The sequence below is a fragment of the Lysinibacillus sp. JNUCC 51 genome (assembly GCF_015999525.1).
Lineage (GTDB): Bacteria > Bacillota > Bacilli > Bacillales_A > Planococcaceae > Lysinibacillus > Lysinibacillus xylanilyticus.
In genome coordinates this window covers 2,373,700-2,604,385 of the sequence record NZ_CP065545.1, presented here as the reverse complement: position 1 = coordinate 2,604,385, position 230,686 = coordinate 2,373,700, and the positions used below count along the sequence as shown (strand labels likewise).

Annotated in this window: 217 protein-coding genes, 4 tRNA genes, 8 rRNA genes, 1 other RNA gene, 2 pseudogenes and 3 other annotated features (2 of these 235 running past the window's edge); of the genes and pseudogenes, 73 read left to right on the top strand and 159 right to left on the bottom strand. The window is 38.2% G+C overall.

Going from position 1 to position 230,686, the window contains the following annotated elements; genetic code table 11:
* From JNUCC51_RS12565 to rplM, 5 genes are all read right to left on the bottom strand, one after another.
* On the bottom strand, positions 1 to 189 hold the 5' end (the start) of the coding sequence (locus tag JNUCC51_RS12565; protein ID WP_337988340.1) for a P-loop NTPase. The gene continues 867 nt to the left of window position 1, outside the view; only the first 189 of its 1,056 coding nucleotides appear in the window; it begins with the start codon at positions 187 to 189; its stop codon lies off the left edge, out of view.
* A 71-nt stretch (positions 190 to 260) separates the two neighbouring features.
* Positions 261 to 974 (bottom strand): N-acetylmuramoyl-L-alanine amidase, encoded by a 714-nt coding sequence (locus JNUCC51_RS12560; protein ID WP_134022338.1) that lies wholly within the window; start codon positions 972 to 974, stop codon positions 261 to 263.
* 179 nt (positions 975 to 1,153) lie between these two features.
* Positions 1,154 to 2,104: a DUF4822 domain-containing protein gene (locus JNUCC51_RS12555; protein ID WP_337988339.1), complete on the bottom strand. Its 951-nt coding sequence runs from the start codon at positions 2,102 to 2,104 to the stop codon at positions 1,154 to 1,156.
* 182 nt (positions 2,105 to 2,286) lie between these two features.
* Positions 2,287 to 2,679: a 30S ribosomal protein S9 gene (gene rpsI / locus JNUCC51_RS12550; RefSeq protein WP_004233744.1), complete on the bottom strand. Its 393-nt coding sequence runs from the start codon at positions 2,677 to 2,679 to the stop codon at positions 2,287 to 2,289.
* Between the two features lie 25 nt (positions 2,680 to 2,704).
* Positions 2,705 to 3,142: a 50S ribosomal protein L13 gene (gene rplM / locus JNUCC51_RS12545; RefSeq protein ID WP_049662886.1), complete on the bottom strand. Its 438-nt coding sequence runs from the start codon at positions 3,140 to 3,142 to the stop codon at positions 2,705 to 2,707.
* 370 nt (positions 3,143 to 3,512) lie between these two features.
* Between rplM and JNUCC51_RS12540 the strand changes: the two genes are divergently transcribed.
* Positions 3,513 to 3,695, top strand: coding sequence for a hypothetical protein (locus JNUCC51_RS12540; protein ID WP_337988338.1), 183 nt, complete (start codon positions 3,513 to 3,515; stop codon positions 3,693 to 3,695).
* 90 nt (positions 3,696 to 3,785) lie between these two features.
* On the opposite strand, the gene truA is transcribed toward JNUCC51_RS12540, so the two are convergent.
* From truA to JNUCC51_RS12190, 70 genes and pseudogenes are all read right to left on the bottom strand, one after another.
* Positions 3,786 to 4,526, bottom strand: a complete 741-nt coding sequence (truA, locus tag JNUCC51_RS12535) for a tRNA pseudouridine(38-40) synthase TruA (RefSeq protein WP_100543473.1) — start codon at positions 4,524 to 4,526, stop codon at positions 3,786 to 3,788.
* 14 nt (positions 4,527 to 4,540) lie between these two features.
* On the bottom strand, positions 4,541 to 5,338 hold the full coding sequence (locus JNUCC51_RS12530) for an energy-coupling factor transporter transmembrane component T family protein (protein ID WP_337988337.1): 798 nt from the start codon (positions 5,336 to 5,338) through the stop codon (positions 4,541 to 4,543).
* Positions 5,335 to 6,207, bottom strand: a complete 873-nt coding sequence (locus JNUCC51_RS12525) for an energy-coupling factor ABC transporter ATP-binding protein (protein ID WP_337988336.1) — start codon at positions 6,205 to 6,207, stop codon at positions 5,335 to 5,337. The genes JNUCC51_RS12530 and JNUCC51_RS12525 overlap by 4 nt, the downstream gene beginning before the upstream one ends.
* On the bottom strand, positions 6,183 to 7,028 hold the full coding sequence (locus JNUCC51_RS12520; protein ID WP_337988335.1) for an energy-coupling factor ABC transporter ATP-binding protein: 846 nt from the start codon (positions 7,026 to 7,028) through the stop codon (positions 6,183 to 6,185). The genes JNUCC51_RS12525 and JNUCC51_RS12520 overlap by 25 nt, the downstream gene beginning before the upstream one ends.
* A 476-nt stretch (positions 7,029 to 7,504) precedes the next feature.
* The gene (gene rplQ / locus JNUCC51_RS12515) at positions 7,505 to 7,885 is read right to left on the bottom strand and encodes a 50S ribosomal protein L17 (protein WP_012296051.1); all 381 of its coding nucleotides are present in this window, start codon (positions 7,883 to 7,885) and stop codon (positions 7,505 to 7,507) included.
* Positions 7,886 to 7,941: 56 nt separating this feature from the next.
* Positions 7,942 to 8,886, bottom strand: a complete 945-nt coding sequence (locus JNUCC51_RS12510; protein WP_004233733.1) for a DNA-directed RNA polymerase subunit alpha — start codon at positions 8,884 to 8,886, stop codon at positions 7,942 to 7,944.
* Between the two features lie 139 nt (positions 8,887 to 9,025).
* Positions 9,026 to 9,415, bottom strand: a complete 390-nt coding sequence (rpsK, locus tag JNUCC51_RS12505) for a 30S ribosomal protein S11 (protein ID WP_036151912.1) — start codon at positions 9,413 to 9,415, stop codon at positions 9,026 to 9,028.
* Positions 9,416 to 9,440: 25 nt separating this feature from the next.
* Positions 9,441 to 9,806 (bottom strand): 30S ribosomal protein S13, encoded by a 366-nt coding sequence (rpsM, locus tag JNUCC51_RS12500; protein ID WP_053482802.1) that lies wholly within the window; start codon positions 9,804 to 9,806, stop codon positions 9,441 to 9,443.
* 24 nt (positions 9,807 to 9,830) lie between these two features.
* Positions 9,831 to 9,944 carry a 50S ribosomal protein L36 gene (rpmJ, locus tag JNUCC51_RS12495; protein WP_000868344.1) on the bottom strand — a complete coding sequence of 38 codons (114 nt, stop codon included), beginning with the start codon at positions 9,942 to 9,944 and terminating at the stop codon, positions 9,831 to 9,833.
* A 38-nt stretch (positions 9,945 to 9,982) separates the two neighbouring features.
* Positions 9,983 to 10,201: a translation initiation factor IF-1 gene (gene infA, locus JNUCC51_RS12490; RefSeq protein ID WP_004233690.1), complete on the bottom strand. Its 219-nt coding sequence runs from the start codon at positions 10,199 to 10,201 to the stop codon at positions 9,983 to 9,985.
* Between the two features lie 86 nt (positions 10,202 to 10,287).
* Positions 10,288 to 10,365: pseudogene (locus JNUCC51_RS12485) on the bottom strand (type I methionyl aminopeptidase); the annotation flags it as partial.
* Positions 10,366 to 10,613: 248 nt separating this feature from the next.
* Positions 10,614 to 11,267 carry an adenylate kinase gene (locus tag JNUCC51_RS12480; protein ID WP_337988334.1) on the bottom strand — a complete coding sequence of 218 codons (654 nt, stop codon included), beginning with the start codon at positions 11,265 to 11,267 and terminating at the stop codon, positions 10,614 to 10,616.
* Between the two features lie 70 nt (positions 11,268 to 11,337).
* On the bottom strand, positions 11,338 to 12,633 hold the full coding sequence (secY, locus tag JNUCC51_RS12475) for a preprotein translocase subunit SecY (protein WP_337988333.1): 1,296 nt from the start codon (positions 12,631 to 12,633) through the stop codon (positions 11,338 to 11,340).
* Positions 12,633 to 13,073 (bottom strand): 50S ribosomal protein L15, encoded by a 441-nt coding sequence (gene rplO, locus JNUCC51_RS12470; RefSeq protein WP_249075423.1) that lies wholly within the window; start codon positions 13,071 to 13,073, stop codon positions 12,633 to 12,635. The genes secY and rplO overlap by 1 nt, the downstream gene beginning before the upstream one ends.
* Before the next feature lie 34 nt (positions 13,074 to 13,107).
* A complete protein-coding gene (gene rpmD / locus JNUCC51_RS12465; protein WP_337988332.1) occupies positions 13,108 to 13,290 on the bottom strand; it encodes a 50S ribosomal protein L30 in 183 nt (60 codons plus the stop codon).
* A gap of 13 nt (positions 13,291 to 13,303) precedes the next feature.
* Entirely contained in the window at positions 13,304 to 13,807 is a 504-nt protein-coding gene (gene rpsE, locus JNUCC51_RS12460) for a 30S ribosomal protein S5 (RefSeq protein ID WP_053482806.1), read from the bottom strand.
* 21 nt (positions 13,808 to 13,828) lie between these two features.
* Complete coding sequence (gene rplR / locus JNUCC51_RS12455; RefSeq protein ID WP_337988331.1) at positions 13,829 to 14,188, bottom strand: 50S ribosomal protein L18; 360 nt, start codon at positions 14,186 to 14,188, stop codon at positions 13,829 to 13,831.
* 32 nt (positions 14,189 to 14,220) lie between these two features.
* Positions 14,221 to 14,760 carry a 50S ribosomal protein L6 gene (gene rplF / locus JNUCC51_RS12450; protein ID WP_197142509.1) on the bottom strand — a complete coding sequence of 180 codons (540 nt, stop codon included), beginning with the start codon at positions 14,758 to 14,760 and terminating at the stop codon, positions 14,221 to 14,223.
* Between the two features lie 30 nt (positions 14,761 to 14,790).
* The gene (gene rpsH, locus JNUCC51_RS12445; protein ID WP_008181717.1) at positions 14,791 to 15,189 is read right to left on the bottom strand and encodes a 30S ribosomal protein S8; all 399 of its coding nucleotides are present in this window, start codon (positions 15,187 to 15,189) and stop codon (positions 14,791 to 14,793) included.
* Between the two features lie 29 nt (positions 15,190 to 15,218).
* Positions 15,219 to 15,404: a type Z 30S ribosomal protein S14 gene (locus JNUCC51_RS12440; protein ID WP_004233656.1), complete on the bottom strand. Its 186-nt coding sequence runs from the start codon at positions 15,402 to 15,404 to the stop codon at positions 15,219 to 15,221.
* Positions 15,405 to 15,426: 22 nt separating this feature from the next.
* Positions 15,427 to 15,966, bottom strand: coding sequence for a 50S ribosomal protein L5 (gene rplE / locus JNUCC51_RS12435; protein ID WP_008181719.1), 540 nt, complete (start codon positions 15,964 to 15,966; stop codon positions 15,427 to 15,429).
* Positions 15,967 to 15,993: 27 nt separating this feature from the next.
* Positions 15,994 to 16,302: a 50S ribosomal protein L24 gene (gene rplX / locus JNUCC51_RS12430; protein WP_053482809.1), complete on the bottom strand. Its 309-nt coding sequence runs from the start codon at positions 16,300 to 16,302 to the stop codon at positions 15,994 to 15,996.
* A 35-nt stretch (positions 16,303 to 16,337) separates the two neighbouring features.
* The gene (rplN, locus tag JNUCC51_RS12425) at positions 16,338 to 16,706 is read right to left on the bottom strand and encodes a 50S ribosomal protein L14 (RefSeq protein WP_004233650.1); all 369 of its coding nucleotides are present in this window, start codon (positions 16,704 to 16,706) and stop codon (positions 16,338 to 16,340) included.
* 43 nt (positions 16,707 to 16,749) lie between these two features.
* A complete protein-coding gene (gene rpsQ, locus JNUCC51_RS12420; protein WP_053482810.1) occupies positions 16,750 to 17,013 on the bottom strand; it encodes a 30S ribosomal protein S17 in 264 nt (87 codons plus the stop codon).
* A gap of 18 nt (positions 17,014 to 17,031) precedes the next feature.
* Positions 17,032 to 17,232 carry a 50S ribosomal protein L29 gene (rpmC, locus tag JNUCC51_RS12415; RefSeq protein WP_049662852.1) on the bottom strand — a complete coding sequence of 67 codons (201 nt, stop codon included), beginning with the start codon at positions 17,230 to 17,232 and terminating at the stop codon, positions 17,032 to 17,034.
* Entirely contained in the window at positions 17,222 to 17,656 is a 435-nt protein-coding gene (gene rplP, locus JNUCC51_RS12410; protein ID WP_054767906.1) for a 50S ribosomal protein L16, read from the bottom strand. Before rplP ends, rpmC begins: the two co-directional genes overlap by 11 nt.
* A gap of 1 nt (position 17,657) precedes the next feature.
* Entirely contained in the window at positions 17,658 to 18,311 is a 654-nt protein-coding gene (gene rpsC, locus JNUCC51_RS12405) for a 30S ribosomal protein S3 (protein ID WP_049662850.1), read from the bottom strand.
* 3 nt (positions 18,312 to 18,314) lie between these two features.
* Positions 18,315 to 18,659 (bottom strand): 50S ribosomal protein L22, encoded by a 345-nt coding sequence (rplV, locus tag JNUCC51_RS12400; RefSeq protein ID WP_004233639.1) that lies wholly within the window; start codon positions 18,657 to 18,659, stop codon positions 18,315 to 18,317.
* A gap of 22 nt (positions 18,660 to 18,681) precedes the next feature.
* Positions 18,682 to 18,960 (bottom strand): 30S ribosomal protein S19, encoded by a 279-nt coding sequence (gene rpsS, locus JNUCC51_RS12395; protein ID WP_036151954.1) that lies wholly within the window; start codon positions 18,958 to 18,960, stop codon positions 18,682 to 18,684.
* Positions 18,961 to 19,020: 60 nt separating this feature from the next.
* Complete coding sequence (gene rplB / locus JNUCC51_RS12390) at positions 19,021 to 19,851, bottom strand: 50S ribosomal protein L2 (protein ID WP_100542669.1); 831 nt, start codon at positions 19,849 to 19,851, stop codon at positions 19,021 to 19,023.
* A gap of 47 nt (positions 19,852 to 19,898) precedes the next feature.
* The gene (gene rplW, locus JNUCC51_RS12385; RefSeq protein WP_053482811.1) at positions 19,899 to 20,183 is read right to left on the bottom strand and encodes a 50S ribosomal protein L23; all 285 of its coding nucleotides are present in this window, start codon (positions 20,181 to 20,183) and stop codon (positions 19,899 to 19,901) included.
* Entirely contained in the window at positions 20,183 to 20,806 is a 624-nt protein-coding gene (gene rplD, locus JNUCC51_RS12380) for a 50S ribosomal protein L4 (RefSeq protein ID WP_012296062.1), read from the bottom strand. The genes rplW and rplD overlap by 1 nt, the downstream gene beginning before the upstream one ends.
* 26 nt (positions 20,807 to 20,832) lie before the next feature.
* Entirely contained in the window at positions 20,833 to 21,462 is a 630-nt protein-coding gene (gene rplC / locus JNUCC51_RS12375) for a 50S ribosomal protein L3 (protein ID WP_286925569.1), read from the bottom strand.
* A 45-nt stretch (positions 21,463 to 21,507) separates the two neighbouring features.
* Positions 21,508 to 21,816, bottom strand: coding sequence for a 30S ribosomal protein S10 (gene rpsJ / locus JNUCC51_RS12370; protein ID WP_004233624.1), 309 nt, complete (start codon positions 21,814 to 21,816; stop codon positions 21,508 to 21,510).
* Positions 21,817 to 22,185: 369 nt separating this feature from the next.
* Complete coding sequence (locus JNUCC51_RS12365; protein ID WP_337988330.1) at positions 22,186 to 23,502, bottom strand: Na+/H+ antiporter family protein; 1,317 nt, start codon at positions 23,500 to 23,502, stop codon at positions 22,186 to 22,188.
* A gap of 166 nt (positions 23,503 to 23,668) precedes the next feature.
* Positions 23,669 to 25,657: an FtsX-like permease family protein gene (locus JNUCC51_RS12360; RefSeq protein ID WP_337988329.1), complete on the bottom strand. Its 1,989-nt coding sequence runs from the start codon at positions 25,655 to 25,657 to the stop codon at positions 23,669 to 23,671.
* Positions 25,647 to 26,408 carry an ABC transporter ATP-binding protein gene (locus JNUCC51_RS12355; RefSeq protein WP_337988328.1) on the bottom strand — a complete coding sequence of 254 codons (762 nt, stop codon included), beginning with the start codon at positions 26,406 to 26,408 and terminating at the stop codon, positions 25,647 to 25,649. Before JNUCC51_RS12355 ends, JNUCC51_RS12360 begins: the two co-directional genes overlap by 11 nt.
* A gap of 96 nt (positions 26,409 to 26,504) precedes the next feature.
* Positions 26,505 to 27,527 carry a sensor histidine kinase gene (locus JNUCC51_RS12350; RefSeq protein ID WP_337988327.1) on the bottom strand — a complete coding sequence of 341 codons (1,023 nt, stop codon included), beginning with the start codon at positions 27,525 to 27,527 and terminating at the stop codon, positions 26,505 to 26,507.
* Positions 27,528 to 28,217, bottom strand: a complete 690-nt coding sequence (locus JNUCC51_RS12345) for a response regulator (RefSeq protein ID WP_337988326.1) — start codon at positions 28,215 to 28,217, stop codon at positions 27,528 to 27,530.
* 678 nt (positions 28,218 to 28,895) lie between these two features.
* Positions 28,896 to 30,083, bottom strand: coding sequence for an elongation factor Tu (gene tuf / locus JNUCC51_RS12340; protein WP_337988325.1), 1,188 nt, complete (start codon positions 30,081 to 30,083; stop codon positions 28,896 to 28,898).
* A gap of 139 nt (positions 30,084 to 30,222) precedes the next feature.
* Complete coding sequence (gene fusA / locus JNUCC51_RS12335; protein ID WP_337988324.1) at positions 30,223 to 32,301, bottom strand: elongation factor G; 2,079 nt, start codon at positions 32,299 to 32,301, stop codon at positions 30,223 to 30,225.
* 45 nt (positions 32,302 to 32,346) lie between these two features.
* Entirely contained in the window at positions 32,347 to 32,817 is a 471-nt protein-coding gene (gene rpsG / locus JNUCC51_RS12330; protein WP_132362681.1) for a 30S ribosomal protein S7, read from the bottom strand.
* Between the two features lie 148 nt (positions 32,818 to 32,965).
* A complete protein-coding gene (gene rpsL, locus JNUCC51_RS12325; protein WP_010860613.1) occupies positions 32,966 to 33,385 on the bottom strand; it encodes a 30S ribosomal protein S12 in 420 nt (139 codons plus the stop codon).
* Between the two features lie 98 nt (positions 33,386 to 33,483).
* A complete protein-coding gene (locus tag JNUCC51_RS12320; RefSeq protein WP_132362679.1) occupies positions 33,484 to 33,732 on the bottom strand; it encodes a ribosomal L7Ae/L30e/S12e/Gadd45 family protein in 249 nt (82 codons plus the stop codon).
* Between the two features lie 140 nt (positions 33,733 to 33,872).
* Positions 33,873 to 37,559, bottom strand: coding sequence for a DNA-directed RNA polymerase subunit beta' (gene rpoC / locus JNUCC51_RS12315; RefSeq protein ID WP_337988323.1), 3,687 nt, complete (start codon positions 37,557 to 37,559; stop codon positions 33,873 to 33,875).
* Positions 37,560 to 37,766: 207 nt separating this feature from the next.
* Positions 37,767 to 41,342, bottom strand: coding sequence for a DNA-directed RNA polymerase subunit beta (gene rpoB / locus JNUCC51_RS12310; protein ID WP_337988322.1), 3,576 nt, complete (start codon positions 41,340 to 41,342; stop codon positions 37,767 to 37,769).
* Positions 41,343 to 41,584: 242 nt separating this feature from the next.
* The gene (locus JNUCC51_RS12305; RefSeq protein ID WP_337988321.1) at positions 41,585 to 42,187 is read right to left on the bottom strand and encodes a class I SAM-dependent methyltransferase; all 603 of its coding nucleotides are present in this window, start codon (positions 42,185 to 42,187) and stop codon (positions 41,585 to 41,587) included.
* Positions 42,188 to 42,264: 77 nt separating this feature from the next.
* Positions 42,265 to 42,624 (bottom strand): 50S ribosomal protein L7/L12, encoded by a 360-nt coding sequence (gene rplL / locus JNUCC51_RS12300; RefSeq protein WP_132362671.1) that lies wholly within the window; start codon positions 42,622 to 42,624, stop codon positions 42,265 to 42,267.
* Between the two features lie 75 nt (positions 42,625 to 42,699).
* A complete protein-coding gene (gene rplJ, locus JNUCC51_RS12295) occupies positions 42,700 to 43,200 on the bottom strand; it encodes a 50S ribosomal protein L10 (protein ID WP_337992167.1) in 501 nt (166 codons plus the stop codon).
* Positions 43,201 to 43,232: 32 nt separating this feature from the next.
* Positions 43,233 to 43,378, bottom strand: a sequence feature (ribosomal protein L10 leader region).
* 61 nt (positions 43,379 to 43,439) lie between these two features.
* The gene (gene rplA / locus JNUCC51_RS12290; RefSeq protein ID WP_337992166.1) at positions 43,440 to 44,138 is read right to left on the bottom strand and encodes a 50S ribosomal protein L1; all 699 of its coding nucleotides are present in this window, start codon (positions 44,136 to 44,138) and stop codon (positions 43,440 to 43,442) included.
* Between the two features lie 119 nt (positions 44,139 to 44,257).
* Positions 44,258 to 44,683, bottom strand: coding sequence for a 50S ribosomal protein L11 (gene rplK, locus JNUCC51_RS12285; RefSeq protein WP_004233593.1), 426 nt, complete (start codon positions 44,681 to 44,683; stop codon positions 44,258 to 44,260).
* Between the two features lie 226 nt (positions 44,684 to 44,909).
* Entirely contained in the window at positions 44,910 to 45,443 is a 534-nt protein-coding gene (nusG, locus tag JNUCC51_RS12280; RefSeq protein ID WP_049662801.1) for a transcription termination/antitermination protein NusG, read from the bottom strand.
* Between the two features lie 311 nt (positions 45,444 to 45,754).
* Positions 45,755 to 45,940, bottom strand: coding sequence for a preprotein translocase subunit SecE (gene secE / locus JNUCC51_RS12275; RefSeq protein ID WP_053482826.1), 186 nt, complete (start codon positions 45,938 to 45,940; stop codon positions 45,755 to 45,757).
* A 48-nt stretch (positions 45,941 to 45,988) separates the two neighbouring features.
* Positions 45,989 to 46,135 carry a 50S ribosomal protein L33 gene (gene rpmG, locus JNUCC51_RS12270; RefSeq protein ID WP_082172627.1) on the bottom strand — a complete coding sequence of 49 codons (147 nt, stop codon included), beginning with the start codon at positions 46,133 to 46,135 and terminating at the stop codon, positions 45,989 to 45,991.
* A 76-nt stretch (positions 46,136 to 46,211) separates the two neighbouring features.
* Positions 46,212 to 46,859, bottom strand: a complete 648-nt coding sequence (gene sigH, locus JNUCC51_RS12265; RefSeq protein ID WP_049662792.1) for an RNA polymerase sporulation sigma factor SigH — start codon at positions 46,857 to 46,859, stop codon at positions 46,212 to 46,214.
* A gap of 68 nt (positions 46,860 to 46,927) precedes the next feature.
* Entirely contained in the window at positions 46,928 to 47,440 is a 513-nt protein-coding gene (locus JNUCC51_RS12260) for an NYN domain-containing protein (RefSeq protein WP_248719271.1), read from the bottom strand.
* A 2-nt stretch (positions 47,441 to 47,442) separates the two neighbouring features.
* A complete protein-coding gene (gene rlmB, locus JNUCC51_RS12255; protein WP_337992165.1) occupies positions 47,443 to 48,195 on the bottom strand; it encodes a 23S rRNA (guanosine(2251)-2'-O)-methyltransferase RlmB in 753 nt (250 codons plus the stop codon).
* A complete protein-coding gene (locus tag JNUCC51_RS12250) occupies positions 48,195 to 48,614 on the bottom strand; it encodes a Mini-ribonuclease 3 (protein ID WP_276563116.1) in 420 nt (139 codons plus the stop codon). Before JNUCC51_RS12250 ends, rlmB begins: the two co-directional genes overlap by 1 nt.
* Positions 48,615 to 48,619: 5 nt before the next feature.
* A complete protein-coding gene (gene cysS / locus JNUCC51_RS12245; protein WP_337992164.1) occupies positions 48,620 to 50,020 on the bottom strand; it encodes a cysteine--tRNA ligase in 1,401 nt (466 codons plus the stop codon).
* Positions 50,017 to 50,667 carry a serine O-acetyltransferase EpsC gene (gene epsC / locus JNUCC51_RS12240; RefSeq protein WP_337992163.1) on the bottom strand — a complete coding sequence of 217 codons (651 nt, stop codon included), beginning with the start codon at positions 50,665 to 50,667 and terminating at the stop codon, positions 50,017 to 50,019. The genes cysS and epsC overlap by 4 nt, the downstream gene beginning before the upstream one ends.
* A gap of 197 nt (positions 50,668 to 50,864) precedes the next feature.
* Positions 50,865 to 51,083 (bottom strand) — a binding site (T-box leader).
* A 50-nt stretch (positions 51,084 to 51,133) separates the two neighbouring features.
* Positions 51,134 to 52,594: a glutamate--tRNA ligase gene (gene gltX, locus JNUCC51_RS12235; protein WP_337992162.1), complete on the bottom strand. Its 1,461-nt coding sequence runs from the start codon at positions 52,592 to 52,594 to the stop codon at positions 51,134 to 51,136.
* 91 nt (positions 52,595 to 52,685) lie between these two features.
* Positions 52,686 to 53,162, bottom strand: coding sequence for a 2-C-methyl-D-erythritol 2,4-cyclodiphosphate synthase (gene ispF, locus JNUCC51_RS12230; RefSeq protein WP_337992161.1), 477 nt, complete (start codon positions 53,160 to 53,162; stop codon positions 52,686 to 52,688).
* Positions 53,163 to 53,450: 288 nt separating this feature from the next.
* Positions 53,451 to 54,143: a 2-C-methyl-D-erythritol 4-phosphate cytidylyltransferase gene (gene ispD, locus JNUCC51_RS12225; RefSeq protein ID WP_100542794.1), complete on the bottom strand. Its 693-nt coding sequence runs from the start codon at positions 54,141 to 54,143 to the stop codon at positions 53,451 to 53,453.
* Positions 54,144 to 54,155: 12 nt separating this feature from the next.
* A complete protein-coding gene (locus JNUCC51_RS12220) occupies positions 54,156 to 55,241 on the bottom strand; it encodes a PIN/TRAM domain-containing protein (protein ID WP_337992160.1) in 1,086 nt (361 codons plus the stop codon).
* A 464-nt stretch (positions 55,242 to 55,705) separates the two neighbouring features.
* Positions 55,706 to 57,082: a DNA repair protein RadA gene (gene radA, locus JNUCC51_RS12215; RefSeq protein ID WP_337992159.1), complete on the bottom strand. Its 1,377-nt coding sequence runs from the start codon at positions 57,080 to 57,082 to the stop codon at positions 55,706 to 55,708.
* Between the two features lie 167 nt (positions 57,083 to 57,249).
* Positions 57,250 to 59,694 (bottom strand): ATP-dependent Clp protease ATP-binding subunit, encoded by a 2,445-nt coding sequence (locus JNUCC51_RS12210; protein WP_337992158.1) that lies wholly within the window; start codon positions 59,692 to 59,694, stop codon positions 57,250 to 57,252.
* Positions 59,684 to 60,793, bottom strand: coding sequence for a protein-arginine kinase McsB (gene mcsB / locus JNUCC51_RS12205; RefSeq protein WP_337992157.1), 1,110 nt, complete (start codon positions 60,791 to 60,793; stop codon positions 59,684 to 59,686). Before mcsB ends, JNUCC51_RS12210 begins: the two co-directional genes overlap by 11 nt.
* Complete coding sequence (locus JNUCC51_RS12200) at positions 60,790 to 61,335, bottom strand: UvrB/UvrC motif-containing protein (protein ID WP_337992156.1); 546 nt, start codon at positions 61,333 to 61,335, stop codon at positions 60,790 to 60,792. The genes mcsB and JNUCC51_RS12200 overlap by 4 nt, the downstream gene beginning before the upstream one ends.
* A gap of 14 nt (positions 61,336 to 61,349) precedes the next feature.
* The gene (locus JNUCC51_RS12195) at positions 61,350 to 61,820 is read right to left on the bottom strand and encodes a CtsR family transcriptional regulator (RefSeq protein ID WP_337992155.1); all 471 of its coding nucleotides are present in this window, start codon (positions 61,818 to 61,820) and stop codon (positions 61,350 to 61,352) included.
* 203 nt (positions 61,821 to 62,023) lie between these two features.
* A complete protein-coding gene (locus tag JNUCC51_RS12190) occupies positions 62,024 to 62,329 on the bottom strand; it encodes a DUF4870 domain-containing protein (RefSeq protein ID WP_049662771.1) in 306 nt (101 codons plus the stop codon).
* 120 nt (positions 62,330 to 62,449) lie between these two features.
* Here JNUCC51_RS12190 and JNUCC51_RS12185 point away from each other — a divergent pair, with 120 nt between their 5' ends.
* Together JNUCC51_RS12185 and corA are read left to right on the top strand one after the other, a co-directional pair.
* Positions 62,450 to 63,136 (top strand): class I SAM-dependent methyltransferase, encoded by a 687-nt coding sequence (locus tag JNUCC51_RS12185; protein WP_337992154.1) that lies wholly within the window; start codon positions 62,450 to 62,452, stop codon positions 63,134 to 63,136.
* Between the two features lie 49 nt (positions 63,137 to 63,185).
* Complete coding sequence (gene corA, locus JNUCC51_RS12180; RefSeq protein WP_337992153.1) at positions 63,186 to 64,145, top strand: magnesium/cobalt transporter CorA; 960 nt, start codon at positions 63,186 to 63,188, stop codon at positions 64,143 to 64,145.
* A 123-nt stretch (positions 64,146 to 64,268) separates the two neighbouring features.
* Here corA and JNUCC51_RS12175 read toward each other — a convergent pair whose 3' ends face one another.
* Complete coding sequence (locus JNUCC51_RS12175; RefSeq protein WP_100542755.1) at positions 64,269 to 64,478, bottom strand: hypothetical protein; 210 nt, start codon at positions 64,476 to 64,478, stop codon at positions 64,269 to 64,271.
* 299 nt (positions 64,479 to 64,777) lie between these two features.
* Here JNUCC51_RS12175 and JNUCC51_RS12170 point away from each other — a divergent pair, with 299 nt between their 5' ends.
* Positions 64,778 to 66,088 (top strand): globin-coupled sensor protein, encoded by a 1,311-nt coding sequence (locus tag JNUCC51_RS12170; protein WP_337992152.1) that lies wholly within the window; start codon positions 64,778 to 64,780, stop codon positions 66,086 to 66,088.
* A gap of 48 nt (positions 66,089 to 66,136) precedes the next feature.
* On the opposite strand, the gene JNUCC51_RS12165 is transcribed toward JNUCC51_RS12170, so the two are convergent.
* The 5 genes from JNUCC51_RS12165 to adh form a co-directional block, all read right to left on the bottom strand.
* The gene (locus tag JNUCC51_RS12165; protein ID WP_049662763.1) at positions 66,137 to 66,616 is read right to left on the bottom strand and encodes an acyl-CoA thioesterase; all 480 of its coding nucleotides are present in this window, start codon (positions 66,614 to 66,616) and stop codon (positions 66,137 to 66,139) included.
* 67 nt (positions 66,617 to 66,683) lie between these two features.
* Entirely contained in the window at positions 66,684 to 68,111 is a 1,428-nt protein-coding gene (locus JNUCC51_RS12160) for an aldehyde dehydrogenase family protein (RefSeq protein WP_337992151.1), read from the bottom strand.
* A gap of 42 nt (positions 68,112 to 68,153) precedes the next feature.
* A complete protein-coding gene (locus JNUCC51_RS12155; RefSeq protein WP_337992150.1) occupies positions 68,154 to 69,116 on the bottom strand; it encodes a DUF4003 family protein in 963 nt (320 codons plus the stop codon).
* A gap of 230 nt (positions 69,117 to 69,346) precedes the next feature.
* A complete protein-coding gene (locus JNUCC51_RS12150; RefSeq protein WP_337992149.1) occupies positions 69,347 to 69,706 on the bottom strand; it encodes a DUF779 domain-containing protein in 360 nt (119 codons plus the stop codon).
* A gap of 22 nt (positions 69,707 to 69,728) precedes the next feature.
* Positions 69,729 to 71,249 carry an aldehyde dehydrogenase gene (gene adh / locus JNUCC51_RS12145; RefSeq protein WP_337992148.1) on the bottom strand — a complete coding sequence of 507 codons (1,521 nt, stop codon included), beginning with the start codon at positions 71,247 to 71,249 and terminating at the stop codon, positions 69,729 to 69,731.
* Between the two features lie 300 nt (positions 71,250 to 71,549).
* Between adh and rluF the strand changes: the two genes are divergently transcribed.
* Positions 71,550 to 72,251 (top strand): 23S rRNA pseudouridine(2604) synthase RluF, encoded by a 702-nt coding sequence (gene rluF, locus JNUCC51_RS12140; protein WP_337992147.1) that lies wholly within the window; start codon positions 71,550 to 71,552, stop codon positions 72,249 to 72,251.
* Positions 72,252 to 72,913: 662 nt separating this feature from the next.
* On the opposite strand, the gene JNUCC51_RS12135 is transcribed toward rluF, so the two are convergent.
* From JNUCC51_RS12135 to JNUCC51_RS12085, 11 genes are all read right to left on the bottom strand, one after another.
* Positions 72,914 to 73,408, bottom strand: coding sequence for a cupin domain-containing protein (locus JNUCC51_RS12135; RefSeq protein WP_337992146.1), 495 nt, complete (start codon positions 73,406 to 73,408; stop codon positions 72,914 to 72,916).
* Between the two features lie 242 nt (positions 73,409 to 73,650).
* The gene (locus JNUCC51_RS12130) at positions 73,651 to 73,797 is read right to left on the bottom strand and encodes a hypothetical protein (protein ID WP_337992145.1); all 147 of its coding nucleotides are present in this window, start codon (positions 73,795 to 73,797) and stop codon (positions 73,651 to 73,653) included.
* A gap of 59 nt (positions 73,798 to 73,856) precedes the next feature.
* Entirely contained in the window at positions 73,857 to 74,093 is a 237-nt protein-coding gene (locus JNUCC51_RS12125) for a hypothetical protein (RefSeq protein WP_337992144.1), read from the bottom strand.
* Between the two features lie 95 nt (positions 74,094 to 74,188).
* Positions 74,189 to 74,383 (bottom strand): hypothetical protein, encoded by a 195-nt coding sequence (locus JNUCC51_RS12120; RefSeq protein WP_337992143.1) that lies wholly within the window; start codon positions 74,381 to 74,383, stop codon positions 74,189 to 74,191.
* A 41-nt stretch (positions 74,384 to 74,424) separates the two neighbouring features.
* The gene (locus tag JNUCC51_RS12115; RefSeq protein WP_049662752.1) at positions 74,425 to 75,132 is read right to left on the bottom strand and encodes an ABC transporter ATP-binding protein; all 708 of its coding nucleotides are present in this window, start codon (positions 75,130 to 75,132) and stop codon (positions 74,425 to 74,427) included.
* The gene (locus tag JNUCC51_RS12110; RefSeq protein ID WP_337992142.1) at positions 75,132 to 75,911 is read right to left on the bottom strand and encodes an ABC transporter ATP-binding protein; all 780 of its coding nucleotides are present in this window, start codon (positions 75,909 to 75,911) and stop codon (positions 75,132 to 75,134) included. The genes JNUCC51_RS12115 and JNUCC51_RS12110 overlap by 1 nt, the downstream gene beginning before the upstream one ends.
* On the bottom strand, positions 75,911 to 76,846 hold the full coding sequence (locus JNUCC51_RS12105) for a branched-chain amino acid ABC transporter permease (RefSeq protein ID WP_337992141.1): 936 nt from the start codon (positions 76,844 to 76,846) through the stop codon (positions 75,911 to 75,913). The genes JNUCC51_RS12110 and JNUCC51_RS12105 overlap by 1 nt, the downstream gene beginning before the upstream one ends.
* 13 nt (positions 76,847 to 76,859) lie before the next feature.
* Positions 76,860 to 77,735, bottom strand: coding sequence for a branched-chain amino acid ABC transporter permease (locus tag JNUCC51_RS12100; protein ID WP_100542633.1), 876 nt, complete (start codon positions 77,733 to 77,735; stop codon positions 76,860 to 76,862).
* Positions 77,736 to 77,902: 167 nt separating this feature from the next.
* On the bottom strand, positions 77,903 to 79,120 hold the full coding sequence (locus JNUCC51_RS12095; RefSeq protein ID WP_100542632.1) for an ABC transporter substrate-binding protein: 1,218 nt from the start codon (positions 79,118 to 79,120) through the stop codon (positions 77,903 to 77,905).
* A gap of 480 nt (positions 79,121 to 79,600) precedes the next feature.
* Positions 79,601 to 80,203: a class I SAM-dependent methyltransferase gene (locus JNUCC51_RS12090; RefSeq protein WP_268636472.1), complete on the bottom strand. Its 603-nt coding sequence runs from the start codon at positions 80,201 to 80,203 to the stop codon at positions 79,601 to 79,603.
* 86 nt (positions 80,204 to 80,289) lie between these two features.
* Positions 80,290 to 80,460, bottom strand: coding sequence for a hypothetical protein (locus JNUCC51_RS12085; RefSeq protein ID WP_337992140.1), 171 nt, complete (start codon positions 80,458 to 80,460; stop codon positions 80,290 to 80,292).
* Between the two features lie 202 nt (positions 80,461 to 80,662).
* Here JNUCC51_RS12085 and JNUCC51_RS12080 point away from each other — a divergent pair, with 202 nt between their 5' ends.
* Positions 80,663 to 80,998, top strand: coding sequence for a heme oxygenase (locus JNUCC51_RS12080; RefSeq protein WP_049662741.1), 336 nt, complete (start codon positions 80,663 to 80,665; stop codon positions 80,996 to 80,998).
* Positions 80,999 to 81,146: 148 nt separating this feature from the next.
* Here the strand turns inward: JNUCC51_RS12080 and JNUCC51_RS12075 are convergent, their stop codons facing one another.
* Positions 81,147 to 82,163 carry a YeiH family protein gene (locus tag JNUCC51_RS12075; protein ID WP_337992224.1) on the bottom strand — a complete coding sequence of 339 codons (1,017 nt, stop codon included), beginning with the start codon at positions 82,161 to 82,163 and terminating at the stop codon, positions 81,147 to 81,149.
* A 112-nt stretch (positions 82,164 to 82,275) separates the two neighbouring features.
* Here JNUCC51_RS12075 and JNUCC51_RS12070 point away from each other — a divergent pair, with 112 nt between their 5' ends.
* The gene (locus JNUCC51_RS12070; RefSeq protein WP_337992139.1) at positions 82,276 to 83,157 is read left to right on the top strand and encodes a LysR family transcriptional regulator; all 882 of its coding nucleotides are present in this window, start codon (positions 82,276 to 82,278) and stop codon (positions 83,155 to 83,157) included.
* A gap of 12 nt (positions 83,158 to 83,169) precedes the next feature.
* Here the strand turns inward: JNUCC51_RS12070 and JNUCC51_RS12065 are convergent, their stop codons facing one another.
* Positions 83,170 to 84,096 carry a LysR family transcriptional regulator gene (locus tag JNUCC51_RS12065; protein WP_337992138.1) on the bottom strand — a complete coding sequence of 309 codons (927 nt, stop codon included), beginning with the start codon at positions 84,094 to 84,096 and terminating at the stop codon, positions 83,170 to 83,172.
* A 227-nt stretch (positions 84,097 to 84,323) separates the two neighbouring features.
* On the opposite strand from JNUCC51_RS12065, the gene JNUCC51_RS12060 reads away from it, so the two are divergent.
* Positions 84,324 to 85,514, top strand: a complete 1,191-nt coding sequence (locus JNUCC51_RS12060; RefSeq protein WP_337992137.1) for a coenzyme F420-0:L-glutamate ligase — start codon at positions 84,324 to 84,326, stop codon at positions 85,512 to 85,514.
* Positions 85,515 to 85,627: 113 nt separating this feature from the next.
* Here the strand turns inward: JNUCC51_RS12060 and JNUCC51_RS12055 are convergent.
* The 3 genes from JNUCC51_RS12055 to JNUCC51_RS12045 all read right to left on the bottom strand — a co-directional run bounded on the left by JNUCC51_RS12055 (position 85,628) and on the right by JNUCC51_RS12045 (position 87,394).
* Positions 85,628 to 85,698: transfer RNA gene (locus JNUCC51_RS12055), tRNA-Phe, on the bottom strand.
* 80 nt (positions 85,699 to 85,778) lie between these two features.
* Positions 85,779 to 86,414 carry an RNA ligase family protein gene (locus JNUCC51_RS12050; RefSeq protein WP_337992136.1) on the bottom strand — a complete coding sequence of 212 codons (636 nt, stop codon included), beginning with the start codon at positions 86,412 to 86,414 and terminating at the stop codon, positions 85,779 to 85,781.
* A 23-nt stretch (positions 86,415 to 86,437) separates the two neighbouring features.
* Positions 86,438 to 87,394: an AAA family ATPase gene (locus JNUCC51_RS12045; RefSeq protein ID WP_337992135.1), complete on the bottom strand. Its 957-nt coding sequence runs from the start codon at positions 87,392 to 87,394 to the stop codon at positions 86,438 to 86,440.
* Between the two features lie 607 nt (positions 87,395 to 88,001).
* Here JNUCC51_RS12045 and helD point away from each other — a divergent pair.
* Complete coding sequence (helD, locus tag JNUCC51_RS12040; protein ID WP_337992134.1) at positions 88,002 to 90,308, top strand: RNA polymerase recycling motor HelD; 2,307 nt, start codon at positions 88,002 to 88,004, stop codon at positions 90,306 to 90,308.
* 68 nt (positions 90,309 to 90,376) lie between these two features.
* Here the strand turns inward: helD and JNUCC51_RS12035 are convergent, their stop codons facing one another.
* The 7 genes from JNUCC51_RS12035 to JNUCC51_RS12005 form a co-directional block, all read right to left on the bottom strand.
* Positions 90,377 to 91,132 carry an amino acid ABC transporter ATP-binding protein gene (locus JNUCC51_RS12035; protein WP_049662729.1) on the bottom strand — a complete coding sequence of 252 codons (756 nt, stop codon included), beginning with the start codon at positions 91,130 to 91,132 and terminating at the stop codon, positions 90,377 to 90,379.
* A 13-nt stretch (positions 91,133 to 91,145) separates the two neighbouring features.
* Complete coding sequence (locus JNUCC51_RS12030; RefSeq protein WP_134022231.1) at positions 91,146 to 91,847, bottom strand: amino acid ABC transporter permease; 702 nt, start codon at positions 91,845 to 91,847, stop codon at positions 91,146 to 91,148.
* 12 nt (positions 91,848 to 91,859) lie between these two features.
* The gene (locus JNUCC51_RS12025) at positions 91,860 to 92,567 is read right to left on the bottom strand and encodes an amino acid ABC transporter permease (RefSeq protein WP_049662726.1); all 708 of its coding nucleotides are present in this window, start codon (positions 92,565 to 92,567) and stop codon (positions 91,860 to 91,862) included.
* Between the two features lie 138 nt (positions 92,568 to 92,705).
* On the bottom strand, positions 92,706 to 92,918 hold the full coding sequence (locus tag JNUCC51_RS12020; RefSeq protein ID WP_337992133.1) for a hypothetical protein: 213 nt from the start codon (positions 92,916 to 92,918) through the stop codon (positions 92,706 to 92,708).
* Positions 92,890 to 93,033 (bottom strand): hypothetical protein, encoded by a 144-nt coding sequence (locus JNUCC51_RS12015; RefSeq protein ID WP_337992132.1) that lies wholly within the window; start codon positions 93,031 to 93,033, stop codon positions 92,890 to 92,892. The genes JNUCC51_RS12020 and JNUCC51_RS12015 overlap by 29 nt, the downstream gene beginning before the upstream one ends.
* Positions 93,034 to 93,186: 153 nt before the next feature.
* Positions 93,187 to 94,056 (bottom strand): transporter substrate-binding domain-containing protein, encoded by an 870-nt coding sequence (locus JNUCC51_RS12010; protein WP_100543206.1) that lies wholly within the window; start codon positions 94,054 to 94,056, stop codon positions 93,187 to 93,189.
* 34 nt (positions 94,057 to 94,090) lie between these two features.
* Positions 94,091 to 95,257, bottom strand: a complete 1,167-nt coding sequence (locus tag JNUCC51_RS12005; RefSeq protein WP_337992131.1) for an acyl-CoA dehydrogenase family protein — start codon at positions 95,255 to 95,257, stop codon at positions 94,091 to 94,093.
* A 271-nt stretch (positions 95,258 to 95,528) separates the two neighbouring features.
* On the opposite strand from JNUCC51_RS12005, the gene JNUCC51_RS12000 reads away from it, so the two are divergent.
* Positions 95,529 to 96,275, top strand: a complete 747-nt coding sequence (locus tag JNUCC51_RS12000) for a YybI family spore inner coat protein (protein WP_337992130.1) — start codon at positions 95,529 to 95,531, stop codon at positions 96,273 to 96,275.
* Positions 96,276 to 96,377: 102 nt separating this feature from the next.
* Here JNUCC51_RS12000 and JNUCC51_RS11995 read toward each other — a convergent pair whose 3' ends face one another.
* A complete protein-coding gene (locus tag JNUCC51_RS11995) occupies positions 96,378 to 96,752 on the bottom strand; it encodes a VOC family protein (RefSeq protein ID WP_337992129.1) in 375 nt (124 codons plus the stop codon).
* A gap of 514 nt (positions 96,753 to 97,266) precedes the next feature.
* On the opposite strand from JNUCC51_RS11995, the gene JNUCC51_RS11990 reads away from it, so the two are divergent.
* Positions 97,267 to 99,216 (top strand): methyl-accepting chemotaxis protein, encoded by a 1,950-nt coding sequence (locus tag JNUCC51_RS11990; RefSeq protein ID WP_337992128.1) that lies wholly within the window; start codon positions 97,267 to 97,269, stop codon positions 99,214 to 99,216.
* A 92-nt stretch (positions 99,217 to 99,308) separates the two neighbouring features.
* Here JNUCC51_RS11990 and JNUCC51_RS11985 read toward each other — a convergent pair whose 3' ends face one another.
* Positions 99,309 to 99,728: a VOC family protein gene (locus JNUCC51_RS11985; protein WP_337992127.1), complete on the bottom strand. Its 420-nt coding sequence runs from the start codon at positions 99,726 to 99,728 to the stop codon at positions 99,309 to 99,311.
* Between the two features lie 347 nt (positions 99,729 to 100,075).
* Here JNUCC51_RS11985 and guaC point away from each other — a divergent pair, with 347 nt between their 5' ends.
* Positions 100,076 to 101,059 (top strand): GMP reductase, encoded by a 984-nt coding sequence (gene guaC, locus JNUCC51_RS11980; RefSeq protein WP_337992126.1) that lies wholly within the window; start codon positions 100,076 to 100,078, stop codon positions 101,057 to 101,059.
* 232 nt (positions 101,060 to 101,291) lie between these two features.
* Here the strand turns inward: guaC and JNUCC51_RS11975 are convergent, their stop codons facing one another.
* The gene (locus JNUCC51_RS11975) at positions 101,292 to 101,513 is read right to left on the bottom strand and encodes a phosphate-starvation-inducible protein PsiE (RefSeq protein WP_068985751.1); all 222 of its coding nucleotides are present in this window, start codon (positions 101,511 to 101,513) and stop codon (positions 101,292 to 101,294) included.
* A gap of 233 nt (positions 101,514 to 101,746) precedes the next feature.
* On the opposite strand from JNUCC51_RS11975, the gene psiE reads away from it, so the two are divergent.
* Positions 101,747 to 102,202: a phosphate-starvation-inducible protein PsiE gene (psiE, locus tag JNUCC51_RS11970; RefSeq protein ID WP_337992125.1), complete on the top strand. Its 456-nt coding sequence runs from the start codon at positions 101,747 to 101,749 to the stop codon at positions 102,200 to 102,202.
* A gap of 19 nt (positions 102,203 to 102,221) precedes the next feature.
* On the opposite strand, the gene JNUCC51_RS11965 is transcribed toward psiE, so the two are convergent.
* The gene (locus JNUCC51_RS11965; protein ID WP_337992124.1) at positions 102,222 to 103,478 is read right to left on the bottom strand and encodes a GNAT family N-acetyltransferase; all 1,257 of its coding nucleotides are present in this window, start codon (positions 103,476 to 103,478) and stop codon (positions 102,222 to 102,224) included.
* 338 nt (positions 103,479 to 103,816) lie between these two features.
* Between JNUCC51_RS11965 and JNUCC51_RS11960 the strand changes: the two genes are divergently transcribed.
* On the top strand, positions 103,817 to 104,824 hold the full coding sequence (locus JNUCC51_RS11960; RefSeq protein WP_337992123.1) for a hypothetical protein: 1,008 nt from the start codon (positions 103,817 to 103,819) through the stop codon (positions 104,822 to 104,824).
* A gap of 159 nt (positions 104,825 to 104,983) precedes the next feature.
* Positions 104,984 to 106,117 (top strand): SpoIIE family protein phosphatase, encoded by a 1,134-nt coding sequence (locus tag JNUCC51_RS11955; protein WP_337992122.1) that lies wholly within the window; start codon positions 104,984 to 104,986, stop codon positions 106,115 to 106,117.
* 116 nt (positions 106,118 to 106,233) lie between these two features.
* On the opposite strand, the gene JNUCC51_RS11950 is transcribed toward JNUCC51_RS11955, so the two are convergent.
* Positions 106,234 to 108,483, bottom strand: coding sequence for an ATP-binding protein (locus JNUCC51_RS11950; RefSeq protein ID WP_337992121.1), 2,250 nt, complete (start codon positions 108,481 to 108,483; stop codon positions 106,234 to 106,236).
* Between the two features lie 482 nt (positions 108,484 to 108,965).
* Here JNUCC51_RS11950 and JNUCC51_RS11945 point away from each other — a divergent pair, with 482 nt between their 5' ends.
* The 8 genes from JNUCC51_RS11945 (at position 108,966) to JNUCC51_RS11910 (ending at position 114,801) form a co-directional block, all read left to right on the top strand.
* The gene (locus JNUCC51_RS11945) at positions 108,966 to 110,156 is read left to right on the top strand and encodes a M14 family metallopeptidase (protein ID WP_337992120.1); all 1,191 of its coding nucleotides are present in this window, start codon (positions 108,966 to 108,968) and stop codon (positions 110,154 to 110,156) included.
* Positions 110,157 to 110,676: 520 nt separating this feature from the next.
* Positions 110,677 to 111,006, top strand: coding sequence for a PadR family transcriptional regulator (locus JNUCC51_RS11940; protein ID WP_337992119.1), 330 nt, complete (start codon positions 110,677 to 110,679; stop codon positions 111,004 to 111,006).
* Positions 111,003 to 111,410 carry a permease prefix domain 1-containing protein gene (locus JNUCC51_RS11935; RefSeq protein WP_337992118.1) on the top strand — a complete coding sequence of 136 codons (408 nt, stop codon included), beginning with the start codon at positions 111,003 to 111,005 and terminating at the stop codon, positions 111,408 to 111,410. The genes JNUCC51_RS11940 and JNUCC51_RS11935 overlap by 4 nt, the downstream gene beginning before the upstream one ends.
* A 2-nt stretch (positions 111,411 to 111,412) precedes the next feature.
* The gene (locus JNUCC51_RS11930) at positions 111,413 to 112,072 is read left to right on the top strand and encodes a hypothetical protein (RefSeq protein WP_337992117.1); all 660 of its coding nucleotides are present in this window, start codon (positions 111,413 to 111,415) and stop codon (positions 112,070 to 112,072) included.
* Positions 112,073 to 112,110: 38 nt separating this feature from the next.
* Positions 112,111 to 113,142, top strand: coding sequence for an alpha/beta fold hydrolase (locus tag JNUCC51_RS11925; protein WP_337992116.1), 1,032 nt, complete (start codon positions 112,111 to 112,113; stop codon positions 113,140 to 113,142).
* A gap of 148 nt (positions 113,143 to 113,290) precedes the next feature.
* On the top strand, positions 113,291 to 113,704 hold the full coding sequence (locus tag JNUCC51_RS11920; protein ID WP_337992115.1) for a MarR family winged helix-turn-helix transcriptional regulator: 414 nt from the start codon (positions 113,291 to 113,293) through the stop codon (positions 113,702 to 113,704).
* A gap of 162 nt (positions 113,705 to 113,866) precedes the next feature.
* On the top strand, positions 113,867 to 114,523 hold the full coding sequence (locus JNUCC51_RS11915) for a hypothetical protein (RefSeq protein ID WP_337992114.1): 657 nt from the start codon (positions 113,867 to 113,869) through the stop codon (positions 114,521 to 114,523).
* Positions 114,520 to 114,801: a hypothetical protein gene (locus JNUCC51_RS11910; protein ID WP_337992113.1), complete on the top strand. Its 282-nt coding sequence runs from the start codon at positions 114,520 to 114,522 to the stop codon at positions 114,799 to 114,801. Before JNUCC51_RS11915 ends, JNUCC51_RS11910 begins: the two co-directional genes overlap by 4 nt.
* A 257-nt stretch (positions 114,802 to 115,058) precedes the next feature.
* Here the strand turns inward: JNUCC51_RS11910 and JNUCC51_RS11905 are convergent, their stop codons facing one another.
* From JNUCC51_RS11905 to JNUCC51_RS11890, 4 genes are all read right to left on the bottom strand, one after another.
* Complete coding sequence (locus tag JNUCC51_RS11905) at positions 115,059 to 116,540, bottom strand: malate:quinone oxidoreductase (RefSeq protein WP_337992112.1); 1,482 nt, start codon at positions 116,538 to 116,540, stop codon at positions 115,059 to 115,061.
* 454 nt (positions 116,541 to 116,994) lie between these two features.
* Positions 116,995 to 117,762: a nucleotidyltransferase domain-containing protein gene (locus JNUCC51_RS11900; RefSeq protein ID WP_337992111.1), complete on the bottom strand. Its 768-nt coding sequence runs from the start codon at positions 117,760 to 117,762 to the stop codon at positions 116,995 to 116,997.
* Positions 117,763 to 117,961: 199 nt separating this feature from the next.
* Positions 117,962 to 118,168 (bottom strand): hypothetical protein, encoded by a 207-nt coding sequence (locus JNUCC51_RS11895; protein WP_337992110.1) that lies wholly within the window; start codon positions 118,166 to 118,168, stop codon positions 117,962 to 117,964.
* Positions 118,169 to 118,469: 301 nt separating this feature from the next.
* Entirely contained in the window at positions 118,470 to 118,622 is a 153-nt protein-coding gene (locus JNUCC51_RS11890; protein ID WP_169776063.1) for a hypothetical protein, read from the bottom strand.
* Between the two features lie 223 nt (positions 118,623 to 118,845).
* Between JNUCC51_RS11890 and JNUCC51_RS11885 the strand changes: the two genes are divergently transcribed.
* Positions 118,846 to 119,337, top strand: coding sequence for a hypothetical protein (locus JNUCC51_RS11885; RefSeq protein ID WP_337992109.1), 492 nt, complete (start codon positions 118,846 to 118,848; stop codon positions 119,335 to 119,337).
* Positions 119,338 to 119,590: 253 nt separating this feature from the next.
* Here JNUCC51_RS11885 and JNUCC51_RS11880 read toward each other — a convergent pair whose 3' ends face one another.
* Together JNUCC51_RS11880 and JNUCC51_RS11875 are read right to left on the bottom strand one after the other, a co-directional pair.
* Positions 119,591 to 119,863: a hypothetical protein gene (locus tag JNUCC51_RS11880; protein ID WP_134022177.1), complete on the bottom strand. Its 273-nt coding sequence runs from the start codon at positions 119,861 to 119,863 to the stop codon at positions 119,591 to 119,593.
* Between the two features lie 228 nt (positions 119,864 to 120,091).
* Positions 120,092 to 120,889, bottom strand: a complete 798-nt coding sequence (locus JNUCC51_RS11875; RefSeq protein ID WP_337992108.1) for an MBL fold metallo-hydrolase — start codon at positions 120,887 to 120,889, stop codon at positions 120,092 to 120,094.
* 248 nt (positions 120,890 to 121,137) lie between these two features.
* On the opposite strand from JNUCC51_RS11875, the gene JNUCC51_RS11870 reads away from it, so the two are divergent.
* From JNUCC51_RS11870 to JNUCC51_RS11860, 3 genes are all read left to right on the top strand, one after another.
* Positions 121,138 to 121,479, top strand: coding sequence for a BRCT domain-containing protein (locus JNUCC51_RS11870; protein WP_337992107.1), 342 nt, complete (start codon positions 121,138 to 121,140; stop codon positions 121,477 to 121,479).
* 866 nt (positions 121,480 to 122,345) lie between these two features.
* Positions 122,346 to 125,120: a bifunctional diguanylate cyclase/phosphodiesterase gene (locus tag JNUCC51_RS11865; RefSeq protein WP_337992106.1), complete on the top strand. Its 2,775-nt coding sequence runs from the start codon at positions 122,346 to 122,348 to the stop codon at positions 125,118 to 125,120.
* A 32-nt stretch (positions 125,121 to 125,152) separates the two neighbouring features.
* Positions 125,153 to 126,796 (top strand): thiamine pyrophosphate-binding protein, encoded by a 1,644-nt coding sequence (locus JNUCC51_RS11860; protein ID WP_337992105.1) that lies wholly within the window; start codon positions 125,153 to 125,155, stop codon positions 126,794 to 126,796.
* Between the two features lie 157 nt (positions 126,797 to 126,953).
* Here JNUCC51_RS11860 and JNUCC51_RS11855 read toward each other — a convergent pair whose 3' ends face one another.
* The 3 genes from JNUCC51_RS11855 to JNUCC51_RS11845 form a co-directional block, all read right to left on the bottom strand.
* Positions 126,954 to 127,553, bottom strand: coding sequence for a hypothetical protein (locus JNUCC51_RS11855; protein WP_337992104.1), 600 nt, complete (start codon positions 127,551 to 127,553; stop codon positions 126,954 to 126,956).
* Between the two features lie 57 nt (positions 127,554 to 127,610).
* Complete coding sequence (locus tag JNUCC51_RS11850; protein WP_337992103.1) at positions 127,611 to 127,937, bottom strand: nitrite reductase; 327 nt, start codon at positions 127,935 to 127,937, stop codon at positions 127,611 to 127,613.
* A 220-nt stretch (positions 127,938 to 128,157) separates the two neighbouring features.
* Positions 128,158 to 128,889 (bottom strand): response regulator transcription factor, encoded by a 732-nt coding sequence (locus tag JNUCC51_RS11845; RefSeq protein ID WP_337992102.1) that lies wholly within the window; start codon positions 128,887 to 128,889, stop codon positions 128,158 to 128,160.
* 134 nt (positions 128,890 to 129,023) lie between these two features.
* On the opposite strand from JNUCC51_RS11845, the gene JNUCC51_RS11840 reads away from it, so the two are divergent.
* From JNUCC51_RS11840 to JNUCC51_RS11830, 3 genes are all read left to right on the top strand, one after another.
* Complete coding sequence (locus tag JNUCC51_RS11840; protein WP_337992101.1) at positions 129,024 to 130,490, top strand: amidase; 1,467 nt, start codon at positions 129,024 to 129,026, stop codon at positions 130,488 to 130,490.
* 695 nt (positions 130,491 to 131,185) lie between these two features.
* Positions 131,186 to 134,974 (top strand): S8 family serine peptidase, encoded by a 3,789-nt coding sequence (locus JNUCC51_RS11835; RefSeq protein WP_337992100.1) that lies wholly within the window; start codon positions 131,186 to 131,188, stop codon positions 134,972 to 134,974.
* 340 nt (positions 134,975 to 135,314) lie between these two features.
* Positions 135,315 to 136,505 carry an MFS transporter gene (locus JNUCC51_RS11830; RefSeq protein WP_337992099.1) on the top strand — a complete coding sequence of 397 codons (1,191 nt, stop codon included), beginning with the start codon at positions 135,315 to 135,317 and terminating at the stop codon, positions 136,503 to 136,505.
* A gap of 572 nt (positions 136,506 to 137,077) precedes the next feature.
* Here the strand turns inward: JNUCC51_RS11830 and JNUCC51_RS11825 are convergent.
* The 11 genes and pseudogenes from JNUCC51_RS11825 to JNUCC51_RS11775 all read right to left on the bottom strand — a co-directional run.
* Positions 137,078 to 137,659 (bottom strand): hypothetical protein, encoded by a 582-nt coding sequence (locus tag JNUCC51_RS11825; protein ID WP_337992098.1) that lies wholly within the window; start codon positions 137,657 to 137,659, stop codon positions 137,078 to 137,080.
* Between the two features lie 226 nt (positions 137,660 to 137,885).
* Positions 137,886 to 139,691 carry a methyl-accepting chemotaxis protein gene (locus JNUCC51_RS11820; protein ID WP_337992097.1) on the bottom strand — a complete coding sequence of 602 codons (1,806 nt, stop codon included), beginning with the start codon at positions 139,689 to 139,691 and terminating at the stop codon, positions 137,886 to 137,888.
* Positions 139,692 to 140,200: 509 nt separating this feature from the next.
* On the bottom strand, positions 140,201 to 140,680 hold the full coding sequence (gene rlmH, locus JNUCC51_RS11815; protein ID WP_100542652.1) for a 23S rRNA (pseudouridine(1915)-N(3))-methyltransferase RlmH: 480 nt from the start codon (positions 140,678 to 140,680) through the stop codon (positions 140,201 to 140,203).
* Positions 140,681 to 140,770: 90 nt separating this feature from the next.
* Positions 140,771 to 140,935 (bottom strand): CxxH/CxxC protein, encoded by a 165-nt coding sequence (locus JNUCC51_RS11810; protein WP_337992096.1) that lies wholly within the window; start codon positions 140,933 to 140,935, stop codon positions 140,771 to 140,773.
* Between the two features lie 449 nt (positions 140,936 to 141,384).
* Positions 141,385 to 142,686: a S1C family serine protease gene (locus tag JNUCC51_RS11805; protein ID WP_337992095.1), complete on the bottom strand. Its 1,302-nt coding sequence runs from the start codon at positions 142,684 to 142,686 to the stop codon at positions 141,385 to 141,387.
* Between the two features lie 171 nt (positions 142,687 to 142,857).
* Positions 142,858 to 143,646: an MBL fold metallo-hydrolase gene (locus tag JNUCC51_RS11800; protein ID WP_337992094.1), complete on the bottom strand. Its 789-nt coding sequence runs from the start codon at positions 143,644 to 143,646 to the stop codon at positions 142,858 to 142,860.
* Entirely contained in the window at positions 143,646 to 144,473 is an 828-nt protein-coding gene (locus tag JNUCC51_RS11795; RefSeq protein WP_337992093.1) for a two-component system regulatory protein YycI, read from the bottom strand. Before JNUCC51_RS11795 ends, JNUCC51_RS11800 begins: the two co-directional genes overlap by 1 nt.
* Positions 144,460 to 145,779 (bottom strand): YycH family regulatory protein, encoded by a 1,320-nt coding sequence (locus JNUCC51_RS11790; RefSeq protein ID WP_337992092.1) that lies wholly within the window; start codon positions 145,777 to 145,779, stop codon positions 144,460 to 144,462. The genes JNUCC51_RS11795 and JNUCC51_RS11790 overlap by 14 nt, the downstream gene beginning before the upstream one ends.
* The gene (gene walK / locus JNUCC51_RS11785; protein WP_134022143.1) at positions 145,776 to 147,641 is read right to left on the bottom strand and encodes a cell wall metabolism sensor histidine kinase WalK; all 1,866 of its coding nucleotides are present in this window, start codon (positions 147,639 to 147,641) and stop codon (positions 145,776 to 145,778) included. Before walK ends, JNUCC51_RS11790 begins: the two co-directional genes overlap by 4 nt.
* Positions 147,642 to 147,647: 6 nt before the next feature.
* Positions 147,648 to 148,361, bottom strand: coding sequence for a response regulator YycF (gene yycF, locus JNUCC51_RS11780; RefSeq protein ID WP_049662630.1), 714 nt, complete (start codon positions 148,359 to 148,361; stop codon positions 147,648 to 147,650).
* A gap of 490 nt (positions 148,362 to 148,851) precedes the next feature.
* Positions 148,852 to 149,020: pseudogene (locus JNUCC51_RS11775) on the bottom strand (M23 family metallopeptidase); the annotation flags it as partial.
* Between the two features lie 426 nt (positions 149,021 to 149,446).
* Here JNUCC51_RS11775 and JNUCC51_RS11770 point away from each other — a divergent pair.
* Positions 149,447 to 150,259, top strand: a complete 813-nt coding sequence (locus JNUCC51_RS11770; RefSeq protein WP_337992091.1) for a YitT family protein — start codon at positions 149,447 to 149,449, stop codon at positions 150,257 to 150,259.
* A 48-nt stretch (positions 150,260 to 150,307) separates the two neighbouring features.
* On the opposite strand, the gene JNUCC51_RS11765 is transcribed toward JNUCC51_RS11770, so the two are convergent.
* The 8 genes from JNUCC51_RS11765 to rpsF all read right to left on the bottom strand — a co-directional run bounded on the left by JNUCC51_RS11765 (position 150,308) and on the right by rpsF (position 158,384).
* Positions 150,308 to 151,600 (bottom strand): adenylosuccinate synthase, encoded by a 1,293-nt coding sequence (locus tag JNUCC51_RS11765; RefSeq protein WP_337992090.1) that lies wholly within the window; start codon positions 151,598 to 151,600, stop codon positions 150,308 to 150,310.
* Between the two features lie 257 nt (positions 151,601 to 151,857).
* Entirely contained in the window at positions 151,858 to 153,219 is a 1,362-nt protein-coding gene (gene dnaB / locus JNUCC51_RS11760; protein WP_337992089.1) for a replicative DNA helicase, read from the bottom strand.
* A gap of 13 nt (positions 153,220 to 153,232) precedes the next feature.
* Entirely contained in the window at positions 153,233 to 153,679 is a 447-nt protein-coding gene (rplI, locus tag JNUCC51_RS11755; protein ID WP_337992088.1) for a 50S ribosomal protein L9, read from the bottom strand.
* The gene (locus tag JNUCC51_RS11750) at positions 153,676 to 155,649 is read right to left on the bottom strand and encodes a DHH family phosphoesterase (RefSeq protein ID WP_337992087.1); all 1,974 of its coding nucleotides are present in this window, start codon (positions 155,647 to 155,649) and stop codon (positions 153,676 to 153,678) included. The genes rplI and JNUCC51_RS11750 overlap by 4 nt, the downstream gene beginning before the upstream one ends.
* 12 nt (positions 155,650 to 155,661) lie before the next feature.
* A complete protein-coding gene (locus tag JNUCC51_RS11745; protein ID WP_337992086.1) occupies positions 155,662 to 156,603 on the bottom strand; it encodes a YybS family protein in 942 nt (313 codons plus the stop codon).
* A 604-nt stretch (positions 156,604 to 157,207) separates the two neighbouring features.
* Positions 157,208 to 157,444, bottom strand: coding sequence for a 30S ribosomal protein S18 (rpsR, locus tag JNUCC51_RS11740; protein WP_012296211.1), 237 nt, complete (start codon positions 157,442 to 157,444; stop codon positions 157,208 to 157,210).
* 38 nt (positions 157,445 to 157,482) lie between these two features.
* Positions 157,483 to 158,052, bottom strand: a complete 570-nt coding sequence (gene ssb / locus JNUCC51_RS11735) for a single-stranded DNA-binding protein (protein WP_337992085.1) — start codon at positions 158,050 to 158,052, stop codon at positions 157,483 to 157,485.
* 44 nt (positions 158,053 to 158,096) lie between these two features.
* On the bottom strand, positions 158,097 to 158,384 hold the full coding sequence (gene rpsF, locus JNUCC51_RS11730) for a 30S ribosomal protein S6 (protein ID WP_053482932.1): 288 nt from the start codon (positions 158,382 to 158,384) through the stop codon (positions 158,097 to 158,099).
* A 173-nt stretch (positions 158,385 to 158,557) separates the two neighbouring features.
* On the opposite strand from rpsF, the gene JNUCC51_RS11725 reads away from it, so the two are divergent.
* Entirely contained in the window at positions 158,558 to 159,121 is a 564-nt protein-coding gene (locus JNUCC51_RS11725) for a DUF3267 domain-containing protein (protein ID WP_337992084.1), read from the top strand.
* 68 nt (positions 159,122 to 159,189) lie between these two features.
* Here the strand turns inward: JNUCC51_RS11725 and JNUCC51_RS11720 are convergent, their stop codons facing one another.
* From JNUCC51_RS11720 to JNUCC51_RS11705, 4 genes are all read right to left on the bottom strand, one after another.
* Positions 159,190 to 160,230, bottom strand: coding sequence for an acyl-CoA dehydrogenase family protein (locus JNUCC51_RS11720; protein ID WP_337992083.1), 1,041 nt, complete (start codon positions 160,228 to 160,230; stop codon positions 159,190 to 159,192).
* 82 nt (positions 160,231 to 160,312) lie between these two features.
* Positions 160,313 to 161,413 carry a redox-regulated ATPase YchF gene (gene ychF, locus JNUCC51_RS11715; protein WP_049662606.1) on the bottom strand — a complete coding sequence of 367 codons (1,101 nt, stop codon included), beginning with the start codon at positions 161,411 to 161,413 and terminating at the stop codon, positions 160,313 to 160,315.
* Positions 161,414 to 161,659: 246 nt separating this feature from the next.
* A complete protein-coding gene (locus tag JNUCC51_RS11710; protein ID WP_337992082.1) occupies positions 161,660 to 161,860 on the bottom strand; it encodes a DUF951 domain-containing protein in 201 nt (66 codons plus the stop codon).
* A gap of 1 nt (position 161,861) precedes the next feature.
* Positions 161,862 to 162,746 (bottom strand): mechanosensitive ion channel family protein, encoded by an 885-nt coding sequence (locus JNUCC51_RS11705; protein WP_337992081.1) that lies wholly within the window; start codon positions 162,744 to 162,746, stop codon positions 161,862 to 161,864.
* 93 nt (positions 162,747 to 162,839) lie between these two features.
* Here JNUCC51_RS11705 and yyaC point away from each other — a divergent pair, with 93 nt between their 5' ends.
* Positions 162,840 to 163,472 carry a spore protease YyaC gene (gene yyaC, locus JNUCC51_RS11700; protein WP_268639602.1) on the top strand — a complete coding sequence of 211 codons (633 nt, stop codon included), beginning with the start codon at positions 162,840 to 162,842 and terminating at the stop codon, positions 163,470 to 163,472.
* Here yyaC and JNUCC51_RS11695 read toward each other — a convergent pair.
* The 11 genes from JNUCC51_RS11695 to rpmH all read right to left on the bottom strand — a co-directional run bounded on the left by JNUCC51_RS11695 (position 163,389) and on the right by rpmH (position 174,379).
* The gene (locus tag JNUCC51_RS11695; RefSeq protein WP_337992080.1) at positions 163,389 to 164,105 is read right to left on the bottom strand and encodes a DUF554 domain-containing protein; all 717 of its coding nucleotides are present in this window, start codon (positions 164,103 to 164,105) and stop codon (positions 163,389 to 163,391) included. The genes yyaC and JNUCC51_RS11695 overlap by 84 nt on opposite strands.
* A 78-nt stretch (positions 164,106 to 164,183) precedes the next feature.
* Positions 164,184 to 165,035 carry a ParB/RepB/Spo0J family partition protein gene (locus JNUCC51_RS11690; protein ID WP_337992079.1) on the bottom strand — a complete coding sequence of 284 codons (852 nt, stop codon included), beginning with the start codon at positions 165,033 to 165,035 and terminating at the stop codon, positions 164,184 to 164,186.
* Positions 165,028 to 165,789, bottom strand: a complete 762-nt coding sequence (locus JNUCC51_RS11685; protein ID WP_049662596.1) for a ParA family protein — start codon at positions 165,787 to 165,789, stop codon at positions 165,028 to 165,030. Before JNUCC51_RS11685 ends, JNUCC51_RS11690 begins: the two co-directional genes overlap by 8 nt.
* Before the next feature lie 414 nt (positions 165,790 to 166,203).
* Positions 166,204 to 167,103: a nucleoid occlusion protein gene (noc, locus tag JNUCC51_RS11680; RefSeq protein WP_337992078.1), complete on the bottom strand. Its 900-nt coding sequence runs from the start codon at positions 167,101 to 167,103 to the stop codon at positions 166,204 to 166,206.
* A gap of 180 nt (positions 167,104 to 167,283) precedes the next feature.
* Positions 167,284 to 168,000: a 16S rRNA (guanine(527)-N(7))-methyltransferase RsmG gene (rsmG, locus tag JNUCC51_RS11675; protein WP_337992077.1), complete on the bottom strand. Its 717-nt coding sequence runs from the start codon at positions 167,998 to 168,000 to the stop codon at positions 167,284 to 167,286.
* 261 nt (positions 168,001 to 168,261) lie between these two features.
* Entirely contained in the window at positions 168,262 to 170,157 is a 1,896-nt protein-coding gene (gene mnmG / locus JNUCC51_RS11670) for a tRNA uridine-5-carboxymethylaminomethyl(34) synthesis enzyme MnmG (RefSeq protein ID WP_337992076.1), read from the bottom strand.
* A 28-nt stretch (positions 170,158 to 170,185) separates the two neighbouring features.
* A complete protein-coding gene (mnmE, locus tag JNUCC51_RS11665; protein ID WP_337992075.1) occupies positions 170,186 to 171,571 on the bottom strand; it encodes a tRNA uridine-5-carboxymethylaminomethyl(34) synthesis GTPase MnmE in 1,386 nt (461 codons plus the stop codon).
* 362 nt (positions 171,572 to 171,933) lie between these two features.
* Positions 171,934 to 172,743 (bottom strand): RNA-binding cell elongation regulator Jag/EloR, encoded by an 810-nt coding sequence (gene jag / locus JNUCC51_RS11660; protein ID WP_337992074.1) that lies wholly within the window; start codon positions 172,741 to 172,743, stop codon positions 171,934 to 171,936.
* Positions 172,740 to 173,510, bottom strand: coding sequence for a membrane protein insertase YidC (gene yidC, locus JNUCC51_RS11655; RefSeq protein WP_337992073.1), 771 nt, complete (start codon positions 173,508 to 173,510; stop codon positions 172,740 to 172,742). Before yidC ends, jag begins: the two co-directional genes overlap by 4 nt.
* A 288-nt stretch (positions 173,511 to 173,798) precedes the next feature.
* A complete protein-coding gene (gene rnpA, locus JNUCC51_RS11650; RefSeq protein WP_337992072.1) occupies positions 173,799 to 174,143 on the bottom strand; it encodes a ribonuclease P protein component in 345 nt (114 codons plus the stop codon).
* A gap of 101 nt (positions 174,144 to 174,244) precedes the next feature.
* Positions 174,245 to 174,379, bottom strand: coding sequence for a 50S ribosomal protein L34 (gene rpmH / locus JNUCC51_RS11645; protein ID WP_004233310.1), 135 nt, complete (start codon positions 174,377 to 174,379; stop codon positions 174,245 to 174,247).
* 559 nt (positions 174,380 to 174,938) lie between these two features.
* Here rpmH and dnaA point away from each other — a divergent pair.
* The 12 genes from dnaA to rrf (JNUCC51_RS11585) all read left to right on the top strand — a co-directional run bounded on the left by dnaA (position 174,939) and on the right by rrf (JNUCC51_RS11585) (position 190,524).
* Positions 174,939 to 176,288: a chromosomal replication initiator protein DnaA gene (gene dnaA / locus JNUCC51_RS11640; protein WP_068985823.1), complete on the top strand. Its 1,350-nt coding sequence runs from the start codon at positions 174,939 to 174,941 to the stop codon at positions 176,286 to 176,288.
* Positions 176,289 to 176,457: 169 nt separating this feature from the next.
* Positions 176,458 to 177,594 (top strand): DNA polymerase III subunit beta, encoded by a 1,137-nt coding sequence (dnaN, locus tag JNUCC51_RS11635; protein ID WP_142510016.1) that lies wholly within the window; start codon positions 176,458 to 176,460, stop codon positions 177,592 to 177,594.
* 200 nt (positions 177,595 to 177,794) lie between these two features.
* Positions 177,795 to 178,019 (top strand): S4 domain-containing protein YaaA, encoded by a 225-nt coding sequence (yaaA, locus tag JNUCC51_RS11630; RefSeq protein WP_068985825.1) that lies wholly within the window; start codon positions 177,795 to 177,797, stop codon positions 178,017 to 178,019.
* A gap of 3 nt (positions 178,020 to 178,022) precedes the next feature.
* Positions 178,023 to 179,138 carry a DNA replication/repair protein RecF gene (recF, locus tag JNUCC51_RS11625; protein WP_337992071.1) on the top strand — a complete coding sequence of 372 codons (1,116 nt, stop codon included), beginning with the start codon at positions 178,023 to 178,025 and terminating at the stop codon, positions 179,136 to 179,138.
* A 91-nt stretch (positions 179,139 to 179,229) separates the two neighbouring features.
* Complete coding sequence (gene gyrB / locus JNUCC51_RS11620) at positions 179,230 to 181,164, top strand: DNA topoisomerase (ATP-hydrolyzing) subunit B (protein WP_337992070.1); 1,935 nt, start codon at positions 179,230 to 179,232, stop codon at positions 181,162 to 181,164.
* Between the two features lie 26 nt (positions 181,165 to 181,190).
* Positions 181,191 to 183,668, top strand: coding sequence for a DNA gyrase subunit A (gene gyrA / locus JNUCC51_RS11615; protein ID WP_337992069.1), 2,478 nt, complete (start codon positions 181,191 to 181,193; stop codon positions 183,666 to 183,668).
* A 145-nt stretch (positions 183,669 to 183,813) separates the two neighbouring features.
* The gene (locus JNUCC51_RS11610; protein WP_337992068.1) at positions 183,814 to 184,896 is read left to right on the top strand and encodes an HD-GYP domain-containing protein; all 1,083 of its coding nucleotides are present in this window, start codon (positions 183,814 to 183,816) and stop codon (positions 184,894 to 184,896) included.
* A gap of 617 nt (positions 184,897 to 185,513) precedes the next feature.
* A 16S ribosomal RNA gene (locus JNUCC51_RS11605) occupies positions 185,514 to 187,066 on the top strand.
* A 93-nt stretch (positions 187,067 to 187,159) separates the two neighbouring features.
* Positions 187,160 to 187,236 (top strand) — tRNA-Ile (locus JNUCC51_RS11600).
* A gap of 12 nt (positions 187,237 to 187,248) precedes the next feature.
* Positions 187,249 to 187,324 (top strand) — tRNA-Ala (locus JNUCC51_RS11595).
* A gap of 90 nt (positions 187,325 to 187,414) precedes the next feature.
* Positions 187,415 to 190,342, top strand: a 23S ribosomal RNA gene (locus tag JNUCC51_RS11590).
* A 66-nt stretch (positions 190,343 to 190,408) separates the two neighbouring features.
* Positions 190,409 to 190,524 (top strand): 5S ribosomal RNA (gene rrf, locus JNUCC51_RS11585).
* Together the 16S, 23S and 5S rRNA genes with 2 tRNA genes alongside form the textbook arrangement of a ribosomal RNA operon.
* A 656-nt stretch (positions 190,525 to 191,180) precedes the next feature.
* Here rrf (JNUCC51_RS11585) and JNUCC51_RS11580 read toward each other — a convergent pair.
* Positions 191,181 to 191,369 (bottom strand): hypothetical protein, encoded by a 189-nt coding sequence (locus JNUCC51_RS11580; protein ID WP_337992067.1) that lies wholly within the window; start codon positions 191,367 to 191,369, stop codon positions 191,181 to 191,183.
* An 859-nt stretch (positions 191,370 to 192,228) separates the two neighbouring features.
* Here JNUCC51_RS11580 and JNUCC51_RS11575 point away from each other — a divergent pair.
* The 7 genes from JNUCC51_RS11575 (at position 192,229) to asnB (ending at position 203,522) form a co-directional block, all read left to right on the top strand.
* Positions 192,229 to 193,122, top strand: a complete 894-nt coding sequence (locus JNUCC51_RS11575) for a patatin-like phospholipase family protein (protein WP_337992066.1) — start codon at positions 192,229 to 192,231, stop codon at positions 193,120 to 193,122.
* Between the two features lie 312 nt (positions 193,123 to 193,434).
* Positions 193,435 to 194,987, top strand: a 16S ribosomal RNA gene (locus JNUCC51_RS11570).
* Between the two features lie 181 nt (positions 194,988 to 195,168).
* Positions 195,169 to 198,096, top strand: a 23S ribosomal RNA gene (locus tag JNUCC51_RS11565).
* Positions 198,097 to 198,162: 66 nt separating this feature from the next.
* Positions 198,163 to 198,278 (top strand): 5S ribosomal RNA (rrf, locus tag JNUCC51_RS11560).
* Positions 198,279 to 198,578: 300 nt separating this feature from the next.
* Positions 198,579 to 200,042: an IMP dehydrogenase gene (gene guaB / locus JNUCC51_RS11555; RefSeq protein ID WP_337992065.1), complete on the top strand. Its 1,464-nt coding sequence runs from the start codon at positions 198,579 to 198,581 to the stop codon at positions 200,040 to 200,042.
* Positions 200,043 to 200,184: 142 nt separating this feature from the next.
* Complete coding sequence (locus JNUCC51_RS11550; RefSeq protein ID WP_337992064.1) at positions 200,185 to 201,516, top strand: D-alanyl-D-alanine carboxypeptidase family protein; 1,332 nt, start codon at positions 200,185 to 200,187, stop codon at positions 201,514 to 201,516.
* A 167-nt stretch (positions 201,517 to 201,683) separates the two neighbouring features.
* On the top strand, positions 201,684 to 203,522 hold the full coding sequence (gene asnB / locus JNUCC51_RS11545; protein ID WP_337992063.1) for an asparagine synthase (glutamine-hydrolyzing): 1,839 nt from the start codon (positions 201,684 to 201,686) through the stop codon (positions 203,520 to 203,522).
* A gap of 135 nt (positions 203,523 to 203,657) precedes the next feature.
* Here the strand turns inward: asnB and pdxR are convergent, their stop codons facing one another.
* The gene (gene pdxR / locus JNUCC51_RS11540) at positions 203,658 to 205,082 is read right to left on the bottom strand and encodes a MocR-like pyridoxine biosynthesis transcription factor PdxR (RefSeq protein ID WP_337992062.1); all 1,425 of its coding nucleotides are present in this window, start codon (positions 205,080 to 205,082) and stop codon (positions 203,658 to 203,660) included.
* Between the two features lie 105 nt (positions 205,083 to 205,187).
* Here pdxR and pdxS point away from each other — a divergent pair, with 105 nt between their 5' ends.
* The 3 genes from pdxS (at position 205,188) to serS (ending at position 208,261) form a co-directional block, all read left to right on the top strand.
* Positions 205,188 to 206,072, top strand: coding sequence for a pyridoxal 5'-phosphate synthase lyase subunit PdxS (gene pdxS / locus JNUCC51_RS11535; RefSeq protein WP_337992061.1), 885 nt, complete (start codon positions 205,188 to 205,190; stop codon positions 206,070 to 206,072).
* 1 nt (position 206,073) lies between these two features.
* Positions 206,074 to 206,637: a pyridoxal 5'-phosphate synthase glutaminase subunit PdxT gene (gene pdxT, locus JNUCC51_RS11530; protein ID WP_337992060.1), complete on the top strand. Its 564-nt coding sequence runs from the start codon at positions 206,074 to 206,076 to the stop codon at positions 206,635 to 206,637.
* Between the two features lie 49 nt (positions 206,638 to 206,686).
* Positions 206,687 to 206,910: a binding site (T-box leader), on the top strand.
* Positions 206,911 to 206,980: 70 nt separating this feature from the next.
* The gene (gene serS / locus JNUCC51_RS11525; protein WP_337992059.1) at positions 206,981 to 208,261 is read left to right on the top strand and encodes a serine--tRNA ligase; all 1,281 of its coding nucleotides are present in this window, start codon (positions 206,981 to 206,983) and stop codon (positions 208,259 to 208,261) included.
* Between the two features lie 95 nt (positions 208,262 to 208,356).
* Here the strand turns inward: serS and tadA are convergent, their stop codons facing one another.
* The gene (gene tadA / locus JNUCC51_RS11520; protein ID WP_337992058.1) at positions 208,357 to 208,875 is read right to left on the bottom strand and encodes a tRNA adenosine(34) deaminase TadA; all 519 of its coding nucleotides are present in this window, start codon (positions 208,873 to 208,875) and stop codon (positions 208,357 to 208,359) included.
* 186 nt (positions 208,876 to 209,061) lie between these two features.
* Between tadA and JNUCC51_RS11515 the strand changes: the two genes are divergently transcribed.
* The 10 genes from JNUCC51_RS11515 (at position 209,062) to JNUCC51_RS11470 (ending at position 218,204) form a co-directional block, all read left to right on the top strand.
* Positions 209,062 to 209,397: an ArsR/SmtB family transcription factor gene (locus tag JNUCC51_RS11515; protein WP_337992057.1), complete on the top strand. Its 336-nt coding sequence runs from the start codon at positions 209,062 to 209,064 to the stop codon at positions 209,395 to 209,397.
* Between the two features lie 20 nt (positions 209,398 to 209,417).
* Complete coding sequence (locus JNUCC51_RS11510) at positions 209,418 to 210,371, top strand: cation diffusion facilitator family transporter (RefSeq protein WP_337992056.1); 954 nt, start codon at positions 209,418 to 209,420, stop codon at positions 210,369 to 210,371.
* A gap of 77 nt (positions 210,372 to 210,448) precedes the next feature.
* Positions 210,449 to 210,781 (top strand): metal-sensing transcriptional repressor, encoded by a 333-nt coding sequence (locus tag JNUCC51_RS11505; RefSeq protein WP_100541818.1) that lies wholly within the window; start codon positions 210,449 to 210,451, stop codon positions 210,779 to 210,781.
* A gap of 60 nt (positions 210,782 to 210,841) precedes the next feature.
* Positions 210,842 to 211,048 (top strand): copper chaperone CopZ, encoded by a 207-nt coding sequence (gene copZ / locus JNUCC51_RS11500; RefSeq protein ID WP_049662517.1) that lies wholly within the window; start codon positions 210,842 to 210,844, stop codon positions 211,046 to 211,048.
* 72 nt (positions 211,049 to 211,120) lie between these two features.
* On the top strand, positions 211,121 to 213,532 hold the full coding sequence (locus tag JNUCC51_RS11495) for a heavy metal translocating P-type ATPase (RefSeq protein ID WP_337992055.1): 2,412 nt from the start codon (positions 211,121 to 211,123) through the stop codon (positions 213,530 to 213,532).
* 472 nt (positions 213,533 to 214,004) lie between these two features.
* Positions 214,005 to 214,643 carry a deoxynucleoside kinase gene (locus tag JNUCC51_RS11490; RefSeq protein WP_337992054.1) on the top strand — a complete coding sequence of 213 codons (639 nt, stop codon included), beginning with the start codon at positions 214,005 to 214,007 and terminating at the stop codon, positions 214,641 to 214,643.
* Positions 214,640 to 215,308 carry a deoxynucleoside kinase gene (locus JNUCC51_RS11485; RefSeq protein ID WP_049662527.1) on the top strand — a complete coding sequence of 223 codons (669 nt, stop codon included), beginning with the start codon at positions 214,640 to 214,642 and terminating at the stop codon, positions 215,306 to 215,308. The genes JNUCC51_RS11490 and JNUCC51_RS11485 overlap by 4 nt, the downstream gene beginning before the upstream one ends.
* 417 nt (positions 215,309 to 215,725) lie before the next feature.
* A complete protein-coding gene (locus tag JNUCC51_RS11480) occupies positions 215,726 to 216,280 on the top strand; it encodes an LOG family protein (RefSeq protein WP_337992223.1) in 555 nt (184 codons plus the stop codon).
* Between the two features lie 252 nt (positions 216,281 to 216,532).
* Positions 216,533 to 217,441, top strand: a complete 909-nt coding sequence (locus JNUCC51_RS11475; protein ID WP_337992053.1) for a methyl-accepting chemotaxis protein — start codon at positions 216,533 to 216,535, stop codon at positions 217,439 to 217,441.
* Positions 217,442 to 217,577: 136 nt separating this feature from the next.
* The gene (locus JNUCC51_RS11470) at positions 217,578 to 218,204 is read left to right on the top strand and encodes an RraA family protein (RefSeq protein ID WP_337992052.1); all 627 of its coding nucleotides are present in this window, start codon (positions 217,578 to 217,580) and stop codon (positions 218,202 to 218,204) included.
* A gap of 251 nt (positions 218,205 to 218,455) precedes the next feature.
* Here JNUCC51_RS11470 and JNUCC51_RS11465 read toward each other — a convergent pair whose 3' ends face one another.
* From JNUCC51_RS11465 to JNUCC51_RS11450, 4 genes are all read right to left on the bottom strand, one after another.
* Positions 218,456 to 219,730, bottom strand: coding sequence for a cation:dicarboxylate symporter family transporter (locus JNUCC51_RS11465; RefSeq protein ID WP_100543444.1), 1,275 nt, complete (start codon positions 219,728 to 219,730; stop codon positions 218,456 to 218,458).
* 91 nt (positions 219,731 to 219,821) lie between these two features.
* Positions 219,822 to 220,700 carry a response regulator gene (locus JNUCC51_RS11460; protein ID WP_337992051.1) on the bottom strand — a complete coding sequence of 293 codons (879 nt, stop codon included), beginning with the start codon at positions 220,698 to 220,700 and terminating at the stop codon, positions 219,822 to 219,824.
* Positions 220,701 to 221,963: an ATP-binding protein gene (locus JNUCC51_RS11455; RefSeq protein WP_337992050.1), complete on the bottom strand. Its 1,263-nt coding sequence runs from the start codon at positions 221,961 to 221,963 to the stop codon at positions 220,701 to 220,703.
* A gap of 550 nt (positions 221,964 to 222,513) precedes the next feature.
* Positions 222,514 to 222,606, bottom strand: a tRNA-Ser gene (locus tag JNUCC51_RS11450).
* Positions 222,607 to 223,208: 602 nt separating this feature from the next.
* Here JNUCC51_RS11450 and ffs point away from each other — a divergent pair.
* The 8 genes from ffs to JNUCC51_RS11410 all read left to right on the top strand — a co-directional run.
* Positions 223,209 to 223,476, top strand: an RNA gene (gene ffs / locus JNUCC51_RS11445) — signal recognition particle sRNA large type.
* Between the two features lie 283 nt (positions 223,477 to 223,759).
* A complete protein-coding gene (dnaX, locus tag JNUCC51_RS11440) occupies positions 223,760 to 225,547 on the top strand; it encodes a DNA polymerase III subunit gamma/tau (RefSeq protein WP_337992049.1) in 1,788 nt (595 codons plus the stop codon).
* Between the two features lie 21 nt (positions 225,548 to 225,568).
* Entirely contained in the window at positions 225,569 to 225,883 is a 315-nt protein-coding gene (locus JNUCC51_RS11435) for a YbaB/EbfC family nucleoid-associated protein (protein WP_134026842.1), read from the top strand.
* Between the two features lie 11 nt (positions 225,884 to 225,894).
* Complete coding sequence (gene recR / locus JNUCC51_RS11430; RefSeq protein WP_337992048.1) at positions 225,895 to 226,491, top strand: recombination mediator RecR; 597 nt, start codon at positions 225,895 to 225,897, stop codon at positions 226,489 to 226,491.
* 13 nt (positions 226,492 to 226,504) lie between these two features.
* A complete protein-coding gene (locus tag JNUCC51_RS11425; protein ID WP_049662544.1) occupies positions 226,505 to 226,720 on the top strand; it encodes a YaaL family protein in 216 nt (71 codons plus the stop codon).
* Positions 226,721 to 227,064: 344 nt separating this feature from the next.
* Positions 227,065 to 227,337: a pro-sigmaK processing inhibitor BofA family protein gene (locus tag JNUCC51_RS11420; RefSeq protein WP_049662546.1), complete on the top strand. Its 273-nt coding sequence runs from the start codon at positions 227,065 to 227,067 to the stop codon at positions 227,335 to 227,337.
* 289 nt (positions 227,338 to 227,626) lie between these two features.
* Positions 227,627 to 229,179: ribosomal RNA gene (locus tag JNUCC51_RS11415) — 16S ribosomal RNA — on the top strand.
* Between the two features lie 181 nt (positions 229,180 to 229,360).
* Positions 229,361 to 230,686 (top strand): 23S ribosomal RNA (locus tag JNUCC51_RS11410) (it continues 1,602 nt past the right edge of the window).

Genomic DNA, 230,686 nt, shown 5'->3' with positions numbered 1-230,686 from the left:
AACAATTTTCATTTGTAGCTGTAATTGTTCAGGTGTATTTGTTTTAGCAATCGCAATTTTTACACTGACATGATTCTTCTCTTCTTTTATCGTTACGTTTGTAATACCGTCTGTTTCTGCAAATGATTTATGTAAAAATGGATCTTGTAGTTGTCCTAGTATTTCTCGTACTTGTTGTTCAGTTATCACGACGAACACTCCCCTTATATTATCTCAATGTTAGTATATCATAATGATTTGATTTTCGTTGTTTTGTTGCTCTATTCAATTTTTGCTAATAGATACTCTTCTATACCTTCAACAATAGCATCTCCCATTTTTTCTTGGTATTTCTTATCAGTCAATAGCGCACGTTCCTCATCATTACTTATAAATCCTGTTTCTACTAGCGCAGCAGGTACCTCAGCTTTTTTCAGTAAATATATTTGTTGTATAGACATTGCTACTCGGTCCGTATTTTTCAAATTAGTGCGAATGGAATCTTGAATGCTCTTTGCTAAGAATTCACTTTCAGCATGTCCTTCTTTATGATAAAAGACCTGTGCACCACGCCACTTTGTTTCAGGAATGGCATTTGCATGAATTGTAATAAAAAGATCCGGTTTTTCTTTTTCTACTATATCTTTTCTTAAAAAAATGTCCTGCTTCTTTCGTTCTCTCAATGTTCCATACTTTTCTGATGACGCGTGCTCGTCGATAACATCACCATCTTTTGTTCGTGTCATTACGACTGTTGCGCCTTTCTTCTTTAATTGCTTCTCCACATGCTGAGCAATTGCAAGTGTAATATCCTTTTCAATTACTTCGCCCTTTGAAGCACCTCCATCCTGACCACCGTGTCCCGCATCAATGACAATTTTTATGCCACCAAGTGGGTTCGGTAAGAAGAAGTTACGGTTCGAAGCATTCGTTTCATATGCCACGACCACTATACTCATTAGCATAATTACTCCTAGTGCAAGCCAGCGCTTCACCCATATCCACCACCCTTTTACATATAGTGTACGAAGTTAGTGATTGAACTATGCCAGAAAGTAAAAAAAACTCTCAAGTATTAAAATTGAGAGTTTAACTTGTAGTGGAAGATACTTTTTTAGTAATGCTCAAACGGCATTAATCCATTAATAGTACAAGGACTAATGGCGTTAATTCTTTATTTTTGGGTAAATTCAGGTTTAAACTTACCTGTATAAGGTTCATGCTCAACAAATACTTGTATATCCTTACCGTCTTTATCTTTACCGGTTCTTTTATATGTGAATTTCTTATTATTTAGCTCAGTAATTTCAAGCACAGCCCCATATTTATTATCGCCTATTGAAACATGAGCTCTTAATTTATTTCCATCAATCACATTAAAGTAGCCATAGTCACCGCGACTTTTACCTGTATCAGGATTGAAAAATTCATACTTATTCGTATTAGCATCATATTTTGCAATGCTAATAAAATTCGTATTATATTGTGTTACGTCATTCTTGTTTACGTCTAATACAACTGTTCCTTGCCATAGCGATCCAGCTAAAATTGTATCTCCATCCACGTCCTTAACAATAGGGCCTGTAGATTCATTTAATGTTTTATCTGGTGCAGTAAATGTTAGGTGTTTTTCCGTATAAGGGACATGCTCAACGAATACCTCTACATCGCTACCATTTGCATCTTTCCCCATGCGTTTATAAGTAAAGACTTTATTTGTTACCTTAGTAATATCCACAATCTCTTGGTAATTTTTCGTTTCCGAGATCAGTATTCTATGCTTTCCATCATTAGTAAAAAAGAAAATCCCTTTATCGTCAAGGCTTCCAGCTGTATTAGGATCGAAGAATTCATAGCGTGCGGAATTATCGTCATATTTCGCAAGGCCAAGTAAATTTGAATTTTCTGCTGTTAAATCTTTATTATTTTTGTCATAAACTTTTGTTGCTTGCCAGTCTGTACTACTAAGAATTTTGGCATTCGCATGACCATCTGTTATTTCTACCTGTCTTTGATCTGCAGTATTTCCTGTTTTTACTTCCTCAGTTTTTTTTACATCAGTTTTATTACCACATGCACCAAGAAGTGCAACTGCTGCAAGTGATAATATTAATAGCCTTTTCATATATTGACCTCCATTTTCAGAATTACCAACTTGAAAATAGTATCAGCCATTTTTATATAAAATACACATCGGAATTGCTATTAATATAAAAGTGCAGAAGCAAAGAGTAGCATTTTCCAAACAAAAAAACCCTTTCTCGAAAATTCGAGAAAGGGCTTGGAAACGCTGATATAACAACGATATTAACGTTTTGAGAACTGAGGTGCACGACGAGCGCCGCGTAGACCTGGTTTTTTACGTTCTTTCATGCGTGAATCACGAGTAAGTAATCCAGCAGATTTTAATGCAGCACGGAAATCTGGGTCTACTTGAAGTAGAGCACGAGCGATACCGTGACGTACAGCACCAGCTTGACCAGTGTATCCACCACCGTTAACGTTTACGTGGATATCATAGCTTCCTGTAGTTTCAGTAGCTACTAATGGTTGTTTAATTACTTCACGTAAAGCAGCGAATGGTACGTATTCTTCGATTTCACGTTTGTTGATAACAATTTTACCTGTACCTGGTACTAAACGTACGCGAGCTACAGAGCTTTTACGGCGACCAGTGCCGATGTATTGAACTTGTGCCAAAGTAATATCCTCCTCTTAATTTATATTATCCGCGAAGCTCGTAAGCTTCTGGTTTTTGTGCAGCATGTGGATGCTCTGTTCCAGTGTAAACGTTAAGTTTAGTGAACATTTTGCGACCTAAAGAGTTTTTAGGAAGCATCCCTTTAATTGCTAATTCGATCATTCTTGTTGGGTACTTATCTAACATTTCACCAGCAGTACGAGTTTTTAAACCACCCGCAAATTGAGTATGGTGACGGTATAGTTTACCCTCTAATTTGTTACCAGTTAAATGGATTTTGTCAGCGTTGATGATGATTACGTGATCACCTGTGTCAACGTTTGGTGTGAATGTTGGTTTATGTTTACCACGTAAGATAGCAGCTACTTCAGAAGCTAAACGTCCAAGAGTTTGGCCTTCTGCATCAACTACTAGCCATTTACGGTCTACTTCGTGACCTTTAGCCATGAATGTTGTACGCATGTATATATCCTCCTAATCGATTCGATTACCGTTATTTTTCATTAAACTACACTATAAGTTTTCGGGGCTTATTTGTGGTGGTAATGAAAATACCATCTGTTATCATATAATGAATGACTTTTAAAGTCAAGCAATTTCAATAAACACCTGGAGAAGTTGTTCAGATTCATTGATTGTTAAAATTAGGGCTTTTGTAAGCCTCTATTTTGTAAAAATACAATGATATTTCGCGTCAAGATTTCTATAACATTTGCTAGTTGTTCTTCTTAATGATTCGTCACCACAACGTGGGGTTGATTTCCGTTCCGGCTGGGCGCTTTGTAGCTGACGCTTCGCTTTCGCTCAGAGCAGAGCTTCCTGGGGGCGGCCGATGAGCGGCTTGGGGCAACAGATGTTTTTTGCGCAAAAGCGAAGTGCTAACGTAGCGGCAGCAAAAGGGGTTTATTCTGTGCGAAAGCGTAGAACAACAAAGCGACAGCAACAGCAGGATGTTGGTCACGAAGGCGTTATCACAGGACGTGATGGTTTTAGCCTTCGTTCCTCTATTTGCTGATTCCCAAGGAGTCGCCCAGCCTCCACTCCAATCAACTTATATGCATGGCCTAAGTTCTAAAATGGCATCTTAACTTTTGGTGGCAATTCTTTAATAGAAGACTTTCTCAAGATACAGGCCTTGTGGAGGTGCAGTTTTGCCCGCCTTATCGCGATTCATAGATTTAACGACTAACTCCACGTTCTCAATGTCGCGACGTCCTATACCAACTTCCCACAGAGTACCTGCAATAATACGTACCATATTATATAAGAAGCCATTTCCTTCAATCACCATATGAAGCTCTTCACCACACCATTCAAATTGCAGTGTAGTTACTGTGCGCACCTTATCTTTGACACTTGTATTGGCTGCACAAAAACAAGAAAAGTCATGTGTACCGATAATAGCCTTTGCTGCCTCCTGCATTGCCTCAACATTTGGTTTAACACCATTTGTCTCAACAGTGTATTGTCTGCGGAATGGACTCTGTACAGACTCACATGACCATATATATCGGTACCGCTTTCCTGTTACACTGTAGCGCGCATGAAAATCATCAGCTACTTCTTCAATTGACATTACCCGAATATCTCTTGGCAATTGAACATTTAATGCCTTCATGTATTTATCTACTGGAATCGCTAGTGGTGAATCAAAATGCAATGTTTGTCCTGTTGCGTGTACCCTTGCATCTGTACGTCCACTAGCTGTTACTTTTATCTTTTCCCCTTTATGCATAATGGCTAGAACACGCTCAATCTCAGCCTGTACTGTGCGCTCTCCAGGCTGTACTTGATACCCAGAAAATTGCGTTCCATCATAACTTATAATTGCTTTTAATCGTCGCATAAAGCTTACTCCTTTTAACTTCTATAGAAGAATAGTAAAACGGCCATTGCTACTAATAACACAAGTGAAAATGTATCACTCATATCCCATTTTAACTTGCGATATCTCGTACGCCCTTCGCCTCCACGGTAGCCTCTTACTTCCATAGCTGTTGCTAAATCCTCAGCTCGTTTAAAAGCACTTACAAAGAGAGGCACCAGTAATGGCACAACCGCTTTAATGCGATCCTTTATTGGTCCAGAAGATAAATCCGAACCACGTGCCATTTGTGCTTTCATAATCTTATCTGTTTCATCCATTAACGTTGGAATAAAGCGTAATGAAATAGACATCATCAAAGCTAACTCATGTACTGGCACTTTCACCGCTTTTAATGGATTTAGCAGTACTTCAATGCCATCCGTAATTGAAATCGGTGATGTTGTAAGCGTTAAGATAGATGTCATAAACACTAGAACTAAAAAACGTATCGAAATAAATATCCCTTGTCGGATACCTTCTTCGTAAATGGTGATAAACTTCCATTCAAATACTATGGCGCCTTCTTTCGTCATAAATATATGAATTAAGAAGGTAAATGCCATTAAAAAAATTACCGGCTTTAGACCATTAATTAAAAAATACAGACGAATATTTGATATTAGCACAACGAGTAAAGTAAAAGCTAATAGCAAAGCATATGTCACTGTGTTGTTTGCTAAAAAAACAATAATAATGAATGCAAACACAAATATAAGCTTTGATCGTGGATCGAGCTTATGGACTGGAGAATTTCCAGGAAGGAAGCGACCAAATATCATTTTCTCCATCATGACTGTCCACGCTCCTCTCTTAGTACCCGAGCAATTTCAGTTGCTAGCTCTTCTTCCGTCAAGCATATTTTTGAGAAGGATTTGTTTATCATTGTTTCGACTTTTTGTTGAAAGCGGACGATACGAGGTGGTTCTAAGCGGAAATTTTTTAATGTCTCTACATCATTGAAAATTTCTTGTGGTGTGCCACTTAGTACATTTTTCCCTTCATGCATAATGACAATATTGTCTGCATAACGAGCTGCGTCCTCCATACTGTGCGTTACAAGAATCGTCGTTAGGCCACGTTCCTTGTGCAGCTTATAAAACATATCCATAATCTCTTTCTGACCGCGTGGATCAAGCCCTGCAGTTGGTTCATCTAAAACAATAACTTCAGGTTCCATCGCTAAAACACCAGCAATTGCTACCCTGCGCATTTGTCCACCCGATAAATCAAAAGGTGATTTCTCAAGTACGTTCTCTGGTAAGCCTACTAAGCCTATAAGTTCTTTTGCTCGTGCTTCTGCCTCTTGCTCCGAAACACCAAAGTTCATAGGCCCAAACATAATATCCTTTAATACAGTTTCTTCAAATAGCTGATGCTCGGGGAATTGAAACACAATACCAACCTTTTGTCGTACAGCCTTTAAATCCTTCGCCTTTTTTCCAGCTACAACAATGCGATCTCCAATATGTACTTCCCCAGAGGTTGGTCTTAGAAGTGCATTAAAATGCTGAAGAATTGTTGATTTACCGGAACCCGTATGTCCGATAATTGCTTGATACGTATGTGAAGGAATTTCAAAATCTACATCGAATAATGCACGTTTTTCAAAAGGTGTACCCTGTGAATAGGCATAGCTTACTTGTTGAAGTTTGATGTCCATAAATCATTCACCAACTCTTCTTCTGTCATATGTTGTCCCATTAACGGAACACCTTCCTTTTGCAACAACTTTGATAACTTCATGGCAAATGGTAAGTCTAGTCCAAACTCAACTAGCTTGTCCCCAAATGCAAAAATTTCAGAAGGTGTACCCTCAGCAAATTTCTTTCCATCATTCATAAAGAGAACACGATCTGCAAGCATGGCTTCCTCTAAATCATGCGTAATAGATATTACTGTTAACCCTGTTTCAGCACGTAAAGTTTGAACTGTTTGTAATACCTCAGCACGCCCCTGAGGATCTAGCATAGAAGTAGCTTCATCTAGTATAAGAAGCTTGGGTTTCATCGCAAGTGCACCTGCAATGGCAACACGCTGCTTTTGACCACCTGATAAATGGTGTGGCTCATGATCTAAAAAATTGTTCATTTTAACTTGTTCGAGTGCTGCATGTACACGTTCTACCATCTCTTCAAACGGTACACCATTATTTTCAAGAGCAAAAGCAACATCATCCTGCACTGTCGCTCCAACAAATTGATTATCAGGATTTTGGAAAACCATACCTATCTGTGAACGGCTTTCCCATAAGTTATCTTCACTTAATGGTTCACGTAATATACGTACATCGCCCTGTTGTGGGTATAGCAAACCATTCATAAGCTTTGCAATGGTGGATTTACCAGAACCATTATGGCCCACTATGGCAATCCATTCCCCTTCTTGAACCGCAAAGCTTACATTTTCAACAGCATTGCGACTTTCTTTCTCTTCTGGTGTATATGAAAATGTCACATTATTTAATGATAAAATTTCTGGCATTTCTAGAACTCCTCTCTACATGCTCAGCTCTACTAACTAACTTACACTTTTTTATGTATGATTTCTACTACAATCATTATGTCGATAAAAGAAAAATGCTAAAATCATTTTTCATTTAAAAATAATTTATAGGATACCTCAAATATTGGAGTGAATCACCGCAAACATTCTGGTGACTACCATTCTAAAAATCCGCCTATAAAAAAAAAGCACCACAAAATTGGCGCTATCATACTTCCCTAAAAAATAAAAAAGCGCGCACCTCATTCGATAGAAATGCGCTAGTCGTTACATTTTCAAGAAACACGGGTGCTCAAGCCCTTGTTCCGTTTGAATGAGGTGCGGAGAGCTAAACGAGACGCCACACAACAGTGTCCGCTCATCATAACGCTCAGCTTAATTATTTGTCGTATAAATCGTTTATAAAGAAAGAGGGTGGTGATTCCACCCTCTTCACCACTTGTCTTCTCTTATGATTAAACTAATTCAATCACTACAACAGGTGCACCGTCTCCACGACGAGGACCTACTTTAAGAATACGAGTGTAACCACCTTGACGCTCTGCATAACGTGGTGCAACATCATCAAATAACTTTTGAAGTGCAAATGAAGTTGTTTCGTTACCTTCAGCATCAGTAGTTGTTACTAGTTCACGACGGATGAATGCAGCAGCTTGACGGCGTGCATGTAAATCACCGCGTTTACCTAAAGTAATCATTTTTTCAACAGCTTTACGTACTTCTTTAGCGCGAGCCTCAGTAGTTTCGATACGCTCGTTGATGATTAAGTCAGTAGCTAAGTCACGTAACATCGCTTTACGTTGAGAACTTGTACGACCAAGTTTTCTGTAACCCATGGATGTTTCCCTCCTTTATAAAAAATATCTGATCTTGTAAGTTTTGTTTAAATCGCTTAGTCTTCTTTGCGTAACCCTAAACCAAGCTCTTCTAACTTCGCTTTTACTTCTTCAAGTGACTTACGTCCAAGGTTACGAACTTTCATCATATCGTCTTCTGACTTATTCGCAAGTTCTAGTACTGTGTTAATACCAGCGCGTTTTAAGCAGTTGTAAGAACGAACAGAAAGATCAAGTTCTTCGATAGTCATCTCTAAAACTTTTTCTTTTTGATCTTCTTCTTTTTCGACCATGATTTCAGCAGTTTGTGCCTCGTCTGTCATGCCAACGAAGATGTTTAGATGCTCGGTTAAAATTTTTGCTCCGAGCGAAATCGCCTCTTTCGGACCGATGCTACCATCTGTCCACACATCAAGAGAAAGTTTATCGTAGTCAGAAGACTGACCTACACGAGTATTTTCCACTTGGAAATTGACGCGTGATACTGGAGTGTAAATAGAGTCGATCGGGATCACGCCGATAGGAAGATCCTCACGTTTGTTTTGATCAGCAGGAGTGTAACCACGGCCGCGTTGTGCGTACATACGCATACGTAAATGACCGTTTTTAGCGATTGTTGCAATATATAGATCCGGGTTTAAAATTTCTACATCACTGTCATGTGTAATGTCAGCAGCTGTAACTGTACCATCGCCTTTTACATCAATCTCAATAACTTTTTCTTCGTCAGAGTAGATTTTAAGAGCTAGTTTTTTCACATTCAAAATAATTGAAGCTACATCTTCTACAACGCCTTCTACAGTTGAGAATTCGTGAAGAACACCGTCAATTTGAATTGAAGTGACAGCAGCTCCTGGTAATGAAGACAGAAGGATACGACGTAAAGAATTACCCAAAGTGTTTCCATATCCGCGTTCAAGCGGTTCTACAACAAACTTTCCATATTTGGAATCTTCGCTGATCTCCACCGTTTCAATCTTTGGTTTTTCAATTTCGATCATTTTATTTACCCTCCTTCAAAACATCGATTGTATAGGTTCTTTCCATCATAGATTCGATCGTCATTGACGTATCGTTTATTATCTGCACAAGACAGTCTGTACAAAAAATGATGTTCTCATACAATATGAGACGCACCCATTACACGCGACGACGTTTTGGCGGACGGCAACCATTATGAGGAACTGGAGTAACGTCTTTAATAGCAGTTACTTCTAAACCAGCAGCTTGAAGAGCACGAATTGCAGCTTCACGACCTGCACCAGGACCTTTAACAGTTACTTCCAACGTTTTTAGACCATGTTCAAGGGATGCTTTAGCAGCAGTTTCTGCAGCCATTTGAGCAGCGAATGGTGTAGATTTACGTGAACCACGGAAACCAAGAGCACCAGCACTTGACCAAGATACAGCGTTACCTTGCATATCTGTAATCGTTACGATTGTATTGTTGAATGTAGAACGAATGTGTGCAATACCAGATTCGATATTCTTTTTCACACGACGTTTACGAGTTTGTTGTTTACGAGCCATGTTAAGAAGGAACCTCCTTTACTGATTATTTTTTCTTGTTCGCTACTGTTTTACGAGGACCTTTACGCGTACGCGCATTGTTCTTCGTATTTTGACCACGAACAGGTAAACCACGACGGTGACGGATACCACGGAATGAACCGATTTCCATCAGACGTTTAATATTTAATGAAGTTTCGCGACGTAAGTCACCTTCAAGTTTGTATGTGTCTAATTGTTCACGGATTTTGTTTAACTCATCTTCAGTTAAGTCGCGTACGCGTGTATCTTCTGAAATACCTGCGTCAGCTAATACTTTCTGAGCTGTAGTTTTACCAATACCGTAAATGTAAGTTAATGAAATTACCACGCGTTTGTCGCGAGGAATGTCAACACCAGCAATACGTGCCATGTACGTTGTGCACCTCCTTTAGAATTAACCTTGTTTTTGTTTGTGTTTAGGATTTTCACAAATTACCATTACTTTACCGCGTCGGCGAATTACTTTACATTTTTCGCAGATCGGTTTTACAGATGGTCTTACTTTCATCTCAACCTAACCTCCTTAGTAGTCCGGAGCGCAAAAGATTATTTAAAACGGTATGTGATACGACCGCGAGTTAAATCATAAGGAGATAACTCGATAGTAACCTTATCTCCAGGTAGAATACGGATAAAGTGCATACGAATCTTACCAGAAACGTGTGCTAGAATCACATGTCCATTTTCTAATTCTACCTTAAACATCGCGTTTGGCAAAGTCTCAACAACTGTCCCTTCGACTTCAATTACATCATCTTTCGCCATCTACTCTGTCTCCTCTCTATATGCAAATTAAAGTTCTCATCGTTACATCAAACGGATATCTGCTGCAACTATAGAAGCAACCTCGTTTCAACATATGTTTGGATTGTATGAGAGATGTTTGAAAGACGCTCGTCTGGTTTCGCTTCACACAATCCACGGAACATACAGAACCATAAAGGGTACTGAACCTCCCATGTTTACACGAATACCGGAATGTCTTTGATGAGATATTCATACCCGTTACACAGATGCTTCCACGAAACCCATTATACTCTTTCAAAAGTAATGTTGCACTTTTTAAAAGAAATATATACCGGGCACAATATGCTTTTGCAACTCTCAAAAAATTATGTTTCGGTGTTGCTCCCGCATGCCTCCCGCGGAAGCAGTATTCTGCGCCCGGAGCCGGGTATCAGCTGCGGCTGCTCTGTAATAGAGCATCAAGATCAGCAAACACTTTATTAATATCTTGCTGTCCATCTATATTCTTTAACACACCTTTTACTTCATAGTAGTCAAGTAAAGGTTGTGCTTGTTTCATATTTACTTCCAGACGGTTTGCAACCGTTTCAGGATTATCATCCGCACGTGTATAAAGCTCGCCACCATCTTTATCACATTTTCCTTCCTCTGCTGGAGGATTGAAAATTAGATGATAAGATGTACCACAAGTTTTACAAATACGACGACCTGATAGACGAGCAACTAACTCATCTTTTTCAACTTGGATGTTAATTGTATGTTCAATAGCTTTACCAAGATCAGCAAGGATGCTGTCTAAAGCTTCAGCTTGAGGAACAGTACGTGGGAACCCATCTAATAAGAAGCCCTTTTCACAATCATGTTTAGCAAGTCGTTCACGAACAATACCAATCGTAACTTCATCAGGTACTAGAGCACCTTGATCAATAAACGATTTAGCTTGCAAGCCTAGTTCTGTACCATCTTTCATAGCAGCACGGAACATATCGCCTGTAGAAATATGAGGAATCGCGTACTTCTCAACAATTTTATCTGCCTGTGTACCTTTACCAGCACCTGGCAGACCCATTAAAACGATATTCATACGGAAATATTCCTCCCACAAAAGGTTTGCTGATTTCAGGAAACGATAGAACGTTCCCTAAAAACCAACATTACTTCATAAAGCCTTTGTAGTGACGTTTAACAAGTTGAGATTCTAGCTGTTTCATCGTTTCCAGCGCTACACCGACTACGATAATAATACTAGTACCGCCGATCTGCACTGTGGCAGGTAGATTCATAAAGTTTATGATAATCATCGGCATTACTGCAATAACAGTTAAGAAAATCGAACCGACAAATGTCAGACGATATAACACGCTTGTTAAATACGTTTGAGTACTTTCACCCGGACGAATACCCGGAATGTAAGCACCTTGCTTTTTCAAGTTATCTGCCACATTTTCTGGATTCACTTGTACGAATGCATAGAAATATGTGAACGCGATGATCAATACAACGTAAATAATCATCCCAACAGGATTAGTATAATTAAACGTGTGTTCAATGAATGTTGCTACAGGACCATCACCAAAGAATGGAGCTATCACACGTGGTGTTGTCAGAAACGCTGATGCAAAGATTACCGGAATAACCCCTGCAGCATTTACTTTTAACGGTAAATGTGTTTGTTGACCACCTGTTTGTTGGTTGCGACCAGTAACTCGTTTAGCATATTGAATTGGAATTTTACGTAGTGCTTGTTGCACGTAAATAACTCCAACAACAACTGCAAGCATGACTAAAACAAGCAATCCAAGAATTACTAGATTGATAAATAGTTTATCACCAGCACCCTCGATTTGCTGTGCATAGATTTGGTTAATGGCATTCGGTAATGCCGCAGTAATACCTGCGAAAATTACAATAGAAATACCATTCCCAACACCATGTGCAGTAATTTGGTCAGCAAGCCATACTAGGAATGCTGTACCCGCTGTTAATACAATGGAAATTGTAACATAAGTTAAAATTCCTTCTTCTTTAATCAATGATCCGCCATACATTCTATTAAAGCCAAATGACATTGCGAATGATTGGATAAAGGCAAGAATAATTGTAAAGTAACGAGTAAATTGAGCAAGTTTTCGTCTTCCGACTTCACCTTGCTTTGCCCACTCAGCAAATTTCGGTACTACGTCCATTTGCAATAACTGAACAATGATTGAAGCAGTGATGTAAGGCATAATTCCCATCGCGAAGATAGAGAAATTTTTCAAAGCACCACCGCCAAAAGTATTTAGGAAACCAACGAGATTAAACTCATCAGTTGCCTTTAATACATTAGCGTCAACGTTAGGTACTGGTACAAACGTACCAATACGGAAAACGATTAACATTAAAAGAGTGAAAATGATTTTATTTCGTATATCTCGAACACGCATAAAGTTAGAGATCGTCTGAAACATTAAATCACCTCAGTAGTTCCGCCGGCATTCTCGATTGCTTCTTTAGCTGAAGCTGAGAATTTATGTGCTTTTACTGTAAGCTTTTTATTAAGAGTTCCGTTTCCAAGAACTTTAATTCCAGCTTTTTCATTGCTCACTAGACCAGTTTCAAGTAATAATGCAGCTGTTACCTCTGCACCATCTTCGAAACGGTTTAATGTGTCAAGGTTAACGATAGCGTATTCTTTACGGTTGATGTTCGTAAAGCCACGTTTTGGTAAACGACGGAATAATGGGTTTTGTCCGCCTTCAAAGCCTGGGCGAACACCGCCACCAGAACGAGCGTTTTGACCTTTATGACCTTTACCTGCTGTCTTACCGTTACCAGAACCGATACCACGACCAACGCGGTTGCGTTGTTTACGAGAACCTTCTGCTGGTTTTAACTCATGCAGTTTCATAGTGGGTGGCACCTCCTTGTTCAATAATTGAAAATTAATTTTCTTTTACAGTAACTAAGTGAGCTACTTTATCAAGCATACCGCGAGTTGCTGCATTATCAGCTTTCTCAACAGTTTGGTGTAATTTACGTAAACCTAGAGCTTCGATTGTTTTACGTTGCGCAGGTTTAGTACCAATCACAGATTTTGTAAGGGTGATTTCTAATTTGTTAGCCATTATCTTTCCCCCCTTATCCTAATATTTCTTCCACTGATTTACCACGTAATTTAGCTACGTCCTCTACGCGTTTTAATTCAGTTAAACCTTGAATAGTTGCACGCACCATATTGATTGGTGTGTTAGTTCCAAGTGATTTTGAAAGAATATCAGTAATACCAGCAAGTTCTAGTACGGCACGTACTGGACCACCAGCGATAACTCCTGTACCAGGAGCAGCAGGTTTAATTAGGATTTCTCCTGCACCAAAGCGACCTTGCACTAAGTGTGGAGTTGTTCCACCTACGCGTGGCACTTCGATTAAGTTTTTCTTCGCATCTTCAACAGCTTTACGGATAGCATCTGGCACCTCTTGAGCTTTACCAGTACCGAAACCAACGTGACCGTTTTTATCGCCAACTACAACTAATGCTGTGAAGCGGAAGCGACGTCCACCTTTAACAACTTTAGCAACACGGTTAATAGTAACTACGCGTTCTTCAAGTTCTCCAAGTTTGTTTGCGTCAATTCGACTCATGAAATGTGTCCCTCCTTTTTATTAAAATTGTAAACCGTTCTCACGTGCAGCTTCAGCTAAAGCTTTTACACGTCCATGATATAAGTAACCACCACGGTCAAATACTACAGCAGTAATATTTTTTTCCATAGCGCGTTTTGCGATTGATTCACCGACTTTAGTTGCAGCATCAACATTGCTACCAGCACCATCAAAACCATTTTCTTGAGAAGATGCGCTAACAATTGTTACGCCTGCTACGTCATCGATAAGTTGCGCGTAGATGTTCTTGTTAGAACGGAATACGTTTAAGCGTGGACGCTCAGCAGTACCCGTAATTTTAGAACGTACACGTGCATGACGTTTTTTACGAACCTGATTTTTATCTTGTTTCGTAATCACAAGGGTCACTCCTTTCTAATGCTTAGGAAGCATTATTTACCTGTTTTACCTTCTTTACGACGTACATATTCGCCTTCATAACGGATACCTTTACCTTTGTATGGCTCTGGTGGACGTACGTCGCGGATGTTAGATGCAAGAGCGCCAACGCGTTCTTTGCTGATACCTTTAACGATGATTTTAGTGTTAGAAGGAACTTCTACCTCTAGACCATCTTCAGGTGTGAACTCAACTGGATGTGAGTAACCTACGTTAAGAACAAGTTTTTTACCTTGTAATTGCGCACGGTAACCGACACCGATAAGTTCTAATGATTTTTCGAAACCTGCAGAAACACCAGTAATCATGTTCGCTAATAGCGCACGTGTTGTACCGTGGTTTGTGCGGTGTTCTTTTGAGTCAGAAGGACGAGATACTGTGATTACGTTACCTTCTTGCTCAATTTTCATATCTTGGTGGAAAGAACGAACAAGTTCGCCTTTAGGACCTTTAACAGTAACAGTGTTGTCAGCTGCAACAGTAACAGTTACGTTAGCTGGTACCTCGATAATTTTTTTACCTACACGAGACATTTAGTTGCACCTCCATTCATTTATTGCTAATTACCAAACGTATGCTAGAACTTCGCCGCCAACTTGTTTAGCGCGAGCTTCTTTATCTGTTAATAAACCTTGTGAAGTTGACACTAAAGCGATACCAAGACCGTTCAGTACTTTAGGCACTTCATTTGTTTTTGCATATACTCGTAGACCAGGTTTAGAAATACGTTTTAAACCAGTGATAACGCGCTCGTTATCTTTACCGTATTTTAAGAAGATACGGATGATACCTTGTTTGTTGTCTTCCACGTATTCTACGTCACGTACGAAACCTTCACGCTTTAAAATTTCAGCGATTTCTTTTTTCACGTTGGAAGCTGGTACTTCTAACTTCTCGTGACGAACCATGTTCGCATTACGAATGCGAGTAAGCATATCTGCAATCGGATCAGTCATTGTCATTACATTTACCTCCTTCCCAAATTAGGGGATTACCAGCTGGCTTTTTTCACGCCAGGAATTTGTCCCTTATATGCAAGTTCTCGGAAACAAATACGGCAAAGTTTGAATTTGCGATATACAGAGTGTGGACGACCACAGCGTTCACAACGTGTATATTCTTGCACTTTAAACTTTTGCTTACGTTGTTGTTTAACGATCATAGATTTTTTAGCCACGTTTTCGCCCTCCTTGTTTAAATTACTTTTGGAACGGCATACCGAATTGTGTCAATAACTCGCGAGCTTCTTCATCAGAATTCGCTGTCGTTACGATCACGATGTCCATACCGCGTACTTTTGAAACTTTATCGTAATCGATTTCTGGGAAAATTAATTGCTCTTTAACACCTAAAGTGTAGTTACCGCGACCATCGAATGCTTTTTTAGAAACACCACGGAAGTCACGTACACGAGGTAGTGAAATTGAGATTAATTTATCCAAGAATTCATACATACGCTCACCGCGTAATGTAACTTTAGCACCGATTGGCATACCTTCACGTAGACGGAAACCTGCGATCGATTTTTTCGCTTTAGTTACAACTGGTTTTTGACCAGTGATAATTGTTAATTCTTCTACAGCTGCATCTAATGCTTTAGAGTTTTGAACTGCATCACCAACACCCATGTTGATAACGATTTTGTCAACTTTCGGCAATTGCATAACTGATTTATATCCAAACTTGCTCATAAGAGCAGGAGAAACTTCATTTAAATATTTTTCTTTTAGGCGGCTCATTTGTGTACCTCCCTTCTTCTATAGAAATTAGTCGATTACTGCACCTGATTTTTTTGCAACACGAACTTTTTTACCGTTTTCGATTTTATAACCTACACGAGTCGGCTCGCCAGATTTAGGATCGATTAGCATTACGTTCGAAACGTGAATTGCAGCCTCTTGGCTTACAATACCACCTTGTGGATTCAATTGGTTAGGTTTTACGTGTTTTTTCACGATGTTCACACCTTCAACAAGAACGCGATCTTGTTTTGGGTAAGCAGCAAGAATAACGCCTTCTTTGCCTTTATCCTTACCAGTGATAACCTTAACCTTGTCACCTTTTTTTACATGCATGCTGTCGCACCTCCTTGATTGGCACTGTCATGAAATTAAAGAACTTCTGGAGCTAGAGAAACGATTTTCATGAAGTTGCTGTCACGTAATTCACGTGCAACAGGTCCGAAAATACGAGTTCCGCGTGGTGATTTATCATCACGAATAATTACACAAGCATTTTCATCAAATTTGATGTAAGTACCGTCTTTACGACGTACGCCTGATTTAGTACGAACGATAACAGCTTTAACAACGTCACCCTTCTTAACAACGCCACCTGGTGTTGCTTTCTTAACTGTACAAACAACGATATCACCGATGTTAGCAGTTTTACGGCCAGAGCCACCAAGGACTTTAATTGTAAGAACTTCACGTGCACCTGAGTTGTCAGCAACTTTCATACGACTTTCTTGTTGGATCACTTAGGTTACCTCCCTTCGGAAATTGGTTGTTCCGAAATAGTTATTAAATAATAACCGCTTTTTCTACAACTTCAACTAGACGGAAACGTTTAGTAGCTGATAGCGGGCGAGTTTCCATGATACGTACGATATCACCGATTTTCGCTGTGTTTAACTCATCATGAGCCTTAAACTTTTTAGAGTATTTTACACGTTTACCATAAAGCTTGTGCTTTTTGTGAGTTTCAACTAAAACAGAAATTGTTTTGTCCATTTTATCTGAAACAACGCGGCCCGTGTAAACTTTGCGTTGATTACGCTCAGTCATACTTGAAAACCTCCTTTATCAGTTATTTGCACTGATTTCTCTTTCACGAATAACAGTTTTCATACGCGCGATTGCTTTACGCACTTCACGAATACGAGCTGTGTTTTCTAATTGACCAGTCGCCAATTGGAAGCGAAGGTTGAAAAGCTCTTCTTTCAGTGATTTCACTTTTAACTCTAATTCAGAAGTGGCAAGGTCACGGATTTCATTAGCTTTCATTAGATTCACCACCAGTTTCTTGACGTTTTACGATCTTACATTTAACAGGAAGCTTATGTGATGCTAAACGAAGCGCTTCACGTGCAACCTCTTCAGATACACCAGCGATTTCGAACATTACTTTTCCTGGTTTTACTACTGCTACCCAACCTTCAGGAGAACCTTTACCAGAACCCATGCGGACTTCTAGAGGTTTTTTAGTGTAAGGTTTGTGTGGGAAGATTTTAATCCAAACTTTACCGCCACGTTTCATGTAACGAGTCATCGCGATACGTGCAGATTCGATTTGACGGTTAGTGATCCAGCTAGCTGTTTGAGCTTGTAAGCCCCATTCGCCGAAAGATACTTCTTTACCGCCTTTCGCTTCGCCACGCATGTTTCCGCGGTGTTCACGACGGTATTTTACGCGTTTAGGCAATAACATATTATTTGCCTCCTTCCACAGATTTCTTCGTAGGAAGAACTTCACCACGGTAGATCCATACTTTAACGCCTAATTTACCGTAAGTAGTGTCAGCTTCTGCGTGTGCATAGTCGATGTCAGCACGTAGAGTATGAAGTGGAACAGTTCCTTCACTATAGTGTTCAGCACGCGCGATATCAGCGCCACCTAAACGACCAGATACTTGTGTTTTAATTCCTTTTGCACCAGCACGGATTGTGCGTTGGATCGCTTGCTTTTGCGCACGACGGAATGATACACGGTTTTCTAATTGACGAGCGATATTTTCAGCTACTAGACGAGCGTCAAGATCAGCACGTTTGATTTCGATAATGTTGATGTGTACACGTTTACCAGTTAAATCGCTAAGGTATTTACGAAGGTTTTCAACTTCAGAACCACCTTTACCGATTACCATACCTGGTTTCGCAGTGTGAATTGTAATGTTTACACGGTTTGCAGCACGTTCGATTTCTACTTTAGAAACAGAAGCGTCTTTAAGAGCCGTTTCAATATATTTACGCACTTTGATGTCTTCGTGAAGTAGAGTTGCATAGTCTTTTTCAGCGTACCATTTTGACTCCCAGTCACGAATAATACCAACGCGCAGTCCTATTGGATGTACTTTTTGACCCACGGATTAACCCTCCTTCTTCTCAGATACCACTAGAGTAATGTGGCTTGTGCGTTTGTTAATTGCGCTTGCACGTCCTTGCGCACGTGGACGGAAACGTTTTAATGTTGGACCTTCATCAACGAAAACTTCAGAAACTACTAAAGAGTTGATGTCAAGATCGTAGTTGTGTTCAGCGTTAGCAACTGCAGATTTTAATACTTTTTCAACGACTGGAGACGCCGCTTTTGGAGTATGACGTAAAATTGCAACTGCCTCACCAACTTGCTTGCCTCGAATTAAGTCTACAACTAGACGTACTTTACGAGGAGCAATGCGAACAGTACGAGCGATAGCTTTAGCTTGTGTCATTAGGATTTACCTCCTCTCAAAATTAGCGTCTTGTTTTCTTGTCGTCTGCACCGTGACCTTTGTAAGCACGTGTCGGTGCGAACTCACCAAGTTTATGGCCAACCATATCTTCTGTTACGTATACAGGAACGTGTTTACGTCCATCATAAACAGCAATCGTTAAACCGATGAAGTTCGGGAAGATTGTAGAACGGCGTGACCAAGTTTTAATAACTTGTTTTTTCTCAGAAGCCTCTTGCGCTTCCACTTTTTTCATTAAGTGGTCATCGACAAAAGGTCCTTTTTTCAAGCTGCGACCCATGTAGGAACCTCCCTCCGTGATTCCACCACGGCTCTCACATAGAACCGTAGTTTAACCACTTTATTTTTTACGACTACGGATGATGAATTTATCCGTTTTGTTTTTCTTCTTGCGAGTTTTGTAACCAAGTGCTGGTTTACCCCAAGGAGTCATTGGTGATTTACGTCCGATTGGAGAACGTCCTTCACCACCGCCGTGTGGGTGATCGTTAGGGTTCATTACAGAACCACGAACTGTTGGGCGTTTACCTAACCAACGGCTACGACCTGCTTTACCGATGTGTACTAATTCGTGTTGTTCGTTACCAACTTGACCAACTGTAGCGCGGCAAGTAGCTAACACTAAACGTACTTCACCAGATTGTAGACGAACGATTACGTATTTGTCTTCACGACCAAGTACTTGTGCAGAAGTACCAGCAGAACGTACTAATTGTCCACCTTTACCAGGTTTTAACTCGATGTTATGGATTGTAGTACCCATAGGAATGTTTGCTAATGGTAATGTGTTACCTACTTTAATATCAGCATCTGGACCAGAAACGATTGTTTGACCAACCTCTAGACCTTTAGGTGCTAAGATGTAAGCTTTTGCTCCATCAGCGTAGTTGATTAATGCGATATTCGCAGAACGGTTTGGATCATATTCAATAGTAGCAACTTTAGCCGGAATGCCATCTTTTACACGTTTGAAATCGATAACACGGTATTGCTTCTTATGTCCACCGCCATGATGACGAACAGTGATTTTACCTTGGTTGTTACGACCAGCTTTGCGTTTAGTTGGTTCAAGCAATGATTTCTCAGGCTTGTTAGTAGTAATTTCCGCAAAGTCTAAAGACGTCATATTACGACGACCATTAGAGGTAGGTTTATACTTTTTAATCGCCATTGTGTTTCCCTCCTTCTTGATTGTTCAAATCATAAATCCATAAAGGATTACATTTCGAATAATTCGATTTCTTTGCTATCAGCAGTTAATTTAACGATCGCTTTACGACGTTTGTTTGTGTAACCACCGTAACGGCCAACGCGTTTGAATTTTCCTTTGTAGTTAAGAACGTTTACTTTCTCAACTGTTACACCAAAGATTTCTTCTACAGCGTCTTTTACTTGAGTTTTGTTAGCGCGAGTGTCTACTTCGAAAGTATACTTTTTCTCTGCCATAAGTTCTGAAGAACGCTCAGTAATGACCGGACGTTTTAAAATATCACGTGCTTCCATTATCCAAGCACCTCCTCAACTTTTTCTACTGCAGATTTTGTGAATACAACTTTTTCATGACCTAATAGATCAAGAACGTTGATTCCATTTGCAGTTAAAACTGTTACACCAGGGATGTTACGAGCAGATAATGCTACGTTTTCATCTAGGTCAGCAGTTACGAATAAAGATTTTTTCTCTAAAGAAAGATCTTTAAGGATTTTTGTAAATTCTTTTGTTTTTGGTGCTGCTAGTGTAAGAGCATCAAGAACTAAGAAGTTTTGTTCTACTACTTTAGCTGATAAAGCTGATTTAAGAGCTAAGCGGCGAACTTTTTTCGGTAATTTATAAGAGTAGCTACGTGGAGTTGGACCGAATACGATACCACCACCGCGCCATTGTGGAGAACGGATAGAACCTTGACGAGCACGACCAGTTCCTTTTTGACGCCATGGTTTACGACCACCACCAGCAACTTCAGAACGGTTTTTAACCTTGTGATTACCTTGACGAAGAGAAGCGCGTTGTGCTACTACAGCGTCGAATAATACTGCTTCATTTGGCTCGATTCCAAAAATCGCATCGTTTAATTCGATTTCACCAACTGAAGCACCTGTTTGACTAAGTACAGATACTTTTGTCATTCCTGTTTCCTCCTTTCCTTAGGTGATTACTTAGCTTTAATTGCAGTTTTAACTGTAACTAGAGCTTTTTTAGAACCAGGAACATTACCTTTAACAAGTAGTAAGTTACGTTCCGCATCAACTTTCACGATTTCTAAGTTTTGGATTGTAACTACAGTGCCACCCATTTGACCAGGTAATTTCTTTTGTTTGAATACGCGGTTCGGAGCAACTGGACCCATTGAACCAGGACGACGGTGGTAACGAGAACCGTGGGCCATAGGACCACGAGATTGACCATGGCGTTTAATTACACCTTGGAAACCTTTACCTTTAGTAACACCTGTTACATCAATTACATCGCCTTCTGCGAAAATTTCTACTTTGACTTCTTGACCAACTTCGTATTCTCCAACGTTTACGTTGCGGAATTCACGGATGAAGCGCTTAGGAGCAGTGTTCGCTTTTGCTACGTGACCTTGTTCTGGTTTGTTAGAAAGCTTAACACGCTTGTCTTCGAAACCAACTTGGATTGCTTCGTAGCCGTCTGTTTCAACAGTTTTCTTTTGAAGTACTACGTTTGGAGTAGCTTCGATAACTGTTACCGGGATTAAATCGCCGTTTTCAGCGAAAACTTGTGTCATACCAATTTTTCTACCTAAGATTCCTTTAGCCATTTGTCACACCTCCTGTAAGTTTTAAAAAAGTTATATTTTTTACCATTAAAGTTTGATTTCAATATCAACGCCAGATGGTAAATCAAGTTTCATTAACGCATCAACAGTTTGTGGTGTTGGGTTAACGATATCGATCAGACGTTTATGCGTACGCATTTCGAATTGTTCACGAGAATCTTTGTACTTGTGAACCGCACGAAGAATTGTGTACACAGACTTCTCAGTTGGAAGTGGAATCGGACCTGATACACTTGCACCTGAACGTTTTGCAGTTTCCACAATTTTCTCAGCAGACTGATCTAAAATACGGTGATCATACGCTTTTAAACGAATACGAATCTTTTGTTTTGCCATTATTTTCCCTCCTTCTCGCCTATTTTCTAGACATTCTCCACGAAAATTCTCCTACACACCGCCATGGCAAAGCGGCCGGGTGTGTCGGCAACCTCTCGTTTCATCGCAGTCAAAGACCAACATTCAACATTATACACAATAAAAAAAGAATAAGCAAGTCTTTTCGCTAAATTCTTTTAAATGTTGCAGATATTCTTACTACTAATATTTCTCGCTTATCTAAGCCGTTTACTAGTATATAAAATTTCAATGCACTTTGCAACACATAAGGCTGTTATATCAACGTTTTCGGACATTTCTAACAATTAAGCAATTCCAATATGTAAAAAAAGCAGTCTCTAATATTTAGAAACTGCTCTTACTATTACTTTATAAGAAGAACACACATGCAATCCAACCAAATATAATAAGTGGGATATTAATAAAAATAAACGTTGGCACACATGTATCCCAAATATGATTATGCTGTCCATCTACATTTAAACCCGCAGTTGGTCCCAGAGTAGAATCTGAAGCAGGTGAGCCTGCATCACCTAAAGCACCCGCTGTACCTATTAAACAAATAATCGCCAAAGGACTCATTCCTAAACCTTGTGCAAGAGGAACAAATAAGGTCGCAATGATAGGTACTGTCGCAAAGGATGAACCGATCCCCATCGTCACAATTAAACCAATGACCAACATAATAAATATAGCTAGACTCGTATTCCCTTGAAGAATGTTTATCGAACCGTTAATTAATCCATCTATATCACCTGTGGCATTAATTACAGATGCAAAGCCATTTGCTGCGATCATAACGAAGCCAATAAAGGCCATCATCTTCATTCCCTCAGAAAGAATCTCATCAGCCTCTTTCCAATTAAGTGCACCAGTAAAATACATAATCATAATACCTGCAAAAGCACCTACAATCATCGAATCAGTATAAATTTGTGCACATAGAGAGAAAATTAAAGCCACAGTCGTTGAAACAATAACAAACTTACTAACATTAACATTTAAAGATTCTGTCTCTACATCATTATTTTGATATTGTCGAGGCTTTCGGTAAACGAAAAAGGCTACACATAATCCAATTAACATCCCTAGAACGGGTATAGCCATCGCTACTGGTACATCACGTGAGGATGCCTCCATACCGGCCTTAGTTACTTGAGTAGAAACGATATCTTGGAATATAGCTCCGAAGCCGGCAGGGACGAAACTATATGTCCCTATTAAACCAACAGCAATTAACGTTGCGATAATTCGTCGGTCAACCTCCAGCATATTTAAAACCTTTAAGATTGGAGGTATCAGTAATGGGATAAAAGCTATATGAATTGGAATTAAATTTTGTGAGAAAATAGACATCATAAAGATCAGTAAGAAGATTAGAACCTTTACTAAACCTTTTCGATTATTTGTACCGTTTTTATTTAATATTTTTAAAATCCCTGCAATCATTAATTCAGGGATTCCCGTTTTTGAAATAGCAATGGCGAAACCACCAAGCAATCCATAACTTAAAGCAATCGTTGCGCCTGCTCCTAATCCTTCTGTAAATGATTTTACAGTTGCTTCAATACCCATGCCGCTTGTTAGGCCTCCTGCAAAGGCGCCCAATACAAGAGAAAGAACAACATTGATACGGAGCAAGCTTAATATTAACATGACAGCTACTGCCACAATTACTGCGTTCATTTAGACACTTCACTTTCGTACACTAGATTACTAACACATTAAACTTTAATCTTCTAATAACTGAAAGTCAAGATGTTTTTATCCCCCTATAATAATTTTCCAAATTTAAAAGACACCAAAAAACAGTATGATCTTAAAAATCATACTGCTTTTAGTTTTCTTCTTATTATAATGATTCACGAATGACTTTTTTATAATAACCAACGGAAAGTACAGCGAAGATAGCATATAACGCTATATAACAACTCATAGCAATCCATAATGGGGTTGTTAACTCTGTTCCAAAGAAGAACCATCCCGATTTAACTGCAAAGTAACTATGGAGTAACCCTATTATTAATGGAACACCGAAGTTAAAGGCTTGTTTCATATATATACCTTTCATAATATCTTTTTCAGCGAAGCCAATCTTTCTTAATATCGTATAAGAAGCTCGCTCCTCTTCAGCCTCAGACATTTGTTTAAAGTATAAAATACTACCTGTTGTCATTAAAAATGCTAAAGCTAAAAATGCCGTTGTAAAAATTGTTATGCCTAATGTTTCAATATTTTCTTGACGCTCACCTTCATAAGATGTCTGCGTAAATTTCAATGTTGCGCCTCCGCTATCTCTAACAGATATAACACCCGAACCTATTGTTTGTTTATACAATTTCTCAGCTAAGTCTATATCGCTTTTCGACTTTAACGTAATGGTAGTTTGTTTATGAAATTGGGAAAGATCAGATTTTGTAGCAAGCTTTTCAAATCTTTCATCAGATACTACAAAAATAGGTCCTCCTGCCCCACCAGTCACAATTCCGCTAATAATACTTTCCTTTTGAATATCTACAACATGGAATGTTTCCTCAAGCTCTCCAGCAGATACTACGATATCACGGTCTTTCTCTAATTTGAACATCGCTTCCATATACCCACCATAGTTGGTTAAGATGGCTTCATTTCCAGATACTGATGCCTCAGGAACTCTTTGTTGATAATCAGAAAGTGGAATTGTATAAATAGTTCCTTCCATATTATAAAAAGGATTACCTTCTTGTTGATCTTCTTCTGGTATTAATTGTCCAACTGCCGCTGTTACACCCTGTAATCGGTAGTCTATTTTATTATAAGCAATATTATTTTCTTCTAGCTTTTTTAAAAAATCCTGATTATTATCTTCAAGCAATATATAGTCGCCAGGTACACTACTATATGCATGTGCTTCTGATGAATAATACGAAATATATGCTAATGTGGCAATCCCGAGTGATACACCCGTTAAAACGGTAATGAGCGTTAATGATTTTGCATTACTTTTCATACGATGCATAATCGGTGTTAATGCAAGTACATCATGTACAGATAAATGCCCATTTTTCTTTAGGCGAACTGAATTCATGATAAATGCTACGGAAAAACGAAATACAAGAAAGGTTCCACCAATAGTAGAAGCTAAAATAATAATCATATTTAGAAATAAATTTCCTGAATTGTCAATATCGAATAACTTTGTTGATGCATAGTAGCCATATACAATTAACACAAGACCTAAAAAACCGATGACCATTTGTAGTGGACTAAATCGTTTTACACGCTCATCTGCTTGTTTAGCAGCTGTAAATAGTGACAGTAGTGATACACGATGAATCATCCAAGCCATTTGCACAAGTACAATTACTAGTAGAATGGCAAATACTACGATAGACTGCTGTAGTGCCTCTGTACTAAATGTCATCGTCACAAGTGCCTCTTTTTCGAGTACACGCAGTAAAATCATTGCAAATAAGCGTGAACTAAAGAACCCTGCAAGCATACCTAAAACGACCGCGCCTACAAATAATAGGATACTTTCTACCGCCAATAAGCGTACGATAAGCCCCTTCGTCATCCCTATCAGCTGATACAAGCCTATTTCCTTACTGCGACGCTTCATAAATAAATGGTTTGCATAAAGTACGAAAAACAAAATAATAAAGTACAACATATATGTTGCTGCTTCAAAGCCTGCTGTGGCTGTACCGCTCTCCTGTACAGTAGCTAGCACGTTAGGGTTATTTTGCAATGTTACAAAGGAAAAATATAAAGTAACGCTAAAAATAAGTGCGAAGAAATATAAATAATAGTGCTTCATATTTTTCTTCATGCTGCGTAACACGAGTTTACTAAGACTCATAACCGTCACCACCTAGCACACTTTGCGTATGCATGATCTCTTGGAAAAATGCCTGTCTCGTTTTATCCCCTTTATATAACTCACTATAAATGAGTCCATCTTTTAAAAACAAAACACGTGTACAAAAGCTTGCTGCTACCGCATCATGCGTAACCATCATAATCGTTGCTTTTTTTGTCTCATTAATACTTTGTAGGTTTTTTAAAAGTGCAGTAGCTGATTTTGAATCAAGTGCGCCTGTAGGTTCATCAGCAAATACAAGCGATGGATTTGTAATTAGTGCACGAGCTGCAGATGTACGTTGCTTTTGACCACCTGATATTTCATTTGGGTATTTGTTTAAAATCTCGGTAATACCTAATAAGTGTGTAAGCTCCTTTAAACGACTCTCCGCAACAGCCTTCGGTAGTTTACTAATGGCTAATGGGAGTAGAATGTTTTCTTTCACCGTCAATGTATCTAATAAATTATAATCCTGGAATATGAACCCTAATTGCTCACGGCGGAAATTAGCCAGCGCCTTTTCCTTCATACCACGTTGGTTTTGACCGTTTATTTCAATAACGCCTTCTGTTGCAAAGTCAATCGAACACAAAACGTTTAAAAGTGTTGTTTTTCCTGAGCCTGATGGTCCCATAATGCCGACAAATTCACCTTTATTCACTTCTAAATCAATGCCCTTTAAAACCTCTTGAGCTGTTGATTTTTTTCCATAAACTTTTTTTACTTTACGACCAATTAAAACTGTCACTTGTAAACGCCCCTTTCTATAGTTCAAGTGTACCCTGTCTGCTCCGTCAATTCGTGCGTTTTACATGACAATACAAAAAGGTAGGTGACAATTTCGTCATCTACCTGTTAGTTTGACATATTCATTTTGTAACGGGAAACGTAAGGTAAATATTGAGCCTTCATCTACAGTTGATTGTACACTAATACGAACACCTATCTTCTGAGCCACGTTATGTGCTAAATACAAACCCATGCCTGTTGACTGTGCAGATTCTCTCCCAGCTGTTCCAGTATACGACTTTTGAAAAATTCGAGGTAAATCCTCCTTACAAATACCAATGCCTGCATCTTTTATATGTAGTAAAGTTGCGCCCTTCGGATCTACCTCCGTAAATATTAATACTTCGGAATTTGTAGGACTATATTTAATGGCATTGGATAAAATTTGTCGCACAATAAAAGCTAGCCATTTACCATCCGTCATCACGGTCTCCGTTAACTCATCAACATCAAAACCGATGCCTTTTTCAATACACCATGCTTGCATAGCTCTTATTTCCTTATAGACAACCGTTCTGAGCTCTATCTCTGCCATATAATTATCTTTTTCAATCGAAGAAAAACGCGTTTGATGTAGCTGCTGATCAACCAATAAATGTAGCCTTAACCACTCAGCTTCTAATTTACGACGTAAAGTCAAATCTTCTATACGGTCTAACATTAAATTAATCGAAGTTAATGGTGCTTTTACTTCATGAACCCAGGCCAAGAGCTCATCTGTATATTCCTGTAGCTGTACTTTTGCTTGATTTAACTCCGTATCCTTATCGTAAAAGACATCTTCAATCTTTGTAAAATAAGCAGCTTGAAAAGGTGATAGCGCTAAGTTTCTACTGTGTGCGTCATCAAGATGGCTGTCCACATTTCCCAGGAAATCCTTCAATTGCCCTACTTCAACTACATATCGCCATATAAAAAAAACTATAAAACTAACAAGTAAGCAAACATTCACATACCAAATTGAAACGCCAATTAATCCAGCATCTAAAGTAAATAAAACGTTAAGAACAACAATAATAAATACAAAAAAGCCTATCCATGCAAGGCGTTCTTTTAAAAATAAAAGTAGCACTTTCACTCACGTCCCCTGCGTTACTGCCATATAACCAAGTCCCTTTTTAGTTAAAATCGCTTCTTGTAAACCTATATCCTCAAGCTTAGTACGTAATCGATTAACATTTACCGACAATGTATTATCATTAACAAAGCGCTCATCATCCCATAACTTTCTCATTAAATCATCTCTAGAAACTATTTGATCAGCCTTCTCCACTAAAATGCGTAAAATAAAGAGTTCGTTTTTAGTTAGCGAAGCAAGGTTACCCTCAAACATAATTTCACTGCGAGCATAGTCAATGACTGCACCATTAAACCGTGTAACATCCATTGATTCTTCTATATAATCATATGTACGACGTAAAATGGCTTGTACCTTTGCTAGTAATACCTCCATATGGAAAGGCTTTTGTACAAAGTCATCTGCACCCATTTGCATGGCCATCACCATATCCATTGGGTGATCCCGTGAAGATAGGAAGAGAATTGGCACCTTTGAGATATGACGAATTTCGCGGCACCAATGAAAACCATCATAAGCTGGAAGCTGAATGTCAATTAACACAAGCTGTGGCTTCTGTTCAATAAAATCATCCATTACCTTTTGAAAGTTTTTAGGGCCAACAACTTGAAGTGACCATTGTGCAAAACGTGTCTGAATCATTTCGAAGATTGATGGATCGTCTTCAATCAGCAATATTTTCATCTCCATTTGCAAATTCTCCTTCCCTGACGTGTTTTTATGTACTAAATATGCTAAGCATCGCGATGAGCCCCAAGGAGTCGCCCAGCCTCCACTCCAATCAACATATATAAGGCTTATGTTTTTAACAAATGCTAGCCTAACTTTTTAAAGATGACTATTGAACGGTTGATTTATAGCTACAGATACAGAAGAAATATCCCATCTCTATAAGTGAAGAGATGAATGCGGTTTTAAGTTACTTTTCCGCTCGTATCCAATAATCCCCCTAAATAAAGGAGCTCAGTCTAAAAACGTCGTCCTGTGGCAATTTATCTGTGTAAAAGCGAAACAACATCAACAACAACACACGACTGAATGGCCTACATCATGCCGCTGCGTTAGCACTGCTCTTTCGCGCAAAAAACATCTGCCGCTGGCGCTACGCTTTCGTGCAACAAACATCTGCAGGCCTAAGCACAAAGCAGATTCCAGTCAATTATGCCGAGGTATAATTGATTTTCTGTACTGTCTTCACCGCTAGCAGTTCGTAAAAAAGGTCACTATTTCTGCTTTTAGCATTTTACCAATTATGTATACATAAAATAATCTAATTCAAAGTAAAATTATTTTTACTTATTTTAACATAAAAAAACCAATCTGTAAGCGTCCCTACAGATTGGTTCGAAAAATTAGCTTACGCTAAAATTATTTTTGGATAGAAGCAACTACGCCAGCGCCTACAGTACGGCCACCCTCACGGATAGAGAATTTAGTACCTTCTTCAAGAGCGATTGGAGCGATAAGTTCTACTGTCATTTCGATGTTATCGCCAGGCATTACCATTTCAACGCCTTCTGGTAAGTTACAGATACCTGTTACGTCAGTTGTACGGAAGTAGAACTGAGGACGGTAGTTAGAGAAGAATGGAGTATGACGGCCACCCTCTTCTTTTGATAATACATAAACTTCAGCTTTGAAGTTAGTGTGTGGAGTGATTGAGCCTGGTTTAGCTAATACTTGACCACGTTGGATTTCTTCACGAGCTACACCACGAAGTAAAGCACCGATGTTGTCACCAGCTTCAGCGTAGTCTAATAATTTACGGAACATTTCTACACCAGTTACAGTTGTAGATTTAGCTTCTTCAGTGATACCGATGATCTCAACAACGTCACCAACTTTAACTTGACCACGTTCAACACGGCCAGTTGCAACTGTACCACGACCAGTGATAGAGAATACGTCCTCTACTGGCATCATGAATGGTTTGTCAGTTTGACGTTCTGGAGTTGGGATGTAAGAATCTACAGCGTCCATTAATTCAACGATTTTCTCTTCCCATTCAGCTTCGCCTTCAAGAGCTTTAAGAGCTGAACCTTTGATTACTGGTAGGTCATCACCTGGGAAGTCATATTCAGATAGTAGGTCACGGATTTCCATTTCTACTAATTCTAATAATTCTTCGTCATCAACCATATCACATTTGTTCATGAATACTACTAAGTATGGAACACCTACTTGACGAGATAAAAGGATGTGTTCACGAGTTTGTGGCATTGGGCCGTCAGCAGCAGATACTACTAAGATACCGCCGTCCATTTGTGCAGCACCAGTGATCATGTTTTTAACATAGTCAGCGTGTCCTGGGCAGTCAACGTGTGCATAGTGACGAGTTTCTGTTTCATATTCTACGTGAGAAGTATTGATTGTGATACCACGTTCTTTTTCTTCTGGAGCGTTATCGATATCAGCGTATGATTTAGCTTCTCCACCCATTTTTTTAGAAAGAACTGTTGCGATTGCAGCAGTTAAAGTTGTTTTACCATGGTCAACGTGTCCGATTGTACCAATGTTAGCATGCGTTTTTGAACGGTCGAATTTTTCTTTAGCCATTAGAGATTGCCTCCTCAAAATTATATGTTTATATTTTTTGAAAATTTATAGAATGATTGCTGATGGCGAACGGGCCCATCCACCATCCCACAATCATAGCTTACAAATTAGTTATACTTTATGCAAGATGAAAATTCAATTATTCACCTTTATTTTTTTTGACGATTTCAGCAGCGATTGATTTTGGTACTTCTTCATAATGATCGAATGTCATTGAGAATACACCACGACCTTGTGTTGCTGAACGTAGAGTTGTTGCATAACCAAACATTTCCGATAAAGGAACCATTGCACGAACAACTTGAGAGTTACCGCGAGCTTCCATACCCTCAACGCGTCCGCGACGAGAAGTAATGTTACCCATGATATCACCAAGGTATTCTTCTGGAATTACAACTTCTACTTTCATCATTGGTTCTAAGATAACTGCATCACATTGTTTAGCAGCTTCTTTAAGAGCCATAGATGCGGCAATTTTGAACGCCATCTCATTCGAGTCAACGTCATGGTAAGAACCGAATACTAATTTCGCTTTAATGTCGATTAGTGGGTAACCAGCTACTACACCGCGCTCAAGAGAGTCACGAAGACCAGCTTCTACAGCAGGAATGTATTCACGAGGTACTACACCACCAACGATAGCGTTTTCGAATTCAAAGCCTTTACCTTCTTCGTTTGGAGAGAACTCAATCGTTACGTCACCATATTGTCCACGACCACCAGATTGGCGAGTGAATTTACCTTGAACTTTTGCAGAGCTACGGAATGTTTCACGGTAAGATACCATTGGAGCACCTACGTTAGCTTCTACTTTAAATTCACGGCGCATACGGTCAACTAAGATATCAAGGTGAAGCTCACCCATACCTGAGATGATTGTTTGCCCAGTTTCTGTGTCAGTATGAGCACGGAAAGTTGGATCCTCTTCTTGAAGTTTTTGTAAAGCTTGACCCATTTTATCTTGGTCAGCTTTTGACTTTGGTTCTACAGAAAGAGAAATTACTGGCTCAGGGAACTCCATTGATTCAAGAATAACTAGGTTTTTCTCGTCACATAGAGTATCACCAGTAGTAGTATCTTTAAGACCTACTGCTGCTGCGATGTCCCCAGCAAATACTTTAGAAATCTCTTCACGAGAGTTTGCGTGCATTTGTAGGATACGACCTACACGCTCACGTTTACCTTTAGAAGAGTTTTGTACGTATGAACCTGAATCTAATGTTCCAGAGTACACACGGAAGAAAGTTAATTTACCTACGAATGGGTCAGTCATAACTTTGAATGCAAGAGCTGAGAATGGCTCTTCATCTGAAGAATGACGTTCTAATTCTTCGTCACCATCAACATTAGTACCTTTGATTGCTGGTACGTCTACTGGAGATGGTAAGTAATCGATAACTGCATCTAACATTGGGCGTACGCCTTTGTGTTTGAATGCTGTACCACAGATTACTGGGTAAAATTCTACTGCGATTGTAGCACGACGGATAGCCGCTTTAAGTTCAGCAACAGAAATTTCTTCGCCTTCTAAATATTTCTCCATGATTTCTTCATCAACACTTGCAACAGCATCGATTAATTTTTCACGGTATTCTTCAGCTTGTGCGCGGTGTTCTTCAGGGATTTCGCCTTGAGTCACTGCTGTACCTTTTTCGTCGCCGTAGAAAGTAGCTTTCATTTCAACTAAGTCAATGATTGCTGAGAACTGATCTTCTGCTCCGATAGGTAATTGGATAGGGTGAGCGTTTGCTTGTAAACGTTCGTGTAGAGTTCCTACAGAATATAGGAAGTCTGCACCTGTTTTATCCATTTTGTTAATGAACACGATACGTGGAACGCCGTAAGTTGTAGCTTGACGCCATACTGTTTCAGTTTGAGGTTCAACACCAGATTGAGCATCAAGTACTGTTACAGCACCATCAAGTACGCGTAGTGAACGTTCAACTTCTACAGTGAAGTCTACGTGTCCAGGAGTATCGATGATGTTTACACGGTGGCCGTTCCATTGAGCTGTTGTTGCAGCAGAAGTGATTGTGATACCACGTTCTTGCTCTTGCTCCATCCAGTCCATTTGAGAAGCGCCTTCATGAGTTTCACCAATTTTGTGAATCTTACCTGTGTAATAAAGGATACGCTCAGTTGTTGTTGTTTTACCAGCATCAATGTGAGCCATGATCCCAATATTACGTGTATTCTCTAGGGAGAATTCGCGTTTCATAGGTATTTCTCCTTCCATATTGGGCGTATGCGGTTTAGATATTGATTACCAACGGTAGTGAGCGAATGCTTTGTTCGCTTCTGCCATTTTGTGCATATCTTCACGTTTTTTAACTGATGCACCTGTGTTGTTAGAAGCATCAAGGATTTCGTTAGCTAAACGCTCTTCCATAGTTTTTTCACCACGAAGACGAGCGTAGTTAACTAGGTAACGAAGACCTAAAGTTGTACGACGTTCTGGACGTACTTCTACTGGCACTTGGTAGTTAGAACCACCAACACGGCGAGCGCGTACTTCAAGAACTGGCATTACGTTATTTAGAGCAGCTTCGAATACTTCAATTGGATTTTGACCAGAACGTTCTTTAACTAAATCGAACGCACCGTATAAAATCTTTTGAGAAGTACCTCTTTTACCATCAACCATCATTTTATTAATTAAACGAGTTACTAGTTTTGAACTATAAATTGGATCTGGTAACACGTCACGTTTGGAAACAGGACCTTTACGAGGCATGTGTTTTCCTCCTTTCGAATAAATATCGATTTATTTTATAAGAATTGGCACGTCATATTTGTCACAAAAATTTCCAATCTGCTAGCAAGATTAGAAATTTGCGACAACTACTTATGCTCATTAATTAATCAACGTTAATTAATTTAAATTATTTTTTTTCTTTAGGGCGTTTTGTTCCGTATTTAGAACGTGATTGTAAACGACCGTTTACACCAGCTGTATCAAGAGCTCCACGTACGATATGGTAACGAACACCCGCTAAGTCTTTTACGCGTCCGCCACGGATAAGAACAACACTGTGCTCTTGTAAGTTGTGGCCTTCACCTGGGATATAAGCTGTAACCTCGATTTGGTTAGTTAAACGTACACGAGCGTATTTACGTAACGCTGAGTTTGGTTTACGAGGTGTCATTGTACCTACACGAGTACAAACACCGCGTTTTTGTGGAGATTTAACATCAGTTAAAGATTTTTTAAATGAGTTATATCCTTTGTTTAACGCTGGTGATTTTGATTTCGTGATTTTAGATTGACGAGGCTTACGTACTAATTGGTTAATTGTAGGCATCGGTATTTCCTCCCTTCATTTATTCCTTGTTAATACCACACATCCAGGTGGTTCATTTTTTGGGTAAAAACAAAGTCTTTGTGTTTAATACACAAAAACTACTCTACAGTAATCGCAACTACCGCAGCTCCAACGTGGATTCCACAGGCCTTGCCCAGTTCCTTTTTGGACTCAACAAGAATAACTGGTATACCGATTTCTCTCGCGAAAGATATGGCCGAATCGGTTACCCAATTGTCTGCATCAAGTGCCACAAAAAGTTCTTTCACTGAACCAGCTTGCATTGCTTTTACTGCTTGCTTTGTACCTATGATTGTTTGACTTGCCCTTACTTTATCATAAGACATTTTCATATCCTCCGAAGTACAGAACAGTTAACTATCAACCTTCAATATATTATCATTACCAATTCCGACTGTCAACTAATATCTTTAAAAAGCCCGAAGAGATGATAAAGAATACATCTCTTCGGATCTTATTTTAAAAATTATTCAGCTGAAACTAGATCTTCTGTGTCAAGCTCATCTTTTTCAATACGGATTTGACGATAACGTTGCATACCAGTACCTGCTGGAACAAGCTTACCGATAATTACGTTTTCTTTTAATCCTAGAAGCTCATCACGTTTACCTTTAATAGCAGCATCCGTTAACACACGAGTTGTTTCCTGGAATGATGCAGCAGATAAGAATGATTCTGTTTCAAGAGAAGCTTTTGTAATACCTAGAATTACAGGGCGACAAGTCGCAGGGTTTTTGCCATTCATAACAGCGTCTACGTTTGCCTCTGTGAATTGGTGAATATCTAGTAATGAACCTGGTAATAATTCAGTGTCACCAGCTTCGATTACACGAACTTTACGAAGCATTTGGCGAACCATTACCTCGATATGTTTGTCTCCAATTTCTACCCCTTGCATACGGTATACTTTTTGTACTTCTTTTAGTAAATATTCTTGAACTGTTGAAACGTCTTTTACTTTTAATAATTGTTTTGGATCGATAGAACCCTCTGTTAAAACTTGACCACGTTCTACTGTGTCACCTTCGACAACTTTTAGACGTGCATTATAAGGTGCTTGATATTTACGAGTTTCTACGTCACCTTGAATTGTAATTTCTTTTAGACCTTCACGGATTTCAGTGACATCCGAAACAGTACCAGTGATTTCTGTAATAACAGATTGACCTTTTGGATTACGTGCTTCGAAGATCTCTTGGATACGTGGAAGACCTTGTGTAATATCGTCACCGGCAACCCCACCAGTATGGAATGTACGCATTGTTAACTGTGTACCTGGTTCACCGATTGATTGAGCTGCAATGATACCAACTGCTTCCCCAACTTCAACCTTTTCACCTGTTGCCAAGTTCATGCCGTAACATTTTTTACATACACCATGTTTTGTATTACATGTGAATGCTGAACGGATTGTTACTTCCTCGATACCTGCCTCGATAACCGCACGTGCGATATCTTGATCGATTAAGCCATCTTTTTCTAAGATAACTTCGCCTGTTTCTGGATGCATGATTGTTTTCTTCGTATGACGACCGATAATACGTTCATCTAACGCTTCAATTAACTCTGTGCCTTCCATTAACGCACCGATTGTTAAACCGCGGTCAGTTCCACAGTCATCCTCACGAACGATAACATCTTGTGCAACGTCAACAAGACGACGTGTTAAGTAACCTGAATCGGCAGTTTTTAGGGCTGTATCGGCAAGACCTTTACGAGCACCGTGAGTTGAGATGAAGTACTCTAATACCGTTAAACCTTCACGGAATGAAGATTTAATTGGAAGTTCGATGATACGACCAGCCGGGTTGGCCATCAGACCACGCATACCAGCTAACTGAGTAAAGTTAGATGCGTTACCACGGGCACCTGAGTCAGACATCATAAAGATTGGGTTTGTTTTCTCAAGCGACTTCATCAGCTTCGATTGAATTTCATCTTTCGCAGCACTCCAGCTTGAGATAACGCGATCATAACGCTCATCTTCCGTGATGAAACCACGACGGAATTGCGCTTGAACTTTATCTACTTTTTCTTGAGCTACTGCTAAAATTTCACCTTTGTCTGGTAATACGACGATGTCAGATACACCTACAGTGATACCAGCACGTGTTGAATATTTGAATCCTAGGTTTTTCATGCGGTCAAGCATTTTAGATGTTTCAGTGATGTGGAAACGTTTAAATACTTCAGCAATGATATTACCTAAGAATTTTTTACGGAATGGGTTTACAACTGGTACTGATGCAAAGTGTTTGCGCAGTACAGCTGTGCGTTGTGCATCAACCTTACCTTTTTCATCAAGTCCATTATAATCAGCATCTGCTTCAAGCTCTTTTAACGTTTCTTCGTCAATTGTTAAGTTAACAAAGTATTTGCTTGGTGTTTCTTGCTCTAAGTTGAAATCAGTTGGCTCATTAATGTATGGGAATGATTTAGGCAAGATTTCATTAAAGATTACTTTACCAACAGTTGTTAATAGGAACATATTATTTTGTTCCTCAGTAAATGTTGGATTATTTAATGAACTTGCTTTAATCGCAATACGAGTATGCAAATGAACATGACCTGTATCATATGCAATTAATACTTCGTTTGGTCCATAGAAAATTGTTCCTTCGCCGCGAGCTGTTTCACGCTCAAGTGTTAAGTAGTAGTTACCTAATACCATATCTTGAGATGGTGTTACAACTGGTTTACCATCTTTCGGGTTCAGGATATTTTGTGCAGCAAGCATTAGAAGACGAGCTTCTGCTTGTGCTTCAGCTGATAATGGTACGTGAACCGCCATTTGGTCACCATCGAAGTCAGCGTTATAAGCTGTACATACTAATGGGTGAAGACGAATAGCACGACCTTCAACTAGTGTTGGTTCAAACGCTTGAATACCAAGACGGTGAAGCGTAGGTGCACGGTTTAGTAATACTGGATGCTCACGAATTACATCTTCTAAAACGTCCCATACGTCGTTGTTTAAACGCTCGATTTTACGTTTAGCTGATTTAATATTATGAGCAAGACCACGTTCTACTAACTCTTTCATTACGAAAGGCTTAAATAGCTCAATTGCCATTTCTTTTGGTAGACCGCATTGATACATTTTTAAGTTTGGACCTACTACGATAACCGAACGACCAGAGTAGTCAACACGTTTACCAAGTAAGTTTTGACGGAAACGACCTTGTTTACCTTTCAGCATATGTGAAAGTGATTTTAATGGACGGTTACCAGGACCTGTTACAGGACGACCACGACGACCGTTATCGATTAATGCATCAACAGCTTCTTGTAACATACGTTTTTCGTTTTGTACGATGATACTTGGAGCACCAAGGTCTAGTAAACGTTTTAAACGGTTATTACGGTTGATTACACGACGATATAAATCATTTAAGTCAGAAGTTGCAAAACGACCACCATCTAATTGCACCATCGGACGAAGCTCTGGTGGAATAACCGGTAGTACATCTAAAATCATCCATTCAGGAGAGTTACCTGAGTTACGGAATGATTCAACAACTTCAAGACGTTTAATTGCACGTGTACGACGTTGACCTTGTGCTGATTTCAACTCTTCTTTTAAAGAATGTGTTTCATCTTCAAGATCAATTTTACCTAGCAATTTCTTAATTGCTTCCGCACCCATAGATGCTTCGAATGTGTTGCCGAATTTTTCACGATATGCACGGTACTCTTTTTCTGAAAGCAGTTGCTTACTTTCTAAGTTTGTAGCACCTGGCTCGATTACAACGTAAGAAGCAAAGTAAATTACTTCTTCTAGTGCACGTGGGGACATATCTAAAATAAGACCCATACGGCTAGGAATACCTTTGAAGTACCAGATATGAGATACTGGTGCTGCTAATTCGATGTGGCCCATACGTTCACGACGAACTTTAGCGCGTGTTACTTCAACTCCACAACGATCACAAACTACGCCTTTATAGCGTACACGTTTATATTTACCACAATGACACTCCCAGTCCTTAGTTGGACCAAAAATACGCTCACAGAATAAACCATCTTTTTCTGGTTTTAAAGTACGATAGTTGATTGTTTCAGGTTTTTTGACTTCACCATATGACCAAGAACGAATCTTGTCAGGAGAAGCTAAACCGATTTTCATATATTCAAATTCATTAACGTCTATCAAGGAGCCTACCTCCCTCTAGTATAGGTCTTTATAAAGACTCTTTTACGCAGCTCGATAATCGTTTGCAAGAATCATGTCTCTTTGGCAAAAGATTAAAAATAGAATGATTTATTGAAAGAAAAAGCCGGACAGGGCGTTAAATCCTGCCCGACTAATTTGAAAAATAACTTTGACCGTGTTCACAAAGGTGTGAACTAACGTTTTCCATTATTCAAAAGACTCTACTGGCTCTTCTTCTTTTTCTTGCTGTGGTGCAATGTTAAGTGCGTCAGCTGGTTGAAGATCTTCTTCTTCGTCTAAGTCGCGAAGCTCTACCTCTTCATCATTAACTGTTAACATTTTCACATCCATACCAAGAGATTGAAGTTCTTTAATCAATACTTTGAATGATTCAGGAACGCCTGGCTCTGGTACACTTTCACCTTTAACGATTGCTTCGTATGTTTTCACACGTCCAACAACGTCATCGGATTTAACTGTTAAGATTTCTTGAAGTGTATAAGCAGCACCGTATGCTTCAAGTGCCCATACTTCCATCTCACCAAAGCGTTGTCCACCGAACTGTGCTTTACCACCAAGTGGCTGTTGAGTAACAAGTGAATAAGGACCAGTTGAACGTGCGTGAAGTTTATCATCAACCATGTGAGCAAGTTTGATCATGTACATGACACCAACTGATACACGGTTATCGAATGGTTCACCTGAACGTCCATCATACAGGATTGTTTTACCATCACGGTTCATGCCTGCTTCTTCCATCGTTTCCCAAACATCTTCCTCGTTGGCACCATCAAATACTGGAGTTGCCATATGAACGCCTAAGTAACGAGAAGCCATACCTAAGTGTAGCTCTAAAACTTGTCCGATGTTCATACGAGAAGGTACACCAAGTGGGTTTAACATGATATCAACAGGAGTTCCGTCTGGCATAAATGGCATATCCTCTTCCGGTAAGATGCGAGAGATAACCCCTTTGTTACCGTGACGTCCGGCCATTTTGTCCCCTACGCGAATTTTACGTTTTTGAACAATGTAAGCACGAACTAATTGGTTAACACCTGGTGGTAATTCATCGCCATCTTCACGGTTAAATACTTTAACGTCAAGAATGATACCGCCAGCACCGTGTGGTACACGTAATGAAGTATCACGAACTTCACGAGCTTTTTCACCGAAGATAGCATGTAATAGGCGTTCTTCAGCAGTTAATTCTGTAACCCCTTTAGGTGTTACTTTACCTACAAGAATGTCACCATCACGTACTTCTGCACCGATGCGGATAATACCACGTTCGTCTAAGTTGCGAAGCGCATCTTCCCCAACGTTTGGAATATCACGAGTGATTTCTTCAGGCCCTAATTTTGTATCACGAGACTCTGATTCATATTCTTCAATATGAACAGATGTATAAACATCGTCTTTTACAAGGCGTTCACTCATGATAACAGCATCCTCATAGTTAAAGCCGTTCCAAGTCATGAACGCAACAAGTACGTTACGACCAAGAGCAAGTTCACCATTTTCCATAGATGGACCGTCTGCTAAAATGTCACGAGGTTTCACACGTTCGCCAACTTTTACAAGTGGACGTTGGTTATATGAAGTACCTTGGTTAGAACGAATGAATTTTTGTAATTTATATTTCGTTAAATCGCCTTTTACCTCTTTACCATCAACGACTTCAATGCGGCGAACATGGATAGAGCGAGCTTCAACGTGCTCAACAATACCATCATATTTCGCTACAACAGCCGCACCTGAGTCACGCGCGTCAACGTGTTCCATACCAGTACCAACGAATGGTGCTTCTGGGTTAAGAAGAGGAACTGCTTGACGTTGCATGTTGGCACCCATAAGTGCACGGTTCGAGTCATCGTTTTCTAAGAACGGGATACATGCAGTCGCAGCTGACACTACTTGTTTTGGAGATACGTCCATGTAGTCCATTTGCGATTTGTTAAATACTGTATTATCCCCACGGAAACGACCTACTACTTCGTCTTTAGCAAATGAACCATCAGGATTTAATGGTGAGTTCGCTTGTGCTACATAGTAGTTATCTTCTTCATCTGCTGTTAAGTAATCAATTTGATCCGTTACTTGACCTGTTTCATGGTCGATACGACGATAAGGTGTTTCAATGAATCCAAATTTATTTACTTTGGCAAATGAAGATAAAGAGTTGATTAAACCAATGTTTGGACCCTCTGGTGTCTCGATTGGACACATACGACCATAGTGAGAATAGTGAACGTCACGTACTTCGAAACCAGCACGCTCACGTGTTAAACCACCAGGTCCTAATGCAGATAGACGACGCTTATGCGTTAACTCTGCCAATGGGTTTGTTTGGTCCATGAATTGTGATAATTGAGAGCTACCAAAGAACTCTTTAATTGACGCAATTACCGGACGAATATTAATTAATTGTTGTGGTACGATAGCAGCTGTATCGTTAATAGACATACGCTCACGTACTACACGCTCCATACGGGATAAACCGATACGGAATTGGTTTTGTAAAAGCTCACCAACAGAGCGTAGACGACGGTTACCTAAGTGGTCGATATCATCTGTTGCCCCTACTTGGTAAAGTAAGTTGAAGAAATAACCTACAGAAGATAATACGTCAGCAGGCGTAATATTCTTCACTTCTTCATCGATGTACGCATTACCAATAATATTGATTTCTTTTTGCGCCTCATCTTTTGGTGCATAAATTTTAATAGACTGGATTGTTACATCGTCCTCAAGTACCCCACCTACTTGTGATAAAGTGCGGTAACCGATTCCTTTTGATGAATCTTCTAGATACGGCAAGATTTTATCTAAAGTACGACGGTCAAGAACTGTACCCTTCTCTACTAAAATTTCGCCTGTTTCTGGGTCTACAAGCGTTTCAGCAATCGTTTGGTTAAATAAGCGATTTTTAATATGAAGCTTTTTATTCATTTTGTAGCGACCAACATTCGCTAAATCATAGCGTTTTGCATCGAAGAAACGAGAGTATAATAAGCTCTTCGCACTTTCAACCGTTGGTGGCTCACCTGGACGTAAACGTTCATAGATTTCTAAAAGTGCTTTTTCAGTACTTTCAGAGTTATCCTTTTCTAACGTATTACGTAAATATTCATTATCACCGATAATATCGATAATTTCTTGGTCTGAACCGAAGCCTAATGCACGAAGTAACACTGTTACTGGTAGCTTACGAGTACGGTCAATACGCACATATACTACATCTTTCGCATCAGTTTCATATTCTAACCATGCACCACGGTTTGGAATAACTGTCGCTCCGAAACCTTTCTTACCGTTTTTATCAGTTTTATCATGGAAATACACACTTGGTGAACGGACTAATTGTGAAACGATAACACGTTCAGCACCATTGATAATGAACGTACCTGTCTCTGTCATTAATGGGAAGTCACCCATGAAGACATCCTGTTCCTTCACTTCGTCTGTTTCTTTGTTGTAAAGACGTACTTTCACACGTAATGGAGCTGCGTAAGTAACATCTCGCTCTTTACACTCATCAACATCATATTTAGGATCTCCTAATGAATAATCGATGAATTCTAATGAAAGATTGCCTGTAAAGTCCTCGATCGGCGAAATGTCACGGAACATTTCACGTAAACCTTCTTCAAGGAACCACTCGTAAGACGCCGTTTGAATCTCAATCAGATTTGGAAGCTCAAGCACCTCGTTAATACGCGCAAAGCTTCTACGCTGGCGGTGTTGTCCATACTGAACTAGTTGACCTGTCAACTCATTCACCCCTCAATAAAGCGATATTAGGTCTTTGCAAAATCATACAAATAGTGTATGATTTCGAAAGACAAAAAGAAAACGAGTCTTCAAAAAGATCTCATTTTCGGTTAACTAAACTTATCTTGGCAAGTATACCCACATTATAACAATTATATTCAAAAAGGGCATACGACCTCAAAATAATATTTTTGCATTGTATCATGTTATCATAGCCGATTTGTCAAGTCAATAATTTATACATATTTCACTTATTTTTTCGCACGTACTATCCAGTACCCTTTTTTCTTCTCCACAACATCGACTTCAGAAAATTTTTCTTCTAAGTAACTTACCGTTGATGGCGCACCTTGCTTCTTCTGTATTACTACCCACAGCTCACCAGATGACACTAACTTATCGTAAGCTCCATCGTAAAAGCGGAAAATTGTTTCCTTTCCTGCGCGAATTGGAGGATTGGTTAAAATAGCTGCGGCGTTCACATCATCGCCAACCATCGATAGTCCGTCACTCACAAATATCCGTACATTTTGAACACCGTTTACTTGTGCATTTTTTTGCGAGAGTGCAACAGCACGTTCATTGATATCCATCATATAAACGGTACGGTCTGGGTTTGTTTTAGCAATCGATAATCCGATTGGACCGTACCCACACCCCACATCAAAAATAGCACCATCAATATCAGGCATTTGAAAAGCATCTATTAAAACACGGGATCCAAAATCTACTTCGCTTTTACTAAATACACCTGCATCCGTTTCAAAGGAAAACGTATGCCCTAACAACTTGAATGTCCAGTGACGAGGTTTACTCTCAGTTTGAGGCTTACTCGTATAATAGTGATCTGACATTTTCCACGCCTCCTCAGAATGAAGAAAAAAGCTCGCCGCAATGACGAGCTTTCCTTTTGTTTAAAAGTAACGCGAGATTACTTAACTTCTACAGATGCGCCAACTTCTTCAAGTTTAGCTTTGATTTGTTCAGCTTCATCTTTAGAAACGCCTTCTTTAAGAGCTTTAGGAGCGTTATCTACTACTTCTTTAGCTTCTTTAAGACCTAAACCAGTGATTTCACGAACCACTTTGATTACTTTGATTTTTTCAGCACCAGCAGATGCTAATACTACGTCAAACTCAGTTTTTTCTTCAGCAGCGCCAGCAGCAGCACCTACTACTGCTACAGGAGCAGCAGCTGTTACACCGAATTCTTCTTCGATAGCTTTTACTAAATCGTTTAATTCAAGAACTGTCATAGCTTTGATAGCTTCTAAGATTTGCTCTTTATTCATTATAATTTCCTCCTAATTGGATAATGTTTTATTGTTTGTTGCGGTCAAGCCGCGGAAGTTATAGTGCGTATGAAATTACGCGCCTTGTTCTTCTTTTTGTTCTGCAACAGCTTTTGTTGCAAGTGCGAAGTTGCGTACTGGAGCTTGAAGTACTGATAAAAGCATAGAAAGAAGACCTTCGCGTGATGGAAGTTCTGCAAGTGCTTTAACATCTTCAACAGAAGAGATAGTACCTTCAATAATACCCGCTTTAATTTCTAAAGCTTCATTTTTCTTAGCGAACTCGTTGATGATTTTAGCAGGAGCTACAACATCTTCTTTTGAGAACGCGATTGCGTTAGGACCAACTAATACGTCATTGATTCCTTCAAGGCCAACAGCTTCAGTAGCACGACGTGTTAAAGTGTTTTTGTAAACTTTGAACTCAACACCAGCTTCACGAAGTTGTTTACGAAGCTCAGTTACTTGTGCAACGTTAAGACCACGGTAATCCACAACTACTACAGAAGCAGCGTTTTGGAATTTTTCAGTAATCTCTTGAACTTGTACTTGTTTGTTTTCGATTGCTTTGCTCATGATGACACCTCCTATTAGAATGGGTCATTTATACCGACAAAAGAAAAGCCTCTGGGTCAAATAGACACAGAGGCTGAAAGTCATCATCTTTAAATAAGAATCCGAATTCCGATGTCCTCGGTAGGATCATTAAGTGACAAGTCACTCCTACTGTCTACGGTACAAATGGATGATTCACAACAGCAACCATCTTATCATAGATAGACAGCGCCGTCAATAGAATTACATAAAAACTTTAATTATTTTACTACTACGCTTGAAGCGTCAACTTTTAGAGCTGGACCCATTGTAGTTGTAACGTTTACAGATTTCATGTAAGTACCTTTAGCTGCAGCAGGTTTTGCTTTTTGCACAACATCAAATACAGCTAAGAAGTTTTCTACTAATTTTTCTGTAGAGAATGAAACTTTACCGATAGGTGCGTGGATGATACCAGCTTTATCAGCACGGTATTCTACTTTACCAGCTTTAATTTCAGCGATAGCTTTTGTTACATCGAAAGTAACTGTACCAGTTTTAGGGTTTGGCATTAAACCTTTAGGTCCTAATACGCGACCAAGTTTACCAACTTCACCCATCATGTCAGGAGTTGCAACGATTACATCGAAATCAAACCAACCTTGTTGGATTTTTTGGATGTATTCTGCATCACCTACATAGTCAGCACCAGCAGCTTCAGCTTCTTTAAGTTTTTCACCTTTAGCGAATACTAATACGCGTTGAGTTTTACCAGTACCGTTTGGTAGCACTACTGCACCACGGATTTGTTGGTCGTTTTTACGAGTATCGATTCCTAGACGGAAAGCAACTTCTACAGTAGCGTCGAAGTTCACTGTGCTAGTTTTTTGAGCAAGTTCGATTGCTTCTTGAGCGCCGTATAAAGCGTTACGGTCGATTAGTTTTGCTGCATCTTGCAGTTTTTTACCTTTTTTAGCCATTATATAATTCCTCCTTGATTGTGGTTATAGCGGATTTTACCTCCCACGAATAAAGGTTGCGCGTTCACAAAGAAACTCCGCAACCTTCCAAAAAACAAATACATCATCAAGTAATGGGATTAGTCTTCGATAACAATACCCATGCTTCGTGCAGTACCTTCAACCATTAACATTGCAGCTTCTACTGAAGCAGCGTTAAGGTCTGGCATTTTAGTTTCAGCGATTTCGCGAACTTTATCACGTTTAACCGTTGCCACTTTTTTACGATTTGGTTCACCAGATCCAGATTGGATACCAGCTGCTACTTTAAGTAGTACTGCTGCAGGTGGAGTTTTTGTAATGAAAGTGAATGAACGGTCCTCGAATACTGAAATTTCAACTGGAATGATAAGACCAGCTTGATCTGCAGTACGCGCGTTGAATTCTTTACAGAATCCCATGATGTTCACACCTGCTTGACCTAATGCAGGACCAACCGGTGGAGCTGGGTTTGCTTTACCAGCAGGGATTTGAAGTTTAACAACTTTAATAACTTTTTTAGCCACGAGACACACCTCCTTAAGTCCGTGATGTGGTAATTGGGTTGCCCCTCCCACTCAATATCTGTCTGTCAGCTAATTGCCGATAACATTAAAATTATCAATACAGACGTCAAACCAAAGTATGACAATCTGACCTAGAAATGATACCACTTTTAATTTTTTTAAGCAAGTAGTAATTAACAAAATCTGCGACATACGTCTTAGACATATGTCATTTTAGTTACTAGAACTACATTTTTTGTATTTGCTCAAAATCTAGTTCCATAATTGTTTCGCGACCAAACATATCGACAGAAACTTTCACTTTTCCTTTTTCAGTGTCAATTTCTTCAACACGTCCTTGGAAGTGAGCGAAAGGCCCTTCTAATACTTCTACCGCTTCTCCAACAGAAATATCAATCTCAACAATTTTGTCAGTCATTCCCATTTGTTGAAGTAGACGATCCGCTTCTTCAGGTAGTAAAGGTGTTGGCTTTGCACCACCACCAGATGAACCGATAAAGCCAGTTACACCTGGCGTATTACGTACAACATACCATGAATCATCTGTCATAATTAGCTCTACTAAAACATAACCAGGGAAAACTTTACGCATCATTGTACGCTTTTTCCCATCCTTCATTTCTGTTTCTTCGTGTTCAGGCACAATAACACGGAAAATCTTATCTTGCATACCCATTGTTTCTACACGTTTTTCCAGGTTTGCTTTTACACGATTTTCATACCCTGAATACGTATGAACAACATACCAATTTTTCTCCATAACTCTAGGACTCCTCGTCCGTCCCTCCCTTACAAATCAAAGTGAAAATGATTCACGATATGCTAAGTGCATTCTTACTCTTTTCACAAACTGCTCATTAGAAAAACATAGCTTTCGCTAATAGCTAGCGAAAGCCTGATGATATATACCAAATCTAGCATAGTCATCTATTGCTACTCTCATACTATCCCTAGTAGCATACTAACCATATTGAGAATATTTTACTGCTGTTCACTTCATAAAACAAACGAAAAAACCCGTTTATTGTAATGACGGGCTATTTCAGAAGTATTAACATGCAATTTACTAAATTATAAATCTAAGTACCAGCGGAATAATGATGAAATACCTAAGTCTACTAACACAAAAAATAAAGCCATAATTACAACAGTTGAAATTACAACGACTGTATATTTCGTCAGTTCTTTACTTTTTGGCCAGCTTGTTTTGCGCATTTCCGACATTACATTGCTGAAAAAGCCTTTAATCTTGCCCATTCTAGCCTAACCTCCGAATCAATCATATCTGTCTATTTACAAATTATTTTATAGCGTTTGTTTATGCACTGTATGTTCATTGCAATGCGAGCAAAATTTCTTTAATTCGAGGCGTACAGTTGCATCTTCCTTAGCTGGAAACGTATAATTTCTCGATCCGCATTTTTCGCAATTTAGAACGACCTTTTTTGCCATATAATCACCTTTTCGGCACTTTGTCTTTTCAAGACTAACACCTATATTTGTCAATGTCAACAAAGGCATACAACCGCTAAGACATTTCTTCAAGAACTAAATGTCGCTCTAATTTGCGCTTTACTCGTTGCAAAGCATTGTCAATAGACTTCACATGACGATTTAATTTCTCAGAAATTTCATGATAAGACTGGCCGTCTAAGTAAAGAGCTAACACTTGTAGTTCTAATTCACTTAAAATCTCACCCATCTTTTCTTCTAAGTAGCCAAACTCTTCTCTATGAATCATTAATTCTTCCGGATCATCCATAATAGCACCGGTTAACACATCCATTAATGTTCGGTCTGACTCTTCATCAAAAATAGGCTTGTCCAAAGAAACATAAGAATTTAGCGGTATATGCTTTTGTCTTGTAGCTGTTTTAATAGCCGTAATAATTTGTCTTGTAATACATAATTCAGCAAATGCTCGGAAAGAAGCAAGCTTATCTCCCTTAAAATCACGAATGGCTTTATATAAACCAATCATGCCCTCTTGCACAATGTCTTCCTTATCTGCACCAATTAAAAAATAAGATCTAGCCTTCGCTCTCACTAACAAACGGTATTTTGTAATTAAATAATCCAACGCATCTGTATTACCTTGATGCACCATTTCAATAAGTTCTTCATCATTGAATCGTTCAAAATCTTGTGTCACTTGTACAATACTATTTTTAAACATGGTATCACCTCAGCTACAACAGATAATTAGGAACAGTATAACGGAATTGGAAAATATGAGTCAATCAATCATTTCAAACCACGCCGCCATTTTTCGAATGCCAAAGCAACATCGGGCTTTAGTGCTATGCGAGAAGGCGGCTTGCTATCCTGTTTTCGTTTCACATCATGAGAAATTTTATGCTGGATAATACCCATATCAATTTCTAGCTCTCTAGCCGATTTTCGAAGAGCACCATTACCAAAAATAACATTTTGCTCTGCCATATCAGAGGTTGCTACGTGAATCTGTACATTTCTAGCTTTTAGTTCGTGTGTCATTTTTTCAATACGTTCATCTGCTGTTTCGTTTTTCCGTGTATAAATGACTTCGACATCATTTTCTAAATAAGTTTGCTCCACACCCGGTACAAGGTGTGCGTCAAAAACTATAATTACGCGCCACCCTATAGCTGCCTTATATTCAGCCATAAGCTCAATTAATCTTCTACGGGCATCTTCAAAATTTGTATCACGTAATGGTCGTAGCTCTTTCCAAGCTCCTATCATATTATAGCCGTCAACAAGCAAAATGTTTTTCATTGTCAATCATTCGCTTCTTGACGTTTACGATACACTTCGTACATTAAAAGTGCAGCAGCTACTGATGCATTTAATGATGTGACATGCCCAATCATCGGTAGATGATATAAAAAGTCACATTTCTCTTTTAATAAGCGGCCCATTCCTTTGCCTTCACTACCAATAATAATCGCAAGTGGCAATGTTGCATCCATTTTACGATAGTCTGCAGAACCTTTTGCATCCGTCCCCGCAATCCATACCCCTCGGTCTTTCAGCTCATCTACCGTTTGCGCTAGGTTATTAACACGCACGACAGGTACATGCTCAATTGCACCAGTTGATGCTTTAGCCACTACAGCTGTCAAACTCACAGAACGGCGCTTTGGAATAATAATACCATGCGCACCTATCGCATCAGCAGTTCGCATAATAGAACCCAGATTATGCGGATCCTCTAGCTCATCTAAAATTAAGAAGAATGGATCTTCTTGTTTTTTTGCCGCTGCAGCGAATAAATCATCTAACTCTGCATATCTATATGCTGCAACAGAGGCAACTATTCCTTGGTGATTGGCATCTGATAATTGATCCACCTTTTTTTTCGGGACAAATTGAACGATAACTCCACGTTCTCGTGCTAAATCTAGAAGTTCATTAACCCCTGATTTTTTCACACCTTCTGCAATCCATACTTTATTCATATCGCGGCCTGAACGAAGTGCTTCTAACACTGGGTTTTTACCGGCAATAATTTCACCATTTTGCTCTGTCATTAATTCGACACTCCTTTCGATTCCTCGATGATTTGAATAGCGTATGCAATGATTGCATAAACGCGTTCTAATTCATTTAATAAATATAAACTACCAAGCACAGCCTCAAAGCCTGAGCTATTGCGGTATGTTTGAACATCTGTATTTTTTGGCACAGAGCCGGATTTGGCATTGCGTCCACGACGGAACACAGCCAACTCCTCCTCTGTTAAAAAGCCTTCATCCATCATTCGATGTACAATCATAGATTGTGCTTTCGCTGATACGTAACGTGTCGCTTCTTTATGAAGTGTGTTAGGTTTGACACGGCCGGCACGTAGTAAATGCTCTCGTATCTTTTGTTCTAAAACTGCGTCTCCCATATAGGCTAACGCCAATGCATTCAATTGCTTAACATCTTCGTTGCGGAGTTTATCCAAGTTACTTACCCTCGTTTCCATCTAGTTCCTTGTCGCGTATCTTCTAAAATGATACCTTGCGCTTGCAAATGGTCACGAATTTCATCCGAACGAGCAAAATCACGATTTTTTCGTGCTTCTACACGTTCCTGTAAAAGTGCTTCAATTTCTTCGTCTAATAGCTCTTCTTCTTTTGCAAATTTAATACCTAAGACGTCACCTAACACCTCAAAAGTTTCAGTAAAACTTAATAATACTTTTTCATCAGTATTTGTTTCATTTAGATAAATATTTGCGATACGTGCTAATTCAAATAATACTGAAATGGCATTGGCTGTATTAAAGTCATCATCCATCGCTTCTTCAAAGTGAGCTTTTTGTTCAGCAATTTTCCCAAGCCATTCTTCTGAGTGATCACCTAAGCTCGCAGTTGCTGTTAAACGGTGTTTCACATTGTTGTAGGCAGTACGAATTCGTTCTAACCCATTTGCGGCTGCGTCTACTAAATCCTTCGCAAAGTTAATCGGATGACGATAATGCACAGAAAGCATAAAGAAGCGTAAAACTTGTGGGTCAATTTGTTTACGAATATCATTAACGAGTATAAAATTACCAAGGGATTTGGACATTTTTTCATTATCAATATTAATATACCCGTTGTGCATCCAATAACGCGCAAATGTTTTATCATTATGAGCTTCAGATTGCGCTATTTCATTTTCATGATGCGGGAATGTTAAATCTTGCCCACCAGCATGAATATCAATAGTATCTCCTAAATGCTCACGAGCCATTACAGAGCATTCAATATGCCAACCTGGACGTCCTTGGCCCCAAGGACTTTCCCAGTAAATTTCGCCTGGCTTCACAGCTTTCCATAGAGCGAAATCTAACGCATCATCTTTTTTCTCTCCCGCTTCTATACGAGCACCAATTTTTAAATCATCCACCGATTGGTGAGATAATTTACCGTAACCATTAAATTTACGAGTTCGATAATAAACATCACCAGCTGACTCATAAGCATAGCCTTTATCGATTAAAACTTGAATAAATTGAATGATATCATCCATATGCTCTGTTACGCGTGGATGCACATCTGCTTTCTTGCAACCTAGCGCTGTAACATCTTCAAAGTATGCGGCAATAAATCGCTCCGTTAATTCATGAACTTCTTCACCCAGTTCATTTGCAGCCTTAATAATTTTGTCGTCCACATCAGTGAAATTTGAAACAAATTTCACATCATAGCCTTTGTATTGGAAATAACGACGCACTGTGTCGTAGACAATTACAGGACGTGAATTCCCAATATGAATGTAGTTATAAACTGTCGGACCGCAAACGTATATTTTTACTTTGCCTTCTTCCAACGGTATGAATGTTTCCTTTTGTCGTGTTAATGAGTTGAAAATTTGAATACTCATTGTGTTTCTCTCTCCTTTTGTAAGCGTTCGATTTCATGATTCAATGCTGCAATCTGCTTCTCGAAAGCTTGACAACGTTCTTCTACAGGGTCAGGTATATTTTGGTGATCTAGTTTTTTCTCTAGACGGATTCCATCCTTAATCACTATTTTACCAGGAATACCGACAACTGTAGCATTTGGCGGTACTTCTTTTAAGACAACTGAGCCTGCACCGATTTTACTATTTTCTCCAATTGTAATAGAACCTAAAACTTTTGCACCTGTCGCAACTAATACATTATCCTCTAATGTCGGGTGGCGTTTCCCCTTTTCTTTTCCTGTACCACCTAAAGTTACACCTTGATACAACGTTACATTATCACCAATCTCACATGTTTCACCAATTACAACGCCCATCCCATGGTCAATAAAGAAACGTCGACCGATTTTCGCTCCAGGATGAATCTCAATTCCAGTAAAGAAACGACTAATTTGTGAAATGGTACGGGCTATAAAATAAAAACGCTTTTTAAAGAACCAATGGGCAACTCGATGTGACCAAGTAGCGTGCAAACCTGAATATGTTAGTATAACTTCTAACACACTACGCGCCGCTGGATCATTCTCAAAAATTGTTTCTACATCTTCCTTCATTCTTTTAAACACAAAAAGCTCCCCCTTTTCATTTTGATCTGCTTTGACCCTTTGAAAATTCCACTAATCAACCGCATCCCTGGCCATTGAAATGCTATAGCTGACGTTGATTTCACCACAGAGCTAGTGAAGTAGAATTCGGCGCATCCATCGCTTTAAGTCTCATGTCCGAAAAATAAAAAAGCGCCCCTATCATCCCAAAAAGGAATGACAGAGACGCTAAATTTGCGCGGTTCCACTCTGATTGAAGGCAAATGCCTTCCACTCTGGACGTTCTGTAACGGGAACGAATCGATAAAGCCTACTATAAGTTCAGCTTTATGCTCAAAGGTGCATTTCAGTTTTGCCTAGGCTCAGACCACTTTCAGCCGGTGATGGTCCTCTCTTTGGAGCATGCGCCACTTACTTCTCCTTATCAACGCTTTCTCAATGTAAATACATTTTACAACGAACCAATAAATTGTCAATCATTTTCTACTTATTGCGCAAATTTTTCTACACGATCAATAGTTTTCTGTTTGCCAATTAAGCAAATCGCGTTAGGAAGTTCTGGACCATGCGTTTCACCTGTCGTTACGACGCGGATTGGCATAAATAGATTTTTACCTTTGTGACCTGTTTCTTTTTGAACAGCTTTAATAGCCGCTTTGACAGCATCAGGCGTAAATTCCTCTAAACCTTCAAGCTGTGCTTTAAATGCAGCCATTACCTCAGGTACCTGCTCACCTGCTAAAACTGCTTTTGCTTCTTCATCATATTCAATATGATCATTAAAGAATAGGCGAGATAGTTCTACAATTTCAGCACCAAAGCTCATTTGATCATGATAAAGTGCGATTAAATCTGCAGCCCATGCACGTTCTTCTTCTGTTAACTCTTCTGGTAATAAACCAGCTTTTTGCAAGTGTGGTAAAGATAATGCCACTACTTCTTCTAAAGATAGCTTTTTAATATATTGGTTATTCATCCAAGTTAGCTTTTGTTTATCGAACATAGATGGTGATTTTGAAAGACGTTTTTCATCAAAGATTTTAATAAATTCTTCTTTTGAGAAAATCTCTTCTTCCCCTTCAGGAGACCAGCCAAGTAATGCGAAGAAGTTGAACATCGCTTCAGGTAGGTAGCCTAAATCTTTATATTGTGTTACGAATTGAATAATTGATTCATCACGTTTTGATAATTTTTTACGGTTTTCATTAATGATTAATGTCATATGACCAAAGCGTGGATATTCCCAGCCGAATGCATCAAAAATCATCATTTGTTTTGGTGTATTTGATAAATGCTCTTCGCCACGGAATACATGTGAAATTTCCATAAAGTGATCATCAAGCACTACCGCATAGTTATACGTTGGGATACCGTTTGCTTTAACAAGAACCCAGTCACCAATATCTTTTGACTCAAATGCTACTTGTCCACGCACTAAATCTTCAAATTCATATGTTACATTTTCAGGTACACGCATACGAATTGTATATGCTTCACCAGCAGCTTCTTTAGCTGCAACTTCCTCTGCTGATAAATGACGGCAAGTACCATCATAAGTTGGAGCTGCAACACCTCGTGCTTTTTGTTCTTCACGAGACGCTTCTAATTTCTCAGAAGAACAGAAGCATTTGTAAGCTAAGCCTTGCTCTAATAGCTTTTCAGCGTGCTCTTTATAAATATCAAGACGCTCCATTTGGCGATAAGGTGCATATGGTCCACCAATATCGATCGACTCATCATACTCAATACCTAACCATTTTAAATTATCTAGCTGAGATGCTTCTCCGCCCTCTACATTACGCTCAATATCTGTATCCTCAATACGTACGATGAATTTACCGTTATGATGTTTTGCATATAAATAGTTAAATAACGCTGTACGCGCTCCACCGATATGTAAGAAACCAGTAGGGGATGGCGCGTAACGAACACGAACTTCTTTCGCCATAATTAAAAGCCTCCTAAATTTTCGATCAAAAAATTGACTTTGTTCATTTTACCACTCTGTTAAAGGAAATAAAAGCGCTGAGAGCCCGCTTTTATTTCTTAATCAATAGGATTGTCGCCATCGCAGCAATCCCTTCCTCGCGACCCGTAAAACCTAAACGCTCAGTTGTTGTTGCTTTAACATTCACTTGAGAAGGCTCTGCACGAAGTAATTCAGCAATACGATTTTGCATTTGTTGAATATATGGCGCCATTTTCGGACGTTGTGCCATAATTGTACAATCCACATTACCTAGAACATAGCCCTTATCCTCAACAATTTTCCAAATATGCTCTAATAATTTCGCTGAATCAGCATCCTTGAACGCTGGATCTGTATCTGGGAAATGACGACCGATATCTCCCTCACCAATAGCCCCTAACGCTGCATCTGTTACAGTGTGTAATAAAACATCTGCGTCTGAATGCCCTACTAACCCTTTTTCATGAGGAATTGTTATACCACCAATAATTAATGGACGTCCTTCTTCAAAAGCATGCACGTCAAATCCTTGTCCCACTCGAAACATATGATTTTGAGACTTTCTAATAAGATAAATAAAATAATAAAATCCACCAACCGAAGCTTATTTACTTCAAAAAATAAGCAGATTTAAAAAACTTCTACTCAGCTTATAAGGCAGTCTCATTCACCTTCCTTCACTTTTATATTTACTCTATATTATACCCTCACATTTTAACATATTTCCTAGGAAATTGAGTCTGTAGTGAACAGTACTGTGAATTAACATCAAAAGATGGAGAAATGTAAAATCTCATCAGCAAATTATAATGCTGATGAGATTTTTAGTTTGTTATTATAATTTTTTCAAAGCACGTTTACGCAATATCGCTTCACCGAAAATTAAATCCTCTTGCGTCGTCATTTTTACATTCTCGTAGCTGCTTTCTACAATATGCACCTCATGACCGAGACGTTCAACAAGCATTGCTTCGTCGGTACCAAGGAATCCTACCTTCTCAGCGACATCCTCCGCCTCCACAATCAAATCAAATTGAAATGCTTGCGGTGTTTGAATCATCCATAAACTTTCTCGATCAATAGTCTCTTCAATAACACCATCACGTACTTTTTTCATCGTATCCTTCGCACGAACTCCTGCAATCGCAGCGCCAAAGTCATGCGCACTTTGCACAAGATTCGCAATAATATCATGCGTAATAAATGGACGCGCAGCATCATGCACAAGCACAATATCAACCTGCTTCATTTCTTTCATGCACGAATGGACGGAATGCTGTCGTTCTGCACCACCATCAGGTAAACCTTTAACTTTAGTAATTCCATACCTCTCTAGCATTTCCTGAATAAATACACGCTCTTCCGGCTTCACTGCAAGCCAAATACCTGTACAGTGGCTATCCTGTTCAAATACCTCCAGTGTGTGTATGAGGATCGGTTTTTCTAAAAGATTTAAAAACAACTTATTTTGTCCTGCACCCATTCGCTTTCCGCTTCCCGCAGCAGGCAACACTACTTCATATTGCACATTTCCCATTTCCTAGTCATCCTTTGGTTTAGCAAATATCATACGACCTGCTGATGTTTGAAGAACACTTGTTACGGTTACTGTAATAGCCTGTCCTATATAGCTACGTCCACCTTCAACAACGATCATTGTGCCATCATCTAAATAAGCAACCCCTTGATTATGCTCTTTGCCATCTTTAATGACCATCACTTGCATATCCTCACCTGGAATAACGACAGGCTTTACTGCATTTGCTAAATCATTGATATTCAGCACTTTAACGTTGTGGAGCTCACAAACTTTGTTTAGGTTAAAGTCGTTCGTAACAATTTGTGTATCGTTCCCCATTTTCTTTGCAAGGCGCACTAGTTTTAAGTCAACCTCTTGAATATCTTCAAAGTCCTCTTCCGTAATCTGTACCTTCGTCATACGTTCATCTTGTAATTTCTTCAAAATATCTAAGCCTCGACGACCTCTTGTACGCTTTAATGTATCCGAAGAGTCAGCAATATGCTGGAGCTCAGTAAGGACAAATTGAGGTACTACTAGTGTACCTTCTATAAAGCCTGTTTCAGAAATATCTGCAATACGACCATCAATAATAACACTAGTATCTAACAGTTTATAGCTACCTCGTACTTCTTGAGGCTCTACACCTTCCGCTAATTTTTTCTTCGTATTATTACCACGTAACGTAAATAGTTGGATTAATTCATCTCGCTTTTTAAAGCCTACACGGAACCCTAAATAGCCAAGCACAAATGACAGTATAATTGGTAAAACCTTTGTAATAATCGGAAAACCGATACTATCAATTGCAAAGCCTAAGAAATAAGCAACGATGAGCCCGATAATAAGTCCCAGTGTACCAAATAACAAATCCCCAACAGGTACTTTAAATAACACCTCTTCCATCCAGCTAATGAGCCTTACAAAATAATCCGAAAAGGCAAACGATAATGTAAACAGTAAAAGTGCTCCTAAAGCTACTGATACGTAGGGATTATCAAGCCAAGGATTAGATGATAAATGAAGCAATTCGTATAATGGCGGTAAGAAAACAAGGCCTAATGCTCCTCCAATCAGTAAAAAAGCAATTTGAACAAATTTTTTCATAAACTGTCACCTCCCATTTTTAATATATAATTATACATAGTTTACTGTAGAAAATCTTTTATGAACCCATCAAGTATCATTAAAATCTCTGCTTTTGATCGATCATTTCGATTCTAACGAAGGAGGAAAATCAATTACTGAAATTCTTTACACTAAAAATTCTAAATTTCTCCTTTGACATCCGCCAGGCATTACATAAGCCTTTTCACAGACGTTATTTTAGACGCCGTTTCCCCTTTTAGAGTTTCCTACCTTCTATCTATGAATTAAAAAAGCTTACAAATCAATTATGATTCCGTGACATCCTCCGGAGGCTTTAGGCCGACACGATGTCGGTCACTCAGGCGTTTTCACAGGATGTGAAGGTCTTAGCCTGAGTTCCTTTATTTCAGCGGGTGTACAAACACCCGCTAAAATAAATTAAAAGTGCATGTCAGAACATTGTCCAACATGCACAAGCTTTTTTATAGCTCTCTAAAGCAAGCATTCAATGCATCCTTTATTGTTTCCACACCAACTATCTCAATACCTTGTGGAAAATCCCATCCACCGATATTCGAAGCCGGTATGAAGGCTCGTTTAAATCCGAGCTTTGCTGCCTCAATCACACGTTGTTCAATACGAGATACACGACGCACTTCGCCTGTCAAACCTACTTCCCCAATAAAGCAATCAGTTGCTCTGACAGCTTGATCCTTAAAACTCGAAACGATACTTGTCAACACGGCTAAATCAATTGCAGGCTCATCAAGCTTTACACCGCCAGCAACTTTAATATATGCATCCTGAGCCTGTAGCATGAGGCCCATTCTCTTTTCAAGGACTGCCATAAGTAGTTGCACACGGTTTTGATCAACACCTGTTGCCATTCGTTTCGGGTAATTAAAGCTTGTTGGTGTTACAAGTGACTGAATTTCAACTAGAATTGGCCGTGTACCTTCCATTGAGGCTACGATTGTTGACCCTGCCGCCCCCTGTGAACGTTCCTGTAAGAACAACTCAGACGGGTTTAACACTTCCTTTAAGCCCCCCTGGAGCATTTCAAAGATAGCAATTTCATTCGTAGAGCCAAAACGGTTTTTTTGGCTGCGTAAAATACGGTGATTATGATGTCGTTCTCCTTCAAAATACAATACCGTATCAACCATATGCTCCAAAATACGTGGCCCTGCAATTTGTCCTTCTTTTGTTACATGTCCGACTAAAAAAATTGCAATTCCCTTTGTTTTTGCAATTCGCATAAGTTCTGCTGTACATTCACGCACTTGTGATACACTACCAGGTGCACTCGTTACCTCCGGATGAAAAACAGTTTGAATAGAATCGACAATAACAAACTTTGGCTTTACATCGTCAATGGTCTGATTTAAAAACTCTAAATTCGTCTCAGAATATATATAAAGCTCTTGCGATACCACCCCTAAACGTTCTGCACGTAGCTTTGTTTGACGGATGGATTCCTCACCAGAAATATAGAGCACACGATGCCCTTTATTTGAAAGTAACGCAGATACTTGTAATAACAACGTCGACTTCCCAATCCCAGGATCTCCCCCAATCAACACGAGAGAACCTGGCACGATGCCCCCACCTAACACTCGGTTAAGCTCACCCATTTCTGTTGCAACTCGTGATTCTTCAGCAGCTTCAATCTGCATAATAGGGAGAGCCTTTTGGGTAACTGTAGCAGAGTGTTGGAATGCCCCACGTGGCCCTTTCGCTACGACTTCCACCTCTTCAACCATCTTATTCCATTCTCCACATCCTGGACATCTTCCCATCCATTTTGCAGATTCATAGCCACAGCTTGAGCATACAAATTTTGTTTTTTTCTTTGCCAAATTGCATCCACCTCGAATATTTGTTCTTATATTTATTATTGTACATAAAAAAAGACAGCTTGGCACTTAAAGCCTTGCTGTCCTTTTCAAATAAACATTTAACGGGCAGAAATTCATCTGAAGATTAATAATTCGTGGGGGATGAAGAGGCCCCCCACTGAAGAAGATTATTTAGAAGAAGAAACTTCCTCTTTTTTCTTCACAACAAATTCATCATTTACGTAATCAATGATAACTTGATTGCCCTTCTCTACATTGCCTTTCAGCAGTTCTTCCGATAAACGGTCTTCTACTTGTTTTTGCAATGAACGACGCAGTGGACGAGCACCATATTGAGGGTCGTAGCCTTCCTCTGCAATTTTCTCGAGAGCCGGGTCCGTTAACTCTAACGAGATGTCTTGCTCTTTCAGACGTTTCGTTAAAGAATTCGCCATCATCGCTACGATTTCTTTTAAATGTTCTTTTTCTAGTGAGTGGAAGACGATCATTTCGTCGATACGGTTTAAGAACTCTGGGCGGAATGCTTTTTTCAATTCCTCGAGCATTGTACCCTTCATATCTTTATACTTCGTATCAGTACCACCTACATTAAAGCCAAGGTTTTTCTGATATTTTAAAGCATCTGCACCAACGTTTGATGTCATAATAACAACTGTGTTGCGGAAATCTACCACTCGACCTTTAGAATCTGTTAAACGGCCATCTTCAAGTACTTGAAGTAAGATATTGAAAACATCTGGATGAGCCTTCTCAATTTCATCTAGTAATACTACTGAATACGGTTTACGACGAACCTTTTCTGTTAGTTGACCACCATCATCAAAGCCTACATAGCCTGGAGGTGAACCAACTAAACGTGAAGTCGAATGTTTTTCCATGTACTCAGACATATCAACGCGAATCATTGCGTCCTCATCACCAAACATAACCTCAGCTAGTGCTCTAGCAAGCTCTGTTTTACCAACCCCAGTAGGGCCTAAGAAAATAAATGAGCCAATTGGTCGTTTCGGATCTTTCAAACCAGCTCTCGCACGACGAATTGCGCGAGAAATTGCCTCTACTGCTTCTCCTTGACCTACAACTCGTTTGTGTAACTCTTCTTCAAGCTGTAATAACTTAGAAGATTCTTCTGAAGCAATTTTCGATACTGGAATTCCAGTCCACATAGATACTACCGCTGCTACATCATCTACTGTAACTTTTGACTCGGCTTTACCCTGTTCTTCCTTCCAATTTTTTCTCGTAGTTTCAATTTCATCTTTTAGCTTTTGTTCTGTATCTCTTAATGACGCTGCCTTCTCAAACTCTTGACCTGAGACAGCTGCATTCTTTTCAGAGCGCACATTTTCAAGCTTATCTTCTAGTGCCTTTAAGTTTGGTGGCACTGCAAATGAACGTAAACGTACTTTAGAACCTGCTTCATCAATTAAGTCAATCGCCTTATCTGGTAAGAAACGATCAGAAATATATCGATCACTCATTTTTGCTGCCGCTTCAATTGCTTCATCTGTGATTTTCACACGGTGATGTGCTTCATAACGATCACGTAAGCCTTGAATAATTTGAATCGCTTCTTCTACAGTTGGCTCATCAACTTGAATTGGTTGGAAACGACGCTCTAATGCCGCATCCTTCTCAATATATTTGCGATACTCATCTAGTGTCGTTGCGCCAATACATTGAAGCTCGCCACGTGCTAAAGATGGTTTTAAAATATTTGATGCATCAATGGCACCTTCTGCACCACCTGCACCGATCAATGTATGCAATTCATCGATGAATAAAATAACATTACCCGCTTGGCGAATTTCATCCATTACTTTTTTCAAACGGTCCTCAAATTCACCACGATATTTTGTTCCAGCAACAACTGTCCCCATATCAAGTGTCATAACACGTTTATCACGAAGAATTTCTGGCACTTCATTATTAATAATTTGCTGTGCTAAGCCTTCAGCAATTGCTGTTTTACCAACACCAGGCTCCCCGATTAATACAGGATTATTTTTTGTACGACGTGACAGAACTTCAATAACACGTGTAATTTCTTTGCTTCGACCAATAACTGGATCTAAAGTGCCTTCACGAGCAATTTGCGTTAAATCACGCGCAAGGCTATCTAGTGTTGGTGTATTGGCAGCCTGTGCAGCTTGTTGACCAGATTGAGCATTATCATTATTCCCTAATAACAATAGCACTTGCTGACGAGCCTTATTCAATCCGACACCAGCATTATTTAATACACGGGCCGCTATACCTTCACCTTCACGAATAAGCGCTAATAGTAAATGCTCTGTGCCGATATAGGAATGACCTAATTTACGTGATTCATCGACCGATAGTTCAATTACCTTTTTAGCTCGAGGTGTGTAGTGGACAATTGGACCAACATCCTCTTTACCTTTCCCTACAAGCTCCTCAATACCTGATTCAATCATTTGAGGACTAATATCAATGGCTTCTAATGCTTTTGCAGCAATACCGCCACCTTCACGGATAAGCCCTAATAGAATATGCTCTGTTCCAATTGATTCGTGTTTCCAACGAATTGCTTCCTCTTGTGCAAGCTGTAATACTTTTTGCGCGCGTTGTGTAAAACGATTAAACATCAAATGAATCCTCTCCTTTTCCCCGAATAATAGGCTTACTCATATTTTCTCGAGATAGTGCATCACGAAGCATTTCTGCTCGTACGCGATCTCGCTCCGTAGGTGGCAAAACGTCACCTGCGTAATTCTGTAAAAATCCAGGTTGCATACTTACTACACATTCGTTTAATTTAGTCGCTTTAATACCTTCAATTAACTGTAAATCTACTCCTAAACGAACATTAGATAGACAGGTAGCTGCTTCCTCACTCGTTAAAATTCGAGCATTTGTTAATGTTCCTAAAGCACGGTATACACGGTCTTCTAAGGCAAGCTCTGCTTTTTCCATTAACTTACCTCTTGCATGCCGTTCTTTTTGAATTATTTTTTCAGCGACGCTTTGGATATCCGCTAAAATATCATCCTCTGTTTTCCCTAGTGTAATCTGATTTGACACTTGGTAAACATTCCCTATATTTTCGCTACCCTCCCCATATATTCCTCTTACCGTCATGCCTAATCGTGTCATTGCATTAATGATTTGATTCATCTGACTCGTAAGTGTAAGGGCTGGCAGGTGCATCATGACGGATGCTCGTAAACCAGTACCAATATTTGTTGGACAACTCGTTAAATAACCAAATGTATCTCGAAATGCGTAAGGCAAAGCTTTCTCTAAGATACGATCAATTTTATTGGCCTGCTCGTATGCCTTTTGAAGTTGAAAACTCGCTGTCATACATTGAATGCGTAAATGGTCTTCTTCGTTCACCATAATGCTAGTTGATTCGTCATCAGATAAGAGCATGGAGCCAACTCGCTCTTTTTTTGCAAGCTGAGGACTAATCAGGTGCTTTTCCACAAGTATTTGACGCTGTAAAGACGTTAAGTCTTTAATAGCAAAATATGAATAATTTTCTCGAAGTTCTGTACTATCCTTGATTGCATGTGTAACTGCCTGTTCCACCTGTAATGCTTCATCCTCTGTAAAGGCTAACGGAAAACGATAACCATCTAAATTTCGAGCAAGGCGGATGCGTGTACTTATGACAATATCTGAATAATCATCCTCTACACTCATCCATATTGGTGTAGCACGTTCTAAAAACGACTCAATCATCACGACACATCACCACCTTCAAATTGTAGCTGCTTCTCAAGTTCCTTCGCTTCATCACGAAGCTTTGCTGCCTCTTCAAATTGTTCTTCATCTACAGCAGCCTTCATACGTTTACGAATGTCTTCGATTTGCTTTTTAATGACATACACATTATTTCGAGCACCGGGCATTTTCCCTATATGTTGAGGACCAGCCTGTATACGGTTAAAGAGCTTTGGTAAGTGCTCGCTAAAGGTGTCGTAACAGCTAGGGCATCCAAATTTACCTTCTTTTAAAAATTGTTTATACGTAAATCCACATTGTGGACATGTTTGCGGTTGTGGTGCCTGCTGTTTTTCACCCACTTGTTGTTGCTGCCATGTTGGGGAGCCAAACCAATTGGATAATAGCTGTTGAATAGATATTGGCTCTTGCTTAAATTCAGCATGAAATGGATTGAACTGCGAGGCGCAGACGTCACAATAATGGTGCTCCACCTTTTGACCACTTTGAACTTGTGTTACGGTAACTGTCGCATTACGCTGCTTACAATGTTCGCATATCATTTCCATCACCTCTTTTATTTTTGCTGTTCATATTTAATCGTTGTTAGCATCGCTCTTAAAATTTTTGATCGAATGTTGTCCCGTAACGGGAGTTGCAAATCGATAGTTGAGCGATCAACTGCTGCTAACATTATTTTCGCTTCTCGCTTTGAAATTACCTGCTCATCAATTAGTCGATAAACTAAATCTTCTGCCATTATTTGCGATGCACCACCTTCTATTTGCCTGAGGACATCGTCGATTAGATCAATTTGTGAATTCGCGCGGACACGTAAAATTCGAATGTATCCACCACCACCACGTTTGCTTTCAACAAGGTAACCTCGTTCGGCAGTAAATCTTGTATTAATTACATAATTTATTTGTGAGGGCACGCATTGAAATTTATCTGCGATTTCACTACGTTTTATTTCAATATGCCCTTCTCCACCTAATTCAAGTACTTGCTTTAAGTAGCCTTCTATGATGTCTGATATATTACGCATTTTAGGAATACACCTCGCTTACTTCACTGACTTTGACTATCTTTGACTTTCTTTGAGTATATTATACAAAACGCTTGAAAATAATTGCAATTAATTCGCACACAGAAAAATTAAAGTGTCCAACCCTTAGCTATAAGATACCCTTTTCAGCAATAGAAAAAACGCAAGCATATGCAATTAGCATATACTTGCGTCTATAAAAATTATACCCATCGACCAACAATTGGATAACGCCAAGACTCATCAGATAGAGCCTTCACAATACCGATAATCGGCGCAATAAAATACATAATACCAAAAACAATCAAGAACGGTATACCAATAAGCAGGAAGCTTAAAATACCCGAAATTGTAAGTAATACCACCATGACAACTTGGAACAATAAGGCTTGCACAGAAATACTCTTTACCTCTTCATCCGAGCTAATTAAGAAAAATATAATTGGTACTAACCATGGCGCAAAAAACGCACTTGCGTGTATGATTACCTTAGACCATTTTGTTTCCATTTATATCAACCCTTCCATTTAATTTTTTATTTTATGTACTACTATTTACGGACCTATCCCTTAAATAGTTTCAAATATAAATTGCATTTTAAAATTTTTTTGAAAGGCATGTGATACTCTATGGAATTTAATAACAAACTTGCAAATGAATACGAAAAAGGTATTCGTCGCACGCTACCTAGCTATGATGCAATGCTACGTTTAACACAAACCTTTTACCAATCTGAGTTACATGAAAAAGCTGAATTTTTAGTAGTTGGTTCAGGGATCGGCAATGAAATATTACAGCTCGCTGAGGAAAGACCTCATTGGTCATTTGTTGGCATAGATCCGTCAGAAGCGATGCTACAAATAGCCGGTGAACGTTTAAAATCCCTACCTAATAATATTTCTTTATATCAAGGAACTATACTCGATACTAAGCTACCTACAGTGAAGTTTGATGCAGCAAGCTGTGTATTAGTGCTTCACTTTATTCAAGATAATCAAGAGAAGCTTGCAACATTAAAAGAAATAGCGAATAATTTAAAGCCTGGTGCCCCATTTGTCCTCGTATCAAAATACGGGCAACCCGGTTCCTTAGAAACTGAGCTACAATTTGATTTATGGCGTGCTTATTGGCTACAGCATACAAAGCTAACACCATCAGACGTAGCGGAGATGGAGAAATCCATCCGTTCTCTTTCTTTTATGCCTGAAGAGGACATTTTATCACTACTACAGCAGGCAGGCTTTACAAAACCATCTAGATTCTTTGCGACTACTTTATTTGGTGGTTGGATATGTTATAAAGAAAGTTTTTTGTGAAAATATATATACCTGTTAGGATAGAATTAACAGAATTGAGGTGAATGCCGTGATACGTACAATTGGAATTACAAAAGACCAAAAGCTTATAAAAGATTTTCCGCTTGAAGATATACACAAAAACGAATTTGAATGGTACTGGGTCGATTTTAATTGTCCGACTGAAGAAGAAGAACTACTTTTAGATACATTTTTTCATTTCCATCCACTCGCTATAGAAGATTGTTTAATGCGTTTACAGCGGCCAAAGCTCGATTTTTATGATGATTTCCATTTCTTTGTTATCCAAAGAGTTAACGAAGAACTAACAGCTGAGGAAGTAAACATTTTTGTTTCTAATAAATTTATTGTTACATTTCATAAAAACGTAGCACCGGAAATAGATCGAGTACAAATGATGTTAGAAAAACAGCCAAAGAACTGGGAACGTGGCACAATATATTTAACATACCAGGTAATCGATAAAATCGTTGATAGCTATTTCCCACTTGCTTATAAGATTGAGGATCATTTAAATGCACTAGAAGATGAGCTTACCTATCAAAGCAATCTCAACGCTATGAAAATCGTGTTTGAATTCCGTAGTGATTTGCTTGATCTACGACGCACCATTTTACCGATGCGTGATCTATTATATCGTATCCTAAACTCTTACCGATTCTCACTTAAGAAATCCGAACGAGCTTATTTCGGAGATATTTACGATCATCTGCTTAAACTCACAGAAATGATCGAATCAAACCGGGAACTTACTGCTGATATGCGTGATAGCTATATGGCGATGAGCTCTAGTCGCATGAATGGCATCATGATGACCTTAACAATTGTTTCAACAATCTTTATTCCTCTAACATTTATTGCCGGTGTTTATGGAATGAATTTTGAATATATGCCAGAGCTACATGGAAGATTTAGCTACTTTATCGTACTCGGAATTATGATTTTTATCGCTTTATTTATGCTGGCAGTCTTTAAGCTTAAAGGCTGGTTCAGTTTATTTAAACCTTAAAAGCGAAAGTTTATTGCTATAATAATTCATTTAGGACCATCCTCACAAATGACGGGAAAAGCCGTTCACTCGGAGCGGAATGCTAAAGGCACCTTAGAGTTTTTCTAAGGTGCTTTTTTACTGTCAGTAAGGACCACGATCATCAATTTTATCTTCGCCTTGCTGAGGAAATAAAAAGTATGCGAGTACCCCAGATACTAATGTTGCACTAATAGTAATTAATAGTTGATCTAAGTCGGGTACTTCAGCATAGTAGTTTCGTAACATGTAAACCGATCCAATTGCTACAATTACCATAACCGGAATTACAAATTTGAAACGCTTCTTCTCCATAATAAATACCTCCTCAAAACTATTGTTACGTTCAATCTAAACAGTTCGTATTTTACAGGTTTCCTATTTCAAATTCAATTTACCTATTACCTTTTTAATAGTCTATTTCATGACTTTTAATCGACAATCCTCTATAATGCCTATAAAAAAATTAAGAAATAAACTAAAATTTTAACCAAATTCACTACAAAAAATAGTAGAATAGACTAAATACCATATATTTCGAAAAATTAACAAACTAAGCAATTCGATTTTTTTATATACTTACTATGCATTTATAAAGAATGGAGCAAACAACAATGAGTTGGTTTACAAAAAAGAACGATTCTAGCTACTCAATTACATTAGCACCTGAAAATTATAAGAACGATGTACAATTGGATGTATCAAACAATCCAAGACTTCAAAAACAGTTGCAGCTTCTAGATTTAACAATTGAGGATTTAGCCATCATTAAACAACTACAGCCTTTAGCTAAGGATTTAGTCCCTGAAATGGTGGATCAATTTTATGCAGCTATTAGTTTGAGCCAAGATTTGTTAGACATTATAAACAGAACGTCACAAATCGATCGTTTAAAAGTTACTTTACATAAACATTTGAGTGATATTTTCGAAAGTAATATTAATAACTCTTATATTGATGAACGGAAGGCCATTGCTGAAACCCATGTTCGAATTGGTCTACAATCGAAGTGGTATATCGCCTCATTCCAATCATTAACAACGACATTTACACGCTTTACAAATGATTTAGATATGTCGAAGCATGATGCAATACGTGCTATCAATGCCTTCTGCAAAATCATTAACTTCGAGCAACAGCTTGTAATCGAAGCCTATGAAAGAGAAGAGGAACGCATTCGCTCAGCAGCTGATGACACAAAACATGCACTTGTTACTACCATTCAAAAAACGGCAGAGGAACTCAATGGGATTAGTGAAGAAACAGCAGCTTCTTTATTAGTCATTTCTTCTCAAACGGACGATATCGCAGTAGCTACTAAACAAGGATTAACCTTCGTTGCTGATACACAAGAAAAATCCAGACGTGGACAGCAGCAGCTACAAGATCAAAATGATTTAATACAGGTTATTTTGCAAAGTGTAAACAGTCTTGAAGTTACGATGAACCAGTTACGTACATCTTCTCAAAAAATATCAGAAATTGTAGGGCTAGTTACAGGAATTGCCGATCAAACTAACTTATTAGCATTGAATGCTTCTATCGAGGCAGCTCGTGCAGGTGAGCATGGTAAAGGTTTTGCTGTTGTAGCAGAGGAAGTTCGTAAGCTTGCAGAAGAAACAAAAAATGCTGTACAAAATGTTTCTCATCTCATTAAAGAGACAGAAAGTAATATAACAACAATGTCGAATTCAGTAATTAACGTTGATCAAAAGATTCAACATAGCGTAGATACACAAAACAGTTTATCTAAATCATTTAATGATATCGCCGATGCTGTTTCCGGTATTCAACAGCAGTATGTAAATACATCAAGAGATATTTCAGCAATTTCTAACTTGATTACTGAACTGTCACAAGGGGCTACACTAGTTTCCTCTTCTTCCGATTCACTTATTAATGTAGTAAATGAGTTAAAAATGTAAGAACGAAAAAGGGAAACTGACAGTATACGTCAATTTCCCTTTTTATTTTTAATGCGGTAATTCCCGTTTTTGTTTACGATGTTCCCGTCTTGCAGGACCGGTTTCAAACAGACGTTTTTCAGCATCTGTTTCAGGATAAATTGCAGGAACTGGCTTAGGTTTTCCGTCATCATCTACTGCAACCATCGTTACAAAAGATTCCGTCGTTAATTTTTCCTCACGAGTTTCAATATTTCGCGAAACAACTCGAACGTACACTTCCATTGAAGAACGCCCAGTTGACGAAACAATACTTTCAATTTCTAAAATATCCCCAACATGTGCTGCCGATAAAAAATCAACCGAATCAATAGAGGCTGTAACTACATGCCCCTTTGCATGCTTCATTGCTGTAATAGCAGCAATTTCATCAATATAAGCTAACACTCTTCCACCGAAAATGGAGTTGTGATTATTTGTATCTGGCGGTAATACGAGACGCGTTTGAACAGTACGTGACTGACCCATCGGTATTGCGTTGTTTGTCATAGTTCTTGCAACTTCCCTTCATGAATGTTCTTTCGTCATCGTATCGCAGAAAAAGAGTTGATGCAAATTAGAACGATTTCTTCATCGTAATAAATTTCATATCTGTCATTTCTTCGATTGCCCACTTAATTCCTTCGCGTCCGTAGCCACTCATTTTCACGCCACCATATGGCATATTATCAACTCTAAATGTCGGAATATCATTAATAATAACAGCACCTGCCTGAATTTCATCTGCTGCACGCAAAGCATCAGGTAACACATTCGTATAAATCCCTGCATTTAAGCCAAGTTCCGACTCATTCACTAGTCGAATAGCGTCGTCTAATGTTTCATATGAAACAATTGAGACGATTGGTGCGAATGTTTCCTGACAAACAACTTTCATATCCGCCGTCACATTCGTCATAACAGTTGGCGTTAAAGTACGTTCCGTAAATGTTCCTCCTGTTGCAACTACCGCACCTTGTGACTTTGCTTCTTCAATCCATTGACAAATACGTTCAACTTCTTTTGGATTAATCATTGCACTAACATCAGTATTTATATCTAGTGGATCACCTACTACCAATTTCTCTGTCTCAGCTACAAACGCCTTTGTAAATTCATCAATAATAGATGCGTGTACATAAATACGTTGTAAAGAGATACAAACTTGTCCAGCAAAATTAAATGCACCACCGACACAACGCGAAATAATTTTATCAATTGGTGTCGACGGCTCGACAATTAATGCAGCATTGGAGCCGAGCTCTAAAGTGACTTTACGCAAGCCTACTTTTTCTTTAATGCCTAAACCAACCTTACCACTTCCCGTGAATGTCACCTTTTTCACGTATGGATGTGTCACAAGCGTATCACTAAGCTCACCACCACTACCGGTAACAATTTGTAGCGCACCATCAGGTAAACCTGCGTCCTTAAATATTTCAGCCAACACTATAGCACTTAATGGTGTTTGATTTGCTGGTTTTAACACGACAGTATTTCCAACTGCAAAAGCAGGACCTAATTTATGTGCCACTAAATTAAGCGGAAAATTAAATGGTGTAATGGCTGAAATTACACCTAGAGGTTCTCGTTTTGTCCAGCCAATACGATCCCCCGCTCCAGGTGCAGCATCCATCGGTACCGTTTCACCCTTCGCTTGCTTAGCTCCTTCTGCGGCAAATTGATAGGTTGCTATTGTGCGTTCTATTTCAGTTAAACCTGCTGATATTGGCTTACCTGCCTCTAAAGCCAAAATTTCAGCTAATTCCTCTTTACGCTGGCGCATAATGTCGACCACTTTATATAATATTTCGGCACGTTCGTAGGCTGTTGTCTTTTTAAACGTTTGGAAAGCCTCCTGTGCACCTTCTATTGCTTGCTCAACGTCAGAAATTGACGCCTTAGCGACCTTTGCAATAACCTCACCACTATAGGGTGATTTCAACTCATATGTTGCCTCTGCGTTCTGCCACTGGCCATTAATCCAAAGTTTTGTTTCCTTCATCCTTCAAATGCACCTCCAAAAATCAAGTTCTTCTTTATTTTATCACGAAGAGCTTGATGCTACAGCTGCTGCACTAACTGCCGCGAACATTGCTGCTTGCTGTGCTTGAATCAATAATTCAATAGATGACGTGATCGTCATTGATAAGGATTGTTGCACCTGCGCCATATTATAAATTGCAATTTGGATGGCCATAAATAACACAAATTCACGATGCCATTTTAAAAGTTTCATACCCTTTAACTCATGATATAAATCAACAATCTGTTGCAGCTGTACTTGATTCACTTCGAGGATTGCTAAAAAGCCCAGTAATGGATAGTGCATCGTCTTGACCTTTACATCCTGACTTTTTAGTGTGTCACGGATTGTCGCAACATTTGGCACTAGTTTATTATCATATTGAGGTGATAAGAAAGTCAGTACTTGCGATAGCCATTGAAGCTCATTACCCGCATTAAAATTATATGTACGTAATTCTTTATAATAACGATTCATTGTTTCCGCACGTAGTTCAACATCATCAGATGGGCTACTTAATAATACTGCATAAGGAATATCATCGTATGACGTTAAAAACTTATGATGTTTACGGATTGCATCAAACAATGCACGTGCTGCCTGTGCATGTGCACGTTTCTCACTTGCCTCTTCAGTTAAAAACTGCGCACCGATAAAACTAAAATTCCCACTTCTAAATTTTACTTCCTTCATTATGTTAACGTTGTTCAGTAAATTTTTTACTGCTTGTTCTGTATCCTCTTGCTCCATCAAATTCGCAGCAATACTATAACCTACCGCTGTTCTTAACGGAGATGTCCATGACGTTTGCGTCTTCATTTCTTGTAATACTTCTTTATATTTAACGGAATCAAAAAGTTCCCCAGATGCCACATATTTGCTAGCAATGGCTAACACAATTTTACGATCTACCATCCGACCAACAGCCTTTGAGACATCCTCCACCGTATTTGTAAACCGATTTTCAATCATAACAAAGTCCATGTTTAACACGCTCCTTTTCCATATTTACGTAATAAAACAAAAAAGGATTCATCCATTTTGGACTCATCGTCATAACGAGGGGTTGCGTTCCATCTGGGCGTTTCGATCGTTCCAGGGTCTCATTTTTGATATTACGAACTCTCCAAGAAAAATAGTCTTACATACATTCTCCTAGAAAATATAACATAGAAAAACAGCGGCAATGTTTTTTGCCGCTGTCTCTAAAATCGTTAAATTAACCCTAATTCCTTTAACTCCTCTGTTGAAAAGGCTCTTGATCTTGTTAAGAACCGTTTACCTTCAACACCTTCAAGCGAAAACATACCACCTCTACCATCGACAACGTCCAAGATTATTTGTGTATGCTTCCAATAGTCATATTGATTTTTATGCATATAGAAGGGAGTACCACCAATCTCTCCTAGACAAACATCTTGATCACCTAATAGTAAGTCACCCTCTGGATAACACATTGGTGAAGAGCCGTCGCAGCATCCACCTGATTGATGAAATATAACGGGTCCATGCTTTTCTCTCAATAATTCGATTAGTGCTAGCGCTTCTTCTGTTGCTATAACACGCTCGACCACGCTAAATGCACCCCCCTATTGATTAGAAGAAACCAAGTTTGTTTTCGCTGTAGCTAACTAATAGGTTTTTCGTTTGTTGATAGTGAGCTAACATCATCTTATGGTTTTCACGACCAACACCCGACATTTTATAGCCACCAAACGCAGCATGCGCAGGATAAGCGTGGTAGCAGTTTGTCCAAACACGTCCTGCTTCAATACCACGACCGAAGCGATAAGCTGTATTCATATCACGTGTCCATACACCTGCACCTAAACCGTATAATGTGTCATTCGCAATTTCTAATGCTTCTTCTTTTGTTTTAAATGTTGTTACAGCTACAACTGGCCCGAAAATTTCTTCTTGGAAAATACGCATTTTATTGTGTCCTTTGAAGACAGTTGGCTTAATGTAGTAACCATTTTCAAAACCTGATCCTACATTATTTTTCTCTCCTCCAATTAAACATTCGGCACCTTCTTGCTTACCAATATCTAAGTAAGAAAGGATTTTTTCCATTTGCTCACTTGAAGCTTGCGCACCCATCATCGTATTCGGATCAAGTGGATTCCCAACTTTAATCGCTTCAACACGCTGTAGGACACGCTCCATAAATTTATCGTAAATAGATTCTTGAATTAATGCACGAGAAGGACATGTACATACTTCACCTTGGTTTAATGCGAATAATACAAAGCCCTCAACTGCTTTATCTAAAAAGGCATCATCTTCGTCCATAATATCCTCAAAGAAAATGTTTGGCGATTTGCCGCCCAATTCTAATGTAACTGGGATAAGATTTTGTGAAGCATATTGCATAATTAAGCGACCTGTTGTTGTCTCACCAGTAAAGGCAATTTTACCGATGCGTGGATTTGACGCTAGCGGCTTTCCTGCCTCTAAGCCAAAGCCATTAACAACATTTAGTACACCTGATGGCAATAAATCTTCTATTAATTCTACGAGCAACATAATCGAAATTGGTGTTTGCTCTGCAGGTTTTAACACTACACAGTTTCCAGCTGCAAGTGCAGGTGCTAACTTCCAAACAGCCATTAATAACGGGAAGTTCCAAGGGATAATTTGGCCCACTACCCCAATTGGCTCATGGAAATGATAAGCGACAGTATCATTATCGATTTGGCTTACTGAGCCTTCTTGTGCACGTAAAGCCCCCGCAAAATAGCGGAAATGATCAATTGCAAGAGGGATATCTGCATTTAATGTCTCACGTACCGCTTTTCCGTTATCCCATGTTTCGGCAACAGCTAGCTTTTCAAGGTTTTGTTCTATGCGGTCCGCAATTTTAAGTAAAATGTTTGCACGCTCTGTTGCGGATGTTTTTCCCCATGCATCTTTTGCGGCATGCGCTGCATCAAGTGCAAGTTCAATGTCCTCAGCAGAAGAACGAGCTACTTGTGTAAAAACTTGTCCAGTAACGGGTGTAACATTGTCAAAGTATTGTCCTTTCACTGGAGGTGTCCATTCCCCACCAATGTAATTATCATATTTCTCTTTGAATTGAACTAGCGACCCTTCAGTGTTTGGAAACGCATAAACCATTTTACTTCTCCCCTTTACACAAAATGATGAGAAAATAATCTACAAATATCGTCATTTTTTATCGAAATAACGATATTTTCATAGATACCCTCTTACACAATATATTGTCAGAAACGAAAAATAATTTCAACTTTTTTAATTTTTTTTGATTAATACTAAAAAGAGGTTGTACGAGTGAAGAGGGACCCACGAAAATTGTTTTCCTGGAGTGAGTTATATTTGCTAGAAAAGCTTCTAGGATTCACGGTGTGACCAACTATAATGTATACTTAAAAATAATATAAAGTATAGGAGAACAGTATGCGGATTAATAAATATTTGAGTGAAACAGGCATCGTATCTCGTCGCGGTGCGGATAAATGGGTAGCAGAAGGTAAAGTAACAATTAATGGTGAACTTGCTACAGTCGGAAGTCAAGTAGAAGCTGGTGATATGGTTTGTGTTGATGGAAAAGAGGTAAAGAAAGAAGAACAGCTCGTATATATTGCCTTAAACAAACCAGTAGGAATCACAAGTACAACAGAACGTCATATTAAAGGAAATGTCGTTGATTTTGTCAATCATCCTCTTCGCATTTTTCATATTGGACGACTAGATAAAGAGTCAGAAGGGCTATTATTACTGACAAATGATGGTGACATCGTCAATAAAATTTTACGTGCAGAAAACCATCACGAAAAAGAATATATCGTGCAAGTTGATAAACCTATTACGGAGCAATTTATTAAAAAAATGGGAGCTGGTGTAGATATTTTAGATACTACAACCCTACCTTGTCATGTTGAAAAAATATCTGATAAAGTCTTTAAAATCATTTTAGAGCAAGGCTTAAATCGTCAAATACGTCGTATGTGTTCGGCACTTGGATATTCCGTTAGGCGTCTACAACGCATTCGTATTATGAACATTAAGCTTGGCAATTTAAAAGTTGGACAGTGGCGCGATTTAACAGACAAAGAACGAACAGAACTATTCAAACTACTTAATTACACGCCAAAATAAAGCAGTCAATGGATAGAATTATGCTGTAAACTCGAAGTAATGAGTAGTTAAAAGGAACACGTATTAGCGGCGATTAGTACAAAAAAATCGTTACATGAAATTGAAATTAAAGCTAATTATCCTGAAACTATTTTGTGGTAAATAGAAAGGCCGTCTCAACTAATTTTGAGACGGCTACTTTTAAATAAAGTATGGCGCTTGGGCAAAAAAAAGTGGTTGATTTCCGTTCCGACTGAGCGCTTTGTTGCTGACGCTTCGCTTTCGCACAGAGCAGAGCTTCCTGGGGGCGTCCGATGAGCCGCTTGGGCCAACACGATGTTGGTCACGAAGGCGTTATCACAGGACGTGATGGTTTTAGCCTTCGTTCCTCTGCCTGCTCGCTCCAGGGTCTCATCTGTGACGCTAATCCCCAAGGAGTCGCTCAGTCTCTACTCCAATCAACCACTTCACATTAGTAAGTATCTTCTGTAAGGTCACTCTTATGTAATAAAACGAGACTTCAACAGTGAAGAGACAGCAACAAACAGATACTTTTCTTCGTGAAAGCTAGTAACCTAGAACTGAAACTACCCTCATCTAGATTAACAAAATTCCCTTGACCATTTTGTTTTTCAACACTATGAGCCGTCTCAACTAACTTTGAAACAGCCACCTTTCTTCTTTTAAATTTTCTTGTAAGCCATTTTTCGAATAACTTCCTCGTGCTGTGGATAGTCAGCTAAAAGCTCATCTTGTGTAAATAATTCGAAGTCTTCAAAATCAAAGCCTGGTGCAACCATACAGCCTACTAAACTAAATGTATCTGCATCCTCAACAGATGAGCCAAATATAGTGTTTTTCGGTACCGCTATTTGTGGTACTTCACCTGCTTCAACATTTAATCCAAGCTTCTTCGCCTCATATGTACCATCTGGGAAAATCATATGGACTGTTAGCGGACTACCAGCATGATAATACCAAAGCTCGTCCGATTTCAAACGATGCAAATGCGATATATCCTGTGAACGAAGTAAGAAATAAATACTCGTATAAATCGGTCGCTGAACATCTCTTACAGCCCTATCCTCAGCTGCTCGAAACGAGGATATATAATACCCTCCCTCAGGATGCTCTGCTAAATTTAATTTCTCAATAAAATATTGTGCTGAATACTTCATAAAACATCACTCCTTTCGTCCACATTACCAAATAATAAACGACGAACGCTACTGCTATTTCGCCGCTTTGATCATTCCATCCGTCGCTTCGCCCTTTCCTTCCGTCGCCTTGACTGTTCTATCCGTCGCTCTAGTCTTTCTATCCATCGCTTTGACTTCTTTCCGTCGCTTTGATCATTCCATCCGTCGTTTTGCCCTTTCTTTCCGTCGCCTTGACTGTTCTATCCGTCGCTCTTGTCTTTCTATCCGTCGCTTTGACTTCTTTCCGCCGCTTTGATCATTCCATCCGTCGCTTCGCCCTTTCTATCCGTCGCCTTGACTGTTCTTTCCGTCGCTCTAGTCTTTCTATCCGTCGCTTTGACTTCTTTCCGCCGCTTTGATCGTTCCATCCGTCGCTTCGCCCTTTCTTTCCGTCGCCTTGACTGTTCTATCCGTCGCTCTAGTCTTTCTATCCATCGCTTTGACTTCTTTCCGCCACTTTGATCATTCCATCCGTCGTTTTGCCCTTTCTTTCCTTCGCCTTGACTGTTCTATCCGTCGCTCTAGTCTTTCTATCCGCCGCTTTGATCATTCCATCCGTCGCTTCGCCCTTTCCTTCCGTCGCCTTGACTGTTCTATCCGTCGCTCTAGTCTTTCTATCCGTCGCTTTCACTGTTCTATTCGTCGCTCTTGTCTTTCTATCCATCGCTTTGACTTCTTTCCGTCGCTTTGATCATTCCATCCGTCGTTTTGCCCTTTCTATCCGTCGCCTTGACTGTTCTATCCGTCGCTCTTGTCTTTCTATCCGTCGCTTTGACTTCTTTCCGCCGCTTTGATCATTCCATCCGTCGTTTCGCCCTTTCTTTCCGTCACCTTGACTGTTCTATCCGTCGCTCTAATCTTTCTATCCGTCGCTTTCACTGTTCTATCCGTCGCTCTAGTCTTTCTATCCTTCACTTTAACGGGCCTATCCGTCTGTTCACTCCCTTCGCTCATAAAAAAAAAAGACGCCTCTGAAATTGAGACGCCTTCTCCCTCTATAAACCACCTAAATAAGCAGCCTTTACTTGTTCACTCTCTTGAAGTTCTTTTGCTGTACCTGATAATACTATACGTCCTGTTTCAAGTACGTACGCACGATTTGCTACTGATAAGGCCATATTGGCATTTTGCTCAACAAGCAATACGGTTGTACCCTCTTTGTTGACTTGCTCAATAATATTAAAAATATTTTTTACCATGAGTGGCGCAAGTCCCATAGAGGGTTCATCCATTAATAATAATTTTGGTTTTGCCATTAATGCTCGCCCCATCGCCAACATCTGTTGTTCACCACCAGATAATGTACCTGATTGCTGTTTACGACGTTCCAACAGACGTGGAAATAGTTCATACACATGATCTAGATCTTTTTTGATGCCCGCCTTATCGTTACGTAGATATGCTCCAAGCTCTAAGTTTTCTTCAACGGACATATTGGCAAAAACACGGCGCCCCTCTGGAACATGTGAAATGCCCGATTTTACAATTGTCTGTGCGGCCTTCCCTGCGATAGAGAAGCCTTCATATTCAATGATGCCTCCCTTTGGTTTTAATAAACCTGACAATGTTTTTAATAATGTACTTTTACCAGCACCATTTGCACCGATTAACGTTACTATTTCACCCTCATTTACTTCTAAAGAGAGGCCCTTTAATGCTTGAATGTTACCGTAAAAAACATCTATATTTTGTACTTTTAGCATTAGCTGATAACCTCCTCACCAAGGTAAGCTTCAATTACCTTTGGATTGTTGCGAATTTCTTCTGGTGTCCCATCAGCGATTAATTGACCGTGATCGAGCACGTATATACGTTCACAAATCCCCATAACTAAGCTCATATCATGCTCAATTAGAAGAATTGTTAAGCCAAATTCTTTACGAATAAATGCTATTAATTCCATTAAATCTTGCGTTTCCTGCGGGTTCATCCCTGCTGCTGGCTCATCCAATAAAAGTAACTTAGGATTTGCAGCTAAGGCACGAGCAATTTCTAATCGGCGTTGCATCCCATAAGGTAAATTTTTCGCAAGCTCATCCTTATAAACATCTAAGCCAAAGATTTTTAGAAACTCAATAGATTGCTGCTCCATTTCTGCCTCACCTTTAAAATGATTCGGCAAGCGAAAAATGGAAGACCACATAGAATGCTTTGCAAGCGAATGGTTAGCTACCTTAACGTTATCTAGAACAGATAGCTCTTTAAATAAACGAATATTTTGGAACGTACGACTAATACCTTTTTGTGTTACTTGATATGGTGCAAGCCCGTTCAATTTTAAACCATCAAATGTAATCGTGCCTTCAGTTGGCTTATACACTCCGGTAAGCATGTTAAAACTTGTTGTTTTACCAGCACCATTAGGCCCTATAAGACCTACTAGTTCTCCTTGATTCAGGTACATATTAACGCCCTGTACCGCCTTTAAACCACCGAATTGAATGCCCATGTTTTCAACATTAATAAGAAGGTTTCCAGTCATTATTTTGTACCTCCTTTTTTACCAAACTTAAATAAATCCGTAACTTCTTTTGTTCCCATCAATCCTGTTGGACGGTACAGCATTACGACGATTAATACTAAACTGTAAATAATCATCCGTGTTTCCGGGAAGTTTGCTAGATATGCTGAGACTATTGTTAAGAAAACCGCAGCTATGACAGATCCCGAAAGGCTTCCTAAGCCACCAAGAACTACATAGATTAAAATATCAAATGATTTTAAGAAACCAAAAGTTGTCGGTTGAATAATATAAAAATTATGTGCAAAGATGGCCCCTGCAAGACCAGCAAAGAAAGAGCCTATCGCGAAAGCTACAACTTTATAGTAGGTTGTATTAATACCCATTGCATCTGCCGCAATTTCGTCCTCACGAATCGAAATACATGCACGTCCATGACGCGAATTTGTAAAATTAGAGATTACTAGAATTGTTAAAACCACACCTATAAAAGCATAAGTCCAATTCGATAAATATTTAACCTGCATCCCTGCTGCGCCACCAACATAATCCGTATTTAAAAAGACAATACGTATAATTTCCGCAAAACCTAGCGTTGCAATTGCTAAATAGTCACCCTTTAGGCGTAATGTCGGAATACCTACGATTAAACCTGCTACTGCTGCTGCCAGTGCTCCTAAGAAAATTGCTAATGGGAATGGAAGCATTAATTTAGTCGTAATAATGGCAGAAATATATGCCCCTACTGCTAGGAAGCCTGCGTGCCCAATCGAGAATTGACCCGTAATACCAATGACAATGTGCAAGCTAACCGCAAGCATGATGTTAATACACATTGTGATCAACATATTTTGATAGTAAATATTGAGCACGTTCGTTGAAATAAGCACCTGAACAATTGCATAGATGACTAGCGCTAATACTGCATAGCCCCAGAAAACTTTAGACTTCTTCATAATTACCGCTCACCTACACTTTCTCACGGGCATTTTTACCAAAGATACCCGATGGTCTGAATATTAAAATTAAAATTAATATAACGAATGCCGCTGCATCTCTCCATAAAGAGAACCCAAGTGCACTTACTAAGGATTCCACAACACCAAGCAGCATACCGCCAACCATGGCACCAGGAATAATGCCAATACCACCAAGTACTGCTGCGATAAACGCTTTAACCCCTGGAATTACCCCCATTAATGGATCGATTTTTGTGTAATATACCCCGAAGATAACACCCGCTGCACCCGCTAAAGCTGAACCAATTGCGAATGTCGCTGAAATTGTATTATCTACATTAATTCCCATTAAACGCGCTGCATCTGCATCATGAGAAACCGCGCGCATGGCCTTCCCGATTTTTGTTTTATGTACGATGAATTGTAAAAGAATCATCAGTACAATTGCGACAGATAAAATTAATATGGATGTACTACTGATTTGAACACCGAAAACATCAAATGATTTATTAGAAATGACTTCAGGATATGCTGCCGGTTGCGCACCTCTGAAGAAAATAGTTGTATATTCGATTAATAGTGATACACCTATTGCAGTAATTAAAGCCGCAATACGCGTGGCATTTCGCAAACGCTTATACGCAATACGTTCAATTAAAACACCAAAGATTGCACAGACCACCATCGCCAATAATAAGGCTGGAAAGAAGCCAAGCTCCCATTTGGCAATTGCGTAAAAGCCAATAAATGCCCCAATCATGAAGACATCGCCGTGGGCAAAGTTAATCAGCTTAATAATCCCGTATACCATCGTATACCCTAGCGCTATTAAAGCGTAGATACTACCTAGTGAAACACCATTCACAAGCTGCTGTATCCATTCCATTAGCGTTCACTCCTTTTTTATTTTTTGAAAAATGCAAAAATAGGACTTACTTCTACATGTTATTATTGAAAATAGAGTAAATTGTGTCGTCTTAAAAAAATTTTTTCATGGTCTATCAAACAAAAAAAGGAAGGCGTGTTTACCCGCCTCCCCTTGCCTAGAAAACATTAAGGATTAACTTTAGAGTTGAACACTTGTTTACCGTCTTTAAATTCAAGAACTGTTGCTGTTTTAATTGGATTATGATTTTTGTCAACTGTGAAAGTACCTGTTACTAAAGAAAGATCTTTTGTGTCAGCTAAAGCATTTTTAATAGCTTCCCCATCTGTAGAGCCTGCACGCTTAATAGCATCAGCAATGTAGTAAACTGTGTCATAGCCAAGTGCATTGAATGCATCTGGTGCTTTATCATTGTTCGCTGCTTTAAACGCCTTTACGAAGTCTTGAATTTTTTGATCTGGGTCTTCTGCAGAGTAGTGGTTGGTGATGTACGTGTTATTTAGCGCTTTCGCACCAGCTAGCTCTACTAATGTTGGTGAATCCCAACCGTCAGCCCCCATCAGTGGTACATCAATACCCATTTCACGCGCTTGTTTCACAATTAAACCAACCTCTTCATAGTATCCTGGGATAAAAATAAAGTCTGGCTTCTCTCCTTTAATATTAGTTAATTGTGTACGGAAATCAGTATCTTTCGCTACATACGCTTCTTCCTTTACAACTTTCCCGCCATTTTTTGTAATTGTTTCTTTAAATGATTTTGCTAAACCTTTCGCATAATCGGATGCGTTGTCCGCAAAAATAGCTACATTTTTTGCTTTCAATTCATTAGAAGCAAAGTTTGCTGCTACAATCCCTTGGAATGGATCGATAAAGCAAGTACGGAATGCATACTCATTCACGCTATCATCATCATTTACTGTAATGTTCGGAGCTGTACCAGAACCCGTAACAATCGGAATTTTATTGTCATTTGCGATTTGAACAGTCGCAACTGTATTACCAGAAGTTGCTGGCGCTAGCATTGCTACTACTTTATCTTGTGTTGCTAGTTTAAGAGCTGCTGCAGTAGCCTCTGAGTTTTCAGACTTGTTATCTACTTTAATCAGCTCAATTTTTTTACCGTCGATTCCGCCTTTATCATTAATTTCTTTCACTGCAAGGTCTGCACCTAGACCAATCGAAGAGCCATATGAAGCTACATTACCCGAAAGCTCTAAGTTTGCACCGATTTTAATAGTATCACCGTCAGATGAACCGCCACCGCCTGATGATGATCCCCCTCCTGAACTATCTCCATTACCACAGCCAGCAAGAACGCCTGCAAGTAGTGAAGATGCAACTAGAAGCGAGCCAAACTTTTTAAGCTTTTTGTTCTCTCTCATAATTTATTCCCCCTAAGTTTTTTCAAATGTTAGATATTTCTGATAATTATAAACAATCCATGGCATTTCCTCAATAACAAAAATAACCAAAACAACAATTTATAACTATCTATTACTAAATCAATATATTATTCAATTAAACCTTTTACATTGTAAAACATTCTTTATATTTAGTCTAGAGTGATTTTTCTGTATAATTAGTAATTTAAGAATTATCTATTAATTTAAAATGAACATTAATATAAAACTATTATTTTTGATTATTTCTTTACGATAAAATCTCGTTAAAAGAAGTCCTTTTTTCAAAAATTGCAGGATTTGGGATATAAGGTGCTAAAGCGTTCTCGCGAAGTATAATGAAATTCTATTTATTCCCAGGGAAATACAGTACTTAGAGGGAGTAATCAGAGTAAGATATTCTTTTATTTTTCATAGTCGAATCTTATTAAAAAAGCTTAGAGCTGGGTTATTTCTACAGCTCTAAGCTTTTTTCAATGCAAACACACAGAGGCGTTCGTTAATATTTGTTTCATTTTCAAGATGAACCTCATGGATTAATTCAAAAGGTGTCCCATGATGTAAAAACTGCAAATAATCATATGGTGGGTAATATAAAATAATATGAATTTCACGCATATGCTGTTCATAAGACTCCCATATATTATGAATGACTGTACGGAAAATATGGATTGAAAACGGATTGAAAAAAAAGAAAACCGTGTCGCTTGGCTGAATAGCATAGTCCTCCGCTATTGAATGAATAAAGGAAATTGGAGCTTGAGCACTCTTTTTTTGAAGATAGCCCCTTTTATTATTCTCAGCCTCTGCATAGAAACCTGCATCCATTTCTACCCCTATTGTCGGAATATGAAATTTATCATGTACATAAATAGGGACTCTTCCTTTTCCACATCCCATATCGATAAACACTGGATTTTCAGGCATTTCATACTCCGAAAATAATTGTTCTAAGCCAACATACGGTGTTGGTTCATAGCGATGGTAATGAGCTAGTTTAGGGAAACCGTATTGTTCTCCCACTGTGTTAATATGTAAATATTTATCAAATTGATGTTCATTCATACTATTACTCCTAAAAAAAAGAATGATTAATTTTAGCACGATAAAAAGCAAAAACCATACCCAAAAGTTTTGGATATGGTTATTTTTTAACGACCTCTTCGGTTAAATTTTAAAACAAAGAGCAGTGCAACTATTAACAAAGTAAAACAAACAATCGCTGTAAGAACTGTGTTTTTATCGATAACAGTTCCTTGATTTAGTTGCTCACCGCCTTGGTTAGGCCACATAGGTCCTCCATTTTTGTCAGGTCGTTGCATTTTGCCATCACCATGTCAGTTAAATGTCAGGAACTAGAGAGTCTGTTCATTCTTATAGTGACGCTTCAAATATCGAGTTATTTGCAATTTACATTGCTCTTCTATTGACAATGTCTTCCTATGCGAATTATCATTGATTGCGAATGATAATCATTGATAATTCATTCATATAGTTAACTAAAAAATGATTAGGGGGGAAAGCATGATTATTGTTACAAATCGTATTCAAGTCAAACCCGGCTTTGCTGCAAAAATGGCACCGAACTTTACAAAACCAGGACCTCTACAGCAGTTTGAAGGCTTCCATAAAGTGGAGGTATTAGTTTCAACTGATGATCCGACTTATGACGAAATGAGCGTCAATATGTACTGGGAGTCTAAGGAGCATTTCCAAGCTTGGCGTGATAGCGATGCATTCGCTGCTGCTCATCACCGTCCTGGACAAAGCTCTGAGGGAGGAAAACCTGAAAACAGTCCACTTATCGGTAGCAAAATAGTTATAGCTGAATTAGCTTCTTCGATTGAAGCATTACGCTAATTAAGCCAAAGCTGAAGTCGGGCGCAATTATGCCTAGACTAACCATATCCCCACTATTTACGAAGAAGTGGGATAAAAACTAAAATATCTTCTGATTCTATCTAAAAAAATCCTGCATTTTCGAAAATGCAGGATTTTTTATACTCTATTACATGAAAATAACTAAAACATAGCCAACTATTGATAAGCAAACCGAACCGATAAGTCCTGCAATAAACGCTTTTACGCCTAATTGTTTAAAGGTTTTAATCTCTACATTTAAACCTAGTCCAGCCATCGCCATCCCAATTAAAATATAAGCGATATTTACAAAAGTTTGCGCTACACTAGCTGGTACAATCCCTAAAGAATTGATAGCACTCATCGCTAAAAATCCAAGAATAAACCACGGAATTATCGACAGTGAAAATCCTTTCTTTTCCTGATCCGTATCAATTCTTCGATATAAAATACCGATGACTATCGCTACCGGTACAAGCAATGCGACACGTGTTAGCTTCACAATAACCGCCATATCAACGGCTTCATTTCCACCAGCTGAGGCTGCTGCAATAACATGAGCAATTTCATGTAACGTGCCCCCCGCAAAAATACCGTATTCAGTAGGAGTTAAGTTAAATACTGAGTATAACACCGTGTAGACTAATGTGAATACAGTCCCTAGTAATGCGACTATCGCTGCGCCCACTGCTGTTTCTTTTTCATTTGCTTTAATTTGAGGAGCAATGGCGACAACCGCAGCAGCCCCGCAAATAGCTGTGCCACAAGCTGTTAGTATGCCTAGCTTTTTATCAACATGAAATACTTTCGTTAAGCCATAGACAACCACTAAAGCAAATACCAGATTAATAAACGCAATAAGAAAAACGCTTGCTCCAGCATTGTAAATATCAGCTAAATTTAAACGCATACCTAGAAAAATAATGCCTAGGCGTAATAATTTTTTACTTGAAAATGTTATGCCTGTTTGCCAAGAATCCTGCACCTTAAACGCTGCTCTCCAAGCCATACCTAATATAATAGCAATGACAAGTTGCCCTAATATTGAGAAGAACGGAAATGTCGAAATATACTTTGCTACTAAAGCAATAATGAGAGTCAACAATATCCCCTTCATAAACGCTGGGGTCAGGAAACTTTTTAACCTATGCTGGCCATTATCCATGTTGTTCACTTCTTTCATCCTTGATAATTTTACTTTATTAGAAAGTTAATCATCAGTAAAATACATATATATAATCATAATTATTAATATTTCTAATGATAGGGGTAATAATATGCAATTTGACGCTTTAAGAACGTTCATCACACTGGTGGAGGTCAATAATTTTACGAAAGCCTCCGAAATACTTCATATTTCACAGCCAAGTGTCAGTTTACACATTAAAAATTTAGAGCAAGAATTTCAAACAACCTTATTTATCCGTTCACCAAAATCTGTACAAATCACACCAACTGGAGAAATTTTATATAAACGAGCTAAGCAAATGATGGCCATTGCCGAGGCAGCAAGGGAAGATATTTTAACCTATCACCATGAAATTCAAGGTACACTTGTGATTGGCGCTAGCTTTACCATTGGGGAATATATATTGCCTCCCATCATAGCGAGCTTGCAACAGCAATTCCCTCAGCTAGAGCTTCAAGTTATTATTGGCAATACGAAAGAAATCATTCAATATACAAAATTGTTACAAGTCGATATCGGTCTTATTGAAGGACAAGCACAAGACCATGAACTTATTATTAAACCGTTTATGCAAGATGAGTTATTTATTGTTAGTGCAAGTAATAACCCTCTTGCAAAGGAGTCAACGATTACGGTTGCGGACTTGCAGCAGCAAAACTGGGTTGCACGAGAAGAAGGTTCTGGCACACGTTATTATTTAGATCATTTATTTAGAGCAAACGGGCTTCAAGTACGTTCACTTCTTACTATTAGTAGTAATCAAGGTGTGAAAGAAAGCGTTATACAGGGGCTTGGACTTTCATTATTGTCTGCTAGTGTCATTGAGCGCGAATTAAAAAATAACGATATAAAAATTTTACCTCTTGAGGAGCAGCATTTTATACGAACATTTTCTTATTTGTACTCTCCTACAATGAAAAATAAACGCAATGTTGACATTCTTTTAGAGGCACTATTAAAGAAAGCTTAGCGGGTTAAGTCGCTAAGCTTTCTTTATAATTCTTGAATTAAGACGTTTACGCTCCTGCTTTTCCTCAATAATTTCTACAAATTTCAATGCTGCTCGAGATAAAGGTACACTTTTCAAATAGCACATGCCAATGCTTCGTGTTGGAATACTTTCAGTTAATGTTAGCTCATATAAAAGTCCCCGCTGCAAATAATCCTTAGAAAATTCTTTCGTTACACAGGCAATCCCTAAGTTACTACGTGCAAAATCCAGCACTAAATCATGCGAACCAAGCTCAAACTCAGGTTCAATGCAGATCCCTCTTGCAAATAAATAATCTTCTACGTACTTTCTTGAATTTGATTTTTTCTCTAAAAAAATAAGTGGAAACTTTAACAAATCCTCAAAACTTACGCTTTTTGACGCCAACGTTTTGTACTTCTCACCGCATACAAAAATATCTTGAACCTCTGTGCAAGCGGTTAACTGTAATGTCGAATCTTCTATCGGAAAATTACAAAGTCCTATATCAACCTCACCAGATTTAATAAAATTACAAATTTCTGAAGTTGTTCCATTTAACATTTGCAATTTGATATTTGGATACATTGTATGAAACGCCTCTAGATAAGGCATTAAAAAGAAACGCGAAATAGTGTCCCCTACCCCTATTTTCAACCGGCCCGTTGTTAAATTTTTAAATTCTAACAACTTCTCCTCACCCGCATCTAAAAGGCCTAAAGCTGAATTCGTATACTCGTATAGAAGGCTACCCTCAGTTGTTAACGTCACCCCTTTAGGTGTTCGATTAAAGAGACGTGTACCTAGCTCCTTTTCTAATTGCATCATAGCTTGGCTAACAGCTGGTTGAGTCATAAATAAGTCTTTAGCCGCTCTTGAAAAGCTATTATTTTTAGCAACAATACTAAAAACACGATATAAATCTAATTTCCCTATCATATAAGCACCCCTTATAGCTATTATACGAACTATTAATTTTACTTATATCACTAAAGGGGCGTATAGTAAAACCATATTGGTTTAATTTCACAATATTTAACTTTTTTCAGTTGGCGAAAAGGAACCGGTAAGGAGGTCTTTGTGAAGCCTACATCCGATTCCAGACGCATTTATGCTGAGGCATAACTATTAATCATACATTTATCTATTAATAAGGAGAGATTATTTTGGAACGTGTAGTTGGTACAGTAGTAAGAGGTCTTCGTGGTCCGATTATTAACGAAGGCGATAATATTGAGCAAATCGTTGTTGATACGGTATTAAACGCAGCAAAGACTGAAGGCTATTCAATTGAAGATCGTGACATCGTCACAGTAACAGAATCTGTCGTAGCGCGTGCACAAGGTAACTACGCATCCATCAATGACATCGCAGCGGACGTAGCTGCTAAATTTGGTGACGATACTGTTGGTGTTATTTTCCCAATCCTAAGCCGTAATCGTTTCGCTAACTGCTTACGCGGTATTGCAAAAGGCGTAAAAAAAGTCGTTCTTATGCTTAGCTATCCATCTGATGAGGTTGGTAATCATCTAGTTGATATCGATGAGCTAGATGTAAAAGGGATTAATCCTTGGACAGATACTTTAACTGAGGTTGAATTCCGTGAGCATTTCGGCTATAAAAAACATACATTTACAGGCGTAGATTATATCGAATATTATAAAGAACTGATTGAAGCTGAAGGCGCTTCTTGTGAAGTTATCTTTTCAAATAACCCAAAAACAATTTTAGAATTTACGAAGAGTGTATTAACTTGTGATATTCATACACGCTTACGAACAAAACGTATTTTAACGGCTAATGGCGCTGAAAAAGTATACAGTCTTGATAATATTTTATCTGAATCTAATAACGGTTCTGGCTTCAATGCGGAGTATGGTCTACTTGGTTCAAATAAAGCTACTGAAGATAGCGTGAAATTATTCCCACACACTTGCCAACCAATTGTCGATGGCATTCAAGCAAAAATCAAAGAAGCTACTGGTAAAACAGTTGAAGTAATGGTTTACGGTGATGGTGCGTTTAAAGATCCTGTAGGGAAGATCTGGGAGTTAGCTGACCCAGTTGTTTCTCCAGCTTACACTGCAGGATTAGATGGCACACCAAACGAAGTAAAACTAAAATACTTAGCAGATAATGATTTTGCGAATCTTCGTGGCGAAGAATTAAAGGCAGCAATTTCTGAGTATATTCAAAACAAAGACGAAGATTTAACTGGGAAAATGGCCGCTCAAGGTACAACGCCTCGTCGTTTAACAGACCTAATTGGCTCTCTTTCAGACTTAACTTCAGGTTCAGGTGACAAAGGTACACCTATGATTTATATTCAAGGTTATTTCGATAACTATACAAAATAAAAAGCTATAAAAAATGAACGCCCATTTTCGCTTGGGCGTTCATTTTTATATAGTGGACATGCTTCAATGTCGACACCATATCCAAAAGCTAATTTTTCTATTATTTCATTTAGTGAGGATGACAGGAATCGAACCTGTGAATCCCTATTTTTTAAAGGGACATGCAGCCACTGCATACTTCCTCATATACATTATTTTTTATTGATTTCAAATTAAAGAATTACATTTTTCTCAGTCCTTTTTCTTTTAGTAGGTATACCTCACTTATTTCAACTGATTAGGTATCACTTCTTCGTTTAACCAATGTTCGCTTGTTCGAACATGATTCTGTCTCACAAATTTCCCTAGATTATATCGAAAATCATCATAATGGAAGGAAGCCGCATTTCTAATAACATACCCTTCCTGCTCACCCCCAAGAAGTGATTTTCCTGTAAACGTCTTCTTTATTTTTTCTTCATCGAAAATGCCCCGATATAATACAGGCGCCGTTTCAACCCCCAGTTTAGATGCATAATGGACTGTCTCATCCCAGCTTAAACAAATATTTTTTTCGTTCCAAATACTAAATAAATAAAAGTAACTAGTTAATTCATTGTAGTAAATGGAGTGCTTGGCATAAACGTTTTCACCGCATAATCTCCACGCTTCTGGAATTTGGAATGCAAATGTAGCATGAAACGTTTTTACCCAATGCCTAGATGGATGATCTCCTGAATTTAAGCTTCTAGCATGCATATAGTTTTGATACAGTGTTGTTCCTTCCCCATCTAATTTTTCGGTTACAACAACCTCTTTTCCAATAAAATGATCAACATTTTTAGCAACCTTATCATCATGTGTATACCCTCTACTCCACGGCAAATGAAAGCTTCTTGGATATTTCATCAAATTGGTCATAAACTCACTTCCTTTATTTACATCTACTTCGCAAATTGATCTGCCTCACGAAAAAAATAAAGCTTTGTTAATAAGTCACCATCTAATAAATGATAAATCTTACTCGATCCATTATCGCCTCCATATTGAATTAACATATGAAATTGCACTAAATTAACAACCTTTAAAACAAAGTCTTCTTCAAATCCAAGTTCTAATAAAAAATGGCATACCATTTGAGCAGATACATTTTCATGTCCATAATATCCATATCTTTGTTGTAATTCTTTATATTTTTTACAAAACGGTTTCCCTACATCATGGAATAGAGCAGCTATTTGTAGTGCAAGCTTGTCACTCTCCATATAGTATTCATTCATATATTCATAAACAAAATACGTATGCTGGCAAAGTAAAAATTGATGATACGGATTTTCTTGATTAAATTGATAAATTTCTTTAAATGGTTGGACTGATCTTAACTTCTGAAAAAGCTCCTCATATGTGGTTTCACTTTGGATTAGTGAAATAAACTGCTCTTTTGACATTTCATACGGACTCGCTTCATGTACAATATGCACCTCTTCAAACCCTTCCCCCACTATCGGAAACTCCAAATTCTTTCTCATCTTTTCCATAATTACTAACGGAACTTTTCTCTTTCTTTGTTGATTTCTTGCTACACACAATTCATAAGGTGTATCAAAATAATAACATATAATATTCACATCGCAGGATAATTTACCTATAGCAAATATCCTACGTTCTCTCTCGATATTTGTCGCATCAACAATAACAGATTGCCCCTTGGCCACACATTCATTTAAACGCTCATACAAAACACGGAATACTATTCGCGATTGCTGCCTTGTAGCATCACCAAATAACTCTTGACGTATAGCATCACTTGAAAGAATAAGCGCGTTTTCACTTTTGGCTAACCCCTTAACGAACGTGCTCTTACCACTTCCAGGTAACCCTACTGTAAATATCACCTTCATTTTTCCACCCCCTTTCTAGTGTCTATATCGTTTATAGAAACATATTCTTAAGTTATTCATTAACTTCAATTCTTCTTAATTTATCAAAATTAACCATCAGCTTAGCTTTAAAGTATAGAGATTAATTTTTGATGGTTAAAATAATAACAAAGAGACATAGGGATAATTACCATAACGCGGAGTTGATCTTCATTCCGACCGAACGCTTTCTTAAAGGCATCCATTGAGCCTCTCAGGCCAACATCTGTGCGAAAGCGTAGCGTCAGCGACAACACTACATTAATCATAAAGATGCGTTATCACAGGGCATAGCGCTAATTCATAAGGAGCTGGCAACCCTCCATCCCATCACCTTAAACACATGATGACATACCAAAACATAGGTGACTATCCATAAAAAGTAACATTATTCAAAAGGGAGAAATTAGGATACAAAAAAAGACTGCCCCAACTTTTCAGGAACAGTCTTTTGTTAAAAATTTGATTTTCTTTTATAATTTTATTATATCATAAATTTGCCAAAATTACTAGACTATACTTCTTTCCAAACTAGCTGTATGATAAATTTCCCGATTCTAAACCCATATTGAGAGGAATGTGAGTAACGTTGGAAAAGCAATATGAATGGACAGAAGAAAATCAGTATCTTGTTCTTTGTTTAAACACAGTTGGTCACAAAAAAGAGGAGTTACTTCAAAAGGAAAAGCATGTTAGAGACAATGTTTTAACATTAAAGAAGACCTTTTGGGACGACGTTAGAGTGAATTTAGATACGCCGGAGGATATAGACGAGACCTTTTATGCTATTAAACAACAGGCGGAGCTCTTATCCGATTCTCAACATGCCCAGCAACGTGTCATCAAAGATGTAAAAATTTATGACCGTCTACAGCAATCACCCTATTTTGCTCGCATTGATTTTTTACAGGATGATCATAATGAACCTTTAAAGATATATATCGGTGTAGCAACTTTAATGGATGAAGAGAATGAGAACATATTAATTTATGATTGGCGAGCTCCTATAGCAAGTATGTATTATGATTACACGCCTGGCCCAGCTACTTATGAAACGGCGATTGATGAAATTCAAGGAGAGATGCTTTTAAAACGGCAATTTATCATTAAGAATGGTCAATTACAATCGATGTTTAATACCGGTTTAACTATTGGTGATGATTTATTACTCGATATTCTCGCTCAAAATGCAAACGAACATATCCGTAGCATCGTAGCAACGATTCAAGCTGAGCAAAATAAAATTATTCGACATGTCAACACTCCTTATCTAATCGTAGAGGGTGTTGCGGGTAGTGGAAAAACAGCTGTTGCTCTACAACGTGTTGCTTATTTGTTATATCATTATCGAGACGAAATTACTGCTGATCAAATTTTATTGATTACACCTAATCAGCTTTTTAATCAATATGTTAATACCGTTTTACCGGATTTAGGTGAAGATAATATGCAGCAATTAACCTTTTCCGAATATGCAACAAAACGTTTAGGTCGACAGTTCCAATTGGAATATCCTTATGAGCAATTGGAGTCACTTTTAACAGAGCAAGATGAATCTCTCTACCAAATGAAGCTTTCGATTATTTCTTTTAAAGCTAGCCTCCAATATCGAGAATTGATGGACACATATATTGAGTACCTTGCAAATGAAGGTTTGCTGTTTAAAAATATTGTTTTTCGCGGAGAAAGAATTATTACCGCTCAAAAAATTGCTGAATACTTTTATTCATTCAATTCTTCAATTCCTATTCCAAATCGACTGCAATTAGTGAAAGAATGGTTATTAAAACAATTGTCGAAATTTGAAAAAGCAGAACGAACAAAAGAATGGGTAGAAGAAGCCAGTGAACTTTTAGACATTGAAGAGTATACGAAAACCTATAGCGAGCTTTTACATGAAGGTCGGTTTTCAGAAAACTCTTTTGATGATTTCGAGCAAGAACGCAAGAAAATAGCTATCCAAATTGTCAAAAAGCAGTTTAAGCCACTTCGTCAATCTGTGAAGCAATTAAAGTTCGTTCATATGTTAGGCATTTATCGTCAATTGTTTGACATGAACAAATCTATTTATCAGCAATTGCAGAACCTTTTACCTGACCATTGGGAAGAAATCTGTCAGCATACACTCCCTAATTTAGCAAAGCGCATTATTTCGTATGAAGATGCCGCTCCATTTTTATACTTACAGGACAAAATAGAAGGTCAACGAACAAATACGATGATTCGTCATGTTTTAATTGATGAAGCACAAGACTATTCTCCATTTCAGCTATTTGTATTACAACAATTATTCCCACGTGCACGTATGACTATATTGGGCGATGGTCATCAAACCATCCATCCCCATACCTTTAAAAACCCTTCACTGCTGACACCACAATTGTATGGTGAACAAGCAGAAAAAATGATATTAACTAAAAGTTATCGCTCAACAAAACAAATTATTCACCTTACTTCGAAGATTTTACATGAGGACGCCAAAGTAGAAGCCTTTAATAGAACTGGTCCCGAACCAACCATCACGATTGTGCCGAATGAAATCGATTTAATTGAACAGCTTGTCGAAAAGATTAACAACTTGTCACTAAATTTCGAAACAATTGCAGTCATCTGTAAAACAGAGCAAGAGTGTACGAAAGTTTTTGATAAAATGAAAGACCAAGTAGATATTCAACTCATTACCCATAATACAAAACAATTTAAAAAAGGTATTTTACTATTACCAGCTTATATGGCTAAAGGAATTGAATTCGATGCAGTCTTACTATACAATGCCTCCGTAGCTAATTATGCTAGAGAAACAGAACGTAATTATTTCTACACAGCATGTACACGAGCCATGCACGAATTGCACATCTATTCCATTAACGAGTTAACACATTTTTTAGTTTTTTAGATCTTTAATTACAAAAAGAGAATCTGCATGCCTCAATTGAAGGCTTACAGATTCTCTTCTTTTTATCTTTAAATGTAGTACGTATAGTCCTCTGGAAGAACACGTTTTAAGAATTTCTTTGTGCGCTCCTCTTTCGGATTAACAAATATATCATGAGGACTCCCTTCCTCTACAACGACACCGCCGTCCATAAAAATCACTCGGTTTGCAACGTCTTTTGCAAAGCCCATTTCATGTGTGACCACAAGCATCGTTGTTCCCTCTGCCGCAATGTTCTTCATAACCTGAAGGACCTCTCCTACTAACTCTGGATCTAGCGCAGAAGTCGGTTCATCAAATAAAATAATATCAGGATTTAATGCTACTGCTCGTGCAATACCTACTCGTTGCTGCTGACCTCCTGACAATTGACTTGGATAGGCATCATATTTTTCTGATAAGCCTACTTTATCAAGCGCCTTTTTGCCAATTTCAATTGCTTCTGCCTTCGGAATTTTACGTCCTATAATAAGCCCTTCTGTAACATTTTCTAGCGCTGTTTTATTCGTAAAAAGATTATAGTTTTGAAATACGAAGGCTACACGTTGACGAATCGAATGTACATCCTTCTTCTTCACATTTTGAAAATCTACTTGGATATCGCCAAATGTCGCATGTCCTTGGTCGGCTTTCTCTAAAAAGTTAATGCATCGTAATAATGTAGTTTTTCCTGAGCCACTGGGTCCTAAAATAACAACAACATCGCCTTTATCAATGGCTAAATCGACACCTTTTAAAATTTCATTATCACCAAATGATTTATGAATATTTTTAATTTCTAACATACTCGTTCACCCCTTAGGCTTTTGCCACTTTGAATTTACTTAAATGTTTTTCATATCGTTTAAAAATGTATTCAACCGTACTACATAAAATTAAGTACACAATGAAAATATCAATATATGCTTCTACGTAATTGTAACCAACATTTGCAGCTACCTTAGCCTTTAATGTAATTTCAGGTAAGGACATTGCATAGCCTAAAGACGTCGCTTTAATGAGATTGACTGTAGCCGTACAAATATTTGGCATAGCTACTACTAAAGCCTGTGGAATAATAATACGGCGATAGGCTTGAAATGTTGTTAAGCCTACTGCATGAGCAGCCTCTAGCTGACCTTTTTCAATCGTACTTAAAGCAGAACGAAATACCTCAATTAATATTGCCGTTGTACTAAATGCAAAGACGATAAATGCATACCAAATCGGATTGATTTTATAAATATCATAGGCAATATTATATTTTTCAAAAATCATTTTAAGTAGTAATGGGATACTACTATAGATAATAAAGATTTGAATGATTATAGGTGTACCTCGAACAAAGGAGACATAAATTTTTGCTATATGATGGATCACTGGGATTTTATTGATTCGTGTTAATGCTAGTAGAAAGCCAAGTGGCAGAGCAACAAGCATAGCAACAATTGTCACAAGGAGTGCGATAGGTACACCTGATAATGCAACAAAAAATGTTTCAACTAAAAATTGATAATTCATGGTTACGCCTCCTTACGTTGTTTCTAATGTCTTTTTCCCCTTACCAAAGAACTTTTCTAGCATTGAGAAGAACTTTTCTATAATAATCGACAGCACCCAATAAACAATCGCCAAAGCAATATATATTTCTAATGCATGTGCATTAATATTACTTGCAATAATTAAGTTGGCCTTTCCTACAATATCAATTAAGCCGATTGTATAAGCAAGCGCTCCTTCTTGTAATAAGGCAATCATTCCATTCCCAAAGTTCGGTAAAGCGATAACGAGTGCCTGCGGGAAAATAATACGTCGATAAGCCTGAAATGGCGTTAATCCCACACTAACAGCCGCTTCAAATTGCCCTTTATCAATCGCTAAATAAGCAGACCGAATAACTTCTGACATAATCGCCGCGAACTGTAAAGTAAACGTTACGACTACGAAAATGGCTGTTTCAATCGAATGGAGATTTATGCCGAAGTTTTCCGCTAACGCCGGAACACCATAGTATACGAGGAATAATAAAACGATAGATGGTGTACAACGCATAATCGTTGTATATAAGTTCGCTAATTTTCGCAGCAATTTTATTGAACTTAACTTGGCAGCCGCTAGTAGTAAGCCCAATATTGTGCCTAGTACAATGGAAGATCCTGCTACTAAGAAGGTAACTTTTAAAAACGGCAATAATACAGGAATTGAGTTCCAAATGTATGATGCATCAAAATACTTCTCCATTTCCTCACCAACTTTTATATAATTCTCTTTCTAATTATGCCTCGGCATAATTGCGTCCAAATCGGCTTGTGCTCGCACAAAGAACTCCTTTCCGATTCTGTGACATCCACCAGAGGCTTTGGGCCAACATGATGTTGGTCACTCAGGCGTGTGTTGTTGTTGTTGTTGTTGTTGTTGTTGTTGCTGTCGCTTCGCTTTCGCACAGATAAAACCATGTTGCTGTCGCTTCGCTTTCGCACAGATAAAACCATGTTGCTGTCGCTTCGCTTTCGCACAGATAAAACCATGTTGCTGTCGCTTCGCTTTCGCACAGAAAGAAAACCTATTGCTGTCGCTTCGCTTTCGGTACACAAAATATTTGTAGCTGACACTTCGTTTTCGCTACAGAAGACATTTGTACCTGTCGCTTCGCTTTCGGTACATAAAATATTTGTAGCTGTCGCTTCGCTTTCGCTACAGAAGACATTTGTACCTGTCGCTTCGCTTTCGGTACATAAAATATTGCTGAAAGAAGTTAATAAAGACTGCTGAGTATACTGACTCAACAGCCTTTTATCTGATAGTAGCTGCTAACACTTTCTCTTCAAAAGAGGAGTCTTCATTGACCAGCTACTGCCTATTAGCGATTCACAGAATCTAACACTTCAAATAAATCTCGGCCGTAAAATTTAGTGCTTAATTCATTTGTTTTCTTTTGCTCTTTAATTTTTGCTATAGCTTTATCGTAAGCATCTGCAAATTCTTGTTCCTTTTTATTGAACAGCGGCCATGTTTTAATAACAGCAAATTCGTTGTAAACTACGTCATCCTTTAAATTATGATATGGGCCATCTTCTGCTAAAACTTGTTGTTTAAATGGACCTTCAATCATAACACCACCATCGACACGTTTTTCATTTACCCATTGCACAACATCGACAGTAAACGCATCTCCAGCCTGCAATTTCACTTTATTGTCTGGGTTTGCTTTATTATATTCATCAATAATTGTGTATTGAGCATTATTCGCAGCAATTGGTGCTAGTGAATAACCTTTTTTCGCAAAGTCTGCTAAAGTTTTCACACCTTCATCTTCTTTACGTAATACTAAACCTGCACTACTTAAACCTAAAAATTCTTTAGGGAAAATAAACTTCTCTGTACGTTCTTGCGTAAAGAAGGCGTTTTTTACTCCTACTTGATATTTCCCTTGCTCAACGCCAATTAGTAAATCATCACTAGTCGTGCCTACAAATTCAAACTTATATTCAGGTAACATCTCATCCACTAGCTTCATGACTTCCACATCGTAGCCTGTTGGATTCCCGTTATCATCTAGATAACTTATTGGCTTAGACGCCTGGTCAAATGCAACCTTCACTGTACGTACTTTCGCACCATCCTCCGAATCTTTATCTGAAGCTTCACCTGAATTACAGCCCGCTAAAATAGCAAGTGAAGCTAATCCGATTGCTGCCAATTGAAAAATCTTTTTCTTATGTTTAAACATATATCATGTCCCCTTATTCTCCATGGTTTTGTAATTAATTTTCATTCGATTTTTGCTGTTCAATTGCGGTATTTGCCAATTTAATAATTGTCATATCATCCATCGGTGGATTATGAAGTCCTGCACGAACATTTCGATAATAGCGCTGTAATGGATTTGTTAATTGTAAGCTTTTCGCACCTACTACACGCATTGCCTTATCGACGATCTCAATCGCCAAATTTGTTACTGTATGCTTAGCAACTGCCATTTCATTTGCTAAAAGATCACGTCTAGCAGGGTCATCATAAGCCTCAGCAACTCCGTACAGTACAAAGCGTGCTTGATATAACTTCAATTCAATATCGCCTAGAAGCTGCTGCACATTTGGTAATGTACTAATAGGAGCATTCAAGCTATTAGGTTGATAATGATTTGCAAAATGCAGTGCATAATCACGAGCTGCTTGCGCAATACCTAAGTATGTTGCTGGGATATGTAGAATCCAACCATTTATCTTGCCACCACTTGGGTGACTCGGTAACTCTACCAAATGATTTGAAGGGACAATTACATCCTTTAAAACTAGGTCGTGGCTACTTGTGCCTCGCATTGCTGACATTTCCCAGTTTTCTTCAATTGAAAGCCCTTGAGCATCTTTATGAATAAGGAAATAGCCAATTTGATTTTTTTCCTCAATCCACGCTGATGTTAAGAAATAATCTAGCACAGGAGAGCCAGTCGTAAAGATTTTACGTCCGTTTAAGAGCCACCCTTCCTCTCTTGAAACAGCATTTGTTCCTGGTCGCCCTCCACGTGTTGGACTCCCAGTTGCCGCCTCACTTGCAGCCCTATTTATAATGGCACCTTTCTGTATTTCCTGAGCAAATGCACTTAGTAAATCGTCTGACCATAGCTTTTTCTCATATAGTTCACCTACAACGCCTAATGTCCACCCTAATGATAATGAAGCATTCTCGTCATAGCTTGCTAACGTTTCTTGAACGAGTACCATATCATAGACTGATAGTCCTTCACCGCCATATTCTTTCGGTAAAGTTAGTTTGGGATAACCAATTTGCAAAAGTAGTTTATGAGCTTCAAATGGAAAACGTGATTGTTCATCTACTTCTTTAGCCTCAGCCTTGATTGACTCAGAAATAGATGCTAGCTGTTCTAGCCAATACTGCTGTTGCTTTGTTTTAACAAATAATTTCTTCAAAAAAATCTCCTTCTTCCCAAAATGTATAAAACATATATATTTACTAAGGATTAAAGTTGTAAAAAAACCTCTAACTACGTTTCCGTAGCGAGAGTATGAGTGGTACTGAATTTTCTGATTCGTTGACATTTATAATACTTTTCACATTTAAAAATGTCAATGGGTTAATTATAAGTTTTTTCATAAGTTTTATACCCATTATTAACACATCTTCTTTTTTCACCAAGCCCTATTTATAACATATGCTAAAACTAAAGAAAGAGGTGCATGTATGACTAATAATATGAATCCATCCTTAAATAATATGCCCATTTCGCCTATGACCCCTCAGGTTATTCAGACGAAATTTGGAGATATTAATGGAGATGGTTTACTTGAAACTGTTCTTTTGATGGGGACTAAAACTCCTGATAGCCCTTTGCGGAAAAACCTAACGCTTGCTATTTTTTACGGACAGACGCACCAATTCGAAAAAATAATGCTAAAACAAAGCGTCGGCTATAATCCAACTATATTTTTAGGTGACTTTACAGGTAATCATCTAGAAGATATTCTAGCTATTTCTGACACAGGAGGTAGTGGAGGCATTATTAACGGTGAAATATTTGCCTCAATAAACGGCAAAATACGCTCAATTTTTGATGCAGTTTCTTTCAATAACAAGCTAAAGTATACCGTTAATTATCAAAATCAATATAAAGTAGCCGTTCGTAGCATGAATCCAAAAAAGCAATATATCATCGATTTACAATACAAAGGTCCAGATTATTTAGCAGAAATATATAATCAAGACGGTACACTAAAGCAGCCTATTGAAGGATGGGTAGATCCAATCAGCGGATTGTATCCAGTGGACTATGAACGCGATGGAATATATGAGATTTTAGCATATCAGGCTATAGCTGGCCGATTTCATGCAGATGGATTAGGTTATGTAGAAAATATTTTGAAATGGGATGGCAATGAATTTATAGTTGACCGTCAAACTGTAGGGATTTTTGGAGAAGATTTAAAGTAGGTTCGTACACTTATATAAGGAAAAAAGCAAGTATCTGTCCGATTTTCGCACAGAACAAGCGAAATTGACGAGATTCTTGCTTTTCCACTAATAGGACAAGGTTTATTTTTCTACTAAGGCGAAATAATTATTTTCGTGATCAGCAAAATTAAAAACCCTACCCATTGGCATCATTACTAAATCTCCTACTTTAACGCCCTTTGCTTGAAAATCCTGATATAAATTTTCTATATGCTCAGCATAAAACATAATAGAAGGTGTCCCTAAATTTAATTCAGGCTGCATTTTTGCAATGATTTCTTTATTGTGAAGGACTAAGGTAGTTTGGGCTTCTTTAGTTGGAGAAATTTCAATCCAACGTACCCCTCCCTCTTCTTGGTCAGCAACTACAACAAATCCAATTTTATCTGTCCAAAACTTCACGGCCGTATCCTGATCATTTACATACAACATCACTTGTCCAATATGTCGAATCACGAAACAATTCCCTCCTCTTTTGAGCATTAGTATATATCAAAAAGTAGCTTTATATGTCATATCTAACGGTTATCGATTTAATTTCTTTCAGGAATGTCACAGAAATCGGAAAGGAGTTCATAAAGGATGTCAGCCTAAGCACAAAACCGATTCTGGACGCATTGTTTTTATCTGTGCGTAAGCGCAACGACAGCAACAATTATGCCGAGGCATAATTGATTATAAGTTGAGGAAATCTACAATTAAAGAACAGTTATTACAAAATACTTAACTTTTATTTTATTTTTGATAAAATGAGCCTAGTTGTCTATTTTTTAACTATAACGGTAAAGTATAGATCAATCACCATAACATGGGTATATAAATGTTCTCTGTACGAAAGCGTTAGCGACAGCAGCAGATGCTTTATGATAGCGATAGTAACAGAAAATTGGCCCTAAGGCATTATCACATACTCAATTTTCGGTGATAAAACAAAGTTTAAAATACAAATATTATAGTGAGGATCATTCAAGTGAAACAACTAAGTTTAAGGAAAAAGCTCATTTTTTCATTTTTAGCAATGCTTATCATCCCAACACTGTTAATTGGAATTGTATCTTACCAAAGTGCTGGAAAGCAAATTTCAGAAGAACAACAGGCAAGCGCAACCGAAAGCGTGCGCATGCTTAATACGAACATTACTAACACGATCGAGCCAAAAGTGAAGGACGTTCAATACTTTACTAAAAAGCTCAATCAATCTTATTTACAAGTAGATAAAGTTACAGAACTTAAATCTCTTTTCCGCGAATATATCAATATGCATCCAGAGGTGGAGCTGATTTATATTGGAACCTCTGATGGCAGACTACTAGATGAGCCTGCTCAAAAATACCCTAGTGGGTTTGATCCGCGTACGAGGCCTTGGTATAAGCAAGCTTTAGATAACAAAGACCAAGTATCTATTACAGCTCCATACATTACACAGACTACAGGTGATATCGTTCTTACGATTACTCAGGCTTTACCAGATGGCTCAGGAGTAATAGGGTTAGATTTAAATATATCTAAACTTGGTACCATCACGAATGATATACATATTGGAGAAACTGGCTTTGCTTCACTTTTAGATAGCAATAAGATTTATATTGCCCACCCAGATAAAGAAAGTGGTGCTGAAGCAACGGAAAGCTATATTACTAAAATCTATGAACAAGATAGTGGTACCATTATAGAAAAAGATCGTCAGCTACAATTTGTTACAAATAACCTAACAGGTTGGAAAGTTGTTGGTACAATGTTTACAGCCGAGGCTGCAAAAGCCGCAGCTTCGACCTTTAATATCAACTTAATAATCATCGCTGTTTCTATTATCGTCGGCATTATTTTTATGCTATTCATGATAAAATCGATCGTTAATCCGATCAATCGACTTAAACAAAGCGCTATAAAAATTAGCGAGGGTGATTTAACAGAGTTTATTGACATTCATTCTAAAGACGAGGTTGGACAGCTTGGGGAAGCCTTTATCGCAATGAAGGTTAACTTAAAAAACCTTATTCGTAACGTTGATCAAAGCTCCCAAAACGTACAGACTTCTGCGCATGGATTATCTGCGAATGCCGAACAAAATATAGCTGCTTCAGAGCAAGTTACAGAAGCTATGCAACAGGTGGCTATCAGTACAGAAAAACAAACAACAGGTATTGACCAAAATGCAGTTTCTATTGAAGAAATCGCTAAAGGCGTCGTTGAGGTCGCCGATAGCTCTATGCAGGTTTCAGATTTATCTAGCCATGCTATAAAATTGGCCGATGAAGGTGGTCAAGCAGTAGAACAAACTGTGAATCAAATGATTTCTATTCATGAATCTGTGACACAATCAGATGCGATGATTAAATCACTCTATGATCGAACAAAAGAAATTGGGTCTATTTTGGAGATTATTAGTGCTATTTCAGACCAAACAAATCTACTTGCCCTTAATGCTGCTATTGAAGCAGCGCGAGCTGGAGAGCATGGGAAAGGCTTTGCAGTAGTCGCCGATGAAGTGCGGAAGTTAGCAGAGCAATCCCACCAATCAGCAGAGCAAATTTCTGCCCTAATTACAGGCATTCAGCAAGATACCGCTAAATCTGTTCAAACAATGATTAAGGCTTCAGCGGATGTCCAGGATGGTTTACAGCTAACCGAAGATACAAGTAAAAAATTCGCAAGCATTATTAAGAGCCTACGCGATATTGCTCCGAAAATGGAGGATATATCTGCATCTGCTCAAGAGATGTCAGCAGTAGTCGAAGAAGTTTCTGCAACTGCTATCGAGCTAACAGATCATGCAAAATTAAATGCAGCAGCTTCAGAGGAAGTTGCCGCTTCAACTGAACAAACATTGTCCTCAATGCAGGAAATGGCCGCAGCCTCAAAAGCACTTCTCGATATGGCTGATGAATTACAAAGCTATGTAAATCGTTTTAAATACTAAAAAGAAAAGCACGATGTTAATGGAGATTTTCCAAACATCGTGCTTTTTAATATTAACAATGTCACGCAATTATGCCGGGGCATAATTAATCTTTAGTTATTTTCCTCATAACTAAATTGCCACATAATACCAAATTTATCAGTAAGAGAGCCATAGCATTTACTCCAAAACGTTTCTTGCAGCTCCATTTTAACCTCGCCACCATCTTTAAGACCGTCAAAAGCTTTTCGCATCTGAGCCTCATCGTCTGAGATAACGGCTAACGTTACATTGTTTCCAGTCGTAAATGGACTGCCTGGGAATGTATCTGAGAACATTACCGTGCTACCAAAAATCGAAAGTCGCGTATGCATCACAAGATCCTTTGCTTCCTCTGGTAATGGATAATTTGGATTCTGTGGTGAATCCCCAAATGTCATAATTTCAGGTTTGTCCGTATTAAAAACTTTTTCATAAAAAGATACAGCCTCTCGACAATTTCCCTTAAAAATTAAATAGGCTTCTACTGCCATTTCCAACACTCCCTTTGTCATTTTTCGAAACAATTCTATTTTACATGGATAACAAATAATAATACAAATCTTAGATAAAACGATTATTAAAGGTTTACTTTCCTTCAAAGATTACTGATTTTCACTAAATACTTTTCTTTTGAGACAATGCGCTTATCCCTATTTTCCATACTATAACAAAAGAATAGTATATCTTTATATTTCGCTTAATTCGCTGTTATTTCCTGCTAGTTTTTTATTTATTTAGATAAAAGCTTTGACATTTACTCAAAAATAATGTAAATTACCAAATGACGAACGATTTAAATCAAAACTTAAAAAATATTCGTATTTTAGGAGTGTTTATAATGGATAACGTATTTGACTATGAGGATATTCAACTAATTCCCGCAAAATGTATTGTAGAAAGTCGCTCAGAATGTGATACTTCTGTTACTTTAGGCGGTCATACATTCAAACTTCCCGTTGTACCAGCAAACATGCAAACAATTATCGATGAGAATCTTGCTGCGAAGCTTGCTGAAAACGGTTACTTTTATATCATGCACCGTTTTAACCCTGAGACACGTATCAATTTCATCAAAGATATGCAAGGTCGTGGATTAATCGCATCTATTAGTGTTGGTGTAAAAAATGAGGAATATCCTTTTATTGAAGAATTAGCAGCTGCTAATTTAGCACCTGAATTTATTACTATCGATATTGCACATGGTCATTCAAATGCTGTCATTCGTATGATTCAACATATCAAAAAACATCTACCAAATAGCTTTGTGATTGCTGGTAATGTGGGCACGCCTGAAGCAGTACGCGAGCTTGAAAACGCTGGTGCAGATGCAACAAAAGTTGGTATTGGACCGGGTAAAGTTTGTATTACTAAAATCAAAACTGGTTTTGGTACAGGTGGTTGGCAGCTAGCCGCACTACGCTGGTGTGCAAAAGCTGCAACGAAGCCAATTATAGCTGATGGTGGTATTCGTACACATGGTGATATTGCAAAATCTGTTCGCTTTGGTGCTTCAATGGTGATGATTGGATCATTATTTGCAGGTCATGAAGAGTCACCTGGTGAAACAATCGAAATCGAAGGTAAAACTGTGAAGGAATACTTCGGATCTGCTTCTGAATTCCAAAAAGGCGAACGTAAAAATGTTGAAGGTAAAAAGATGTTTGTTGAACATAAAGGCAGCATCAAAGATACTTTAATTGAAATGCAGCAGGACCTTCAATCATCTATTTCCTACGCAGGTGGCAATAAACTTGATGCCATTCGAAATGTAGATTATGTAATTGTGAAGAACTCTATTTTTAATGGAGATAAAGTATATTAACAACTAGAGAATCCCAACAAGAATAGCACATTCTTGTTGGGGTTTTTCTTTGGATTTCGTTATCTATTCTGTAGGAGTTTTATATTGAGCAGAGTGATTGTGGTTCTTGGTTTATCAGTTCTTCGGACTACCCGAGCAGTTCTGGCTTTTGGCTGACCGTTCTTTTATTTTAAAATACACATTTTTAACAAAAGAAAAATGCTACCAATTAAGCGTAGCATTTTCCTAAAAATTATAGCTTGTTAATAACAGCGTGAATCGTTTCTTTTAATTCTTCATCATGATCAGAAAGGTCAACAAGGTTTGCTACACGCTCACGTAATACCGGACGTTCAATTACAAGTTTTTCATCAAGTACTTGTACTAGTAACTCGATAATAAGACGATCACGAACGTTTAACGCTTCTTCTAAACGCTCTGGTGTAATTTTTCCTGTTTTTGCTGCTTTAGCCATTTTAAAAACCCCTTTAAATTTTATATTTCATGCACATCTATTTTAGCATACCGCTAATTTATTTTGAAAACTTTCTTTCACGAATATATACCAAAACTTTACAAATAAAACCTAATACATTTACGATAAAATGTTATATTCAAATCATAAAACGAAGACTCTCAACCATATGATTATGTGTTATTTATTTTTTCATATTCACTTAGAACAACTTACAAGATTGGAGGAATTTGATGAATCAAAAGAACTCGAGTTATTTACAATTAATCAAGGCTATACCGAAATCTTTACAATTTTTTCTGAATGTTTGCCTTGTACTTCTAGCGCTCATTTTATCTTCACTACTTTGCAAAGAACTCATCCAGTTTCTTAAAATTTTAATTTTCAACAACGATGGCGGAGACTATAAGCTCTTCCTCGCTAATATTCTTATATTCTTTTTGTATTTTGAATTTATCACTATGATTATTAAATATTTTAAAGAGAATTATCATTTTCCACTAAGGTACTTTATATATATAGGGATTACGGCCATGATTCGATTAATTATCGTAGAACATGATCATCCCATTAACACCTTAATTTATTCACTTATTATTTTAATATTAATTGTAAGCTATTTTATTATTAATATTACGCCATTGGAACGACCTGTACGCTCATCACTCTTTATGAAAAAAGAACAATAGTTTAATACTATTAATCTTCCTAAAATGCTGTAATGCAAGTTGGTTTATCAAGAACCAAGAAGAAAAGATGCAATGACTGTACGTATTGTTCATCGCTAATCTTCACCTTACTGAGCATAAATAATTCTTGTACTGTCACAACTCCCATGACAAGAGAAGAAAGCTCTGCGATATCAATCACCATTTCCACGTCATAGTTAGTACTATTAGAAATTTTTATATTACCATCGATAGCCTTAATCACAATTTGCTGATTATTTTCAGCTAATAACGAATCTTTCACAGTTAACTTAAATGTTAATGTTTGACCATTAAAATTATGTGTTGTGAGTTCCTCAAAAAAACCTTGAACATTAATAATGCGATACATTAAGCCAACACCTGAAACAGCACTTGCATGATAGACACTTGGGATTAAATGATTCGTTCCATTTCGTACATCTCCTAAAAAGAAGTGAATATTTTCTTCCTGTGTGTTCCATTCAATAAGGTTTACTTGATCCACCTGACTATTTAAAAATGTACTGAACTCTAATAGAACCTCTGGTGTTTCATAGATCCATTCTTTAATGACTAGATTATTAAGTAAAAAATTCGTTTCACTTTGCTTATTAAAGGAAAATACCATATAACCTTGTATTGAATTTCCTTTTTCAGCAGCAATAATATAGTTTTGAGGGTTTTTAAAAATTGATGCAAGCTCCGATTCTGTTTTCAAAAACATACCATGCTTTCTCGATGCAACTCTTCTATAGCAATCTGCTAATTTATGCTGATCCTGGGCTGTTAAAAAAGTAAGATGTTTTTTTGTTGCCCCTTTCGGAAAGCTTGATGGTTCCACTGAATATTGATGCATTTTAGGTCCGTATCCAAAGCCCATTTTTTTATAAAAATCAGGCCTAAACGGATATAACGCAACAAAATGAACATTTTTCTCTAAAAAAACCTTAAAAAAATAATCTATTAATTCTTTAGCAACCTTTTCTTTTTTACGGAGCAAATCAACTGCAACTAGTCCTACTCCCCCGATTGGAATCATTTTAGAAAAGAGATTCATTTCAAAATCATGGAGTCGCATGCCGCCAACTAGTTTGTTATCTTCCCATAGCCCATAATAATGAATAGATGCGTCATTGTTTTGATTGTCCATAAAAAGTGCCTTTAGCTGCTCTTTTGTTGGCTGTAATCCGCCCATCCTTCCTGGATAAGCACCAACTACAATATCAACAAAACGTATAAAATCCTCTTCCTTCAATAATTTTTCAACGACTTTCATATCCATCCCCCTCCTACACTAAATTTATTTTAAGGCACGCTCTTTACATAATTTTTTTCACATTAATTTCAGTTCTCGATAATAACATATATTACCACATGCAAATGATACTGTATGTTGACATTGTTAAAACCTGAGGTAGGCTTCTTATACCCTTATTCAGTTTCTCGAGCAAGTCGGCAGTAATTGAGTACACTATTCTCGTTGGCTCGTTGATTAAGGCATCAGGAAGCGATTACAACTAAAGGTAAAGCTCGGAAATGTGATGTATTGAGCGCACACATATGGCTCAAGTAAAGAGGAATGGAGTGCATGATTATTGAAGGGAGACGGAAAGCGTGAATCTGATTGATGCATATATTCATGAAGTAACTAAAAGGATAAGCAAAGATAAGCGTGATAAAACCAATCTAGAACTAAAATCTACTATTGAAGAAATGTTACCTGAAGATTATTCAGAATCAGATATAAAGGAAGTTCTTAAAAAGCTCGGAAATCCTGTAGAAGTTGCAGCAAAGTATCAAGATACACCACGATTTTTAATTAGCCCAACTGTGTTTGACACTTATATTAGAACAATAAAATTAGTTATTCCCTGGGCAATTTTAATTACAATTATTGTACAAATGATAGAAAGTATTGTGCTTTATAACGGAGAAGGTGCACTTCTGACTGCTATTATTAAAACTATTTCTATAACAATCTCTCATATTATTTCTGTAATCATCTACGTACTGTTCTGGATTACAGTTGCTTTTATTGTTATCGAACGATCTGAAGGGAAAAACATTTCAATCCCCCTTATAAAAAATCATCCAGAATGGACACCAGACGATTTAGCAAAAGTTAAAATAATCCCTAAAGAAAAAACTATTTCACTTAGTGATAATATTTTTAGTTTCTTAGGCATTGCTATTTTCTCCTTTGCCTATTTCAATGCTAATCACCTTTTAGGAATCTATTCGTCTCACAATAAAGGCGGGTTGAAATTTGTTATGCCTATATTCAATCAGGACGTCTTATTGTCCTTCGCTCCAATCATTTTATGTTGTATCGTTTTAAGTGTCGCTTTAACATTATGGAAATTGAAGGTTGGTCAATGGACAATGTTTATCGCCGTAACTAATGCACTTCTTCAATGTACAGGAGTCATTGTTTTTATCCTCATGGCTATTCACCCTGATCTTATACACAGTCCAGCTGTGCCTTATATCGCTGCAATTATGGGAACAACCTCCGCTAAGATTTTGTTTGCTATAGATCGAATATTATTCATAAGCATTGCAATTGCCATCATCGCTAATGCATTTGATATATATAATGGCTTTAAAAAGGCTAGAATTTGAAAAGAACTATAAGTTTCGAGAGCTGACTCTTTCTTGTTGGCTCCTTACTTATTCATATATTTATCGACCTACTAAGATACTCCTTAAAATACCGTTATTCTCTAATGTTTTGTATAATAGTAATCTGCACTAATTCAAACAGAATGAGGGGAAATATTTATGACCATTCTTCTTGTAGATGACAATCAGGTCAATCTATTTGTAATTGAAAAAGTATTAAAAAATGCAGGTTATGATAACTGTGTTTCTCTAACATCTGCCTATGAGCTTTTTGATTATTTACAGTTAGATGCACCAAATCCAAAAGGAAATTCAGTGGATTTGATTTTATTAGATATTATGATGCCTGAAATCGACGGTATTGAAGCCTGTAGACGTATTAAGCAAAATAAACGATTAAAAGATATTCAAATTATCTTTGTCACAGCTTTAGAAGATAAAAACAAGATCGCAGAAGCACTTGATATCGGAGGAGTAGACTATATTACAAAGCCGATTAATAAAACCGAGCTTCTTGCTAGAATTCGAGTTGCTTTACGATTAAAAGCTGAATTAGATTGGCATACTCAGCAAGAAAAGAAAATACAATACGAATTAGATTTAGCAACACATGTACAAAGAAGCCTTTTGAGTGCTCCTTTAAATGAGGCTAATATACAAATAGAAGTATCTTATCTACCTTCGTCTAATTTAGCAGGGGATATGTATTATTGGCATAAAATAGACGATCAGCGATATGCTATCATTTTGCTTGATATGATGGGACATGGGATCCCTGCAGCACTTGTTTGTATGTTTATCTCCTCTGTCCTAAGAGAAGCCGTTAAACAATTAGTAGACCCTGAATTAGTTATAAAAGAGTTAAACCGTTATATGGCACTTTTGCACAACGGAAAAGAGGACAATCTTTTTTATTTCACAGCTATTTATTTAGTGATAGATACCGAACAAAAAACAATCGAATATGTGAACGCTGGTCATCCTTCTGGCTATGCTCTAGTTGATAAAAAGACGCTCGTACCATTAAAGCGAGGAAGTTGTGCAGTCGGCTTTTTCGAAGAGATCGACGTACAAAAGCAATTTATTCAATACAATGAAGATGTTCAACTTATTTTATATACGGATGGTGTGTTAGAAGCAATGGGACCATGTGAAATGGAAGCCGAGAAGCATTTACAAACACTAATATCTACGAAATGGGATTATTCTAAACGTCTGATCGACAATTTACTGCCTAAGGAGAAGCAAGGACAGCAACCAGACGATATGTGTGTTTTAATGATTCAAGCGTAGGCTATATAAGATAAGGCTGTTGCCTAAGTCTCTTCTGTGGAGAAACTAGGTAACAGCCCATTTTTTTATCTTACTCTATCTTCTGATAATTGCTCTTCCTCTTCTAACTCATGTACTTAATTAGTAGCCCCTACCTCATGAATAGCAAGCTCAAGGTAATTTTGCTCCTCGATTCCATTTGGCAAGCTTGGGATTGTCAGTGTAAATGTACTACCTTGCCCCTCGTCACTTTGTAAAGAAATCCAGCCACCAAGTAATCTTGCGAGCTCGTTACAAATGGACAAACCAAGACCTGTTCCACCGTATTTACGCACTGTTGCTCCATCAGCCTGTTGGAATGATTCAAAAATCAGCTGATGCTTATCCTTAGGAATCCCTATACCTGTATCTGTAACTGTGATTTCTAACCAGTCGGCACTAAGATCCTGCATATTATTTGTTAACTGTTCTTGGCCAAGCTGTTTAATTTCAAGATTAACTGAACCTTGTTCTGTAAATTTAAAGGCATTTGATAATAAATTTTTCAATATTTGCTTGAATCTTTTCTCGTCCGTAAAGAAAACATCTGTTACATTTTTTTCTTTTGAAATATGGAATTGGAGATTTTTTTTCGTTGCTACAGGCGCAAAGGTTTGCTCGATTTGTACAGGAACCTCACTCATATTCATTTCATCAAAACTAATATCTAACTTGCCTGCCTCAACTTTTGATAAATCTAAAATATCATTAATTAATGCAAGCAAATCTTCACCTGAAGAATGGATAACCTTTGCAAATTCAGCTTCCTCATCTGATAAATTACTTTGGCTATTTTCAGCTAGCATTTCAGATAAAATTAATATGCTATTCAGTGGCGTTCGCAATTCATGTGACATATTGGCTAAAAACTCAGATTTATAATTTGAATTTAGTAACAACTGCTCCGCACTTTCCTCTAATTTTCTTTTAGCTTGTTCTAATTCTCTCGTCTTTAACTCTGCCTCTTTTGTTCTTTCCTCCAATTGTTCATTAATCATTGTCAGTTCCTCTGATTGCATCTGTAATTCTTCTGTCATAGCTCTTGATTCATTTAATAAACGGACAATTTCCATACGCCCTAGGACACTATTGATCGTTAATCCAAAAGTTTCGATAACTTGCTTCACTAATTGCTGCTGTTGCTCATTAAAACCAGTCATTGTAGCTAATTCAACGACAGCTATGACGTCATTTTCAAATTTAATAGGGACGATAAAAATACTTTTTGGTGGTACTTCCCCTAAGCTAGTACCTATTAAACGGAAGTCTTCTGGAATATCATTATAAATTAAAATCTTTTTTTCTAAAGCACATTGTCCAATTAAACCTTGACCCAGTTTAAAGCTCTCAATTCCAACATCATCCCTTACATCTGCAAAAGCAGCTTTTTTTACAAACTGTATATTATTATCAGTAGTTTCTCGAACATAAAATGCACCAAGAGAAGACTTCGTTTTTTGCGCTATTTCTGAAAGGAAAGTTTCAGCTAATTTGGTGATGGCAGAAATGCCTTGATATTTTGTGACGATTTCCGCGATATTCAGCTGCAGCCATTCTCTTCTCTCGAGTATATTCAACAACTCATTTGTAGCAGCTGCAAGGTCATTGATCTCATCATTCGTTCTAACATGAATCCTTCCTTTTTGACGGCTCTTGGAAGTAGCGATTTCTTGAATCGTTTGGGTAACCTGTGTTAACGTTTTTACGATTGAACGAGAAATGCCATTTGCAATGATAATCGCAACAACTGAAATAAATACTAGTATGCCTAGCAGTGTAAGTGTTACGATACTATTCCTTTTGTCCAAGTCATTTACTTTGGCTTGCATACTTGCAATTACCTCTGAACGGAGTGATTCAAACTGAGCTCGTACTGTTTCCATGTCTTTACGACCTACATCTACTTTGTAGAGCTCCCCTAACGCTTCTTCCTTATTTTCTTTTTTTAATTCAATGGATGGTTCTCCTGATGTTGTAATCCAATGCTCTATTGTTGCCTTTATCTCGTTTAACTTCTGTTGTTGTGGTGGTTTATTTTCAAAAAGCTGATAAAGTTCCTTAAAATCGGATCTCCACTTTTCACCAGCTTCGTAATAGGTCTCTAAATAGCTTGGTTCACCCGTAATAACAAAGCCCCTCTGGCTCGAGTCCATATCTAAAATGTACTTTTCAATGCTGTTGGTTACAGCATGTATATGTGAATTATTCTTGAAAATATAATTTCTTTCTTTTTGTATAGAAATAATTTGATTATTTAAGATGAGCACTGAAGCAAGTAAACATAGTATGATAACAATATAGCCTAACGTAATTTTCCATCGTATACCTATCTTTAATTTATTGAACATTTGTTTTCCTACCTTTATCTATCATAAACTCTATAACTAGTATCATTGTACATCAAAGTAACAAAGTTTCTTCCTGTTACATTAAGACAATTTCTGACAGATACTTAATAAAATTTACATCGAAAGAGTCCTGCAACATACCTTGGGATTGCCGATCCAACTGGGCGCTTTGTTGCTGTCGCTTCGCTTTCGCACAGATAAAACATTTGTTGCTGTCGCTTCGCTTTCGCACAGATAAAACATTTGTTGCTGTCGCTTCGCTTTCGCACAGATAAAACATTTGTTGCTGTCGCTTCGCTTTCGCACAGATAAAACATTTGTTGCTGCCGCTTTGCTTTCGCTACACAAAACATTTGTTGCTGTCGCTACATAAAATAATTGCCGGAAGAAATTAAAAGTTAATAAGTCCCGTATTCTTTTCATATATATTTTATATTGGCCAATTTTGCTAAGGCATAATTGATAATAAGGAGAGAACAATTGTGGACATTTACGTAAGACCTGGAGATTCTCTTTGGCATTTCAGTGAAGTGTTTAAAATACCTCTTCAACTAATTATAGATTCAAATCGAAATATTAAACCTCAATTTTTAAGGGTCGGACAACGCATTCGAATTCCAGGGTTTGTGACTATCAATTATCAAATCAAACAAGGAGATACTTTTTGGCAAATAGCTCAAAGCAGAAATCTCCCATTAGTAGCCATCTTGCTTGCCAACCCCAGTCTTAATCCAAATCAATTACACATTGGACAGACAATTCGCATTCCCCAACGAATCACATGGAGGCTCGTCAATGGTAAACAAAATTATTCTTACACTATTTTAATGAATGATATCAAAAAGCTACTCGATGCTTATCCTTTTCTACAAAGCTCTACGATTGGACATTCTGTTTTACAGCATGAAATCCCAGAGCTCCTAATCGGGAACGGAACTAAGCGTGTACATTATAACGGCTCCTTTCATGCGAATGAATGGATTACAACCCCGATTATTTTAACGTTTATAAACGACTATCTACTCTCACTCACCAATCAAAAAACAATTCGCGGTTTATCTCTACTCCCACTTTACCAGCAAACAACCCTTTCCATAGTTCCAATGGTCAATCCCGATGGTGTTGATTTAGTAGTTCAAGGACCACCTAATGACGAAGCATTAAGAAATCAGCTTATTACTTGGAATAACGGTAGCACTGATTTCTCAGGTTGGAAGGCTAATATAAATGGTGTCGATTTGAACGATCAGTTTCCTGCAAAATGGGAGCTCGAAAATGCAAGAAATCCTAAAACACCTGGACCAAGAGATTTTGGAGGACAACGACCTTTGTCCGAGCCAGAGGCCATTGCTATGGCTGACTTAACAAAGCGGCGTGATTTCGCCAGGGTTCTTGCGTTTCATACACAAGGTAGAGTGATTTATTGGGGTTTCGAAAACCTCGAACCACCAGAGTCAGAAATCCTTGTTAATGAGTTTAGCCGGGTCAGCGGCTACGAGCCTGTCAATTCGGCAGGCAGTTATGCGGGCTATAAAGATTGGTTTATTCAGGATTGGCGTAGACCTGGCTTTACTGTCGAGTTAGGTAGTGGTACAAATCCACTTCCACTCAGCCAATTCGACGAAATCTATGAAGAGACATTAGGTATATTCCTTGCAGCATTATATATGTAATAAAATGAGCCGAGTAAGCAGCTTATGAAATCGAATTAACCATCATTTCAATACTAAATAAATATCCCCAATCCCCTTTTACTTCTAAAGTGAATGGGGATTTTTTACCCTCTGTTTGATTGCTTCTTGATAGTTCATCACCAAAAGTCGTGGATGGCTTTTGTTAAAACGTCTACTATGTCAATAAGTTGATTGGAGTGGCGGTTGGGCGACTCCTCGGGGATTAACGTCACAGATGATACCTTGGACCGAGCATCGCGAGTGAAGCGGCTCATCGGACGCCCCCAGGAAGCTCTGCTCTGTGCGAAAGCGAAGCGACAGCTACAAATGTTTTATCTGCGCGAAAGCGAAGCGGCAGCGATAAAAGCGCCCAGCCGGAACGGAAATCAACCACACGTTTTGATGATGATCCTTCTTAGCAGAAATATGGACGTATTTGGAAAAATTACTTTGACAGGCAGAGTAATGTTTGCTAATATTACTCTAACAGATAGAGCAATAAAAAATAAGTAGGTGACTTATGGTTCGAAGTGACATCATCCGCGGACACTTGGACTCCATTATTTTAAGGTTAATTTTAGAGAAAGATCGTTATGGTTATGAAATTTCTCAGGAAATAAGTATCCGCACAAATAATCGTTTTCAAATTAAAGAAGCAACTTTATACGCAGTTTTTCAACGTCTTGAGAAAAAGGAAATTATTGAAGCCTATTTTGGTGATGTTTCACACGGAGGCAAAAGAAAGTATTACCGTATTACCTCATTAGGTAAAGCTTATTTAAATGAGCTAGTAAAAGAGTGGTCGGAAGTAAAAGAAATTATCGACTTATTTATGGAGGGCTTAGAATGAAAAAAATAAAAAATCATATTGATGAGCTTTTTAAAGACATTCCTCGTAACAAAGAAACAGAGATGGTAAAGCAAGAAATCATTCAAAATCTTGAAGAAAAAGTATTTTATTTGATGGATCAAGGGAAAGAACAAGAGGATGCCATCAACAAAGCCATCGTGGAATTTGGAGATATTGAGGATTTAAAAAAGGAATTAGGCGTGAAGGATCCCGGAAAGAAAAACATGTCTAAATTAAATTTAGAATTCTCTATATGGGGTAGTGGCTTAATTATTGCATTTTTTATTTTTATTAATCTTTACTATACACCAGATACAATTTGGGCAATCTATCCGATCTTCGCAATATTATGGTGGCCATTATCTATGTACTTCGTTTGGTCACGTAAGAAATGGAGTGAATGAACATGAAAAACTTTATTAACTTTTCGATTGTAGGTAGTTTGATGACAATGATTTTTTTAGGGATCGTCAATTATACGACGTCACCTCAGGAGCTTTGGTTTATTTATCCGTGCTTACTTGTTTTGCTATGGCCAATAACGTTATTCTTTATGTCTAAAAGAATGTATAAACAATATTCTCTTGTTTGTAGCACACTGATTATTGCTTTTCTTATCATTGAGAATTATTTATATTCGCCCGATTATATATGGTTCATTTATGCGATTTATCCAATCATCTGGTGGCCAATTCTTATGTATTTAGAGGAAAAAGCAAAAACATTAAAAATTGCACTGATAGGCTGTGCAAGTACCATTATTTATTACTCCTTATTGAATCTTATTTTATCCCATCCATACCCTTGGGCGATCTATCCATCATTTTTAGTAATTTGGTGGCCCTTATCTTTATACCACGCACAAAGAAAAACATTTGTAGCATTCTCTGTTACCGCTACAGTTCTTATCAGCATCTTTTTTATTACAGTAAATATTGTCTCTTCACCAGGAGTAATATGGGCGTTTTATCCAATCTTTGTAGTCCTCTGGTGGCCCCTTAGCATGTATTTTTATGTTTATAAAAGAAAAATGTACAGATCAACAACTCTCCCTAAAAAAGTCTAAAAATTTCGATTACAATTCACATTCGCAGGGGGAATTAGATGAAAAAGATAATGAAATTTATAAAATATACTGGAATAATTACTATCGTACTACTCGTAACAGCGCTTTTATTTCCTACATGGACTTCCCATATAAAAGGTAATAACAGTGTTAGTGCATTAGAACAAGTAAAGATAAATGGAAGTAATCATGAAGTTATGATACGTGGCAAAGATAAGGATAATCCCGTTATTATTTTTGTCCATGGCGGACCTGGATGTTCAGAAATTCCATATGCCAGTAAGTATCAAAACTTATTGGAAAACAATTTTACAGTTGTGAATTACGACCAAAGAGCAAGCGGAAAATCATATCATTTTTTTGAGGATTATTCTAATCTTTCATCAGACTTACTCGTAGATGACTTATTGGCCTTGACGGATTATATATCAGATCGTCTTGATAAAGAAAAGGTAATATTAATTGGTCATTCTTATGGAACATATATTGCAACTCAAGCTGCCTATAAAGCTCCTGAAAAATTTGAAGCATATGTTGGAATTGGGCAGATGAGTGATCAAGTAGGAAGCGAGATTGACGGTTTGAATTACGTTATTCAGCAAGCTGAATACGATGGTAATGAAGAGGATGTTCTATATTTACAAGGGTTAACTGAACAAGTTGAAAATGGCGAGACGTTTATTCCACGGAGCTATATTGCAAAATATGGTGGAGCTTCAAGACTTATTGATAATCCTGATGGGGATAGCATAGGTATGTTATTCAGTCGTGAGTATAACTTATTAGATGTCATTCGTTACAACTATGGCATATCTAGCTCGCAAAAGGCTTTATTAACGGAAGTAATAAAAAAACCTTTACCTACAAAAGTAAAAAAACTTGAATTACCATGCTATTTTGTTATGGGTAAATATGATTATCAAACTTCATCTAACCAAGCGAGAAAATACTTTGATATAATTGAAGCCGATAAAAAAGAGTTTATAGCATTTGAACAATCAGCACATTATCCGCAATTTGAAGAGAAAGAAAAATTTTATGAATGGATGTGCGATACATTTGTGAAATAAATGTTCTTCACCATAATGTAGGGTTGATTTCCGTTGTGCCCGGGTGCTTACCTGGGAGCGTCCGTTCCCTAAAGGGTATCGATAGTAGCCCCTATTATTTATTTACTATATAATTTAGCTATTAAATATTTTAACGGGCTGTGATATTATGTCAAAAAATGATCAATTGCACAATGTAGAAATCATTATGAAAGAGATGCTTGAAATACAGCATACATCAAAAATGTTCGTAAATCTTTTATCTGAGGGTGAATCATTATCTCAAAACCAACTAATCCTCCTACTTCAACTGAAGATTAATGGTGGTATGAAAGCAACAGAAATTGCTGAGTTCTTTAGTGTAACACCTGGAGCCGTTACATCAATGTGCGATAAACTAGAAAAGTTGGGATTAGTAGAGCGGATTAGAGAGAAAGAAGATCGTCGTGTTGTAAAAATGATTTTAACAAATAGCGGTGAATTAAAGGTTCAAGATTTATTTTTAAAGTTTCCACAAGAAAAACTGATAGACATGGCAACAATATTGCGTGAGGTTAATCAGTTAATGAAAAAAATTTTTTAGGATTTCATACAATTGAAATCCTTTTTTTATTGCCTAAAAAATCCATAAAATGCTTATGACAAGTTTTTTGTTCTTGACAAAACAAAGTGGCATATAATTTAATTAATATATATTTCAATAACTAAAATATATATTAATTAAATTAAAATGAGGTGGTTATCCGTGATTCAAAAACTACGTACAGTAACCCTTACTAACGGCTCTATTAAAGACTTAGCAGCAGACTGTGAGCAATTAAATATCCGTGGATCTGTTACTTTACATCAAGAAATACGCGTAAAAAAAATCTCTACTCATGGTCATAGCTCTTTTCATTCCCGCGTTGAAGCTCAGATTTTAAATAGTACAGGATCATGCTCTATAAGAGATTTTTGTGAAATTAATGAGGTTAAAAGTGCCGGGAGCTTAAATATCCGGAATGGGCAAGTAACAAAATTGAATAGTTCTGGAAAGTTGGCCATTGAACAAAACTTACAAGTAGAACAGTTTCAGGCAGTCGGTTTTGTTAAAGCGAATGAAATAGAGGCTAAACATTTTCAATTAAAAATGTCTGGTGGAAATGAGATTGGAAAGCTTATTGCAGATGTGATACATGTAGAAAAAGATACGTTATCTATATCTTTTCTAAAGAAAAAGCTAAATTCTAAATATATTAAAGGTGAACAAATACATCTTTCCTATACAGATGCAGAAATTGTTGACGGAGATATTGTAACAGTAGGTGATAATTGTCACATACAAACACTTTATTATACAAAAAGCTATTCGATTGCTAAAAATGCAAAGGTGCAACAAATTATACGGAGGGAAGAGGAATGACATTCATAAAAATTATTCAAGGCTTTTTTTGCTCATTAGCCCTTCTCGTACTATCTGTCCTCTATACAGGGCTGATCATCAGTGCATTAATATCAATAGTAGCCGGCATTTTGCGAACATTCGGCTTGGAGCAAATACAAATGAGCATTTGGAGTGACATTGAGCTTCCGATCGCTTTCAGCATTCCGCTAGCACTCTTGGTTTCATTGTTGCTGTTTTTTTGTTCAATGTATATCAAACGCTCTATCCAATTTTGTTATTCCAAGCTTAAATTTTAAAATTAGTAGCACACCTTTTGTTTGCTAGTAAACAAAAGGTGTGCTTCATTTATTTCGCTCTTATATAAATATTTTTTCATTAAATCATTACGATTTTGTCATTAATTAATGCCTATTTAAATATATTAGATATTATGGATAAAAATTCTCACTGCAACTCCATTTTTGAAATAAAAAAATAGAACCTTCCACCCTAAATTAGAATGAAGGTTCTATTTTATTTTGTAGAAACAAATCGTTTGTTTCTACATCTGATTTTATTTTAAACGAAGCGCTTCGTCTGTTGTTTCGTTAATTTCTTTAAGAAGCTCTGGATTGTCTGCTAATGACTTGCCGTAAGATGGGATCATTTCTTTAATTTTTGACTCCCATTCGTTAACATGTTGAGGGAAGCATTTATTGATTACCTCAAGCATAACATGTACAGCAGTAGATGCACCTGGAGAAGCTCCAAGTAATGCAGCGATTGAGCCATCAGAAGCACTTACAACTTCAGTACCAAATTGAAGTGTTCCTTTACCACCAGCTTCAGTATCTTTAATAACTTGTACACGTTGACCAGCTACGATAATATCCCAATCATCGCTCTTAGCATTCGGGATGAACTCACGTAGCTCTTCCATACGTTGTTCTTTAGATAACATAAGTTGTTGGATTAAATATTTTGTTAATCCCATCTCTTTAACCCCTGCCGCTAATAACGTTGTAATATTATGCGGTTTTACAGAAGCAAATAAATCCATATTTGAACCTGTTTTTAAGAACTTAGGTGAGAAACCTGCGAACGGCCCAAATAGTAAAGATTTTTTGTTATCAATATAGCGTGTATCAAGATGCGGAACAGACATTGGTGGAGCACCCACTTTAGCTTTTCCGTATACTTTCGCATGATGTTGTTCAGCAACTTCTTGGTTTTTACATACTAAGAATAAACCACTAATTGGGAATCCCCCAATATGTTTTCCTTCAGGAATGCCTGATTTTTGAAGTAATTCTAAGCTTCCTCCACCAGCTCCAAGGAAGACAAATTTTGCTGTATGGTATTCCATTTTACAACCATTTTTGTCGTGAACTCGTACTTCCCATGAACCATCGTTAGTACGTTTCAAGCTTTGAACACTATGATTGTAGTTGATGTCAACGTCTTGAGTTTTTAAATGGTCGAATAACATACGTGTTAATGCACCAAAGTTAACATCTGTACCAGTGTCAATTTTTGTCGCAGCGATAGCTTCATCTGCTGGACGATCTTGCATAATAAGAGGAATCCATTTCTTTAGCGTTTCTGGGTTATCAGAAAATTCCATACCTTGGAATAAAGGATTTTTTGTCATCGTTTCATGACGTTTTTTTAGAAACTCTACATTGTCTTTACCTTGTACTAAACTCATATGAGGTAAAGGCATGATAAAGTCTTGTGGATTATTGATCAGTTTATTGTTCACAAGGTAAGACCAGAACTGTTTTGAAACATGGAACTGTTCATTAACGTTAATCGCTTTGCTAATATCGATTGATCCATCTTTTTTCTCTGAAGTGTAGTTAAGCTCACAAAGTGCAGCATGTCCAGTTCCCGCATTATTTAATTCGTGAGAACTTTCTTCACCAGCTTTATCAAGCTGCTCAAACACTGTAATTTTCCAATCTGGCGCTAATTCTTTGAGCATTGTCCCCAAAGTAGCACTCATGATTCCGGCACCAATTAAGATAACATCTGATTTAATTTGTCTGTTACTCATTTTTACCTTCCTTATATATTAAGATTTGCAGAAAGGATGTAAAGCTCTCCTGCTTAGATATCACAGTAAGCCACGGAGTAACCTAGGAGTACACCTTTTCTGTATCAATTATTACCTTATTGCAGTGTATCATAATTACATAAAGATTAAAATATCAACTATCTATATGAGAGTTATGTGCATTTTTCGAGCCTTTCCCTTAATAAATCAAGAGAAAAACCTCCTTTTTCCTCACTAATAAACCCAACCTTTATTTAAGTTTTATGGAATAATTGGCCTAAAATTGGCTAGCATTTTCATATAATAATGAGGATTTTTTAAATATTATATCTATATAATAACATAAAAATATGGAACCAGTCTTGTTTTTGCACCAGCTCCACTCATATAATTTTTTTATTATTTTTTAGTGTTATTTTAACATTTTTATTATTCTAACCAGCCAAATCTCATCCTATTCTTCGACAGGACTTTTTATTTTCCAACCATCTATCTTAAAGCCACCCATCTGATTAAGGACATAGTTTACTAACTCTTCAAATGCCTCCATCATCTTTTGTTGGTCCGCTTCTAGTAATGCTTTTAAAAACATTTCTTTAAATATCGAATCAGGAAAAACACTTTTTAGATATTTTTTTATATATGCTGGATCTACAAAATAAGAGTGTACTTGATTGTACGGAATGCTTTCTAACCTTAAGAATTGACAGTACTCAGAAAATAATTTAGCTAGTGAATTAAAATATACAAAAGAGAAATCTACTCTTTTTTGTTCAAAACAATCCTTTAAATTGTCTAATGAATCCCATAGTGAATATTTTTTTATTTCTAAAACTGTTTTATTTAATTCATCATATTCATTGTTTAGCCAATGTTCAGCTTCGATTTTTAATTCATTAAGTATTCCCGTGTTATCAAATAGAATCTTTCCTGTAATAATTTGAACCATGGACATTGTTCTTTGGTTTTGAAAGTCCCCTTGAAAGTATTTATGAATTTGGTGTGGTGGATTAGCAAAATATTCTATAAGAAAACCATTAATAATTCTATTCCCTCTCTCTCGCCAATCAACATCATCAGATAAAATAATATGTACATCTATATCAGAACGTCTAGAAGGATTTCCTGTTATGTAGCTCCCACATACAAGTGCCCCTACAACATCATTTCGGTTTTTCCAATCTTTTAAAAACTCTTCAAGCGCCATCTTCCATTCTTCCATTCTTCCATTCTTCCATAAAGTTATCATCACCTTTTCTTTAATATATTCAAGATATATTAAAAAAAACCTTTAACTCTGTAAATGAAAAAACACAGCCTTATTAGCTGCGTAAACTTAATAAATATTTCTTTCTTATAGTTGTTCCACTTTTCACTATTGTTTGTTCAATGCTTTTTCACACTCTTATCCGAACATCCATCTAACCTTTATTTTTTTCTAGTAGCTGCTCCATTTTATGATCAGCAGGTAGTAGCAATACTTGCTTTATTTGTTTAATCTCTTTTTCTCTTTGAATCATCTGTTTATACTTATTTTGAAATAATATTTTTAGCTGTTGAACGTTTTGAATCTCATCTTCTGTCAGTTCATCATTTTCATCAGTATTTTGCGACCATTCAAAAAGCATTTTAATTTCTTGAAGTGAAAAACCACATTGCTTTAGTTTAAGAATTGTACTAATTATTTCGATATGACTCTCATATAATCACGATGTTTGTTTATTATTTCCGGATGTAATAAACCCAATTTTTCGTAAAAGATGGAGTTAACTTCATGTCAACAGATTTTAATCAAAAGAGCCCCAATCGATCTTCTAGAGCTACTACCTATCGTTAGTACAAAATATAATGCTGTTGCCCATGAAGTCATAAATCCAATTCCAACTATGAATAGACAAGTTTTTAGCCAATCTCTATGTCCTAATTCATTTATTTGAAAATATCAGCTAAATAGTTTTGAACAGACTCTGGTAATAGTTGAAAGAACAATCCTTCATATTTGATATCGAGGATACCAGCAATGAAAATAATAATAATGATGAATATTAAAAGGGGTTTCTTATTTTTAGAAATCCATTTCAATAGTCTCCCCTCCTCTGAAAAAATAACGTTATAGTTTGCAAATTAAGTATATATTGATTCCAGTAATATATAAACCTGTCCTTTTGATAATACAATCATTCTCTGTCACCCAAATTGGCGATGTTACATAAGATTAATTATACCTCGGCATAATTGCGTCCGGAATCGGCTCTGTGCTATACAGAGCTACAATAATTGAAATTTTATAAAGAAAGGAATAGCGATGGTAAACTTTAACTCATTTCGTGGGGTCGTTACTCAGATTGATGATTTTCCGATCGGGCAAAATGGAGAAAAGGAAGGTTGTTATAAAATTATGACGGTAGAAGATAGTACTCAGGGCATCGTCAATTTTGTCATCTCACCTTCTACTTATTTTGTAAACCAAGAGATTGTAACAATTGGTGATCAGATTACTGGATATTATGATAGAGATGCACCTGTCCCTTTCATATATCCGCCTCAATATCGAGCACTCATCGTCGTAAAGGAAAATACCTATCAAAATGTCAAAGTCGACTTTTTTAATAATCAATTAGTGAGTAGTGATGGCCAATTACAATTAAATCTTTCTCCTTATACGCCTATCTTGCTTAAAAATGGGCAACCTTTTTCAAAAAGCCCGGCAAATCGAAACCTAATTGTTATCTATGGACCTACTACAAGAAGCATTCCTGCACAAACCACACCGTATAAAATAATTGTTTGGTGTTAACTAAATAGATAGAAAATATTTCCTGGGAAAGATCTCAATCATCCCATGTTAAGCTCTTTACTAACTACATTTTTGCAAACCGACAGATTACATTTTGTGATTCAAATCATTAATCCCTCATCTGCGCAACATTTCATTAACTGTCAGGCAAACAGAAGAATAAAATTAAGCGGCTTAAGTCCCTTTATTAAGGAGCTTAGCCGCTTAAAATATTATTTTTATTTCTTCTGTCTTCTGTTCAAAACCAATGTATTTATTGATTATTACCTTGCATTTCGTGTAATTGCTGCTTGATCTGCTCTAGGTATGCTTTATTTTGTTGGACTGTATCCAAATGTTCACCATATTGCTTTGCATTCATAAATGCATTTTCAGCATGTTCGATTTGATTGAAGGCATGCTCAATCGCTATCTCCTCCGGATGTGACTTTGCATGCTTCAATAAACGTTCCGCCTTTTGGACAGAGTTCCCAAACAAAGTACTTGGATGATCCTGTTTCCAGCTCATATCTGAGTGCTTAGCCAATTTTGCCTCTTCCCTTCCTGCCAATTTGATAAATAATCTAGATATAGTATTGGAAAATGTACAGAAAATATGTACGCAGAAGTTAGAGAATATCTAAATGGAACAAACAGAAACGTGTATATTATTTTTTAAAGACACAGAAGATAATAATCATCATTAATAATTGAAGGGCAAGCTTAAAAATAAACGAGACCGACTAAAATGATTGGTCTCCCTTTTATCAGCCTTTTACACATTTTCTTTAGCCATCGTCTTATTGTCAGTATGGATGCTTTTCATTCCTTCAAAAAATGGATACTCTAGACTTAAATATCTTTCCAACTCTCCATTATCATGAGGAAGCTTCTCTAAATAAAACTTCGAATCGTTTATTCTTTTTTGAATTTCCTGTAGATTTTGTGTTGTCGAACCGTGTCCAGGTATATGTGTCGTTATATGATGATTAAGCAAAATATTTTCAGCTTTATTGACCGTATTTACATAATCATTATAGTTACTAAAAATAAATGGAAACTCAATATCTGACAAATAATCACCAGAAAGAAACAGACCATAAGGCTCAATAACTGTAAATAAACCATCATTCGTATGACCAGGTGCTTGATAAAATGTCATGGTTAGGGAATCTAATTCTAATTTATGCCCATCCTCTGAAACAACAATATCTACAGTTGGATATACAGGTGAATAGTTTCTATTCAAATAATATTTTTGGTCAAATTGTTTAATTTTTTGAATGCTGTCTTCTTTGTTAGGATTTTCATTAAATTGTTTAGAGGCAATTACTTTAGCTTCTGGGAATGCCCCAGATCCGATAATATGATCAAAATCGCTATGTGTGTAAATAATATATAGTTGTTTATCGCCTATAACCCTGTTTATATAGCTCTTAATTTCTTCAATTTCAGTAGGTAACCAATTAGGGTCTGTCATAATTACTGCTTCATTAGTTTGAATAATTGCAGAGGTAGTCATATATAATGCACTTTGAAAAACGGTAATATTATTTTTATGGAATTGAATCACTATGAACCATCCTTTTCCCCTTATTTCCCCTTGCTAATGAGCTAACTTTTCGAATAAAGGCTTTAATTTTTTATCCTCACTATTCCATAGTTCGAGCTGCATTTATAAAAACCCTTCTTTTGGAAAAAAATTACGAAATCGGTTTAAGCTGTTTTATCTATTGATACAAGTATTCATGAAGAAGAGATCTATATGATACTATTCTCCATAAAGGTAGAAATCTTTCATTTCAATCAAGGAGAGTCAACATGAACAACAATAAGGACAACACAGAAATCATTTTACTTTCTGACCCATCCGAGTGCTTGATGCATCCGTTTTATAATAAACAAATTGTCTTTACAGGGGCTCTTTCCACTATGACACGTTCAGAGGCTGCGAAAAGAGTAAGAGCTTGTGGAGGGATTATGCAAGGGACTGTGACACAAGATACAGATTTCGTTATTCTTGGGGACAAACGTCGCGGTATAAGTACGAAACAATTAAAAGCCGAGAAATTGATTACCCTCGGCCAAGACATTCAAATTATTATTGAGGATGATTTTATTTGGCTCATTTCAATGCAAAAAGAAGGGCTGCCTCCAATTTAAACATCATTCTTTAATTCAACTCATCTAAAAAGGTATGTAAAACAAACTATGTTCTCATACCTTTTCACATATTTTATTACCTCAAAAGCTTACAATTCTAGAAGAACTAGAACAATTGACTAAACAAAAAATATTAATTATGCCTCAGCATAATTGGGTCCGGAATCGGCTTTGTGCTCAGCAAAATTTTGTTAGACCCGTTCCTTTTAGTGGCCTAGCAATAAAAAGTACGATAATAGCTCTTACTATGCATCTTGATTATGTTTATGCCCAGTGTAAATCTGGTGGCATACATGATCAATTTTTTAGAGTGTTGATCATGAACTAAGATGCATGTTTTATATAAGGAAAAAATAAATTGTATAGAAGTTATTAACATTCAATCTTTCTATACAGCTTATTTTTTTGTTTATATAATAACTTCCCTACTCTAATTTTATTAATATTTAAAAAGTGGGACATTAAATCATTTTTGAGAAATCATTAAAAAGTATTCTAAAACAAATTGACGAAACTGCTTAGCAATTGGTATAAAGTAGCGCTTTTCTGACCAGGCCAACCCAATAATTCGTTGACAAGCTGGCTCGACTATTCGAAGTTTATGCGGAAACTCCCCTGATTTAGGTACCCATGATAATTCTAAAACGAAAGCAACACCTAATAAAGGAGGATTGTAGTCCTACATAGAAATGATAATAGTTAAAACAAATAATATTTTTAAGGAATTTTAACTAATTTCTACATTTTTTTACCTACCTGTATATCACTACTGTAAAATAAAAAGAATGGGACATTCGATACGAAAAAATAAAAAGTTTAATAATAATTTATACAGGACAATGATAAAAAATTGGGGGTTCATATAAATGTCTATGGAACAAACGAGGTATTCTCGACTGGCCAATATTACTAAAATGATAAACATGAAGCAAGATTTACGTGAAGTATTGGAGCAGGTAACAATAGCAATATCTGAAGAAATCGTCACATGTGATTCTGTGGGCATTTATTTACCACAAGAAGATGGAACATTCAGAGGATATGTAGGAAAACCAGAAGTTATTAATGGCTGGACATTGAATATGCATGTAATTGACACCGAAATAGATTTGCTGGCAAAAGAAGTAATTGAAACAAAGAAAACCGTCTATATTCCTGATACCTCAAAAGATAATCGACCTGATCCTAGAGCTGTCGAGGGGTTTCATATTAAATCTTTATTAGTTCTTCCCATCTCCTTTGAACAGGAGTTATTTGGCCTTGTTTTTTTATTTGATTATGGAATTCCAATGAACTTAACAGACGATGAAATTCAAACGGTTGAGGCATATGTAAATATGGCTGCTGTTGCTATTCAAAATGCAAACATCTTAGCTTATAAAGAACGACTTATTAACGAAAAACAGTTGCTACTTGATGTTACACGTGATTTATCAATGTGCTCCTCACTACAAGAGAGCCTTGATAAATGCTTTTTCTATTTAGAAAAGGTTTTAAAAAATATGAATATAGGTGTTCACCTATTAGATCCTTTAGCAGAAAAAAGAATTAAACCGGCTAAATTGAGTAAGGATAGTGATTGGACAGAAGAAAATTGGTTAAAAACACATAACAAAATAAAAATTGATCAAAGCAATGATGCCGTAATGCAAGAGGTTTTTAAAACTAAAAAAGCAATTCTTATTCCAAATGTATTTGAAGATGAGAGGCCAAATCATGAAGTTTGTCGCAATTTCGGCATAAACGGTTTAGTTATGTTTCCTTTGATTTCAATGGGTGAAATTTTAGGACAAATATCTATTGTTAATCTTGAAAAAAAAGCATTTTTCTATTCAGAAACTCAATTACAGCTAGCCCAATCAATTGTTGATACTACAGCATCTGCATTATCAAACCTTTTATATATGGAAAAGCAAGAAATTATTATCGAGGAGAGAACCTCAGAAGTAATAGCCAAAAATAGAGAACTTGAAAGAGTTGTTACAGAGTTACAGCAGCTTAGCCGTGAAAAAGAGTTAATTCTCAATTCTGCAGGTGAAGGAATCTTTGGATTAGATCTTGATCGAAACATTACATTCTGCAATCCAGCAGGTGCACTTATGTTGGGTTATGAAACAGAGAAAGAATTAATCGGAAAATCCGTCGATATTATTAGCGGTAGTGAAACAGAGGATAAAATGATTGTTTCATCTTTATTAAATACAAATTTCAACAGCTACAAGGTGTTTTTTAGAAAGAATAACTCCAACTTTCCAGTAGAATATGTAACCTCCTTAATAAGAGAAGGAGACAAAATTGTAGGAGAAGTTGTTACATTTAAAGATATAACTCAAAGAAAGCAACTAGAAGAAAAGATTAAATATCACGCTTATTTTGATAGTTTAACGGGTTTACCCAATAGAGTTCTTTTAATAGAAAGACTAACTCAAGGGCTGAAGTATGCAAAAGCGAATGGAAATAAATCGGCAGTTTTATATTTGGATTTAGATCGTTTTAAGTTAGTAAATGATTCTCTAGGACATAGCTATGGTGATCTATTGCTCCAAGATGTTGCCAAACGCTTAAGTGCTTGCGTTCCGGAAGGAGCAACCGTATCACGGCAAGGAGGGGATGAATTTACAATCTATATACCTAAAATTAATTGTGAACATGACATTTTGGGGGTCATTAATTGTATAAATGCTTCTTTCTCTAAACCTTTCAACCTAATAGACAATGAAATATATATTAAAACAAGTATTGGTATAAGCCTGTTTCCTGATAACGGTGAGACTACAGATGAGTTAATCAAAAATGCAGACACAGCTATGTACAAGTCGAAAGAAACACCAGGTACTAGCTATCATTTCTTTAGCGAAGGTATGGATACAAGAACTTTTGAAACTATCAAACTTGAAAATGATTTATATAAGGCTATAGAACGAGATGAACTTATTGTCTTTTATCAGCCACAAATAAACTATGAAACAAACAGAATTAAGGGTGTTGAAGCTTTACTAAGATGGAATCATCGAGAACACGGAATGATAACACCAGATAAGTTTATTCCAATTGCTGAAGAAACAGGTTTAATCGTCCCTATAGGTGAGTGGGTTCTTAAAGAGGCATGCAAGCAATTAAAAAAATGGCATAATCAAGGATATCCTTTGATTAGTATGTCTGTAAATTTATCGGTCCATCAGTTCGAACAGAATAATTTATATTCTATTGTAGAAAATGTCCTAAAAGAAACAGATCTGTCACCTGAGTATTTACAACTAGAGCTTACAGAAAATTTAATTGTTAAAAATACACAATTAACATTAAAAACAATGATACAATTAAAGGGTCTTGGGGTAAATTTAGCCATTGATGATTTTGGTACAGGATATTCATCTTTGGGTTATTTAAAAAATTTACCGATTTCTACATTGAAGATTGATAAATCCTTTGTACAAGAAATGTTAATGGATGATGCAGCTGCTATTACCAATACGATCATTACCCTAGCTCAAAATTTAAAACTTGAGGTTATTGCTGAAGGAGTTGAAACACAAGAACAGGCTGATTTTTTACTGGCACAAAATTGTCATTTAATGCAAGGATATTTTTTCAGTAAGCCCATGAAGGCTGAAGATATTATGAAAAAATATTTCTATTAGTTTTCTATTTTAGAAGATAAAGGAGTTTTATGATGAAAGCAGCTCGTACGGTCTTAGAATATTTAAAAAGTAACGGTGTTCAATATATTTTTGGTATTCCAGCAGGTTCAGTCAATGCATTTTTTGATGAACTGTATGATATGAAAGAAATAACACCGATTGTAACAAAACATGAAGGCGCTGCGACCTACATGGCCGCAGCTTACGCAAAATATACAAACCAGATGAGTGTATGTATTGCTTGTAGTGGACCTGGTGGAACAAACCTAGTAACTGGTGCTGCAAATGCCATGCGGGAACATTTACCGGTTTTATTTTTAACCGGTGCTGTTCCAGTTAACACAATCGGTTTAAATGCTTCTCAAGAGTTGGATGCTCAACCGATCTTCCAACCAGTCACTAAATATAGTGTAACGGTTAAAGAATCAAAGGATTTACTGAAAGAAGTAGTAAAGGCCACTGAAATCGCTATGTCAGGAGTGCCTGGTCCAGTACATATTGCTATACCAATAGATGTTCAACACGAAATAGTTCAAAACATAGAAATACCAGCCCCACCAAAAAGAACAGCAATAGTTCCTAATATAGATACCATTAACAATGTAGCTGAAGAGCTAATGAAAAGAAAAAATGGTTACATTTTGGCAGGACAAGGTGTAAGGAATTCAGTTGAGCAATTACTAGAGTTAGCTGAATTACTGAATTGGCCAATTCTAACAACACCGCAAGCAAAAGGATACATTCCAGAGAATCATCCTCTTCTGGCTGGTGTTTTCGGTTTTGCTGGCCACGAGGCTGCCTCAGAATTAATAGCTGAAGGCGATGGGCAAGTATTGTTAATCGTAGGTTCAAGTTTAGGAGAAACAGCAACAAATAACTACAACTTAAATCTTACGAAAAATCGTTTTTCTATACAAATGGACTATGATCAAACGGTGTTCAATCGAAAATATGAAATTGATATACCTGTGCTAGGTGATATAAATTTAAGTTTACTATTCCTTATAGAAGAATTAAAAGCTAAAGGGGCAACAAAAAAAGGGACTGCACTTGAGGTTAAAGAAAATAAAGAGCTTCTTGGAGATACAGAGGAGTATAATACGAAAAACGTTCTATTAAATATTCAAAAATATTTACCATCTTCCACTAGGTATACAATTGATATTGGTGAATTTATGTCCTATGTCATTCATCACATGAATGTTTTAGATTATGATACTTTTGATATTAATGTCCATTTTGGTGCAATGGGAAGTGGAATTGGTTCTGCCATTGGCTCAAAGTTAGCTGAACCAGAACGCCCTGTTGTATGTATCACAGGTGATGGTTGCTTCTTCATGCATGGAATGGAAATATTAACAGCAAAAGAATATAATCTACCGATTTTGTTTATCGTTATGAATAATGCTCGTTTAGGAATGGTATACCATGGACATAATCTACAGTTCCATCGTACTCACCCATCTTTTGAGCAAAATCCAGTTAGTATTAGTGCTATGGCTTCAGCTATGGGTATACCAAGTTTCCAAGTAACAGAACTACAAGATATTAACCAAGATATGATTAATAACTTATCGAATTTAAATGGTCCAGCAGTCTTGGAAGTAGTTTTAACAGATAATAATACGCCTCCTATGGGAGACCGAGTTAAATTTTTATCTTCTTTCGGAAAGTAAGAGCTTTTAAAGTTGTATAACTAAATGTGAAAAGTCATATAGATGGAATCATATTCCCCTATATGACTTTTTTTTCTCTTCTAGTTATACCCCTGTTATGTCTATGGATAATTACATTTTTCTATCTCCAACTAATAGCTTCTATGTATCTGTTTGTTTATAAATTTGAAAATGAATGTTGAATGACTCCAAGTATAGCGCCTATTGTTTTTCCTTTGAAGGCATCTGGAACAGCTTCACCTGTGGGGTTTGAGAAATAGTAACTATCGTTTTTCTCATCGAAGTAATACCCTATACTCGTTAGTGCATGCTGTAAGTCAGTAGGTAATTCTACTAGCCCAGTTTGTTCAGTGAAATATTGCGTTGGAAAGACCTTCACATCAATATCACTTTCTCCAGTGTATACTACAAATAAGTCTTTTTCATGTTGTACAATCCACTGACCTTTTGAATATAAAGAAATTCTTGCTCCTTCTAATGATGATATCGCTTCTAAATTAACACCCAAAATTTCATTTATTATTTTACGAACTTCTGCCCCTGTGATTTCGCTGTCGTATTGATTTAGACGGGAATCTATTGCTTCTCTTCCTGTTGATGAAGAAATTCCATCTGCCTTTTCCTTCTCTTTCGATAAAATAGGTGCCTCATCTAAATTAATCTTGAAAATTAAATCTACAACATGATAAATCTCAGAACTACTAATTTCTTTCCCATAAGAATTAAAATACTCATCCATCATTTCTGCCTTTTTCATTATTCGACCCTCCGATAAAAACCTTACTTGCTTATGATACATTTCTGTAAGCTCGGTTCATTTATTTCGTACTTGCGCTACTTCTTCTAACATTTTTATAAACCTTTTTTGCTCCCGCTCATTGTTAAGTAACCTAGAAACACGTATAGAGCTTTCTAAGTATTTTCTAACTTTTATATTAGCAAAGAATGAACGGTGATGTTCTTCATGTTCATATAGTTCATTAAACCATGGATACATCCGCAACTTCTTTATGTTGTTGTCGATCTTCTTCGTATCTAAAGCTGTTCTACCATCCAAAAGATATACACCAGATAAGAGACTAAGATAAATGCCAATTATATAGATAACTACTAGATCAACCCATCGCCAAAGCTTTTTCATCAGCATTTCTCCTAAATTTCCCTTTTCTAGCTTATCATAACTTTAATTTAGAGTTAATAAAAATACCTAAAACATTGTAATATCAACGTTCTAGGTGTGGTCTTTTTAATAACCTTACTTATGATACGGTTCCCTTTAACATACTAAGGTGCGCTATATTTTTCTTCGCTTTGGCTCCCTTCCTTTGCTCAGGTTAAAACTGATTACCAACATCTAATTTTTAAGATCGAAAGCTTTCTGCGTATTTTAATGCAAGCTGCGTTCTGGAAGTTACTTGAAATTTCCGATACAAATTTTGCAGATGTTTCTTTACTGTATTTTCACTGACATATAAATAACTGGCAATTTCCGCATTTTTAAATCCCTTACATAAATACATTAACAGCTCTTCTTCACGTCGTGTAGTTCGCAATGAGTCGCCTGGCTGAACATATTGATGTAATAAATAAATGTTTTCAATCATCCGCTTTACATACAATAGCTTTTGACTATCCTGCTCTGTAAATGGTGTTTCCCCTTCTTTTCGTAAAAAGCCAATAGCCGCTGTTGGCTTTTGCTGATTGTACAGATACATAACCATTTCATCTTTAAAATCATTTATTTGTAAAAAGCGCTCAACATAATGCTGCTTTTTCTTCATCGATATTACATCATTTCGTTGCATTAATTGAATACCGGGTTGGTTTTGCATATTCACAGGGTGTAAAGGATCATAATATTTATACTCATGTAGATAACTTTGTACCGTATATGGCTCTACATTGAAACAGACAGGTTGTTCAATTAACTCCCCATCTACCACTTCCCAAAATAACGTATGCTCATATTGAAAACATTCACTCAATACTTGCAACATATTCAATTTAAAGTTTTCACTTGTTTGTTGCATATTGATATTCGAAATCTTAAACGTTGCTTCTAATAAATACTCCACCTCTTTATGCTCATACAATATCAATTCCTCCTATTTTCTATTTTAGATTCATATATTCTCGTTTAAAGCGAATTATCCTTTTGGGTAATATCAATTTTTTTCATCTCATTTTAAAATGAATTTGTAAGTCAAAACTATAATGAGGTGATCAGATGAAATTACAAGAATATGCATCATATGACGGTCTTGGATTAGCGGAGTTAGTAAAAACAAAGCAAGTGACACCACAAGAACTTACAAAATTAGCGCTACAAGGTATTGAAAAGGTTAACCCTTCGATTAATGCCGTTGTCAACGTGTTAGAGGAACAGGCTGACAAAGCGATTCCAGCTTTAAATGATAATCAACCTTTTACAGGTGTCCCATTTTTAATTAAAGAAGTTGTACTCCATGCAGAAGGTGTGCCACATAGTATGGGCAGTCGTGTTGCAGAAAATGCTGTAATGTCTGTCGATAGTGAATTAATGAAACGTTTTAAAAACGCTGGTTTTGTGTTAAGTGGTACAACCACAACACCAGAATTCGGCTATAATGCCGCTACGGAAGCTGTCATTTATGGTCCTACACGTAACCCATGGAATCTAAACCATAGCCCTGGTGGTTCAAGTGGTGGTGCAGCCGCTTCTGTCGCAAGTGGTATCGTCCCAATCGCGCATGGTAATGATGGAGGCGGATCCATTCGTATTCCTGCATCATGTAGTGGTGTCGTTGGCTTAAAGCCTTCACGTGGTCGCGTGCCATTGGGGCCTTATAATAGTGAGGCATTAAATGGGCTAGCCATTGAATTTGCGCTGACAAAAACAATTCGTGATACCGCTACATTACTGGACCAAGTAGCTGGACCAGACTTAGGATGCTACTCGATTATTCAAAGCCCAGAAATGCCTTACAGTAAAGCAATTCAACAAAAGGTACGTCCACTGAAGATTGCCTGGACAACAGAAACAAATTCTGGTGCATCCGTTGATCCAGAATGTATCGAGGCCGTACATAAGGCCGTAAAATTATTAGAAGAGTTAGGGCACGAAGTAGTCGAAGCTCGACCAGTTTACGACCAAGCACTATTTTCACGTGCAACGGTAAATATTTGGACAGCGAATATTTATAAAATGATTGTAGGGGCTGCAGAATTAACAGGTAAAACACCTTCACGCGATAATATTGAAGCAGCCATTTGGCAATGCTATGAATATGGCAAAGACTTAAAAGCTAGCGCGCTTTTAGAAGCTATTAATACGAACGCACTTGTATCACGTCAAGTAGCGACATTCTTTGCAGATTATGATGTGCTTTTAAGCCCAACAATCGGCACTTTACCAGCAAAAATTGGTGAGCTAAATGCGGATAATCCAAACATCTCGGCGATTGAATGGACAGAGCAAATTTTCACATACGCGCCGTTTACCAATTTGTTTAACGCAACAGGTCAACCCTCGTTATCATTGCCCCTTGCGATGAGTGCGTCTGGCTTACCAATCGGGCTGCAATTTACAGGACGCTTTGCAGATGAGTTAACTCTTCTACAGCTTGGGAAACAATTAGAAGAATCTGCTCCATGGAAAGATCGTAAACCACCCGTACATGTGGCTGCAGAAGTCGCGGAAATTGCGACAACGTAAAAAAAGTAGGTGCAAGATTTTTCTTGTACCTACTTTTTTCTAGTTTACGGACATGCGATATTTTTATATATGAAATGTCGTATAATTAATTCATTTAATTAAAAGCAAAGCGGCTGTAACATAGCTATAAAATGAGGTGGGAAAACACAGTGGAAAAACTAGTATTGCTTATGTATGGTGACTCACTACCACCACGAAAACATATTCATAAGATTGCTGATAAGTATATTAGATACTTTTTAAATGAAATGAAAAATGAAAGTCTTACACTATGTGCTTACTTATGATACGGTTCATCACAACTTATTAGCTGGCGGTTTTCTTAAAATAATCGCCAGTTATTTTAATTTCCCGGATTACATACTAAACCGATTCCCCTACAATCACTCCTCTTACTGCCCCCCTAATTTTCTATAAGCAATTACACCACCGACTGTACCAACAACTGCTGCCTTAATAGGATTAATTGGAAAAATCAACGAATCCCTGTAGGTCATTCCTCACTTAAAAGTTCTACTTTTTATTAAATTACTAGGAAGATAGATTCAATCTTCCTTTGATAAACTGATACTAATTACCAATATTTTGGAATATTCAGATATTCATATATTCGTATCAGCTATCATATGATAAATTTGAATTATCACGCTAGAGCGAAAAGTGTGACAACTATAAAACAAAGGGGGAAATGAGATTTGAAAAGGTTTAATTTTATGAAGTTTTTAAGTAGTATTCTAGCTTTCGTTATGGTGCTTTCTCTATTGATTCCATGGTCGAGTGCTAGTGCTAAAGAATCGAAACCATTCAAGCAGGATAGTCAAAGTGAAAGTATAATTCAACTAAAGGCGGCTATTGCTGAACAGCTAAGCTTGTCTAAAGATGGGCCAACTCTTCACGAAAGCTTACAAAATGTATCAGGCAATCAAAAAGTTGCAGTCATCGTTCACTTATCTGAAAAGCCTGTGGCACTAGAGGAAGGAATGAGCCTAGTTAAAGGCGAAGATTTCTCTAAAGCCCAAGAAAATGAAGTTCGTTCAAATGTAAAAGAACAACAAGCAGAAGTTAAAGAAGAGTTAGCTGCTAAAAATGTTCAGATGACTCAAGGATACACATTTGATACTGTTTTAAACGGTTTTGCGGCAACTGTGAAAGCAAATGACCTCCCGAAACTGCTTACGGTAGAAGGAATTACATTAATCGAACCTGATGCAATTGTTTCCGCATCAGAAGATAATACAATGAAATCATCGGAACTTATTAAGGAAGATCAATTAGAAGCTCAAATGAATACAAGTAATTCTTTCCTTGGCATCGAACAGCTTTGGAAGGAAGGACTTGAAGGACAAGGAGTAAAAGTAGCAGTATTAGATACTGGTATTGATGTAGATCACCCTGAGTTTGCTGGAGTTTATAAAGGTGGAAAAAACTTCATTCCGAATTCAGCAACTTACACGAAGCCTCGAACAGATGATGATGCATCGGAAACATCGCCTTCGGAGCGCCCAGCCGGGATACCTGAATTTAATGAAAAGGGTAGTGCGTTCTATACTTCTCACGGTACACATGTTGCTGGAACAATTGCAGCAATCGGAGCTAACAAATTCGGTATTAAAGGAATTGCTCCAAAAGTAGACCTTTATGCTTACCGTGTTCTTGGGGCGTACGGAAGTGGAGCTACATCTGGTATTGTCAAAGCAATTGAAACTGCTGTAAAAGAAAAAATGGATGTTATCAACCTTTCACTTGGCGGAGGGGCTAACTCTGAAACGGATGCTGGTTCATTTGCTATTAATAATGCAATGATGGCTGGAACAATCGGAGTAATTGCAACAGGGAACGAGGGTCCAAATCGCGGAACAATGGGCACGCCTGCAACCGCTCGTTTAGGAATTGCTGTTGGTAACACAACAAATCCTGAAACAATGTATAACGGAGAAGTGAATGTTAAAGTTGGCAACTACAACTTAACAAAACAGCTACCATTAATGGGAACGACTTTTGGAAAAGATTTAGCAACACAGCTTCAAGGAGAATTTGACCTAGTTGCTGTTCCTGGAAACGGGGAAGTAAAAGACTTTGAAGGAATTGATGTAAAAGGTAAAGTGGCATTGATTTCTCGTGGTAGTATCGCATTCGTTGACAAAATTGCGAATGCAAAGGCAAAAGGAGCAGTCGCAACAATTATTCATAACTTTGCTGGTGGAACGAATGCCCCGAACATTTCAGGCGTATTCCTTGGTGATGCATTTGAGTATCTGCCAACATTTGATATGTCCCAAACGGATGGCGCTGCAATTCGCGCTGCATTAGCAGGCGGAGCCGGAAAAGTAAGTTTTAGTAAATTTGCTTCCACAAAGACACTAGGAGATGATGTAAACGATTCAAGTTCACGTGGACCATCTACACCAAACTTTGATATTAAACCAGATGTAAGTGCACCTGGGACAAACATTATGTCAACGATTCCAATGTATAAAAAAGATTTCCCTAATGCTGATTATGGGGAAGCATATGGCCGTAAAACAGGAACTTCTATGGCAACACCGCATATTGCAGGTATTGCTGCATTAGTTAAACAAGCAAATCCGAATTGGAATGCGTTCGATGTAAAAGTGGCGCTTTCTAATACAGCAAAGGTTATAAATAAAACAAAATACGATGTGTTTTCTCAAGGTGCAGGACGAGTAGATGCTTATGCGGCAGCTCATCCGGAAATTCTTGCCTATGCACTTGATAGTGCAATTTTAGATGCAACTGGTGCAGTTACAGAAAACTTGAAAGGTACAGTTACTTTCGGTCCACAATCACTTAAAGACCGAGATATTTCTGTAACGAAACAAGTTTTAGTAAAAGATATTAAAGGGAACGGCGGCAATTATAACGTATCAATTGATGTGACAAAAACATTTGGTGACGCAACTGTTACAGTAGATCAGCCGACATTTAATCTAGATGGTGAGCAAGTTTTAAATATTACATTGACTGCTTCAAAAGCTACGGCACCAAAAGGCTCTGAAATACAAGGGTATATTTACATCAACGGTGGAGATACAGAAATTTCATTGCCATTCGCAGCTGACTTTAGCGGCGCAGCAGTAACTGAAATTAAAGATTATAAGATTACAGAAACAGACCTATCCTTTAACGGAGATGGAGTGAAAGACTCAGCTGTACTTTCATTCACATTAACTGGAGATGTAACAACTAACTATATCGAACTTTGGGATATTATGAATCCTGAAGGTGGAGAATATGGAGACGGCTACATTGGTTATCTACATGCAAGTACTGCGCTAGCAAAAGGCTCTTATACGCTGAAGGTTGGTGGGCAGTACAAGCCATGGGGAACAGCACCTGCCACAACGATTCCAGATGGTTTGTATACAATTGACTTCACCGGTCTTTCAGCATCAGGAGCAGTTTCAGATTATGTTGGACCAATTGTAGTGAAAACGACTAAACCAGAAATTACTGGTTCAGTAGCTGAAGGTGTCGCTACAGGACAGGTAACAGATAAGTATATCGACTACAATGAAAAGTTATATTTATACGATTTAGATTACAATTTAAATGATAAATTAAAAGCTTCCTATATTGCGACGGTAAATGGCGAAGTACAAGCGCCAGTTGCTTTTGAATTAAATCAAGACGGTAGCTTCACATTCCCGGTAACAGCAAAAACAAATGCTGTATCAGTAATAATTAAAGACGCTGCCGGGAATGTTGGCGAAGCAAAGATCTATGAAAAAGAAGTAGTAGAACCAGTAGTAGCGCTTTCTGTAAATCCAACTAAGCTAGACCTAACAACTGGAGAAACTGCACAACTTACGGTAACAGAAACTTCAACGCCTGCAGAAGGTGAGGCAACAGAGAAAGACGTAACTTCAAAAGCTACTTATGTTGTTGGAGATGAAAATGTTGCAACAATAGTAAATGGATTAGTAACTGCAGTAGGTGAGGGCACGACTCCAATTACTATTTCATACGGTGATAATAAAGTTACCGTAAATGTTACAGTTAAAGCACCTGTTATAGAAGAACCAATAGTAACACTAGAAATTGACCAAGCTCAGGTTGAAACTAGAATAGGTAAAGAAGCTACAGTTAAGATTACTGAAGTAACTACTTTTGATGGTAAAACAACAGAAAAAGATGTTACAAAGCTTGCAACCTACGAAGTAGCGAATGATAAAATAGCTACTGTAAAAGAAGGGGCTGTAAAAGGAAAAGGTCAAGGTAACACAACGATTACGGTAACGTATGGTAAGCACACACTAACATTTGATGTGTTGGTTGTAAAGCCAGGTAATGACAATGGCAACGGTAACGGTAACGGCAATGGCAATGGCAATGGCAATGGTAATGGTAATGGTAATGGTAATGGCAATGGCAATGGCAATGGCAATGGCAATGGCAATGGCAATGGCAATGGCAATGGTAATGGTAATAAAAATAATAATGAAGTTACCGAGAATAAGTTATAATTAATTTCAGTTCAAACAAAAAGAGAAATTGCACAACGCAATTTCTCTTTTTATTATTTATTATCAAGCAATCCCTTTAAGAGATTATCTCCTACTAAACTAACTGTGACATATTCTTTCTGATATTCTTGCCATATTTGATACAAATCAGTTCCTCTTTATCTGAAGTGCGCTTTTTTAAACGGTCTTGTGCTAACTCTGCATCCTTGTCGATTCTGGAGATCCATAATTCTCTACTTGACTAAGATAAAGTTTTTCAGGCAAATATATTCTTGGTATGATGTTAAGGTTGTGTATTTATTATGTCACACATTTACATTCATCTAAGAAAGAGGTATTTATGCACTCCACAAAATTATCCAAGCAACATTGGTTGCTTATCTTAACACTTTCTTTATTAACATTTGTTCTCGGGACCAGTGAATTTGTTATTGTCGGAATCTTAACAGATATTTCTTCAAGTCTTCATATGACTAATGTAAAAGCAGGCACACTCGTTTCTGCGTTTGCAATTACGTTTGCCATCGCTACACCACTAGTGATGTCAGCAACAAGTCATTTTCCAAAGCGAAAATGGATGTTGTTTTTGATAGGATCTTTCATCATCCTAAATGCTTTGTGCGTAATTTCGACGAGCTATATCATGCTCCTTGCACTTCGGATTATGACAGCGATTGTAACAGGAGTTTTAATCTCTCTAGCCATGATTGTAGCAAGTGAAACCATGCCGATTAAAAAACGCGGACTTGCTATTTCATTCGTTTTCGGTGGTTTCACACTTGCAAATGTCGTTGGAGTGCCAATTGGTATTGTGATCGCCGAAGAGTACGGCTGGAATGCCACTTTCATGTTAACCACTTTCCTAGGAGGATTGGCGTTTTTGGCATCCTTTTTTGTCTTACCTCATAGACTCAGCCAAGTACGCAGTTCGATACGTGATCAGTTTTCTTTATTGACCAAGCCACGTATATTGATGGCTTTTTTCATTCCTGCACTCGGATTTGGCGCAACTTATGCAGTCTTTACGTACCTTGTACCAATCTTAAAAGAAATGGGAGCACCAAATAATTCAATTAGTATAATCTTATTTTGTTATGGGTTTATTTCGATTTTCAGCAACATCCTCGCTGGTAAAATTGCTAGCCACAATGCAATCGGTCGCCTTCGGTTTGTTTTTCTCGTGCAAGCAGTTGTTCTGACAAGTTTATTTTGGACTACAAATCAATTTGTTTTAGGATTAATAAATATTGGATTAATGTCGTTAATGGCAATCCTCTTAACAACATCTACTCAGCTATATTTAATTGACCTCGCAGGAATTTATCAGCCAAAAGCAACAGGACTCGCCGCTTCACTAATGCCAGTGGCAAGCAACGTAGGTATCGCTTTTGGTTCTGCATTAGGAGGAATCGTGTACCATCAAGGAAATTTAATGAATGTAACTTGGGTCGGTGGGATAGTTGCAGTCTGTGCAAGTCTGCTAACTTTCTTTAGTCATCATTTAGACCAAAAACAAAAGACATCAGAATAGAAATGAGCAATTACACAGAAGTTATATTTATTCTACATCGATCATTACTACCGGTTTAAATATTTCGGCTGATGGAGATGAATTTTCAGAAACAGTTAAAGTGACTTACTTAGTTGCAACATATACTTTAGTAGAAAAACAGGCACATTCGCATGAAGCGAATGTGCCTGTTAAAAAAACTCACTTATTTATGATAACGTAACTAAATGAGGTTTTCGATCAAGTGTACCCATATATTATTCTAGCCCTACGCATGTCAGCTATTCGCTATTACACTGTTTTACTATCAGCTAAAAAGAGAGATAGAACAGAACAGCATTTACGTTTCCTATAGGTAAACACTATAGAATATTCATTCTATGAAAAAGGCGAATAAATATTGGTTACCCATTCTTTCAATGATTAACTTTACGGCCGAGTCTAAAAAACTAGAAATATGATATGGCCCAGATGTTATCCTTCTGATTAAATAAAAAACTGATTCTTAACTATCTATAAGATATGGGATCAACTCTCATTTAGTTTACTTAGATAATTATATTTTAATCCTTTTTAACTTTTACAATGAATTGCTACTTTTCCTCTTGATCACCATTCTCACCCTCATTTATTGCACGACCGCCTCCACCAACCGCATGCTGCTGCTTCGTATTAGAACTTCCTATGGCTGAATTAGTTCCTCCCGTACTATCTAAACCGCTTCCGCTTGCTACCTGAGTAGCTGATGACTGTTTTTGACCTTTATTTATCTGATTATTGATGATGATAACAATTTCTTCGTCACCATCCCAGTCTTCATGCTGTTCGTGAGGTTCAGTCTGCTCCCCCTTCATACCGCTGTTTCTAGCTACCCCTTGTGCTCCCACACTTTGCTGTTGATCGGTATTCGAGGAATCTATTGCAGCATTACTACCAGCTGCACTATTTCTTCCTGCCCCACTTGCAATTTGCGTGGTATTAGGTGCAGTAGTGAACTGATTATTTATAACAATTACAAGCTTTAACTTATCGGATACAGGAGCATCAGTCCTAATTTCTTCTCCATCTTTTTTTACAATAATCCTTACTTTTTCATTTTTACTATCCACACTGCTTTGTATTTCCTTGGAATTAGACTCATCATTACTATCTTTATGACCTCGTTGATTTGACATTATACCACCTTCTTTTCAATTTAGAATAATATATCTTATTCAAAGAAGGGATTTAGATTTAGTCAAATACATTAATTTAGCTAAAGTATTATTTGGATAATATCTTTGTGTATAGCATTTTACAAAAATCTCCCCTGGGGAGGTGCTGTACTATTTTTCAAAAAAACCGCACTTACTTATGATACGGTTCTCCGTAACTAGTCTAAGTGCGGTTTTAACTAGTAACCTACTTTACACGGAAACGGTCAACACTCTGTTTCAATTCATCCGCCAGCCCATAAAGCTTAGCTGCAAAACTGGCTACCTCTTGCATGGCTGCAAGTTGTTCTTCTGATGAAGCGGCGATGTGAGCGGAGTCGGCTGAAGATGAATCTGCGATACCCTCCAGCACTGTTAGTGAAGCCGCAACTAACTCACTTCCTGATGACAGTTGTTCCGAAGCAGCAGATACTTCGTCAATCTGATCGGACACTTTCTGAATCGACTCCACGATCGAACTAAATGTTTGCCCGGCCTTATTCGCAATGTGTGTACCTGCCTGGGCTTCTGTCATTGATTTATCCAAAGAAACTACTGTTTTATTCGTGTGATCGCTGATGCCTTGGAGTATGTCAGTTATTTTCTCCGAAGAGATTTTGGACCGTTCAGCGAGTATACGAATTTCTTGAGCCACAACGGCAAAACCTTTACCATGCTCACCTGCTCGCGATGCCTCAATCGATGCGTTAAGTGCAAGCAAATTGGTCTGATTAGCAATGCTACCTATTAATGTAACCATTTCACTAACTTGATCGCTTAATTTCTTCAGTCCATGGATTGCTTCGACCGATGTTTTCAAGTTTTGTTCAATTGTGCTCATTTGAGCAACTGTTGTTTCTATATCCTTCATTCCTGCATTTGCGCTATCTGCTGTAACCGAAGCCAATTCTGAGACTACGGAGGATGCATCTACAATTCTATGAATACCCATTCCCATTTCCTTCATTGATTGTTGACACTCATTAGTATGACGAAGTTGTTCATCGAGCCCAACAGCAATGTTTTGAATGGCACCTGTGATTTCTTGTGTAGCTGCTTCGGTCTGGGCAGCGCTTTCTTGTAATTGAGAAGAAGATACAGCAACTTCATTCGAAGAATTTTGTATGTTATGGGTCAATACCCGAAGTCCGCTAATCATCTGATTAAATGAACTTGCAGCCTTACCAATCTCATTATGGTTCAGTACAGGAATTTCAACGGTTAAATCGCCTTTCGAAGCATGTTCAGACACTTCAGCTAAATGCGCAAGCGGGCGCAACATTTTACGAAGAATGAATACAACCAACCCGATTAACATAAGTATAAAAAAAATACCAACCGTGATATTCGTCCATAGAATCCGTTGAAGTTCCTTTTTAACAATCCCGTAATCGTAATCGACACCGAACAACGCAACTGGTTTCCCGCTTCCGTCATTAATCGGCGCTAAATACGAGATGAAAGTTCCACCTTCATCAGTGTAAACATCAGTTAATGTGCTACCGTTTCTCATTGCATCTTCGTAACTTTTAAGAAATTCCGAATCTATTTCATATAACGTACCTAACTCTTCAGCATATTCAACTGGATCCCGACCATATTCTGAGTTATATACGTATTCTTTGCCATCCTTCTTGATAATGTCCGGTGTTAATAAATAGACATCCACTACCATATGATTGGATTTCATAGAATTCAAAATATTGGGGAGTTCCTCGAATGGTTTTCCCTCCAATGGTTGATGCTCAAGAATTGTCTTCGTTGCTTCGGCAACAAGAGGTTCATTTTGTTGAGTTATGGATTTAAATACTTTTCCATATTCATCAAATTGGCGAAAGTACGCCACACGTTGATCGCGTATGGACAGGGAAATCATTAATCCGATAACGATAATTATGAGGGCGGAGAGAAATAACGAGCTCGTAAATACTAAACTTCTAGATTTTGCTTTTTTAGAGCGCTTAGTTGTCCTCCTGGTATTTAATAATTTAATCAAAGGAACACCCATTTTCATTACACCTTCTATTTTAGCTTTTATCTATAATAATACACATAGTTGCGATTAATCCCCGCTTCACGCAAATATTGTAATCCTTTTTATTGTGGTGGAGGGTTTAATATTCATAGTAATACACTGTTTCAAATCAACCAGTTATACATAAGTTATTCATAAATTATACAATTATAAAATATTTGGAGCAAAGTTTATTTTAGTTCTCCCTTTATCCCTCGTATGTTCATCAAAGTTAGCAGAAAAGGTATTGAGCTATATTAGAAAATAATTTAAATTTTCTTTACTTGAATTTTCGCTTTCAGGAAAGAGCCAGGGTTTTCTATAACAATTTCTGTCGGATAAAATTTAATAATAATTGAGGATGTATTTTCATAATCTCTATGTGTCATAGCATTATACATAGCAAAAGAAAATAAAAACAGCCCAACTAATCTCTTAGTTAGACTGTCATCTCACAGCTATTTTCATCTTTATTAACAATTAAGCTTTAGTAAAGTAGAAAAACTCACTTACTTATGATACGGTTCACCCTTCATAATCCTAAAACTTCTATAAACCTGCTCTACCAAAACAAGCTTCATTAGCTGATGTGGTAATGTCATCTTTCCAAAGGATTGTTGCTCATCAGCTCGTTTCAATACATCATCGTGTAAACCAAGAGAGCCGCCGATGACGAACGCAATTTTACTTTTGCCGTAGGTCATAAGGGATTCAAGATCTGCCGACATTTGTTCAGAGGTTTTCATTTTGCCATTAATGGCTAGGGCGATAACGTATGTATCTGGGCCGATTTTAGATAGAATACGTTCACCCTCTTTTTTCTTCACGATTTCCATTTCTGCTTCGCTTAGCTGCTCGGGTGCTTTTTCATCTGGTACTTCGATTAAATCCATTTTTGCGTAGCCACCAAGACGTTTTACGTATTCGTCTATTCCCATTTTTAAGTACTTTTCTTTTAGTTTTCCGACTGATACAATCGTTATATTCACACGTTATCCACCTTTACAATTCATTTACAAACAAATTATCCACAAAAGTTATCAACATATCCACAAGTCATTCCTATATCTTGTGTAAAGTTATTTACTTGATACAAGATATTCTGCAGATCGTTCACAGTAGCTACATTTTGTGGATAACTTTTTATCCTCTTCGATTTTATCCATTATTGGGAACTCTTTTTGCTCTGCTACAAACATGTCTAAAGCGTGTTCTATATGGTTTTCACAACTGTATTTTTCCATTTTTGCACCTCTTCTTATTTTCCGAAATTTCCACAAACTTATTCACAATTCGGTCTATGTTATCCACAATCTATTGTAACAAAGGACAGGCGAGTATGGAAGAATAGGCTTTCTACCGCCACTCGTCGTGTATATGTTATTATTCACAATTTTCTAGTTATCCACAATATTTTCTAAATCATTCTTAATATTTCAATTGGCTTTCCTTTCAAACATATTTCTGTTCACAAAAAAAAGATCAAGAAATTTTCTTTATAGCGAGGGCTATTTACATTTCAGCCTACTCGCTTTTACAAAAAAATATTTGGTTCCCCGCCGCGCTCAGTTGGAACGGAAATCAACCTCTCGTTTCGCTGAAGAGCCATACTTTAATATGATTCCTTAATTTCATTGACTCAACAACATGGAAAAAATCAGTGGAGATCATATTATCTCCACTGATTTTTAATTTACAACGAATCGCTATTTGTTAATGTTAGTGATAGATCCACTAATTTACCTTGGCGGTATACTTTCAACGTTAATTTATCACCAATTTTTTTGTCGTTATATAAATGTTTGCGTAAATCGATTGCTGTTTCGATTTTTTTGCCATCCATTTCAACAATTACATCGTATTGTTTAACGCCTGCTTTTGAAGCCGGAGAGTTCCCCACAACATCTGTAATAACAACACCTGTTGTTAAATCTTTTGGTAATTTTAACGTTTGTTGTTGGTAGAATGCTGGAACATCCGTTAAGTCTACTAACGAAACACCCATTGTTGGACGTTTCATTTCACCATTTGCCTCTAATTCCTGGATAATTGGAATTGCTGAGTTAATCGGAATTGAGAAGCCTAACCCCTCAACTGAAGATTCCGCAATTTTCATGGAGTTAATGCCGACTAATTCACCAGCAATGTTTACAAGTGCACCTCCACTATTACCAGGATTGATAGCTGCGTCTGTTTGTAATACTTCTTGCTGCCAATCTGAAGTGCCATCACCGTTTATGTCAACTGGTACAGAACGATCCTTACCAGAAACAACACCTGTAGTAACAGAGCCATAGAATTCTAAGCCCAGTGGGTTACCAATCGCAATTACTGTTTCACCTTGTTTTAATACATCTGAGTTACCAAATGTCGCTACTGTCTTAACATCTTTAGAGCTGATTGAAATGACCGCTAAGTCTGTCCAAACATCATGACCAACTAATTGTGCTACTTCTTTCGTTCCATCTGGCATTGTTACTTCTAACTGTTTTGCACCTTCAATAACATGGTTATTTGTCACGATAAAGGCTTTATCACCTTGAACTTTATAAATAACACCTGAACCGCTTCCTGCAGGCTGATCTGATGTGGACTGTGGACTCCAGAATCCGCCACTAGACACTTCTTGAATATTTGTGATCCCTACAACAGCATTTGAAGCCTTATCTACTGCTTTCGTAACATCAGTTGTTACTTCTGTTGCAACTTGATTAATGCTTGTATTATTTTTATTCCCTGAGCTACTTGTTGTTGTACCAGGCATTTGATTGACAAGTCCAGGCATCATGAGCCAAACGAGTAAAGCCCCTATGATGACGCCGATAAAACCGGTAAATAAATAACCACCTTTACCTCCGCCACCGACTTTCCTTTTTTGATGTTTCTCTTGCGTTTCTCGCTCCTCTTGTTCGAGTCGCTCCTGAAGAGGTGACTTCTGTATTTCATCATTTTTTAGAGAATCATTGTTTTTATCATCATCTTGAAAATAACTCATTTGTCCTCATCCTTTCCCTCATTAGTATTTGCTAGTTGTTAACCTAATATTACAATTCAAACATTAAAATTAGATGAAAAATAAATAAAATGGAAATAAAAATAGCTGTTCAATGCATTTTCTATAAAATGTCATTGAACAGCCTCTTAAAGGTTCATTTTTTTATGATCATTAAACTGTAACTAATTTCGTCGGCTCTTCTGCATCTGTATCAAATAAATTTAAATACTCACCGACAATAATGCCGCAAGATTGCAAAGTTTGTGTAACACTCATGCGTGCAAGCTCTTTCATGTTATTATCTTTACTTAAATGTGATAAATATATATTTGTTGGTTTTTCAAATACTACGTCACTCATTGCAATCGCTGCATCCTCATTTGAAACGTGCCCTACATCACTTAAAATACGACGTTTTATAGACCATGGGTAACGCCCCATTTGCAGCATATTCACATCGTGGTTACTTTCAAATACAAAGGAATCAGCACCTCGAATAATTCCTTTCATACGGTCACTGACATAGCCTGTATCCGTAATAACAACAAGCTTGCGCCCATCTTCGTGAAAGCTATAAAACATTGGATCAGCTGCATCATGTGATACAGCAAAAGATTCAACAGCCAATGAACCAAAATGCTTTACAGTATCCATTTCAAATTCAAAACGTTGCTCTAAAGGTATATCACCGACTAGCCCGTCCATCGCCTGCCACGTTTTGGCGTTAGCATAAACAGGTACATTATATTTTCGTGCCAATACACCTATTCCTTTAATATGATCACTATGCTCATGTGTAACGAAAATGCCACTTAGCTGTTTCATATTGCGATCGACTTTTGTAAATAGTTGCTCCATCTTTTTGCCACTAAGACCTGCATCGACAATAAATGCATGATCATCATTCTCTACATAAATCGAATTTCCTGTACTGCCACTTGCTAAAACACTAAATCGCATTATTCAACTCCCCAGTCTTCCTCTTCAGCCTCTTGCTTGTCTCCTTGGATTTCAATAATTTTTCCATCAATAGCATCAACGAAATACTCTTCTATTTCTCCGTCCGATAATTCCACTTGTACTTCCCACGTTGGTATCAACACTTGTGTTTGCGTTAAATTACTAAATGTCGAGTAGCCTAACTTCACGTGCTTAATACGCGATTCTGATTTTAATAGCCCTTTATTATAAAGTGTCTGGAAAATTTGAAGTGGTGGTATGACCGTTTCCTGTTGCTCCATCTCTTCGATATTATCAATCATTGTTTGCTCATACTTTGTCACTTCGTTATCTAAATTCCACTGTACTTTTAATACGGCACTATCATTGTAATAGAACATTCGATTATTTTTCTTTTGAAAGAAGACTGCGACCCTTTCCTCACGATCTACCTTCCATAATGCATAAGAGTCTCCCTCTTTAACGTTTGCATGGACAAAATCAGTAAAACTTGTATCATCGTTAATATTTCGTAATTTTACTGGGTTAATAAAATTAACACGTATATGTGAATGTGTCTCATCAGTGAATCTTACTTGCTGATTGTCATCGGAAACAGTATTTTTAAAAATATGCACTTTGCCTGTAATGTAAGTAGCAGAATCATTACTATTCGGCAGTGGTCCATACGTAATATTATCATCTTTTAAACGAGCTTCTATTGTTTTTTCACCTAGTATTTCTACGCTCTGCGCTTCATTATAGCGATTTAAGTACATCCAATACAAGAAGATATTTAAGATTAAAAAAACGAATATAAAAATAGATTTTGTTCTATTCCAATCCATTTTTGACACCCCCTAATATGTCAGGCGTCAGTTTTGTCGATATACCGTTACGAATAACAAACCAGCATGGCTCTAATGTCACTATTGTGCTTTGATCATGAGTTAAATAGAAACCCACAACAATATCATCTATATCTGATAAATCAATGTTATTTAGCTTTTTAATCTTTTCAACGATTTCCGATCCTGACGGAAGTTCCTTCATCTCTTTTTCAGATGTAATATCTTTCTCAAAAGAAAAATATGGACGTTTATAGCGGAAAATACGATTATCTCCCCAAACGGTTGTAATTCGGTTTATAGCCTGATCACTATATATTGGTAATCCATGTAAATATAGTTGATAATCCAATTGATTATTGCTTGTACTTGATGATACTAAGCGATAATCATCTGTAAAACCTCCGTGTTCATTGATAAATTCAAAGCTATCCGTAAAGAGCTTGGAAGGCTCTATTCTTACACTACTTTCTGCAGCTGGATATACATAGGTCAATGATTTCGCTTTCGAATCAATTACCATCCGTGACATTCCATCGTGATATTTTTCAGTAGTTGCACTTTCATCAGTTCGCACGACATTGTTTAGATTCGTAAATAACACATCTTTAAATAATTCAGGTTTCTCTTCGATAAAATACGTATATTTTGCTGATTCAATTTTATCGTTTGCAATATATAGTGAGATAAAGCCATCTCGTTCCACTTCTTTAAAAGTGCTATATGTTTTCGCTGGCTCTATAATATTTCTTACAAATTGATTAGCATTTTCTAGACTTACATGTGAACGCATTAATAATTCATTATTACCACTAAGGAAAAACACTTGTAACTCTTTGTTATTATACTTACTCCAATCTATAATCATACGATTAAAGGTTGTTTCAGGTAATTCCTTATCGGCGAACTGAAAAATTGTGTTAAAAGCAGAGTAAGGAATTTCACCAGGAAAAAAGACAGTCATACTATTATTAGTACGAATCATCTCATTTACAGAGTCGGCCTTAAGATTATTGTCAATGGGCATTAAATCTAGGATATTCCATCCTTGAAACGACTCCATAATATCTACCATTGCGCTATTAGATACTGTTCCGGTAAATTCCTTATCAAAACGATAAATAGCTTTATAAGGACGAATAACATCCTTCATTTCTTTTTGTGGTCCAATTAGAATTTCTTTGCCTTCAGTCTGTTCAATAAATTTATAATCTGGCGTGTATGTCCAAATCATAAAGGTTAAAACCACACTTAGCATAACGAGTAGGAATAAAACAACTGATTTAACTGGTTCTATATATTTCATTCCCACTCACCTGCCTCGTCAAAATCATCTAAATTAAGTGGTAATGTGAAGAAAACCGTTGTTCCATGTCCTTCTTCACTTTCAGCCCATATTTTACCACCATGAGCTTCGATCATTTCCCTGGCAATAGCTAATCCTAGACCAGTGCCTCCCATTGATCGAGCTCGAGCGCGATCTACTCGATAGAAACGCTCAAAAATACGTCCTACATTTTCCTTAGGAATTCCCATACCATCATCGGAAATCATAACCTTCAGCATATCTTCTCGCGCTGTAAAGCCAAAGCGAATATTACCTCCATCAGGTGAATACTTAATAGCATTGGAAATGATATTATCGATAACTTGTGTCACCTTATCTGTATCGATTTCTACATAATAAGATGCCTCTGGGAATAAACGTTCAAACATCACTTTGTCTGACTTAGACATTTCAAAACGATCGATAATACGGTTAAAGAATGAATTAAATAGAACAATATCTTGATTCAGTTCATAATCTGAACTATCCATTCGTGATAACTGCAATAAGTCATTCACTAAGCGGATCATACGCTCTGTCTCTGTTTGTGTGACATTCAAAAATGTTGGAGCAATATTTTCATCTTTCCATGCACCATCTGCTAACGCCTCTAAATAACTGCGCATTGTCGTTAATGGTGTTCTTAATTCATGGGACACATTTGAAACAAATTCCCTGCGATCCATCTCTATTTTTTCCTGTTCCGTAATATCGTGCAGTACGGTAATTAGACCATTAATAAAACCAGTTTCTTTTTGAATAACAGAAAAATTCGCACGTAAAATATACGGTGCGTCTGCAGTACTGAAATTTAAATTCACCGCATCATTCATGTGAATTAAATCCTCAAAACTATACTCTTGGTCAATACCTAAAACAGATGCAATCGGACGACCTAATGTAATATCTCTTGAAATATGCAGCAGCTCTAGTGCGGGGTCATTAATAAGAATGATGCGCCCTTTTCGATCTGTTGCAATAACACCATCGGTCATATTACTAAGGACCGAATCGAGCTTTCGCCGCTCTGCCTCTGTAGTAGATTGCGCCTCCTGCAATCGATTCGTTAAATGATTAAAGGTTATAGCAAGCTGCCCTATCTCATCTGTACCGTAAACCCGTACTTTTCGAGAATAGTTACCCTTTGCCATCGCCTGTGCCTGCTTACGCATATCTGCAATTGGCTGTGTAATTGTTCGTGCCACTAAGATTCCTAAAAAGATAGTAATCACCAAGGACACTGCTGTACCACCAAGGAAAATACCGTTAATGTCATTCACTTGTTCAAAAACAGATTCAATATTAGCTTCAATGTAGAGTACCCCTATGATTTCATCATCGGGACCTGCACCTTCTCGAATTGGCGAAGCTAACACCCACACTCGATTTCTTGTTTTATTATCAAGTTTAATGTTTTCAAATAATGTTTCTGCAGAGATCGCACGGCGTACGAGATCATTATTCGAGCGCTGTCCAATCAAACTTTGATTGTCTACCTCAGACGTGGCGCGGATACGCTGTCTATTATCGATGACACGGATTTCTAAAATATCTCCATTAGAAACTTCCTTTAACCCCGTGGAAAACTCCATTACAATCGTTTTCAAGCTCTCTTCTAGAGATGGCATACTTTCATCGCGTTCTTTTAACATTTCTTCACGAATGCTATATTGCATCAAATCGACACGTTGAAAAATGGATTCTCGGAAGTTGCTTTTTAAATTTTGCTCTAATTCATTCGCAAAATAAATCCCTATTATTTGCAAGGCAAGCAGGATTAGTAAAATATAAATTAGTACTAGCTTGACATGAATTGATTTAAAAAAGCTTACTTTCTGCATTCCTTTTTACTCCTGTTCAGGATTTCGTAAATAATAACCTACGCCACGGCGTGTTACAATCCAAGCCGGATGACTAGGATTGTCCTCTATTTTCTCTCGTAAACGACGAATTGTTACATCTACTGTTCGTACATCGCCGAAATAGTCATAGCCCCACACAGTCTGCAGTAAATGTTCACGCGTCATTACTTGACCGATATGCTTACCTAAGTAATGTAAAAGTTCAAACTCTCTGTGTGTTAGTTCAATTGCCTCATCACGTTTCAATACTAAGTAAGCATCTGGCTGAATAACAAGAGAGCCTACTACAATTTCATTGGATTCTTCTTCAACCTCTTCGGCAGTAGGGGCTACTACCTGTAAGCGACGCATATTTGCCTTTACACGTGCAATAAGCTCGCGTGTACTAAATGGCTTTGTCACATAATCATCTGCGCCCATTTCTAGTCCTAATACTTTATCAATCTCAGACCCTTTTGCAGTTAGCATAATGATAGGGAAATCATATTTTTTTCGTACTTCTCTACAAACTTCCATCCCATCACGCTTAGGTAACATAATATCTAAAAGCATTAAATCTGGTTGTTCTTCCTCAACCTTTTCTAGTGCTTCATCTCCATCATAAGCACAAATAACTTTGTAGCCTTCTTTTATTAAATTAAACTGTAATATATCCGCGATTGGTTTTTCATCGTCAACAACTAAAATGGTTTTGTCCATATTTTTTCTCCCTTTCGCTATTTATCTATTTTTAAACGATTGTATTTATCAACTATACCTCGGCATAATCGCGTCTGGATTCGTCGGAGGCTTTGGACCAACATGATGTTGGTCACTCAGTCGTGTGTTGCTGTCGCTGCGCTTTCGCACAGATAAATTGCCACAGGAAGTGGCGTTCTTAGACTAAGTTCCTTTATTTCAGCGGATATCCACTGAAAAACAACTTCAACTCGCATTCAACTCACTACCTATAAGGATGAGAGACTTTTATAGCTGACGCTTCGCTTTGTGGTCAAAAGACATCTACTTAAAGAAGTTAAAAGTCACTACTCTAACTCTACCATGCTTTTTGCTTCTATGCATTATTCTAAATCCTAAGACATTTTACGATATTGTATTAATTTATTTTTAGACAAATATTTCTTGGGAAATAACATAAATTTAATACAAAAAGACAGCCCTGTTTTGGACTGCCTTCTATTCTAACTGATTAACGCCCTACATATGATAATGGATTTTCTAACGAACCCTTTTTCTTAACTTCAAAGTGTAGTTGTGTACCTGTTGAATTTCCAGTAGATCCTATAATTCCTATACCAGAACTTTTTTCTACTACTTGTCCTAACTTGCGCTTTAACTGAAGATAGGTGTCCGTATAGCACCTTTCAACTCTTTTTGACCACTATACTGTACCATAAAGAAAATCTTGTTTAACTGTTTTTCATCTTTTTGTAATGTAAATGTATTAATTACCTACTAATTGTTACATCAATCCTATTTTTGTAGCTTTTAATAAAATTTTAGGCTATATAGTAGCCAGATTTTTGTTCCAATCTAGTACTTCCCGTGGGTTGTCTAGACCCTAATCACCCTCTACCCAACAGGTAGTATTCCATTTACTTTTAGTATAATTTTAGAATTACCACTTTTTGCTTTTTAAATATTCTGATAAAATAAGAATTAGATACACTAGTTGATTGAAGCGATTTAATTTGAATGTTTTACAAACAACCTCTGGAATAACCCCTAAAGTAAGAAAGCCCCAAAGTAAGAATCCCATTAGTAAACTTATAATTAGGACCATTATGGTCGCGTTAGGTGCATTCATTATGGCACTAGGACTGGAGCTATTTTTAGTACCAAACAACATTATGGATGGTGGAATCGTAGGTGTTTCCATTATCACTTCTCATTTATTAAATTTACCTCTTGGTATTTTTATCTTCATTTTAAACTTACCTTTCATCTTTTTAGGCTATAAACAAATCGGTAAAACCTTTGCACTTTCCACAGGGCTCGGAATTACTGTACTCTCATTAACAACGCTCTTCTTACATAATCTAAATCCGTTTACTCAAGATACGCTATTGGCCACCGTTTTTGGAGGCATGATTTTAGGCATTGGTGTCGGCATCGTCATTCGTTATGGTGGTTCATTAGATGGGACTGAAATTTTAGCTATTTTATTTAATAGAAAAACACCGTTCTCCGTTGGTGAAATTATTATGTTCTGTAATTTACTAATCTTTGCGATAGCGGGGTTTGTGTTCACATGGGAACAAGCCATGTACTCTATTCTGGCATACTATATTGCCTATAAAATGATCGACATCGTCATTCAAGGGATGGAGGAATCAAAATCTGTTTATATTATAAGTGATGAAATCGATGAAATTGGGCAGACCATTATGGACCGACTAGGTCGAGGTGTAACCTTCCTTCATGGTGAGGGGGCTTATACAGGTAACGATAAAAAAGTTATTTTTACCGTCATTACCCGATTAGAGGAATCTAAGCTTAAAACAATCGTTTCTGAGATAGATGATCACGCATTTCTAGCAATTGGTAATATTGCTGAGGTTAGAGGTGGCCGCTTCAAGAAGAGAGATATTCACTAATGACAAAAAGGACGTACCGCATATGGTACGCCCTTTTGTCATTTATAATTATTTTGCTTCCCAAACGTCCACTAAAACGTTCGTTTGTTCACGTGCAGGTCCAACAGAGAAAGTAGCAATTTCAATACCTGTTAATTCACTCACGCGTTCTACATAGCGTCGTGCATTCTCAGGTAGCTCTTCTAATGTTTTGCAGCCTGTAACATCTTCTGACCAGCCTGGAAGCTCTTCATAAATTGGTTCACATTGTTCAATAATATGAAGATTTGCTGGATACTCAGTAATCGTTTCATCTTTATATTTATACGCTGTACAAATTTTAACTGTTTCTAAACCAGATAAAACATCAATTGAGTTAAGCGCAAGATGCGTAATACCACTTACTCGGCGTGAGTGGCGTACAACTACAGTATCAAACCAACCTACACGGCGTGGGCGGCCAGTTGTTGTACCGTATTCACGACCAACTTCACGAATTTGTTGACCTATTTCATCAAACAATTCAGTTGGGAAAGGTCCATCCCCAACACGAGAAGTATAGGCTTTAGATACACCAATAACACTTGAAACTCGTGAAGGACCGATACCAGCACCAATCGCTACACCGCCGGCAACAGGATTTGAAGATGTTACAAATGGGTACGTACCTTGATCGACATCAAGTAAAATACCTTGTGCTCCTTCAAATAACACTTTGCCGCCTTCATCTAGTACATCATTTAAGATTTTAGACGTGTCAGTTACATATTTTGCAATTTCTTGACCATAGCCGTAATATTCCTCGAAAATTTCTTCGAATGTTACGCCTTCAACTTCGTAAAATTTCTCAAATAGCTTATTCTTAATTGCTAAATTTTGACGTAGTTTTTCTTCAAATACATCCTTGTCTAATAAATCAGCCATACGGATACCGATACGTGCTACTTTATCCTGATAACATGGTCCAATCCCTTTACAAGTCGTACCAATTTTTTTATCGCCACGGCTTTCCTCATCAGCGATATCTTGCTTTATATGATATGGCAAAATAACATGAGCACGATTAGAAATTCGTAAATTATCTGTATCAACGCCACGCTCTTGTAAGCCTCTAAGTTCAGTAACTAATGACTTTGGATTAACAACCAAACCATTTCCGATTACTGAAGTTTTTTCTTTATAGAAAATACCTGATGGAATTAAATGTAACTTGTAAGTTTCACCATCAAATTTAATAGTATGTCCTGCATTATCACCGCCTGCAAAACGAGCGATTGCATCGGCTTTTTGTGAAAGGAAATCTGTAATTTTACCTTTTCCTTCGTCTCCCCACTGTGTTCCTACAACTACAACTGATGTCATAGTCAGCACCTCCGTTAGATACTATTTGTATCTCAATTTTTAAGCCGTTAATTATTGTAACAATGATAGAAACACCTAGTCAACAAAAATACTTAAAAACACGAACATAAAATCAAAAAATATGATTCAACGTTCGTGTTTAATAACAGAATGGTATGAATATTATCTAACATTCAGATTAATTCCATCTTGGCGTAATCTCCAACGTCGATTTCCTCTAAAAGAAGGCAGTTTTTCTTACGGATAAAGAATAATATTTAATCACGTGGAGGTGGTGGCGGCATTTGCGACCAGTCCACATTAATGAATTTATTGAATTCTTTTTTAAAAGCAAGTGTAACTGTACCCGTTGGACCGTTACGCTGTTTAGCAATAATAATTTCAATCATATTTTTACTCTCGGACTCTTTATCATAATAATCATCACGATATAAGAAGGCAACAATATCAGCATCTTGCTCAATACTTCCCGATTCACGTAAGTCACTCATCATAGGTCGCTTATCTTGACGTTGCTCAACGCCACGAGATAGCTGTGATAGTGCAATGACTGGAACCTTTAATTCACGCGCTAAACCTTTTAAAGAACGTGAAATCTCTGATACCTCTTGCTGACGGTTCTCGCCGGGCTTACCACTACCTTGAATAAGCTGTAAATAATCAATCAAAATCATACCGAGGCCATTCTCCTGTGCTAAACGTCGACATTTTGCTCGAATTTCATTGATACGTACACCTGGTGTATCATCAATAAAAATTCCGGAATTTGATAAACTTCCCATTGCCATAGTTAGTTTACCCCAATCTTCCGTTGTTAAAGCACCTGTACGTAAAACTTGCGCATCTATATTTCCCTCCGCACAAAGCATACGCATAACTAGCTGCTCAGCACCCATCTCTAGGGAGAAAATCGCAACATTTTCACGCGCTTGAACGGCAACACTTTGTGCGACATTCAACGCAAAGGCTGTTTTCCCTACAGAAGGACGCGCAGCTACAATAATTAAATCGTTGCGCTGGAAGCCAGCTGTTATATTGTCTAAATCACGGAAGCCTGTCGGGATACCTGTAACATCACCTTTTTGTGATTGAAGCTGCTCGATATTATCAAAGGTTTCCACCAATACGTCTTTGACATGCTTAAAGTCACCAGCATTTTTACGATTGGCTACCTCCATCATTTTCTTCTCTGCTTCGCCTAGTAATGCCTCTACCTCATCCTCACGAGTATAGCCATCTTCTACTATTTTAGTAGCTACACGTATTAAACGACGTAATAAAGCCTTTTCTTCGACAATTTTCGCATAGTGTGCGACGTTAGCAGCCGTAGGGACAGCATTGGCGAGCTCTAGTAAATAAGATAGCCCGCCAACATCCTCAATTTCTTTTTTAGCTGATAATTCTTCAGTAACTGTTACGACATCTATCGCTTTTCCTTGATCACTTAAACGTAGCATCGTTTCGAAAATTTTCTTATGTGCATTCTGATAAAAATCATCTGCAAGTAAAATTTCAGATGCAGTGATTAACGATTGAGGATCGAGGAAAATTGCACCGATAACCGATTGCTCCGCTTCCCGGTTATGCGGTGGAACACGGTCCATCATCGGTTCGTTCATGGATAGTCGCCCCTTATTCTTCCGTTACATGAACTTTTAAAGTTGCAGATACTTCATGATGTAGTTTTACAGGTACATTTGTAAAGCCTAGCGCACGAATTCCATCACTTAAAGTCATTTTACGTTTATCAATTTTTATGCCATGCGCTTTTTGAAGTGCATCAGCAATTTGCTTTGTAGATACTGAACCAAATAGGCGACCACCTTCACCTGATTTTGCTTTTAATTCTACTGTTAAAGCTTCTAATTTCTCTTTTAATGCTTCCGCTTCAGCTAATTCTGCAGCTGCGTTTTTCGCTTCTAATTTCTTTTGACCATCTAATTGACTTAATGCTTGTGCATTTGCTTCAGCAGCATAGCCATTTTTAATTAAGAAGTTTTGTGCATAGCCATCTGCTACATTTTTTACTTCTCCTTTTTTCCCTTTTCCTTTAACATCTTTTAAAAATACTACTTTCATGATTCAGAACTCCCTTCGAGTACCTCATTTATGGCCTCTTCTAAATGTTTTTTTACTCCAGCAATGGAACTTGCTTCAACTTGGCAAGCTGCATTTGTTAAATGCCCCCCGCCGCCTAGCTTTTCCATAATAAGCTGCACGTTTACCTCGCCAAGTGATCTTGCACTTATACCGATTTTGCCATCTGAACGATGCGCAATGACAAATGAAGCACCTACATCCTTCATTGTTAGTAAAATGTCTGCTGTTTGCGCAATTAGTACGGAATCATACACTTTTGCATCCTCGCCTACAGCAATAGCGATACCCGGCTTCACGAACTTAACAGTTTGCACTATTTTAGAACGCTCGATATACGTATCTACATCTTCTTTTAACAATCGCTGTACTAGCACTGTATCGGCACCATTTGTCCGTAAATAAGAAGCCGCTTCAAACGTACGGGCTCCTGTACGTAATGTAAAACTCTTCGTATCGACAATAATTCCCGCCAGCAAGGCCGTAGCTTCTAGCATATTAATCTTCGCACGTTTTGGTTGATACTCGAGTAACTCTGTTACAAGCTCAGCTGTGGACGATGCATATGGCTCCATATAAACAAGTGTAGGATTTTCTATGAAATCCTCACTTCGACGATGGTGATCAATCACCACAACTTTTTCAGCCAGCTTCAATAGTTGTGATTCGATGACTAAATCCGGTTTATGCGTATCGACTATAACGAGCAATGATTTTTCTGTCATTCTTGCCGCAGCTTCCTCTGGTGTTAGGAAATTTTCATAGAAATCCGATTTACTCTCTATTTCATTCATTAAACGGGTTACACTTCCGTTTAATTCTTCAAAATTTATGATCACATAGCCCTTCACATCGTTCATCTGTGCCATTTTACGTACACCAACAGAGGCACCAATAGAGTCCATATCAGGGTTTTTATGTCCCATAACAAATACTTGGTCACTATCTTGAATTAAATCACGTAGTGCATGGGAAATAACACGTGCTCTAACGCGTGTACGTTTCTCAACAGGATTAGTTTTCCCGCCATAGAATTTTAACTTCCCTGAAGGTTGCTTGATAGCAACCTGATCACCACCACGGCCTAAAACAAGATCTAAACTTGATTGTGCTAGTTCACCAAGCTCTACTAATGAAGATGATCCTGCGCCAACCCCAATACTTAATGTTAATGACATGTTTTTTTGCGCTGTTTTTTCTCGGATTGTATCTAAAATGGCGAATTTTTTCTTTTCAAGTTCCATTAAAATAGATTCGTTTAATACAGCTAAAAAACGATCGGATGATATTCGCTTCACAAATATCCCTTGCTCAGCCGCCCAATCATTAACAATTGATGTCACCATCGTATTCGTTAAACTACGTGGCTGATCATCCATTGCTTGCGTAATTTCGTCATAGTTATCAACAAATAAAATTGCAATAACTGTACGATCTGCAAAGTATTGTTTTTCAATAGCTATCTGCTCAGTGATATCAAAGAAATATAATAAGTTCTCTTCTTTTTTATAATAAACTCGATATTTACGATCACGGAGCGTAATCGTATCTTCGTTTGTTTCCTCGCTCTTCATTAGCACGTAAATGTCGTCAGATATATTAACGATTCCTTCACCTACTAAATTCTCCATATTTAAAACGCCTTGCATATATGGATTCGACCATTCTATTTCATATTGATCATTGACAAGTAATATCCCAATTGGCATTTCAAGCAATGCCTCTTCCCCAACTTTTTTCATACGGAAAGAGATGGATTCAATATGCTTTTCTGTTTCTTCAAAGGTAATCTTTTCTACCTTCCACGTATAGGCCATTAATAGAACAAAACCTACTCCATAACCGATACCTATCCCAATATTCCAAATACATAGAAGCACGAACGTCACAATGCCAAAAATGGAAAGAACAAAAAGCGGATAGCGGATTGGTCGTTTTCTAAAAGTCCCCATTACATCAGCCCCTTATTCTTTAGTTTTCCCCTTCACAAGTGAACGTACGTCGAAACCTAAATCTACAATGCCTAGCAATATCATAAAGGATGATAGTGGTAAGGCTAACAAAGTAGCTATCCATTTTACACCATTCGGCATTTCCTTTTTAGAAATAAAGTAATGTATAAAGGAAATCCCCTGCAGGATTAATAACATCCATAAAACATAAGAAACATTTAAAACAATAATATCTAATGTAGATCCAGCTTCTGGACGCATAAATAAATTAATGCATAAAACAATCATGTAATACCATAAAATAGATCGTGGTAGACGCATATTTTGGAACGGTGCAAATTTCGGTACGTCTAAACCAAGACGTTTTAATATAGGTAAATTTAACGTTATGATAATAAATGCTGTCATAAAAGCAGAGATTGTTACTGTTGCAGGTATTGTCAGCTCAATTGTTTTTAACATAGCCTCAATTATCTCTGGCTGAAACGCTTCTTGACCTGTCATAGTTTTTGCAAGTTCATTTGATTGCTCATAACTTTCGCGTAACATCTCTATGCTCATGCTAATGATATTGATACCAGCAAATTGAACATAGGCAACATAGACAATTGCCATTGACAGAAGAACAGTAACCCCAGATGACATGAATAGGTAAAGTTTGCTCTTCTTTAGATTAATTGCACTTCCTATAACGACACCAAGTAATGCCAAAATAAAGGCAAATGGTAACATCGTTATGCCACTCGTTAAAGTGGTTAAGATACAGCCTACTACAGCTACAAATATTGATGATGAACGCTTGTAATTTGCGCTATACCAAGCAATCGGTAGTGGGGCAAATATTAGACTTACTATAAAAATGAATGGTACATATGCGGAAATAAGCATTAGAATCGTAAAGATTGCGACCATCATTGAGCCTTGTACAAGCGCCTTTGTTTGATTATTCGGCATTGAAAACCTTCCTTTTTTCAGTCAAACTTACTGACTTTTATTGTACCATTTTTTCAGGTTATTGAACAAAAAACGCTAAGAACAACTGAATGCTTTGCCATTAATTATGTAGAACCAATGACTAAAGCGTAAAATACAAAGCTATATAGGAGATTTTTTACCGAAAAAGCAAAACAAATTCATTCATTATTTTGTTCTTCTTTATATATATTAAATTTCCAACGATAAGACATGAGTAGCATACGACAGTTACTAATACATGAAAAACGGCTTTTAATCGAAATGATTATAAGCCGTTTTGTTTTAAAAAATGTTACTTAGTCGATTGTTCTTCTCATTCATACGTTTTAGAAATACGAAAGCAATTTGTTTCTCAATCTCTAACATTTCATATTTTCTTTATTCATGTCTCTTAAAGTGTAATAAATTCTTATACTAATAGCAAATGGTAATATATAGAGTAATTACTGAGGTAAAATAAGGTCATTTCAATAACGTATGGTTGATTTCCGTTCCGACTGGCGCTTGCCTAGAGCGCCCAATGAGCCGAATAAAAAAAGCACAACAAAAGTTAATTAAACCTTGTTGTGCCTTTATTTATAGCTTATTTGTCTTCTGCTACGAATGGAAGTAATCCCATGATACGAGAAACTTTGATAGCTGAAGTTAATTTACGTTGGTACTTAGCGCTAGTGCCAGTTACGCGACGTGGTAAGATTTTACCGCGCTCAGAGATGAATTTTTTTAATAAATCTACATCTTTATAGTCGATATGCGTAATGTTATTAGCAGTGAAGTAGCAAACTTTACGGCGTTTGCGGCCTCCGCGACGTGGTGCCATAGTATGTCTCCTCCTTATCATTTTTTATTTTGGAAGTATTAGAATGGTAAATCATCCTCAGATACTTCTATCGGTCCTTTGCTATTAGCAAATGGATCCTCATCTACACGTGTATAATTCGGCTGATTCATAGGTGGTTGATTTTGCTGATAAGCATCGCCGCCATATGAACCCTGCCCTGGCATAGCACCACCAAACTGTTGCTGTGGTTGTCCACCGCCATATGACGGTTGATTATTACCGTAAGTATTCTGCCCACCATATTGAGGAGCAGGAGCACCGCTAGCATTACGAGGCTCTAAAAACTGTACGCTATCTGCCACTACATCTGTTGTGTATACTCGTTTACCATCTTGTCCTTCATAGCTGCCTGTTTGAATGCGACCTTCCACTCCAATCAAACTTCCTTTTCGCATGAAGTTTGCTAAGTTTTCAGCCTGTTTGCGCCAAGCAACACAGCTAATGAAATCAGCTTCGCGATCACCTTGTTGGTTTGAGAATGTTCGATTCACAGCAACTGTAAATCTTGTAGACGCAACACCATTAGGCGTATAGCGTAGCTCAGGATCTTTTGTTAGTCTTCCAACTAATACGACACGGTTTATCATCAGAAATGCAACCTCCTTTTCAGCATTTTGTTAAAAATAAATGATTATGCTTCTTGGCGAACCGCAATGTGACGAATGATATCTTCGCTAATGTTAGCAAGACGTGTATATTCGTTAATTGCTTCTGAAGTAGCGTTTACTTTCACGATTTGGTAGAAACCTTCGCGGAAGTCTTGAATTTCATAAGCTAAGCGGCGTTTGCCCCACTCTTTTGATTCGATGACTTCTGCACCGTTAGAAGTTAAGATTTCGTTGAAACGTTCAACTAAAGCTTTCTTCGCTTCGTCTTCAATGTTCGGACGTACGATGTACATTAATTCGTATTTTCTCATCTGTTTACACCTCCTTATGGACTTAGGCTCTCCTGTATACAGGGAGCAAGGAGCAAGTAATAATTATTACTCACATCAATGAATTGTAACATATAGACGCATGTCTTTCAAGTCGCAGCCAAACAATTCTTTCTATATAATGAACTTAATTCATGAATGAAAGGAGAATCTTCATGCTACCAGATAAAGAACCTATTGTCATTGAACTCAATATAAAGAAACTAATGTTAGAAAATATCGTTGTCACTAGTGGTCTTGTACTAATATTTATGGCGATTCAATATATTTACACTAAAGATCCTTTTTCAATAACATTTTGGAATATGGTTATTGGATCCATCCTTTTCATCATTTTGTATATTGTTTTCATTATCTTACATGAAGCCTTTCATTTAATTGGTTTTATGGTCTTCGGAGGCGTGCCCTTTAAATCGTTAAAATACGGCGTGAATTTAGAGCTTGGCGTAGCGTACGCAACAACTGAACAACCATTACAAAATCGTGCAATGAAAAAAGCTTTATTACTTCCATTCTGGACAACTGGCGTCCTCCCGACAGTTGCTGGTTTCTACTTTAATAGTACTGTTTTAATATTGGTAGGGGCTTTTTTAATAGCTGGTGCAGTAGGTGATTTTTCCATGTATAAAGAGCTGCGCAAATATCCAAAAAAGGCATTAATACAGGATGATCCTCATTTACCCAAGCTTTATGTATATATGCCTGAGGACAAGAAATAACTTTGATGGAAGTCACGTTACAAATAGAATCTGCTTGGCTCCAAGCAGATTCTATGGTTAACACAAATTTATGGCGTTAAAAAACTATGATGTGCAGCTGTATATAAATTTCTCCATATACGATTAATCGAAGATGTTTCCGTAATTGCATCCATACCAAGTCTACGTATTAAGCTGTTGGCAATATCTACACAAGCTGCTGCAATATCTTTACTCATCCGTGAAAATTGTTGTAGTTCTTCATCAGTCAGCTCATAACCTTCTTTATGTTTTTGCCAGTATTCATTCAACAATAAATAAAATTGCTCTTCAAGCTGTCTAAAGTTTTTCTGTTGTTGCATCAATAAAAATTGTATTGCGCCCATTCGTTCAGTACGGCTTGGGTCATTATTTCTTTGTTTCACTAAAATAGCTGTCTCTTCTAAGAAGTTTTCAGTTATCCCAAGGCAAACACTTAAAAAAGAAGCTTCTGCAAATGCACCAAACGGAAAACTATGTACCGCACTTCCATACTTGTTTTTAATTATACCCAATTGAAATGTTTCCTCTTCAGGTACCCAAACATCTTGCACACGAATCGTATGGCTAGCTGTCGCTTTTAAGCCCATTGCTCGCCAATCATTAAGAACCTCTACTTGATCACAATTTACTGAGCAACTAATTATTTTATCAGTTCTAATACCTTCATTCTCGACAAAGCAATTCATCGTAAAAGTTGTAGCATAATCTGCTCCACTACAATACTTCCATTGACCTGTTACACGATAGCCCCCATCGATTTTTACCGCTATGCCCGAAGGATAGCCGCTGCCTGCTATGACTGCATTTCTTGGTGAAAATATTTTTTCACAAACCTCTTTATTCAATGTCGGAATAAACGCGTTACCCCCTGTCCCTATTGTGACAAGCCATCCAAAATTGCCATCAAGTACAGACATCTGCTGAAATACTTTTATGCCATCTAGTAGATCTAAATCTTTTCCGCCTAATTCCTTTGCTGTGAATAGCTTAAACAATTGATGCTCGTAAATAAGCTCTAACACATCTTCTGGTAATCTACATAGGCATTCAATTTCTAAACCACGTTCTTTTATTTGTAATATATTCATACCTAACCTCTCCTGATTGAAATTTCAGATAAGTATATATAAAAAAAAGGCAATCCATTTAAAGATTGCCCCTGTTTGAATTTTACACATTGAAACGGAATAACATAATATCGCCGTCTTGTACTACATATTCTTTACCTTCAAGACGTACTTTACCAGCTTCTTTAGCAGCAGGTTGAGATCCAGCTTCAACTAAATCATCGAAAGCAACTGTTTCTGCACGAATAAATCCACGTTCAAAGTCTGTATGAATGACTCCAGCACATTGTGGTGCCTTCATGCCTTTACGGAACGTCCATGCACGTACTTCTTGTACCCCAGCAGTGAAATAAGTTGCTAGCCCAAGTAAATCATATGAAGTACGGATTAATTGGTCTAAACCAGATTCTTTAATGCCTAGTTCTTCTAAGAACATTGCTTTTTCTTCATCATCAAGCTCAGAAATTTCTTCCTCAATTTTTGCACAAATTGTGATAACTTGAGCTCCTTCAGTAGCTGCATACTCACGTACTTTTTGCACATATTCGTTATTATCTGCGTCAGCAACTTCATCTTCTGAAACGTTCGCCACATAAAGCATAGGTTTAATTGTTAAAAGATGAAGTCCTTTAATAACCTTTAGCTCGTCTTCTGAAAGCTCTGCAGCACGTGCTGGTCGACCGTTTTCTAATTGTTCTTTAACTTTTACAAGAATTGGTTCTTCAATCATTGCTTCTTTGTCTTTTTGCTTTGCCATTTTGCCAACACGTTGTAATCGCTTATCAACTGATTCTAAATCAGCAAGTGCAAGCTCTAAATTAATGACCTCAATATCGTCAATTGGGTCTACTCCACCTGATACGTGCGTAATATTTTCATCAACAAAACAACGTACAACTTGGCAAATTGCATCTACTTCACGAATATGAGCAAGGAATTTGTTCCCTAACCCTTCACCCTTTGAAGCGCCTTTTACGATCCCAGCAATATCTGTGAACTCAAATGCTGTTGGTACTGTTTTTTTAGGTGTTACTAATTCTGTTAATTTATCTAAACGTGCATCTGGTACTTCAACAATACCGACGTTCGGATCGATTGTTGCGAATGGATAGTTTGCAGCCAATGCGCCCGCTTTTGTAATTGCGTTAAATAATGTTGATTTTCCAACGTTAGGTAAACCAACGATTCCAGCTGTTAATGCCATGTATGGACACAACCTTTCTATGATCTGTTAAAATTTGCTCTTATCTCCCGTACTAACGGATATTGTGAGGATGTAGAAAGTCCTCACTGATTAATCACTGTATAACCTTATCTATTATATTGATTCACTCATAAAAAGTCTAATACACATGGAATACACATATTATTTTCGCCTTGGCGTAATTGTGTCCGAAGGCTTTATCTTCAATCAGTGGGAGTCAGAACACCTACTGGTTGAAGATAAAAACTAGTCTTCACTAGCGGTAATTAAAACCTTTTTCATTTTTTTCTCAAATTCACGGCGTGGAATCATGACACTGTGCTGACAACCTTCACATTTAATGCGCACATCCGCCCCCATCCGAATGATTTTCCACTTATTTGTACCACATGGATGTTGCTTTTTCATTTCAACAATATCATTTAGACCAAATTTCTTCGCTTCCATATTACTGATTTCTCCCCTCTTCATTTCCATTCACACCATAGAACATCATTTTCGGATGAGCCATTGGTATATTATTTTCTTCAAAGAGTTTTGTAACATCGCGACGAATAGTACGAGCCACCCCGTATTGTTGTTGTGGTAATGTTTCTGCGGCTATACGAATCGTTACCTCTGTACCCTTAACATTTTGTACACCTAAAAAGACAGGTACTGCTACAAGTTCCTTATGAATTTCAGGTAAAGTATCTAAATACTTTTTAATAATAGCCTCAGCTCTTTCAAAATTAGCATCAGTTGTCATTTGTAAATCTATAAAAATTTTAGAGTTGTTGACAGAGTAATTGACAACATCACCAATCGAACCATTCGGAATAATAAACTGCTCTCCTGTAGAACCATTAATCTTTGTCGTACGTAAACCGATTTCTACTACAGTTCCTTCAGCTGCATTTATTTTTATATAATCACCAACACCAAATTGATCTTCAAAAATAATAAAGAATCCAGTAATGACATCCTTCACTAAACTTTGCGCACCAAAACCGATTGCTAAACCGACAATCCCTGCTCCAGCCAATAACCCCGCTATCTTAATCTCTAAGATAGAGAGAATAGCAACGATTGCTGAAAAATAAACAACATAGGAAATGACACTTTGTAATAATCTTGAAATTGTTTTTTGTCGACGTTCCGAATGATCTAAAGGTGAACGCATACGCATTAAAAACACTTTTTTAATAAACTTTTTTCCTAATCGTACAGCTAGCCACGATGCAATCAAGATAATAGTAATCTTAACTGAAGCTATTGTTATATTTATCCAGAGATCCTCTGACATTAGCTTTTCCCAACCATTTTTTAAAACCCTTTCACTAAACCAATCCATTATTACCACCTCTTGAATAACTTGCTAAAAATTTGCGTATACTGCATAAAAATCGAGCACTTTTTACAAATAAAAAGGAAAGTGAGTTTTTTTATGAATACTATACCAAAATTGCTACTCCCTTATTCTCTTCATCATGAAAGTAAAAATATCGTTTGGCAGTTAAGTACATTATTTTTAGAACATATACCCTTTCATCATGAACGCCTTATTTTCTGTTGTATTGGAAGTGACCGTTGTACAGGTGATACACTTGGGCCATTAACAGGCAGCTTTCTAAAAAAGTCTGTTAGTTTTCCATATGAAATTGTAGGCTCTCTAGACAATCCTTTGCATGCTCTTAATTTAGACACTACTATGCAACAGCTACACAATCATACTATAAAACCATTCATTATTGCGATTGATGCATGTCTTGGAAGTGAACAAAACGTTGGACATATTTCTGTACAGAATGGACCTATTTTTCCGGGAAAAGCTGTAAAAAAACAATTGCCTCCCATCGGTGATATTTCCATTAAAGGAATAGTCAATGTTGGAGGCTTTATGGAAATGCTTGTTTTACAAAATACAAGACTTCATATTTCTTATGCAATGGCGGAAAAACTTTCAAGAGCTTTATTGCTCGCTGCACATCGTTACTCACTGAAAAATATAGAAGATAGCAACCACAATACCAACAATGATGAGACCTGGCAACAAGTTAGCAGCCTTGATCTTAGTTAAGCCTGCTATATTTAAACCAATGGCCAAAATCATAACACCACCTACAGCAGTCATTTCTTGAATAAACATTTGTAGTGCAGCATCTGGTATAAAAGAGCTGATAACACCCGCAAAAAGTGCAATTAAACCTTGATAGACGAATACAGGTACTGCAGATAATAGCACTCCTATACCTAATGTAGATGTTAATATAATCGATATAAATCCATCGATTAATCCTTTCGTAATAAGTATATTATGATCATTACGCAAACCACTATCGAGCGCACCAATGACGCCCATAGAGCCGACTACAAATATTAAAGAGGCAGTTACAAAACCTTCTGCTATCCCAATTTGATTATTATCAGTACGATTTTTACTAAATAAAGATTCTACCCATTTTCCAAGTCTATTCATTTGCTTATCTAAATCTAACCACTCGCCAATTACTGTACCTATCACTAAACTTATCATTAAAATAATAAAATTATCACTTTCAAAGCCCATTTTAATCCCTAAAAGCGCAACTGCTAAACCAATAATCGATAATACAGTAGATTTCATCGATTCGGGAATATTTTTAAAAATACGTCCTACTAATGAACCTGCCATAATAAGCAATGCGTTAATAAATGCCCCTAGTAATACCACGTCCCAACCTTCCTTCTCTCTAGAAAAATAGAGAGCGCCTTGTAGTTCGGCGCTCTGATTACAATATCGATATTTCTCTTATTCTTCTTCTTGTAAATTTAATATTTCTAAAATGCGTTCTAAATCATCTTCAGAGTAAAATTCAATTTCAATTTTCCCTTTATTATTAGCTTTTCTAATTTGTACATTTGTTCCAAAGTAATCACGTAACTGCGACTCCTTAGCTGCTACAAATATATCCTTTTTCTTTGATTGAGTTGTTTCACGTGAAACTTCTTCATTCAAATTGTGTACTAACATTTCAACTTGCCGTACATTTAAACCTGCTTTAATGACCTTATTTGCTACTTCTGATATTCTTCTTTTATTTTTTAATCCTAGTAACGCTCGCCCTTGTCCCATCGATAGTGTTCCATCATTCATAAACCCACGAACATCCTCTGGTAATGCAAGTAAACGAACATGATTGGCTATATGGGGTCTACTTTTTCCTAATCTTTTGGATAGCTCCTCCTGTGTTAAATGTAAGCTTTCCATTAAGCTTTGATATGCCTCAGCCTCTTCAATAACAGTTAAATCTTCACGCTGTAGATTTTCTAAAATAGCAAGTTCCATCATTTGCGCATCTGATAGCTCTTTTATAATAGCCGGAATAACCTCTAAACCTGCTAATTGAGTTGCTCTATAACGGCGTTCTCCAGCAACAATTTCATATTTACGTCCTTTTTTTCGTACAGCAATTGGCTGTAAAATACCATGTTCCTGTATAGAGTCAGCTAATTCTTGTAAAGCTTCTTCATCGAAAATTTTACGAGGCTGAAATGGATTTGCGACGATAAGCTCTAATTGTATTTCTTCCACTTGTCCACTTTGTTCTATAGACTCTCCAGGAAATAATGCACCTATGCCTCTCCCTAAACCTTTAGCCATTTTTAATCACTTCCCTCGCCATCTCTAAATACACTTCTGCACCTCTTGATTTTGCGTCATAAATGATAATTGGCTGCCCATGACTTGGAGCCTCACTTAATCGCACATTACGAGGAATAATTGTTTTGTACACTTTATCTTGAAAATATTTTTTTACTTCATCAATAACTTGTAAGCCTAGGTTTGTTCGTGCATCAAGCATCGTCAATAATACACCGTCAATGTATAATTGCTGATTTAAATGTTTTTGCACTAAACGTACAGTTGATAATAACTGACTTAACCCCTCTAATGCGTAATATTCGCATTGTACAGGAATAATAAGCGCATCCGAAGCTGTTAAAGCATTAATTGTTAGTAGTCCTAACGAAGGCGGACAATCAATGATAATATAATCATAGTCTTCTTTTACATCTTGAAGTGCATGCTTTAATCGCACTTCTCTGGAAATTGTCGAAACTAATTCAATTTCTGCTCCTGCTAGTGAAATGGTTGCTGGAACGATTGCTAAGTTTTCTACATTAGTTTGTTGAATGACATTTTCAACGTTTTCATCATCAATTAATACATCATAAATGCATCCTTGAAGTTCTCCTTTATTAACACCAAGTCCACTTGTTGTATTTCCTTGTGGATCAGTATCGATTAAGAGCACTTTCTTCCCTAAGTATGCTAGACAAGCGCTCAAATTGACCGATGTCGTTGTTTTTCCTACGCCACCCTTTTGATTGGCGATTGCTATAATTCTACCCATTTAAAAGCACCTGCTTTCATCTATCAAAGGTTCACTTTGACAAATCATTTGTAAAATCACTATTCAATACCTTTATCTTACTTTCATTCTATCAAAAAAACAGAAAATAGTTGTATAAAATATTAAGAATATATGCAAAAAAGGAGACATCTCAGATTTATTACTGAGATGCCTCCTTCTTTTTGACATATAAAAGTGGCTCTTCATCATGATGAAACCCGCTTCGCTGCAGGGTCTCGGGCCAAAAGATGTTTCTTGCGCGAAAGCGAAGCGGCAACACGATGTTGGTCAAGAAGGCGCTATCACAGGACGTGATGCTTTTAACCTTCGCTCCAATCAATTTATACACATGGTAACGTTATAAAAATATCATCCTCAACTTTGATGATGTCATAAAGTCAATTCAATCACTATTTAAGACTTTTTCTTTTTAGGTATTTTCACTGTAATTTGATAATATTCCTCTGTGTCTTCTTCTTCAGTCTTAACTGTTATACCGCTCTTTGTTACCATAGATAACGATTGTTTAATCGTATTTAAAGCAATGCGTACGTCTTTACTAATGGCCTTACGTTTCGGTTTTACTTTCTTTGGCTCCGCTTCTTCTTGAGCTTCTGCCTCCGGATGTAATAAAGAATAAATCTGTTCTTCTAACTGACGAACATTCCAATCATTTTCAATCGTTTGTTGTAAAACTTCTAGCTGTAATGGCTGATCTTTAATTGCAATTAATGCACGTGCATGTCGTTCAGAGATTTCACGCTTCATAATAGCTCGCTGCACTTCTTCAGGCAGCTTTAATAAACGTAATTTATTGGCTACCGTGGATTGTCCTTTTCCAAGTCGTTGGGCTAGAGCTTCTTGTGTAAGCTCATGCAGCTCTAATAGTTTTTGATAGGCAACAGCTTCTTCAATTGCTGTTAACTCCTCACGCTGTAGGTTCTCAATTAACGCGATAGAGGCTGTTTCCTTATCAGTTAAATTTCTTACAATTGCCGGAACTTCTGTCCATTGTAGCTTTTTCATTGCTCGATAACGACGCTCACCAGCAATGATTTCATATCGATTTTCTGCTGTTTTACGTACAACAATTGGCTGAATTACACCATGCGTATGAATGGTTCTTGATAATTCTTCAATTTTTTCATCATCAAAAATAGTACGTGGCTGAAAACGGTTAGGTACAATTTGATCTATAGGCAGCTTTATAACTTCTTCTGCTGCATGAACCGTCTCTGCTTGTTCTACTTCATTTTTCACAATAGGCTCAGTTTTATTCCCGCCTCCAAAAAAACGTGAAAAAGGACTTTTCATCCAAGTGGCACCACCTTTAAGTAACTATCTTGCTCTGTTTCATTTCTATTATTATTTATTATATTTCCTAAAATGTATATAGTTCGTAGATGTCATTTGCGTGAAACATCCATAACTAGTATGTATGCTCAAAATAGAAAAAATATTTTCTACTTTGAGAAGTTTCACATGAAACACTAATTATTGAATCGGTGATTTATTTGGTACACCTGGTTTACGCGGATATTTTTTCGGTGTTCCTTTTATTTTATCAAAGATATATAAAATGCGGTCACTTTCTTCAACAGGTAGCTGGAAAGAAAATTCTTCTTTTAGTGTAGCCCCAAATGTAGCCAATGCTTTTTTTGCATCTTTTAATTCTTCCGCGCCAGCTGCTGCTTTTAAAGCAACAAAATAGCCACCTTGTTTTGCTAGCGGTACACATAACTCCGATAAGACAGATAATCGGGCTACCGCACGAGCTGTTACAACATCAAACTGTTCACGATATTTTGCATTTTGAGCAAATTCCTCTGCACGGGCATGTACAAAATTCATATTATCTAATTGTAACTCATCACTTAAATGATTTAAAAATGTAATTCTTTTATTTAAAGAATCGACAATTGTTACATGTAAATGTGGGAAGCAGATTTTAATTGGAATACTTGGAAAACCAGCGCCTGCTCCAACATCACAAACTGTCGTCACCTTTGAAAAATCAAAATAAAAAGATGCACTAATCGAATCATAAAAGTGCTTTAAATAAACCCCTTCTAAATCCGTAATAGCAGTTAAGTTCATCTTTTCATTCCACTCAACAAGTAACTCAAAGTATTTTTTGAATTGAGCAATCTGCTTTTCGGAAAGTTCAATGCCCTTTTTCTTCAGAGCCTCGATAAATTGTTGTTCGTTCATGTAAAGTCTCCTTTTTCTAACTGGCTTTACTACCTATTATGGATCTGTAAGCATGTACTCGTTTACATAAAAATAGCAAAGCCATCAATTATGCCTCAGCATAATTGCATCCGGAATCGGCTTTGTGCATAGGCCTGCAAATGAAACCACATTCATTTCACCCCTATGGAGATGGGAGATGGGAGATGAATGCTGAAAGAAATTAAAAATAGGAAGCGGGCACAAAGAATGCCCGCCTCTTATTCACTTTACTGTTCTTAATTATTCTCCGCTGACGCGTGCGATTTTACCTTGCTCAATATAAACAAGTAATATTGAAATATCTGCTGGGTTTACCCCAGAGATTCGCGATGCTTGGGCAATGGAAAGTGGTGTAACTTGTTTTAATTTTTGTCGAGCTTCTGTTGCTAGACCTGAAATAGCGTCATAATCAATATTTTCAGGGATTTTTTTATTCTCCATTTTATGAAGCTTTTCAACTTGCTGCAATGCTTTCTCAATATAACCTTCATATTTAAGCTGAATTTCAATTTGTTCCTTCACTTCATCCGAAAACTCTATGTCTGCTGGGATTAACGAAGAAACTAATTCATAATGCATTTCTGTACGTTTTAATAAATCCGCTCCACGGATACCATCTTTTAGCTCACTACCACCTACAGATCGAATAGTAGCTTGTGTTGCTTCATTTGGTTTAATAATAACTTCGCGGAGACGTGCAATTTCGTTTTCAATCAGCTCTTTTTTCTCATTGAATGTTGCATATCTTCCTTCAGTAACCATTCCCACATTATAACCTAGCTCTACCAAACGTAAATCAGCGTTATCATGACGAAGTAGCAAACGATATTCTGCACGAGATGTTAGTAAGCGATATGGTTCATTTGTTCCCTTTGTTACTAGATCATCAATTAATACGCCAATATAAGCATCTGATCGACTTAATATTAGTTCTTGTTTACCAAGTACATTAGCAGCAGCATTTATCCCAGCCATTAAGCCTTGAGCAGCCGCTTCCTCGTAACCAGATGTTCCGTTGATTTGACCCGCAGTATATAAACCTTTAATACGTTTTGTTTCTAAAGTTGGCCACAATTGTGTTGGCACGATTGCATCGTACTCGATAGCATAGCCAGCACGCATCATTTCTGCTTTTTCTAAGCCAGGAATTGATTTTAGTAAACGTGTTTGTACATGCTCTGGTAAGCTAGTTGATAAGCCTTGTACATATACTTCACGTGTATTGCGACCTTCTGGCTCTAAGAAAATTTGGTGGCGCGGTTTATCGTTAAATCGCACAACCTTGTCTTCAATAGAAGGGCAATAACGTGGACCCGTACCTTTAATCATCCCTGAGTACATCGGTGAAAGATGTAGGTTTGCCTCAATAATTTCATGCGTTTCTAGGCTTGTATAAGTTAACCAGCAAGGTAGCTGATCCATGATGAATTCAGTTGTTTCAAAGCTGAATGCACGTGGAACATCATCTCCTGGTTGAATCTCTGTTTTATCATAATCAATTGTACGGTTATTCACTCGTGGTGGAGTACCTGTTTTAAAACGCACAAGGTCAAAACCAAGCTCTTTTAAGTTATCAGCTAAACGAATTGACGGTTGTTGGTTGTTAGGACCACTTGAATACTTTACGTCACCAATAATGATTTCACCACGAAGGAATGTACCTGTTGTGATAACAACTGTTTTAGCGCGGTATATAGCGCCAATTTGTGTAATAACACCTTTTACTTCCCCGTCTTCAATTATTAGCTCTTCAACCATCCCTTGCTGAATTGTCAAGTTTTCAGTTTCCTCCAAGATGCGTTTCATTTCTTGTTGGTATAAAACTTTGTCCGCTTGCGCACGTAATGCACGCACAGCAGGACCTTTCCCGGTATTTAACATACGCATTTGAATATGCGTTTTATCAATAACTTTCCCCATGACGCCACCTAATGCGTCAATTTCTCGTACTACGATTCCTTTGGCAGGACCACCAATGGAAGGATTGCATGGCATAAATGCAATCATATCTAAATTGATTGTTAACATCAGTGTGTTAGCACCCATTTTGGCAGCAGCATGTGCAGCTTCAGAACCAGCATGACCTGCGCCAATTACGATAACATCAAACGTGCCTGCCTCATAATTTGTTGGCATAGCTCGTATCTTCCTTTCTTTAATAAAATTATTTTCCTAAGCAGAACTGTGAAAATAACTGATTGATTAGGCTTTCTTGTACTGTGTCGCCGATAATTTCACCAAGTATTTCCCAAGTTCTTGTAACATCTATTTGCACCATATCAACAGGTACACCAGCTTGTGCTCCAGCTAATGCATCCTCGACCGTTGCTTGTGCTTGATGAAGTAATGCAATATGTCTTGCATTTGAAACATATGTTAAATCGCCCGCTTCAATTTGCCCTTCAAAGAATAACGCGGCAATCGCTTCCTCTAGCTCTGTGATACCCTCTTCCTGTAAAAGAGAAGTTGTCACAACGCGATGATTGCCAGCTAGCTCTTTAACACGAGCTACATCAATTTTTTGCGGTAGATCTGTTTTATTGACAATAACGATGTAATCCATCGCTTGAATTGTTTCGAATAGACGCTCATCCTCGGCAGTCAATTCCTCTGCGTAGTTTAAAACAAATAAAATTAAATCTGCGCCACGCAACGCCTCACGTGAACGTTCAACACCAATTCGTTCGACGATATCCTCTGTCTCTCGAATACCAGCAGTATCGACTAAACGAAGAGGAACACCACGTACATTCACGTACTCTTCTATAATATCACGAGTTGTACCCGCTATATCTGTCACAATAGCCTTATTCTCCTGTACTAAACTATTTAAAAGAGAAGATTTCCCAACGTTTGGGCGGCCTAAAATAACAGTTGATAGACCTTCTCGTAATATTTTCCCCTGAGAAGATGTTTGCAGAAGTTTAATAATTTCATTTCGTACCCATGTACATTTTTCTACTAATACTGGTACTGTCATCTCTTCTACATCATCATACTCCGGATAATCTATATTAACCTCTACTTGCGCTAATGTCTCTAGTAATGCTTGGCGTAAGTCACCAATTAAACGCGATAGTTTGCCATCCATTTGTCCCAACGCAACATTCATCGCTCTATCAGTTTTTGCTCTTATTAAATCCATGACTGCTTCAGCCTGTGATAAATCGATACGTCCATTTAAGAATGCGCGTTTTGTAAATTCACCTGGTTCTGCTAGTCTTGCTCCATTTGTTAATGCTAGCTTTAATACACGATTCACCGAAACTAGTCCCCCGTGACAGTTAATTTCTATTACATCCTCACGAGTGAATGTTTTAGGTCCGCGCATTAATGACAGCATTACTTCCTCAACAATCTCATTTGTTTTTGGATCGACCAAATGTCCATAATGAATTGTATGTGAAGCCTTCGTTGTTAAACTTTTCCCACCAGGCGATCTGAATATTTTATCTGCAATCGAGACTGCTTCGTTCCCACTTAAACGAACAATAGCAATAGCTCCTTCACCCATAGGTGTGGATATCGCAGCAATTGTATCAAACTCCATTTAATGACCTCCTTAACGTTATCCACATGTGGATAAATAAAACCGACCAACACTTACTAACACCTTAGACTAACATATTTTCTGCAAAATCTAAAGTAAGGATAATTTCCAATTGTGGATAATAAGAAAGCTTTACATTTTTGTACGTATTTCGACAAGAATTGCGGATGCTAGAAGTATGGCTCTCTCGACGCTCGCCCACAGGAAAGCGAGTAGCCTGGAACGGAATTCCCCCTCATCTAAAGCGCCACAACATTCACAAAGATTCCCTTGGCCATCTTGTTTTTCAACAACATAAAAAAAGTCATTTTATCATGACGATAAAATGACTTTTGACTTTTGTCTGTATGTTTTTACGAAGTTTAACCGTTCTTTACAGGTTCAATGACTAAATAACGATTAGGCTCCGTTCCTTCTGAGTATGTTTCAATATCAAAGCGATTTGCTAATTGATTATGAATAATTTTTCTCTCGTACGACTGCATTGGCTCAAATGTCACACGCTGATTTAAGCGAAGTGCTTTATCTGCCATACGATCTGCCAGTAACTCCAAAGCTACTTGACGACGTTCACGATAGTTTTCTACGTCTAATTTCACCATTAAGAACTGCTTGGCACTTTTATTTAACACAAGTTGTGTTAATTGTTGCAGGGAATTTAATGTTTGACCACGTTTCCCTATAAGCAGTGCAGCTTTCTCGCTTTTTAGTTGAAATAAAACATATTTCCCTTCACGTGTCGTTTCAACCTCAAGATCATGAATATCCAATTGTTCAGCAATATTTACTAAATAAGTCTTTGCATCTTCAATTGGATTTACTGAGGTTTCTTCTTCCTCTTTTTGTGCCTCTATGATTTGTTGAACAGCTTCGATATCACTTGGTTGTTCAGAAACTTGTGAACTTCTTGTTTCAACATCATCTATTACTGTTGGTTCGACAAATTGAGTCGTATTTTGCTGTTCAGCTTTTTCTACTTCAATTGTTGGTCGAACCTGTACTTCTTTTACTGTTACACGAACTTCTGCAGATCGTGCCCCAAAACCTAAAAATCCTTTTTTACCTTCTTGTAAAACTTCAACATCTACTTGTTCACGGGTTTTGCCAAGTTTCTGTAACGCCAATGAGATCGCTTCTTGTGTTGTTGCGCCTATTTGCGTAAGTTGTTTCACTTTTTAGCCCCTCCATTTTGAGCAGGTTGTGTTTTATTTTTTTCCCAAGGTTTGTAAATAAACAGGTTTTGCATAATCGAAATAATGTTACCGATTACCCAGTATAATGATAATGCTGCTGGCAATGCTATACCGAAACCAATAATCATAAATGGCATAATGTACATCATTATCTTCATTTGAGGGTTATCCATCGCTGGGCCCGTACGTAAAACTAGAAATTGCATTAAACCAGCAGTAATTGCTAATGCCGGTGCAGGATCTGCTAACGGGAAAATAAAGAAATTTCCTAAATCAAAAGCAGGTGTAGCATTCATACGACTAATCGCATGGTAGAAACCAATTAAAATTGGCATTTGAATGAATACAGGTAAACATCCAGCAAGTGGATTGACACCAGACTCACTCATAAGCTGCATCATCTCTTTTTGATACTGTTGTTGTGTCTGTGCATCCTTAGAAGCATACTTCTTTTGCAATTCCTTCAATTTCGGCTGAATTTCTTGCATTTTTTTAGAGCTCTTTGTTTGTTTAATCATCAATGGAAGAATTGCTAAACGAATGATAATCGTTACAATAATGATCCCCCATGCATATGAACCAAGCATATCAGCAAAGTATTTAATCACTGACACTAATGGCCAAACAATGAATTCATTCCAGAAGCCTGTGCTTTCTTTGGAGATTGGTTCTTTGAATTCTGTACAACCAGATAGTAGTAATGCTACAGATGCTAGCGACAGAATTACCCAAAGTTGTTTCTTCAACCTTCTTCCCCCTACAAATACTATTCACTTTTTCTAAAACTATATGCGTTCTCTTCTTTAGACATTTACAGTTCCCTGCTACTGAATAAAGTTATCAGTTATTTTATCATGCATATAACGTTTCACTCTACTAAATATTCTAACAATGTGCACATATTTACTAAGTAATGTTACTAATAATTCATATATTGTAGTGAAAATCCACTCAAAAATACCCCTATGAGTATTTTCACTGGCTTCACATTCGCACAGAAACGCTTCTATTCACCACTTTGGTTGCCATCCATATTACGTCTTCTTTAATACCTTTGCGACTCGTAGTACATGCTGCAAACTTTGTTTTACTTCATGAAAATCCATAGTGGCCGCCGGTTGTCTGGCGATAATAACATAGTCCATATTCGACTTCAGTTCATCCTTCATTTCATGGATACTTTGTCGAATATAGCGTTTGATCTGGTTGCGTGTTACTGCATTCCCAAGCTTTTTACTAACAGATAATCCTACACGAAATTCTGTTTGTCCCTCTTTTTCTAAAAAGTAAACGACAAACTGACGATTAGCGAAAGATTTACCCTTTTTAAACACCTTTTGAAAATCATCGTTTTTTTTCACTCTTTGGCGTTTTTTCATTACTTTCACCTGCTACTTAATAATTATCCTTTAATCCTCATTTCTAGGTTTACCAAAAATAAAGAAAAAAAAGACCACTGATGTGTCTCAGTGGACTTATTTTAAGCTGATAATACTTTTCTTCCTTTACGACGGCGAGCAGCAAGAACTTTGCGACCGTTTTTCGTGCTCATACGTGCGCGGAAACCGTGAACTTTGCTGTGCTTACGTTTTTTTGGTTGGTAAGTACGTTTCATTTATATAGACACCTCCTGGATGAGTTGAATTTTTCAACATACAGACTTGAATATTATATAAAGTAACTAGTTATTTTGTCAATGAATTTTATAAATTTCTATATTTACTCAAAATCTATGTAATTATTCACTACGATCATCTTCTACAGAATAAAAAAATAATTTATCCACAGAGTACTTGTTTTTTTTACACAGAGTTGTGTATAGTATTTTTTGCATTATTTTTTATCCACAACGTTTATCTACACCTTTTTCACATAAGCATACCTTGTGGACAACTAGGACGTGCATAAATAAAAGGTATGTGGATAAGTTTCACAAACTATTGAAATAGCTTTGTTTTTCTGATACGATATCTGTGCTTAACTTTGTTGAAAACTGAAATTAACTTTTATTTTATCCACAACTGTTGATATGCTGTGGATAATTTTTATCACAGCCTTTGGTTAACTTTTATCCACAACTTGTGAGTTTGTGGACTAGTTGTAAAATGAACGTATTTACCGTTTCTATAAATGCGCTATTTTTTATGTATTGAACTGTAAAGGAGATTAGCAGCTTGGAACATTTAGAAGAACTATGGAATAATGTCCTGGCTCAAGTTGAACAAAAAATTTCTAAACCAAGCTTCGAAACGTGGCTAAAGTCTACTAAACTACTTTCCTACAATGGTAGTGGTTCTACTGTGACAATTGCTGCGCCAAATTCGTTTGCTCGAGACTGGCTTGAAAATCATTATATTCATTTGATTACAGGTATATTAACGGAGCTTACAGGCGAAGACTTGCTTATTAAGTTTGTTGTTCAAAAAAACCAGGATTCGGACGATTTTGATTTACCAGCGCCGATTATCCAAGCAAAAAATAACGATCACCATGATATTTCACCAGGTATGTTAAACCCGAAGTATACTTTTGATACGTTTGTTATTGGCTCTGGTAACCGCTTTGCACATGCTGCCTCGCTAGCTGTCGCAGAAGCGCCTGCGAAGGCTTATAACCCATTTTTTATCTATGGGGGAGTAGGACTTGGCAAAACACACTTAATGCATGCGATTGGTCATTATGTATTGGAACACAATCCAAATGCAAAGGTGGTATATTTATCATCTGAAAAATTTACAAATGAATTTATTAACTCAATTCGAGATAATAAGGCACTTGATTTCCGCAATAAATATCGCAATGTAGATGTGCTGCTAATTGATGATATTCAATTTCTAGCTGGAAAAGAATCAACTCAGGAAGAATTTTTCCACACTTTTAATACATTGCATGAAGAATCGAAACAAATTGTTATTTCCAGTGACCGTCCTCCTAAGGAGATACCGACATTGGAAGATCGTTTACGTTCTCGATTCGAATGGGGACTAATTACAGATATTGCTCCTCCTGATTTGGAAACTCGTATCGCCATTCTTCGAAAAAAAGCAAAGGCTGATGGTCTAGAAGTGCCAAATGAAGTCATGCTCTATATTGCGAACCAGATTGACTCCAATATCCGGGAGCTTGAAGGTGCGCTTATTCGCGTCGTAGCCTATTCATCACTTGTTAACAAGGATATTAATGCGACTTTGGCTGCAGAAGCATTAAAGGATATTATTCCTAATTCAAAGCCACGAACTGTCACGATATTAGACATTCAAAATGCAGTAGGAGAGCATTTTAACATTCGTTTAGAGGATTTTGCCGCGAAAAAACGTACAAAGTTAATTGCTTTCCCACGTCAAATCGCCATGTTTTTATCTCGCGAATTAACAGATTTTTCGTTGCCGAAAATTGGCGAAGAATTTGGTGGACGTGACCATACTACTGTTATTCATGCTCACGAAAAAATATCTTCTATGTTGAAAAATGACGTTCAGCTACAGCAAGATATTAAACAAATTCGAAGCATGCTAGGGAAATAATACTGTGGACAACACCAATATTTAAACACAAACTTATACACAGTCTATCTACATGTGGATAGACTGATTTTATTCACTTGAAAGTACTTATCCACAAATCCACAGGGCCTATTACTATATCTTTTTTATTTTATATAAATAAATAATATAAATATGTGAGGGAAAACGAATGAAATTTGATATTTTACGTGACCGTTTATTAGAGGGTTTAAATGATGTCATGAAAGCCGTAAGTTCAAAAACGACTATTCCAATTTTAACGGGGATTAAAATTGATGTAACAGATGAGGGTATTCGCTTAACAGGTAGTGATGCTGATATTACAATTCAAACATTTATTCCAGTTGAAGAAGATGGCCAACAAATAATTCATATTACAGAAACAGGATCAATTGTTGTACAAGCTCGTATGTTTAATGAAATTGTACGAAAGTTACCAACAAATGAGGTTGAAATTCAAGTAACAACCGGTTTCCAAACTCATATCCGTTCAGGTAAATCTGAATTCCACTTAATTGGCTCAGATGCTACTGAATATCCTTTATTACCTGAATTAACAGAGGATCAAAAATTTACTATTCCAGCAGATCTATTAAAGTCGATTATCCGTGAAACAGTATTCGCTGTTGCCACTTCAGAAAGTAGACCGGTGTTGACAGGTGTAAACTGGCAGATAAAAAATGAAACATTAATCTGTGTTGCAACAGATAGCCATCGTTTGGCAAGACGTAAAGTTCAACTGGAAAATTTACCTGAAGTTGAACATAGTGTTGTAATTCCTGGTAAAAGCTTAAATGAGTTAAATAAAGTTTTAGAGGATTCTACAAATCTTGTGCAAATTGTTATAACAAGTCAGCAAGTATTATTTAAAACTGGAGAAGTATTATTCTTCTCTCGTTTACTTGAAGGTAACTACCCAGATACATCACGTTTAATTCCAGAAGAGTACCAAACAAATCTAACGATTAATGGTAAATCATTATTACAAGCAATCGATCGTGCATCTCTTGTTGCTCGTGGTGATCGTAATAATGTTGTACGTTTTGAGATTTTAGATAATCAAGCTGTCGAAGTTTCTTCTAATTCTCCTGAAATTGGTAAAGTTCAAGAAGAAATTCCTGTTGAGTCATTAGAAGGGGAGAACTTAAAAATTTCTTTCAGTGCGAAATACATGATGGAAGCACTAAAAGCAATTGATGGTCAAGAGGTAGTCATTCAATTCACAGGAGCAATGAGACCATTTATTTTACGTTCTGTTCATGACGATGCTATTTTACAATTGATTTTACCTGTACGTACTTATTAGAAAATCAATTAAACCGAGGCCTAATTGTGTCCGAAATAAGTTGAAAGAAGTAAATAGAGAATAAACTTCATAATTTCAAACTCAAAGCACTTTGAAAATTGTACTGATAGTCGCTAATTGCGGCTATCTTTTTTTACTTATGACGAATTTTTAGGTATGATAGAGAGATAGACAGTCTGTATTTGGAGGGGAACTCAGCTATGAAGGACATTGAAATTGATGTAGAATTTGTCACATTAGGGCAACTTTTAAAAATGACCGATGCTATTAGCTCTGGTGGCATGGCCAAGTGGTTTTTACACGAAAATGATGTATATGTAAATGGAGAAGTAGATGATCGCCGCGGTCGTAAATTACGTGACGGTGACATTGTAAATATTCCTGGGTGTGGTCGATTTCGTATCGTTGGTACCGCTGGACAATAGATTATGCATATAGAGCAATTAAAACTTACAAATTACCGTAACTATGATGCCTTAGCTTTAAACTTCTCTCCAAAAATTAATGTTTTTATTGGTGAAAATGCTCAAGGAAAAACAAATGTTATGGAATCTATTTACGTATTGGCGATGGCTAAATCCCACCGCACGACGAACGATAAAGAATTAATACGTTGGGATTCAGACTATGGTAAAATAGAAGGGGCCGTTCAAAAAAGGCATGGTATTTTACCGATTGAGCTTACGATTACGAAAAAAGGCAAAAAGGGTAAGATAAATCACATAGAACAAAGTCGCCTCAGTCATTATATTGGCCAAATGAATGTCGTGATGTTTGCACCCGAAGATTTAAATGTTGTAAAGGGAAGTCCGCAAATACGGCGACGTTTTATTGATATGGAGATTGGGCAAATTTCGCCTGTCTATTTACATGATTTATTAACCTTTCAAAAAATTTTAAAGCAACGTAACCACTTTTTAAAAATGAATCAAGGTAAAGCAATGCCGGATGACGTGATGTACGAAGTTTATAATGAACAATATATTCACGCAGCTACCCAAATTATTCGAAAAAGATTTCAATTTATGGATTTATTGCAGGAGTGGGCAGAACCAATTCACGCAGGTATTTCACAAGGGAAAGAAACGTTAGTTATTAAATACCGCACAGTAGCTGGTATCGAAAAAGAACATAATTCCAGTGAAATTGAAGATTTCCTGCATAAAAAGCTAATGGAAGCTAAGGAACGTGAATTTGATCGAGGTGTAACACTTGTTGGTCCACATCGAGACGATTTACAGTTTTTGGTAAATGACTATGATGTTCAAACATACGGATCACAAGGACAGCAACGTACAACCGCTCTCTCATTAAAACTTGCTGAAATCGAATTAATTAAACAAGAAACAAATGAAACACCCATACTACTTTTAGATGATGTATTGTCGGAACTCGACGATTATCGCCAATCGCATTTATTAAATACCATTCAAGGTGAAGTTCAAACCTTTGTTACGACTACAAGTGTTGATGGAATTCATCATGAAACGATGGAGCATGCACAGCTGTTTCACGTGAAACAAGGAGCGATTGAAGAAAGTTAGCCAGGGAGTTTTTTAGATTACAAAAGAATGGTAATAGTCAGCTCGGTTGACTGTTCATTCATTTACACACAATGATGTTATGAAGGAGTAGATGAAAGCCGTGGCTATAGAGAACGAAGGTTTACAAAATCAAGCTTATGAAGCCGATCAGATACAAGTATTAGAAGGTTTAGAAGCGGTACGTAAAAGACCAGGGATGTATATCGGTTCAACAAGCTCTAAAGGGCTTCACCACTTAGTCTGGGAAATCGTTGATAATAGTATTGATGAAGCACTTGCAGGATTTTGTACAGATATAAATGTAACGATAGAAAAGGACAATTGGATTCGTGTAGAAGACAATGGTCGTGGTATTCCAGTAAGTATTCAAGAGAAAATGGGTAAGCCTGCTGTTGAGGTTATTATGACAGTGCTCCATGCTGGTGGTAAATTCGGCGGTGGGGGATACAAAGTTTCTGGTGGTCTTCACGGTGTAGGGGCATCTGTTGTAAATGCTCTATCAGTCGAGACAATCGTTCAAGTTCATCGTGAGGGTCATATTCATGAAATTAAATTTGAACGTGGGAAAACTGTTCAAGAGCTTACGATTATCGGTGATTCAGATCGTAATGGAACAACTACACGTTTCAAAGCAGACCCTGAAATATTTAAAGAAACGACTGTTTATGAATATGATATTTTAGCACATCGTATTCGTGAATTAGCTTATTTAAATCGTGGTATCAAGATTACAATTGCTGATGAACGCGAAGGAGAGGAACGCTCTACTACGTATCATTATGAAGGTGGTATTCGTTCTTATGTCGAGCATTTGAATCAATCTAAAGAGCCAATCCATGATCCAATAGATGTTCTAGGAGAAAAGGATGGCATTTCAGTTGAAATTGCTATGCAATATAACGCTGGATTCTCTTCAAATATTTTTTCATTTGCTAATAACATTAATACGTATGAAGGCGGTACACATGAGTCTGGTTTTAAAACGGCTCTGACACGTGTTATTAATGATTACGCGCGAAAAAATGGGCTATTGAAAGAGTCAGATGCAAATCTTACTGGTGAGGATGTTCGTGAAGGGTTAACGGCTATTGTTTCAGTTAAGCATCCTGATCCACAATTTGAAGGACAAACAAAAACAAAGCTTGGTAACTCTGAAGTTAGCCAAATTACTAACTCCTTATTCTCAGATGGTTTTGAACGATTTATGTTAGAAAATCCAACTGTAGCTCGTAAGATTGTTGAAAAAGGTTTAATGGCTGCTCGTGCACGTGTCGCTGCTAAAAAAGCACGTGAATTTACACGTCGTAAAAATGCACTTGAAGTATCAAGCTTGCCAGGTAAATTAGCTGACTGTTCATCAACAAATCCAGCTGATTGCGAAATTTATATCGTTGAGGGTGACTCTGCCGGAGGGTCAGCGAAATCTGGACGTGACCGACACTTCCAAGCAATTTTACCGTTACGTGGTAAAATCCTTAACGTCGAAAAAGCTCGTTTAGATAAAATTTTATCGAATGCAGAAATTCGTGCGATGATTACAGCATTTGGCACAGGTATTGGTGAAGAGTTTACTTTAGAAAAGGCTCGTTATCATAAAATTGTTATTATGACAGATGCCGATGTCGATGGTGCCCACATTCGCACATTACTACTAACATTCTTCTTCCGTTTCCTTCGACCGCTCGTAGAGGCAGGTTATATTTATATTGCACAGCCACCTCTTTATCAAGTAAAGCAAGGTAAGCATGTTGAATATTGCTATGACGAAGAAACATTAAAAGAAATTTTAGAACGACTACCAAAAATGCCAAAACCAAATGTGCAACGCTACAAAGGTCTTGGCGAAATGAATGCAGAGCAGCTTTGGGAAACTACAATGGATCCTGAGCACCGCACATTGTTGCAAGTAGAATTAGATGACGCAATTAAAGCAAACCAAGCATTTGAACGTTTAATGGGCGATGAAGTTGAACCACGTCGTCAATTTATCGAAGAAAATGCAGTATACGCTAATTTAGATATTTAATTTTTGCTTGAGAGGAGGTCTACACTTTGTCAGAACAAGAACGCTCCGGAGTTAAAGGAGTTAATATAACAAAAGAAATTGAAACATCCTTCCTCGATTATGCGATGAGTGTAATCGTTTCTCGTGCATTACCAGACGTACGAGATGGATTAAAGCCTGTACATCGCCGTATATTATATGGCATGCAAGAGCTAGGGAATACAGCAGATAAAGCGTACAAAAAATCAGCACGTATCGTTGGGGACGTAATGGGTAAATACCATCCACACGGTGACTCATCTATCTATGATGCAATGGTACGTATGGCGCAAGATTTCAGCTATCGTTATATGTTAGTCGATGGTCACGGTAACTTTGGATCTGTCGATGGCGACGGAGCGGCAGCGATGCGTTATACAGAATCACGTATGTCTCGTATTGCAATGGAAATGCTTCGCGATATTAATAAAGACACAATTGACTATACAGATAACTATGATGGTTCAGAAAAGGAACCTATTGTCCTTCCAAGTCGCTATCCGAACTTATTAGTAAATGGAGCGGCAGGAATTGCGGTTGGTATGGCGACAAATATTCCGCCACATCAACTTGGTGAAACGATAGATGCGGTAATTGCACTTTCAGAAAATCCTGCTATTACAACGGAAGAATTGATGGAAATTATCCCAGGACCTGATTTCCCAACTGGTGGATTAATTTTGGGACGTAGCGGCATTCGTCGTGCCTACGAGACAGGTCGTGGCTCTATCATTATTCGTGCAAAGGTAGAGATTGAACAGAAATCCAATGGTAAAGAAACAATTCTTATTCATGAATTACCATACCAAGTGAATAAAGCTAAGCTTATCGAAAAAATAGCAGAGCTTGTACGCGATAAAAAAATTGATGGTATTACAAACTTGCGTGATGAATCTGACCGACGTGGTATGCGAGTAGTCATTGAAGTTCGCAAAGATGCAAATGCTAATGTAGTTTTAAATAATTTATATAAACAAACAGCAATGCAGTCGAGCTTCGGTATTAATATGCTGTCATTAGTAAATGGTCAGCCTAAAGTAATGGGCTTAAAAGAAATGTTGCATCATTATTTAGAGCACCAAAAAGTTATTATCCGTCGTCGTACGGAATTTGACTTAAGGAAAGCAGAAGATCGTGCACACATTTTAGAGGGCTTACGTATTGCTCTTGATCATATCGACGAAATTATTGCTATTATCCGTGGTTCGCGAAGCGGTGATGAAGCGAAACCACAATTAATGGAGCGTTTCAATTTATCTGAACGTCAAGCACAGGCGATTTTAGATATGCGTTTAGTTCGTTTAAGTGGATTAGAGCGTGAAAAGATTGAAGCAGAATATCAAGAGCTTCAAATATTAATTGCAGAATTAAAAGCGATTTTAGCGGATGAGGCTAAAATTGTTGATATTATTCGTACTGAAATATTAGAACTAAAAGAACGCTTTAACGATAAACGACGTACTGAAATTACTTCTGGCGGTTTAGAAATGATTGAGGACGAGGATTTAATCCCAGTCGAAAATTCGGTTGTAACTTTAACGCATAATGGTTATATCAAACGTTTAGCTGCTAATACATATCGCAGTCAAAAACGTGGTGGTCGTGGTGTACAAGGAATGGGTACAAATGAAGATGACTTTGTTGAGCATCTTATGAATACATCTACACACGATACAATTTTGTTCTTCACTTCAAAAGGAAAAGTATTTAGAGCAAAAGGTTATGAGATTCCGGAGTTTGGTCGTACAGCGAAAGGATTACCGATTGTTAACTTACTCAATATTGAAAAAGGTGAGAAAGTAACAGCAATGATCCGTGTCGATTCATTTGATGAAGATGCATACTTTATCTTCACTACTAAAACAGGTATTACAAAGCGTACACCAGTATCTCAATTTGCTAACATCCGAACAAATGGCTTGATAGCTATAAGTTTACGAGAAGATGATGATCTCATTTCTGTTCGTTTAACAGATGGCGATAAACAAGTGATTATCGGTACTCGTGATGGAATGCTAGTACGCTTCCAAGAAGAGGATATTCGTTCAATGGGCCGTACTGCAGGTGGTGTACGAGGTATCAAACTACGTGATGGTGACGAAGTAGTTGGTATGGAAATTGTTGAACCAGGACAGGAAATTTTAGTTGTTACAGCAAAAGGTTACGGTAAACGTACTTCTGAAGAGGAATATCGTTTACAGAGCCGTGGCGGTGTAGGATTAAAAACAATTCAAATCACAGATAAGAACGGTCCAATGGTAGCTGTAAAAACTGTTGATGGTTCAGAAGATTTGATGCTTATTACAATTAACGGCATGCTAATCCGTATGGATGTGAATGATATCTCTTTAATTGGTCGTAGTACGCAGGGAGTTCGTTTAATTCGTTTAGGCGATGACGAGCTTGTTGCAACTGTAGCGAAGGTAGAAAAAGAAGAAGAGTCTAATGAAGAATCTAACGAAGAAAATGATCAAGTAGAAGAATAATAAAAGACCGATGACGACAGCTAATGTTGCCGTTCATCGGTTTTTTAGCATAAATCTTGAAAAATAAGTAATTATTTTGAATTCCATGATAAAATAAAAATTAACTATATTTAAGCAAGCGAAATAGTGAAGAGGAGTTAATTGCGTGGAAACTATACATGTCCCTATTTCAGAGTTACGCGTTGGAGAAGTAATTTCTGAAGATATTTTTGCTAATACAAGATATCCAATAATTTTTAAAAACACGATAATTTCCCATGAACATTTACAAGTTTTTTTTGCTTTTAATATTTCGAGAGTCCCAATTTATAAAGATGGTAAAGAGGCTCAATCAGAGATAAAAGAAGCAGAATTAGTCGTTCCAATAGAGGCTATTCCAACTTTTAAAAGGATTTATGACAATTCTATTGAACAATTCAAAAAAGAATTTAAAAATTGGGAAGCTGGGGCAAAGGTAGATATTACGAAAGCACGTAAAATCATTTTGCCATTATTAGAAATGGTTTTAGAAGATCGGACTATAATTTTTGATTTAAATGAGTATTCGAATCCCAAGGATTATTTGTACCATCATTGTGTAGCAACAGCATTGATTTCTTCAGTGATTGCACAAAAATTAGGCTATGACAAAGGAATTACAATTCAAGTTGCAATTGGAGGGTTATTAGCTGATTGTGGAATGGCAAAAGTTCATCCACGTATCCGCGATAAAAAAACAACCTTAACAGAGCAAGAGTTTGCTGAAATTTATAAGCATCCGATTTATAGCTATAACATGGTCAAAGATTTAACGATATTAAAAGATACAATAAAAGAGGCTATTTTTCAGCACCATGAGCGTTTAAATGGTAGTGGCTATCCGAAAGGGGAAAAAATCGCAAATATTTCTACTTTTGCTCAAATCATCGCTGTTGCAGATGTATTCCATGCAATGACCTGTGAGCGATTGTATAGAACAAAGCAATCTTCCTTTAAAGTCATAGAGATGATTAATGAATCTGAATTTGGAAAGTTTGATATTAAAGTAGTTCGTGCACTAATAGATATTGTTGCCGACCTTCCTATAGGAACAATAGTTGAACTATCTAATCTGGAACAAGGCGAAGTGATGTTTATAAATAAATTTGCACCAACCCGACCACTTATCAAATTAAGTCACTCTGGGGAGATATTTGATTTAGGGAAAAATCGTACTTTCTATATTTCACGTATTATAACGAATTTATAAAAATTGAAGGGCAACCGATTAACATCTTTCAGTAAATGTTTTCTGTAGCGAAAGTGACACGGCAGTTATAAATGTTTTCTGTACCGAAAGCGTAGCGACAGGTACAGAAGTTTCCTACCTCTATAGGTGGTGAGATGAATGCGGTTGTAAGTTAATTTTCAGCGGGTGTACAAACATCCGCTGAAATAGAGGAACTCAGTCTAAGCACGCCATGTCTAGTGGCAATGACTGAGTGACCAACTTCGTGCTGCTGACGCTGCGTTAGCACTACGCTTTCGCACAAAAAACATTTGCAGGCCAAAGCGCAAAGACGAATCCGAACGCAATTGTTCCGAGGCTAAATAAACTCTCTTAACATGGTGATATAGAAGGAGAATAATAGATTTTTATAAACTATTGATTTTTTTTGAGAAAGTGTTGACATAGTTTTAGATTCTTGATATTATTAATGAGTCGCCAAGAGGTGACGCTTAAAATAAAGTAATGAACCTTGAAAACTGAACAAGCAAAACGTAATCAATAAAGTTTTTAGTAGTTAACCTTGTGTTGGCGAACGAAACAAAATTTTGGACATCAAACATGATGCCAGCAAAACAATTTGAGCTAATCAAATTTCTTTTATGGAGAGTTTGATCCTGGCTCAGGACGAACGCTGGCGGCGTGCCTAATACATGCAAGTCGAGCGAACAGAGAAGGAGCTTGCTCCTTCGACGTTAGCGGCGGACGGGTGAGTAACACGTGGGCAACCTACCTTATAGTTTGGGATAACTCCGGGAAACCGGGGCTAATACCGAATAATCTATTTTACTTCATGGTGAAATACTGAAAGACGGCATCTCGCTGTCGCTATAAGATGGGCCCGCGGCGCATTAGCTAGTTGGTGAGGTAACGGCTCACCAAGGCGACGATGCGTAGCCGACCTGAGAGGGTGATCGGCCACACTGGGACTGAGACACGGCCCAGACTCCTACGGGAGGCAGCAGTAGGGAATCTTCCACAATGGGCGAAAGCCTGATGGAGCAACGCCGCGTGAGTGAAGAAGGTTTTCGGATCGTAAAACTCTGTTGTAAGGGAAGAACAAGTACAGTAGTAACTGGCTGTACCTTGACGGTACCTTATTAGAAAGCCACGGCTAACTACGTGCCAGCAGCCGCGGTAATACGTAGGTGGCAAGCGTTGTCCGGAATTATTGGGCGTAAAGCGCGCGCAGGCGGTCCTTTAAGTCTGATGTGAAAGCCCACGGCTCAACCGTGGAGGGTCATTGGAAACTGGGGGACTTGAGTGCAGAAGAGGAAAGTGGAATTCCAAGTGTAGCGGTGAAATGCGTAGAGATTTGGAGGAACACCAGTGGCGAAGGCGACTTTCTGGTCTGTAACTGACGCTGAGGCGCGAAAGCGTGGGGAGCAAACAGGATTAGATACCCTGGTAGTCCACGCCGTAAACGATGAGTGCTAAGTGTTAGGGGGTTTCCGCCCCTTAGTGCTGCAGTTAACGCATTAAGCACTCCGCCTGGGGAGTACGGTCGCAAGACTGAAACTCAAAGGAATTGACGGGGGCCCGCACAAGCGGTGGAGCATGTGGTTTAATTCGAAGCAACGCGAAGAACCTTACCAGGTCTTGACATCCCGTTGACCACTGTAGAGATATGGTTTTCCCTTCGGGGACAACGGTGACAGGTGGTGCATGGTTGTCGTCAGCTCGTGTCGTGAGATGTTGGGTTAAGTCCCGCAACGAGCGCAACCCTTGATCTTAGTTGCCATCATTTAGTTGGGCACTCTAAGGTGACTGCCGGTGACAAACCGGAGGAAGGTGGGGATGACGTCAAATCATCATGCCCCTTATGACCTGGGCTACACACGTGCTACAATGGACGATACAAACGGTTGCCAACTCGCGAGAGGGAGCTAATCCGATAAAGTCGTTCTCAGTTCGGATTGTAGGCTGCAACTCGCCTACATGAAGCCGGAATCGCTAGTAATCGCGGATCAGCATGCCGCGGTGAATACGTTCCCGGGCCTTGTACACACCGCCCGTCACACCACGAGAGTTTGTAACACCCGAAGTCGGTGGGGTAACCTTTTGGAGCCAGCCGCCGAAGGTGGGATAGATGATTGGGGTGAAGTCGTAACAAGGTAGCCGTATCGGAAGGTGCGGCTGGATCACCTCCTTTCTAAGGATATTTTCGGAATACAAACCTAGGGTTTGTAAGATTACGTTTTGCGTTCAGTTTTGAAGGTTTATAAATAATTATAAACTTCTAAGAGGGCCTATAGCTCAGCTGGTTAGAGCGCACGCCTGATAAGCGTGAGGTCGATGGTTCGAGTCCATTTAGGCCCACCATATATACCTCTTGGGGCCTTAGCTCAGCTGGGAGAGCGCCTGCCTTGCACGCAGGAGGTCAGCGGTTCGATCCCGCTAGGCTCCACCAATAATTTGTTCTTTGAAAACTGGATAAAACGACATTGAAATTGTAACAAACACATTTATTTTTTAAGTTTTTTTATAGGCTTAATAACTTGGTTAAGTTATTAAGGGCGCACGGCGAATGCCTTGGCACTAGGAGCCGATGAAGGACGGCACTAACACCGATATGCTTCGGGGAGCTGTAAGTGAGCTTTGATCCGGAGATTTCCGAATGGGGGAACCCACTACGTTTAATCGCGTAGTATCTTGACGTGAATACATAGCGTCTTGAAGGCAGACCCAGGGAACTGAAACATCTAAGTACCTGGAGGAAGAGAAAGAAAAATCGATTCCCTGAGTAGCGGCGAGCGAAACGGGAAGAGCCCAAACCAAGAGGCTTGCCTCTTGGGGTTGTAGGACACTCTATACGGAGTTACAAAAGAGCGAGTTAGATGAAGCGACTTGGAAAGGTCCGCCAGAGCAGGTAAAAGCCCTGTAGTCGAAAGTTCGTTCTCTCCTGAGTGGATCCTGAGTACGGCGGAACACGTGAAATTCCGTTGGAATCCGGGAGGACCATCTCCCAAGGCTAAATACTACCTAGTGACCGATAGTGAACCAGTACCGTGAGGGAAAGGTGAAAAGCACCCCGGGAGGGGAGTGAAAGAGATCCTGAAACCGTGTGCCTACAAGTAGTTAGAGCCCGTTAATGGGTGATAGCGTGCCTTTTGTAGAATGAACCGGCGAGTTACGATTACGTGCGAGGTTAAGCTTTAGAAGGCGGAGCCGCAGCGAAAGCGAGTCTGAATAGGGCGAAATAGTACGTGGTCGTAGACCCGAAACCAGGTGATCTACCCATGTCCAGGGTGAAGGTGAGGTAACACTTACTGGAGGCCCGAACCCACGCACGTTGAAAAGTGCGGGGATGAGGTGTGGGTAGCGGAGAAATTCCAATCGAACTTGGAGATAGCTGGTTCTCTCCGAAATAGCTTTAGGGCTAGCCTCGTGATGAGAATACTGGAGGTAGAGCACTGTTTGGACTAGGGGGCCATCCCGGTTTACCGAATTCAGACAAACTCCGAATGCCAGATATTTATACACGGGAGTCAGACTGCGAGTGATAAGATCCGTAGTCAAAAGGGAAACAGCCCAGACCACCAGCTAAGGTCCCAAAGTAATCGTTAAGTGGAAAAGGATGTGGCGTTGCACAGACAACCAGGATGTTGGCTTAGAAGCAGCCATCATTTAAAGAGTGCGTAATAGCTCACTGGTCGAGTGACGCTGCGCCGAAAATGTATCGGGGCTAAACGATTCACCGAAGCTGTGGATTGACATCTACGATGTCAGTGGTAGGAGAGCGTTCTAAGTGCGTTGAAGTCAGATCGGAAGGACTGGTGGAGCGCTTAGAAGTGAGAATGCCGGTATGAGTAGCGAAAGACGGGTGAGAATCCCGTCCACCGTATGACTAAGGTTTCCTGAGGAAGGCTCGTCCGCTCAGGGTTAGTCGGGACCTAAGCCGAGGCCGATAGGCGTAGGCGATGGACAACAGGTTGATATTCCTGTACCACCTCCTCACCGTTTGAGAAATGGGGGGACGCAGTAGGATAGGGTAAGCGCGCTGTTGGATATGCGCGTCCAAGCAGTAAGGCGTGTGTGTAGGCAAATCCGCACACTGTAACGTTGAGCTGTGATGGCGAGTCCGTATGGACGAAGTTCCTGATTTCACACTGCCAAGAAAAGCCTCTATCGAGGTGAGAGGTGCCCGTACCGCAAACCGACACAGGTAGTCGAGGAGAGAATCCTAAGGTGTGCGAGAGAACTCTCGTTAAGGAACTCGGCAAAATGACCCCGTAACTTCGGGAGAAGGGGTGCTCTTGAGCGTGCAAGCGCATGAGAGCCGCAGTGAATAGGCCCAGGCGACTGTTTAGCAAAAACACAGGTCTCTGCAAAACCGTAAGGTGACGTATAGGGGCTGACGCCTGCCCGGTGCTGGAAGGTTAAGAGGAGTGGTTAGCGCAAGCGAAGCTGCGAATTGAAGCCCCAGTAAACGGCGGCCGTAACTATAACGGTCCTAAGGTAGCGAAATTCCTTGTCGGGTAAGTTCCGACCCGCACGAAAGGCGTAACGATCTGGGCACTGTCTCAACGAGAGACTCGGTGAAATTATAGTACCTGTGAAGATGCAGGTTACCCGCGACAGGACGGAAAGACCCCGTGGAGCTTTACTGTAGCCTGATATTGAATTTTGGTACAACTTGTACAGGATAGGTAGGAGCCAGAGATCTCGGAGCGCCAGCTTCGAAGGAGGCGTCGGTGGGATACTACCCTGGTTGTATTGAAATTCTAACCCATGCCCCTTAGCGGGGCAGGAGACAGTGTCAGGCGGACAGTTTGACTGGGGCGGTCGCCTCCTAAAAGGTAACGGAGGCGCCCAAAGGTTCCCTCAGAATGGTTGGAAATCATTCGTAGAGTGTAAAGGCACAAGGGAGCTTGACTGCGAGACCTACAAGTCGAGCAGGGTCGAAAGACGGGCTTAGTGATCCGGTGGTTCCGCATGGAAGGGCCATCGCTCAACGGATAAAAGCTACCCCGGGGATAACAGGCTTATCTCCCCCAAGAGTCCACATCGACGGGGAGGTTTGGCACCTCGATGTCGGCTCATCGCATCCTGGGGCTGTAGTCGGTCCCAAGGGTTGGGCTGTTCGCCCATTAAAGCGGTACGCGAGCTGGGTTCAGAACGTCGTGAGACAGTTCGGTCCCTATCCGTCGTGGGCGTAGGAAATTTGAGAGGAGCTGTCCTTAGTACGAGAGGACCGGGATGGACACACCGCTGGTGTACCAGTTGTCTTGCCAAAGGCATCGCTGGGTAGCTATGTGTGGACGGGATAAGTGCTGAAAGCATCTAAGCATGAAGCCCCCCTCAAGATGAGATTTCCCATTACGCAAGTAAGTAAGATCCCTCAAAGACGATGAGGTAGATAGGTTCGAGGTGGAAGTGTGGTGACACATGGAGCTGACGAATACTAATCGATCGAGGACTTAACCAAAACGTTTGAAACAATCAATGCACCGTTTATCCAGTTTTGAAAGAATAATTCTTTCAATTAAATAAGTCTAGTGATGATGGCAAAGAGGTCACACCCGTTCCCATACCGAACACGGAAGTTAAGCTCTTTAGCGCCGATGGTAGTTGGGGGCTTCCCCCTGTGAGAGTAGGACGTCGCTAGGCAATGTAAACAGTCAGCTGAGTGCTGGCTGTTTTTTTATGTGCGCCCGGCATGCGTATGAACTATAGGGTGCAAGTCCCGAACCCTGAAGACAGAAGTAGAGGTTAGCCAAGAGCAAGGGTGTCCGTGGCGACGCGGAATCTGAAGGAAGCTGGAGGCAAAACACCGGTCCGAGGAACACGAACCTCATAGTAGGCTAGGTATGATTGGATGAGTTTGCATAACAACACAAAATCCTTTCTGTCGAAGGTCATATCGAGTAAATGAGGCGGATAGATGGTGTGAAAGTGCATACGCTTACCCGGGGAGGTCTGATGGAAACGTGAAGTACCCTTCATAACCTGCTTGATGACAAGTAGCTGAACCATCAGAAGTCAGCAGAGGTCATAGTACCGTTAACATGGGAAGGACCGAACCATGAAGGAGTGTGGAATAAACTCAAATTTCACTTATTCGATGAAGCAGACAATCCAAAGATGGACTTATTTAGTGGAAGAAATGGTGAATCCCATGGGAGACATTAAGAGGGCTGAGAATACAAGTGGCAAGGAGAGACCCAAAAGCACAACGAATAGGGAGATACAAAATCGCTGTTCGTCAGACTACATAGAACCGCCGTATACGAATCCGTAAGTACGGTGGTGTGAGAGGACGGGAGTTAATCGCTCCCTCCTACTCGATTGTTAACCGACAGAAGACTTACGTAAAGAGATGAGAAGGGTGTAGTCCAATGAGACAGGTCTTTTAACAAGTTGTTTAAAGCTGTTTTGTTTTGAATACGTACAATTCCGTCTACGTATTCAACTGATAGTAAACACCCTTCTACTTTTGTTGTTACGAATTCCATATTGCATCTCTTCTTAATGTTTTATTGTCTTACATTCTGTAAAGGGAGTATTGCACCCAAAGTAACAACCTAAATTAAAAAAGGTTAAAAAATGAAAAAAATTAATTTCTAATCTATTACTCTTTTTTTACACGTTTGTTTTACTGGGGCTTACGCTTATCGGTTAGTGATTACTTCTGATATACCTGTTTCATATGCAATAGATGAAGCCATTACTTTACCCGTACACATATTTATTTCTACATTGTTTTAATTTTGTGGCTCTCTAAATGTCATTCGTTACACTGTAATAGCTATATTAACGCTATTTACGGTGCTGAACATCTATCTTCTAGATACGGATGCGTAATATTTTAATGCTTCACATTCTCAAATAGCCATAGCATTTATATTGCACCCATTGTTAGTTATTTTGGTGAATATTTTTATGCAATTAAAAACAAGATCAACTGACTAGGTAGTGACCCCTTAAGATTGATTTTGTTTTTTTATAAAATTAAATGTTAAAAAAGGCTTCGCACTCATCTATTTAAAGAGCCATATCTTGACCCCTCTACAAAACGGCTATATAACGACATTTTACTGTAAATAAACTAAAAAGGTGAAGGACTACCCCTACACCCATAAAGGAACTGTTACATCTGGATCATCGGTAAGTTCTTGTCGAGCCCCTTCAAACCATTCAAAGCTCTCAGAAATAAAAAAGGATTAGGCTCTGTATAACAGTGCTTAATCCCTTTTTATTTAATAGATGGTATTCAAAGAGCTGTAGAAATTCGACATAAACCTGTATTTTTAGTTCTAATTGTTGTTACTAGTCCTTATAATATAAAGATTATTTGAAAAAGGAGAGGGAATTTTGTGGATTGATGGTGTTTTTTCTGGTGGTGGTTTGAAGGGGTTTGCGCTAGTTGGGGCGTATCAAGTACTAGAAGCTGAAAATTTTCGCTTTAAACGGGTAGCTGGAACGAGCGCTGGGGCAATATTAGCTGCTTTTATTGCTGCAGGATATAGCGGAAAAGAAATCCAAACTATGTTGGAAGAGTTGGATGTACCTTTATTACTAGATCCAAGGAAAACAATATTACCTTTCCCATTCATGAAGTGGGTTAATGTTTATCACCATTTAGGTTTATATAAAGGAAAAGCATTAGAAAAATGGTTTTTTCAGAAGTTGGCTGCAAAAGGCGTTTATACATTCGGAGATTTACCTAAAGATTCATTAAAATTAGTGGCTTCAGATTTAACAAATGGCAGAATGATAGTTTTACCAGATGATTTACAAAAATATCATATCGAAGCGAGGAATTTTTCTGTAGCAAGTGCTTTACGTATGAGTTGTGGTATACCTTTTTTCTTTGAACCTGTTACATTAAAAACAGGGAAAGGGGATTCAGTTATTGTAGACGGCGGCGTATTGAGTAATTTTCCGTTATGGGTATTTGATGATAGAGAGGGACGCAAAGTGCGACCGATTATAGGCCTTAAATTGAGTAGACGTAGAGAAGAACAACACCCACATGAAATTAAAAACGGATTAAATTTATTTGAAGCCTTATTTTCTACTATGAAAGATGCTCATGATGAAAGATATATTTCAAGACGGCATGAACGAGATATTATTTTTATTCCTGTTGATGATTATAGCGCCACACAATTTGATTTAGATGAAGAGACTAAAGAAACGCTTTTAGAAATAGGAAGAAACCGTACTATTCAATTTTTAAAATCATGGCCAAGGTTTAGGTTATGAAATCTTATAAAAAAAAGAATAAAACTATTGACGTTCTATAAAGTAGGTGGTATTATATAAAAGTTGCTGTTGAACATACAGCTAGAACAATATGAAAATAAAATAACTGTTTGACATTCTGTATGAAACATGTTATTATATAAAAGTTAGCTCTTAACAAAGAGATAACAATTGCAAATGAACCTTGAAAACTGAACAAGCAAAACGTAATCAATAAAGTTTTTAGTAGCTAACCTTGAGTTAGTGAACGAAACAAAATTTTGGACATCAAACATGATGCCAGCAAAACAATTTGAGCTAATCAAATTTCTTTTTATGGAGAGTTTGATCCTGGCTCAGGACGAACGCTGGCGGCGTGCCTAATACATGCAAGTCGAGCGAACAGAGAAGGAGCTTGCTCCTTTGACGTTAGCGGCGGACGGGTGAGTAACACGTGGGCAACCTACCTTATAGTTTGGGATAACTCCGGGAAACCGGGGCTAATACCGAATAATCTATTTTACTTCATGGTGAAATACTGAAAGACGGCATCTCGCTGTCGCTATAAGATGGGCCCGCGGCGCATTAGCTAGTTGGTGAGGTAACGGCTCACCAAGGCGACGATGCGTAGCCGACCTGAGAGGGTGATCGGCCACACTGGGACTGAGACACGGCCCAGACTCCTACGGGAGGCAGCAGTAGGGAATCTTCCACAATGGGCGAAAGCCTGATGGAGCAACGCCGCGTGAGTGAAGAAGGTTTTCGGATCGTAAAACTCTGTTGTAAGGGAAGAACAAGTACAGTAGTAACTGGCTGTACCTTGACGGTACCTTATTAGAAAGCCACGGCTAACTACGTGCCAGCAGCCGCGGTAATACGTAGGTGGCAAGCGTTGTCCGGAATTATTGGGCGTAAAGCGCGCGCAGGCGGTCCTTTAAGTCTGATGTGAAAGCCCACGGCTCAACCGTGGAGGGTCATTGGAAACTGGGGGACTTGAGTGCAGAAGAGGAAAGTGGAATTCCAAGTGTAGCGGTGAAATGCGTAGAGATTTGGAGGAACACCAGTGGCGAAGGCGACTTTCTGGTCTGTAACTGACGCTGAGGCGCGAAAGCGTGGGGAGCAAACAGGATTAGATACCCTGGTAGTCCACGCCGTAAACGATGAGTGCTAAGTGTTAGGGGGTTTCCGCCCCTTAGTGCTGCAGCTAACGCATTAAGCACTCCGCCTGGGGAGTACGGTCGCAAGACTGAAACTCAAAGGAATTGACGGGGGCCCGCACAAGCGGTGGAGCATGTGGTTTAATTCGAAGCAACGCGAAGAACCTTACCAGGTCTTGACATCCCGTTGACCACTGTAGAGATATGGTTTTCCCTTCGGGGACAACGGTGACAGGTGGTGCATGGTTGTCGTCAGCTCGTGTCGTGAGATGTTGGGTTAAGTCCCGCAACGAGCGCAACCCTTGATCTTAGTTGCCATCATTTAGTTGGGCACTCTAAGGTGACTGCCGGTGACAAACCGGAGGAAGGTGGGGATGACGTCAAATCATCATGCCCCTTATGACCTGGGCTACACACGTGCTACAATGGACGATACAAACGGTTGCCAACTCGCGAGAGGGAGCTAATCCGATAAAGTCGTTCTCAGTTCGGATTGTAGGCTGCAACTCGCCTACATGAAGCCGGAATCGCTAGTAATCGCGGATCAGCATGCCGCGGTGAATACGTTCCCGGGCCTTGTACACACCGCCCGTCACACCACGAGAGTTTGTAACACCCGAAGTCGGTGGGGTAACCTTTTGGAGCCAGCCGCCGAAGGTGGGATAGATGATTGGGGTGAAGTCGTAACAAGGTAGCCGTATCGGAAGGTGCGGCTGGATCACCTCCTTTCTAAGGATATTTTCGGAATACAAACCTAGGGTTTGTAAGATTACGTTTTGCGTTCAGTTTTGAAGGTTCATTCTTACGAATGAAATACTTCAAAACTTGTTCTTTGAAAACTGGATAAAACGACATTGAAATTGTAACAAACACATTTATTTTTTAAGTTTTTTTATAGGCTTAATAACTTGGTTAAGTTATTAAGGGCGCACGGCGAATGCCTTGGCACTAGGAGCCGATGAAGGACGGCACTAACACCGATATGCTTCGGGGAGCTGTAAGTGAGCTTTGATCCGGAGATTTCCGAATGGGGGAACCCACTACGTTTAATCGCGTAGTATCTTGACGTGAATACATAGCGTCTTGAAGGCAGACCCAGGGAACTGAAACATCTAAGTACCTGGAGGAAGAGAAAGAAAAATCGATTCCCTGAGTAGCGGCGAGCGAAACGGGAAGAGCCCAAACCAAGAGGCTTGCCTCTTGGGGTTGTAGGACACTCTATACGGAGTTACAAAAGAGCGAGTTAGATGAAGCGACTTGGAAAGGTCCGCCAGAGCAGGTAAAAGCCCTGTAGTCGAAAGTTCGTTCTCTCCTGAGTGGATCCTGAGTACGGCGGAACACGTGAAATTCCGTTGGAATCCGGGAGGACCATCTCCCAAGGCTAAATACTACCTAGTGACCGATAGTGAACCAGTACCGTGAGGGAAAGGTGAAAAGCACCCCGGGAGGGGAGTGAAAGAGATCCTGAAACCGTGTGCCTACAAGTAGTTAGAGCCCGTTAATGGGTGATAGCGTGCCTTTTGTAGAATGAACCGGCGAGTTACGATTACGTGCGAGGTTAAGCTTTAGAAGGCGGAGCCGCAGCGAAAGCGAGTCTGAATAGGGCGAAATAGTACGTGGTCGTAGACCCGAAACCAGGTGATCTACCCATGTCCAGGGTGAAGGTGAGGTAACACTTACTGGAGGCCCGAACCCACGCACGTTGAAAAGTGCGGGGATGAGGTGTGGGTAGCGGAGAAATTCCAATCGAACTTGGAGATAGCTGGTTCTCTCCGAAATAGCTTTAGGGCTAGCCTCGTGATGAGAATACTGGAGGTAGAGCACTGTTTGGACTAGGGGGCCATCCCGGTTTACCGAATTCAGACAAACTCCGAATGCCAGATATTTATACACGGGAGTCAGACTGCGAGTGATAAGATCCGTAGTCAAAAGGGAAACAGCCCAGACCACCAGCTAAGGTCCCAAAGTAATCGTTAAGTGGAAAAGGATGTGGCGTTGCACAGACAACCAGGATGTTGGCTTAGAAGCAGCCATCATTTAAAGAGTGCGTAATAGCTCACTGGTCGAGTGACGCTGCGCCGAAAATGTATCGGGGCTAAACGATTCACCGAAGCTGTGGATTGACATCTACGATGTCAGTGGTAGGAGAGCGTTCTAAGTGCGTTGAAGTCAGATCGGAAGGACTGGTGGAGCGCTTAGAAGTGAGAATGCCGGTATGAGTAGCGAAAGACGGGTGAGAATCCCGTCCACCGTATGACTAAGGTTTCCTGAGGAAGGCTCGTCCGCTCAGGGTTAGTCGGGACCTAAGCCGAGGCCGATAGGCGTAGGCGATGGACAACAGGTTGATATTCCTGTACCACCTCCTCACCGTTTGAGAAATGGGGGGACGCAGTAGGATAGGGTAAGCGCGCTGTTGGATATGCGCGTCCAAGCAGTAAGGCGTGTGTGTAGGCAAATCCGCACACTGTAACGTTGAGCTGTGATGGCGAGTCCGTATGGACGAAGTTCCTGATTTCACACTGCCAAGAAAAGCCTCTATCGAGGTGAGAGGTGCCCGTACCGCAAACCGACACAGGTAGTCGAGGAGAGAATCCTAAGGTGTGCGAGAGAACTCTCGTTAAGGAACTCGGCAAAATGACCCCGTAACTTCGGGAGAAGGGGTGCTCTTGAGCGTGCAAGCGCATGAGAGCCGCAGTGAATAGGCCCAGGCGACTGTTTAGCAAAAACACAGGTCTCTGCAAAACCGTAAGGTGACGTATAGGGGCTGACGCCTGCCCGGTGCTGGAAGGTTAAGAGGAGTGGTTAGCGCAAGCGAAGCTGCGAATTGAAGCCCCAGTAAACGGCGGCCGTAACTATAACGGTCCTAAGGTAGCGAAATTCCTTGTCGGGTAAGTTCCGACCCGCACGAAAGGCGTAACGATCTGGGCACTGTCTCAACGAGAGACTCGGTGAAATTATAGTACCTGTGAAGATGCAGGTTACCCGCGACAGGACGGAAAGACCCCGTGGAGCTTTACTGTAGCCTGATATTGAATTTTGGTACAACTTGTACAGGATAGGTAGGAGCCAGAGATCTCGGAGCGCCAGCTTCGAAGGAGGCGTCGGTGGGATACTACCCTGGTTGTATTGAAATTCTAACCCATGCCCCTTAGCGGGGCAGGAGACAGTGTCAGGCGGACAGTTTGACTGGGGCGGTCGCCTCCTAAAAGGTAACGGAGGCGCCCAAAGGTTCCCTCAGAATGGTTGGAAATCATTCGTAGAGTGTAAAGGCACAAGGGAGCTTGACTGCGAGACCTACAAGTCGAGCAGGGTCGAAAGACGGGCTTAGTGATCCGGTGGTTCCGCATGGAAGGGCCATCGCTCAACGGATAAAAGCTACCCCGGGGATAACAGGCTTATCTCCCCCAAGAGTCCACATCGACGGGGAGGTTTGGCACCTCGATGTCGGCTCATCGCATCCTGGGGCTGTAGTCGGTCCCAAGGGTTGGGCTGTTCGCCCATTAAAGCGGTACGCGAGCTGGGTTCAGAACGTCGTGAGACAGTTCGGTCCCTATCCGTCGTGGGCGTAGGAAATTTGAGAGGAGCTGTCCTTAGTACGAGAGGACCGGGATGGACACACCGCTGGTGTACCAGTTGTCTTGCCAAAGGCATCGCTGGGTAGCTATGTGTGGACGGGATAAGTGCTGAAAGCATCTAAGCATGAAGCCCCCCTCAAGATGAGATTTCCCATTACGCAAGTAAGTAAGATCCCTCAAAGACGATGAGGTAGATAGGTTCGAGGTGGAAGTGTGGTGACACATGGAGCTGACGAATACTAATCGATCGAGGACTTAACCAAAACGTTTGAAACAATCAATGCACCGTTTATCCAGTTTTGAAAGAATAATTCTTTCAATTAAATAAGTCTAGTGATGATGGCAAAGAGGTCACACCCGTTCCCATACCGAACACGGAAGTTAAGCTCTTTAGCGCCGATGGTAGTTGGGGGCTTCCCCCTGTGAGAGTAGGACGTCGCTAGGCAATGTAAACAGTCAGCTGAGTGCTGGCTGTTTTTTTTTATGAAAAACCTTAATAATTAATCAATAATTCAACAAAACTTGCTTAAAATAAGACAGAGCTTAACTAACATTTATATTAAATGTAGAAGAAATTAAAAAAAAGGCTATATTTTTCTTAGTGTAAAAAAGAGCGAAAAGACTATCAGTGTTGTCATCCTGAAAAATCTGAATTGTCTTTCTTTTATAAGTTTCTTGACAGTAGCTTAGCACGTTGTTAATCTTACAATTAATATTCTTTTAACTATAGGAGGACGTTACGAAAATGTGGGAAACTAAATTTGCCAAAGAAGGTCTAACTTTTGATGATGTATTATTAGTACCAGCGCACTCAGAAGTATTACCGAAAGATGTTGATTTATCAGTTCAACTAACACCGAAGATTAAATTAAATATTCCAATGGTCAGCGCAGGCATGGATACAGTTACAGAATCTAAAATGGCAATTGCTATGGCACGTCAAGGCGGTATCGGTATTATCCATAAGAACATGTCGATCGATGAGCAAGCTGAGCAAGTAGAAAAAGTAAAACGTTCTGAAAATGGTGTTATTACAAACCCATTCTTCTTAACTCCGACTCACCAAGTTTTCGATGCTGAGCATTTAATGGGCAAATACAGAATTTCTGGTGTACCAATTGTTGATAGCATGGAAAACCAAAAATTAGTAGGGATCATTACAAACCGCGACTTACGTTTCATTTCTGACTATTCTTTAAAAATTGAAGATGTAATGACAAAAGAAGATTTAATTACAGCTCCTGTTGGAACGACTCTAGAGGATGCTGAAAAGATTCTTCAACAATATAAAATCGAAAAGTTACCAATTGTAGATGAAGAAGGTAAACTAACTGGATTAATTACAATTAAGGATATTGAGAAGGTAATTGAGTTTCCTAACGCTGCAAAAGACGTCCATGGCCGTTTATTAGTAGGGGCAGCAGTTGGTGTTTCAAAAGATACGATGATACGTATTGAAAAGCTTGTTGAAGCACAAGTAGACATCGTAGTAATCGATACAGCTCACGGTCATTCTGAAGGTGTATTACAAACAATTCGCTCTATCCGTGAATCTTATCCAGAGCTTGAAATTATCGCTGGTAACGTGGCAACTGCTGAAGGTGCCCGCGCATTATTTGAAGCTGGAGCAGATGTAGTGAAAGTTGGTATTGGCCCAGGATCTATTTGTACTACTCGTGTCGTAGCAGGTGTAGGTGTACCACAAATTACAGCTGTTTACGATTGTGCAACAGTAGCTCGTGAGCTTGGTAAAGCAATAATTGCTGATGGAGGCATTAAATACTCAGGAGACATCGTTAAAGCTCTAGCAGCTGGTGGTAACGTTGTAATGCTTGGTTCACTTCTTGCAGGTACTTCTGAATCTCCTGGTGAAACTGAAATCTTCCAAGGTCGTCGCTTCAAGGTTTACCGTGGTATGGGTTCAATTGGAGCTATGGAAAAAGGTTCAAAAGATCGTTACTTCCAAGAGGATGCAAAAAAATTAGTACCTGAGGGTATTGAAGGTCGTCTTCCATACAAAGGACCACTAGCAGATACAATTTATCAACTAATCGGTGGTGTTCGTGCAGGTATGGGTTACTGCGGTTCAGCAAACCTTGAGTTCTTACGTGAAAATGCTCAATTTGTTCGTATGACAGGTGCAGGTCTACGTGAATCACATCCACATGATGTACAAATCACAAAAGAATCACCAAACTATTCGATGTAATATATTACTAGCAACTTTTATGCTCTCGAATCGTCTACAAAGATGACACGAGAGCATTTTTTTATACTAGAGATTGCGCACGGACGTGACTATATATGATAAAATGTCGAGGACTAGATTATTTTTTTGGAGGGCTTTAAAGGTGAAAAAGACAATGAACACTGTCATTCGCTTACTCCTAATTCCTGTTTTGTTATTTAGTGTTTTAGCAGGTATTCCAGCGAAGGCAAATGCAGAAACAGATTTAGGACTACATGTGGATGCTGCAATTTTAATTGACGCAGATTCAGGAAAAATTTTATATGAACAAAATGCTGATACTGCACTAGGTATCGCGAGTATGACAAAAATGATGACTGAATATCTGTTATTAGATGCAATTGATGCAGGTACAGTTAAATGGGATCAGGAATATCACGTAACTGATTATACGTATAAATTATCCCAAAACCGTGCGTTAAGTAATGTACCATTGCGTAGAGATGGATCATACACAATTCGTGAATTATATGAGGCGATGGCAATTTACTCTGCAAATGCTGCAACAGTAGCTATTGCAGAAACAGTTGCTGGTTCTGAAACTGAGTTTATTAAACTAATGAATAAAAAAGCAGAAGAGCTTGGTCTTAAAGATTATAAATTCGTGAATTCTACTGGTCTTAACAATGCAGATCTGTTTGGTATGCAGCCAGCTGGTACTGGACCAAGTGATGAAAACGTAATGCCTGCAAAATCTGTAGCTAAATTAGCATATCATTTACTAAAAGATCATCCAGACGTATTAAAAACTTCTAAAATTGCAAAAAAGACGTTCCGTGAAGGTACAGAAGATGCCATTAAAATGGAGAACTGGAACTTTATGTTGCCAGGATTGGTGTTCCAATATGAAGGCGTTGACGGATTAAAAACAGGTACAACAGACTTTGCTGGACATTGCTTTACAGGTACAGCAGAGCGCAATGGTACACGTTTAATTTCTGTTGTTATGAAGGCTGTAGATACAAAGGGAGAGGGCTCAAGAAAAGCACGCTTCGATGAAACAGCTAAATTGCTTAACTATGGTTTCTCACAATTCTCGAAACAAGAAATTATTCCAGCAAACTATACGATTAAAGGTCAAGAATCAGTAAAAGTTACGAAAGGTAAAGAAAACAAAGTAGCGATTGCTGTTAAAGAACCAGTTTCAATTATGGTCAAGTCATCTGAGAAAGATTTATATAAACCTAAACTAGTTTTAGATAAAAAGAGTCTTGAAGCAGAGGTTAAGAAGGATACAGTTGTCGGGAAGTTAGTTCTTGAACGCTCAGAGGGCACAGATTACGGTTTTATTGACGGTAAGGACCTTAAAGCCGACGTTGTTACAACAGAGGCTGTGGAGCGCGCTAGCGGTATCTCATTATTCTTCCAAGGTGTTGGTAGCTTCTTCGGAAACTTATGGAGCGGCATTACTGACTTTGTTGGTGGCTTATTTTAATTCTTTCACGAAAGAAGTTAAAGCCGATTCCGGACGCAATTATGCCGAGGCATAATTGATTAATAATTTAAGCCAAAAGGACACGTAGATGTTTTAAAACATCTCGTGTTCTTTTTCACATTTTTCCGCCTTACTGCATACGCTATTAGGCGAAAGGATGTGGCTAAATGTGTGGCATTACAGGATGGGCTAGCTTTCGAAAGGATTTAAGAACAACTAATGGAATTCTAAAGTTAATGACGCAAACGTTAAATAAACGAGGGCCAGATGATGAAAATATTTGGTGTAGTGAGCATATTGCATTTGGCCATCGTCGGCTAGCCGTCATAGATTTAATCGGTGGGAAGCAACCGATGAAGAAAGAACATGATGGTGCAAACTATGTCATTACATATAATGGCGAGCTTTATAATACAGAAGAATTAAGGAAAGAGCTGCAAAATCGAGGGCATATTTTTACAACACATTCAGATACGGAAGTATTATTAACTGCTTATATTGAATGGAAAGAGCAGTGTGTTGAATTTTTAAATGGAATTTTCGCTTTTGGTATATGGGATGAACAATCACAGTCTCTGTTTTTATGCCGAGACCGGCTAGGTGTAAAGCCTTTATTTTACACAGAACAACAAGACGGCTTACTTTTTGCATCTGAAGTGAAAGCATTGTTAGCTCATCCATTGATTAAACCAACCGTTAATACCGAAGGACTTGCAAATATTATGGCTGTAGGACCGTCTAGAACGCCCGGAAAGTCACCTTTTCAGAATATTAGTGAGCTACGTCCAGGATACGCAATGCGTTTCTCTAGAGAGGGTATACGAGTTTGGCAGTATTGGCAGTTACAGAGTAAACATCATGAGGAGTCATTAGAAGAGACGATTGATCATGTCCGTTTTTTACTAACGGATGCTATTGAACGACAGCTTGTTTCAGATGTACCAATCTGTACATTTCTTTCAGGAGGATTAGATTCCAGCATTATTACGGGCATTGCTGCAAACATGTTTCAGCAACAAAATAAAGGCAAACTCCATACGTACTCTATAGACTACGAGGATAATGAACGTTTTTTTAATCCACATGCTTTTCAAACATCAACAGATACGTATTGGATTCAAAAAATGACAGATACCTTTAGTACAACTCACCAAGCGGAGGAAATTTCCCAACAGCAATTGATCGATTTCTTAATAGAATCTGTCATCGTTAGAGATTCACCAGGGATGGCAGATGTAGATTCATCGTTATTATGGTTTTGCCGAGAAATTAAAAAGGATTTTACCGTTGCGCTATCAGGTGAATGTGCGGATGAAATTTTCGGTGGTTATCCATGGTTTACAGAAACGACTACAGGTTTTCCATGGATTCGTTCATTGTCTGAAAGATCAACAATGTTACAAGAGCGATGGCGTAAGAAATTAAAAGTTGAATCATATGCACAACAGGCTTATTCACAAACAATTGCTGAAGTACCATATCTTGAAGGAGAGAGTATTGAAGAAGTAAGGCAGCGTGAAATGTTTTATTTGAACATGGTATGGTTTATGCAAACATTGCTGGAACGAAAAGACCGTATGAGCATGGGGGCGAGTCTTGAAGTCCGTGTTCCATTTGCAGATCATCGTCTTGTGGAATACACGTGGAATATTCCTTGGGAAATGAAAAATTTAGACGGTATGGAAAAGGGTTTACTTCGTAAGGCCATGCAACATTTATTGCCAGATGAAGTATTATATCGGAAAAAGAATCCGTATCCTAAAACTTATCATCCAGTTTATACAGCAGGCGTTCAAAAATGGCTAAGAGAAATAATGGAGGACAAAAATTCAATTCTTCATGAATTATTTGAACGCCAGAAGCTAATAGAGCTAGTTGAATCGGGTGGCAGTTCTTTCAAAGTTCCTTGGTATGGACAATTAATGGCAGGTCCACAGCTTTTAGCTTATTTGGGTCAAATTCATACATGGTTTGATCTTTATAATATCCAGCTGATTGAATCATAATATCAATTTCGCCTTGGCGTAATTGTTGCTGTCGCTTCGCTATCGCACAGAAACCTTTGTTGCTGTCGCTTCGCTATCGACACAAAAACATTTTGCTGAATGAGATAAAAGAAACAAGAAACACCAATCAACCTTTTAACGTGAGGTTGATTGGTGTTTTTTCTGTATATCCCAACAGTTCATTAGCTTTTCGATAGAAGGTTCAATTTCATGTACAGGTATGCCTCCAAAACCTAGTAAAAATTGAGCTTGTGAGGGCGCTGAGTGATCCAGGCGATAATCAGATAGTGGATAGATTCTGATTTCCGCATTGGAAGCAAGGTGTTGTAATTGCTTTTCAGACAAAGAATGTTGTACATCGAGTAAAATATGCATTCCTGCTTGCTCACCAGTGATATTAATTTGATTAGAATAGTTTTCTAAAATAGAAGTAAGTTTTTCATGCTTTTTTCGATAAATCTTCCTCATTCGATTTAAATGCTTTGCAAAATGGCCGTCACGCATAAAATTAGCTACGATATGTTGATCGAAACGAGGTACTGTTGATGAATAGTAATTAAATACATCATTATAAGTAGCAAGTAGTTTTGGAGGAAGTACAAAATAAGCAACGCGCAAGGACGGCATTAATGATTTTGTAAATGTACTCATATAAATTACTTTATCATTTCGATCTAATGCGTGAAGTGCAGGAATTGGTTTTCCAGTATAACGAAATTCGGAATCGTAATCATCTTCAATAATGTATCGAGAGGGACTTTGTGCTGCCCAATTTAAAGCCTGTGCACGTCTTGTAGCCGATAAAACTGCTCCTGTAGGGAATTGGTGTGATGGCGTGATATAAACAACATCAGCGCTAGTTTTTTCGAGCTCATGAATGACAATTCCTTCATCATCGACTGCAATTGGATAAACTTTTCGTTTATGCTGGGAAAACATACGATGCACAGCTGGATATCCTGGGTTTTCAAGCGCAAAGCAAGTATCGTCACTAAAGAGGCGCAAAATCATTGGTAGAAGTTGTTCTGTTCCTGAACCGATGACAATTTGCTCGGGACTACAAACAACCCCGCGTGATTGAAATAAATAATTAGCAATCTCTGTTCGTAAAGATAGTTCTCCCTGAGGCTCACCTGTTAGTAATAATTCCTTTGAGGCATCATCAAAGAGCTCTTTTGCGTATTTCCGCCATGTTTGAAAAGGAAAGGCATCAATATCGATAGAACCAGGGTTAAAATCTATCTTGTACGATTTTTTCTTAGGTTGTTCGTTTAAGGAAGTTACTATGTCCTGCTGAATATACGGAAGCTCGTCAATCTCCTCTACAAAATAACCGATACGAGATTTAGACATAATATAGCCTTCAGCAAGTAGCTGTGCATATGCAATTTCAATAGTTGTTTGAGAAATATTCAAAAAATCGGATAATTTTCTTTTTGATGGTAATTTTTCTCCTACTGCTATTTTCTTTGTAATAATAGCTTCTTTAATTCCGCTATAAAGCTGATCATAGAGCGGCTTTTCACCATTTTTTTCTAGTTGAAATAATAGCATGTCCATGTGCATTAATTCTCCTGACCTTATGATTATTTTATAAACTGGATATTTTTATATGGTCAATTTCAATTATACTAAATTTCATCATAAAGGTGGAGGTTAGAAATCATGAATCAAACAGGTACAGAATTAGTTAAGCGTGGGATGGCGGAAATGCAAAAGGGTGGCGTCATTATGGATGTTATTAATGCAGAACAGGCGAAAATTGCGGAGGCAGCAGGAGCTGTAGCTGTCATGGCATTAGAACGAGTACCTTCAGACATTCGCAAGGCAGGTGGTGTTGCACGTATGGCTGATCCTCGTATTGTCGAGGAGGTTATGGGGGCTGTATCCATTCCTGTAATGGCTAAAGCACGTATTGGACATATTGTAGAAGCAAGAGTGCTAGAAGCGATGGGTGTCGATTATATTGATGAAAGTGAAGTATTAACTCCAGCAGATGAAGAATATCATTTATTAAAAAGTGACTACAAAGTGCCCTTTGTTTGTGGGTGTCGTGATTTAGGTGAAGCTGCTCGACGCATAGGTGAGGGGGCTTCTATGTTACGAACTAAAGGGGAACCAGGGACTGGTAATATTGTTGAGGCAGTTCGCCATATTCGTAAAGTGAATGCGCAAGTACGTAAGGTAGTTGGTATGACAGAGGATGAAATAATGACAGAGGCTAAATTGCTTGGTGCTCCTTTTGAATTATTAAGAGAAATTAAGCGTCTTGGTCGTTTACCAGTAGTGAATTTTGCGGCAGGTGGAGTTGCCACGCCAGCTGATGCAGCATTAATGATGGAGCTTGGAGCAGACGGTGTATTTGTTGGTTCTGGTATTTTTAAATCGGAGAACCCAGAGAAATTTGCTCGTGCTATTGTTGAGGCTACTACGCATTATAAGGACTACAAGTTAATTGCTGAAATTTCCAAAGAGCTAGGTGTTCCGATGAAAGGCATTGATATTGCACAGCTTAGTCAAAATGAACGTATGCAAGAGCGAGGGTGGTAAGATGAAGCGAATCGGTGTTTTAGCATTACAGGGAGCAGTACGAGAGCATGTACAAATGTTAGAGTCTCTCGGATGCGAAGCGGTCTTAGTAAAACAAAGAGCTGATTTAGAGGATCTTGATGGACTTGTCTTGCCTGGTGGAGAAAGCACGACGATGAGGAAATTGCTGAATCGCTATGAGCTATTGGAGCCAATCCGCACACTTGCAAAGCAAGATTTACCGATGTTTGGAACATGTGCAGGATTGATTTTATTAGCAAAGGAATTAGTGGATTATGAATCACATTTAGCTGTAATGGATGTGGTAGTTGCACGGAATTCTTATGGACGTCAGGTAGACAGCTTCGAAGTGAAGCTCGACATACCGGAAATAGGTGCTGCCATTCCGGCTGTCTTTATACGTGCGCCACATATTGTTTCCGTAGGTGAAGGTGTTAAAATATTAGCAGAGCATGAAGGGAAAATCGTGTTAGCGAGGGACGGCCATTTCTTAGGCTGTTCCTTCCATCCTGAATTAACATCAGACGCACGTATTCTTGAATATTTTGTATCTTCTATGGTATGACTTGCAAAATCTCACCTCATATAGTACAGTATGGATAAAATTTAAATAACTGAACACGATGATGGGAAGTAGTAGCAGGCACGTTTTTTTTAGAGAGTCAGCGGGTGGTGGAAGCTGATAAAAGCACTTGTGAATCCGTCCTGGAGTTGCGCAGTCGAAGTTAATGAAGTAGGCTGTCGCCGGCTGAAATGCCGTTATGAGATAAGTGGATTAGACAAAGTATAAAGTGTCTAGTCAATTAGGGTGGCAACGCGGGTAGCTCTCGTCCCTTTTGGGGATGAGGGCTTTTTTGTGTTTTTACTAAATATTTTCCCATCATTAAGAATCTACTGGAGGTATGACGATGTTAGATATTAAACGCGTGCGCGACAATTTCGCGGAAATTAAAGAAATGCTATTAACACGTAATGAGGATTTAGGAAACTTAGACGATTTTGAAGAATTAGATGCAAAGCGTCGTGAATTAATTGCAAAAACAGAAGAGCTTAAAGCTGAACGTAATAAAGTATCTGAGCAAATTTCTATCATGAAGCGTAATAAAGAAAATGCGGATGAAGTTATTGCACGTATGCGTCAGGTTGGCGATGAAATTAAAGAGCTAGATGTCCAATTAAATGATGTAGAAGAGCGCTTTAAAGATATGATGATGCGTTTACCAAACATTCCACATGCATCTGTACCAGTTGGCACGACAGAGGACGATAATGTAGAAGAATATACTTGGGGTGAGATTCCAACATTTGATTTCGACATCAAAGCACACTGGGATATCGCTACAGATTTAAAAATTGTTGACTTTGAACGTGGTGCAAAAGTGACTGGTAGTCGTTTCTTATTCTACCGTGGCCTTGGTGCTCGTTTAGAACGTGCATTAATGACGTTTATGATGGACTTACATGCAGAAGAGCATGGTTATGAAGAAATGTTACCACCTGTAATTGTTAATCGTGATAGTTTAACAGGTACAGGACAACTACCTAAATTTGAAGAAGATGTCTTTAAATTAGATGACACAGATTATTTCATGATTCCAACAGCAGAAGTACCTGTGACGAACTTCTATCGAGATGAAATTTTACCAGTTGAAGCATTACCACAGGGCTTTGCAGCATATAGCGCTTGCTTCCGTTCAGAAGCGGGTTCTGCGGGTCGCGATACACGTGGTTTAATTCGCCAACATCAATTCAACAAAGTAGAGTTGGTACGCTTTGTAAAACCAGAAGAATCTTATGAACAGCTAGAACTATTAACAGGTCATGCAGAAAAAGTACTGCAATTATTAGGGCTACCATACCGCAAACTAAAAATGTGTACAGCTGATTTAGGCTTTACAGCAGCGAAAAAGTACGATTTAGAGGTTTGGATTCCAGCTCAAAATATGTACCGCGAAATCTCTTCATGCTCTAACTTTGAAGATTTCCAAGCACGTCGAGCAAATATTCGCTTCCGTCGTGAGCCAAATGCTAAACCAGAGTATGTACACACATTAAACGGCTCAGGTCTTGCAATCGGCCGTACAGTAGCAGCAATCTTAGAAAACTATCAGCAACAAGATGGAAGCGTAGTAATTCCAGAAGTATTAAGACCATACATGGGCGGAAAAGAAGTAATCGCTCCAAAATAAAATTGATCGAAAATAAAAGAAACTACTGTTGAAAATTTAATCTCAACAGTAGTTTTTCTTTTATAAAAGTATACAAGTGAAATAATTTATACGCATTATAATTCTTCATTTTCAGCAACTAATGCTTGTCGCGCCTTTTTCTCGGCTTTTTTGCGTTCACGTAATGCTCTGAAAAAATCGGTTAAGATTTGTCCACATTCCTCGGCTAAAATACCTTCCGTTACTTCGCATTCATGGTTAAAGCGTGCATCGTTTAATAAGCGATAGAGTGAATCGACACAGCCTGCTTTTATATCTCTTGCACCATATACAACACGTGGCACACGGGATTGCAAAATTGCACCTGCACACATAGGGCAAGGTTCAAGTGTCACATAAAGTGTTGTTTTTTCAAGGCGCCAGCTCCCTATCTTTTTACAAGCCTCTTGAATAACCATTAGTTCAGCGTGTGTCGTTGCGTTTTGTGTTGTTTCTCGTAAATTATGAGCTCGTGCAATAATCTCACCATCATATACAAGCACAGCTCCTATTGGCACTTCTCCAAGTAAAGCCGCTTTCTTAGCTTCTTCCAGTGCACTGTTCATAAACAATCGGTCTGTTTCAAAAATATCCACTATGATCTCTCCTTATCATTTAGTGTATCTTGCTTAATTAACAATTGCTACTATCAAATATGTCTCGACATAATTGCGTCCGGATTCGGTAAGAAAGTGAAACGTTGACAATTTTAAAACAACCATCTATATTTATATATGAACACATGCTCATATATAAATATAAAAAGGTTAGGGGTAAACTAAATGGATGAAAAATTACAAAATACAGAGGTTCATAATAACAAGGAAAAACATTTAGACGAAGAAACGCTATTCGTCGTGTCTCAAACATTTAAAGCATTAAGTGATCCGACAAGAATTCGTATTTTAAATTTATTATGTACGTGTGAACATTCAGTCAACGACATTGCCGAAATTTTAGATTTAGGTCAATCCACGGTTTCACATCAATTACGTTTTTTGAAAAATTTACGGTTAGTGAAATATAGAAGAGAAGGTACAACTATATATTATTCAAAAGATGATGATCACATTATGAATTTGTTGATGCAAGCTATTGAGCATGCTACACATAACTAGAGTTAATGGAGGGGTAAAACATGGGACACAATCATGATCACAGCCATGACCATACACATGGCGCAAATAAAAAGGTGTTAATAGTATCATTTATTATTATTACAAGTTATATGATTGTTGAAGCGATCGGTGGCTATTTAACAAATAGTTTGGCTCTTTTATCAGATGCAGGACATATGTTAAGTGACTCAATTTCATTAGCGATAGCCTTACTTGCTTTTATATTTGGAGAAAAGGCTGCGAGCTATAGTAAAACATACGGTTATAAACGATTTGAGATTTTAGCAGCGGTATTAAATGGTGTAACTTTAATTTTGATTGCTTTATTCATTTTCTATGAAGCAATAGAACGTTTTGCAAATCCACCAGAAGTTGCAACTACAGGTATGCTAGTTATTAGTACAATTGGTCTTTTGATGAATATTTTAGTAGCTTGGATTATGATGCGTGGCAGTGATACAAAAGATAATTTAAATATGCGTGGGGCTTTTTTACACGTATTAAGCGACATGCTTGGATCTGTAGGGGCCATCGTTGCCGCACTTTTAATTATGTTTTTTGGTTGGGGCTGGGCTGATCCACTTGCCAGTGTTGTCGTTGCAATATTAGTATTGAGAAGCGGCTACTATGTAACAAAGGCTGCTGTTCATATTCTTATGGAAGGAACACCTTCAAACGTAGACGTTCAGGAAATTATACAAACTATTGTACAAACAGATGGTATTCATAGCATTCACGATTTACACATTTGGACAATAACAAGTGGAACGAATGCACTTTCTTGTCATGCAGTTGTTGAGGATCAGCTGAAAATTGGGGATAGTGAGAATATATTGCGAGAAATCGAACATAATCTTGAGCATAAGGGCATAATGCATGTAACGATTCAATTGGAAACAGTAGCACATAAGCATGATAATTCAATTTTATGTACAATAAAAAATGAGCAGTCAAATCATCACCACCATCATTAAAAAATTCTAAAAATTTTAACTTTACATACCCTTCGTGGGTATGGTAATATAAAGTTGTGAGGTAGGAGGTGTATTAGATGGAGGATATAGTGAAAGAAGATGCTTGTCATACAGAGGAGGCTACTTCGTGTCGAAAAAGCCATCATCCTGAACGCGTTAAAAAGGATTTAACGACTCGTTTGAATCGAATTGAAGGTCAAATTCGAGGTATTAAAGGGATGATTGACAAAGATGTTTACTGTGATGATATTATTACGCAACTGTCTGCCACACAGTCTGCTTTAAATAGCGTAGCAAAGATATTATTAGAAGGTCATTTAAAGGGATGTGTAGTAGATCGCCTATCAGAAGGTGATGAGGAAGTGTTAGACGAATTAGTAGTAACTATTCAAAAGTTAATGAAAAAGTAAAAGTTTTTTTAATAAATATATACCCCTATACAGTTTTAAAAATAAAAGGAGAGATATTTTATGCAAAACGTAACTTTAAACGTACAAGGAATGTCATGTGGGCATTGTGTAAACTCAGTGGAAAAAAGTGTTGGTGCTTTAACTGGCGTTGAACAAGTAAAAGTAAACTTAGCTGATGGTTTAGTAGATGTAGCATTTGACGAAACACAAGTATCTCTAGACCAAATTAAAGAAACAATTGACGATCAAGGCTATGATGTTAAATAGGGTGCTCTTGTAGCACTCTCTTATTTTAAAAATTATATACCCCCTATTGGTATATGGAGAGGAGAAATGATCATGAGTTCGGAAATAAAGGAAGCGAATTTGCAAATTACAGGTATGACATGTGCAGCCTGTGCCACTCGTATAGAAAAAGGTTTAAATAAAATGGATGGTGTAGAACAAGCGACAGTTAATTTAGCCCTTGAAAAATCATCTATTAAATATGATCCGTCAAAATTAAATGAAGAAGACTTTGAAAAGAAAATTGAAGCACTTGGTTATGGTGTCGTGAAACAAAAAACCGAATTTAATATTACGGGCATGACATGTGCAGCCTGTGCTACACGCATAGAGAAGGGGTTAAATAAACTAGCAGGTGTATCCTCTGCGAACGTAAACTTAGCACTCGAAAAAGCAACTATTGAGTTTAACCCATCTGAGGTGACGATTGCAGATATTATTGCAAAGGTTGAGAAATTAGGATATGAGGCGCATCAAAAAGCAGATGAGCAAGAAACTGTGGATCATCGTGAGCAGGCCATCAAACAACAGCAGAATAAATTTATTTTATCAGCCATTCTTTCATTACCATTACTGTGGACGATGGTAGGACATTTTTCATTTACATCATTTTTATATGTCCCTGAGTTTTTAATGAATCCATGGGTACAAATGGTGTTGGCTACTCCTGTTCAATTTATCATCGGGAAGCAATTTTATGTTGGAGCCTACAAGGCTTTACGTAATGGTAGTGCCAATATGGATGTACTTGTAGTAATGGGAACATCTGCGGCGTATTTTTATAGTGTCTATCAAGCAATTGTTACTGCGGGGTCACATCATGCCCCTCACCTATATTTTGAAACGAGTGCCGTATTAATTACTTTAATTTTATTAGGTAAGTTATTTGAGGCAAAAGCAAAAGGTCGCTCATCTGAAGCAATCAAAAAATTAATGGGCCTTCAGGCAAAAACAGCCATCGTTGTTCGAGACGGTGCGGAGAAAGAGGTACCATTAGAAGAAGTAGTCATTGGTGACATTATTTTAGTGAAGCCTGGCGAAAAAATTCCTGTTGATGGTGAGGTATTAGAAGGAACAACAGCTGTAGATGAATCGATGTTAACGGGGGAAAGCTTACCTGTTGATAAAAAGCAAGGTGACCTATTATTTGGTTCCACTATTAATAAAAATGGCTTTATTAAAATGACAGCAACTAAAGTCGGTCGAGATACAGCTCTAGCTCAAATTATTAAAGTTGTAGAAGATGCACAAGGCTCCAAAGCCCCCATCCAGCGCTTAGCAGACCAAATTTCGGGCGTCTTTGTACCAATCGTTGTTGGCATTGCACTTGTCACGTTTTTAATTTGGATTATCTGGGTGCAACCTGGTGAATTTACGCCTGCACTTGAAGTATTAATTGCAGTTCTTGTTATCGCTTGTCCATGCGCGCTTGGATTAGCAACGCCAACATCTATTATGGCGGGCTCTGGTCGTGCGGCGGAATTCGGTATTTTATTTAAAGGTGGAGAGCATTTAGAGCAAACGCAAAGCATCGATACAGTAGTTGTTGATAAAACAGGTACAGTGACACACGGCAAACCTGTATTAACGGATGTTGTACTAGCGGCAAATCAAGACGAAGTACGCTTTTTATCGTTAATAGGTGCAGCGGAGAAGCAATCAGAACATCCGTTAGCAGAAGCAATTGTTCAAGGAATTGCTGATCGCGGTATTGACCTAGGAAATGTTCAATTCTTTGAAGCAATACCAGGTTACGGTGTGCAAGCGACTGTATCTGGTCAAGGAGTTGTCATCGGTACTCGTAAATTGATGCAGCAATACGGTATTCATATTGATGATATCCTACCAACAATGGAGCAATTAGAGGAAAGCGGTAAAACGGCAATGTTAGCTGCGATTAACGGTCAGTATGCTGGTCTAGTAGCAGTTGCTGATACAGTGAAGGATACTTCAAAAGAAGCGGTTAGTCGTCTACAAGAAATGGGCATTACCGTTATTATGATGACTGGTGACAATGAACGTACAGCACAAGCAATTGGAGCAGAAGTTGGTGTGAATCATGTAATTGCAGAAGTACTTCCAGAAGGCAAGGCTAATGAAGTGAAAAAACTGCAAGCTACAGGTAAAAAAGTAGCAATGGTTGGTGATGGCATTAATGATGCGCCAGCACTTGCGACAGCGAATATTGGGATGGCGATTGGTACTGGTACAGACGTGGCTATGGAAGCAGCGGATATCACACTTATTCGTGGCGATTTAAACAGTATTGCGGATGCTATCATCATGAGTCGTAAAACAATGCGCAATATTAAACAAAACTTATTCTGGGCATTTGCTTACAATACATTAGGCATTCCAATTGCAGCAATCGGTTTACTAGCTCCTTGGGTAGCGGGTGCAGCAATGGCGTTTAGTTCAGTATCTGTCGTTTTAAATGCACTGCGTTTACAGCAAGTTAAATTATAAGGTTAACGATAGATCCACTTTGAGTGGGTCTATTTTTTTATTTATTTCAGCAGATGTCACAGAATTGGTTTTGGCCTCCTATTTTAATAGAGAAATAGTTTGATTCTGTTTTTCACTTTCTCACTATGATACAATGAAAAGCACTGATTCATTTTTAACTTCTGAAATAGAGGAACTCAGTCTAAGAACGCCACGTCCTGTGGCAATTTGTCTGTGTGAAAGCGAAGCGACAGCAACGTGTTTTCTTTCTGTGCGAAAGCTAAGCGACAGCAACAACAACAACACATGACTGAGTGACCAATATCATGCTGCAAACGCTAACGTTAGCACTACGCTTTCGCGCAAAAAAACATCATGTTGGCCTAAAGCCTCTGAACACAATTATGCCGAGGCATAATTGATATAATTATACAAACCTCGAGAATGGGGTAATTGATGATAGAATCCATAGAACATAAAGGAGGAGCTTCTAGTGACGGTTCCATTTGTTACGGTAGAAGGTCCGATTGGTGTTGGTAAAACCTCTTTATCTAAAGAGCTTGCAGCAACATTTAATTACCATCTATTAAAAGAAATAGTTGACGAAAACCCTTTTCTAAATAAGTTTTATGAAGACATAGAGGAATGGAGTTTCCAGACGGAAATGTTCTTCCTTTGTAATCGCTATAAACAATTATCAGATATAAAAAAATTTCGTTTAATGCATGATAAACCTGTAGTAGCGGACTACCACATTTTTAAAAATTTAATATTTGCCAAGCGTACATTGCTATCAACTGAGTACGATAAATACGAAGAAATTTATAAAATATTAACGAAAGATATGCCTGTTCCGAATGTAGTTGTTTATTTACATGCCAGTGTTGATACGTTGATGAAACGTATTGCGATGCGTGGTCGTGAATTTGAAAAAATGATTTCACGAGATTACATGGAGCAACTAGTGGCAGATTATCATTCTTTTATCGAGCATTTTGAGAAAATGCATCCCGAAATCCCCGTTATTCGATTTAATGGTGATCAGCTTGATTTCGTAAAAAATCCAAATGATTTGAAATATGTTTTACAAACAATAAAGGACACGTTACAACAAAGGAGCTTGCAACAATGAATTTGAGAGAGAAATATGATATTCCTCCACAAACGGTCATTACAATCGCTGGTACGGTTGGTGTAGGGAAATCAACAATGACAAAGGCGTTGGCAGAGGCGCTAAATTTCCGTACGTCATTTGAAAAGGTGGATACCAATCCATATTTAGATAAATTTTATGAGGACTTTGAAAAATGGAGCTTCCATCTACAGGTGTATTTTTTAGCGGAACGTTTTAAGGAACAGAAGCGAATTTTTGAATATGGTGGAGGATTTATTCAAGATCGCTCCATCTACGAAGATACAGGAATTTTTGCTAAGATGCACTATGACAAAGGTACAATGAGCCCAACAGATTACGAGACGTATACAAATTTATTTGATGCGATGGTAATGACACCGTATTTCCCTCATCCAGATTTACTTGTGTATTTAGAAGGGCCAATTGATGCTGTAATTGGACGTATTCAAGAGCGTGGACGTACTATGGAGCAACAAACACCAAATGATTATTGGATTGAAATGCATGACCGCTATGAGAACTGGATCAATAATTTTAATTCATGCCCAGTTCTACGTTTAGATATTAATGATTATGATTTATTAAAAAATCCCGAAGCAATTGATTCAATTGTGAGCCGCATCAGTCATATGCTAAAACAAACAAGTCATTTACGTAAATAGAAGGCTTATTAAAGCTAATATTTCTAAAACAATAGAAAGATAAATTTGGCGTTCTGGCCGAAAGCGGAGCGACAGGCACAAACAAGTCATTTACGTAAATAGAAGGTTTATTAAAGCTAATATTTCTAAAACAATAGGAAGATAAATTTGGTGTTCTGGCCGAAAGCGAAGCGACAGGCACAAACAAGTCATTTACGTAAATAGAAGGCTTATTAAAGCTAATATTTCTAAAACAATAGGAAGATAAATTTGGTGTTCTGGCCGAAAGCGAAGCGACAGGCACAAACAAGTCATCTACGTAAATAGGAAATGAACTATAGTTAAATTTCGAAAGAGTAATGACGCAGAAACAAGTAATTGAAGAAAATGATCAAAAGACGTGAGACAATATGTAACCTATTGTGTCACGTTTTTTGAATAGGGGGGATTACTATAAGAATAGCGGTATATTGCGGTTCCGGCTTAGGCATAAACCCAATTTATGCAGAGAAGGCAGCCGAATTAGGGACTGTATTAGCTCAAAATGGTCACGGTATCGTTTATGGTGGTTCAAAAACAGGATTAATGGGGAAAGTAGCAGATGCAGTGCTAGCAGCTGGTGGAGAGGTTATTGGTGTGATGCCAACTCATTTACAGAAGCGAGAAATAGCACATGTCTCGTTAACAGAGATTCATTTTGTTGAGTCCATGCATGTACGCAAAGCCAAAATGGTAGAGTTAGCAGATGCTTTTATAACTTTACCAGGTGGTGGTGGAACAATGGATGAATATTTTGAAGTGTTTACATGGGCACAAATCGGATTACATGAAAAGCCAGTAATTTTATATAATGTAAATAGCTTTTATGATGCGCTTTTACAACAACTTCAGAAAATGCTTGAGGAAGGTTTTATACGAGCTGAACAAAAAACACTTATTCACGTAGCTACTACATCGGAAGAAGTATTAAATTTTGTGAAAAAGCGTGGGTAATATCCCCATGTTTTTTTCTACAATAAATTCTTTTGGCCCGTAAAAATAATTTTTATGTAAATTTCAAGTTTATTGCTGAGATGGATTTGTTAGAACGTATGCCTTGTATATAAGTTGATTGGGGTGGCTGCTCAACTCCTTGGGGCTCATCGAATGCCCCCAGGAAAGCACCCAGTCGGAACGGATATCAGCCACACGTTATAGTTATGATCTAAATTTCAGTTTACGAATAGAATAATTGAGGTGTAGATTATGCAGACAATAGATACACAAGTTACTGATGAGCTAGTAGTGCTGGCAATTGAACGAAATATAGCCATTATCCGTTTTGATATGAACCATAAAGTTGCCTATGTAAATGAGCTTTTTGCTAAGACATTAGGCTATAAAGTGGAGGAAATGATAGGAAAAGATCATAAGGATTTCTGTTTGCCGGAATTTGTGAATAGCATAGAGTACGGAAAATTTTGGCGTAACTTAGCCGCGGGCAATAGCTATCAGGATAAAATCGAAAGGATGGATGCAAGCGGAAATAGAATTTGGCTTGAGGCTACTTATATGCCTGTCTTTGCTAATAATTCAAGTAAGGTACTTGGCGTATCGAAAATCGCAACAAATATTACTGAACGACAAAATGAAATTGTTAGTGTAGCTGATACATTAAAGGTTATGTCTAAAGAGCTTCATAGCCGTTCGGAGGCTGGTATTCAAAATAGTGAGGATTTACTGGAAACAGTGAACGAGGTTTCACAAGAGTCTGCCGATAATGTTAGAAATCTTGCGCAGTTACAGAAGCAAGCTGAATCTATTAAAGGGATTGTAAAAACCATTCAAGAAATTGCTTCTCAGACAAATCTACTTGCACTAAATGCAGCTATTGAAGCAGCAAGAGCTGGTGAGTATGGCCGAGGCTTTGATGTTGTAGCAAAAGAGGTAAGAAAACTTTCAGCAAGGGTGGAGCAATCTATCTTAGAAGTAAAAGATAATGTTGATGGCATTGAGCGAGAGATTGGAAAAGTCACTGAAAGTATCATACGTATAGCTGAAAAAGTTGAAAAAACAAATGGTCAAATTAATGTAACGACAAATGATTTTGCTGAAATTGCTACTGCAGCAGAGGCATTAGATGAACAATCAAGACATTTTACCGAAATAATTTAACTTCTTTCAGTAATTGTTTTCTGTAGCGTAAGTAATGTAAAATTTCCATAATCTTCTGATATATATTGAAATAGTAGATAATTTTTATTTACAATAATTGTGTAAGCTTTCATAAATCATAATAGGGGTGTTATTAATGACAAAGGTGGAAGTAAGTTTCAAGCATTTGCCAACGACTGCAGTTTCAGATGCTACAGGAGGACATACGAATTTACGCAGTGATATTAAACCGTTAGCAGATCATTATAAAATTGCTGGCCGTGCTGTAACAGTGCGTTTACCAGATGGTGAAAACGGTGCAGTATTGGAAGCTATTCGAGCGGCTGAAGAAGGGGATATTTTAGTAATTGACGCTAAAGGGAATACCAATCGTGCAGTTGCCGGTGACTTTATTCTTTCATTAGCGCAGGGTATTGGAGTACAGGGCTTTGTCGTTGATGGTGTTATTCGTGATATTGCGGCTATTCGTGAGTTGGACTTTCCTGTATTTTCACTTGGCACAACGGTTGCAGCTGGCAATAAAAACGGTGGCGGCAAAGTCAATATTCCTATTGCTATTGGGGGCGTATCTGTTCGTCCTGGTGATTATATCATTGGGGATGTGGACGGTGTAGTTGTCGTACCACATGAAGATGCGGAGCGGATTGTTGCAGCTGCTGAGTTAAAGCTTGAAAAAGATGAGATACGTGCACAAGAGGCACATGCAAATGGAAAAGAATCTATTATTGCTTATTTAGATAAAGTTTTAACTTCTTTTAGCTGAAGCTGAAATAGAGGAACTCAGTCTAAGAACGCCACATCCTGTGGCAACGACTGAGTGATCAACATCATGCTGTGGCTACCGCTTCGCTTTCGCACAGACAAAAACACGTTGCTGTCGCTACGTTTCACTACGCTTTCGCGTAAAATAACATTTGTTGTTCTAAAGCCTCCGGACGCCATTATGCCGAGGCGTAATTCAAAATAAAAAAACCCTCACGATGCCATCCATACATCGTGAGGATTTTTTTAATTTTATGCTAAATTTTCATTGTTCTTAAAGTAATTTTTCATTTTCTCTGAATCGAAACGGCCTTCCCATTTCGCCATTACTAATGACGCAAGTGAGTTACCAATTACGTTAACGACTGTACGTCCCATATCAAGAATACGATCGATACCTGCGATAAATGCTAAACCTTCAACTGGAATGCCGACAGTACCTAAAGTTGCTAGTAGCACAACGAAGGATACTCCTGGAACACCTGCAATCCCTTTAGATGTAACCATTAATACAAGCATTAACGTAATTTGTTCACCAATGCTTAGGTGAATACCGTACATTTGAGCAATAAATAATGCAGCAATAGCTTGATACAGTGTAGAACCATCTAAGTTAAAGGAGTAACCTGTTGGAATAACAAAGGATACGATATCCTTTGGAGCACCTAGTTTCTCCATTTTCATCATAACTCGTGGTAATACAGCCTCAGAACTTGCCGTTGAGAACGCTAAAATTAGCTCATCTTTTAGTACTTTAATTAAGAAGAAAATATTGATACCCGTGAATTTTGCCACAAGACCAAGAATAACAAAGATAAAGAATAGCATTGTTGCATAAACAAGTATAGCAAGTTTGCCAAGTGGTATTAGTGAAGCGAATCCATATTTGGAAACGGTTACACCAATTAAACCAAATACCCCAATTGGAGCGAATTTCATTACGAGGTTCGTTACCCAGAACATAGCATCTGCTACCCCTTGGAAGAAGTCTAATACTGGTTTACCTCGATCGCCAACGGCAGCTACCCCTAAACCAAAAATAACTGAGAAGAAGATGATAGCAAGCATATTACCTTCAGACATTGCCTGAATGATATTTGTTGGTACAATGCTTACAATAATATCAAATGGTCCTTCATGCTGTACTTCTTCTGTAGTTGCAACGTATTTCGAAATATCTCCTTGAGAGAGCTCGTTCATGTTTACGCCCGCGCCTGGTTGGAATAAGTTTGCAGAAAGTAAACCAACTACAATTGCTACTGTTGTAATAACTTCAAAGTAAATAAGTGATTTACCACCTAATCGTCCGAGCTGTTTCATATCTCCAGTTCCAGCAACACCAACGATTAAAGTTGAAATAATAATCGGTACAACAATCATTTTAATTAGATGAAGGAAGATATCACCTAAAGGTTGTAAATATGTTTCAATTTTGGGGTTTCCGTAAAAGATACCGCCAACAATAATCCCTAAAATCAAACCGACTAAAATTTGAGTGGCTAAACTGATTCTAAATTTCTTCTTCAAAACCTTAGTACCCCCTAATATTAAAATTTTTAGGACTTGCCTTACTTTAATAATACGGAGGACTTATGAAATCCGACAAAATCCGATAAAATTAATTTAATTTAGTTAAAATGTCTGAATATAATACCTGAATAAACTTCTTAATATTAACCTTTGCTTTGCGATTTTTGTGATCTTCTATCTGAGTCATAAGCAGACGAATTTCTTTAAAGTCAAAGTATCGAGGTGCGTAATACTCAAATTCGGAGTTAGTATAATCTACAACACCTAAATTGGCGAGATTTATCATCGCTGCTAATATAGTACGGCGCACACGCTGTTCAATGGCTTTACTTTCCTTCAAAATTTCATCGGGTGTAGCCTTTGTGACAACAGCAATTTCCTCATAAAGCTCCTTTAATGGAGGAAGTGGTGCAATTTTGTGCTGATGAGCAAGTAATGTTTCAATGATAGCAATAATATCTTCGCTTCCGATTTCACCAACGATACCCATATCATTTAAGATGGATTGAATATGATCGCGTGATGTTGCTTTATGATTTATTTGTTCACTTAGATCAATATTTGTAAGTGATTGGCGAATAATAAGCAATGAATTTTTTAGGCGAAATTGTTCAGTTGTTTTACGTAAAACATTCTCAACCTCAATACGGTTTATAGGTTTATGAATAAAGAAATCTATACCTTGCTCATATGCCTCACCAACCATTTCCTTATTCACTACTTGAGAAATCATGACAAATTGTCCTTCAAAACGATTTTGAATAAGGTGTTCGACTGTTGCTATCCCATCAAGCTTGGGCATAAGTAAATCGATCAACACAAACTCTGGCTGTGTCATTAAAATTTGTGGAATGGCATCCTCACCATTGCGTGCTTCACCAATAACTGTGCCTAAGCCACTATCTTCAATAATTTGTTTTAACATGACCCGACTTGCACGATCATCATCTACAATAAAATACCTCATTTAAGTCTCTCCCGTTTGAATAGTTTGCGTAGGAACTGTAATTTTAAACATCGTGTTTTGAATATTTGATTCAACGGTTATTGAGCCATTTAATTTATTTACTAATTCAACAACATGTGAAAGCCCAATACCTGTTGCTGCTACGCCTTCAACATTGTATTTTGTAGTGTATCCGGGTTCAAAAATAATAGAGAGATTATTTTGTGGAATGCCCTTCCCGTTATCACATACTGTTATTACAGTATCATCCTGTTGCTGTTGAATGGCAATAGAAATGATGCCTTGATCTTCAATTGCTTCTATAGCATTAGCTGTTAAATTATTCAGAAGTGCAAGCAATGCAATATGTTCTTTCGTTTGAAAATCAATTTCAATATTTATTTTAAACTCAATTTCTTTCTCGAGGAAATTAGCGTACTTACTGTTGCCGTCTTCGATATAATGTAATAATTCTGACAATCTAAGGGAGCCAAAGCTCTTTTCGCCAACAATTTTAGAAATACCTGCATAAATGCGTTGTGAATCCTTTTTCACTTCATGAATTTCCTGGGCAATATGAAGTGCCTGTAAACTTTCTGCACGATAGCCTAGTGATTTTAATTGTCGATATAATTCAAATCCACTGCCTGTAATTGCTTCTATGTGGTTCATAGATTTTTTTAAATAAAGTGTCTCAACATATAAATCTGAGCCGATTGTAAGCATTTCCTGAACGCGTTTTTTTTGCTCAGCAATTAAAATGGAACTATAAATACCAACAGCAAAGAAACTACGTAATAAAGCAACTGCTAGTAGTATTAGTAAATCATGAAGGAATAAAAAAGTATAAGAATTTATAAAAAAACGAAATAGTTGTTCCACTAGATTACTGAAAACTTCACTAAACGCAACTAGTAATCCGAGCAATAGTGGTTGTTCTCTATATTGATGAATGCTTAGAATTTGTAGACATATTGCAAATAATATATAAAATGCAGCAGCAGGTAAATGTATTAGTAAACTATCGACTAATGGAACATCATGTAAAGAGTAATTAATGATAACTCGGAAAATCGTTGTCACGATGCTCGTAGTAAATCCAGCCAAAATGATTGGTGTAGGTCTAAGTAGAGTGCATAAAAAGAAAATAATACTTCCTAATCCGAAACGAAAAGTTGTATTAACGAAAGGCGTTATTTTAATCTCACTACCGATAGCAGTTAACAGAGCAATTGTGAAAATCCAAGTGAGGGAAGCACGAGATATGTAAAATTTCGAGCGCATAAAAAATCCTCCCTAATAATATTAACGAGCTTTATGCTAAAAATGCTCGTTTGTGTGTTTGGAATAAAGGTAATTGTACCACTACTTTTGATGTTGTGTTGAGGCGGAATACGTTTTCGAAACGAAAGCGCATTTGTCTAGTTGAAATAATGCTATAGATTTTTAACTTGTTTCAGCGGGTGTCTAAACACCTGTTGAAACAGAGGAACTCAGTCTAAGAACGCCACGTCCTGTGGCAATTTATCTGTGCGAAAGCGAAGCGACAGCAACACACGACTGAGTGACCAACTTCGTGCTGTTGCTGTCGCTACGTTGCACTACGCTTTCGCGCAAAAAACATCTGTTGGCCTAAAGCCTCCAGCAGATGTCACGGAATCAGAAAGGAGTCCTTCAAGCAATGCAATTATGCCGAGGCATAATTGATCGGTTATAAAATCATAATTTACAATAAAAAAATACCACAACCTAAGTGGAAGTGGCATATAGAAAATATTACATACAATTTTTAAGCAAAAAAAAACGGCTACATTCGTAGTCGGAATTTTAAAAATGGAGGAGGTAGAGGGATTCGAACCCCCGCGCGGTGTTACCCGCCTGTCGGTTTTCAAGACCGATCCCTTCAGCCAGACTTGGGTATACCTCCATGATATTTTGTTGCGTTGTCTTATCGACAAGATTTAATTTATCATATTATGAAATTCACGTCAACAGATTTTTTATATTTATTTATTTATTTATTTATTTATTTATTTATTTATTTATTTCAGCAATTATTTTTTGTACGTAAGTGAAAAGAGGAACTCAGTTTAAGAACGCCATATCCTGTAGTAATTTATCAACAAAAAGGACGTGTTTCTGCCTCTGACGCTAAGCTTTCGTGCAAAAAGCATCTGCTGCTGACGCTACGTTAGCACTACGCTTTTCGTGGCCTAAAGCCTCCGGTGGATGTCGGTAATGGGAATAGAATTCGTACATACATATAGATGTTAGTATAAAATCATCGCATCCATGAGATAACGGCTAACTGACCTGCATAGGTAAAAACGTCACGTCTTGTGCATTACCGAAATGACCGATATCGTGTTGGATCTCGTGCAAGCCCTTGCATAAAGCTATTCCTTGACGCAATTATGCCGCGGGATAATTGATTTATAATTTCTTTTTACAGTTCAGATAGAATGTTCCAAAGAATTATTATGTGTATTAAGTTGCAATTTATGAAAACAGTGAGTATACTAGTTATTGCCGTGCTAGGTGGGAAGGTAGCGGTGTCCTGTAACTCGCAATCCGCTCTAGCGAGACTGAATTCCTTTTTCGAGGCTGTCCGTATTGTTTGGTCTGCCTTTTGCACGTAGTGTTGACGATTGGGTCCTGCGCAATGGATACCCATGAACCATGTCAGGTCCGGAAGGAAGCAGCATTAAGTGGTCTTATTCATGTGCCGCGGGGTTGCCTAATCTGAGCTAACGACAAGAGTAACGCTTATGTGCGGCTGTCGAAGAAAGGTGCACGGCATTAAATTGCCAATTCAAACGCATCCGTCTACAAAAGGCGGATGCGTTTTTTTATATGTTTTTATAATATTTGTTGGGACGGAAGTGCGATCGCTAGAATGTTTAAGGAAGCTACAAATTGTGCGAGGCGGCCGATAGGAGCCAGAAGCATCAGCCTTTACTACGGGAAGCGAAAGAGAATCGCCCTGAATTTTTAGAAAAACGGTGACACTATTTTATAAATAATGAGGCAAATGCTATAATAGAACTATTCTATATAATGAAGAAGAGGAGAGGAAACCATTGACGTATCAAGCATTTTATCGTGTGTATCGACCGCAATCATTCCGAGAGATGTCTGGTCAATCGCATGTCAAAAGAACGCTACAAAATGCTCTCCTAGCGAATAAAACAACACATGCTTATTTATTTTCTGGCCCACGTGGTACCGGGAAAACAAGTACGGCTAAAATTTTTGCAAAGGCTTTAAACTGTGAGCATGCACCGTCAAAAGAGCCTTGTAATGAATGTGCTACTTGTTTAAGCATTACAGAAGGTTCTCACCCAGATGTTATTGAATTTGACGCTGCGTCTAATTCACGCGTTGAAGAAATACGAGACATCATTGAGAAAGTTCGATTTGCTCCTGCGAGTAGCAGATATAAAGTGTATATCATTGATGAAGTGCATATGCTTTCTACAAGTGCTTTCAATGCCCTTTTAAAGACGTTAGAAGAACCACCTTCTCATGCTGTATTTATTTTAGCAACGACAGAGCCTCATAAATTGCCCGCAACGATTATTTCGCGATGTCAGCGCTTTGATTTCAAACGTCTTTCAACCAATGATATTATTGAGCGCATGAAAGTTGTATTAGAGGATATTGAGTTACCATTTGAGGAACAAGGTTTAAAGGTAATCGCACAATCAGCAGCTGGTGGTATGCGTGATGCTTTAAGTTTATTAGATCAGGTTGTATCCTTCAGTGGAGAAAAGTTGAAGCTTGAGGATACATTACTTGTGACAGGTTCTATTAGTCAGGAAGTTTTCTATGAATTAGCAGAAGCTCTTAAAGTAAAAGATGTCGCACAAATGCTTGCATTACTAGAACAGCTTATTGCGGATGGGAAAGATCCCCTTCGACTTTCAGAGGACTTGATTACATTTTTCCGGGATTTATTATTATTGCAAACAAGTGAAGATTTAGCTGAATTATTAGAACTAGTATCACCGGAGGAGCGAGTATTTACATTAGCTCATGATTTTGCACCGGATTTGCTATATGGATACATTGATATTTTAGCGAAAACACAGCAAGAAATGCGGTTCTCCCACCATACAAAGATTTACTTAGAAACAGCGTTACTTAAAATGGTGCAGTTTTCGGGTGGTGCAGTTGGTCAGACTACCACTTCGGGTGAGGTAGCTATGAGCCCTGAGCTCGCTCAAAAAATCGTGGCACTTGAGCAAATGGTGCAACAACTATCAGCCCAATTACAAGCTGGTGCTCCTGTGCAAACGGGGCAAACACCAAAAGAGCAACGTCCACGAGCAAAAAGTCCAAATGGCTATAAAGCACCAACAGGCCGTATTCAAGAGATACTAAAAGATGCTACAAAGCAAGATGTGCAACGTATTAAATCGGTTTGGGCACAGGCGTTAAGCCAAATGCAAAAATCTCAATCAGCTCTTTTAGCAGAGGCTGAACCTGTTGCGGCATCATCAAGTGCTTTTGTGTTAAAATTCAAGTATGATATTCATTGTCAAATGGTTGCTGATAATCAATCCCTAAAAGCTCAGTTCACACAATTAATTGCAGGGCAAACTGGTACTATGTATGAAATGCTTTGTACGCCTGAAGAAGCTTGGTTAAAATTACGTGAAGAGTTTATTCGTGATCATGGCTTAGAACAGCAGAAAAAATCTCAGAATGAAACCGATCATGAAATGGAATTATTAGAACCACCACCGGCTGAAATGCCAGAGGGGCCGTTTATCGACGATGCTCAACCGCTAGCTTCACAAGATCCACTTGTGACGGAAGCAGAAAAGTTGTTTGGTAAAGATTTTATTGAAATTGTTGAAGATTAATCATTTAGGAGGAATATGTTTATGCGCGGAATGGGAAATATGCAAGGTATGATGAAAAAAATGCAAAAAATGCAAAAGGAAATGATGGAAGCTCAAGAGGCTTTAAACGCAGAGCAATTTGAAGGCGCAGCTGGTGGCGGTATGGTGAAAGTAACTGTAACTGGTCAACGTGAAATTGTAGAAGTAAATCTTGATCCATCAGTTGTAGATCCAGACGATATCGAAATGCTACAAGATTTAATCGTTGTTGCTGCAAATGAAGCATTGAAAAAAGTAGATGAAAAAACGAATGCAACAATGGGTAAATTCACTCAAGGCATGAACCTTCCATTCTAGGAGGTAAATAAATGTACTATCCAGAACCAATATCGAAACTGATTGATAGTTTTATGAAATTGCCAGGTATCGGGCCGAAAACCGCGGCTCGTCTGGCGTTTTTTGTGTTAACAATGAAAGAGGATGACGTTTTATCCTTTTCAAAGGCATTAATTGATGCTAAACGAAATTTAAGCTACTGCTCCGTATGTGGCAACATAACTGATGTAGATCCATGCCATATTTGTACAGACAAACAAAGAGATCATTCTATTATTTGTGTTGTCCAAGATACAAAAGATGTGATTGCGATGGAAAAAATGCGCGATTTCAATGGTATGTATCATGTGTTACAGGGAGCTATTTCACCTATGGATGGTATTGGTCCAGAGGATATTAACGTCGCTTCCCTACTAGTTCGTTTGCAGGATGAGACTGTTCAAGAGCTTATTTTAGCTACGAATTCAACTATTGAGGGCGAGGCAACAGCTATGTATATTTCTCGCCTAGTGAAGCCATCTGGCATTCGAACAACACGGATTGCTCATGGACTACCGGTTGGTGGAGATTTAGAATATGCAGATGAAGTAACGTTATCGAAGGCAATGGAAGGTCGCCGAGAATTGTGAGTGAGGGATTAATATGTTCTTCCGCAGTAAGGGAAAATTAAAAAAAGAATTCGATGACAAGCTTGTGAATCTTATAAAAGAAACAAAAGAGGATTTACAGCAGGCAAAGATAATTGAAGAACTACTAGATGACTATGATTTAGAAGTAATTGCTCAACGAAAAGCAGCGGAAAGTATACATTTTTATTTATTCAAGGAAGCTAGAATTCGGAGAGTATTAATTAAATAATAGTTTTTTAACTAAATTCAGCGGGTGTCCAAACATCCGCTGAATTTAGTTAATGCCTCCGGCGGATGTCGCAGAACCGGGAGAAGTTCGTATAGGGTTTTTGTTCAAAATCATCGAATCCATGCGATAACGGCTGTCCTGTATCGGTAAAATCGCTACGTCCGGTGGTATTACCGAAATGACCGACAGCGTGTTGGTCCTCATGTAGGCCTAAATCCGGGTGCATTGTTTATCTGCGTGAAAGCGAAGCGTCAGCATCAATTATGCCGAGGCATAATTGATATTCATAGAAGTAAAACAGAGAACATAAACTTTCATAATTATATTGTTGAGGGGGAAACCATGTGTCGTGGTTAGTAATTATGAGTTTTTGTGTACCTGTAGTGCTTCTTTTTCTTTATATAATAATAAGACATGCCAAGATGGGTAAAATTTTAGAAGGAATGTCTGTGTTTTGGTTTAGATTTGCTTTTGCCTTTCTACTATTATTTATTATTCACTTAGGCATAGGGTATGCAGGCTATAATGTACCGATTAATCTATTTTCGGTATTCACAATTGCTATATTAGGTATCCCAGGTGTGATAGGAATAACGGCTTTAGTATATTTTTTATAAAATGCTTGCAAAACAAAAATATTGTGGTATAGTAATAAGAGTCGTTAAGATAACTGTTGAAAAACAAATGAGTTTTAAATTAAAAATTTAGTTGTTGACATCGAGTTTGCGACATGATATTATATAAGAGTTGCTGTTGAGAAAATAGTAACGAAATGAACCTTGAAAACTGAACAAGCAAAACGTAATCAATAAAGTTTTTAGTAGCTAACCTTGAGTTAGTGAACGAAACAAAATTTTGGACATCAAACATGATGCCAGCAAAACAATTTGAGCTAATCAAATTTCTTTTATGGAGAGTTTGATCCTGGCTCAGGACGAACGCTGGCGGCGTGCCTAATACATGCAAGTCGAGCGAACAGAGAAGGAGCTTGCTCCTTCGACGTTAGCGGCGGACGGGTGAGTAACACGTGGGCAACCTACCTTATAGTTTGGGATAACTCCGGGAAACCGGGGCTAATACCGAATAATCTATTTTACTTCATGGTGAAATACTGAAAGACGGCATCTCGCTGTCGCTATAAGATGGGCCCGCGGCGCATTAGCTAGTTGGTGAGGTAACGGCTCACCAAGGCGACGATGCGTAGCCGACCTGAGAGGGTGATCGGCCACACTGGGACTGAGACACGGCCCAGACTCCTACGGGAGGCAGCAGTAGGGAATCTTCCACAATGGGCGAAAGCCTGATGGAGCAACGCCGCGTGAGTGAAGAAGGTTTTCGGATCGTAAAACTCTGTTGTAAGGGAAGAACAAGTACAGTAGTAACTGGCTGTACCTTGACGGTACCTTATTAGAAAGCCACGGCTAACTACGTGCCAGCAGCCGCGGTAATACGTAGGTGGCAAGCGTTGTCCGGAATTATTGGGCGTAAAGCGCGCGCAGGCGGTCCTTTAAGTCTGATGTGAAAGCCCACGGCTCAACCGTGGAGGGTCATTGGAAACTGGGGGACTTGAGTGCAGAAGAGGAAAGTGGAATTCCAAGTGTAGCGGTGAAATGCGTAGAGATTTGGAGGAACACCAGTGGCGAAGGCGACTTTCTGGTCTGTAACTGACGCTGAGGCGCGAAAGCGTGGGGAGCAAACAGGATTAGATACCCTGGTAGTCCACGCCGTAAACGATGAGTGCTAAGTGTTAGGGGGTTTCCGCCCCTTAGTGCTGCAGCTAACGCATTAAGCACTCCGCCTGGGGAGTACGGTCGCAAGACTGAAACTCAAAGGAATTGACGGGGGCCCGCACAAGCGGTGGAGCATGTGGTTTAATTCGAAGCAACGCGAAGAACCTTACCAGGTCTTGACATCCCGTTGACCACTGTAGAGATATGGTTTTCCCTTCGGGGACAACGGTGACAGGTGGTGCATGGTTGTCGTCAGCTCGTGTCGTGAGATGTTGGGTTAAGTCCCGCAACGAGCGCAACCCTTGATCTTAGTTGCCATCATTTAGTTGGGCACTCTAAGGTGACTGCCGGTGACAAACCGGAGGAAGGTGGGGATGACGTCAAATCATCATGCCCCTTATGACCTGGGCTACACACGTGCTACAATGGACGATACAAACGGTTGCCAACTCGCGAGAGGGAGCTAATCCGATAAAGTCGTTCTCAGTTCGGATTGTAGGCTGCAACTCGCCTACATGAAGCCGGAATCGCTAGTAATCGCGGATCAGCATGCCGCGGTGAATACGTTCCCGGGCCTTGTACACACCGCCCGTCACACCACGAGAGTTTGTAACACCCGAAGTCGGTGGGGTAACCTTTTGGAGCCAGCCGCCGAAGGTGGGATAGATGATTGGGGTGAAGTCGTAACAAGGTAGCCGTATCGGAAGGTGCGGCTGGATCACCTCCTTTCTAAGGATATTTTCGGAATACAAACCTAGGGTTTGTAAGATTACGTTTTGCGTTCAGTTTTGAAGGTTCATTCTTACGAATGAAATACTTCAAAACGTGTTCTTTGAAAACTGGATAAAACGACATTGAAATTGTAACAAACACATTTATTTTTTAAGTTTTTTTATAGGCTTAATAACTTGGTTAAGTTATTAAGGGCGCACGGCGAATGCCTTGGCACTAGGAGCCGATGAAGGACGGCACTAACACCGATATGCTTCGGGGAGCTGTAAGTGAGCTTTGATCCGGAGATTTCCGAATGGGGGAACCCACTACGTTTAATCGCGTAGTATCTTGACGTGAATACATAGCGTCTTGAAGGCAGACCCAGGGAACTGAAACATCTAAGTACCTGGAGGAAGAGAAAGAAAAATCGATTCCCTGAGTAGCGGCGAGCGAAACGGGAAGAGCCCAAACCAAGAGGCTTGCCTCTTGGGGTTGTAGGACACTCTATACGGAGTTACAAAAGAGCGAGTTAGATGAAGCGACTTGGAAAGGTCCGCCAGAGCAGGTAAAAGCCCTGTAGTCGAAAGTTCGTTCTCTCCTGAGTGGATCCTGAGTACGGCGGAACACGTGAAATTCCGTCGGAATCCGGGAGGACCATCTCCCAAGGCTAAATACTACCTAGTGACCGATAGTGAACCAGTACCGTGAGGGAAAGGTGAAAAGCACCCCGGGAGGGGAGTGAAAGAGATCCTGAAACCGTGTGCCTACAAGTAGTTAGAGCCCGTTAATGGGTGATAGCGTGCCTTTTGTAGAATGAACCGGCGAGTTACGATTACGTGCGAGGTTAAGCTTTAGAAGGCGGAGCCGCAGCGAAAGCGAGTCTGAATAGGGCGAAATAGTACGTGGTCGTAGACCCGAAACCAGGTGATCTACCCATGTCCAGGGTGAAGGTGAGGTAACACTTACTGGAGGCCCGAACCCACGCACGTTGAAAAGTGCGGGGATGAGGTGTGGGTAGCGGAGAAATTCCAATCGAACTTGGAGATAGCTGGTTCTCTCCGAAATAGCTTTAGGGCTAGCCTCGTGATGAGAATACTGGAGGTAGAGCACTGTTTGGACTAGGGGGCCATCCCGGTTTACCGAATTCAGACAAACTCCGAATGCCAGATATTTATACACGGGAGTCAGACTGCGAGTGATAAGATCCGTAGTCAAAAGGGAAACAGCCCAGACCACCAGCTAAGGTCCCAAAGTAATCGTTAAGTGGAAAAGGATGTGGCGTTGCACAGACAACCAGGATGTTGGCTTAGAAGCAGCCATCATTTAAAGAGTGCGTAATAGCTCACTGGTCGAGTGACGCTGCGCCGAAAATGTATCGGGGCTAAACGATTCACCGAAGCTGTGGATTGACATCTACGATGTCAGTGGTAGGAGAGCGTTCTAAGTGCGTTGAAGTCAGATCGGAAGGACTGGTGGAGCGCTTAGAAGTGAGAATGCCGGTATGAGTAGCGAAAGACGGGTG

Coding starts and splice junctions, on each gene's coding strand:
- JNUCC51_RS12555 (WP_337988339.1), bottom strand. CDS start 2,104: ATGAAAAGGCTATTAATATTATCACTTGCAGCAGTTGCACTTCTTGGT.
- rplM (WP_049662886.1), bottom strand. CDS start 3,142: ATGCGTACAACATTCATGGCTAAAGGTCACGAAGTAGACCGTAAATGG.
- JNUCC51_RS12540 (WP_337988338.1), top strand. CDS start 3,513: ATGAGCGGCTTGGGGCAACAGATGTTTTTTGCGCAAAAGCGAAGTGCT.
- truA (WP_100543473.1), bottom strand. CDS start 4,526: ATGCGACGATTAAAAGCAATTATAAGTTATGATGGAACGCAATTTTCT.
- JNUCC51_RS12530 (WP_337988337.1), bottom strand. CDS start 5,338: ATGATGGAGAAAATGATATTTGGTCGCTTCCTTCCTGGAAATTCTCCA.
- JNUCC51_RS12525 (WP_337988336.1), bottom strand. CDS start 6,207: ATGGACATCAAACTTCAACAAGTAAGCTATGCCTATTCACAGGGTACA.
- JNUCC51_RS12520 (WP_337988335.1), bottom strand. CDS start 7,028: ATGCCAGAAATTTTATCATTAAATAATGTGACATTTTCATATACACCA.
- rplQ (WP_012296051.1), bottom strand. CDS start 7,885: ATGGGTTACAGAAAACTTGGTCGTACAAGTTCTCAACGTAAAGCGATG.
- JNUCC51_RS12510 (WP_004233733.1), bottom strand. CDS start 8,886: ATGATCGAAATTGAAAAACCAAAGATTGAAACGGTGGAGATCAGCGAA.
- rpsK (WP_036151912.1), bottom strand. CDS start 9,415: ATGGCTCGTAAACAACAAACTCGTAAACGTCGTGTGAAAAAGAATATC.
- rpsM (WP_053482802.1), bottom strand. CDS start 9,806: ATGGCACGTATTGCTGGTGTTGACATTCCTCGCGACAAACGCGTGGTA.
- rpmJ (WP_000868344.1), bottom strand. CDS start 9,944: ATGAAAGTAAGACCATCTGTAAAACCGATCTGCGAAAAATGTAAAGTA.
- infA (WP_004233690.1), bottom strand. CDS start 10,201: ATGGCGAAAGATGATGTAATTGAAGTCGAAGGGACAGTTGTTGAGACT.
- JNUCC51_RS12480 (WP_337988334.1), bottom strand. CDS start 11,267: ATGAATATCGTTTTAATGGGTCTGCCAGGTGCTGGTAAAGGTACACAG.
- secY (WP_337988333.1), bottom strand. CDS start 12,633: ATGTTTCAGACGATCTCTAACTTTATGCGTGTTCGAGATATACGAAAT.
- rplO (WP_249075423.1), bottom strand. CDS start 13,073: ATGAAACTGCATGAGTTAAAACCAGCAGAAGGTTCTCGTAAACAACGC.
- rpmD (WP_337988332.1), bottom strand. CDS start 13,290: ATGGCTAACAAATTAGAAATCACCCTTACAAAATCTGTGATTGGTACT.
- rpsE (WP_053482806.1), bottom strand. CDS start 13,807: ATGAGTCGAATTGACGCAAACAAACTTGGAGAACTTGAAGAACGCGTA.
- rplF (WP_197142509.1), bottom strand. CDS start 14,760: ATGTCTCGTGTAGGTAAAAAAATTATCGAGGTACCAGCTAACGTAACT.
- rpsH (WP_008181717.1), bottom strand. CDS start 15,189: ATGACAATGACTGATCCGATTGCAGATATGCTTACTCGCATTCGTAAT.
- rplE (WP_008181719.1), bottom strand. CDS start 15,966: ATGAGCCGCCTAAAAGAAAAATATTTAAATGAAGTTTCTCCTGCTCTT.
- rplX (WP_053482809.1), bottom strand. CDS start 16,302: ATGCATGTAAAAAAAGGTGACAAGGTTAAGGTTATCACTGGTAAGGAT.
- rpsQ (WP_053482810.1), bottom strand. CDS start 17,013: ATGACTGAGCGTAATCAACGCAAAGTTTACACGGGCCGCGTTGTTTCA.
- rpmC (WP_049662852.1), bottom strand. CDS start 17,232: ATGAAAGCTAATGAAATCCGTGACCTTGCCACTTCTGAATTAGAGTTA.
- rplP (WP_054767906.1), bottom strand. CDS start 17,656: ATGTTATTGCCTAAACGCGTAAAATACCGTCGTGAACACCGCGGAAAC.
- rplV (WP_004233639.1), bottom strand. CDS start 18,659: ATGACACAAGCTAAAGCTATCGCTCGTACTGTTCGCATTGCTCCTCGT.
- rpsS (WP_036151954.1), bottom strand. CDS start 18,960: ATGGGTCGCAGCTTGAAAAAAGGACCTTTTGTCGATGACCACTTAATG.
- rplB (WP_100542669.1), bottom strand. CDS start 19,851: ATGGCGATTAAAAAGTATAAACCTACCTCTAATGGTCGTCGTAATATG.
- rplW (WP_053482811.1), bottom strand. CDS start 20,183: ATGGAAGCACGTGATATTTTAAAACGTCCGGTCATTACTGAGCGTTCT.
- rplD (WP_012296062.1), bottom strand. CDS start 20,806: ATGACAAAAGTATCTGTACTTAGTCAAACAGGTGCTTCAGTTGGTGAA.
- rplC (WP_286925569.1), bottom strand. CDS start 21,462: ATGGCTAAAGGAATCTTAGGTAGAAAAATTGGTATGACACAAGTTTTC.
- rpsJ (WP_004233624.1), bottom strand. CDS start 21,816: ATGGCAAAACAAAAGATTCGTATTCGTTTAAAAGCGTATGATCACCGT.
- JNUCC51_RS12365 (WP_337988330.1), bottom strand. CDS start 23,502: ATGAACGCAGTAATTGTGGCAGTAGCTGTCATGTTAATATTAAGCTTG.
- JNUCC51_RS12360 (WP_337988329.1), bottom strand. CDS start 25,657: ATGAGTCTTAGTAAACTCGTGTTACGCAGCATGAAGAAAAATATGAAG.
- JNUCC51_RS12345 (WP_337988326.1), bottom strand. CDS start 28,217: ATGGAGATGAAAATATTGCTGATTGAAGACGATCCATCAATCTTCGAA.
- tuf (WP_337988325.1), bottom strand. CDS start 30,083: ATGGCTAAAGAAAAATTCGACCGTTCAAAAACGCATGCTAACATTGGT.
- fusA (WP_337988324.1), bottom strand. CDS start 32,301: ATGAAACGCGAATTCTCCCTAGAGAATACACGTAATATTGGGATCATG.
- rpsG (WP_132362681.1), bottom strand. CDS start 32,817: ATGCCTCGTAAAGGTCCTGTTTCCAAACGTGACGTGTTACCAGATCCA.
- rpsL (WP_010860613.1), bottom strand. CDS start 33,385: ATGCCTACAATTAACCAATTAGTACGTAAGCCTCGTCAATCTAAAATC.
- JNUCC51_RS12320 (WP_132362679.1), bottom strand. CDS start 33,732: ATGTCTTATGATAAAGTAAGGGCAAGTCAAACAATCATAGGTACAAAG.
- JNUCC51_RS12305 (WP_337988321.1), bottom strand. CDS start 42,187: ATGTCAGATCACTATTATACGAGTAAGCCTCAAACTGAGAGTAAACCT.
- rplL (WP_132362671.1), bottom strand. CDS start 42,624: ATGAATAAAGAGCAAATCTTAGAAGCTATCAAAGCTATGACAGTTCTT.
- rplJ (WP_337992167.1), bottom strand. CDS start 43,200: ATGAGCAAAGCAATCGAAAACAAACAAGTACAAGTTCAAGAGATTACT.
- rplA (WP_337992166.1), bottom strand. CDS start 44,138: ATGGCTAAAAAAGGTAAAAAACTGCAAGATGCAGCAAAACTAATCGAC.
- nusG (WP_049662801.1), bottom strand. CDS start 45,443: ATGGAGAAAAATTGGTATGTTGTTCATACGTATTCAGGGTATGAAAAT.
- secE (WP_053482826.1), bottom strand. CDS start 45,940: ATGGGCAAGATTAAAGGCTTTTTCAGCAATGTAATGTCGGAAATGCGC.
- rpmG (WP_082172627.1), bottom strand. CDS start 46,135: ATGGCAAAAAAGGTCGTTCTAAATTGCGAAAAATGCGGATCGAGAAAT.
- sigH (WP_049662792.1), bottom strand. CDS start 46,859: ATGTTTAAAAATAGTATTGTACAAGTGACACAAGATTTTGAACGATTC.
- JNUCC51_RS12260 (WP_248719271.1), bottom strand. CDS start 47,440: ATGAAAAACATTTTGCTTGTTGACGGCTATAATATGATAGGAGCTTGG.
- rlmB (WP_337992165.1), bottom strand. CDS start 48,195: ATGACAGAGCAAAATGGTGAAATTATTGCCGGTAAAAACCCAGTGTTA.
- cysS (WP_337992164.1), bottom strand. CDS start 50,020: ATGAGTATTCAAATTTTCAACTCATTAACACGACAAAAGGAAACATTC.
- gltX (WP_337992162.1), bottom strand. CDS start 52,594: ATGGCGAAAGAAGTTCGTGTTCGTTACGCGCCATCCCCTACTGGTTTC.
- ispF (WP_337992161.1), bottom strand. CDS start 53,162: ATGTTTCGAGTGGGACAAGGATTTGACGTGCATGCTTTTGAAGAAGGA.
- JNUCC51_RS12220 (WP_337992160.1), bottom strand. CDS start 55,241: ATGAAAAAATTTGTTCAAATTGCTTTTTTACTGATTGGAGGAGCATTA.
- JNUCC51_RS12200 (WP_337992156.1), bottom strand. CDS start 61,335: ATGATATGCGAACATTGTAAGCAGCGTAATGCGACAGTTACCGTAACA.
- JNUCC51_RS12195 (WP_337992155.1), bottom strand. CDS start 61,820: ATGCGTAATATATCAGACATCATAGAAGGCTACTTAAAGCAAGTACTT.
- JNUCC51_RS12190 (WP_049662771.1), bottom strand. CDS start 62,329: ATGGAAACAAAATGGTCTAAGGTAATCATACACGCAAGTGCGTTTTTT.
- JNUCC51_RS12185 (WP_337992154.1), top strand. CDS start 62,450: ATGGAATTTAATAACAAACTTGCAAATGAATACGAAAAAGGTATTCGT.
- JNUCC51_RS12175 (WP_100542755.1), bottom strand. CDS start 64,478: ATGGAGAAGAAGCGTTTCAAATTTGTAATTCCGGTTATGGTAATTGTA.
- JNUCC51_RS12170 (WP_337992152.1), top strand. CDS start 64,778: ATGAGTTGGTTTACAAAAAAGAACGATTCTAGCTACTCAATTACATTA.
- JNUCC51_RS12165 (WP_049662763.1), bottom strand. CDS start 66,616: ATGACAAACAACGCAATACCGATGGGTCAGTCACGTACTGTTCAAACG.
- JNUCC51_RS12160 (WP_337992151.1), bottom strand. CDS start 68,111: ATGAAGGAAACAAAACTTTGGATTAATGGCCAGTGGCAGAACGCAGAG.
- JNUCC51_RS12155 (WP_337992150.1), bottom strand. CDS start 69,116: ATGGACTTTGTTATGATTGAAAATCGGTTTACAAATACGGTGGAGGAT.
- adh (WP_337992148.1), bottom strand. CDS start 71,249: ATGGTTTATGCGTTTCCAAACACTGAAGGGTCGCTAGTTCAATTCAAA.
- rluF (WP_337992147.1), top strand. CDS start 71,550: ATGCGGATTAATAAATATTTGAGTGAAACAGGCATCGTATCTCGTCGC.
- JNUCC51_RS12135 (WP_337992146.1), bottom strand. CDS start 73,408: ATGAAGTATTCAGCACAATATTTTATTGAGAAATTAAATTTAGCAGAG.
- JNUCC51_RS12130 (WP_337992145.1), bottom strand. CDS start 73,797: ATGGAACGATCAAAGCGGCGGAAAGAAGTCAAAGCGACGGATAGAAAG.
- JNUCC51_RS12125 (WP_337992144.1), bottom strand. CDS start 74,093: ATGGATAGAAAGACAAGAGCGACGAATAGAACAGTGAAAGCGACGGAT.
- JNUCC51_RS12120 (WP_337992143.1), bottom strand. CDS start 74,383: ATGAGCGAAGGGAGTGAACAGACGGATAGGCCCGTTAAAGTGAAGGAT.
- JNUCC51_RS12115 (WP_049662752.1), bottom strand. CDS start 75,132: ATGCTAAAAGTACAAAATATAGATGTTTTTTACGGTAACATTCAAGCA.
- JNUCC51_RS12110 (WP_337992142.1), bottom strand. CDS start 75,911: ATGACTGGAAACCTTCTTATTAATGTTGAAAACATGGGCATTCAATTC.
- JNUCC51_RS12105 (WP_337992141.1), bottom strand. CDS start 76,846: ATGAAGAAGTCTAAAGTTTTCTGGGGCTATGCAGTATTAGCGCTAGTC.
- JNUCC51_RS12100 (WP_100542633.1), bottom strand. CDS start 77,735: ATGGAATGGATACAGCAGCTTGTGAATGGTGTTTCACTAGGTAGTATC.
- JNUCC51_RS12095 (WP_100542632.1), bottom strand. CDS start 79,120: ATGAGAGAGAACAAAAAGCTTAAAAAGTTTGGCTCGCTTCTAGTTGCA.
- JNUCC51_RS12090 (WP_268636472.1), bottom strand. CDS start 80,203: ATGAATGAACATCAATTTGATAAATATTTACATATTAACACAGTGGGA.
- JNUCC51_RS12085 (WP_337992140.1), bottom strand. CDS start 80,460: ATGCAACGACCTGACAAAAATGGAGGACCTATGTGGCCTAACCAAGGC.
- JNUCC51_RS12080 (WP_049662741.1), top strand. CDS start 80,663: ATGATTATTGTTACAAATCGTATTCAAGTCAAACCCGGCTTTGCTGCA.
- JNUCC51_RS12075 (WP_337992224.1), bottom strand. CDS start 82,163: ATGGATAATGGCCAGCATAGGTTAAAAAGTTTCCTGACCCCAGCGTTT.
- JNUCC51_RS12070 (WP_337992139.1), top strand. CDS start 82,276: ATGCAATTTGACGCTTTAAGAACGTTCATCACACTGGTGGAGGTCAAT.
- JNUCC51_RS12065 (WP_337992138.1), bottom strand. CDS start 84,096: ATGATAGGGAAATTAGATTTATATCGTGTTTTTAGTATTGTTGCTAAA.
- JNUCC51_RS12050 (WP_337992136.1), bottom strand. CDS start 86,414: ATGACCAATTTGATGAAATATCCAAGAAGCTTTCATTTGCCGTGGAGT.
- JNUCC51_RS12045 (WP_337992135.1), bottom strand. CDS start 87,394: ATGAAGGTGATATTTACAGTAGGGTTACCTGGAAGTGGTAAGAGCACG.
- JNUCC51_RS12035 (WP_049662729.1), bottom strand. CDS start 91,132: ATGTTAGAAATTAAAAATATTCATAAATCATTTGGTGATAATGAAATT.
- JNUCC51_RS12030 (WP_134022231.1), bottom strand. CDS start 91,847: ATGAATTATCAATTTTTAGTTGAAACATTTTTTGTTGCATTATCAGGT.
- JNUCC51_RS12025 (WP_049662726.1), bottom strand. CDS start 92,567: ATGGAGAAGTATTTTGATGCATCATACATTTGGAACTCAATTCCTGTA.
- JNUCC51_RS12015 (WP_337992132.1), bottom strand. CDS start 93,033: ATGTCTTCTGTAGCGAAAGCGAAGCGACAGCTACAAATATTTTATGTA.
- JNUCC51_RS12010 (WP_100543206.1), bottom strand. CDS start 94,056: ATGTTTAAACATAAGAAAAAGATTTTTCAATTGGCAGCAATCGGATTA.
- JNUCC51_RS12000 (WP_337992130.1), top strand. CDS start 95,529: ATGACTAATAATATGAATCCATCCTTAAATAATATGCCCATTTCGCCT.
- JNUCC51_RS11985 (WP_337992127.1), bottom strand. CDS start 99,728: ATGGCAGTAGAAGCCTATTTAATTTTTAAGGGAAATTGTCGAGAGGCT.
- guaC (WP_337992126.1), top strand. CDS start 100,076: ATGGATAACGTATTTGACTATGAGGATATTCAACTAATTCCCGCAAAA.
- JNUCC51_RS11975 (WP_068985751.1), bottom strand. CDS start 101,513: ATGGCTAAAGCAGCAAAAACAGGAAAAATTACACCAGAGCGTTTAGAA.
- psiE (WP_337992125.1), top strand. CDS start 101,747: ATGAATCAAAAGAACTCGAGTTATTTACAATTAATCAAGGCTATACCG.
- JNUCC51_RS11965 (WP_337992124.1), bottom strand. CDS start 103,478: ATGAAAGTCGTTGAAAAATTATTGAAGGAAGAGGATTTTATACGTTTT.
- JNUCC51_RS11955 (WP_337992122.1), top strand. CDS start 104,984: ATGACCATTCTTCTTGTAGATGACAATCAGGTCAATCTATTTGTAATT.
- JNUCC51_RS11950 (WP_337992121.1), bottom strand. CDS start 108,483: ATGTTCAATAAATTAAAGATAGGTATACGATGGAAAATTACGTTAGGC.
- JNUCC51_RS11940 (WP_337992119.1), top strand. CDS start 110,677: ATGGTTCGAAGTGACATCATCCGCGGACACTTGGACTCCATTATTTTA.
- JNUCC51_RS11935 (WP_337992118.1), top strand. CDS start 111,003: ATGAAAAAAATAAAAAATCATATTGATGAGCTTTTTAAAGACATTCCT.
- JNUCC51_RS11930 (WP_337992117.1), top strand. CDS start 111,413: ATGAAAAACTTTATTAACTTTTCGATTGTAGGTAGTTTGATGACAATG.
- JNUCC51_RS11925 (WP_337992116.1), top strand. CDS start 112,111: ATGAAAAAGATAATGAAATTTATAAAATATACTGGAATAATTACTATC.
- JNUCC51_RS11920 (WP_337992115.1), top strand. CDS start 113,291: ATGTCAAAAAATGATCAATTGCACAATGTAGAAATCATTATGAAAGAG.
- JNUCC51_RS11910 (WP_337992113.1), top strand. CDS start 114,520: ATGACATTCATAAAAATTATTCAAGGCTTTTTTTGCTCATTAGCCCTT.
- JNUCC51_RS11905 (WP_337992112.1), bottom strand. CDS start 116,540: ATGAGTAACAGACAAATTAAATCAGATGTTATCTTAATTGGTGCCGGA.
- JNUCC51_RS11900 (WP_337992111.1), bottom strand. CDS start 117,762: ATGGAAGAATGGAAGATGGCGCTTGAAGAGTTTTTAAAAGATTGGAAA.
- JNUCC51_RS11895 (WP_337992110.1), bottom strand. CDS start 118,168: ATGCTTTTTGAATGGTCGCAAAATACTGATGAAAATGATGAACTGACA.
- JNUCC51_RS11885 (WP_337992109.1), top strand. CDS start 118,846: ATGGTAAACTTTAACTCATTTCGTGGGGTCGTTACTCAGATTGATGAT.
- JNUCC51_RS11870 (WP_337992107.1), top strand. CDS start 121,138: ATGAACAACAATAAGGACAACACAGAAATCATTTTACTTTCTGACCCA.
- JNUCC51_RS11865 (WP_337992106.1), top strand. CDS start 122,346: ATGTCTATGGAACAAACGAGGTATTCTCGACTGGCCAATATTACTAAA.
- JNUCC51_RS11860 (WP_337992105.1), top strand. CDS start 125,153: ATGAAAGCAGCTCGTACGGTCTTAGAATATTTAAAAAGTAACGGTGTT.
- JNUCC51_RS11855 (WP_337992104.1), bottom strand. CDS start 127,553: ATGAAAAAGGCAGAAATGATGGATGAGTATTTTAATTCTTATGGGAAA.
- JNUCC51_RS11850 (WP_337992103.1), bottom strand. CDS start 127,937: ATGAAAAAGCTTTGGCGATGGGTTGATCTAGTAGTTATCTATATAATT.
- JNUCC51_RS11840 (WP_337992101.1), top strand. CDS start 129,024: ATGAAATTACAAGAATATGCATCATATGACGGTCTTGGATTAGCGGAG.
- JNUCC51_RS11830 (WP_337992099.1), top strand. CDS start 135,315: ATGCACTCCACAAAATTATCCAAGCAACATTGGTTGCTTATCTTAACA.
- JNUCC51_RS11825 (WP_337992098.1), bottom strand. CDS start 137,659: ATGTCAAATCAACGAGGTCATAAAGATAGTAATGATGAGTCTAATTCC.
- JNUCC51_RS11820 (WP_337992097.1), bottom strand. CDS start 139,691: ATGAAAATGGGTGTTCCTTTGATTAAATTATTAAATACCAGGAGGACA.
- JNUCC51_RS11810 (WP_337992096.1), bottom strand. CDS start 140,935: ATGGAAAAATACAGTTGTGAAAACCATATAGAACACGCTTTAGACATG.
- JNUCC51_RS11805 (WP_337992095.1), bottom strand. CDS start 142,686: ATGAGTTATTTTCAAGATGATGATAAAAACAATGATTCTCTAAAAAAT.
- JNUCC51_RS11800 (WP_337992094.1), bottom strand. CDS start 143,646: ATGCGATTTAGTGTTTTAGCAAGTGGCAGTACAGGAAATTCGATTTAT.
- JNUCC51_RS11795 (WP_337992093.1), bottom strand. CDS start 144,473: ATGGATTGGAATAGAACAAAATCTATTTTTATATTCGTTTTTTTAATC.
- JNUCC51_RS11790 (WP_337992092.1), bottom strand. CDS start 145,779: ATGAAATATATAGAACCAGTTAAATCAGTTGTTTTATTCCTACTCGTT.
- walK (WP_134022143.1), bottom strand. CDS start 147,641: ATGCAGAAAGTAAGCTTTTTTAAATCAATTCATGTCAAGCTAGTACTA.
- yycF (WP_049662630.1), bottom strand. CDS start 148,361: ATGGACAAAACCATTTTAGTTGTTGACGATGAAAAACCAATCGCGGAT.
- JNUCC51_RS11770 (WP_337992091.1), top strand. CDS start 149,447: ATGGTCGCGTTAGGTGCATTCATTATGGCACTAGGACTGGAGCTATTT.
- JNUCC51_RS11765 (WP_337992090.1), bottom strand. CDS start 151,600: ATGACATCAGTTGTAGTTGTAGGAACACAGTGGGGAGACGAAGGAAAA.
- dnaB (WP_337992089.1), bottom strand. CDS start 153,219: ATGAACGAACCGATGATGGACCGTGTTCCACCGCATAACCGGGAAGCG.
- rplI (WP_337992088.1), bottom strand. CDS start 153,679: ATGAAAGTAGTATTTTTAAAAGATGTTAAAGGAAAAGGGAAAAAAGGA.
- JNUCC51_RS11750 (WP_337992087.1), bottom strand. CDS start 155,649: ATGGGGACTTTTAGAAAACGACCAATCCGCTATCCGCTTTTTGTTCTT.
- JNUCC51_RS11745 (WP_337992086.1), bottom strand. CDS start 156,603: ATGCCGAATAATCAAACAAAGGCGCTTGTACAAGGCTCAATGATGGTC.
- rpsR (WP_012296211.1), bottom strand. CDS start 157,444: ATGGCACCACGTCGCGGAGGCCGCAAACGCCGTAAAGTTTGCTACTTC.
- ssb (WP_337992085.1), bottom strand. CDS start 158,052: ATGATAAACCGTGTCGTATTAGTTGGAAGACTAACAAAAGATCCTGAG.
- rpsF (WP_053482932.1), bottom strand. CDS start 158,384: ATGAGAAAATACGAATTAATGTACATCGTACGTCCGAACATTGAAGAC.
- JNUCC51_RS11725 (WP_337992084.1), top strand. CDS start 158,558: ATGCTACCAGATAAAGAACCTATTGTCATTGAACTCAATATAAAGAAA.
- JNUCC51_RS11720 (WP_337992083.1), bottom strand. CDS start 160,230: ATGAATATATTACAAATAAAAGAACGTGGTTTAGAAATTGAATGCCTA.
- ychF (WP_049662606.1), bottom strand. CDS start 161,413: ATGGCATTAACAGCTGGAATCGTTGGTTTACCTAACGTTGGAAAATCA.
- JNUCC51_RS11710 (WP_337992082.1), bottom strand. CDS start 161,860: ATGGAAGCGAAGAAATTTGGTCTAAATGATATTGTTGAAATGAAAAAG.
- JNUCC51_RS11705 (WP_337992081.1), bottom strand. CDS start 162,746: ATGGATTGGTTTAGTGAAAGGGTTTTAAAAAATGGTTGGGAAAAGCTA.
- yyaC (WP_268639602.1), top strand. CDS start 162,840: ATGAATACTATACCAAAATTGCTACTCCCTTATTCTCTTCATCATGAA.
- JNUCC51_RS11690 (WP_337992079.1), bottom strand. CDS start 165,035: ATGGCTAAAGGTTTAGGGAGAGGCATAGGTGCATTATTTCCTGGAGAG.
- JNUCC51_RS11685 (WP_049662596.1), bottom strand. CDS start 165,789: ATGGGTAGAATTATAGCAATCGCCAATCAAAAGGGTGGCGTAGGAAAA.
- noc (WP_337992078.1), bottom strand. CDS start 167,103: ATGAAAAGTCCTTTTTCACGTTTTTTTGGAGGCGGGAATAAAACTGAG.
- rsmG (WP_337992077.1), bottom strand. CDS start 168,000: ATGAACGAACAACAATTTATCGAGGCTCTGAAGAAAAAGGGCATTGAA.
- mnmG (WP_337992076.1), bottom strand. CDS start 170,157: ATGCCAACAAATTATGAGGCAGGCACGTTTGATGTTATCGTAATTGGC.
- mnmE (WP_337992075.1), bottom strand. CDS start 171,571: ATGGAGTTTGATACAATTGCTGCGATATCCACACCTATGGGTGAAGGA.
- rnpA (WP_337992072.1), bottom strand. CDS start 174,143: ATGAAAAAACGCCAAAGAGTGAAAAAAAACGATGATTTTCAAAAGGTG.
- rpmH (WP_004233310.1), bottom strand. CDS start 174,379: ATGAAACGTACTTACCAACCAAAAAAACGTAAGCACAGCAAAGTTCAC.
- dnaN (WP_142510016.1), top strand. CDS start 176,458: ATGAAATTTGATATTTTACGTGACCGTTTATTAGAGGGTTTAAATGAT.
- yaaA (WP_068985825.1), top strand. CDS start 177,795: ATGAAGGACATTGAAATTGATGTAGAATTTGTCACATTAGGGCAACTT.
- recF (WP_337992071.1), top strand. CDS start 178,023: ATGCATATAGAGCAATTAAAACTTACAAATTACCGTAACTATGATGCC.
- gyrB (WP_337992070.1), top strand. CDS start 179,230: ATGAAAGCCGTGGCTATAGAGAACGAAGGTTTACAAAATCAAGCTTAT.
- JNUCC51_RS11580 (WP_337992067.1), bottom strand. CDS start 191,369: ATGGAATTCGTAACAACAAAAGTAGAAGGGTGTTTACTATCAGTTGAA.
- guaB (WP_337992065.1), top strand. CDS start 198,579: ATGTGGGAAACTAAATTTGCCAAAGAAGGTCTAACTTTTGATGATGTA.
- asnB (WP_337992063.1), top strand. CDS start 201,684: ATGTGTGGCATTACAGGATGGGCTAGCTTTCGAAAGGATTTAAGAACA.
- pdxR (WP_337992062.1), bottom strand. CDS start 205,082: ATGGACATGCTATTATTTCAACTAGAAAAAAATGGTGAAAAGCCGCTC.
- pdxS (WP_337992061.1), top strand. CDS start 205,188: ATGAATCAAACAGGTACAGAATTAGTTAAGCGTGGGATGGCGGAAATG.
- pdxT (WP_337992060.1), top strand. CDS start 206,074: ATGAAGCGAATCGGTGTTTTAGCATTACAGGGAGCAGTACGAGAGCAT.
- serS (WP_337992059.1), top strand. CDS start 206,981: ATGTTAGATATTAAACGCGTGCGCGACAATTTCGCGGAAATTAAAGAA.
- JNUCC51_RS11515 (WP_337992057.1), top strand. CDS start 209,062: ATGGATGAAAAATTACAAAATACAGAGGTTCATAATAACAAGGAAAAA.
- JNUCC51_RS11510 (WP_337992056.1), top strand. CDS start 209,418: ATGGGACACAATCATGATCACAGCCATGACCATACACATGGCGCAAAT.
- JNUCC51_RS11505 (WP_100541818.1), top strand. CDS start 210,449: ATGGAGGATATAGTGAAAGAAGATGCTTGTCATACAGAGGAGGCTACT.
- copZ (WP_049662517.1), top strand. CDS start 210,842: ATGCAAAACGTAACTTTAAACGTACAAGGAATGTCATGTGGGCATTGT.
- JNUCC51_RS11495 (WP_337992055.1), top strand. CDS start 211,121: ATGAGTTCGGAAATAAAGGAAGCGAATTTGCAAATTACAGGTATGACA.
- JNUCC51_RS11485 (WP_049662527.1), top strand. CDS start 214,640: ATGAATTTGAGAGAGAAATATGATATTCCTCCACAAACGGTCATTACA.
- JNUCC51_RS11475 (WP_337992053.1), top strand. CDS start 216,533: ATGCAGACAATAGATACACAAGTTACTGATGAGCTAGTAGTGCTGGCA.
- JNUCC51_RS11470 (WP_337992052.1), top strand. CDS start 217,578: ATGACAAAGGTGGAAGTAAGTTTCAAGCATTTGCCAACGACTGCAGTT.
- JNUCC51_RS11460 (WP_337992051.1), bottom strand. CDS start 220,700: ATGAGGTATTTTATTGTAGATGATGATCGTGCAAGTCGGGTCATGTTA.
- JNUCC51_RS11455 (WP_337992050.1), bottom strand. CDS start 221,963: ATGCGCTCGAAATTTTACATATCTCGTGCTTCCCTCACTTGGATTTTC.
- JNUCC51_RS11435 (WP_134026842.1), top strand. CDS start 225,569: ATGCGCGGAATGGGAAATATGCAAGGTATGATGAAAAAAATGCAAAAA.
- recR (WP_337992048.1), top strand. CDS start 225,895: ATGTACTATCCAGAACCAATATCGAAACTGATTGATAGTTTTATGAAA.
- JNUCC51_RS11425 (WP_049662544.1), top strand. CDS start 226,505: ATGTTCTTCCGCAGTAAGGGAAAATTAAAAAAAGAATTCGATGACAAG.